This is a genomic window from Bacillus sp. N1(2025), assembly GCF_053470005.1.
In genome coordinates, this window is record NZ_JBLTJB010000003.1 from 285,218 (window position 1) to 479,328 (window position 194,111).

At 45.0% G+C, this 194,111-nt stretch carries 195 protein-coding genes, 1 tRNA gene and 1 riboswitch (1 of these 197 cut by a window edge); of the genes, 141 read left to right on the forward strand and 55 right to left on the reverse strand.

The genetic code is table 11. From position 1 onward, the window contains the following. A protein-coding gene (locus tag ACNFN4_RS09235; RefSeq protein WP_094296269.1) for an ABC transporter ATP-binding protein crosses the window boundary here: on the forward strand, positions 1 to 529 show its 3' end. It extends 578 nt beyond the left edge of the window; the window shows 529 of its 1,107 coding nt (coding positions 579–1,107); the start codon falls outside the window, past its left edge; its stop codon occupies positions 527 to 529. Between the two features lie 49 nt (positions 530 to 578). On the opposite strand, the gene ACNFN4_RS09240 is transcribed toward ACNFN4_RS09235, so the two are convergent. Further along, positions 579 to 1,448 (reverse strand): endonuclease I family protein, encoded by an 870-nt coding sequence (locus ACNFN4_RS09240; protein ID WP_015240523.1) that lies wholly within the window; start codon positions 1,446 to 1,448, stop codon positions 579 to 581. 199 nt (positions 1,449 to 1,647) lie between these two features. Between ACNFN4_RS09240 and allC the strand changes: the two genes are divergently transcribed. The 5 genes from allC (at position 1,648) to ACNFN4_RS09265 (ending at position 8,237) form a co-directional block, all read left to right on the forward strand. Continuing rightward, the gene (gene allC / locus ACNFN4_RS09245) at positions 1,648 to 2,889 is read left to right on the forward strand and encodes an allantoate deiminase (protein WP_202729285.1); all 1,242 of its coding nucleotides are present in this window, start codon (positions 1,648 to 1,650) and stop codon (positions 2,887 to 2,889) included. 60 nt (positions 2,890 to 2,949) lie between these two features. Then, complete coding sequence (locus tag ACNFN4_RS09250) at positions 2,950 to 4,161, forward strand: pyridoxal-phosphate-dependent aminotransferase family protein (RefSeq protein WP_237731248.1); 1,212 nt, start codon at positions 2,950 to 2,952, stop codon at positions 4,159 to 4,161. Between the two features lie 121 nt (positions 4,162 to 4,282). Further along, positions 4,283 to 5,479: an MFS transporter gene (locus ACNFN4_RS09255; RefSeq protein ID WP_072177417.1), complete on the forward strand. Its 1,197-nt coding sequence runs from the start codon at positions 4,283 to 4,285 to the stop codon at positions 5,477 to 5,479. 57 nt (positions 5,480 to 5,536) lie between these two features. Beyond that, positions 5,537 to 6,670 carry a hypothetical protein gene (locus ACNFN4_RS09260; RefSeq protein ID WP_265987980.1) on the forward strand — a complete coding sequence of 378 codons (1,134 nt, stop codon included), beginning with the start codon at positions 5,537 to 5,539 and terminating at the stop codon, positions 6,668 to 6,670. 439 nt (positions 6,671 to 7,109) lie between these two features. Next, entirely contained in the window at positions 7,110 to 8,237 is a 1,128-nt protein-coding gene (locus ACNFN4_RS09265) for a Rap family tetratricopeptide repeat protein (RefSeq protein ID WP_014418805.1), read from the forward strand. Positions 8,238 to 8,544: 307 nt separating this feature from the next. Here ACNFN4_RS09265 and ACNFN4_RS09270 read toward each other — a convergent pair whose 3' ends face one another. Then, a complete protein-coding gene (locus tag ACNFN4_RS09270) occupies positions 8,545 to 10,140 on the reverse strand; it encodes a PucR family transcriptional regulator (RefSeq protein ID WP_448200127.1) in 1,596 nt (531 codons plus the stop codon). Between the two features lie 179 nt (positions 10,141 to 10,319). On the opposite strand from ACNFN4_RS09270, the gene ACNFN4_RS09275 reads away from it, so the two are divergent. From ACNFN4_RS09275 to yunB, 6 genes are all read left to right on the forward strand, one after another. Then, positions 10,320 to 11,684 carry an allantoinase gene (locus ACNFN4_RS09275; protein WP_110124333.1) on the forward strand — a complete coding sequence of 455 codons (1,365 nt, stop codon included), beginning with the start codon at positions 10,320 to 10,322 and terminating at the stop codon, positions 11,682 to 11,684. Positions 11,685 to 11,756: 72 nt separating this feature from the next. Further along, a complete protein-coding gene (locus tag ACNFN4_RS09280; RefSeq protein ID WP_021493983.1) occupies positions 11,757 to 12,110 on the forward strand; it encodes a YunG family protein in 354 nt (117 codons plus the stop codon). Between the two features lie 26 nt (positions 12,111 to 12,136). Continuing rightward, positions 12,137 to 12,988 carry a DUF72 domain-containing protein gene (locus tag ACNFN4_RS09285; RefSeq protein WP_021493982.1) on the forward strand — a complete coding sequence of 284 codons (852 nt, stop codon included), beginning with the start codon at positions 12,137 to 12,139 and terminating at the stop codon, positions 12,986 to 12,988. A gap of 19 nt (positions 12,989 to 13,007) precedes the next feature. Continuing rightward, complete coding sequence (locus ACNFN4_RS09290) at positions 13,008 to 13,829, forward strand: sulfite exporter TauE/SafE family protein (RefSeq protein WP_007613562.1); 822 nt, start codon at positions 13,008 to 13,010, stop codon at positions 13,827 to 13,829. Between the two features lie 17 nt (positions 13,830 to 13,846). Next, positions 13,847 to 15,241 (forward strand): bifunctional metallophosphatase/5'-nucleotidase, encoded by a 1,395-nt coding sequence (locus ACNFN4_RS09295; RefSeq protein WP_029973620.1) that lies wholly within the window; start codon positions 13,847 to 13,849, stop codon positions 15,239 to 15,241. A 126-nt stretch (positions 15,242 to 15,367) separates the two neighbouring features. After that, complete coding sequence (gene yunB / locus ACNFN4_RS09300; protein WP_017419459.1) at positions 15,368 to 16,126, forward strand: sporulation protein YunB; 759 nt, start codon at positions 15,368 to 15,370, stop codon at positions 16,124 to 16,126. A 37-nt stretch (positions 16,127 to 16,163) separates the two neighbouring features. Here yunB and lytH read toward each other — a convergent pair whose 3' ends face one another. After that, positions 16,164 to 17,141, reverse strand: coding sequence for an L-Ala--D-Glu endopeptidase (gene lytH, locus ACNFN4_RS09305; RefSeq protein ID WP_022553729.1), 978 nt, complete (start codon positions 17,139 to 17,141; stop codon positions 16,164 to 16,166). Between the two features lie 202 nt (positions 17,142 to 17,343). Here lytH and lipA point away from each other — a divergent pair, with 202 nt between their 5' ends. The 4 genes from lipA to ACNFN4_RS09325 all read left to right on the forward strand — a co-directional run bounded on the left by lipA (position 17,344) and on the right by ACNFN4_RS09325 (position 19,997). Continuing rightward, complete coding sequence (gene lipA / locus ACNFN4_RS09310) at positions 17,344 to 18,240, forward strand: lipoyl synthase (RefSeq protein WP_003151923.1); 897 nt, start codon at positions 17,344 to 17,346, stop codon at positions 18,238 to 18,240. A 217-nt stretch (positions 18,241 to 18,457) separates the two neighbouring features. After that, the gene (locus ACNFN4_RS09315) at positions 18,458 to 18,733 is read left to right on the forward strand and encodes a YutD family protein (RefSeq protein ID WP_003151928.1); all 276 of its coding nucleotides are present in this window, start codon (positions 18,458 to 18,460) and stop codon (positions 18,731 to 18,733) included. Between the two features lie 25 nt (positions 18,734 to 18,758). Continuing rightward, on the forward strand, positions 18,759 to 19,193 hold the full coding sequence (locus ACNFN4_RS09320; RefSeq protein WP_017419457.1) for a DUF86 domain-containing protein: 435 nt from the start codon (positions 18,759 to 18,761) through the stop codon (positions 19,191 to 19,193). A gap of 33 nt (positions 19,194 to 19,226) precedes the next feature. Then, entirely contained in the window at positions 19,227 to 19,997 is a 771-nt protein-coding gene (locus tag ACNFN4_RS09325) for a TIGR01457 family HAD-type hydrolase (protein ID WP_007613557.1), read from the forward strand. Between the two features lie 27 nt (positions 19,998 to 20,024). On the opposite strand, the gene ACNFN4_RS09330 is transcribed toward ACNFN4_RS09325, so the two are convergent. Next, positions 20,025 to 20,525 (reverse strand): phosphatidylglycerophosphatase A family protein, encoded by a 501-nt coding sequence (locus ACNFN4_RS09330; protein WP_003151934.1) that lies wholly within the window; start codon positions 20,523 to 20,525, stop codon positions 20,025 to 20,027. Positions 20,526 to 20,678: 153 nt separating this feature from the next. Between ACNFN4_RS09330 and yutH the strand changes: the two genes are divergently transcribed. From yutH to ACNFN4_RS09355, 5 genes are all read left to right on the forward strand, one after another. Next, a complete protein-coding gene (gene yutH / locus ACNFN4_RS09335) occupies positions 20,679 to 21,695 on the forward strand; it encodes a spore coat putative kinase YutH (RefSeq protein ID WP_087634931.1) in 1,017 nt (338 codons plus the stop codon). A gap of 201 nt (positions 21,696 to 21,896) precedes the next feature. After that, positions 21,897 to 23,198 (forward strand): homoserine dehydrogenase, encoded by a 1,302-nt coding sequence (locus tag ACNFN4_RS09340; RefSeq protein ID WP_007613551.1) that lies wholly within the window; start codon positions 21,897 to 21,899, stop codon positions 23,196 to 23,198. Continuing rightward, positions 23,198 to 24,256 (forward strand): threonine synthase, encoded by a 1,059-nt coding sequence (gene thrC / locus ACNFN4_RS09345; protein WP_014721762.1) that lies wholly within the window; start codon positions 23,198 to 23,200, stop codon positions 24,254 to 24,256. Before ACNFN4_RS09340 ends, thrC begins: the two co-directional genes overlap by 1 nt. Then, entirely contained in the window at positions 24,253 to 25,182 is a 930-nt protein-coding gene (gene thrB, locus ACNFN4_RS09350; RefSeq protein ID WP_014418794.1) for a homoserine kinase, read from the forward strand. Before thrC ends, thrB begins: the two co-directional genes overlap by 4 nt. A gap of 103 nt (positions 25,183 to 25,285) precedes the next feature. Next, the gene (locus tag ACNFN4_RS09355) at positions 25,286 to 27,262 is read left to right on the forward strand and encodes a S9 family peptidase (protein ID WP_448200128.1); all 1,977 of its coding nucleotides are present in this window, start codon (positions 25,286 to 25,288) and stop codon (positions 27,260 to 27,262) included. 40 nt (positions 27,263 to 27,302) lie between these two features. Here the strand turns inward: ACNFN4_RS09355 and ACNFN4_RS09360 are convergent, their stop codons facing one another. Then, positions 27,303 to 27,638 (reverse strand): NifU family protein, encoded by a 336-nt coding sequence (locus ACNFN4_RS09360; RefSeq protein WP_169510385.1) that lies wholly within the window; start codon positions 27,636 to 27,638, stop codon positions 27,303 to 27,305. Positions 27,639 to 27,717: 79 nt separating this feature from the next. On the opposite strand from ACNFN4_RS09360, the gene ACNFN4_RS09365 reads away from it, so the two are divergent. Further along, entirely contained in the window at positions 27,718 to 28,044 is a 327-nt protein-coding gene (locus ACNFN4_RS09365; protein WP_017419453.1) for a YuzD family protein, read from the forward strand. Between the two features lie 37 nt (positions 28,045 to 28,081). Here ACNFN4_RS09365 and ACNFN4_RS09370 read toward each other — a convergent pair whose 3' ends face one another. Beyond that, a complete protein-coding gene (locus tag ACNFN4_RS09370; protein ID WP_101287756.1) occupies positions 28,082 to 29,149 on the reverse strand; it encodes an NAD(P)/FAD-dependent oxidoreductase in 1,068 nt (355 codons plus the stop codon). Between the two features lie 266 nt (positions 29,150 to 29,415). Between ACNFN4_RS09370 and ACNFN4_RS09375 the strand changes: the two genes are divergently transcribed. The 4 genes from ACNFN4_RS09375 (at position 29,416) to ACNFN4_RS09390 (ending at position 32,421) form a co-directional block, all read left to right on the forward strand. Beyond that, positions 29,416 to 29,652, forward strand: coding sequence for a YuzB family protein (locus ACNFN4_RS09375; protein WP_007408721.1), 237 nt, complete (start codon positions 29,416 to 29,418; stop codon positions 29,650 to 29,652). A gap of 134 nt (positions 29,653 to 29,786) precedes the next feature. Continuing rightward, entirely contained in the window at positions 29,787 to 31,004 is a 1,218-nt protein-coding gene (locus ACNFN4_RS09380) for a NupC/NupG family nucleoside CNT transporter (RefSeq protein ID WP_159354541.1), read from the forward strand. Between the two features lie 123 nt (positions 31,005 to 31,127). Then, entirely contained in the window at positions 31,128 to 31,982 is an 855-nt protein-coding gene (gene dapF, locus ACNFN4_RS09385; protein ID WP_014418790.1) for a diaminopimelate epimerase, read from the forward strand. Between the two features lie 76 nt (positions 31,983 to 32,058). Next, on the forward strand, positions 32,059 to 32,421 hold the full coding sequence (locus ACNFN4_RS09390) for a HesB/IscA family protein (RefSeq protein WP_003151967.1): 363 nt from the start codon (positions 32,059 to 32,061) through the stop codon (positions 32,419 to 32,421). A gap of 142 nt (positions 32,422 to 32,563) precedes the next feature. Here ACNFN4_RS09390 and ACNFN4_RS09395 read toward each other — a convergent pair whose 3' ends face one another. Then, entirely contained in the window at positions 32,564 to 33,325 is a 762-nt protein-coding gene (locus ACNFN4_RS09395; protein ID WP_017419451.1) for an SDR family oxidoreductase, read from the reverse strand. Positions 33,326 to 33,642: 317 nt separating this feature from the next. Between ACNFN4_RS09395 and ACNFN4_RS09400 the strand changes: the two genes are divergently transcribed. The 7 genes from ACNFN4_RS09400 (at position 33,643) to ACNFN4_RS09430 (ending at position 38,661) form a co-directional block, all read left to right on the forward strand. Continuing rightward, positions 33,643 to 34,230, forward strand: a complete 588-nt coding sequence (locus ACNFN4_RS09400; protein ID WP_052018772.1) for a GNAT family N-acetyltransferase — start codon at positions 33,643 to 33,645, stop codon at positions 34,228 to 34,230. 258 nt (positions 34,231 to 34,488) lie between these two features. Next, positions 34,489 to 35,061, forward strand: coding sequence for a hypothetical protein (locus ACNFN4_RS09405; RefSeq protein WP_021495383.1), 573 nt, complete (start codon positions 34,489 to 34,491; stop codon positions 35,059 to 35,061). A gap of 67 nt (positions 35,062 to 35,128) precedes the next feature. Continuing rightward, positions 35,129 to 35,464, forward strand: a complete 336-nt coding sequence (locus ACNFN4_RS09410; protein WP_003151973.1) for an uberolysin/carnocyclin family circular bacteriocin — start codon at positions 35,129 to 35,131, stop codon at positions 35,462 to 35,464. Positions 35,465 to 35,546: 82 nt separating this feature from the next. After that, on the forward strand, positions 35,547 to 37,202 hold the full coding sequence (locus ACNFN4_RS09415) for a hypothetical protein (RefSeq protein ID WP_014418787.1): 1,656 nt from the start codon (positions 35,547 to 35,549) through the stop codon (positions 37,200 to 37,202). Then, positions 37,195 to 37,899: an ABC transporter ATP-binding protein gene (locus ACNFN4_RS09420; RefSeq protein WP_017419446.1), complete on the forward strand. Its 705-nt coding sequence runs from the start codon at positions 37,195 to 37,197 to the stop codon at positions 37,897 to 37,899. Before ACNFN4_RS09415 ends, ACNFN4_RS09420 begins: the two co-directional genes overlap by 8 nt. After that, positions 37,896 to 38,423: a stage II sporulation protein M gene (locus tag ACNFN4_RS09425; RefSeq protein WP_072176766.1), complete on the forward strand. Its 528-nt coding sequence runs from the start codon at positions 37,896 to 37,898 to the stop codon at positions 38,421 to 38,423. Before ACNFN4_RS09420 ends, ACNFN4_RS09425 begins: the two co-directional genes overlap by 4 nt. Positions 38,424 to 38,439: 16 nt before the next feature. Continuing rightward, positions 38,440 to 38,661, forward strand: a complete 222-nt coding sequence (locus ACNFN4_RS09430) for a DUF5970 family protein (RefSeq protein WP_003151978.1) — start codon at positions 38,440 to 38,442, stop codon at positions 38,659 to 38,661. A 60-nt stretch (positions 38,662 to 38,721) separates the two neighbouring features. Here ACNFN4_RS09430 and guaC read toward each other — a convergent pair whose 3' ends face one another. Then, on the reverse strand, positions 38,722 to 39,702 hold the full coding sequence (guaC, locus tag ACNFN4_RS09435; RefSeq protein WP_448200129.1) for a GMP reductase: 981 nt from the start codon (positions 39,700 to 39,702) through the stop codon (positions 38,722 to 38,724). A gap of 217 nt (positions 39,703 to 39,919) precedes the next feature. Between guaC and ACNFN4_RS09440 the strand changes: the two genes are divergently transcribed. Next, entirely contained in the window at positions 39,920 to 40,063 is a 144-nt protein-coding gene (locus ACNFN4_RS09440; protein ID WP_003151982.1) for a hypothetical protein, read from the forward strand. A gap of 38 nt (positions 40,064 to 40,101) precedes the next feature. Here ACNFN4_RS09440 and yumC read toward each other — a convergent pair whose 3' ends face one another. Further along, complete coding sequence (gene yumC, locus ACNFN4_RS09445) at positions 40,102 to 41,097, reverse strand: ferredoxin--NADP reductase 2 (RefSeq protein ID WP_448200130.1); 996 nt, start codon at positions 41,095 to 41,097, stop codon at positions 40,102 to 40,104. A 311-nt stretch (positions 41,098 to 41,408) separates the two neighbouring features. Here yumC and ACNFN4_RS09450 point away from each other — a divergent pair, with 311 nt between their 5' ends. The 4 genes from ACNFN4_RS09450 to ACNFN4_RS09465 all read left to right on the forward strand — a co-directional run bounded on the left by ACNFN4_RS09450 (position 41,409) and on the right by ACNFN4_RS09465 (position 44,060). Beyond that, entirely contained in the window at positions 41,409 to 42,629 is a 1,221-nt protein-coding gene (locus ACNFN4_RS09450; RefSeq protein WP_007408709.1) for an NAD(P)/FAD-dependent oxidoreductase, read from the forward strand. Between the two features lie 174 nt (positions 42,630 to 42,803). Further along, positions 42,804 to 42,929, forward strand: a complete 126-nt coding sequence (locus tag ACNFN4_RS09455; protein ID WP_007408708.1) for a YuiA family protein — start codon at positions 42,804 to 42,806, stop codon at positions 42,927 to 42,929. A 68-nt stretch (positions 42,930 to 42,997) separates the two neighbouring features. After that, positions 42,998 to 43,318, forward strand: coding sequence for a YuiB family protein (locus tag ACNFN4_RS09460; RefSeq protein WP_280144592.1), 321 nt, complete (start codon positions 42,998 to 43,000; stop codon positions 43,316 to 43,318). Positions 43,319 to 43,418: 100 nt separating this feature from the next. Continuing rightward, the gene (locus ACNFN4_RS09465; RefSeq protein WP_280144591.1) at positions 43,419 to 44,060 is read left to right on the forward strand and encodes a 3D domain-containing protein; all 642 of its coding nucleotides are present in this window, start codon (positions 43,419 to 43,421) and stop codon (positions 44,058 to 44,060) included. 29 nt (positions 44,061 to 44,089) lie between these two features. On the opposite strand, the gene ACNFN4_RS09470 is transcribed toward ACNFN4_RS09465, so the two are convergent. Beyond that, complete coding sequence (locus ACNFN4_RS09470) at positions 44,090 to 44,566, reverse strand: divergent PAP2 family protein (RefSeq protein ID WP_021495380.1); 477 nt, start codon at positions 44,564 to 44,566, stop codon at positions 44,090 to 44,092. 147 nt (positions 44,567 to 44,713) lie between these two features. Between ACNFN4_RS09470 and ACNFN4_RS09475 the strand changes: the two genes are divergently transcribed. Both ACNFN4_RS09475 and ACNFN4_RS09480 read left to right on the forward strand, forming a co-directional pair. Further along, positions 44,714 to 46,204, forward strand: coding sequence for a leucyl aminopeptidase (locus ACNFN4_RS09475; RefSeq protein WP_448200131.1), 1,491 nt, complete (start codon positions 44,714 to 44,716; stop codon positions 46,202 to 46,204). 132 nt (positions 46,205 to 46,336) lie between these two features. Further along, entirely contained in the window at positions 46,337 to 47,665 is a 1,329-nt protein-coding gene (locus ACNFN4_RS09480) for a Na+/H+ antiporter NhaC family protein (RefSeq protein WP_022553722.1), read from the forward strand. 46 nt (positions 47,666 to 47,711) lie between these two features. On the opposite strand, the gene ACNFN4_RS09485 is transcribed toward ACNFN4_RS09480, so the two are convergent. After that, the gene (locus ACNFN4_RS09485) at positions 47,712 to 48,305 is read right to left on the reverse strand and encodes a biotin transporter BioY (protein ID WP_007408702.1); all 594 of its coding nucleotides are present in this window, start codon (positions 48,303 to 48,305) and stop codon (positions 47,712 to 47,714) included. Positions 48,306 to 48,404: 99 nt separating this feature from the next. Here ACNFN4_RS09485 and ACNFN4_RS09490 point away from each other — a divergent pair, with 99 nt between their 5' ends. The 8 genes from ACNFN4_RS09490 (at position 48,405) to ACNFN4_RS09525 (ending at position 62,153) form a co-directional block, all read left to right on the forward strand. Further along, positions 48,405 to 49,001 carry a sulfite oxidase-like oxidoreductase gene (locus ACNFN4_RS09490; RefSeq protein WP_029973805.1) on the forward strand — a complete coding sequence of 199 codons (597 nt, stop codon included), beginning with the start codon at positions 48,405 to 48,407 and terminating at the stop codon, positions 48,999 to 49,001. Positions 49,002 to 49,177: 176 nt separating this feature from the next. Further along, a complete protein-coding gene (locus ACNFN4_RS09495) occupies positions 49,178 to 50,047 on the forward strand; it encodes an alpha/beta hydrolase (RefSeq protein WP_014418781.1) in 870 nt (289 codons plus the stop codon). A gap of 135 nt (positions 50,048 to 50,182) precedes the next feature. After that, the gene (locus tag ACNFN4_RS09500) at positions 50,183 to 50,968 is read left to right on the forward strand and encodes a 2,3-dihydro-2,3-dihydroxybenzoate dehydrogenase (RefSeq protein ID WP_448200132.1); all 786 of its coding nucleotides are present in this window, start codon (positions 50,183 to 50,185) and stop codon (positions 50,966 to 50,968) included. 23 nt (positions 50,969 to 50,991) lie between these two features. Beyond that, positions 50,992 to 52,188 (forward strand): isochorismate synthase DhbC, encoded by a 1,197-nt coding sequence (gene dhbC / locus ACNFN4_RS09505; protein ID WP_095273340.1) that lies wholly within the window; start codon positions 50,992 to 50,994, stop codon positions 52,186 to 52,188. Between the two features lie 18 nt (positions 52,189 to 52,206). After that, positions 52,207 to 53,832, forward strand: coding sequence for a (2,3-dihydroxybenzoyl)adenylate synthase (locus ACNFN4_RS09510; protein WP_448200133.1), 1,626 nt, complete (start codon positions 52,207 to 52,209; stop codon positions 53,830 to 53,832). Positions 53,833 to 53,850: 18 nt separating this feature from the next. Then, complete coding sequence (locus ACNFN4_RS09515; protein WP_021495375.1) at positions 53,851 to 54,777, forward strand: isochorismatase; 927 nt, start codon at positions 53,851 to 53,853, stop codon at positions 54,775 to 54,777. Between the two features lie 14 nt (positions 54,778 to 54,791). Continuing rightward, positions 54,792 to 61,919 carry an amino acid adenylation domain-containing protein gene (locus tag ACNFN4_RS09520; RefSeq protein ID WP_448200134.1) on the forward strand — a complete coding sequence of 2,376 codons (7,128 nt, stop codon included), beginning with the start codon at positions 54,792 to 54,794 and terminating at the stop codon, positions 61,917 to 61,919. Between the two features lie 18 nt (positions 61,920 to 61,937). After that, the gene (locus tag ACNFN4_RS09525) at positions 61,938 to 62,153 is read left to right on the forward strand and encodes an MbtH family protein (protein ID WP_007408694.1); all 216 of its coding nucleotides are present in this window, start codon (positions 61,938 to 61,940) and stop codon (positions 62,151 to 62,153) included. Positions 62,154 to 62,197: 44 nt separating this feature from the next. On the opposite strand, the gene ACNFN4_RS09530 is transcribed toward ACNFN4_RS09525, so the two are convergent. The 3 genes from ACNFN4_RS09530 to ACNFN4_RS09540 all read right to left on the reverse strand — a co-directional run bounded on the left by ACNFN4_RS09530 (position 62,198) and on the right by ACNFN4_RS09540 (position 65,456). After that, the gene (locus ACNFN4_RS09530) at positions 62,198 to 62,875 is read right to left on the reverse strand and encodes a YukJ family protein (protein WP_007613467.1); all 678 of its coding nucleotides are present in this window, start codon (positions 62,873 to 62,875) and stop codon (positions 62,198 to 62,200) included. 117 nt (positions 62,876 to 62,992) lie between these two features. Further along, on the reverse strand, positions 62,993 to 64,123 hold the full coding sequence (gene ald, locus ACNFN4_RS09535) for an alanine dehydrogenase (RefSeq protein WP_003152011.1): 1,131 nt from the start codon (positions 64,121 to 64,123) through the stop codon (positions 62,993 to 62,995). 103 nt (positions 64,124 to 64,226) lie between these two features. Further along, positions 64,227 to 65,456 carry a PucR family transcriptional regulator gene (locus ACNFN4_RS09540; protein ID WP_014418775.1) on the reverse strand — a complete coding sequence of 410 codons (1,230 nt, stop codon included), beginning with the start codon at positions 65,454 to 65,456 and terminating at the stop codon, positions 64,227 to 64,229. A gap of 315 nt (positions 65,457 to 65,771) precedes the next feature. Here ACNFN4_RS09540 and ACNFN4_RS09545 point away from each other — a divergent pair, with 315 nt between their 5' ends. The 16 genes from ACNFN4_RS09545 (at position 65,772) to ACNFN4_RS09620 (ending at position 83,469) form a co-directional block, all read left to right on the forward strand. After that, positions 65,772 to 66,065 carry a WXG100 family type VII secretion target gene (locus ACNFN4_RS09545; RefSeq protein ID WP_015418116.1) on the forward strand — a complete coding sequence of 98 codons (294 nt, stop codon included), beginning with the start codon at positions 65,772 to 65,774 and terminating at the stop codon, positions 66,063 to 66,065. Positions 66,066 to 66,140: 75 nt separating this feature from the next. Continuing rightward, a complete protein-coding gene (locus ACNFN4_RS09550) occupies positions 66,141 to 66,380 on the forward strand; it encodes an EsaB/YukD family protein (protein WP_007408690.1) in 240 nt (79 codons plus the stop codon). 14 nt (positions 66,381 to 66,394) lie between these two features. Continuing rightward, on the forward strand, positions 66,395 to 67,681 hold the full coding sequence (gene essB / locus ACNFN4_RS09555) for a type VII secretion protein EssB (protein ID WP_448200135.1): 1,287 nt from the start codon (positions 66,395 to 66,397) through the stop codon (positions 67,679 to 67,681). A 54-nt stretch (positions 67,682 to 67,735) separates the two neighbouring features. After that, positions 67,736 to 72,211, forward strand: a complete 4,476-nt coding sequence (gene essC, locus ACNFN4_RS09560) for a type VII secretion protein EssC (RefSeq protein WP_448200136.1) — start codon at positions 67,736 to 67,738, stop codon at positions 72,209 to 72,211. Then, the gene (esaA, locus tag ACNFN4_RS09565; protein WP_448200137.1) at positions 72,208 to 75,333 is read left to right on the forward strand and encodes a type VII secretion protein EsaA; all 3,126 of its coding nucleotides are present in this window, start codon (positions 72,208 to 72,210) and stop codon (positions 75,331 to 75,333) included. Before essC ends, esaA begins: the two co-directional genes overlap by 4 nt. A gap of 7 nt (positions 75,334 to 75,340) precedes the next feature. After that, positions 75,341 to 75,814: a type VII secretion protein EssA gene (gene essA / locus ACNFN4_RS09570; protein ID WP_021495371.1), complete on the forward strand. Its 474-nt coding sequence runs from the start codon at positions 75,341 to 75,343 to the stop codon at positions 75,812 to 75,814. Positions 75,815 to 75,874: 60 nt separating this feature from the next. After that, positions 75,875 to 76,606 (forward strand): (S)-benzoin forming benzil reductase, encoded by a 732-nt coding sequence (locus ACNFN4_RS09575; protein WP_021495370.1) that lies wholly within the window; start codon positions 75,875 to 75,877, stop codon positions 76,604 to 76,606. 164 nt (positions 76,607 to 76,770) lie between these two features. After that, the gene (locus ACNFN4_RS09580) at positions 76,771 to 77,301 is read left to right on the forward strand and encodes an HD domain-containing protein (RefSeq protein WP_007613450.1); all 531 of its coding nucleotides are present in this window, start codon (positions 76,771 to 76,773) and stop codon (positions 77,299 to 77,301) included. Between the two features lie 137 nt (positions 77,302 to 77,438). Continuing rightward, a complete protein-coding gene (locus ACNFN4_RS09585) occupies positions 77,439 to 77,675 on the forward strand; it encodes a DUF2642 domain-containing protein (protein WP_179156118.1) in 237 nt (78 codons plus the stop codon). 135 nt (positions 77,676 to 77,810) lie between these two features. Beyond that, positions 77,811 to 78,917 carry an AI-2E family transporter gene (locus ACNFN4_RS09590; RefSeq protein WP_014418769.1) on the forward strand — a complete coding sequence of 369 codons (1,107 nt, stop codon included), beginning with the start codon at positions 77,811 to 77,813 and terminating at the stop codon, positions 78,915 to 78,917. A 61-nt stretch (positions 78,918 to 78,978) separates the two neighbouring features. Continuing rightward, positions 78,979 to 79,200 carry a spore germination protein gene (locus tag ACNFN4_RS09595; protein WP_007408682.1) on the forward strand — a complete coding sequence of 74 codons (222 nt, stop codon included), beginning with the start codon at positions 78,979 to 78,981 and terminating at the stop codon, positions 79,198 to 79,200. A 71-nt stretch (positions 79,201 to 79,271) separates the two neighbouring features. Then, positions 79,272 to 79,520 carry a YueH family protein gene (locus tag ACNFN4_RS09600; protein WP_003152028.1) on the forward strand — a complete coding sequence of 83 codons (249 nt, stop codon included), beginning with the start codon at positions 79,272 to 79,274 and terminating at the stop codon, positions 79,518 to 79,520. Positions 79,521 to 79,585: 65 nt separating this feature from the next. Then, positions 79,586 to 79,984, forward strand: coding sequence for a YueI family protein (locus tag ACNFN4_RS09605; protein WP_003152031.1), 399 nt, complete (start codon positions 79,586 to 79,588; stop codon positions 79,982 to 79,984). 96 nt (positions 79,985 to 80,080) lie between these two features. Further along, positions 80,081 to 80,632: a cysteine hydrolase family protein gene (locus tag ACNFN4_RS09610; protein ID WP_003152033.1), complete on the forward strand. Its 552-nt coding sequence runs from the start codon at positions 80,081 to 80,083 to the stop codon at positions 80,630 to 80,632. Between the two features lie 17 nt (positions 80,633 to 80,649). Continuing rightward, positions 80,650 to 82,116, forward strand: a complete 1,467-nt coding sequence (locus ACNFN4_RS09615) for a nicotinate phosphoribosyltransferase (RefSeq protein WP_014418767.1) — start codon at positions 80,650 to 80,652, stop codon at positions 82,114 to 82,116. Between the two features lie 129 nt (positions 82,117 to 82,245). Further along, complete coding sequence (locus tag ACNFN4_RS09620; RefSeq protein ID WP_014418766.1) at positions 82,246 to 83,469, forward strand: EAL and HDOD domain-containing protein; 1,224 nt, start codon at positions 82,246 to 82,248, stop codon at positions 83,467 to 83,469. A 6-nt stretch (positions 83,470 to 83,475) separates the two neighbouring features. Here the strand turns inward: ACNFN4_RS09620 and ACNFN4_RS09625 are convergent, their stop codons facing one another. After that, on the reverse strand, positions 83,476 to 83,817 hold the full coding sequence (locus ACNFN4_RS09625) for a hypothetical protein (protein WP_448200138.1): 342 nt from the start codon (positions 83,815 to 83,817) through the stop codon (positions 83,476 to 83,478). Positions 83,818 to 84,281: 464 nt separating this feature from the next. On the opposite strand from ACNFN4_RS09625, the gene degQ reads away from it, so the two are divergent. The 6 genes from degQ to ACNFN4_RS09655 all read left to right on the forward strand — a co-directional run bounded on the left by degQ (position 84,282) and on the right by ACNFN4_RS09655 (position 89,095). Continuing rightward, entirely contained in the window at positions 84,282 to 84,422 is a 141-nt protein-coding gene (degQ, locus tag ACNFN4_RS09630; protein WP_003152043.1) for a degradation enzyme regulation protein DegQ, read from the forward strand. A gap of 151 nt (positions 84,423 to 84,573) precedes the next feature. Next, entirely contained in the window at positions 84,574 to 85,449 is an 876-nt protein-coding gene (locus ACNFN4_RS09635; RefSeq protein WP_448200148.1) for a polyprenyl synthetase family protein, read from the forward strand. A 14-nt stretch (positions 85,450 to 85,463) separates the two neighbouring features. Continuing rightward, entirely contained in the window at positions 85,464 to 85,640 is a 177-nt protein-coding gene (comX, locus tag ACNFN4_RS09640) for a competence pheromone ComX (protein WP_017419424.1), read from the forward strand. 18 nt (positions 85,641 to 85,658) lie between these two features. Continuing rightward, entirely contained in the window at positions 85,659 to 87,965 is a 2,307-nt protein-coding gene (locus ACNFN4_RS09645; protein WP_448200139.1) for a sensor histidine kinase, read from the forward strand. An 80-nt stretch (positions 87,966 to 88,045) separates the two neighbouring features. Beyond that, complete coding sequence (locus ACNFN4_RS09650; RefSeq protein ID WP_014418762.1) at positions 88,046 to 88,690, forward strand: response regulator transcription factor; 645 nt, start codon at positions 88,046 to 88,048, stop codon at positions 88,688 to 88,690. A 21-nt stretch (positions 88,691 to 88,711) separates the two neighbouring features. Continuing rightward, entirely contained in the window at positions 88,712 to 89,095 is a 384-nt protein-coding gene (locus ACNFN4_RS09655; RefSeq protein WP_014418761.1) for a hotdog fold thioesterase, read from the forward strand. A 39-nt stretch (positions 89,096 to 89,134) separates the two neighbouring features. On the opposite strand, the gene mnhG is transcribed toward ACNFN4_RS09655, so the two are convergent. Genes mnhG through ACNFN4_RS09690 form a run of 7 tightly spaced genes read right to left on the reverse strand, consistent with a single transcriptional unit; the run spans position 89,135 to position 94,904 of the window. After that, positions 89,135 to 89,509, reverse strand: coding sequence for a monovalent cation/H(+) antiporter subunit G (gene mnhG / locus ACNFN4_RS09660; RefSeq protein WP_003152056.1), 375 nt, complete (start codon positions 89,507 to 89,509; stop codon positions 89,135 to 89,137). Next, positions 89,493 to 89,777: a Na(+)/H(+) antiporter subunit F1 gene (locus ACNFN4_RS09665; protein WP_012118311.1), complete on the reverse strand. Its 285-nt coding sequence runs from the start codon at positions 89,775 to 89,777 to the stop codon at positions 89,493 to 89,495. Before ACNFN4_RS09665 ends, mnhG begins: the two co-directional genes overlap by 17 nt. Further along, the gene (locus ACNFN4_RS09670; protein ID WP_007408672.1) at positions 89,777 to 90,253 is read right to left on the reverse strand and encodes a Na+/H+ antiporter subunit E; all 477 of its coding nucleotides are present in this window, start codon (positions 90,251 to 90,253) and stop codon (positions 89,777 to 89,779) included. Before ACNFN4_RS09670 ends, ACNFN4_RS09665 begins: the two co-directional genes overlap by 1 nt. Before the next feature lie 5 nt (positions 90,254 to 90,258). After that, complete coding sequence (locus tag ACNFN4_RS09675) at positions 90,259 to 91,740, reverse strand: Na+/H+ antiporter subunit D (protein ID WP_038459658.1); 1,482 nt, start codon at positions 91,738 to 91,740, stop codon at positions 90,259 to 90,261. Further along, the gene (locus ACNFN4_RS09680; RefSeq protein ID WP_032876807.1) at positions 91,733 to 92,074 is read right to left on the reverse strand and encodes a Na(+)/H(+) antiporter subunit C; all 342 of its coding nucleotides are present in this window, start codon (positions 92,072 to 92,074) and stop codon (positions 91,733 to 91,735) included. Before ACNFN4_RS09680 ends, ACNFN4_RS09675 begins: the two co-directional genes overlap by 8 nt. Next, positions 92,074 to 92,505, reverse strand: coding sequence for a Na(+)/H(+) antiporter subunit B (locus tag ACNFN4_RS09685; RefSeq protein ID WP_007613424.1), 432 nt, complete (start codon positions 92,503 to 92,505; stop codon positions 92,074 to 92,076). The genes ACNFN4_RS09680 and ACNFN4_RS09685 overlap by 1 nt, the downstream gene beginning before the upstream one ends. Next, on the reverse strand, positions 92,502 to 94,904 hold the full coding sequence (locus ACNFN4_RS09690; protein WP_265973157.1) for a Na+/H+ antiporter subunit A: 2,403 nt from the start codon (positions 94,902 to 94,904) through the stop codon (positions 92,502 to 92,504). Before ACNFN4_RS09690 ends, ACNFN4_RS09685 begins: the two co-directional genes overlap by 4 nt. 243 nt (positions 94,905 to 95,147) lie before the next feature. Between ACNFN4_RS09690 and ACNFN4_RS09695 the strand changes: the two genes are divergently transcribed. Beyond that, positions 95,148 to 95,366: a hypothetical protein gene (locus tag ACNFN4_RS09695; protein ID WP_072589515.1), complete on the forward strand. Its 219-nt coding sequence runs from the start codon at positions 95,148 to 95,150 to the stop codon at positions 95,364 to 95,366. Between the two features lie 46 nt (positions 95,367 to 95,412). Here ACNFN4_RS09695 and nupQ read toward each other — a convergent pair whose 3' ends face one another. The 6 genes from nupQ to malK all read right to left on the reverse strand — a co-directional run bounded on the left by nupQ (position 95,413) and on the right by malK (position 102,864). Next, positions 95,413 to 96,372 (reverse strand): guanosine ABC transporter permease NupQ, encoded by a 960-nt coding sequence (nupQ, locus tag ACNFN4_RS09700; protein ID WP_003152071.1) that lies wholly within the window; start codon positions 96,370 to 96,372, stop codon positions 95,413 to 95,415. Next, a complete protein-coding gene (locus tag ACNFN4_RS09705) occupies positions 96,373 to 97,419 on the reverse strand; it encodes an ABC transporter permease (protein ID WP_012118308.1) in 1,047 nt (348 codons plus the stop codon). It abuts the gene before it with no gap. After that, positions 97,412 to 98,944, reverse strand: coding sequence for an ABC transporter ATP-binding protein (locus ACNFN4_RS09710; RefSeq protein WP_065180458.1), 1,533 nt, complete (start codon positions 98,942 to 98,944; stop codon positions 97,412 to 97,414). The genes ACNFN4_RS09705 and ACNFN4_RS09710 overlap by 8 nt, the downstream gene beginning before the upstream one ends. Before the next feature lie 143 nt (positions 98,945 to 99,087). Next, positions 99,088 to 100,161 (reverse strand): BMP family lipoprotein, encoded by a 1,074-nt coding sequence (locus ACNFN4_RS09715; protein ID WP_448200140.1) that lies wholly within the window; start codon positions 100,159 to 100,161, stop codon positions 99,088 to 99,090. Positions 100,162 to 100,562: 401 nt separating this feature from the next. After that, on the reverse strand, positions 100,563 to 101,270 hold the full coding sequence (locus ACNFN4_RS09720; RefSeq protein WP_003152077.1) for a response regulator: 708 nt from the start codon (positions 101,268 to 101,270) through the stop codon (positions 100,563 to 100,565). Further along, complete coding sequence (gene malK / locus ACNFN4_RS09725; protein ID WP_014418754.1) at positions 101,263 to 102,864, reverse strand: malate sensor histidine kinase MalK; 1,602 nt, start codon at positions 102,862 to 102,864, stop codon at positions 101,263 to 101,265. The genes ACNFN4_RS09720 and malK overlap by 8 nt, the downstream gene beginning before the upstream one ends. A 174-nt stretch (positions 102,865 to 103,038) precedes the next feature. On the opposite strand from malK, the gene ACNFN4_RS09730 reads away from it, so the two are divergent. After that, positions 103,039 to 103,596 (forward strand): YufK family protein, encoded by a 558-nt coding sequence (locus ACNFN4_RS09730; RefSeq protein ID WP_007408662.1) that lies wholly within the window; start codon positions 103,039 to 103,041, stop codon positions 103,594 to 103,596. A gap of 14 nt (positions 103,597 to 103,610) precedes the next feature. Here ACNFN4_RS09730 and ACNFN4_RS09735 read toward each other — a convergent pair whose 3' ends face one another. The 3 genes from ACNFN4_RS09735 to ACNFN4_RS09745 form a co-directional block, all read right to left on the reverse strand. After that, positions 103,611 to 104,024 carry a thiol-disulfide oxidoreductase DCC family protein gene (locus tag ACNFN4_RS09735; RefSeq protein ID WP_014305710.1) on the reverse strand — a complete coding sequence of 138 codons (414 nt, stop codon included), beginning with the start codon at positions 104,022 to 104,024 and terminating at the stop codon, positions 103,611 to 103,613. 21 nt (positions 104,025 to 104,045) lie between these two features. Further along, positions 104,046 to 105,920, reverse strand: coding sequence for a transglycosylase domain-containing protein (locus tag ACNFN4_RS09740; protein ID WP_014418753.1), 1,875 nt, complete (start codon positions 105,918 to 105,920; stop codon positions 104,046 to 104,048). Positions 105,921 to 106,009: 89 nt separating this feature from the next. Further along, on the reverse strand, positions 106,010 to 107,254 hold the full coding sequence (locus ACNFN4_RS09745; RefSeq protein WP_014418752.1) for a multidrug efflux MFS transporter: 1,245 nt from the start codon (positions 107,252 to 107,254) through the stop codon (positions 106,010 to 106,012). Between the two features lie 151 nt (positions 107,255 to 107,405). Here ACNFN4_RS09745 and kapD point away from each other — a divergent pair, with 151 nt between their 5' ends. After that, positions 107,406 to 108,023, forward strand: coding sequence for a 3'-5' exonuclease KapD (kapD, locus tag ACNFN4_RS09750; RefSeq protein WP_003152084.1), 618 nt, complete (start codon positions 107,406 to 107,408; stop codon positions 108,021 to 108,023). Positions 108,024 to 108,047: 24 nt separating this feature from the next. Here the strand turns inward: kapD and ACNFN4_RS09755 are convergent, their stop codons facing one another. The 3 genes from ACNFN4_RS09755 to ACNFN4_RS09765 form a co-directional block, all read right to left on the reverse strand. Next, positions 108,048 to 108,434 (reverse strand): kinase-associated lipoprotein B, encoded by a 387-nt coding sequence (locus tag ACNFN4_RS09755; RefSeq protein WP_021495358.1) that lies wholly within the window; start codon positions 108,432 to 108,434, stop codon positions 108,048 to 108,050. Between the two features lie 47 nt (positions 108,435 to 108,481). Then, the gene (locus ACNFN4_RS09760; protein ID WP_205160867.1) at positions 108,482 to 109,765 is read right to left on the reverse strand and encodes a sensor histidine kinase; all 1,284 of its coding nucleotides are present in this window, start codon (positions 109,763 to 109,765) and stop codon (positions 108,482 to 108,484) included. Positions 109,766 to 109,887: 122 nt separating this feature from the next. Continuing rightward, positions 109,888 to 111,051: a MalY/PatB family protein gene (locus ACNFN4_RS09765; RefSeq protein ID WP_015240471.1), complete on the reverse strand. Its 1,164-nt coding sequence runs from the start codon at positions 111,049 to 111,051 to the stop codon at positions 109,888 to 109,890. Between the two features lie 86 nt (positions 111,052 to 111,137). Here ACNFN4_RS09765 and ACNFN4_RS09770 point away from each other — a divergent pair, with 86 nt between their 5' ends. Further along, a complete protein-coding gene (locus tag ACNFN4_RS09770) occupies positions 111,138 to 111,398 on the forward strand; it encodes a DUF1871 family protein (RefSeq protein WP_014418748.1) in 261 nt (86 codons plus the stop codon). Between the two features lie 24 nt (positions 111,399 to 111,422). Here the strand turns inward: ACNFN4_RS09770 and ACNFN4_RS09775 are convergent, their stop codons facing one another. Continuing rightward, positions 111,423 to 112,244: an alpha/beta fold hydrolase gene (locus ACNFN4_RS09775; RefSeq protein WP_007408654.1), complete on the reverse strand. Its 822-nt coding sequence runs from the start codon at positions 112,242 to 112,244 to the stop codon at positions 111,423 to 111,425. 152 nt (positions 112,245 to 112,396) lie between these two features. On the opposite strand from ACNFN4_RS09775, the gene ACNFN4_RS09780 reads away from it, so the two are divergent. The 3 genes from ACNFN4_RS09780 (at position 112,397) to yugI (ending at position 114,657) form a co-directional block, all read left to right on the forward strand. Then, the gene (locus ACNFN4_RS09780; RefSeq protein WP_003152098.1) at positions 112,397 to 112,897 is read left to right on the forward strand and encodes an Lrp/AsnC family transcriptional regulator; all 501 of its coding nucleotides are present in this window, start codon (positions 112,397 to 112,399) and stop codon (positions 112,895 to 112,897) included. Further along, positions 112,898 to 114,067, forward strand: coding sequence for an aminotransferase (locus tag ACNFN4_RS09785; RefSeq protein WP_021495355.1), 1,170 nt, complete (start codon positions 112,898 to 112,900; stop codon positions 114,065 to 114,067). Positions 114,068 to 114,264: 197 nt separating this feature from the next. Next, a complete protein-coding gene (yugI, locus tag ACNFN4_RS09790; RefSeq protein ID WP_007408653.1) occupies positions 114,265 to 114,657 on the forward strand; it encodes a S1 domain-containing post-transcriptional regulator GSP13 in 393 nt (130 codons plus the stop codon). Positions 114,658 to 114,704: 47 nt separating this feature from the next. On the opposite strand, the gene ACNFN4_RS09795 is transcribed toward yugI, so the two are convergent. Continuing rightward, positions 114,705 to 114,941, reverse strand: a complete 237-nt coding sequence (locus tag ACNFN4_RS09795) for a DUF378 domain-containing protein (RefSeq protein ID WP_003152104.1) — start codon at positions 114,939 to 114,941, stop codon at positions 114,705 to 114,707. Positions 114,942 to 115,171: 230 nt separating this feature from the next. On the opposite strand from ACNFN4_RS09795, the gene ACNFN4_RS09800 reads away from it, so the two are divergent. Both ACNFN4_RS09800 and ACNFN4_RS09805 read left to right on the forward strand, forming a co-directional pair. Then, a complete protein-coding gene (locus ACNFN4_RS09800) occupies positions 115,172 to 116,335 on the forward strand; it encodes an iron-containing alcohol dehydrogenase (protein WP_448200141.1) in 1,164 nt (387 codons plus the stop codon). An 86-nt stretch (positions 116,336 to 116,421) separates the two neighbouring features. Next, entirely contained in the window at positions 116,422 to 117,594 is a 1,173-nt protein-coding gene (locus ACNFN4_RS09805) for an iron-containing alcohol dehydrogenase (RefSeq protein WP_003152109.1), read from the forward strand. Between the two features lie 215 nt (positions 117,595 to 117,809). On the opposite strand, the gene ycaC is transcribed toward ACNFN4_RS09805, so the two are convergent. After that, a complete protein-coding gene (ycaC, locus tag ACNFN4_RS09810) occupies positions 117,810 to 118,454 on the reverse strand; it encodes an isochorismate family cysteine hydrolase YcaC (protein ID WP_014418745.1) in 645 nt (214 codons plus the stop codon). Positions 118,455 to 118,578: 124 nt separating this feature from the next. After that, positions 118,579 to 119,145 (reverse strand): NADPH-dependent FMN reductase, encoded by a 567-nt coding sequence (locus tag ACNFN4_RS09815; RefSeq protein ID WP_007613381.1) that lies wholly within the window; start codon positions 119,143 to 119,145, stop codon positions 118,579 to 118,581. A gap of 397 nt (positions 119,146 to 119,542) precedes the next feature. On the opposite strand from ACNFN4_RS09815, the gene ACNFN4_RS09820 reads away from it, so the two are divergent. The 3 genes from ACNFN4_RS09820 (at position 119,543) to ACNFN4_RS09830 (ending at position 121,741) form a co-directional block, all read left to right on the forward strand. Then, on the forward strand, positions 119,543 to 120,895 hold the full coding sequence (locus tag ACNFN4_RS09820) for a glucose-6-phosphate isomerase (protein ID WP_007408647.1): 1,353 nt from the start codon (positions 119,543 to 119,545) through the stop codon (positions 120,893 to 120,895). Positions 120,896 to 120,960: 65 nt separating this feature from the next. Then, complete coding sequence (locus tag ACNFN4_RS09825) at positions 120,961 to 121,314, forward strand: hypothetical protein (RefSeq protein WP_029973785.1); 354 nt, start codon at positions 120,961 to 120,963, stop codon at positions 121,312 to 121,314. Between the two features lie 22 nt (positions 121,315 to 121,336). Beyond that, complete coding sequence (locus tag ACNFN4_RS09830; RefSeq protein WP_029973784.1) at positions 121,337 to 121,741, forward strand: YugN-like family protein; 405 nt, start codon at positions 121,337 to 121,339, stop codon at positions 121,739 to 121,741. On the opposite strand, the gene ACNFN4_RS09835 is transcribed toward ACNFN4_RS09830, so the two are convergent. Together ACNFN4_RS09835 and ACNFN4_RS09840 are read right to left on the reverse strand one after the other, a co-directional pair. Beyond that, complete coding sequence (locus tag ACNFN4_RS09835; RefSeq protein ID WP_021495353.1) at positions 121,738 to 122,724, reverse strand: potassium channel family protein; 987 nt, start codon at positions 122,722 to 122,724, stop codon at positions 121,738 to 121,740. The genes ACNFN4_RS09830 and ACNFN4_RS09835 overlap by 4 nt on opposite strands. Next, positions 122,721 to 122,975, reverse strand: coding sequence for a protein mistic (locus ACNFN4_RS09840; RefSeq protein WP_448200142.1), 255 nt, complete (start codon positions 122,973 to 122,975; stop codon positions 122,721 to 122,723). The genes ACNFN4_RS09835 and ACNFN4_RS09840 overlap by 4 nt, the downstream gene beginning before the upstream one ends. A gap of 132 nt (positions 122,976 to 123,107) precedes the next feature. Here ACNFN4_RS09840 and ACNFN4_RS09845 point away from each other — a divergent pair, with 132 nt between their 5' ends. The 7 genes from ACNFN4_RS09845 to ACNFN4_RS09875 all read left to right on the forward strand — a co-directional run bounded on the left by ACNFN4_RS09845 (position 123,108) and on the right by ACNFN4_RS09875 (position 129,021). Then, positions 123,108 to 123,371, forward strand: coding sequence for a hypothetical protein (locus ACNFN4_RS09845; RefSeq protein WP_022553696.1), 264 nt, complete (start codon positions 123,108 to 123,110; stop codon positions 123,369 to 123,371). Between the two features lie 46 nt (positions 123,372 to 123,417). Continuing rightward, a complete protein-coding gene (locus tag ACNFN4_RS09850; protein ID WP_003152125.1) occupies positions 123,418 to 124,095 on the forward strand; it encodes a zinc metallopeptidase in 678 nt (225 codons plus the stop codon). A 42-nt stretch (positions 124,096 to 124,137) separates the two neighbouring features. Next, positions 124,138 to 125,427, forward strand: coding sequence for a hemolysin family protein (locus ACNFN4_RS09855; protein ID WP_064115936.1), 1,290 nt, complete (start codon positions 124,138 to 124,140; stop codon positions 125,425 to 125,427). Between the two features lie 90 nt (positions 125,428 to 125,517). Further along, a complete protein-coding gene (locus ACNFN4_RS09860; RefSeq protein ID WP_448200143.1) occupies positions 125,518 to 127,176 on the forward strand; it encodes a glycoside hydrolase family 13 protein in 1,659 nt (552 codons plus the stop codon). 121 nt (positions 127,177 to 127,297) lie between these two features. Then, positions 127,298 to 127,720: a secondary thiamine-phosphate synthase enzyme YjbQ gene (locus tag ACNFN4_RS09865; RefSeq protein ID WP_017419405.1), complete on the forward strand. Its 423-nt coding sequence runs from the start codon at positions 127,298 to 127,300 to the stop codon at positions 127,718 to 127,720. Further along, positions 127,713 to 128,744, forward strand: coding sequence for a nitronate monooxygenase (locus ACNFN4_RS09870; protein WP_129093763.1), 1,032 nt, complete (start codon positions 127,713 to 127,715; stop codon positions 128,742 to 128,744). Before ACNFN4_RS09865 ends, ACNFN4_RS09870 begins: the two co-directional genes overlap by 8 nt. 25 nt (positions 128,745 to 128,769) lie before the next feature. Continuing rightward, positions 128,770 to 129,021, forward strand: coding sequence for a hypothetical protein (locus ACNFN4_RS09875; protein WP_014418736.1), 252 nt, complete (start codon positions 128,770 to 128,772; stop codon positions 129,019 to 129,021). A 17-nt stretch (positions 129,022 to 129,038) separates the two neighbouring features. On the opposite strand, the gene ACNFN4_RS09880 is transcribed toward ACNFN4_RS09875, so the two are convergent. Next, positions 129,039 to 129,776 (reverse strand): protein-glutamine gamma-glutamyltransferase, encoded by a 738-nt coding sequence (locus ACNFN4_RS09880; protein WP_191389154.1) that lies wholly within the window; start codon positions 129,774 to 129,776, stop codon positions 129,039 to 129,041. A gap of 142 nt (positions 129,777 to 129,918) precedes the next feature. Between ACNFN4_RS09880 and tlpB (ACNFN4_RS09885) the strand changes: the two genes are divergently transcribed. The 5 genes from tlpB (ACNFN4_RS09885) (at position 129,919) to ACNFN4_RS09905 (ending at position 138,902) form a co-directional block, all read left to right on the forward strand. Continuing rightward, positions 129,919 to 131,904, forward strand: a complete 1,986-nt coding sequence (tlpB, locus tag ACNFN4_RS09885; protein WP_025650348.1) for a methyl-accepting chemotaxis protein TlpB — start codon at positions 129,919 to 129,921, stop codon at positions 131,902 to 131,904. Between the two features lie 184 nt (positions 131,905 to 132,088). After that, on the forward strand, positions 132,089 to 134,077 hold the full coding sequence (gene tlpB / locus ACNFN4_RS09890; RefSeq protein ID WP_014418733.1) for a methyl-accepting chemotaxis protein TlpB: 1,989 nt from the start codon (positions 132,089 to 132,091) through the stop codon (positions 134,075 to 134,077). 127 nt (positions 134,078 to 134,204) lie between these two features. Next, positions 134,205 to 136,190 (forward strand): methyl-accepting chemotaxis protein TlpB, encoded by a 1,986-nt coding sequence (gene tlpB, locus ACNFN4_RS09895; RefSeq protein WP_014418732.1) that lies wholly within the window; start codon positions 134,205 to 134,207, stop codon positions 136,188 to 136,190. A 115-nt stretch (positions 136,191 to 136,305) separates the two neighbouring features. Further along, positions 136,306 to 138,312 (forward strand): methyl-accepting chemotaxis protein TlpB, encoded by a 2,007-nt coding sequence (tlpB, locus tag ACNFN4_RS09900; protein ID WP_025650347.1) that lies wholly within the window; start codon positions 136,306 to 136,308, stop codon positions 138,310 to 138,312. A 65-nt stretch (positions 138,313 to 138,377) separates the two neighbouring features. Further along, on the forward strand, positions 138,378 to 138,902 hold the full coding sequence (locus tag ACNFN4_RS09905) for a type 1 glutamine amidotransferase domain-containing protein (protein WP_014418730.1): 525 nt from the start codon (positions 138,378 to 138,380) through the stop codon (positions 138,900 to 138,902). Between the two features lie 31 nt (positions 138,903 to 138,933). On the opposite strand, the gene ACNFN4_RS09910 is transcribed toward ACNFN4_RS09905, so the two are convergent. Next, positions 138,934 to 139,920: a Gfo/Idh/MocA family protein gene (locus tag ACNFN4_RS09910; RefSeq protein ID WP_015240454.1), complete on the reverse strand. Its 987-nt coding sequence runs from the start codon at positions 139,918 to 139,920 to the stop codon at positions 138,934 to 138,936. 179 nt (positions 139,921 to 140,099) lie between these two features. On the opposite strand from ACNFN4_RS09910, the gene ACNFN4_RS09915 reads away from it, so the two are divergent. The 3 genes from ACNFN4_RS09915 to ACNFN4_RS09925 all read left to right on the forward strand — a co-directional run bounded on the left by ACNFN4_RS09915 (position 140,100) and on the right by ACNFN4_RS09925 (position 142,382). Continuing rightward, on the forward strand, positions 140,100 to 141,260 hold the full coding sequence (locus tag ACNFN4_RS09915) for an AI-2E family transporter (RefSeq protein ID WP_014418728.1): 1,161 nt from the start codon (positions 140,100 to 140,102) through the stop codon (positions 141,258 to 141,260). Between the two features lie 91 nt (positions 141,261 to 141,351). Further along, positions 141,352 to 142,182, forward strand: coding sequence for an undecaprenyl-diphosphate phosphatase (locus ACNFN4_RS09920; RefSeq protein ID WP_007613337.1), 831 nt, complete (start codon positions 141,352 to 141,354; stop codon positions 142,180 to 142,182). A 127-nt stretch (positions 142,183 to 142,309) separates the two neighbouring features. Beyond that, positions 142,310 to 142,382 (forward strand) — tRNA-Ala (locus tag ACNFN4_RS09925). A gap of 173 nt (positions 142,383 to 142,555) precedes the next feature. Here ACNFN4_RS09925 and ACNFN4_RS09930 read toward each other — a convergent pair. After that, complete coding sequence (locus ACNFN4_RS09930; RefSeq protein WP_327997470.1) at positions 142,556 to 143,707, reverse strand: site-specific integrase; 1,152 nt, start codon at positions 143,705 to 143,707, stop codon at positions 142,556 to 142,558. Beyond that, positions 143,707 to 144,240, reverse strand: coding sequence for a helix-turn-helix transcriptional regulator (locus ACNFN4_RS09935; RefSeq protein WP_327997468.1), 534 nt, complete (start codon positions 144,238 to 144,240; stop codon positions 143,707 to 143,709). The genes ACNFN4_RS09930 and ACNFN4_RS09935 overlap by 1 nt, the downstream gene beginning before the upstream one ends. Positions 144,241 to 144,427: 187 nt before the next feature. On the opposite strand from ACNFN4_RS09935, the gene ACNFN4_RS09940 reads away from it, so the two are divergent. The 22 genes from ACNFN4_RS09940 (at position 144,428) to ACNFN4_RS10045 (ending at position 158,702) form a co-directional block, all read left to right on the forward strand. After that, positions 144,428 to 144,607: a helix-turn-helix domain-containing protein gene (locus tag ACNFN4_RS09940; RefSeq protein ID WP_014470886.1), complete on the forward strand. Its 180-nt coding sequence runs from the start codon at positions 144,428 to 144,430 to the stop codon at positions 144,605 to 144,607. A gap of 206 nt (positions 144,608 to 144,813) precedes the next feature. Further along, positions 144,814 to 145,776, forward strand: coding sequence for an AimR family lysis-lysogeny pheromone receptor (locus ACNFN4_RS09945; protein WP_327997466.1), 963 nt, complete (start codon positions 144,814 to 144,816; stop codon positions 145,774 to 145,776). A 44-nt stretch (positions 145,777 to 145,820) separates the two neighbouring features. Continuing rightward, the gene (locus ACNFN4_RS09950; RefSeq protein ID WP_021495004.1) at positions 145,821 to 145,955 is read left to right on the forward strand and encodes a lysogeny pheromone AimP family peptide; all 135 of its coding nucleotides are present in this window, start codon (positions 145,821 to 145,823) and stop codon (positions 145,953 to 145,955) included. 91 nt (positions 145,956 to 146,046) lie between these two features. Further along, a complete protein-coding gene (locus ACNFN4_RS09955) occupies positions 146,047 to 146,559 on the forward strand; it encodes a hypothetical protein (protein WP_266056020.1) in 513 nt (170 codons plus the stop codon). Between the two features lie 118 nt (positions 146,560 to 146,677). After that, on the forward strand, positions 146,678 to 147,676 hold the full coding sequence (locus ACNFN4_RS09960; RefSeq protein WP_327997463.1) for a hypothetical protein: 999 nt from the start codon (positions 146,678 to 146,680) through the stop codon (positions 147,674 to 147,676). A 315-nt stretch (positions 147,677 to 147,991) separates the two neighbouring features. Beyond that, entirely contained in the window at positions 147,992 to 150,898 is a 2,907-nt protein-coding gene (locus tag ACNFN4_RS09965; protein ID WP_448200144.1) for a hypothetical protein, read from the forward strand. Between the two features lie 327 nt (positions 150,899 to 151,225). Then, entirely contained in the window at positions 151,226 to 151,444 is a 219-nt protein-coding gene (locus ACNFN4_RS09970; RefSeq protein WP_014417453.1) for a helix-turn-helix transcriptional regulator, read from the forward strand. Between the two features lie 248 nt (positions 151,445 to 151,692). Beyond that, positions 151,693 to 151,869 carry a hypothetical protein gene (locus tag ACNFN4_RS09975; protein ID WP_017417538.1) on the forward strand — a complete coding sequence of 59 codons (177 nt, stop codon included), beginning with the start codon at positions 151,693 to 151,695 and terminating at the stop codon, positions 151,867 to 151,869. Then, positions 151,859 to 152,005, forward strand: coding sequence for a hypothetical protein (locus ACNFN4_RS09980; RefSeq protein WP_014417454.1), 147 nt, complete (start codon positions 151,859 to 151,861; stop codon positions 152,003 to 152,005). The genes ACNFN4_RS09975 and ACNFN4_RS09980 overlap by 11 nt, the downstream gene beginning before the upstream one ends. A 28-nt stretch (positions 152,006 to 152,033) precedes the next feature. Further along, a complete protein-coding gene (locus tag ACNFN4_RS09985; protein WP_017417539.1) occupies positions 152,034 to 152,510 on the forward strand; it encodes a hypothetical protein in 477 nt (158 codons plus the stop codon). Further along, positions 152,510 to 153,223: a hypothetical protein gene (locus ACNFN4_RS09990; protein ID WP_104679069.1), complete on the forward strand. Its 714-nt coding sequence runs from the start codon at positions 152,510 to 152,512 to the stop codon at positions 153,221 to 153,223. Before ACNFN4_RS09985 ends, ACNFN4_RS09990 begins: the two co-directional genes overlap by 1 nt. A gap of 23 nt (positions 153,224 to 153,246) precedes the next feature. Then, a complete protein-coding gene (locus tag ACNFN4_RS09995; protein ID WP_014417456.1) occupies positions 153,247 to 154,032 on the forward strand; it encodes a hypothetical protein in 786 nt (261 codons plus the stop codon). An 8-nt stretch (positions 154,033 to 154,040) separates the two neighbouring features. Further along, positions 154,041 to 154,628, forward strand: coding sequence for a hypothetical protein (locus ACNFN4_RS10000; protein WP_014417457.1), 588 nt, complete (start codon positions 154,041 to 154,043; stop codon positions 154,626 to 154,628). Then, complete coding sequence (locus ACNFN4_RS10005; protein ID WP_327997458.1) at positions 154,628 to 154,855, forward strand: hypothetical protein; 228 nt, start codon at positions 154,628 to 154,630, stop codon at positions 154,853 to 154,855. Before ACNFN4_RS10000 ends, ACNFN4_RS10005 begins: the two co-directional genes overlap by 1 nt. Before the next feature lie 31 nt (positions 154,856 to 154,886). Continuing rightward, entirely contained in the window at positions 154,887 to 155,924 is a 1,038-nt protein-coding gene (locus tag ACNFN4_RS10010) for a hypothetical protein (protein WP_327997457.1), read from the forward strand. Then, positions 155,921 to 156,304, forward strand: coding sequence for a hypothetical protein (locus ACNFN4_RS10015; RefSeq protein WP_327997455.1), 384 nt, complete (start codon positions 155,921 to 155,923; stop codon positions 156,302 to 156,304). The genes ACNFN4_RS10010 and ACNFN4_RS10015 overlap by 4 nt, the downstream gene beginning before the upstream one ends. After that, on the forward strand, positions 156,305 to 156,475 hold the full coding sequence (locus tag ACNFN4_RS10020) for an XkdX family protein (protein ID WP_053574406.1): 171 nt from the start codon (positions 156,305 to 156,307) through the stop codon (positions 156,473 to 156,475). It abuts the gene before it with no gap. Beyond that, positions 156,472 to 156,945 carry a hypothetical protein gene (locus ACNFN4_RS10025; protein WP_104679074.1) on the forward strand — a complete coding sequence of 158 codons (474 nt, stop codon included), beginning with the start codon at positions 156,472 to 156,474 and terminating at the stop codon, positions 156,943 to 156,945. Before ACNFN4_RS10020 ends, ACNFN4_RS10025 begins: the two co-directional genes overlap by 4 nt. Positions 156,946 to 157,148: 203 nt before the next feature. Then, on the forward strand, positions 157,149 to 157,298 hold the full coding sequence (locus ACNFN4_RS10030) for a hypothetical protein (protein WP_017417543.1): 150 nt from the start codon (positions 157,149 to 157,151) through the stop codon (positions 157,296 to 157,298). Between the two features lie 239 nt (positions 157,299 to 157,537). Then, positions 157,538 to 157,750, forward strand: a complete 213-nt coding sequence (locus ACNFN4_RS10035) for a helix-turn-helix transcriptional regulator (RefSeq protein ID WP_014721012.1) — start codon at positions 157,538 to 157,540, stop codon at positions 157,748 to 157,750. An 87-nt stretch (positions 157,751 to 157,837) separates the two neighbouring features. Further along, positions 157,838 to 158,269, forward strand: a complete 432-nt coding sequence (locus ACNFN4_RS10040) for a hypothetical protein (RefSeq protein ID WP_169061499.1) — start codon at positions 157,838 to 157,840, stop codon at positions 158,267 to 158,269. A 19-nt stretch (positions 158,270 to 158,288) separates the two neighbouring features. Next, complete coding sequence (locus ACNFN4_RS10045; protein WP_053574402.1) at positions 158,289 to 158,702, forward strand: phBC6A51 family helix-turn-helix protein; 414 nt, start codon at positions 158,289 to 158,291, stop codon at positions 158,700 to 158,702. Between the two features lie 18 nt (positions 158,703 to 158,720). On the opposite strand, the gene ACNFN4_RS10050 is transcribed toward ACNFN4_RS10045, so the two are convergent. Next, entirely contained in the window at positions 158,721 to 159,359 is a 639-nt protein-coding gene (locus tag ACNFN4_RS10050) for a recombinase family protein (RefSeq protein WP_104679076.1), read from the reverse strand. Between the two features lie 521 nt (positions 159,360 to 159,880). Between ACNFN4_RS10050 and ACNFN4_RS10055 the strand changes: the two genes are divergently transcribed. From ACNFN4_RS10055 to ACNFN4_RS10100, 10 genes are all read left to right on the forward strand, one after another. Then, positions 159,881 to 161,485 carry a hypothetical protein gene (locus ACNFN4_RS10055; RefSeq protein WP_266056002.1) on the forward strand — a complete coding sequence of 535 codons (1,605 nt, stop codon included), beginning with the start codon at positions 159,881 to 159,883 and terminating at the stop codon, positions 161,483 to 161,485. A gap of 13 nt (positions 161,486 to 161,498) precedes the next feature. Continuing rightward, the gene (locus ACNFN4_RS10060) at positions 161,499 to 162,869 is read left to right on the forward strand and encodes a phage portal protein (RefSeq protein WP_266056000.1); all 1,371 of its coding nucleotides are present in this window, start codon (positions 161,499 to 161,501) and stop codon (positions 162,867 to 162,869) included. Between the two features lie 78 nt (positions 162,870 to 162,947). Then, positions 162,948 to 163,532: a DUF4355 domain-containing protein gene (locus tag ACNFN4_RS10065; protein WP_053574398.1), complete on the forward strand. Its 585-nt coding sequence runs from the start codon at positions 162,948 to 162,950 to the stop codon at positions 163,530 to 163,532. A gap of 45 nt (positions 163,533 to 163,577) precedes the next feature. Then, positions 163,578 to 164,468: a phage major capsid protein gene (locus ACNFN4_RS10070; protein WP_104679078.1), complete on the forward strand. Its 891-nt coding sequence runs from the start codon at positions 163,578 to 163,580 to the stop codon at positions 164,466 to 164,468. A 67-nt stretch (positions 164,469 to 164,535) separates the two neighbouring features. Continuing rightward, positions 164,536 to 164,676, forward strand: a complete 141-nt coding sequence (locus ACNFN4_RS10075) for a hypothetical protein (protein WP_157110140.1) — start codon at positions 164,536 to 164,538, stop codon at positions 164,674 to 164,676. 1 nt (position 164,677) lies between these two features. Beyond that, the gene (locus tag ACNFN4_RS10080; protein WP_071347049.1) at positions 164,678 to 164,992 is read left to right on the forward strand and encodes a phage head-tail connector protein; all 315 of its coding nucleotides are present in this window, start codon (positions 164,678 to 164,680) and stop codon (positions 164,990 to 164,992) included. A gap of 6 nt (positions 164,993 to 164,998) precedes the next feature. Further along, positions 164,999 to 165,337 (forward strand): hypothetical protein, encoded by a 339-nt coding sequence (locus ACNFN4_RS10085; protein WP_104679079.1) that lies wholly within the window; start codon positions 164,999 to 165,001, stop codon positions 165,335 to 165,337. A gap of 77 nt (positions 165,338 to 165,414) precedes the next feature. Next, the gene (locus tag ACNFN4_RS10090) at positions 165,415 to 172,293 is read left to right on the forward strand and encodes a phage tail tape measure protein (protein WP_448200145.1); all 6,879 of its coding nucleotides are present in this window, start codon (positions 165,415 to 165,417) and stop codon (positions 172,291 to 172,293) included. 97 nt (positions 172,294 to 172,390) lie between these two features. Beyond that, positions 172,391 to 174,970, forward strand: a complete 2,580-nt coding sequence (locus ACNFN4_RS10095; RefSeq protein WP_448200149.1) for a phage tail spike protein — start codon at positions 172,391 to 172,393, stop codon at positions 174,968 to 174,970. Positions 174,971 to 175,061: 91 nt separating this feature from the next. Beyond that, the gene (locus ACNFN4_RS10100) at positions 175,062 to 175,793 is read left to right on the forward strand and encodes a hypothetical protein (protein WP_265973204.1); all 732 of its coding nucleotides are present in this window, start codon (positions 175,062 to 175,064) and stop codon (positions 175,791 to 175,793) included. Positions 175,794 to 175,930: 137 nt separating this feature from the next. Here ACNFN4_RS10100 and ACNFN4_RS10105 read toward each other — a convergent pair whose 3' ends face one another. From ACNFN4_RS10105 to ACNFN4_RS10115, 3 genes are read right to left on the reverse strand one after another with little or no spacing between them, the layout of a single operon-like run. Next, positions 175,931 to 176,266 carry a topoisomerase gene (locus tag ACNFN4_RS10105; protein WP_327997443.1) on the reverse strand — a complete coding sequence of 112 codons (336 nt, stop codon included), beginning with the start codon at positions 176,264 to 176,266 and terminating at the stop codon, positions 175,931 to 175,933. 50 nt (positions 176,267 to 176,316) lie between these two features. Next, positions 176,317 to 176,580, reverse strand: a complete 264-nt coding sequence (locus ACNFN4_RS10110; protein ID WP_266024514.1) for a hypothetical protein — start codon at positions 176,578 to 176,580, stop codon at positions 176,317 to 176,319. Between the two features lie 47 nt (positions 176,581 to 176,627). Continuing rightward, positions 176,628 to 176,852 (reverse strand): helix-turn-helix domain-containing protein, encoded by a 225-nt coding sequence (locus ACNFN4_RS10115; protein ID WP_327997439.1) that lies wholly within the window; start codon positions 176,850 to 176,852, stop codon positions 176,628 to 176,630. 185 nt (positions 176,853 to 177,037) lie between these two features. Between ACNFN4_RS10115 and ACNFN4_RS10120 the strand changes: the two genes are divergently transcribed. Further along, complete coding sequence (locus ACNFN4_RS10120) at positions 177,038 to 177,451, forward strand: hypothetical protein (RefSeq protein ID WP_327997437.1); 414 nt, start codon at positions 177,038 to 177,040, stop codon at positions 177,449 to 177,451. After that, positions 177,441 to 177,836: a hypothetical protein gene (locus tag ACNFN4_RS10125; RefSeq protein WP_327997435.1), complete on the forward strand. Its 396-nt coding sequence runs from the start codon at positions 177,441 to 177,443 to the stop codon at positions 177,834 to 177,836. The genes ACNFN4_RS10120 and ACNFN4_RS10125 overlap by 11 nt, the downstream gene beginning before the upstream one ends. A gap of 1,630 nt (positions 177,837 to 179,466) precedes the next feature. Here the strand turns inward: ACNFN4_RS10125 and ACNFN4_RS10130 are convergent. Beyond that, the gene (locus ACNFN4_RS10130; RefSeq protein ID WP_041481751.1) at positions 179,467 to 179,709 is read right to left on the reverse strand and encodes a hypothetical protein; all 243 of its coding nucleotides are present in this window, start codon (positions 179,707 to 179,709) and stop codon (positions 179,467 to 179,469) included. 109 nt (positions 179,710 to 179,818) lie between these two features. On the opposite strand from ACNFN4_RS10130, the gene ACNFN4_RS10135 reads away from it, so the two are divergent. The 3 genes from ACNFN4_RS10135 (at position 179,819) to ACNFN4_RS10145 (ending at position 181,589) form a co-directional block, all read left to right on the forward strand. Then, positions 179,819 to 180,481, forward strand: coding sequence for a hypothetical protein (locus ACNFN4_RS10135; protein WP_327997433.1), 663 nt, complete (start codon positions 179,819 to 179,821; stop codon positions 180,479 to 180,481). Between the two features lie 199 nt (positions 180,482 to 180,680). Next, positions 180,681 to 180,959, forward strand: a complete 279-nt coding sequence (locus ACNFN4_RS10140; RefSeq protein ID WP_327997431.1) for a hypothetical protein — start codon at positions 180,681 to 180,683, stop codon at positions 180,957 to 180,959. A gap of 309 nt (positions 180,960 to 181,268) precedes the next feature. Next, positions 181,269 to 181,589, forward strand: a complete 321-nt coding sequence (locus ACNFN4_RS10145) for a hypothetical protein (protein WP_014418727.1) — start codon at positions 181,269 to 181,271, stop codon at positions 181,587 to 181,589. A 66-nt stretch (positions 181,590 to 181,655) separates the two neighbouring features. Here ACNFN4_RS10145 and ACNFN4_RS10150 read toward each other — a convergent pair whose 3' ends face one another. Further along, on the reverse strand, positions 181,656 to 182,297 hold the full coding sequence (locus ACNFN4_RS10150) for a cupin domain-containing protein (protein WP_021495345.1): 642 nt from the start codon (positions 182,295 to 182,297) through the stop codon (positions 181,656 to 181,658). 218 nt (positions 182,298 to 182,515) lie between these two features. Here ACNFN4_RS10150 and hmpA point away from each other — a divergent pair, with 218 nt between their 5' ends. After that, positions 182,516 to 183,691 (forward strand): NO-inducible flavohemoprotein, encoded by a 1,176-nt coding sequence (hmpA, locus tag ACNFN4_RS10155; protein WP_014418725.1) that lies wholly within the window; start codon positions 182,516 to 182,518, stop codon positions 183,689 to 183,691. 141 nt (positions 183,692 to 183,832) lie between these two features. Next, positions 183,833 to 184,678 carry a glucosaminidase domain-containing protein gene (locus ACNFN4_RS10160; protein ID WP_014418724.1) on the forward strand — a complete coding sequence of 282 codons (846 nt, stop codon included), beginning with the start codon at positions 183,833 to 183,835 and terminating at the stop codon, positions 184,676 to 184,678. A gap of 34 nt (positions 184,679 to 184,712) precedes the next feature. On the opposite strand, the gene ACNFN4_RS10165 is transcribed toward ACNFN4_RS10160, so the two are convergent. From ACNFN4_RS10165 to cudC, 3 genes are all read right to left on the reverse strand, one after another. Beyond that, the gene (locus ACNFN4_RS10165; RefSeq protein ID WP_014418723.1) at positions 184,713 to 185,381 is read right to left on the reverse strand and encodes a potassium channel family protein; all 669 of its coding nucleotides are present in this window, start codon (positions 185,379 to 185,381) and stop codon (positions 184,713 to 184,715) included. 166 nt (positions 185,382 to 185,547) lie between these two features. Further along, positions 185,548 to 186,084 carry a biofilm surface layer hydrophobin BslA gene (bslA, locus tag ACNFN4_RS10170; RefSeq protein ID WP_025650408.1) on the reverse strand — a complete coding sequence of 179 codons (537 nt, stop codon included), beginning with the start codon at positions 186,082 to 186,084 and terminating at the stop codon, positions 185,548 to 185,550. A 160-nt stretch (positions 186,085 to 186,244) separates the two neighbouring features. Further along, on the reverse strand, positions 186,245 to 186,799 hold the full coding sequence (cudC, locus tag ACNFN4_RS10175; protein ID WP_014418721.1) for a choline uptake/conversion transcriptional regulator CudC: 555 nt from the start codon (positions 186,797 to 186,799) through the stop codon (positions 186,245 to 186,247). Positions 186,800 to 186,999: 200 nt separating this feature from the next. Here cudC and betB point away from each other — a divergent pair, with 200 nt between their 5' ends. The 3 genes from betB to ACNFN4_RS10190 all read left to right on the forward strand — a co-directional run bounded on the left by betB (position 187,000) and on the right by ACNFN4_RS10190 (position 190,351). Next, positions 187,000 to 188,472, forward strand: a complete 1,473-nt coding sequence (gene betB, locus ACNFN4_RS10180; RefSeq protein WP_448200146.1) for a betaine-aldehyde dehydrogenase — start codon at positions 187,000 to 187,002, stop codon at positions 188,470 to 188,472. A gap of 17 nt (positions 188,473 to 188,489) precedes the next feature. Further along, positions 188,490 to 189,698, forward strand: coding sequence for a choline dehydrogenase (gbsB, locus tag ACNFN4_RS10185; protein WP_014418719.1), 1,209 nt, complete (start codon positions 188,490 to 188,492; stop codon positions 189,696 to 189,698). 71 nt (positions 189,699 to 189,769) lie between these two features. Next, complete coding sequence (locus ACNFN4_RS10190; RefSeq protein WP_014721712.1) at positions 189,770 to 190,351, forward strand: MOSC domain-containing protein; 582 nt, start codon at positions 189,770 to 189,772, stop codon at positions 190,349 to 190,351. A gap of 1 nt (position 190,352) precedes the next feature. Here the strand turns inward: ACNFN4_RS10190 and ACNFN4_RS10195 are convergent, their stop codons facing one another. Further along, the gene (locus ACNFN4_RS10195) at positions 190,353 to 190,841 is read right to left on the reverse strand and encodes a DinB family protein (protein WP_017419515.1); all 489 of its coding nucleotides are present in this window, start codon (positions 190,839 to 190,841) and stop codon (positions 190,353 to 190,355) included. Positions 190,842 to 190,987: 146 nt separating this feature from the next. Here ACNFN4_RS10195 and ACNFN4_RS10200 point away from each other — a divergent pair, with 146 nt between their 5' ends. Together ACNFN4_RS10200 and ACNFN4_RS10205 are read left to right on the forward strand one after the other, a co-directional pair. Further along, the gene (locus ACNFN4_RS10200) at positions 190,988 to 191,518 is read left to right on the forward strand and encodes an NfeD family protein (protein ID WP_109567151.1); all 531 of its coding nucleotides are present in this window, start codon (positions 190,988 to 190,990) and stop codon (positions 191,516 to 191,518) included. Positions 191,519 to 191,537: 19 nt separating this feature from the next. Beyond that, the gene (locus ACNFN4_RS10205) at positions 191,538 to 193,067 is read left to right on the forward strand and encodes a flotillin family protein (protein WP_191389148.1); all 1,530 of its coding nucleotides are present in this window, start codon (positions 191,538 to 191,540) and stop codon (positions 193,065 to 193,067) included. A 29-nt stretch (positions 193,068 to 193,096) separates the two neighbouring features. Here the strand turns inward: ACNFN4_RS10205 and thiT are convergent, their stop codons facing one another. Further along, positions 193,097 to 193,678, reverse strand: coding sequence for an energy-coupled thiamine transporter ThiT (gene thiT / locus ACNFN4_RS10210; protein WP_007410163.1), 582 nt, complete (start codon positions 193,676 to 193,678; stop codon positions 193,097 to 193,099). Between the two features lie 100 nt (positions 193,679 to 193,778). Then, positions 193,779 to 193,879, reverse strand: a riboswitch (TPP riboswitch). Positions 193,880 to 194,111 lie beyond the last annotated feature (232 nt).

A 194,111-nucleotide genomic window follows, 5' to 3' on the forward strand; every position in this document is an offset into this window, starting at 1 on the left:
TGATCAGACGGAAGCGATGACAATGGGCGACCGGATTGTCGTGATGAATGAAGGAGATATTCAGCAGGCCGCAAGCCCCCATGAGATTTATCATTATCCGGCGAATATGTTTGTGGCGGGTTTTATCGGTTCTCCGAGTATGAATTTTATAAAAGGCCTCATTGAAGAAAGTCACGGGCAATGGTATTTTGCCGGTTCGTCCGTTCGTCTGCCCATTCCGAAAGAAAAAGCGGCCGTTCTTGTGCAGAAAGGATACAGCGGTAAGGAGATGATTGCGGGGCTGCGTCCGGAGCATTTGACGCTTGCCGGACAATCAGAGCACCCGCCTGAAGCGGTGTGCCGCGCTGTGGCGGAAGTATGTGAAAACTTAGGCGCGGAGATGTACGTTCATGCGGTGAGCGGAGGTGACCGCATGACGATCCGTCTTGACGGCGCTTCACAGGTGAAACCCGGCGATGCCATTCTGCTTGCGGTCAATATGAACCGGGCCGTCTTTTTTGATGCCGACACTAAAAACGCCGTATATTGAAAAAGGGAGCCTGATGATCGGGGCTCCCTTATCACTTCTTATGATACGATTACCAGATTTCGTCCGCCCATTCCGGATGGTCGATAAACGGATTGCGGTTATGCTGATAGTCTTCGTAAATGATTTCGTTCCGCCGTTTTTCCTTACTGTCGACGGGGTCTTGTTGATTCCATTTGAGCAAAACGGACAGTTTTCCCATGTAAGGAGCTGAGCCGTTTCCGGTTTTATCATTCAGCTCAAGGTCGGGATACCCGTCTTCTCCTTCATAACGCACCGCCATGTAAAACAGCATGCGGGCGACATCTCCTTTGACCTCATCGTGCGGCTCCCAGGAATCACCGTCGTAATAATTGCCCGGCGCTTTCGGGTATTCTGAGCCGCCGTTATCAAAATCCATGTTTCCTCTGGCACTGTTCACCTGGACGTCTGCAGGGCGCAGATGATGAATGTCCGTCCCGGGGCCGGCAGCTGTTCCGAAGTTTCCGTGTGACTTTGCCCACACGTGTTCGCGGTTCCAGTCCCCGACGCTGCCGCCGTTTTTACTTTTGGCCCGTGATTCCTGGGTGTAGAGCAAGATGACATTGTTCGGATTTGCCGGATCTTCGTCAGTTTCCTTCAATGCATTCCAGACTTGGCTGTAAGACAGCTTTGTATGTCCGCTGATGATGCGGTGCAGGGCGCTCTTTAAGGCCGTTCCGCTTTTTCCGGAAGCTTCTTTGTAATATGTGTCCGTATCCGCAGACGGAGTGATGACAGCTGAGGCAGTTTGCGGAAAAAGAGTTGTGCCGCCGGCAGTTGAAACCGCCATCCGGCTGTACAGATTCGTGTCAGCCGGCGCGCCTGCAGAGGCTGACGGCGCGGCCCATCCAAAAATGAAAAACAGGCAGACAATCGGCAGAAACCAAAGTTTTTTTGTCATGACTTGCCCTCCTTTACCTCTATTATCCAAAAAATAAATCCAATATTCTATCTTTTTTGAAAAATGGTTCCTTCGGCTTATTGGCCAAAGTATCCGGAAAATCATTGATTTTTTGGAAGATATGATAATGAACTCGTTATGCGCTCCTTCTATAATGAAGATCATCTTGTCAGTTTTTCAGTTTAAAAGGAGGGCGTGTATGGAACATCAGCAGCTTTCGGCGGCGAATATCGGGATTTCCGATGACATACAATGGCTGTCTCAATTCGGCGCTTCCGCTTCCGGCGGAGTGACGAGGCTTTTATATACGAAAGAATGGATGGACGCCCAGCTTGCCGTCAAAAAGAAAATGGAGGCGTTCGGGCTGGAAACGGCATTTGACGATGTCGGTAACGTGTTCGGCCGTCTGAGCGGCACAGAATCGCCTGATGAGGTGATTCTGACCGGGTCGCATATTGACACCGTTATTGACGGCGGCAAATATGACGGAGCGTTCGGCGTGCTGGCGGGCATGCTGGCGATCCGGCATTTGCATGAGACGTGCGGGCGTCCGAAAAAAACGCTGGAAGCTGTGTCGCTCTGTGAAGAGGAAGGGAGCCGTTTTCCCATCACCTATTGGGGCTCAGGCAATATCACCGGTGCTTTCTCACTTTCAGATGCGGAAACGCCGAAAGACGCGTCCGGCATTTCTCTGAAAGAAGCCATGCGGCATAACGGCTTCGGTGCAGGCCGTTATCCGGCGCCGCTGCGCACTGATATTAGTGCCTTTCTGGAAATTCATATAGAACAGGGGCAAACGCTTGAACGATCGGGAAAGGATATCGGGATTGTCACCGGGATTGCCGGACAGAGACGCTATACCGTTACGCTTGACGGTGAATGCAACCATGCGGGGACCACTTCAATGAAATGGCGGAAAGATCCGCTCGCGGCGGGAAGCAGCATCATCCATGAACTCATGCTCTCAGCGGAAAGACAGCCGGAAGAGCTCCGCCTGACGTGCGGGAAAATGACGGTTGAGCCGAATATGGCGAATGTCATTCCGGGCCGTATCCAGTTTTCCGTTGATATTCGCCACCGGCAGGAAGACGTGCTGGCAGCCTTCCATCAGAAACTGGTGTCGATTGTTGAAAACATCAGCCGCAGCAAAGGAGTCAGACCCTTTATTGATGAATATATGAGGATAGAGCCGGTTCAAATGGATCAGACCCTGACACGAACCGCAGCAGAGGCTGCAAAAGAGCAGGGGGCGGACCCGGAGAAGATCGTAAGCGGAGCGGGACATGACGCCCAGATGCTCGGCAGAACCTTTCCGGCCTGCATGCTGTTTGTGCCGAGCCGTGGCGGGATCAGCCACTCGCCGCTTGAATTCACACCCGCACATCAGCTTGAAACCGGCGTCCTTACGCTGGCGAATGTATTACATAAACTTGCCTATTAACGTAAAGGGGGAATCGGCGTGCCGACCAGAAAAGAATTGTGCATTCCGCAAAGAACCATTATGACACCGGGACCGACAGAAGCTGAACCGAGAGTGCTGAGGGCGATGGGCGCTCCGATCATCGGCCAGTTTGACCCGGCATTTACCGGCATCATGAACGAAACGATGCAAATGCTCCGTGAATTGTTTCAAACGGAAAACCGCTGGGCCTATCCGATTGACGGCACATCAAGAGCGGGGATTGAGGCTGTTCTCGCAAGTGTGATAGAACCGGGCGACAGCGTGCTCGTTCCGATATACGGACGCTTCGGATACCTGCTGACTGAAATCGCCGAGCGGTACGGAGCGGACGTTCATACGATCGAGCGTGAATGGGGAACGGTCTTCCGGCCTGACGAGATTATCAGCGAGATGAAAAAGATTTCCCCGAAAATCGTCGCTATGGTGCATGGAGAAACATCAACGGGGCGGATTCACCCGCTGAAAGAAATCGGGGAAGCGTGCCGCGCCCAAGACGCACTCTTTATCGTGGATGCCGTGGCCACGATCGGAGGCTGCGCCGTAAAAACGGATGAATGGAAGATTGACGCAGTCATCGGGGGAACGCAAAAATGCCTATCGGTCCCTTCCGGAATGGCGCCGATTACTTATAATGACCGGACGGCAGCTGTCATTGCCGCGCGTAAAAAAATAGAACGGGGCATTGCGACGGCGGCTGACGGCAACATGCTGTCCGGTCACCGTCCGATTACGAGCAACTATTTTGATCTGAGCCAGCTCGAAGATTATTGGAGTGAAAGAAGGCTGAATCACCATACAGAAGCGACAGCAATGCTTTATGCGCTGCGGGAGGGTGTGCGCCTTGTCTTGGAAGAAGGACTTGAAGAACGGTTCCGCAGGCATCGGCGTCATGAAAAAGCGCTTACGGCGGGACTTGCAGCGATGGGCCTTGATTTATTTGGCGATCCGGAGGCGAAGCTGCCTGTCGTCACATGTGTGAAGATTCCGCCGGAAGCAGACGGCGAATCGATCAGAAGGATGCTTTTGTCTCAATTCGGAATTGAAATCGCCAGCTCGTTCGGTCCGCTGCAGGGGAAAATTTGGAGAATCGGAACGATGGGCTACAGCTGCAGAAAGGAAAATGTACTGTTTGTGCTGGCCGGACTTGAAGCGATTCTGATCAGACACGGTGTTGCCGTTAAAGCCGGGGAAGCGCTGCAGGCGGCCCTTGACATATATGATCTGCCGGCTGAAACCGGTGTGCTGTCATGAAACATGAAAACGAGATTGAAATCATCTGGACTTTTTTCCCTTTTGCCCGTTATACTGAATGGTATAAAAAATGACAAATATGGAATGATCATCTGTTTGTCTGGGGAGAAGGTAAGAAATCATGGCGTACATAGGCCGATTGTCAATTTTAATGCTGAATATGTTTATTGCGATGCTTGGAATCGGATTGATTATTCCGATTATGCCCACCTATATTACCGAATTCGGTGCGACGGGGAGCACGATGGGTCTGCTTGTTGCGGCGGCGGGGCTTACACAGCTTTTATTTGCGCCTATTGCCGGGGAAATAACCGACAAATACGGACGGCGGAAACTGATTATTTTCGGCATCGCCGCCTTTGCCGTGTCACAACTGATCTTCGCCTTTGCCGGAAGCCTGTGGCAACTGTTCGCATCCCGGCTTTTAGGCGGAATGGGCGCGGCGTTTTTAATGCCGTCAATGTTCGCTTACATAGCGGATATTACGACCGAAGAAGAACGCGGGAAAGGAATGGGGCTGTTCAGCGCGGCGATGACGCTCGGTGTCGTCATCGGGCCCGGTGTCGGAGGCTATTTGGTTCATTACGGCATGTCTGTGCCGTTCATCGTGTCTGCAAGTCTCGCCTGCTTTTCAAGTGTGCTTTCATTTTTCTTTCTGCCCGAAACGCTGGGACGTGAAAAGCAGCTGGAAGCCCGGGCAAAAACGGAAAAACGTGAGCATCTGTTTAAGCAAATGTCACGCGCGCTCAAGTCGCCGTTCGCGTTTATGCTGATTCTGGTTTTTGTGCTGAACTTCGGAATTATGAACTTTGAATCTGTTTTCGGCCTTTACGTTGACCATAAACACGGATTTAAAGCCTCTGATATTGCCTTTATTATTACGGCTGCGGGTCTCATCGGCGTGTTTGTGCAGGCGGTCGGCGTCAGTTATCTCGTCCGCAAGTTCGGGGAAAAGCGCGTCATTAACGTGACGTTGATCGGGGCTGCTGCAGGACTTGTGTGGTGCCGGTTTGCGGGTTCCTATTGGACTGTTTTTGCTGCGGCAATCTTTTTTCTGACGCTGACATCGCTGCTCCGGCCGGCGGTTAATACGATGCTGTCGAAGCTCGCCGGTGACCAGCAGGGGTTTGCCGGAGGGATGAACACCTCATTCATCAGCTTAGCGAATATCGCCGGACCGTCAGCCGCCGGTTTTCTCTTTGATGTAAATATGGAATTTCCGTATATGCTGGGAGCGGCCATTCTCGCCATCAGTTTTCTGGCCGCGCTTGGCTGGGGCAAAAAGACACAGACCCGGCCGTTCACGCAGCAAGGATAAGAATCAAAAGCCTCCGGGTATCCGGAGGCTTTTTGCTATCTCATAGGGAGGAAAAAAATGAATAGACTTAAAACCCTGTTTATTTTCATTTGCATACTGATCGTCACAACCTCTTGCGGTCTCATCCCAACTGGGAATGAAAAAGAGGAAAAAAGCAGCAATCAAAAGACTGTATTAAAGGATATTGACAATGCGAGTTTTATTGTTGGTTTTTCCAACACTTTAGATAGGGGAAGTGAGATTGGGGTTTACAGTGAAGATGGTACTAAAATGGATAGCTTGGAATTGAAAGGTGGTATAAATTTTACGATGTCTTCACATAACAAAAACGATACGTACTTCTCATCAAATAGAAGCAATAATCACTTGATGATAGACAATAAAACCGGAACAATAAACAAAATAAATGAAAAGAGTTTGTCAAAAACAACTGAGGATGAAGGTGCTTTCTTTATAAGAAGTTCTGACGGTTATATCATCCATGACATTAACGTTGGATATACAGACAAAGGGCTGGAGAGTGAATTGGTATATTGGAAGGAAAACAGCCGAAAAAACAAGAAACAAATAAAGCTTGACGGAGAACTTGGATCAGCAATCGTCGCTAAAAATAAAATTTATGTCATTTCAAGTGATGAAGAAAGTATGTCCATCCTTTCAATTAACCCAGAGACAAATAAGCAAGAGAACAAGGCATCCATACCGAATAAAGGGATATACTTCATGGATGAAAAGGATGCATTCCAAGCTTTAGATGAAAATACATTTGTACTGGCAGTTAATGATAACGTGAATGAGAAAGAGATTTCTAAGCTCATATTAATAGACAAAGAGACGCTAAAGGTGAAAAAAGAAGTCGAGATGGAGAAAGGGTTTCATCCTGCAAAATTGAAAATAGTAAAAGATCAGGTTCTAGCCGTTTCTTTTGATGGGAAGCTGCAGATATTTGATAAAAAAATGGTTAAGAAAAACTCTTTTGATTTTTATGCTGGGGATGATAACAAATTAATGAATGATGTTCAATTCACTGACAGAGAGATGTATGTTTTACTCAAAAACTTTGATATCCAGCGCGATAAGAAGCTTGGAGACATCACGTCTTATGATTTGAAATCAGGCAAAAAGCTAAAAACAATCCCGCTAAAAGCAAAAAAAGAGTGGGAAATTGCACGTTTTGAAATTTTAAAATAAGTTTAGGTGATTAGATCAGCTCCAGTTCATTCTGCATATATTTACTCATCATTACCGGGAGATTCCAGCATGGTTCAGTGTACGCTGTATAGGACAATAAGGATCATTGAAGGGATGGATTGACATGAATAGTATTAGGTACATATTGTATTTTGTGATTTCTTTCGTTTTACAGCTTCTCTGGTTCTTCTTAGTAAAAGAAAATTCTAATGCAACTATACTGGACATGTTGATGATGTCTCTATTATTCACATTATTTATTTTCATCTTAGATAAATTTCTCAAAAAAAAGCAGGCTGCATAAGGCCTTCTTTTTTGTTGTAGACTTAAAACTCAAAACTAAGATTTATGATCAAGACAAATGAAATTTTGCGGTTTTATTGCGGACATACATAATTTTGGAAATGTTAGAATATGATATAAAAGGAGGAGTGGCCTTGTGAGTTCTGTTTTACCATCATCGGAGGTTGGCGTTAAGATTAATGAATGGTACAAAATGATACGTCAGTTCAGTGTTCCGGATGCGGAGATTTTGAAAGCGGAAGTGGAACAAGAAATAAATGAGATGGAAGAAGACGAGTATCTACTGATTTACTACACCCTCATGAAATTCCGCCATCAGCTTATGCTGGATTATTTAGAACCGGTGACTACCCGCGTGAGACCGACAATTGACGAGCTGCTGGAAAAAATTGAAGCATCAAATAAAGGAATTTCCGGCCTGCTGTGCTATTATTCTTTATTTTTCCGCGGCATGTATGAATTTGATCAAAAGCAGTATGTAAAGGCGATCGGCTTTTATAAAGAGGCTGAAAAACAACTCGTTCATGTGCATGATGAAATTGAGAGAGCGGAGTTTCATTTTAAACTGGCTGAAGCATATTACGGTATGAAACAAAGCCACGTCTCCATGCATCACGTAAAGCAAGCGCTCGATATTTACGATCAGTATGAGTTGTATAAGGTCCGGAAAATTCAATGTCTATTTGTCATATCAGGGAATTATTGTGATTTTAAACGTTATGAGAAGAGTCAGCCGCACCTTGAAAAGGCTCTTAAATTATCGAAAGAGTTAGATAATAGTAGGTTGATTAGTTCTGCTCTTTATAATTTGGGTGCAAATTACGCTGATAGGGGAGAACATTCACAGGCTGAAAACTTCTTGAAACAAGCTGTTGAAATTACAGAAAAAGCAAAGCTGAGTAACTTACCTCATTCCTTGTTTTCTTATGCGAAGGTTCTTTTTAAACAAGGGAAAATGGCTGAAGGAATGCAAGCGAGTAAGAAAGGATTATCGGCAGCAGTATCCCAAGGGGATAAGCTTTTTGAGTCACTACAAGGCTATCTCAAAGCTCTTTATGTAGACGCTGTGAATCAGCAAGGGATAAACGATACGATCGAATACCTGGAGAAAAATAAGAATTATTCATATGTTGAAGACATCGCCTGTGAAACTGCTTCGATTTATGCAGATTCAAAGGAATTTGAAACGTCTTATTTTTATCATAAAAAAATGGTAGATACGCAAACACAAATTCAAAGGGGAGAATGCCTGTATGAATTTTAAAAAAAGCATCTTCATTATTTTGGGTCTGTCGTTATCTTTAGTATGCGGATTGGGTGTGAACACAGTGGAAAAAACACATGATACCTTTCAAACTGCTTCGGATCGTTTTCAGACTTGAACAGCAAAAGCCTTTTCTTCGGGAAAGGCTTTTTTAGTTTAGATTAGAGTCTGCTGAAAATCATAACTAACGGCTGATGATGTCAATGGAAGCAGATTTTGACGGCAGCATTTTTTGAGAATTAAGCTGAATCAATCCCACTTAAATAGGATGCGGGAGAACACCCGCATCCCTGTCTCTAACGATTTCTTAACCGATCAGCCGCTGCATTCTCAGCGCGAGCCGCAGGCGCATCGTCGTTTCCGGATCTTTTAAGCTTTTGCCGAGCAGTTCCTCGCATTTTTCTAAACGATAGATCACCGTATTTCGATGGACGTACAGGCGCTTAGCCGTTTCTGAAATCTGGCAGTGGGTCTCCAGGTAAACAGACAGCGTATGAAGCAGGCTCTGGTCCTCCTTTTGCCGGTCGGCCAGGCTTTGGAGGGTGGCTTCGTAAAACTTTTTCACATCTTCCGCGGGAAGCAGGCGGAGCAGCTCCGGCACGTCTTTGGCATGATAGATTTGAATAAACTCCGCGCTTCTGGACAAATGCCCGGATGAAATGGCGTCTGAAGCTTCGGTAAAAGCGTCAGGGACGTCGATCAGCTTTTGGCATATGTTTGAGATGCCGAAGGAGACAGTCCGTTTAAACTGCGTCCGGACCTGCTTTTGAAACTGCTCCAAAAAGCTGATGACAGACGCGTGCATTTCATTCCAGCTGTCTGTCGCTTCAATTAAAAGAATACCGACATTTCCTTTAATAAAGAGATGAGGGGGAAACGGAAAGGATGACAGCTCTCCTTCAAGCAGATCAAATACATGATCGGAAACGAGCTGATTTTCGGTAAAGCTGATCGTTTTCTCATTTCGGTCAAGTTTTCCGCAAATGCACATGTATTTCTGATCCCAGCGGAGCCGGAATTCTTTGGCGCGGCTTTTGATTTCTTCATGGCCGGTAAACGAGCGGTCGATGAAATTGCTGAAAAATTCATTGCGCGCCCGTCTGCCGAATTGTTTGACGGCATTTTCTTTCAGCAGTTCAAAGGAAATGACGTTGGCCGCCTGTTCAATTGTCAAAATCATGCCTTTATCAGCGGTCTGCACCAGCTCCGGAATCACCAGATAACCGCAGTTTTTTTCAACATTCAGAATCGGAAGGACAGAATACGCCTTTCTGTCAGACAGCATGGAAAAGCAGGTGAAATAAGGCCCGGAAAGGGAATAACAGATGTTTTTCAATAAAGACGTGTCAATGGGTATGCGGTGGGACGATGATAAGAGTTTTGTATGCTGATCCAAAAGCAGCACGGGAAGCCGGAGAATGTCTGAGAGCTTCTTAAGCAGGGATTGCAGCCCTTTGCCGCTCATGATGTGGTTTGTGAATTTTTTATGGGCGTAAATGGCCTGCTGCAGCTCATTTGAACGCATATCAAGAATATGGCTCAGTGTGGCGTTGACGATATCTCCGAGCCTGATGTCTTCCGGCAGCTCAATAATCGGAAATTCATACCGGTCGGCAAGCTCCGCGGCATCTTTCGGAATGACATTAAGATAACGTTTCGTTTTGATCCCCAGTCCCGCGCAGCCCCGTTTTGCCATGAGGCGGATCAAATCTTTCAACAGCTGCGGGCGGTCCTTCAAGTGGTAAGCCGTCGTGACGAGCAATTCGTTTTTATGTAAAAAATCAGCGATGTCCGGCGCATCCATCATGTTGACGTGCTGCACCTCCCTCCAGCCGCCGGATTTGCCTGCGATTAATGCGGCCCGCTTATAAGCGGGAATCTTCATCACATCATAAATGTTCATCAGTCAATCTCCTTTCAGGTTCTAAAGACAACCATTGGTTAATATGAATAAAAATCATCAAAAATTATAGCGGTTTTGCTGATGTATTACGATCATAGTAGCAGTAAACTGGCAATCATAGACGCATGTTGTGATAAAAACTGACAGAAAATCGTCATCCTTACAGGGAGGAAGATAATATGGCCTATGACGTAATTGTAAAGGGTGCGAAAGCTGTGCGAAAAGGCGGAACAGAGCGGGCTGATATCGCCGTCAAGGACGGGAAAATTGCCTTGATCGGGCCCGGCATTGACGAAAACGCGGAACAAGTGGTGCAGGCGGACGGCATGTATGTGTTTCCGGGAGCGGTCGATTGTCACGTGCATTTCAATGAACCCGGCCGCGAAGAATGGGAAGGCATTGAAACCGGCTCAAACATGCTGGCTGCCGGCGGCTGTACGTCTTATTTTGATATGCCGCTTAACTGCATCCCTTCGACGGTAACTGCTGAAAACCTGCTGGCAAAGGCGGAAATCGCCGAACGGAAGTCAGCGGTTGATTTTGCGCTTTGGGGCGGTTTGATGCCCGGATATACCGAACATATCCGGCCGATGGCAGAAGCGGGGGCAATCGGGTTTAAAGCGTTTCTGTCTAAATCGGGAACGGATGAATTTCAATCAGCCGATGAACGGACTCTTTTAAAGGGAATGAAGGAAATCGCGGCGTGCGGCAAGGTTTTGGCTCTGCACGCAGAAAGCGACGCCCTCACCCGATTCCTTGAAGCCGAGTACGCGCTCCAAGGGAAAATTGATGCCCGCGCTTACGCTTCCTCACGTCCGGAAGAGGCCGAATGCGAGGCTGTGCAGCGGGCGATTGAGTATGCAAGAGCGACGGGATGCGCGCTTCATTTTGTACATATCAGCACGAAACGGGCCGTGCTCTCCATTCAGCAGGCGAAAAAAGACGGATTGGATGTCACCGTTGAAACGTGTCCGCACTACTTATTATTCAGCTTTGAAGACTTCTTCAAAAAAGGGGCGGCTGCCAAATGCGCTCCGCCGCTCCGCTCAGAGGCTGATAAAGAGGAATTGATCGGGGTTTTGGCTGAGGGCCTGATTGATATGGTGTCTTCGGATCATTCTCCCTGTCATCCGTCTTTGAAACGCGAGGATAATATGTTCCTGTCGTGGGGCGGGATCAGCGGAGGCCAATTTACGCTTCTCGGCATGATTCAATTAGCGATCGATCATGGGATTCCGTTTGAACATGTGGCCCGATGGACGGCCGAAGCACCGGCCAAGCGCTTCGGTTTAACGAATAAAGGCCGGCTTGAAGAAGGATTTGACGCTGATTTTGCCATTGTCCGGCCGGAACCTTTTACCGTCACAAAAGAAACGATGTATTCCAAACATAAGCAAAGCCTGTATGAAGGCCGCACTTTTCCATACCGAATTGCTGCGACCTACAGCAAGGGGCGCTGTGTGTACCAGGATGGCGTGGGTAAGCAGAGCGGGGCTTTCGGAACATTCCTGAAGCCTTCTCAAATAAAAGAGCCGATTCTCTGATGAGAATCGGCTTTTTTTGTCGTTTGGAAAGCGGGTCTCGTGGTATCTTTTTATAAAAAGGAGTAAAACACATTGTATGATCAAATCTTGAACATATTAACGGCATCCTGGTCGCGCAAGACCAGTACAAAATGGACGGAAGATTGCCCGGCCAAAGGCCAGTGCGGCGTGACGGCTTTAGTCATCCAAGATGTTTACGGCGGTGACATTCTCAAAACAAAAACCGGCACAAGCTGGCATTTTTATAACCGAATAGACGGGGAGATATATGATTTCACGAGCGGTCAGTTTTCAGAGCCGATCGTCTATCAGCACATATTTTCTTCCAGAGATGAGGCATTTTCGGACACCAATGAACATCAATACCGGTTCCTGAAAAGTGCATTCAGAAAAAACATGGAAACGGAAAGAGAAAAACACCTGTGATAAACTAGAGTGAGAGGTGAAGGATTGTGATTTATATCGGACTGACGGGGTGGGGGGATCATGACAGCATCTATCCGCCTAAAACGGCGGGCCCGCAAAAACTGCAGGCGTATTCCTCCCATTTTCCCATCGTTGAGCTGGACGCGAGCTTTTACGCGATACAGCCCGCCCGCAATAATGAAAGATGGGTCAAAGAGACGCCGGAATCTTTTCAATTTGTCATTAAGGCATATCAAGGAATGACGGGCCATCAGCGCGGCGATATTCCCTTTGAATCGAAGGAAGAAATGTTTGAGGCGTTTAAGCTGTCATTATCGCCGTATATAGAGCATAGAAAGCTTGCCATGGTGCTGTTCCAATTCCCGCCGTGGTTTGACTGCAAGAAAGAAAACGTCGCATATTTAAGATGGTGCAGGCAGCAGATGGGCGATATTCCGTGCGCGCTTGAATTCCGCAACCGGTCTTGGTTTTCCCCGCCATTTTACGAGCAGACGCTTTCCTTTATGAAGGAGGAAGGCTGGATTCACAGCATATGTGACGAGCCGCAAATCGGCGAGGGCAGCATTCCGACCGTCCTGAAAGCAACGGATGAAGAAAAAACGCTTGTCCGTTTTCACGGACGGAACAAGCAGGGCTGGATCAAACCAGACGGCGGACAAAACTGGCGTGAAGTCAGATATTTATACCGCTATAACAAACAGGAGCTCAAAGATTGGAAAAACAATCTTCAGGAGCTGAAAAAGCAGTCGCGCAATCTGTATGTGCTCTTCAACAATAACTCAGGCGGAGACGCCGCCGATAACGGGCTTGAGATGCTTGAAATGTTAGATATCTCATATACCGGGCTTGCTCCGAAGCAGCTCGACCTATTCAGCTAGAAAAGAGGTTTCAAGACACATGTCTTATCTTATTTTGATCATATTAGGATTTATCGCGGGAACGGTCGGCAGCCTGATCGGGCTTGGGGGAGGAATTATCATCGTGCCGGCGATGCTCTATTTAAGCACGATGACTCCGTTTTTTCATGACGTAACACCGCAGACTGCCATCGGCACGTCCCTTTTGGTGATTATTTTTACGGGCCTGTCATCAACTCTGGCCTATATGAAATATAAAACCGTTGACTACAAAAGCGGACTGATATTTTTTATCGGCTCCGGCCCGGGAAGCATCATCGGCGCGTATTTGTCTAAACTTTTTAATGCGCATACGTTTTCCGTCTGGTTCGGACTTTTTATGATTTTGATTTCCATTACATTAATGTTGAAGGCGAAAGCAAAACCGGTCAATAAAGCGCATAAAGGCATGATCCGGACATATGAGGATGAATCAGGTGAGCTTTATACATATTCGTACCGTATTTTCACCGGTATCGTGATTGCCTTTTTCGTCGGTTTATTGGGCGGTCTTTTCGGCATTGGCGGCGGCTCTCTTATGGTTCCGGCCATGATGCTGTTATTTTTGTTCCCGCCGAAAGTGGCTGTGGCGACGTCAATGCTCATTATTTTCTTATCCTCCGTGACGGGTTCCGTGTCACATATCGCAGAGGGCCATGTCAATTGGCTGTATGCGCTGTGCCTCGTTCCGGGCGCGTGGTTCGGCGGCAAAATGGGCGCGTGGGTCAATAAGCGGGTGCAGACGAAAACGATCGTGCTTTTCATGCGGGTCGTCTTGATTTTGATCGGCTGTGAATTGATTTATCAAGGGATATTCAGCTAAAAGGTAGGAGAGATGGTATGTTAGAGAAGCTCCGTTTATATCATACGAATGATTTGCACAGCCATTTCGAAAATTGGCCGAAAATCGTACATTATATTGAGCAGAAGAGAAGTGAGCATGAAAAAGACGGGGAGGAAACACTCGTATTCGACATCGGCGATCATATGGACCGATTCCAAATGATAACGGAAGCGACCTTCGGCAAAGCGAATGTCGACTTGTTAAATCGTCTTGAGATTGATGCGGCTGCCGTCGGGAATAATGAAGGAATTACGCTGCCTCACGATGAGCTGGCGGATTTATATACCCATGCCGCGTTTCCCGTCATTGTGTCCAACCTGTTTGACGCGGACGGACAGCGGCCGGAATGGGCCGAGCCCTACGTGATCAAAACGCTGAAAAACGGGATGACCGCCGGCATACTGGGCGTCACGGTGCCGTATTATCCCGTCTATCAAAAACTAGGCTGGACGGTGACGGATGCGGAAAAAAGCATTCAAGAATCACTTGACGATATCAAGGGCAAAGCGGATATCATCATTCTGCTTTCTCATTTAGGCCTGATCGATGACCGGGCCGCAGCGGAAAAATTTCCCGACATCGATGTCATTCTTGAATCACATACGCACCACCTTCTTGAGGACGGACAGGACATAAACGGCGTATTGCTTGCATGTGCGGAGAAATACGGGAACTATGTCGGCTGTGTCGAGCTGACGATAGAAAGTGAATCACGAACCATTGTCAGCAAACAGGCATCTGTACAGAAAATGGCTGATTGGCAAGGGGAATCTGAAGATACGGCGGCTTTTCTGAAAGAGAAAGAACGGGAAGCGGAAAACCTGCTCACCGAACAAGTCGCCAACCTGAATGAAGAAGCCGGCGTGAAGTGGTTTGAGGAATCGCCGCTCCCGCTTCTTTTAGCCGAAGCGCTGAAAAGCTGGTGCGGCTGTGAAGTCAGCATGGTGAATTCAGGCGTCATTTTGGGGCCTTTACAGAAGGGGCCTGTCACAAAGCTTGACCTGCACCGCATCTGCCCTCATCCGATCAATCCGGTCGCCGTGCGTCTTTCAGGCAGGGAACTCCAGGAAACAATCAGCCAGGCCGCCTCGGAACAAATGGAGCAGCTTCGGATTAAAGGCCTAGGCTTCCGCGGGGAAGTGATGGGCAGGATGGTATATGCCGGAGCGGAGGCAGAGGCCGGCATTCTTGAAGACGGTGTGACGCATCTCCTCAATGTGAAAGTGAACGGAGAAGAGATTGATCCGGAGCGGATATACTCGGTTGCCGTTCTCGATATGTTTACACTCGGAAAGCTGTTCCCTTACATCCGCGATTCAAAAGAAAAACAATACTTTATGCCTGAGTTTTTAAGGGATCTGCTCGCCTGGAAGCTCGCGCGGCAGCCGTAATGTCGTATAGCTGCCCGCCGTTCCATCTCATTCGAGTAAAGGTAAGCGGGACTTTTTAAGAGTAAAAATAAAATACTATGTCCCCTCTTACAAGCATACATTGTGATATGTAAGGGGGGATTTTTCTTGCCTAGATACCGGAGCGCTCTTCGCAAGAGAGGGCCTTTGCCTTTTCGATATGTGCTTCTTCTGTCGTTTGCTTTTTTTATCATATCGACGGTCATCAGCCTTTGGATGATCAACTCCTCAATCAAACCGGTGCTGATGAACATAGGAGAAATGGAAACCAAACGGGTGGCGACAGAGGTCATTACGGAATCCATTGAAGAATACATGTCTCACAGCGACAATGTGAAAGATATGGTCGATATGAAAACGGATGAAAACGGAAAAGTCACAACGATGGATTTTAATACACAAATGGTCAACAGTATGAAGGCGAAAGTGACAAAGCAGCTTCAGGCTCATCTGAAGGAAGCGGAGTCGAACAATAAGCAGCATGAAACGGAAAAAGACGCGAAAACGGCCGATGAAATTATGATTAACATCCCTTTAGGGCAGGTCACGGGAAACAGCATTCTCGGAAATCTGGGGCCGAAAATCCCCGTGCGCTTTAACCTGATCGGTGATGCGTTAACTGATGTGAAAACAAAAATAAAGCCGTACGGCATTAACAATGCCCTGATCGATATCAGCATCTTTGTGGAAATAAAAGTGAAGGTCATTATTCCGTTTGCCAGTAAGACATCAGTCGTGACAAATAATATTCCGGTCTCCATTAAAGCGATTCAAGGAGAGGTGCCGCAGTTTTATAACGGAAGCGGCGGGTCAGGTGTGACGCCTTCCGTCCAGCTGCCGAATGAAAAACAGAAGAAAGATAAATAAAAACACACAGCCGCAATCTTTCCTGGCGGCTGTGTGTTTACTTTTTCCTGCGGATTTCTTTACGTTCCCATGCCCTTAAATGAGGATACGGATCAAAAGACCATTCCGATCTGCCGTTATCTTTATACATCCCGTAGTGAAGATGCGGCGGAAATTTTCCCGCGGTGCCCGGCGGTCCGTATCCGGAACTGCCGACAGAGCCGATCACCTCTCCGGGTTTGACGATCTGGCCTTTATGCACACCTTTTGCAAAGCCGTTCAGGTGAGCGAAGTAGTGATACGTGTTATTGATATCCCTGATGCCGATTCTCCAGCCGCCGAAACGGTTCCAGCCCTTCATTTCAACAATACCGTAGCAGGTCGATCTGACGGGGAGCCCGTAATGAGCGAACAGATCCGTTCCTTCGTGAATCCGGCGCCCGCCGAAACCCCGTGCGGCGCCCCATGTGCTGCGGTAGCTGTAATCCGTCTTCACGGGAAGCGGAAAAGCGTGCTCTCCGAGATCAAGGCGGCCGAACGTTTTAAACAGTGTTATGAATTCGGTGATAATGCCGACCGTCTGATCGCGGCGGTAATAATTCCAGAGGCCGATGCGGATATGATCAAGATCCGTTCCGAATCCCGCTAAATACTGTGCAAATGTATAAAGAATGTCCTCATCATTGCTTACCTCGGCTTTTCCGTCGCCGTCGCCGTCCAAACCGATCCCGTCAAATACTTTAATGCTGAGAGGCGCATCGTCCTTAGGATTTGGATTTTCAGGGCCGCTCCACAAATGATCCGGAATATAAATGCTGATGATTCCCGCTTTTTCCGGCAGATCCTTTCGGTTCGAGCGGACATTTTCTTCATATTGATCAACCGCCGCAAGCACATACCAAGGAATCTGCGTGACTGCTTCGGCTTTGCGGTACAACTGCATCCGTTCGCCGTAAACAGGAGCCGATTGTTCTTTCCCGCTTGCAGCCGGACAGAAAACTGATAAAAGGAGAAGAGCAGATAACAGAACTTTCACAACATGATCTCCTTTCAGGATTGAATACAAATAGTTTGCGGCAACAATCCGAGAAAATGTAAGTAATTCTCTTCCCTTGTCGAGAAATTTTTCCTATGTTAAAGTGACTATTGAATAGAAATCCGCAAGTTTTATATCCATCGTGAAATAGAAATTTTTCGCACACAAACATGAATAAAGGGATAATGGAGATGATGGGGAAATGGCAAAGAAAGACGAGCATCTGAGAAAGCCGGAATGGCTCAAAATAAAGCTGAACACGAATGAAAACTATACGGGTCTGAAAAAATTAATGCGTGAAAATAATCTGCATACCGTATGTGAAGAAGCAAAATGCCCGAACATCCATGAATGCTGGGCTGTCAGACGTACGGCGACGTTCATGATTCTCGGTTCCGTCTGTACGAGAGCATGCCGCTTCTGCGCTGTAAAAACGGGTCTGCCGACTGAGCTGGATCTGCAGGAACCGGAACGCGTAGCTGATTCCGTCGCGCTGATGAATTTAAAACACGCCGTCATCACGGCCGTAGCGCGTGATGATCAGAAAGACGGCGGAGCAGGCGTCTTTGCGGAAACGGTCCGGGCGATCCGCAGAAAAAGCCCGTTCACGACAATTGAAGTGCTGCCATCCGATATGGGCGGAAATTACGACAACCTGAAAACATTAATGGATACCCGTCCTGATATTCTGAACCACAACATTGAAACCGTCCGCCGCCTGACACCGAGAGTCCGGGCCCGCGCAACATATGACCGTTCTTTGGAATTCTTGCGCCGTGCGAAAGAAATGCAGCCTGACATCCCGACGAAATCAAGCATTATGATCGGTCTCGGCGAAACGAAGGAAGAAATTATTGAAGTGATGGACGACCTGCTTGCGAACAATGTCGACATCATGGCGATCGGCCAATACCTGCAGCCGTCGAAAAAACATTTAAAAGTTCAAAAATATTATCATCCGGACGAATTTGCCGAACTGAAAGAAATCGCGATGCAAAAAGGCTTCAGCCACTGTGAAGCAGGCCCGCTTGTCCGTTCTTCCTACCATGCGGATGAACAAGTGAACGAAGCGTCTAAAAAACGCCAGGCCCAAGCATAAGATAAGCCGAAAAAACCCAAAACGCCGCAGGTTTTGGGTTTTTTGTGATGGAGCCGTTTTTGCAGGGAAAAAGTCATTCTTGAATAAGGATCGTCTGAACCGCTACACTGGATATAAAGAGGAAAAATTCTCCGTCCGTCCGAACCGTCTCATTTTGCAATTGATGGACAGAAGTCAATGAATTATGATAGTAAAGAGTGATAAAAGAGGTGAAGACATGATTCTTATTCAAAATGCCGAGTTTGAACTCGTACACGATTTTAAAAACGGCTTTAATGAAGAAGCGTTCAAAGCCCGCTATTCGGACATATTAAATAAATATGATTACATTGTGGGAGACTGGGGATACAGTCAGCTGCGGCTCAAAGGCTTCTTTGATGACCAGAATCAAAAAGCAACCTTTGAAACGAAAATCAGCACATTGGACGAATACATTTACGAATACTGCAATTTCGGCTGCGCGTATTTTGTTTTAAAACGAATCAGAAAATAATTGATGCAGAAGGGGATGCTGTCACGTGTATTTTGTTGACAGAAATAATATCGAACAAACACTCCGTTTTTTTGAGACCCAGCTGGCGCTGTTTGACAGCACGCCTGCATGGCAGAGCGAAATCGAAAAAAGGGCGCTTGAGCGGATCAGCCATCTTATGATCGAATGCATTCTCGATGTCGGAAATGATATGATTGACGGCTTTATCATGCGCGATCCGGGGAGTTATGACGACATCATGGATATTCTGACGGATGAAAAGGTGGTAGCTGAGGATGAAGGAAATAAGCTGAAGCAACTGATCTCTTCCAGAAAGCAGCTTGTCCAGGAATATCAGCATGCCGACCATCAGGAGCTGTTAACGCTGATCACGTCAAACAGGGACGTGCTGAAAGCCTTTCCGGCCCGTGTAAGAACCTACCTGGAAACAGAATTAGGGCCTGTTTCCGCATTTAAATAACAACGAGTGAGAAAATCCACAGGAGTGTTGAGTATGAAGGATTATAAAGGATATTTGATAGATTTGGACGGCACAATGTACAACGGGACGGAAAAAATCGAAGAAGCGTGTGAATTCGTGAGAACGCTTAAAGCGCGCGGCATTCCGTATTTATTCGTGACCAACAATTCTTCCCGGACGCCGAAGCAGGTGGCGGACAAGCTGATGAGCTTTGACATTCCGGCATCTGAAGAGCAGGTCTTCACGACGAGCATGGCGACTGCGCAGCATATCGCCCAGCAGAAAAAAGACGCGTCGGTATATGTGATCGGCGAAGAAGGCATCCGTCAGGCCATTGAAGAAAACGGGCTGAGCTTCGGAGAAGAAAACGCGGACTTTGTCGTTGTGGGAATCGACCGCGGCATTACATATGAAAAGTTGGCAACGGGATGCCTTGCGATCAGAAACGGCGCCCGGTTCATTTCAACAAACGGCGACGTCGCCATTCCGACTGAAAGAGGGCTTTTACCAGGGAACGGTTCGCTCACATCCGTTTTGACGGTGTCAACGGGCGTTGAGCCTGTCTTTATCGGCAAGCCTGAATCCATTATTATGGAACAGGCGATGCGTGTGCTCGGAACGGATATTTCCGAAACACTCATGGTCGGCGATAACTATGCCACGGATATTATGGCCGGCATCAATGCGGGCATGGATACGCTGCTGGTTCATACCGGAGTGACAAAGCGTGAGCATATGGCAGATTACGACCAGAAGCCGACATATGCGATTGACTCTTTAACCGAATGGATTGAACATCTATAAAAAAAGGGACGGCCATGACGGCCGTCCTTATTCTGTATTTCTGGCGCTGTGAGCAAGCCGGCTTGAAGCCGCTGCTGCGATTGCGCCGACGATATCATCAAGAAACGTATGGCATTCGCCCGTAGATTTATCATTTAACCGCCCGAGAATGCCGGGTTTTTCTTTGTCAATGTAGCCGTAATTCGTAAAGCCGATTGAGCCGTATATATTCACGATAGAGAAGGCGAGCACCTCGTCAACCCCATACAGGCTTTCATCAATCGCCAGAATAGTCTGAAGCGGTTCAGACAGCTTTTTTTGTTCGGCGAGCACATCTAATTCTATTCCCGTTAAAATGGCGTTTTGCACCTCGCGTTTTGCGATGACACGGTCCACATTGAGCCTGCATACCTCCATCGTCAAATCAGGATGATATTTTTTTTGAAGGAAATACACCAGCTCGGCAATATCGTCCGTCTCAACCCCCCGTTCTTTTAAACGCGCCCTGGCGACAGCTTCCACCTGATTCAGTTGTTCCTTTTCTGACATTTGCTTCACCCAATCTTTTTTTACTAGTTTATACAACATCCTTCCGATGTGTACGATGTTTCTCCACTTATTCAAAGGATTACAATATGTATTCATAATTCCGCCGGCGTATGACTACGATGTGAATAGCTCTAATTTTTCAGGCAGGTGATTATGATGAAAAGCATCATTAAAGAAAAGTACGGCATCCACGTCAGACAGCTCTCCGTTTATCAGAAATACCAATGCTTCCAGACGCCCAATTCCTTCTTTCTTATTATTCCCGTCTCCGGGTTTTCGCAATCAGAGCTGACGGAGCTTTACTACATGAGTCAGTATTTACAAGAACAAAGTGACCCATACGTTTCAGTGTTTATCTTTACGAAGGAAGGAGAACTGACCTTTGAGGACGAAGGCAAAACGTATGCGCTCTTAAAAGCGCCGATTCCCGTCTCAAACCGGTCGTTTTCTGTCGGAGGGGAGCTTGCCGAATTTCACAGAAAAGGGCGGGGTTTTCCGTACGAAGTGAAAGAAGCGGGCAGGATCGGCCAATGGAAGGACTTATGGGGAAAACGGGTGGATCAGCTGGAATCATTCTGGATGCAGAAAATTCATATGTCTCCGCTTGAACCGTTCGAAAAGAAAATGATCGAAGCATTTCCTTATTATTCAGGTTTAGCGGAAAACGCCATTCAATATTTAGTGGATACGGAGCTGGATGACAATCCCGGCGCAGAAGACTCGGGGACAATCTGCCATCAGCGGATGGAACGGGATACCTGGTCGGAGGAATCATTGATCCGCATTCCGGGCGATTGGGTATTCGACCATGCCGCCCGTGATATTGCGGAATATATGCGCAGCACATATTTGTATCATCGTGACGACCTGCTCAAAAATGGGTTTTTGTTTCTGCAGGAATATGAGCAAGTTACGCCGTTATCCTCCTTTTCCAAGCGCCTGTTTTACAGCCGCCTGCTGTTTCCGCTCCATTTCTTCGAGACGGTGGAGAGCTATTACATTTCTCATGATTCTGAAAAACAGTTTTACGAAGAGCAGCTTGACTACATTCTTGCCGACTGCACCCGCTATGAACAGTTTTTACAGACATGTCACGACATGATGAATGTCAGGTCGGCGCAGGTTTTTGTCCCGCCTGTGGCGTGGCTCGGAAAAGGAATCAGTTCGTAAGAAAATATGACGTAAAAATATTTAGAAAATAGGGAATCTTGTCATATCAGCGTGTTAAGCGTTTTCATAGCCGCAGAAACAATATTCAGCCGCTTGTCAAAACAAATGCGGGCTTATATAATATTTGTAACTTAAATGTCTGTGAAGGGTTAACAATTGTCCTTTTCTAGTGGACAAAAGGAAGAAAGGTGGAGTTTCTCTTTGGAAGCGATTCGTATTGGACTGTTAGGACTGGGAACCGTGGGAAGCGGTGTCGTCAAAATTATACAAGATCATCAGGATAAGCTTATGCACCAGGTCGGCTGTCCGGTGACGATCAAAAAAGTGCTAGTTAAAGATATTGATAAAAAACGAGACGCAGACCTGCCGAAAGAAGTGCTGACGACAGAAGTCTATGATGTAATCGATGACCCTGAGGTCGACGTGATTATTGAAGTCATCGGCGGTGTCGAACAGACGAAGCAATATCTTCTTGATGCCTTGAAAGCGAAAAAACATGTTGTGACCGCAAATAAAGATCTGATCGCCGTATATGGCTCAGAGCTTTTAGCCGCCGCAAAGGAAAATGGCTGTGACTTGTATTATGAAGCGAGTGTCGCCGGCGGAATCCCGATTTTACGCACGCTCGAAGAAGGCCTTTCCTCTGACCGGATCACAAAAATGATGGGAATCGTCAACGGAACGACGAACTTCATCTTAACGAAAATGATTAAAGAAAAAAGCCCGTATGAGGAAGTGCTGAAAGAAGCGCAGGATCTCGGATTCGCGGAAGCGGACCCGACCGCCGATGTAGAAGGGCTCGATGCCGCGCGCAAGATGGCGATTTTAGCCCGTCTCGGCTTCTCTATGGACGTTGATCTGGACGATGTCAAAGTAAAAGGAATTTCCCGGATCACGGATGAAGACATCAGCTTCAGCAAACGGCTCGGCTATACGATGAAGCTGATCGGCATCGCCCAGCGTGATGACAATAAAATCGAAGTCAGCGTTCAGCCGACACTGCTGCCGGATCATCATCCGCTCTCTGCGGTGCATAACGAGTTCAATGCCGTTTACGTGTACGGAGAAGCCGTCGGCGAAACGATGTTTTACGGCCCCGGAGCCGGAAGCATGCCGACTGCGACATCGGTCGTTTCCGATCTGGTCGCGGTCATGAAAAACATGCGTCTCGGCGTAAACGGAAACAGCTTTGTCGCCCCGCAGTTTGAAAGAAATCTGAAGCAGCCGTCTGATATCTATGCCCAGCAGTTTTTAAGAATTCACGTCAAAGACCAGGTCGGCTCTTTTTCAAAAATCACATCGGCCTTCTCAGAGCGCGGCGTAAGCTTTGAAAAAATTCTGCAGCTGCCGATCAAAGGCCACGACGACCTCGCGGAAATCGTCATCGTCACGCATCACACATCGGAAGAAGATTTCAGCGACATTCTGCAAAACTTAAATGACCTCGAAGTCGTACAAGAAGTAAAAAGCACATATCGCGTAGAAGGGAACGGTTGGAGCTAATGTGGAAAGGACTCATCCATCAATATAAAGAATTTCTGCCGGTGACGGATCGGACGCCGGCCCTGACATTGCATGAAGGCAACACGCCGCTGATTCACCTGCCGAAGCTTTCTGAAAAGCTCGGAATTGAACTGCATGTGAAAACAGAGGGCGTTAATCCGACGGGGTCCTTTAAAGACCGCGGCATGGTCATGGCGGTCGCCAAAGCGAAAGAAGAAGGCAATGATACCATCATGTGCGCCTCTACAGGCAACACATCCGCGGCGGCTGCGGCATACGCGGCGAGAGCCGGCATGAAATGCATCGTCATCATCCCGGACGGAAAAATCGCCTTCGGAAAACTTGCGCAGGCCGTCATGTACGGTGCGGAAATCATTGCGATTGACGGAAACTTTGACGACGCGCTGGCCATCGTCCGGTCAATTTGCGAAAAATCACCGATTGCATTAGTGAATTCAGTAAACCCTTACCGGATTGAAGGGCAAAAAACAGCGGCCTTTGAAGTATGCGAACAGCTTGGCGGAGCGCCGGACATTCTGGCGATCCCGGTAGGAAACGCCGGGAATATCACGGCCTACTGGAAAGGGTTCAAAGAATACCATGAGAAAAACGGCACCGGACTTCCGAAGATGCGCGGTTTTGAGGCGGAAGGCTCTGCGGCTATCGTCCGCGGCGAAGTCATTAAAAATCCAGAGACCGTTGCGACGGCAATCCGAATCGGGAATCCCGCCAGCTGGGACAAAGCGGTGCTCGCTGCGGAAGAATCAGCCGGAAAAATTGATGAAGTCACAGATGAAGAAATTCTTCACGCTTATCAGCTGATTGCCCGTGAAGAAGGCGTGTTTGCCGAACCGGGCTCCTGTGCATCCATCGCCGGCGTTTTGAAACAGGTAAAATCCGGTGAAATTCCAAAAGGCAGCAAGGTTGTCGCAGTTTTGACCGGAAACGGCCTGAAAGATCCGAACACGGCTGTGGACGTTTCTGACATAAAACCGATTACGCTGCCGACAGATGAGGACAGTATTCTGGAATACTTAAATGGAGCGGCGCGTGTATGAATGAGGCGGAGATGCTGTTTTCCATTACGGTTCCGGGAAGCACCGCCAACTTAGGGCCCGGGTTTGATTCCGTCGGGATGGCGCTCAGCAGATATTTGAAGCTTTCGGTTTTCCGAAACGATGAATGGCAGTTCTCGGCGGAAACTGAAACTGTCGCGGGCATCCCTCAAGGAACGGACAACCTCATCTACCAAGTCGCCAAACGGACGGCTGACCGCTATCAGAAAGAGCTGCCGCCCGCCCATGTCAAAGTATGGAGTGACATCCCCCTTGCGCGGGGTCTCGGAAGCAGCGCGGCCGCTATCGTCGCTGCCATTGAGCTTGCGGATGAGTTATGCGGCCTGCAGCTTTCGGAAAGCGACAAGCTGCACTTAGCCAGTCTTGAAGAGGGACACCCTGATAATGCCGCTGCTTCCCTTGCAGGAGGGCTTGTGATCGGCCTTCACGAAGAAGATGAAACACATATCGTGCGTGTTGCCGAAGCGGATATCGACGTTGTGGCAGTGATTCCGTTTTACGAAGTTCTGACCAGGGACGCAAGAGACGTGCTCCCGAAAGAGCTGCCGTACCGGCACGCCGTTAAAGCAAGCGCCGTCAGCAACCTTCTCGTTGCTGCGATCATGTCAAATGACTGGGCGCTCGCCGGGAAAATGATGAGAAAAGACATGCTCCATCAGCCGTACCGCGCCATGCTTGTTCCTGAGCTTTCAAAGGTGGAACATGCGGCCGAAATGAAAGGCGCTTACGGAACGGCGCTGAGCGGAGCGGGACCGACGATTCTTGTTCTGATTGAAAAAGGAAAGGGAGAAGAGCTGAGAAAACAGCTTTCTGAGCATTTCCCGCACTGTGAGATTGCGGCGCTTACCGTCCCGTCAGAAGGAAGCGTAATTGAACGGAATCCTTTAGAGCAGGTGAAAAGTGTATAATGATAAAAAAGCGTTCTTCCCATCAGAGAAGGACGCTTTCTTTTTCTGGAGAAGGATTTTTATTTAGGGAAGCGAAATAAAAAAGAAAAGGAGGAGAAACGATTTGAAAAAAATCATAACCGAGGAGGACATTGCGACTCTCGTATCCGTGACAGACCCGCAATATGCCCCTGACGGCAGAAGAGCCGCTTACGTCCGGACAACAGTCAATCATAAGCGTGATTCCTATTCCTCAGCCATTATGGTATATGACACAGAATCCGGCATCTCAAACCCGTGGACTTTCGGGGACAATAGAAATACAAGTCCGCGGTGGTCGCCTGACGGACGGCGCCTCGCCTTTGTTTCTGACAGGGAGAACGGCATCCCTCAGCTGTACATCATCGACGCTGCCGGCGGAGAGGCGGAACAGGCGGCCGATATTCCTTGGGGCGTATCAGATCCGATATGGGCGCCCGACGGCAGATCCGTGCTTGTGTCCGTCAGTCTGACATCAGCGGAGCGCGCCGATGAGAAAGAAAAAAAGAAGCATGACGAGTATGAGCCGGTTGACATTCAGTCATTAACATATAAACGTGACGGGAAAGGCCTGCTGAACGGAAGCTGGGCCCAGCTTGTGCTGATTCATCTTGAAACGGGGGAGATTCAGCAGCTGACGGATCATGAAGCGGATCATTATGGCGCGGCCTTTTCACCGGATGGCAGGCAGCTTGCGTTTACCGCCAATTTATGCGAGCCGGGTGACGCCGGAAAGCCAAGCGATGTCTATCTGATGAATCTGGCGGACGGAAGCCTGAAGCAGATTACGCCGCACCGCGGTTCTTTCGGTTCCTGCGTGTTTTCATCGGACGGTTCTTATATCGCGATGCTGGGCCATGAAAATGAATTTCGCAATGCGACTTTAGAAAAAGCGTGGCTGTACGACGTGAAAACTGAGCGGCTCACCTGCCTGACCGACATGCTGGATGTTCATTTGAGCGATGCGCTGATTGCGGATTCAATCATAGGGGGAGTGACGCCCCGGCCGGTATGGACAAACGACGGGCAGGGATTTTACGTTCTCGGGAGCGAGCAGGGAAGCACCGGTATTTATTATATCTCGATTGACGGCCTCGTATATCCGATCCGATTAGAAGAAGAGTATGTGAACGGTTTTGCTTTTCATCCTGATCAGAAAAGCTGTATCGCTGTCATTGCCAAACCCGCACAGCCTTCCGAGCTTTACAGCATTTCGCTCGAAGATGGGGAAGAGAAGCAATTGACATCCGACAATGATCGGTTTATTGAGGAGCGCATCATATCCGTGCCGGAAAAGCTGCAATATGAAACAAAGGACGGGCTGACGGTAAACGGCTGGTTTTTAAAGCCCGCCGTTTTTGAAGAGGATCAAACTTATCCCCTCATTCTATACATACACGGCGGGCCTCACATGATGTACGGCCATACGTATTTTCACGAATTCCAAGTGCTGGCCGCACAAGGATATGCTGTCGTGTATGTCAACCCGAGAGGAAGCCACGGCTACGGGCAGGATTTTGTCAATCGTGTCAGGGGTGATTACGGAGGCGGAGATTACCGTGATGTCATGCAGGCGGTGGATGAAGCCGTTCAGGCGTATCCGTTTATTGACAGCGGCCGTCTCGGTGTGACGGGCGGAAGCTACGGAGGGTTTATGACGAATTGGATTGTCGGGCAGACAGGCCGTTTTAAAGCAGCCGTCACGCAGCGCTCCATTTCAAATTGGTTCAGCTTCCACGGTGTCAGCGATATCGGTTTCTTTTTTACCGACTGGCAGCTCGGACATGATTTGTTTGAGGAAGCGGATAAGCTTTGGGATCGTTCTCCTGTAAAATATGCGTCCCGCGTTTCGACGCCGCTTTTGATTCTGCACGGTGAGCGAGATGACCGCTGTCCGATAGAGCAGGCCGAGCAGCTCTTTACCGCGTTGAAGAAACTGAACAAAACGACGTCGTTCATCCGATTTCCGAAAGCCACGCATGAGCTGTCGAGAAGCGGCCATCCGGAACAGCGGATGAAACGCATCCGTTATATTTGTTCATGGTTTGATGACTATTTGTAAAAAATAAAAAACCAGGCTGTCATGCAGCCTGGTTTTATGATTAAAATACTTGTTCTACTTCAACGACACCCGGTACTTCTTCAAGAAGGGCGCGTTCGATTCCGGCTTTCAGCGTAATCGTTGAACTTGGGCAGCTGCCGCATGCGCCAAGGAGGCGAAGCTTTACAATGCCTTCGTCTACATCAACAAGCTCACAGTCACCGCCGTCACGAAGCAGAAACGGACGTAATTTATCCAATACTTCCTGTACTTGCTCTTTCATTTCAACCTCAGTCATGAGATTCGCTCCTTTCATATACATAAAACCATTATATTCACAGTAACGGTAAAAATCTAATGTTTGGTTTGCAAAGCTGCTTTCTCCATTATAGCATATTTAAACTTGAACATAAAAACCGTTTTTTATACAAAAGCTGCCCCGTCCTTTGTATACTGGTGTAAAGGGGATGATATACATGACAAAGCCGGTTACGCTCAGTGTTTACGGCGCTGAAACGCTTTGCGCAAGCTGCGTGAATATGCCGAGCGCCAAAGATACGTTTGAGTGGCTGGAGGCGGCGCTGAAACGGAAATACCCGGAGCAGCCTTTTAACATGCGGTATATTGATATTGACGCACCGCCTCAGCAAAAGGAGACAGAAGAGCTTGCGGAGCGCATCAGAAACGATGAATTTTTCTATCCGCTCGTGCTGGTGGAGGATGTCATTGTGGGGGAAGGGAATCCGCATTTAAAAGATATATATGAAGAAATGGAAAAGCGCGGCTATGTGGCGGGCTCTTAAAAATGGCCGCTGATCGCAATCAGCGGCTTTTTTCTTATCAGCCGTTATGATGCTTGTACATCCATAAAAGGCCTGATTTTAATAAACGGGGCACACGCCCAATGAGCGGACGGTCGTTGACAAGACCGAAGCCCGCTTTTTTTCCGAGTGAACCGAGAACGCCTTTCAGCTTAAATTGCGGCATTGTTTCCGGCAGCTCTTCATTGTTCCAGCGTTTCAGGAGGATCTGCACAATTTGTTCCGCTTGTGCTTCAGCCAGCTGGGCGCTCGGCGCATGCGGCAGGCTCGCGCAATCACCCACGACGTAAACATGCTCATCGCCCGGAAGATTGTGGTGCGGTGTTAAAACGATGCGGCCCTGCGGATCTTTTTCAGCGTCCATTTCTCTGACGGCTTTATTCGGCTGAATTCCCGCCGTCCACACGATGGCATCGGCCGGTATTCCTTCATCATGATTATAAACGATCCCGTCTTCCACTTTTGTAATATTCGCATTATTGATAATGGCGACGCCGTGTTCTTCAAACCATTTCTGAACGTACTTGCTGAGTCTTTTCGGAAAGCTTGATAAAATCAAGTCGCCCCGGTCAAATAACATAATCTTCAGATCGTCACGGCTCTCTCTTAATTCACTGGCAAGCTCCACGCCGCTTAATCCCGCTCCGACGATAGCGACAGATGCATTGGCGCCGAGGTTGTTCAGCTTTTGATAGGCTTCGCGTGACTGATCAATGGTCTGAATGCTGTAAGTATGTTCCGGCGCGCCGGGCACGTTATGATACTTATCCTCGCAGCCCAGTCCGATCACCGCGTCATCGTAAGAAATCGGTTCGCGGTCATGAAACAGAACCTGTTTGTTTTTCGTGTCGACGGAAGCCACCTCACCGTATTGAACATCCAGATTCGGATGCTCAGGAAAAGACACCCTGATATGATGATCAGAAATCGTGCCGGCGGCGAGCGCATAATATTCTGTTTTTAAGCAGTGATACGGGTTTCTGTCAATCAGCGTGATGGATATATCTGACGGAAGCTGGTTCGGCAGTAAGCGGTGCAGCACCCGCATGTTTCCGTAACCCCCGCCGATCAAGACCAATTTTTTCATAATGATTCCCCTTTTGCCCGAAAAATATGGTAGTCAATGTTGTTACAAAATAACGAACTATGTAAAATAACATCTAGAATTATATCGAATTTGACCTAAAACCACAATAATAGTTTTAAAATAACCTACAAATCGACCACAAAACACGTAATAGTAAAACCTTTAACCTGAATTGATATGTTACGATAACATTGAGTGTGAAACCGGATCTTTGACGAATAGAGGAAATTCCGTTAGGATAAGGTACATATGTGAGGTGAAACCGCATGAATCCGATGATTGAATTCTGTGTCAGCAATTTAGCGCGCGGTTCCCAGGAAGCACTTGAGATCTTAGAGAAGGATCCGAACTTGGACGTGCTTGAATACGGCTGTTTAAGCTATTGCGGAAAATGCATGGAGTCCCTGTTTGCCCTGGTTAACGGCGAAGTGGTCACGGGAGGCACGCCTGCTGAACTGGTTGACAACATATATACATTCATAGAAGAAAATCCGATGTTTTAATCAGAGGCTCCGAACGGGGTCTCTTTTTTATTGCGCCCCGGGTTTTGGCAAAATAAAAAATTTGTAGACAGCAAAAATAAATATTGTTATCTTAATAAAGACTTTTTTTAAATAAAATTTTAGAGGTGGATTCATTGAATATCGTTTGGGGGCTGCTCGGGGCAGTTGCTATATTAGCCATTGCTTTTTTGTTATCAGAGAAGAAAAGCAAAATTAACCTGCGAACCGTTATTGTCGGTTTATGTTTACAAATGGCCTTCGGATTCATCGTATTAAAGTGGGACGCCGGCCGGGCCGTATTTTTATGGTTCTCAAGCCGTGTGCAGCTTCTCATTGATTATGCGAACGAAGGCATCAGCTTTATTTTTGGCCCGCTGTTAAAAGTGGGCAGCAGCCCGGCTTTTGCGCTGAGCGTTCTGCCGGTCATTATCTTTTTCTCAGCGCTGATTGCCGTTTTGTATCACTTGAAAATCATGCAGCTCATCTTTCGCGTCATCGGAGGCGGACTGTCAAAACTTCTTGGGACAAGCAGAACGGAATCGCTTGCGGCGGCTGCGAATATTTTTGTCGGACAGTCTGAATCACCGCTTGCCATTAAACCGCTGATTGCGGGATTGACCCGTTCCGAGCTGTTTACGATTATGACGAGCGGCCTTTCGGCTGTAGCGGGTTCGACGCTTTTCGGTTACGCCCTGTTAGGCATTCCGATCGAATACCTGCTGGCGGCCAGCTTTATGGCGGCTCCCGCCGGTCTCGTGTTCGGAAAAATGTTAATACCTGAAACGGAAAAAACGCAGACGATAAAAGGCGATTTTAATATGGACGAAGAAGGCGAAGGCGCCGCTAATGTGATTGATGCAGCGGCAAAAGGCGCGTCAACGGGCCTTCAGATTGCTCTAAATGTCGGCGCCATGCTGCTTGCGTTTGTCGCGCTCATCGCCGTAGTGAACGGAATTCTCGGCGGAATCGGCGGCTGGTTCGGTTTCAAACATATTACATTAGAATCCATTCTCGGTTACGTGTTTTCACCGATCGCATTTGTAATCGGCGTTCCTTGGCATGAAGCGCTCGGAGCGGGAAGCTATATCGGGCAGAAACTTGTGCTGAATGAGTTTGTCGCTTATTCAAACTTCGGTCCGCATATTGCGGACTTTTCTAAAAAAACGTCTACGATTATCAGCTTTGCGCTGTGCGGATTTGCCAATTTCTCTTCGATTGCGATTATGCTCGGCACACTGGGCGGTTTGGCCCCAAGCCGCCGTTCGGACATTGCGCGCCTCGGATTAAGAGCGGTTATTGCGGGAACACTCGCAAACCTTCTCAGCGCGGCGATTGCCGGCATGTTTATGTAGTAAACGATAAAAGCTCCCTGCATATGCAGGGAGCTTTTATGTATGAAAAACGGGGGATATTTGTATTGTGTCCGAGCAGAAGAGCTTTTATACTAAGTAAAAGAAAAAAAGTTGGAGGCCGATATGAATTCATTCCGTTTTACCAAGATGCACGGTCTTGGAAACAGTTATATATATGTAAATCAATTTGAAGAACAGCTGCCGGAAGAACGGCTGGCTGAGATTGCCGTTAAAGTGTCCAGCATTCACACGGGCATCGGCTCTGACGGAATGATCCTCATCTGTCCGTCTGAAAAAGCGCCCGTCAAAATGCGGATTTTTAATAATGACGGCTCAGAAGGGAAAAATTGCGGCAACGGCCTTCGCTGTGTGGCAAAGTACGCATACGAACATAAGCTGACAGAAGAAACGTCCTTTTTCATTGAGACGCTTTCAGGTCTTGTGAAAGCAGACATTACGGAAGACAACGGGATTGTGCGTGAAGTCGCCGTCGATATGGGCGAACCGCGCCTCACCAAAAAAGAGCTGCCGATGCTCGGCAATGAAGATGAGCGGACGATCGATGAAACCTTTGTTTTTGGAGAAACGGAGCTTTCCGGAACAGCCGTATCAATGGGAAACCCCCATATTGTTTTTCCGGTTGCGGATATCAATCAAGCGCCTCTTACAACGCTCGGCCCCGTCATTGAAAAAGACCCGAGATTTCCGGAAGGCGTCAATGTCGAATTTGTGGAAACCGTCAGCGCCGATGAACTTCATTTCCGCGTATGGGAACGCGGCTCCGGCATTACGCAGGCTTGCGGAACAGGCGCCTGTGCGGCGGCTGTCGCATCCGTATTGAACGGTGTTTCCGAACGAAACCGGGATATCACCGTTCATTTAGCGGGAGGCGACCTTGTGATTAATTGGCAGGACAATGGGCACGTGCTGATGACGGGACCCGCCGAAACCGTATGCAGCGGCGTCTTTTATTTGTAAACAGCTCGTTTGAGAAATACTCTCCTCAAGGTTTATAATAGATATCAGCATTGTTTTTAAAAAAGGAGGTCTATCTATGAGTGTTCCAGTAACCATCACTGAAGCAGCGGCTTTGCATATAAAAGATATGATGAAAGAGCATGAAGAAGAAAACGCGTTCCTTCGTGTGGGCGTAAAAGGCGGCGGCTGCAGCGGCCTGTCTTACGGAATGGGATTTGAGCATGAAAAAGGCGAAAAAGACAGCATGTTTGAACAGCACGGAATCACCGTCTTGGTCGACAGCGAAAGCCTCGATATTATGACCGGCACGATCATTGACTTCAAACAGTCCATGATGGGCGGCGGTTTCACCATTGACAACCCGAACGCCATCGCTTCCTGCGGCTGCGGTTCATCTTTCCGCACGGCCAAAAACGCCGGTACGCCGGAAGAGTGCTAAGGGTCAACCCGCCATTCTTAGGATGAAAAAATAAGACGTCTTTCTTTTCGATGGCGCTTGCACCATTGTTAAGAAAGGCGTTTATCTGTTTAATAAAAATAAAACCCGCTCAACAGAAGCGGGTTTTGCTTTTTTAAAGATGTTATTCAATTGTATGTTTCATTGCATTGTACATATTTGCCGTATGTTCATCGGCTTTATCCCGTGACATGCGCAGCCGTTCCGCTGAAGAACCATATCCGATCTCTAGTTTGCCCTCTTTCAGTCCTTTAAAAATCCCATCAGCGAATTCATCCAGCGGTTCTCCTTGAGTATGCAGCCCTGCTCCGCCTAAATCTGTATTCACCGCCGGAGGCGCAACTTCAATCACTTCTACAGATGAATCAGAAAGCTGATGTCTCAGACTCATTGTAAATGAATGAAGCGCTGCTTTCGTTGCTGAATAGATCGGTGCAATAGCAAGCGGTGTAAAAGCCAATCCCGAAGAGACGTTAATGACAGCCGCATCTTTTTTTTCGGCAAAAAACGGAGCGAACAGCATAGACAGGTGGAAGGGAGCTTCAATGTTCGTAGTGATTTCTTTATTGAAATAGTCCCAATTGTCCTTCGCATCCGCTTTCAGCACATGAAAACGTTGTTGAATCCCCGCGTTGTTTACTAACACATTCACTTCCGGATAATTTTCTTTCACCCAATCAAACAGTGATATACGTTCAGATGGAATGCTCAAATCACTGACATATGTAATAAGATCCGGGAATGTTTCCTTTGCTTTTTGAAGAGCGTGCTCACGCCGTCCGGTCACGATGACTTTATTTCCCGCTTTTAAAAACCGTTCTGCGAAAGCCAATCCTATTCCGGCATTTCCGCCTGTAATCAGTATTGTATTTCCCGTCAGTTTCATATTAACTCCTCTTTTCCGATTGTTTCATACTTCTTAGATAACATTTCAGCTTTGATCCAATCAATATATTCATCCCGCAAATAGGCATGAAATAAGACAGCAGTGATTCTGTAAAATTGATTTTTAGATCATCGGGAAACCCGCCAAAACTATTCTTTCCTCGTCACAATATGATGATACGGCTTAAAGCACGGTTTAAGTCAACAAAAGAACCTTGTGATTCCGTTTCGGTTACTCACATCAGACATAGGTCACGAAAGGAAAGGTGAATGTAAAGTCTTGGAATTTTATTGATGCAATAAAGCGTACCGTATCACATGGGTGAGAGGCAATTAAAAAACCAAAACAAAAGGACGGCGATACATGTGCAGGAAGGAAACAGCGTTGATATCAGGCCGCTCAGCCTGAATGATGCAGAGCAGGAACTGGTTTTGCAGACGGAAAACCGCATGTTTTTTGAACGGTTTGCCATGTCGAGACAAGAGGATTTTTATACGCTGGAAGGCCGGAAAAAACGAATTGAACAATCACTGAAGAATGCGGAAAATGACACAGAATACAGCTTCGGCATTTTTCTTCAGGATCAGACCCTGATTGGCACGATCAGCCTTTTTCAGGTGGTTCGGGGTTCCCTCCAAAGCGCTTTTATCGGTTATTTTTTAGATGGCAAACATAACGGGAAAGGCTATGCGACGAAGGCTGTCAAGCTGGCAGTCGATTATGCATTCAATGAGCTGAAACTGCATCGGATAGAAGCCGGAGTCATGCCGCACAATAAGGCGTCAATCCGGGTGCTCGAAAAAGCTGGCTTTCATAAAGAAGGCATTGCGAGAAAAAATGTAAAAATAAATGGAAAATGGGAAGATCATCAGGTGCTGGCGATCATACATCCGGAGGATACATGACGATATCCTCCTTTTTTATATCCTTCGTCTCTTTCGACAGGTTCTTCCTAAAACTTCAAATCAATTGTTTGAATCATACTATTTGCAAATTCAAAAAAAAATAAAGGGTATATAGAACTGAAAACTCTGAAAGATGTGCTCATTGTCAACACGTTCTAAAGTCATATTTTTCGAAAGGATATTGATTTTTTGATAGGATTAAACTAAATTGTAAAAGTATAGAATAGTTAATTTATTTTGTAAGAAAAGGATGATAATATGATAGGTCAATTGAGCAATAAAAAAATATTTTTAAGTTCTTTTTTCATCATTTTGATCTGTTCATTACTCTTCCAATTCAGTATTTCAGATAAAGTTCTGCAGTCGTATTATTCTTCCGTCGGAGAAAGTACCTACGATATCGGGGAGAAAAGTGTTCGTACGATTGTCATGTTTCTGCAAGGATTTATGATCTTCACAACTTTTGTGGAAATTCTGATAGGCGGATTTCTGTTATTCGTTGCCGCTTTTATTCTCGGCACAAAGAAACCGAAAAAAAATTATTTGCTTCTATATACGCTGACTTCTTTAATCTCGGCATTTAAAATGTTGATTCTTTCAGTTGTTAACTACTTAACGGCTGATTCCTCGCTTATATATTCTGCCGGCGGCACCAGCTTGAGTCTGCAGCTGCTGGACCCATTTCTGCTCATATCAATCGCGGCTCTTTATGCTGCCGCAGGAAAACTGACCGATCTCAGTAAAGGCAAGAGAATCATTTTGACTGGATGTTTTGTTTTACTAAAACTCTTTACTATTTTTTTAAACTATTTTATGGCGGATAAAATTTAGCTCGGGAGAGAGTCAATTAAGCTGAATTTTATTATAAATTAAAAAAACAGAGTAGGGAGATGTTATGATGAACTTAGTAAAATCTAATAAAAAGTCTTTCATTTTGTTTGGCGCGGCTCTTGCTGCAGCAACATTGGTTTATGCACTATTATTAACGGGAACTGAATTAAACGTGGCGGCGGCTCATGCATTCTCAGCCAATGCTGAATTAGCTTCTACTCTCGGCATCTCTACAGCAGCAGCTAAAAAAGCAATTGATATTATTGATGCGGCATCAACAATTGCTTCTATCATTTCTCTTATCGGTATCGTTACAGGCGCAGGCGCGATTTCTTATGCAATCGTTGCAACAGCAAAAACAATGATTAAGAAATACGGCAAAAAATACGCAGCTGCTTGGTAAAATCGATCAATAAATAATTGCTCTTTTTGTACAAGCTGCAAAAAGAGCCTCTCTCCCAAATACATATGTAAGGATTGAAAGTATGATAGTCAAACAAATTGCGGCTCTTATCAAATATAATACCCTGTCATCGTTTCGAAAAAGAAAGGAAGATTGGGGCATTCCTCAACTCAACAGCAAACTGCTGTCTGCCATTATTATTTCTCTGTTATGTTTATATCTCGTTTTCCTGGGATGCGGTGTTGTATTCGGGACAAAACTGATTCAGCTGCCCCTCAGCGCATGGGGGCAATTTGTTTTAATCGCCGTTTCACTTGAGCAGCTTTTTTGGGCTGCCGGCTTCTTTAAAGAACATCACAATGCCTTTCTGCTGGATACGCGCAAGGTTATTCATCAATTAAAAAAGGTTCGTTTTTTACAGCTGTTTTCTGTTTTTGCCGGCCAGGCGATCAAAAAAACCATTTTCGTATGGTATCTTTTTGTTTTTCCGGTCTTTTTGTTTTTATCAAGCGCAGGCATGACCGGGTCTGCGGCGATCATCGTATTTTTCTTGGGCTTCGTTTATTTTCTTCTCAATTTATTTTTATCTATGCTGTTTTCTTATGTTGTTTATCTTCTTACAAATATGTGGAGCAAATTGTTTTACTTGAAAATCATGAAAGGCATTTTATTCAGCGTCAGCCTGCTGGTTCCGCTTGCAGTCGGGTATGCCGTTTATCTTCTCGTGTTTGGGGAGTATACCGCAAAGGATATTTCTAGCTTTACGGAGTCACCGGCTTTCCGGAACATCCTCATGAATACGCCGTATGTATGGTTAGCATTCCGCTCACATTCCGTGCTCGTTTTCGCTGCGGTGTTTGCGGCCGGCGTCCTTTTAACGGCGGGAATGTTTAAACTGTGGTCGGCCACCCTGAAGAAAATGGACCTTATTCCTTATATGTTTTTGACAAACGCAGATTTTGCGCCAAAGCTGAAATTATATAGAAATAACAAAATATTTCATGCCGTTTTTCAAAAGGACCTCCTGTTCTTATCGAGAATTGACGGGTTTTTTATCAGGAATTTCGGCAGTATGCTGTATTTGTTCATGCTGTTTTTAGGTTTTTGTATTCCGCTTTTATCGCATCACTTTATCGGGTATTCGGCAGCCGCCATCGTGTCTGCGGCGGTTATCATTGCGAACTTTTCGTATCAGCTCGTCGGAGATGCGCTCAAAACAGTATTATCAGTGGACGGGGAAATAAAAAATCAGCATTTGTTTCACCGGAATATCAAACATGCGTGGCAGCTGGTGTTTCCGAAAGTATGTATTTATAATCTCGCCGCTCTTATCTATTCGTTCATCATCACCATTTTGATTACGGTGTTTTTTCCGTCTTCTGCGGCGCTGACGATCTACTTGTTTATTGTGTTTTTATGTTCGGGTTTTTTATACAGTCTTGTCCAGATTTCAAGCACCGCCCTGTATCCTAAGAAAAACTGGGAGCATCTGTACGAAATTGGAGAAGCGGGGAAAGCAAAGACGTATAACAACTTATACAGTTCTTTCATTTTCATTGTGTCGCTTCAAATCGCTGCGATCACATCGTATTTTATCTATAAAAAGCCGGAACTTGAAACGATGCTTATTCATTCTGCATCAGGTATTTTTGTCCTGTTCACACTATTAAACTATGGAGTCATGTTTCTGTTTCTTCGCAGAATCAATATGGCGGAAAGGTTTGCGAACAATGATTAAATTAGTGAATATACAAAAAAACTATAGTGAAAAACAGGTGTTGAAAGATATTTCGTTTGAGGTGAAAAAAGGCTCAATTTATGCTTTGCTGGGGACTAATGGAGTCGGGAAAACAACGACTTTGAAAATCATTTCGGGCCTGCTTAAACCGACTTCAGGCCGCGTCATGATTGACGGCAAGGAACTGGATTCAGAAGAGGGGGGGCAACTATCGGCTGATATCGGTTTTGTGCCCGACCATGCTTTTTTATATGATTACTTAACGGGAGTCGAATACTTGCGTTTTACAGCGGAGATGTTTCAAGTGCCGTCTCAGCGGACAAATGATTATATAAAGAATATGTTAGAGACGCTGAAGCTTGCTCAAGACGGAAATCAGCTGATTAAAACATATTCACACGGAATGAAACAAAAATTATCAATTGCGGCCGCGCTCATTCATCAGCCAAAGATATTAATTCTTGACGAGCCGCTGACGGGCATTGATTTAATCAGCGGTAAAACGATACGGACGTTATTAAAGGAGTACGTCAAGCAGGGAAATACGGTCCTGTTATCGACTCACCTGCTGGAGCTGGCACATTCGCTGTGCGATACGATCGGTATTATACATGAGGGCGTTTTTGCGGCGGAGTATCAGTCATCCGAGCATTCATTAGAAGAGATTGAAGAATTGGCTGAGAGTATCTATACATGATGAACCGCATGTTGCCGGCAATCAGGACGTCTGTCATTCCGTTAACCGCGTCATTGCTGTTTTTTTCAGGCGGTGTGATCGCTGCGTTTTTTTCCGATCACTTTGTTTCATCAGCGTCTTACAACGGCTCGTCAGGCGCGGTTGAACTGCTGAAAAACAATGCAATCGCTTGTCTGTTTTTAGCCGCGGGTTTTTTTACCTTTGGATTGACCTCAATCTTTTATTTATTCACCAACGGGTTTATTTTAAGCGGCTCTATTATAGAAAATGTGCATAGCGGGGTTCCTTTTTATCAGATTTTTTTACTGCTAATTCCTCATGGTATATTTGAAGTTCCCGCGTTATTATTAAGTGGCGCCATTGGTTTTAAGGGCGTTGAATTGGTCATCAGGCTGTGTTTTTCTAAGGAAAAAAAGATAATGGCTTCAATGTTCAGGCATATTGGAATATTGGTGCTCATAATTATTTGTCTGCTGATCGCCGCTGCCATTATTGAAGCTTACATCACACCAATTTTTAAGTAAAAGGGGCAGAAATCATATGAGAAGTAAATTATCATTAATCGGTGTGCCGATTGTTATGATTATCGGTTATATCATTTCTTTATCCTTTGAGTGGCTGTTTCCTGTTCTTACTTTTGGGGTGGCAGGACTATATCTCTTTATATTTGCTCCGGTGCAAAATAAATTCATTCGTTACATCTTTTTGTTTATTTTTGTGATTAATCTGTTAGCCAGTGCGGCTCTTTATTTCGGTATTTAATAAAAAAATGACATTCATATTGAATGTCATTTTTTTATCTTCGAGCGGCTCTGCTGCGTGTTAAAATCTGTCGCCGTTGAAAATAGAGTTTTTTACGACCACGTAGTCGACATTGCGGATGGCTTCGAGTGTATTGCCGCCGGCGTAAGAGATGGAAGATTGCAGATCCTGCTCCATTTCAACCAGCGTGTCCTGTAAAGACCCTTTATGTTCGACATGCATTTTTTTGCCTTCGACGTTTTTCTTTTCGCCTTTTTGAAATTCGGAAGCGGAGCCGAAATATTCTTTGTACAGCTTTCCATCGATTTCGATCGTTTGTCCCGGTGATTCTTCGTGGCCGGCGAATAATGATCCGATCATGACCATGGATGCGCCGAATCGGATGGATTTCGCGATATCGCCGTGCGTGCGGATGCCGCCGTCAGCAATGATCGGTTTGCTCGCCGCTTTTGCGCACCAGCGAAGCGCGGCTAATTGCCACCCGCCGGTTCCGAAGCCGGTTTTAATTTTGGTGATGCAGACTTTCCCGGGGCCGATTCCCACTTTTGTCGCGTCAGCGCCCGCGCGTTCCAGCTCCCTTACAGCTTCAGGCGTCCCGACATTCCCTGCGATGACAAAGCTTTCCGGGACATGTTCTTTAATAAATTGAATCATGCTGATCACGGCATTGGAATGGCCGTGCGCGATATCAATGGTAATATAATCCGGCACCAGCTCCTGTTCTTTCAGCTCCCGGATGAATTCATAGTCATTTTCCTTCACGCCGACACTGATGGAAGAAATCAGTCCGCGCGCTTTCATATCCCGGACAAAAGTCAGGCGTTTTTCCGGCTCGAAGCGGTGCATGATATAAAAATACCCGTTTTCCGCGAGCCAGGCCGCGATGTTTTCATCTATAATCGTCTGCATGTTGGCCGGTACGACCGGAAGTTTAAACGTGTGTCCGCCCAACGTAACTGATGTATCACATTCAGATCGGCTTTCAACAATGCATTTTGCAGGAATCAGCTGAATATCTTCGTAATCAAATACATTTTCCATATATAACACCCCTAAAAGCGAATAATAGAATTAAATAAAATTAAAATGTTCGTCTTTTTATAATGTACTTTGTTTTGTCAGGAATGTCAAATGATTTCATGCCGCCTCATCTGCGGTCAGCTTGTCATCCATTTGCAGTTTGGTTATCATAGTAGTATTGGGTGTTGTAAGACATTTGTTACGATAGATAGATTTGCAGAAGAAGGGAGGGGCCGGTGTGGAACAAAAACAGCCCGGGCACAGCCCGAAAGCCCAGAAAATTCAGGACCGGATTATTTTAGGCACGATTTGGGTCGTGTCGGCGCTTGTCATTGCGCTTGTTGTCGGAACCGTCATGAATTATATTTGGATGTTTAAATAAAAAAGAGTCTGTGCCGGTATGACACAGACTCTTTTTTATTATTTTTCAAACATGCTTGTAGAATGCAGAGGCTGGACGCGCGCTTTCGGGTCCATGTAAGCCTTCGCGTTGTTCACGGCTGTCGGAGCTTCGCCGAAACCGCTGGCGATCAGCTTGACCTTGCCTTCATATGTGCAGATATCTCCGGCGGCAAAGAAGCCTTCGATATTCGTTTCCATTGTGCTTTTGATGACGATGGAATTTTTCTCGATTTCAAGGCCCCAGTTTTTAATCGGGCCGAGAGAAGAAACAAAGCCGTAGTTTACGATCAGGTCATCAATTTCAATGATTTCTTTACGGTCGCCTTTCACTTCTTCGAGAACGAGCTGTTCGATCCGGTCTTCACCGACAAGTTCAGCGGGAACAAACGGTGTCAGCACGTTGACTTTAGAATTATGCAGGTTTTCGACACTGTGCTCATGCGCGCGGAATTTATCACGGCGGTGGATGATGCTGACTTCTTTCGCGATCGGCTCAAGCATGAGCGCCCAGTCCACCGCGGAATCGCCGCCGCCCAGAACGGCAACGCGTCTGCCTGCGAATTGATTGAGGTCGTCAATGAAGTAATGCAGGTTTTTGCCCTCATATTGTTCCGCTGATTCCAGCTCAAGCTTTCTCGGCTTAAATGCGCCGTTTCCCGCGGTGATAATAACCGTTTTTGAATAATGCGTTTCTGAATTCGTGACAAGCTTAAACACACCGTCCGCCTGTTTTTCAACAGATTCAACGGCCTGCTCTAAGCAGATGGTCTGATCGAACTTTGCCATTTGCTCTTTTAAGTTGTTCACAAGTTCTTGGGCGCGGATTTTCGGGAATCCGGCTACATCATAAATATATTTTTCAGGGTACAGCGCGCTGAGCTGGCCGCCAAGCTGAGGCAGGCTCTCGATGATTTTGACGCTCGCCTGTCTCATTCCCCCGTAAAAAGCGGTAAACAGGCCGACCGGGCCGCCGCCGATGACCGTAATATCATAAACCTTTGAATCCTCTTGCATACCAAATTGCCTCCTAATTGAAAATTGTTATTAATTATAACATACAATTTAAAAGGATGACGAGTGCCGAAAACCGCTCGGCCGCTTCATTCTTGAAAAAAATTGCGGCCGCCGCTAATATGGGGACAAATTCCAATCTGTTTTTTCCTGAATGTTTTCTGATTCTTCCGGATAGTATGGTGATATGCAGACATGTGCGGTTTTCTAAAAAATTTTATATTTCATTTCATAAAATCCCGCCAATAAGCTGAAGCTAATACAAATGTTGATTTGATTATGCGTCTAACAGCAAAAAAAAGAAGGTGGATGTGATGGCATTGAATAAACCCAAAATCGTGGTTTTAGGTGCAGGTTATGGTGGATTAATGACAGTAACAAGGCTTCCGAAGCATATCGGGGCAAATGACGCTGACATTACTTTGGTCAATAAACACAATTATCATTATGAAACGACATGGATGCATGAAGCGAGCGCAGGAACGCTGCATCATGACCGCTGCAGATATCAAATAAAAGATGTAATCAATGAATCACGGGTCAAATTTGTGCAGGATACCGTAAAAGCGATAGATGTGCAAAATAAAAAGGTGACGCTTTCACAAGGGGACATCCCTTATGATTATCTTGTCATCGGGCTTGGCGCCGTCCCTGAAACATTCGGGATTAAAGGCTTAAAAGAATTCGCTTTTCCGATCGCGAATATTAATACGTCGCGCCAGCTGAAAGACCATATTGAGCTCCAATTTGCGACATACAATACGGAGGCTGAAAAACGCCCTGACCGCTTAACCATCGTTGTCGGCGGAGCGGGCTTTACGGGAATTGAATTTCTCGGTGAACTTGCGAACCGCAAGCCGGAGTTATGCAGATATTATGATATAGATGAAAGTCTCGTCCGGATCGTCTGTGTCGAGGCCGCCCCGACGGTTTTGCCGGGATTTGATCCGGAGCTTGTCGATTACGCCGTTCAATACCTTGAGAGCAAAGGCGTTGAATTTAAAATCGGCACCGCGGTTCAAGAATGCCGCGCAGACGGTGTCACAGTCGGCAAGAAAGATGAAGAGCCGGAAGAAATCAAATCGCAGACTGTTGTCTGGGCCGCGGGCGTGCGCGGACATCCGATCGTGGAGGAAGCGGGTTTTGAAAATATGCGCGGCCGTGTCAAGGTCAACCCTGATCTTCGGGCGCCGGGACATGATGACGTTTTTATTCTCGGCGACAGCTCGCTCTTTATCAATGAAGAGACGGAACGGCCGTACCCGCCGACTGCTCAGATCGCGATGCAGCAAGGAGAAACGGTCGCCAAAAATCTGGGCGGTTTGATTAAAGGAGGCCAGCTTGAAGAGTTCAAGCCTGACATTAAAGGAACCGTCGCCTCCCTCGGTGAGCATAACGCTGTCGGAGTCGTATACGGCAGGAAGCTCAAAGGCATGCCGGCGTCCTTTATGAAAAAGGTCATTGACAACCGCTCGCTCTTTATGATCGGCGGTCTGGGCCTGACGCTGAAAAAAGGGAAGTTTAAATTCTTCTGAAAACCCGCGCCCGCGGGTTTTCTCTTTTTTTTAGAAAAGAGCGCTATAAAAAGCATGTAAGAGAAAAAAATGAATGTTTCCGCTTACATGAGTTGATTTGTTACATATTCTGACTTGGTGCTTGACAAGTAAATATGGTATATTATCAGAAAATTAGGAAAAAGGGTGATCCGCATGAAAACGACAGCAAAAAGCACGGCGGCGTGTCCGTTCTGCTCAGGTAAAGGGTATTTTCAATTGCTTCTTGGCGGCTCCGAAACATGTCCCTCCTGCCAGGGAAGCGGCAAAGAGAGACGCTGATTTTTCCAGACGTTGACTTTTTTACCGCCCCCGAGGTACACTGAAAGTGCTGTAGGGGGTGGATGTTTGTGATTAGTTTGCCGGTTGTCCTGATCTCAATCGTACTATTTTTTATACTGTTTTTCGGCATAGGCTTTCTGTTGAACATGCTGCTTAGAATGTCGTGGATTATGGCTGTTGTCTATCCGATTGTATGCCTTTTCATTATCAGCAATAAAAAGATGATCAGTTACGTGCAGGCGCCGGGGGAATCCTTTCAAAGCCTGTTTCAGCGCATCATGTCATTAGCGGTTGCGGATGTCGTGATTTTGGCGGGCGGACTGGCGGGAGCCATCATGTCAGGCATTGCCATAAAGGCGCTCAGAAAAAGAGGATATCAAATGTTTTAAGACGCTTTCTTATTCGAGAAAGCTTTTTTTGTGTCGCGGCGCTTTTTGTATAGCACCTCACCGAGTTGGGAACAATGACTCGGAGGAGAGTGATTTCAGATTGACGATAATCAGACGCGTATTCATGATCGTGCTCTTTTTGGGCGCATGCCATGCGACATACTTTTCCATAACCGGTGTTGAAGCAAAGGATCTGACTAATTGGATGACAGAACATCGCGGCGCCGTTTTGAAAAACATCGGCACTCCGTTTCAATCCTTACAGAATCAGCCGGATCAGAAGGCATCAGGCAGGGTAAAACCGCTGGAAGAAGCTTTTGACTGGGAACGCTATCCGTCACAAAAGGTGACGGCCACCGGTTATACCGCCGGAGCGGAATCTACCGGAAAATCTCCCGGGCATCCGCAGTACGGAATTACATATTCAGGCGTGAAGGTCAAACGAGATTTATATTCAACTGTTGCGGCCGATCCGTCTGTTTTCCCGATCGGGACGATTCTGTTTATACCGAATTACGGTTACGGGGTTGTCGCCGATACCGGCTCAAAAATTAAAGGCAGCCGCCTTGACCTCTACTTTGACACCGTCAAGGACGTCTATAACAATTGGGGCAAAAAAACACTTGAGGTCTACATTATTAAAAAAGGGAACGGCACAGTGACCGAGGACGAACTTGTAAAGCTGAACGAAACCAAGTCGCTGCAAGTGTTCAGAAATCAATACAAAACGGTAAAAGAATAAAAACGCTTCAGCGTCCGCTGAAGCGTTTTTTACATAAAGAAATAATCTAAAATCAATGTCAGCACAATACCGGTGACGCCGCCGAAGAACACTTCAATCGGCTGATGGCCGAGCAGTTCTTTCAGTTTCTTCTGTTTTTCCTTCTCTTCCGCTTTCTGAAAGTCCTTCGCTTCGCTGACAAACCGATTAAAGTCGATGACCAGTTTATTAATGACCGTCGCCTGTTCACCCGCATGCCGCCTGACACCTGTAGCGTCGAACATCGTAATGACGGCGAAAATCGCGGCGACTGCAAACAGGGGCGAGTCCAGTCCCTGTTCCAAAGCGACTCCGGTTGACAGCGCGGTGACGGCGGCGGAATGGGAGCTCGGCATGCCACCTGTGCTCGTCACAAGAGACCAGTCAAGTTTTTTGGATACGATAAATTGAATAGGCACTTTTACAACTTGGGCAAAAATAATGGCGGCAAAACTCGCCAGTAAAGGAAAATTCATAAGTACATCCATATGCGACATCCTTTCTGTATCTGCTGATTCCGATCGCATCGAAAAACTGCAGAAAACGCCCTTAGTTTGGTAAAATAAAATCAATGAAAAATGTTTTTTCATTATACCACTTTACATAACAAATACCCACATAAGGAGTGTGTACTCATGTTTTATGCATCTGATCAACTGCGGCATCCCGAAACACTGGTCATCGGTCTTTTTCAAAAAAGCACGCTGAACAGATTTACGAAGGAATTGGATGATAAATTGGACGGTCATCTGACCCAGCTGTTAAAGGATGGTGATGTGTCCGCCAAACGCAATCGTGTATCAAAAGTATACCCTCCGGCTGCGACCGGTATGAAACGTATTTATTTTATCGGCCTGGGAAGAGAAGCGGATTATTCGTTTGAAGATACGAAAGAATGCTTTGCACGAGTATTTCAGCAGGTTCATCAAGATAAAAAACAGGAAGTATCCGTGTTGCTCGATACATTCGTCTCCGGTGAAGTGCCTGCCGCCGATGCCGCTCATGCGCTTTCAGAAAGCTGTCTGCTTGCGGTTTACGAAGTGCAGGATTATAAACATAAATCGAATGAGCCGGATCAGGAACTGAAATCAGTCTGCGCCGTGACCGAAGAAGACCTGAGGGAAGTGCAGGCCGGCCTGAACGTCGGCGCGGCATACGGCCAAGGGACGAATTCAGCCCGCACGCTTGTGAATATGCCGGGTAATATGCTGACGGCCACTGATTTGGCGTCATATGCCGCCGAGCTTGCGGCGAAATACGATTTCGAGTGTGAAATTTTAGAAAAAGATGAAATGGAAGAGCTCGGCATGGGCGGGCTGCTTGCCGTTAACAAGGGCTCATCCGAACCGCCGAAAATGATCGTTCTGAAGTATCAGGGCAAAGATCAGTGGGAAGACGTCATCGGCCTGGTCGGTAAAGGAATTACCTTTGATACGGGCGGATATTCAATTAAGCCGAAAACCGGCATCGTCGGCATGAAAAGCGATATGGGAGGAGCCGCTTCGGTATTGGGCGCGATGGAGATTATCGGCGAACTGCGGCCTGAACAAAACGTGCTCGCCGTCATACCGTCTACGGACAACATGATTTCGTCCGATGCGATGAAGCCGGATGATGTCATCGTTTCGCTCAGCGGAAAAACCATTGAGATCCTGAACACCGATGCGGAAGGGCGTCTCGTGCTTGCCGACGGCATCACATACGCCAAGCAGCACGGAGCCTCTGTACTCGTAGACGTCGCAACGTTAACGGGCGGTGTCATTGTCGCCTTAGGGAACGAAATGACGGGCGCTATGACTAATCACGCCGCGTTTTATGAACAGGTGGCGGAATCGGCGAAAGAATCCGGCGAGCCGATCTGGCAGCTTCCGATTACAGAAAAGGATAAAAAACGGGTGAGAAACAGTCAGATGGCTGATTTGAACAATTCTCCGGGAAGAGAAGGCCACGCGATTATGGCGGGGGCATTCATTGGTGAATTCGCGGAAAACACGCCGTGGGTTCATCTCGATATTGCGGGAACCGCAACGGCGAATAAAGCGACATGCTTCGGCCCTGCCGGCGCAACAGGCGTCATGGCAAGGACGTTGGCTGTTTTGACTGAGCGCTTTACGCCCGAAAGATAACAGCAGCCCGCTGCCTTGATGCAGCGGGTTTTTTGATTTCCAAAATCTTTAGTTGACTAAAGCGCAGAATATATGGTAACTTTAATTATCTACTACATTAGCAAACTAAAGGATTTTTGGAGGGACTCATCAATGAATGCTGTTGTTGTCGCAGTATTGCTCATGCTCGTCTTAAGCCTGCTGCGTGTCAATATTATTATAGCTTTAATGATCGGCGCGCTTGCCGGCGGGCTGACCGGCGGCTTAGGCCTCGGAGAGACGGTGAAGGCTTTTACGGACGGTCTCGGCGGAAATGCCACCGTCGCGGTCAGCTACGCGCTGCTCGGAGCATTTGCCGCGGCGCTGACAAAGACGGGGCTTCCCGATGCAATGGTGGAAGCGTCTGTCAAACTAATCGGAAAAAAGGAAGATTCGCGGAAAAAAGCACTGTCAAAAGTGTTAATCGTACTGATTATTTTAATCATATCCTGTTTCTCGCAAAACGTGGTGCCCGTTCACATTGCGTTTATTCCTGTATTGATTCCGCCGCTTTTAAAAATATTTAATGAACTTGAAATAGACCGCAGGCTGATCGCGTGTGTGATGACATTCGGACTGACTGCGCCGTATATCGTTCTGCCTGTCGGATTCGGACAGATTTTCCAGGGGATGCTAAGAGATAATATGGCGTCAGCCGGTTTAAAGGTGCCGCTCAGTGATATCCCGTATGCTTTAATCATCCCGACGGCCGGGATGGCGGTCGGTTTAATTTTAGCCGTCATCGTCTTCCGGAAACCGAAGAAATATGAGACGAAGGAGATTGCCGGACTATCGTCTTCTCCTTATACGAAAAAAAGCATTGCCATCGCCTTGATCTCCATTGCCGTGTCGCTTGCCGTTCAGCTCTATCTGTCACAAGTGCTCGGAGTGGAAGGTATGATCATGGGCGCGCTTGCCGGCTTGTTTACGCTGTTTATCAGCGGAGTCATGAAGCGCAATGAAGCGGATAAGCTGATCACGGACGGCATGATTCTGATGGCTTTTATCGGGTTTGTCATGCTTGTTGCGGCCGGTTTTTCAAATGTATTGAATAAAACGGGCGATGTGGCTTCCTTGGTCAAAGCATCAACAGGCTTTATCGGCCACAGCCAATCAGTAGGCGCGCTCCTGATGCTGGTGGTCGGTTTGTTAATCACGATGGGAATCGGATCATCATTTGCAACCGTACCCGTCATTACGACCATATTCGTTCCGCTGTGCGCTCAGCTCGGATTCAGCCCGATGGCGACGATCGCCGTAATCGGAGCGGCCGCCGCGGTCGGCGATGCGGGTTCTCCTGCAAGTGACAGTACGCTCGGCCCGACGTCAGGCCTAAGCGCCGACGGACAGCACCACCACATTTGGGATACGTGCGTACCGACATTTATTTTCTATAACATTCCGCTTGTGATATTCGGCTGGATTGCCGCGCTTGTCCTGTAAAAAAAGGCTCCCGGAAAGGGGAGCCTTTTTGTATGCTGAGAACATCTTACGCCGGATTTCTGCTGAACCCCGTCGCTTTATGAATAGACCTGTAAACGGCAGGCGCGATTGATGCCAGTAACAGTGCTAAAACGATATCTTTTATGAAAAACCATATCATGTAAAACCAGGCCATTCCGTAGCTGATCGGAGCATGAAGCCATAATTTCAGCGCAATATACGTATAGGTCGTGCCAATGATATAAATGACGGCGGTACCGATCAAAGAGGCCCATGCATAATGCAGGCGGCCGGGTTTTTTTGTTTTTTCCAGCAGCCATCCGGCTGCAAATGCCGCCGGGATGTAAGCGAGAATAAATCCGCCGCTCTTTCCGATAAACGGCGCAAAGCCTGCTGAGAATTGAGCGAAAACAGGCGCACCCGCGAGTCCGGCCAATGCGTATACCGTCATTGCAATGGCTGCCCGTCTGGCGCCGAGAAGCATCGCGGCTAACAGACAAAAGAAAGGCTGCAGCGATAACGGAATTCCCGCAACTTGCAAAAAAGGAGCCATTGATGTAATGTTGGCGCCGACGGCCATCAGTGCGGCAAACATGCCGATAAGCGCCATATCGCCCGCGCGAAGGTTGCGTTGTTTCATTTGTTTTTCCCCCTTACACTTGTACCAGATTAGCGTAATCGAAGGGTGATTGATTGTCAACAAAGATTTAATGCAGGTTTACTAAATGGAGGGAGCCATATGTTTTTTGGGAAAACGAAACAAACAAAACAGTCGGAACGGATTCCGCCAAACCAAAATGTCACAACGAAGTTTCCCGTGCTTCACGCCGGAAATGTTCCTTATTATGAAGATATGTCAAAATGGAATCTGCAAGTGTACGGACTTGTTGACCGTCCTATGCTGTTAAGCTTTGAAGATATCAAAGCCTTTCCGGAAGCCGAAGTGAAAAATGATATTCATTGCGTCACGGGCTGGTCCCGTCTTGATAATATCTGGAAGGGAATACGCGCCAAAGACATCGCTGAGAAAGCGGGCGTGCACAAAGAAGCGGGATTCGTCATTCTGCACGCTGAAGAGGGCTGGACGGCCAACCTGCCGCTTTCTGATTTTACGCGGGAAACATCCCTGCTGGCATATGCGCATAACGGCGAGCCGTTAACGCCAGAGCACGGCTATCCGCTCAGAGGCGTTTTCCCCCATCTTTATTTTTGGAAAAGCGCCAAATGGCTGCGCGGCATTCAGTTCACAAAGGAAAACCACCCCGGCTTCTGGGAGAAAAACGGCTACCATATGAGGGGAGATCCATGGAAGAATGAGCGCTTTACATGGGATTAAGCCTCCTATCACGATATAGTTCTTAGGTACCTTATTGAAATAAGGTGCTTTTTTTATATCAAAAATCCATTGACTTTGTTTGGCAAAAAACCTATTATTTGAGGTGTCTTTTGATATTGAAAATCATTATCAATAAGCATAGATAAAGCAATTGCCGCAAAGGGGATGAACACATAATGGACGGAAAACAAATAAAGCGGGGTTTCGCGCCGGCCGGCCGATACGCGGTTCCGGGCACAGAAGTAAGAGAAATGCGCTCAAAAGGAGGCCGTACGTATCGTATCTTTGCCTCTTTTCCTCAGGAAGAACCGCCTGCATCCGGCTTCCCCGTCATATACCTGCTCGATGCGAATTCCGTGTTCGGCACAATGGCCGAAGCTTTGCGGGTGCAAAGCCGACGGCCTGAAAAAACAGGCGTTGTTCCGGCGGTGATTGTCGGAATCGGCTACCCGACAGATCAGCCGTTTTCCGCCGAACGTCACAGTGATTTTACGATGCCGCTTTCTGAATCAGAACTGCCGGTGCATCCGCGCGGCGCGGCATGGCCCGAACAGGGAGGGGCGGAAGCATTTCTGGAGTTTATAGAAGAAGAAGTAAAGCCCGCGATGGAGCGGGATTATCCGATCGACAGAGGCAGGCAGACGATTTTCGGCCATTCGCTGGGCGGTCTTTTTGTGCTGCAAGTGCTTTTGACGAGGCCGGACATGTTTCAGACCTATGTTGCCGGGAGTCCGTCAATTCACTGGAACAAGCGTTTTATTCAGGAAAAAGCGGAACGTTTGTCAGACCGGCTCTCTGCGGAAAATCTTCAAGTCAGCGTATTGCTGGCTGCGGGAGAAATTGAAAAAACACATAAAAGCAGAATCCCGCAGCACGCAGAGGCGCTGTACTCTTTATTATGCGGGTTTGAAGATGATGGAGTCCGTGCTGAATACAGCGAGTTTGAAGGAGAGGGCCATATTTCTGTCCTGCCCGTTTTAATCAGCAGGGCACTGCGTTTCTGCCTGAATCCGGGAGGGCCGCATACCCCGTATTCTCCCGCATGAGAAAAAACAGGCCCTTCGAACTAAATGCGGCTGATTCTAATTTTCTAATTGACTGCGTGTTTTGATTTGGATATGATTGTCTTGAATCATAATTGATAATGATAATCATTATCAATATAGAAAGGGAATGATAATATGGACGCATTGGGAATGAAAGGGAAAACGGCCGTTGTCACCGGCGCCGCTCAAGGCATCGGAGAAGCAACAGCGCTTGCCCTTGCTGAACAAGGCGTAAATGTGGCAGCTATAGATACAAATGAAGACCTGCTTCTCGGGCTTACTGACAGACTTCGGAAAAAAGGCGTGCAGGCGCAGGGGTTTGCCGCAGATGTATCTGACAGTGCGGCTGTCAATGATATCATCGCCGCCGTTGAACGCGACATGGGGCCTATTGAAATATTGGCGAACGTTGCGGGCGTGCTGCGGCCGGGTCCGGTGCAATCCCTCAGTGATGAAGATTGGGATCAAACATTTTCTGTTAATACGACCGGCGTATTTCATGTATCGCGGGCTGTAAGCCGGTACATGATTGAGCGTCAAAAAGGCGCCATCGTTACGGTCGGTTCGAATGCAGCCGGCGTTCCGCGTGCTTCCATGGCGGCTTATGCGGCGTCAAAAGCGGCTGCCGCCATGTTTACGAAATGCCTCGGACTGGAGCTTGCTGCCCATCATATCCGCTGCAACATCGTATCTCCGGGTTCAACGGAAACCGACATGCAGCGGGCGCTGTGGCAGGACGAGAACGGAGCCCGGGACGTCATCAGAGGTTCGCTTGATACATATAAAACGGGAATTCCGCTTCAAAAGCTTGCGAAGCCTTCTGATATTGCAAATGCCATTTTGTTTCTGGCTTCTGAACAGGCAAACCATATTACGATGCATGATTTATGCGTTGATGGCGGCGCTACTTTAGGCGTTTGATTTAACGAGAAGGAGGGACAAACATGACAAATCAACATTTATTGGCGGAAGTGTCAGCAAAAGAGGTGCTGGACGCTTACAAGCCCGGGGCGTTCTTTTTAGCTTCCCCGAAAAGTACGATGCTTGCGGAAGGAATGTGTGCGGAAGTGCCTGATACAGACGCGGAAAATCAGCTGGATTCACTGCCTGAACGCGTGAGACAGACGCTTCTTGAGGCAAAGCAAGCCGGCATCAAACATCCGATTGCGGCCGGCGCCATTCCTTTTGACGGCAGAAAAGCTTCCCGGCTTTTTGTACCGAAGAATGTCCATACGGCAGGCCCGCTTTCGTTTGCGGAATCTTCCGCAGAAAAGCCGCAATCCAATACATATGACATCCGTCCCGTTCCGGAGCCTGAGGGCTTTATGAGCGGTGTGGAACAAGGCGTATTCAACATTACGGACGGTCCGCTCAGCAAAATCGTGCTGTCAAGGACGCTTCATCTGACCGCTGAAAAGGATATCGACATTCCTCAGGCCGTCAAGCATTTGGCGCAGCACAACCCGCGCGGCTATACATTCGCTGCGGATGTGACGGGAACGTCAGAAACAAGAAAAACGCTTTTCGGCGCAAGTCCTGAACTGCTGCTGTCCAAAAACGGAACATCGATTCTGTCCAATCCGCTGGCAGGTTCCAGACCTCGCAGCACAGATCCCGCCGAGGATCAGAGAAGAGCGGAAGAACTGCTGCAATCAGCAAAAGATCTGCATGAACATGCCGTAGTCGTGGCCGCCGTGGCCGCCGCCCTTAAACCGTTCTGCCGTGTGCTTGATGTGCCGGAAAAACCGTCACTCATTAAAACTGAGGCGATGTGGCACCTGTCCACCGAGGTAAAGGGAGAGCTGCGTGATCCGTCAACGACATCACTTGAGCTGGCCATCGCCCTGCATCCGACACCCGCGGTATGCGGAACGCCGACGGATGCGGCGAGAGAAGCAATTCAGGATATTGAGCCGTTTGACCGCAATTTCTACACGGGAATGGCGGGCTGGTGTGATGCTGAGGGTGACGGAGAATGGATTATCGCACTCCGCTGCGCCGAAGCGGAAACAAGGTCTCTCCGGCTCTTTGCGGGTGCCGGGATTGTCGCCGGATCAAAGCCGCAGGATGAACTGGACGAGACCTCGGCCAAATTCCGCACCATGCTCCGGGCGATGGGGCTTTACCAAGATGAGTTGTAAAAAAGGAGGGAACGGATCGTGCTGACTGGATTTACGCCATGGCCGGAAGAATGGGCTGACAAATACCGAAAAGACGGCTGCTGGAAGGGTGAGACGTTCGGAGGAATGCTGAAAGAGCGCGCGGCTTTATACGGAAATCAAACTGCCGTGACGTGTAAAGATGTACATTGGACTTACAAAGAATTAGATGAAAGGGCCGATCGTTTAGCGGCGGGACTGCATAAGCTTGGAATTCAAAAGGAAGACCGCGTTGTCGTTCAGCTGCCGAATATCGCTGAGTTTTTTGAAGTGATTTTCGCGTTGTTCCGGCTCGGAGCACTGCCCGTTTTCGCGCTGCCTTCTCATAGAAGCAGTGAGATTACGTATTTCTGCGAGTTTGCAGAGGCGAAAGCATACATCATTCCTGATATGCATTCAGGGTTTGATTACAGAGCGCTTGCCAGACAGGTGAAAGACAAACTTCCGGATTTGGCGCATGTCATTGTGGCCGGCGAAGCTGAAGAGTTTCAAGAACTGAGCAGCCTGCATAGAGGGCCGGTTCAGCTGGAAGATATAAGCCCGGCGGAAGTCGCCTTTTTACAGCTTTCAGGAGGCAGTACGGGGCTGTCCAAGCTGATTCCGCGAACACACGACGATTACATATACAGTTTGCGCATCAGCGCGGAAATATGCGGCTTGGATCATCACAGCGTTTATTTGGCCGCTCTGCCGACAGCGCATAATTATCCGCTCAGCTCGCCAGGTGTGCTGGGAACTTTATATGCCGGAGGCCGGGTTGTTCTGTCACCGACGCCGAGTCCGGATGACTGCTTCCCGTTAATTGAAAAAGAACGTGTCACAATTACAGCGCTCGTCCCGCCGCTTGCGATGGTGTGGATGGACGCATCCGGTTCGCGAAGTGATGATTTATCAAGCCTTCAAGTGCTGCAGGTGGGAGGCGCCAAATTCAGCGCTGAGGCGGCCCGCCGCGTGAAGAGCGCTTTCGGATGCACCCTTCAGCAGGTTTTCGGAATGGCGGAAGGATTGGTGAATTATACGAGACTGGATGATCCTGAAGAGATCATTGTCAATACGCAAGGCAGACCGATGTCACCTTTTGATGAGGTCAGGGTTTTAGACGATGACGGGCGGGATGTCGCCCCCGGTGAAGCGGGACATTTGTTTACACGCGGCCCTTACACGATTCGCGGATATTATAAAGCGCCTGAACATAATGAAAGATCATTCACAGCCGATGGATTTTATCAGACCGGCGATATCGTCAAACTGACGGCGGACGGCTATATCATCGTCGAAGGACGTGCGAAAGATCAAATCAATCGGGGCGGTGAAAAAATAGCCGCTGAGGAGGTGGAAAATCACCTTCTTGCGCATCCTGCCGTTCATGATGCGGCCATGGTTTCAATGCCGGATGATTTTCTCGGGGAGAGATCCTGTGTGTTCGTCATCCCGAAAGGAGAAGCGCCGAAACCGGGAGAGCTGAAAGCATTTTTACGTGAGCGCGGATTGGCGGCATATAAAATCCCCGACCGGATTGAATTTATCGCTTCTTTCCCGAAAACCGGCGTCGGCAAGGTCAGTAAAAAGGATCTTCGCGAAACGATCGCCCAAAAAGTAAAGCCGGCTGAAATCAAACAATCTTAAAAAAAGGAAGTGTTTACATTGGCTATACCGTCTATTCCCGCATATGCGCTGCCGACAGCGTCAGATATGCCTGAAAATAAAGTATCGTGGACGCTGAATCCGAAACGCGCGGTGCTTCTGATCCATGACATGCAGAATTATTTCGTCGATGCTTTTGCGAAAGGTGAGGCTCCGATCACGGAGGCGGCTCAGAATATCAAAAAAATAAAAGAGCAATGCAAAGCACTCGGCATTCCGGTGGTGTATACCGCGCAGCCGGGCAGCCAAGACCCGGCGGACCGCGCGCTGCTGACGGATTTTTGGGGGCCGGGGCTAAAAAGCGGGCCTTATGAAGAAAAGGTCATTCCGGAGCTTGCCCCGGATGATCAGGACATTGTCCTCACAAAGTGGAGATACAGCGCGTTTAAACGGACGAATCTCCTTGACATCATGCGTGAAAGCGGCAGAGACCAGCTCATGATTACGGGAATTTATGCACACATCGGCTGTCTCGTCACAGCCTGTGAAGCATTTATGGATGATATCCAAAGCTTCTTTATCGGAGACGCCGTGGCTGATTTTTCTTCGGAAAAACATAAGATGGCCATCGAATATGCGTCTCAGCGCTGCGCTTACACGGCTTTGACAAACGAAGTACTGGAGCTGCTGGGCGGCGCGCCGGTTTCTGAAGGAGAAGAGAAGGCTTCCGCCGTATTGACAAAAGACCGGGTGCGGGAACAAATTGCGGCGATTCTTCAAGAATCACCGTCTGATATTCCGGATCATGAAGACCTGCTGGATAGAGGTCTTGACTCCGTCAGAATCATGAGCCTTGTCGAACAATGGCGCCGTGACGGAGCTGAAGTGACGTTTGTGGAACTGGCGGAGAACCCGACGCTGGAAGAGTGGTGGAGACTTCTTTCTTCCCGATCTCAAAAAGTCTTGCCGAACGCAGATTATTTATAAAGGGAGAGAATAGAATGCATGATACACAACAGCTGCCTCTGACAGGCGCACAGGCCGGTATCTGGTTTGCGCAGCAGCTTGATCCTGATAATCCGATTTACAATACAGGCGAGTACGTTGAGATAGACGGCGCGATCGATGTGAACATATTTAAAACCGCTCTCGAACGCGTGCTGACAGAAGCCGCGTCATTACACGCCCGCTTCGAGGAGGGGGCAGACGGGCCGAAGCAGATCATCAATCCTCCATTTGAGGCTGCGATCGATGTCATAGATGTGAGTTCAGAAGCTGATCCGAAGCAGGCCGCACTCAGACTCATGCAGACAGATTTGGATGAGCCTGTCGATATGGCGGCCGGGCCTTTGTTCCGCGACATTTTATTTCAGGCGGGACCGGAACGCTTTTTCTGGTATCAGCGCATTCACCACATTGCGATAGACGGCTACGGTTTTTCACTGCTGGCACGGCGTACGGCGCAAGTGTACACCGCAATACGGGAGGGACGTCCGGATAACGGGCGCTCCTTCGGTTCTTTGGAGGATCTGGTAAAAGAAGATCAAGAGTACCGCGCGTCTGATCAATTCCTGAAAGATCGGGAATTTTGGATGGAGAAATTTGCGGATGAACCTGATGTCGTCAGTTTGGCGGAAAGAGCGCCGAGAACGTCAACACGTTTTCGGAGAAGCACGGCTTATCTTTCTGAAACGGCTTTACAGCATGTAAAAGCGATTCCGAACTGGCATGAAGCCGTCACGGCCGCAGCGGCGGTATATGTCCATCGGATGACAAACGCGGGGGATATCGTACTCGGCTTACCGATGATGGGGCGGATCGGCTCGATTTCACTGAATATTCCGAGTATGGTCATGAATCTTATGCCTTTACGGCTTTCTCTTCGCCCGGATATGAATTTTCATGAGGCCGTCAGCCAAGTGGCAAAAGAAATCCGAAACATCCGGCGCCATCAGAAATACCGCCATGAAGATATGCGCCGCGACCTTAAATTGCTCGGAGAAAATCGCAGGCTGTTCGGCCCGCAAGTCAATGTGATGCCGTTTGACTACGCGCTTGATTTCGCCGGAGCGCCGGGCACCGTTCATAATTTATCAGCAGGGCCCGTTGATGATTTGTCAATTAACGTTTACGACAGAGCGGACGGAAGCGGAATGCGTGTGGACTTTGATGCGAATCCGGAAGTGTACAGCGCCGAAGATATTGAAAACCATCAAAAACGATTCCTGCTTCTGTTGGAATCCGCTGTGAAAGACCAGACACAAAAAATCGGCACACTCAACCTTCTGCTTGAAAGTGAACGTCTCCGCGTACTGGAAAGCTGGAATGACACGCGCAAGGCCGAGAAGCAGAAAAGTCTGCCGGAGCTGTTTTACGAACAGGCCGTAAAAACACCGGACCGGCCGGCAATCATCACCGAAAACGAAGAGCTCAGCTATGCCGAATTGAACAAGCGCGCGAACCAGCTTGCCGGCATGCTAAAGGAAAAGGGGCTCGGACCGGAACAATTTGCCGCTTTGCTGCTTCCGCGGTCACAGGAGTTGGCCGTGAGCATGCTGGCCGTTTTGAAAACGGGAGCCGCATACCTGCCGCTTGATCCTGATTTTCCTTCTGAGCGGATCACATACATGCTCAAAGATGCACAGCCTGCATGCCTGATTACAACGATGGAATTATCCGGCCGCATGCCGGAAGACAGTGATGCAAAAAGGATCATTCTCGATGACCCGGATACGGTAAAAACCGTTGCCGCTCAAAATGCTGACTGTCCCGCTCAGGCGGAATGTTCGCCTTTGCACCCCGCTTATATCATTTATACATCGGGCTCAACGGGCAAACCGAAAGGCGTAGTCGTCACATTAAAAAGCGTAAGCAATTTCCTCTTATCCATGCGGGAAATGTTCCCGCTCGGCGAACAAGACCGCCTGCTTGCCGTTACGACTGCGGCGTTTGATATTTCCGGACTTGAGCTCTTCCTTCCGCTCATCAGCGGGGCGGGGTGCGTCATCGCACGTAAAGAGACGATTCAGGAACCGCGGGCGCTTGCGCACATGATTCACTCATACGGTATTTCAATCATGCAGGCAACGCCGACATTGTGGCATTCATTAGTCACCAATGAACCGGATTCTCTCCGGGCGCTGCGGGTGCTTGTCGGAGGTGAGGCGCTTCCGAACGCGCTTATGCATGCTCTGCTTGAATCAGGCTGTACGGTGACGAATCTGTACGGGCCGACTGAAACAACAATCTGGTCGGCCGCACAGCCGCTTGCAAAAGACCATACGGGGGCGCCTCCGATCGGAACGCCGATTTGGAACACGCGGGTATATGTGCTGGACGCCGCATTGCAGCCCGTCCCGCCGGGAATCGCGGGCGAGCTTTATATCGCGGGCGAGGGGCTTGCCAGAGGTTATTATAACCGTCCTGATTTAACAGCTGAAAGATTCATTGCCGATCCGTACGGGCCCGCGGGCGCGAGGATGTACCGGACGGGAGATCTCGTGCGCTGGCGTGAGGACGGCTCGCTTGATTATATCAGCAGAGCCGATCACCAAATTAAAATCCGCGGGTTCCGGATAGAATTAGGAGAAATTGAGTCAGTGCTGTCGAAATACCCGGGTATTTCGCAGGCCGCCGTCATTGTCCGTGAAGACCAGCCGGGAGATAAGCGGCTGGCGGCTTACGCTGTCGCGGATCAGCCCCTTGATATCGGCGGACTTCGTGCATATATGGCCGAAAGCCTGCCGGATTATATGGTGCCGGGCGCGTTTGTACAGCTGAAAGAATTGCCGCTGACGCCGAATAAGAAGCTCGATCGCAGCGCTCTGCCTGCACCTGATTTTTCCGCTGTCCTGTCTGACAGAGGGCCGCGGACGCCGCAGGAGGAAATATTATGCGATCTGTTTGCCGAGGTTCTCGGTCTCGCGCGGGTCGGAATTGATGACGGGTTCTTTGAATTGGGCGGACATTCGCTCTTAGCCGGACGCCTGATGAGCCGGGTCCGGGAGACGATGGGCGCAGAGCTTGGCATCGGCCGTCTGTTTGATACGCCGACCGTTGCCGGGCTCGCCGCACAGCTTGACACCGCAAAGAGTGCGCGGCCTAAGCTCAAGCCGTTTGACCGGCCGGAGCACATCCCGCTGTCATTTGCGCAGCTGCGTCTTTGGTTTCTCTACTGTCTTGAAGGGCCAAGCCCGACTTACAACATTCCGGTGATTGTCCGCATGTCAGGCAAGCTTGACCAATCAGCGCTGAAACACGCCTTTTACGATGTTGTCAGCCGTCATGAAAGCCTGCGCACTGTTTTTCCGGAAAATAAGGGATCATCTCATCAGCTCATTTTATCTGCTGAAGATGCCCGCCCTGTGTTTACAGTGACACGTGCAGACAAAAACGAGCTCCAAGACATGCTTGCCGCTGCGGCACGATATCGGTTTGATCTCGCTAAAGAGCCGGCCGTCCGGGCTGAGCTGTTTGATCTTGGTGACGGCGAGTATACGCTGATGATTCTCCTGCATCACATCGCAGGTGACGGCTGGTCCTTGAATCCGCTCATGCGTGACTTATCCATAGCCTATATCGCCCGGCAAACAGGTGAAAAAGCAGAATGGGCGCCGCTGGCGGTTCAATATGCGGATTATGCGCTTTGGCAGCAGCAGCTTTTAGGCAGCGCGTCTGATTCTGAGAGCTTAATCGCGCGCCAGCTGGATTTCTGGAAGAAAACGCTTGAAAATGTACCGGATCAGCTGGAGCTGCCGTCTGATTTTCCGCGTCCTGCTGAATCAAGCTACAGGGGCGGCGTCATTCCGGTCAACATTGGCCAAGAGCTTCATGCCCGTCTTCTCTCACTTGCCAGAAATCAGCGCGTAAGCCTGTTTATGGTGCTTCAATCAGGGCTTTCCGCGTTACTGACCCGGCTCGGTGCAGGGACCGATATTCCGATCGGCAGTCCGATAGCCGGCCGCAGTGATGACGCATTGGGAGACCTTGTGGGTATGTTCATTAATACACTCGTACTGAGAACCGATACCTCTGGCGATCCGAGCTTTTGTGAGCTCCTTGAAAGGGTCAGGGAAATGAATCTCGCAGCATATGAACATCAGGACGTGCCGTTTGAACGTCTCGTGGAAGAATTGAATCCGGTTCGTTCCCGGTCAAGACATCCGCTGTTCCAAGTGATGCTCGCATTCCAAAATACGCCTGATCCTGTACTCAGTCTTCCTGATATGGAAACAAGTCTGCAAATCAGCAGTGTCGGATCGTCCAAATTTGATTTGACGCTGGAATTGGCTGAACAGCGCCATGACGACGGCACGCCTGCCGGTATTGAAGGCCTGCTGGAGTTCAGTACGGACTTATTCAGAAAAGAAACGGCTGAAGCACTTGCCGGACGCCTGCTTCTTCTGCTCGAAGATGCCGTATCACATCCGGATAAATCAATCGGAAGCTTAACCATTCTTTCTGATGAAGAGCGCCGGAAGCTTTTGCCGGTTAAACGGGCAAAACAGCATATTCAGCCTCGGCAGACACTGCCTGAATTGTTTGAAATACAGGCCGCCGCAAAATCGGATGAAACGGCGGCAGTATGTGAAGAGAGCGGACTCACTTATAAAGAGCTGAATGAAAGAGCCAATCAGCTCGCGCACATGATGATTGCCCGCGGCGTCGGCCCGGAGCAGTTTGTCGCACTGGCGCTGCCGCGTTCTTTAGATATGATTGTCGGGCTGTTAGCCGTCCTGAAGACGGGGGCAGCGTATCTGCCGCTTGATCCTGATTATCCCGCGGACCGCATCGCTTTTATGTTACATGATGCCAAGCCTGTATTTATGCTCACCAATCGTGAAGGCGCAAGTAAGCTCTCTATCGAAAGCGGCATGCCGGCCTTCATCTTGGATGATCCGCAGAACAAGGAAACACTTCGGCAATATGCCGTCACGAACCCTGAGAATGCCGACCGTATTCGTCCGCTGTCACCGCTTCACCCGGCCTATGTCATTTACACGTCGGGATCAACAGGTGTGCCGAAAGGTGTCATCATTCCGCACAGCAATGTTATCAGGCTGTTTGAGTCGACGCGGCATTGGTATCACTTTCATTCTGATGATGTATGGACGATGTTTCACTCCTACGCTTTCGATTTCTCTGTCTGGGAAATGTGGGGGCCGTTGCTTCACGGCGGACGTCTCGTCATCGTGCCGCATGACATCAGCAGATCGCCGGAAGCGTTTTTACATCTCCTCGTGAAAGAGCGGGTGACTGTACTTAACCAAACGCCGTCAGCGTTTTACCAGCTGATGCATGCGGAAAAAGAACACAAAGAGCTGGGGCGTCAGCTCGCACTCAGATATATCATCTTCGGCGGCGAGGCGCTTGAGCTGAGCCGGCTTGAGGATTGGTACAGCCGCCACGCGGACAATCAGCCGGTGCTCGTGAATATGTACGGCATTACGGAAACGACGGTGCACGTCAGTTACCTTGAATTAGACAAAAACATTGCCGAACTGAAGGCAAACAGCCTCATCGGCTGCGGCATTCCTGATCTGAACGTATATGTGCTTGATGACCGGCTGGAGCCTGTGCCTCCGGGCATCACGGGCGAAATGTATGTGGCCGGAGGAGGCGTGGCACGCGGTTACTTAGGGCGGCAAAGCCTGACCGCCGAACGCTTTGTAGCTGATCCGTACGGCCCGCCGGGAACGAGAATGTACCGGACAGGGGATTTAGCCCGCCTGCGGAAGGACGGTTCTCTTGATTATATGGGCAGAGCGGACCACCAGATTAAAATCCGCGGCTTCCGGATTGAATTGGGAGAAATCGAAGCGGTTCTCGTCAAACATCCGGATGTCGAGGATGCTGCCGTAGTTGTCCGTGAAGACCGGCCGGGAGATAAACGGCTGGCCGCCTACCTTGTCCGATCTGCCGGCAGCACCTTGGACACGGGGGACATGCGCCGGTTTACCGAAGAAAGCCTGCCGGATTACATGGTTCCGTCAGCTTTTGTCAAAATGAATGAACTGCCGCTGACACCGAATGGAAAGCTTGACCGAAAAGCGCTCCCTGCGCCTGACTTCCAAACGGAGGTCACCGGCCGGGGACCGAGAACGCCGCAGGAAGAAATGCTGTGTGAGCTGTTCGCAGAGGTGCTTCACCTGCCGCGTGTCGGTATTGATGACAGATTCTTTGATTTAGGCGGCCATTCTTTGCTTGCGGTTCATTTAATGAGCCGTATTCGGGAAGCGATGGGAGCCGAGCTGAGTATCGGAACATTATTTGAAGCTCCTACGGTGGCAAGCCTTGCTGAAAGACTTGAGTCAGGAACGGGTGCAAGCGCGCTTGATGTTCTTCTTCCGCTCAGAACGGCAGGAGAAGAAACACCGTTGTTCTGTGTCCATCCGGCCGGCGGTCTCAGCTGGTGTTATGCCGGGCTGATGTCTTCTTTAGAGGCTGATTATCCGATATACGGCTTACAGGCGAGAGGCATCGGAAAAAAAGAACCGCTTCCGCAAAGCTTAGATGACATGGCGGCGGATTATATTGAAAAAATCCGCACCGTGCAGCCGAAAGGGCCGTACCGTCTGCTCGGCTGGTCTCTCGGAGGGAATGTCATTCAGGCCATGGCGACACAATTACAGAGCCGGGGTGAAGAGGTTTCGCTTTTGGTGATGCTTGACGCGTATCCGAATCATTTTCTGCCGATAAAAAATGCGCCTGATGACGAGGAAGCCGTTATTGCGCTGCTTGCCCTGGGAGGGTACGACCCGGACAGCCTGGGGGATCAGCCGCTTGATTTTGACACCGCGCTGACCATTCTCCGCCGTGAGGGAAGCGCATTAGCCAGCCTGGACGAGTCAGTGATGATGAATCTGAAAGACACGTACATTAATTCTGTCGGGCTGTTAGGAACATACAAGCCGAAGCCGTTCCACGGAGATGTGCTGTTCTTCAGATCCACGATTATTCCGGAGTGGTTTGACCCGATTGAGCCGGATACTTGGAAACCGTATATTACGGGGAAAATTGAGCGGTATGACTTAGACTGCCGCCATAAAGATATGTGCCAGCCGGGCCCGCTTGCCGACATCGGCGCGATTCTGGCAGAGAAATTAAACGGACGGCGTACAGTCCGGTAAAGAAAGGAAAGAGATGATATGACAAATCCATTTGAACGGGAAGACGGCTCATACCATGTGCTCGTCAATGCTGAAGGCCAGTACTCACTGTGGCCGGCCTATCTGGATGTGCCGGACGGCTGGGAAACCCGCCTCACGAATGAAACCCGCCCCGTTTGTCTCGAATATATTGAAACAAACTGGCGTGATATGAGGCCGGAAAGCCTGAAACAGGCCGAAGCCGCTAAAATGTAATAAGAAAAGCCTGCCGTTATTTCGGCAGGCTTTTTATGCGGACATCAGCCGTTAAGCTGTGTATGATCACAAAATGTATAAGGGTGGCCTTCTTCATTCGTGCACCATGACTGAGACAGAAAAGCCAAAAAGACCGCGGCCCACTGGTCTGCAAACTGGATTAAAATACCGCCGTCGTGCCACGTTCCGTTATCCTTCTTCCAGCGTGTATCAATTGGGTTTCCCTGATTCATATGAATATTATGCATGCCGTTTGTCGGTTTGAACCCGAAAATCTTATCAGCGCCCGGCTCCGGCCCGAATTTAGAGCCGTAAATATAGACGGTGGCTTTTTCTGATTTGGCTTTTTGCATGTACGTCTCAATAAAGTCATTTAAGTCATTATCCGGACCGGTGACTTCATGCGGGAGGGGCACCATGTTCCGGGGATCAAACAATCCGCCGCGGACATAATCCAGCGCCAGCTCACGGCTGGTTTCATCAATTGGGGTATATCCATACGGAATGTTGGGCAGCAGGGTGATCGCGCTTGCGTCAAAATGATCGCGTGCCGCATACAGAACCTCTGATTCTTTTGAACTTGACATGACATTGATCGCACAGCGATAGCGCGTATCAGGCTCGCCTAGCACCTCGACTTGAAAATGCGGAGAATCATCATCTGTTTCCCTTTTCATATCTGACACAGTGCCTTTTAATACACCATAGTGCTGAACAGCCATATGAATCCTCCTTTTTCTTCCGGGATATGAATTGATATTCGAGACAGGGGGCCGTTTTTCCTTTTATGAGAAAGAAAAAAGGACAGCCCGCTGATCAGGCTGTCCTCTTCATATCTATTAAGCTTTTGCAGCCGAACCTTGCATTGCTTTTTCAGCAGGCACGTAGTCATAGCCTAAGTCTTTGGCTACCGCTTCATACGTGACATGTCCGTTAGCCGTATTTAAGCCCGCTTTAAGCGCAGGGCTGTCTGCAATGGCTTGTGCCGCGCCTTTATTGGCGATTTGAAGCGCGTAAGGAACGGTTACATTCGTTAATGCGAGCGTAGACGTACGCGGTACGGCGCCCGGCATATTGGCGACAGCGTAGTGAACGACGCCGTGTTTTTCGTAAGTTGGATTATCGTGGGTTGTAATATGATCAACGGTTTCCACAATGCCGCCCTGATCGATGGCAACATCAACAATGACGGAACCCGGTTTCATTTGTTTAACCATTTCTTCCGTAACGAGAGTCGGCGCTTTGGCTCCCGGGATGAGCACGGCGCAGATCAGAAGATCCGCTTCCGCGACGGAATCTGCAATATTTACAGGGTTTGACATCAATGTTTTAATCTGATGCCCGAAAATATCATCAAGCTGACGCAGTCGGTCTGCGTTCAAATCGATCATTGTCACATCGGCACCGAGTCCGACAGCCATTTTCGCGGCATTTGTTCCGACGCCGCCTCCTCCGATGATTGTGACTTTTCCGCGGGATACACCCGGTACGCCGGCTAATAAAATTCCTTTTCCGCCCTTTGGTTTTTCAAGAAACTGAGCCCCGATTTGAGCGGCCATTCTGCCGGCCACTTCGGACATCGGCGTAAGCAGCGGAAGGGAACGTCCGTCCGTTACCGTTTCGTACGCGATAGCTGTCACGCCTTTTTCTGTAAGCGCTTTAGCTAATTCCGGCTCTGCAGCTAAATGAAGGTAAGTGAATAAGACCAGACCTTGACGGAAATACGCATATTCTTCAGCCAGCGGTTCTTTTACCTTCATGACCATTTCCGCATCCCATACTTGCTTTCTGTCCTCCAGAATTTCCGCTCCTGCTGATACGTAATCTTCATTTGTAAAGCCGCTTCCGAGTCCCGCTCCGGATTCCACAAGAACCCGATGGCCGTTTCCGATAAGCTGTGAAACGCCTCCAGGTGTTAATGCCACTCGATTTTCATTGTTTTTGATTTCCTTTGGAACCCCGATAATCATGTCTGTTTCCCCCAATGTTTGTGTGATGCTTCAAGTGTAGCGCGATTTTTGCGAAAATTCTTTGTTTGAAACAGAAAATAAAAAAACACGGATTTGTGAAATTTCACGAACCCATGCTGCGAAGTTTGATATCAAGGTAAATCGTAAACTTTTCATTCACATTTTTTAAGTCGATTTCTGCGATCTGGCTGATTCTTTTCAGCCTGTAATTCAATGTATTGACATGGATGTTAAGCGCTTTAGCGGCGGTGTTGACGTTGCTGTCGGCATCAATAAAATGTTCGAGCGTTTTTACCATATCGGCTTGGTGCTCCCTGTCATACTGCTCAAGCTTTGAGAGGGAATAGTTCATATAGCCGCTGTGCTTGCGTTTTTCATCCAACACATCCAGGTACTGATAAATGCCGAGTTCTGAGAAGCTGAAAAGGTGTTTGGTTTCTCTCACAAACCGCTCTTTCGCTTTTAATACGGAAAGCGCTTCCTGATAGGAGCGGTAAACGTAAGAAATCGATTCGTAAATACCGCCGACCGCAATCGACGCATCCTCAATTTTATATCGTTCCTTCAGCTGTTTTTGAATATGAAGGGCGAAGTGCTTTAAATCTTTAAAAGGCTGATCGGTTTTCGGCGCGGCTAATAAGATTAATTCATTTGAATCGACAGTCGCCAGCATGACATGAATCTGCTGTGTCGTTTCCTGCAAATATTGCAGCTGCTGTTCCGTCTTTTCAGTCAGCTCATCATGTAAACGGATGATCATGACGCTGAACACGGACGGCAGCGCCATTCCGAGCTTATGAAACCCTTCGGCCATCTCGGCTTCCTGATAAATATGGCCGGTCAGCATTTTCCAAAAAAACTCCTGGCCCCGCTCTTCGATTTTCGTTTTGCGGATCTGCAGGTGCAAAAGTTTGTTCCGCACCGCTTTGGCTGCCAGCTGAAGTGTCTTCAGGTCCTCGTCATTGAGCTTTTTTTTGATCTCAAGCGCCCAAATAAATCCGAGAACCTGACTGTTTTTCCAGATGGAAATCGCTACGCGGTTGCTTAGCCCCACCTCGTCAATTTCTTTCACTTTGATCGGCTGGTCTGTTTTTAAAAGAGCCGGAATGGTTCCGTCTTTCCACAGTTTGTTGATGACTTTTTCCGGCACCCTCCGCCCGATAATCGTCGACGTCCGGGCCGGATCTGTACAATCGCTGTGCGTGCTGTATGCAAGCAGTTTATGATTAACGTCTTCTATTGTAATGGGGCATTGAAGAACTTCACTGATATGGTCGGCAACATCTTCAAGCCTGTCGAAACTGTACTTAAATGGATCCTTTGGATTGGTCATCTGTATCCCTACTTTTTCATAGCTTCATATCTTGATCTTACCATCTTGCTTTTCAGACTGAAAGGCATCTTTGCAGGGAAATAGACTAGGACAATAAGATCATTCGATGAAAACGAAAATAATAAGAAAATCATACTACTACATTTACAAAATGTGTAAATATACCGAAAAATCCAATATATCATAAGACTCATTTTGTAAAATTAAAACAGATTTGTTTGACTGTGCCGAATGGTTGTTTTTATAATAATGACGTTCAAAAAATAAGTGAATTAGCCCATATTTAGGCTGATGACACAGGAGGGTATAAGGAATATGTCTGGATTAATTCGTGTCACACCCGAAGAGCTAAGAGCGATGGCTAAGCAATATGGCGTTGAAAGTCAGGAAGTCATGAATCAGGTTGACCGCCTGAACCGCATGATTTCTGATTTGAAAAGCATGTGGGAAGGTGCTTCAAGTGAAGCATTTGCAGATCAATATGAGCAGCTGAAACCTTCATTTATTAAAATGTCTGAATTGCTTCAAGATGTGAATCATCAGCTCGATCAAACGGCAAATACGCTTGAGTCTACTGACCAAGATATCGCTAACCAAATTCGCGGATAATAAGATGAATGAAGAAACGGAGCGCCTGATTCAATCAAGAAGACGGCGCTCTTTCTATGTAAGGGTGATATGAATATGTATATCGATATTACAATAGATTTAACACATTATAATGGCAGCGTCTTCGATCTCAGATTGTCAGATTACCATTCTGTGAAAAAAGTCATTGATATTGCCCGGCAGGCTCAGCATGTATCCGTTCCGCCGCGTGAAGGCTATTGGATCAGAGTGGTCAATAAAGAAGCGGTTTTTTCCGGAGAACAAAAGCTATCTGACTGCGGCATTACGAACGGAGACCGCCTTGAAATTTTATGAAAGGACATGGTGGAATGACAGGTCATAACCGATCTTATTTAGAAACAGAATTAGACGCCGTCCGGGAAGAAACCGAATCAGGCTTCACGTTCACCTTCCAGCGGGAAAAAATCAAGCTTCTTGACGGGCTGGAAGCAAACGTGATTAAAGATGCTGATCCTTTTTTTCAAAAAGAGGTCTCAGTTTCAGAAGACGAAGTAACCATCACAATCAAACCTCCTTCTTCTTATCAGGCTTTCCGCTATATAAAAGGAAAAGATAAAAAAAGCAGGTGGCAATTTGCCTACCGTCTCGTCCAAACCGTGAAACAGCATAAGCTGAAACGTCTCAATCTGATTGCCGCCCCTGAAAATATCGTGTTTGATAAAGCGCTGACGCCTTACTTTCTTCATTACGGCGTAAAGGAGAGCCTTCCGCCTTATGAGGAAGATAGAGAAAGGGTGTTAAAAGAGCTTAAAGCCTGTGCGGCGCTTGCAGCTGACGGGGCGTACACCTTCGATGAATATTTGAAGTACAAGGAGACGCTTCACTTCTCTCCTGAGGTGAAAAGCGTGCTAGAGGCGGAGACGATTGAAGAACTGGAAGAAACCATTCAAACCGCAATTGATTCCCTCGAAGAAAGGGACAAGACATACATAAAACTGCCGAAAAAGAAATGGAAAATCCAAAGATACGCCGGTCTGGCGCTTGCCGTCCTCCTTGTGCCGGCACTTCTTTACTCCTTATACGTTCTGTTTTTCGCCCAGCCAAAGCAAGAGGCAATTACGGAAAGCAACCGCTATTTTTTAAATCAGCAGTACAGCAAAGTCATTGACACACTCGCTAAATACGATGCGGAAAGCCTCCCGGAATCTGTCCAGTACGAGCTTGCTTCCTCTTATGTGGCAGTTGAAAATCTGAGGGAAGAACAGCGGAAAAACATCGGGAATCTGGTCACGCTGCAATCAGACCCGAAGCACTTCCTTTATTGGATTGATATCGGCAGAGGGGAAAATGAAGAAGCCATCAAAATCGGCCGCAATCTTGAGTACAACCCGTACATCTGGCTCGGACTTACAAAATATAAACAGCAATTATTAGCGGATGACAGTATGAAAGACGACGAAAAGCAGAAAGAACTGGACGCCGTGGAAAGCGAGCTTGCGAAGGCGAAAAAAGAGGCGGAGGAGCAGCATAAAGATGCGGAGGAAAACGGTGACACCGCCGAAGCTTCCGCCGGACAGGATGAGAGCAAACAAGACAAAGCGAAAGATAACAAAGAGAACGACAAGAAAGATGAGAAAAAAGATGAAAAAAAATAACAGCACACATCAAATGGCCGCAGGTAACGATCAGGCTGTCAGGAGGTTCGCCATATGAGTCTGTTATGGGTTTTTTACCGAGAGCACGTACAAAAGGTTCAACTGTCTGAACTCCCGCCGTCTCAGCCGATTACGATCGGTCCGGATATGAAAGATACTATCACGGTCGGCACACTTCCGTTACGGCAAAACGCCGCAACCCTTTATCGAAAAGAAACAGATCGTTATGATGTTTTCCTGGGAAATAACTGTGCCGGCGAATTGACAATAGGAAATGAAATGCCCTGCCGGATTGAAGAAGAGACGATGCGGCTTCTGCTCACCCCTGACAAAGAAGAATCCTCCGTCTATTTTATCGGCGGGAAGGATGAGATCGTTTTCTCATCAGAAACAGAGGAAGCGGATATATACAAAGAGCCGTCCTCCGCTCAAACAGGGGCTTTTTATCTGCGAAAGTCGGCAGGATGCTGGTCTGTCGTCCCTGATGGCCAGGACGTTTATGTGAACGGAAAGCTTGCAGAAGCTCCCGAAAGGCTCCGGACGGGAGATGAGCTGCTGTGGAATTTTCTGCGTGTGAGGCTGACGGAGGACGACCTTTTAGAAGTCGTTCATCACGAAAAGCTTCAAACCGGTTTAACCAAAACGGTAAAACCAAGCACCGAAATGAAAAAGAAATACCCGCAATATCGAAGAACGCCGCGCATGGTCTACGATCTTCCAGAAGACCGCGTTTCATTCAGCTTTCCCTCGCAGGAAAGCGAACAGAATAACCGGGGGCTGTGGCTCGTCATTCTGCCTCCTTTGGTCATGCTGATTGTAATGGGGGTTGTCGCCATTATACAGCCGAGGGGCATATTCATCCTTGTCTCTTTGGCGATGTTTATGATGACTCTCATTACGTCAACCGTGCAGTATTTCCGTGAAAAAAACCAGCGGAAAAAACGGGAGGAAAAACGGGAGCGTGTGTACAAGCAGTATTTGGAAAGCAAACGGAAAGAGCTTCAGACGCTGTCGGAAAAACAGCTGCAAGTGCTGACGCATCATTTTCCCCCGTTTGAAAAAATGAAATATTTAACTTCTGAAATCAGCGGCCGCATTTGGGAGAAATCGCTGGAAAGCAGGGATTTTCTGATGCTTCGGCTCGGAACGGGAACGGTCCCGGCAAGCTACGAGATTTCAATGAGCGGCGGAGACCTGGCGAACCGTGATGTGGATGATTTGATGGAGCAGTCGCAGCACATGCAGCGTGTGTATAAAGATATCCGCCATGCGCCCGTGACCGTTGATTTACAAGAAGGGCCGATGGGGCTTGTCGGGAAACCCCAGATCGTCAAAAATGAAATTCACCAGCTGATCGGCCAGCTCGCGTTCTTCAACAGCTACCATGACCTGCGGTTTGTCTTTATCTTTCATGAGGACGAATATAAGGAATGGGAATGGATGAAGTGGCTGCCGCAATTTCAGCTGCCTCATATGTATGCGAAAGGATTTATTTACAATGAACAGACCCGCGATCAATTGTTATCGTCCATTTATGAGCTGCTGCGGGAGCGGGATTTGGAAGAAGATAAAGAAAAGAAGATCTTCCAGCCGCATTTTGTCTTTGTCATCACAAATCAGCAGCTGATCGCAGAGCACGTCATTTTAGAATACATCGAAGGCCGGCATGAGCATCTCGGCATCTCGGCAATCATCGCCGCGGAAACGAAGGAAAGTCTGGCAGAAAACATTCACACCCTCGTCCGCTACATTAATGAAGATGAGGGAGACATTCTCATTCAGCAGAAAAAAGCGGTGCAGATCCCGTTTAAGCTGGACAGGCACGAACGGACAAACAACGAGCGGTTTTCCCGGACGCTTCGGACATTGCACCATCAGGTCGGAATGACGAATTCCATTCCTGAAACGGTCTCATTTCTGGAGCTGTTTCATGCGAAGGAAGTAAAAGAAATCGGCATCAGGCAGAAGTGGGAGACAAGTGAGTCTGCAAAATCGCTGGCTGTTCCGATCGGCTATAAAGGAAAAGACGACATCGTCTATTTAAACCTGCATGAAAAAGCGCACGGGCCGCACGGATTGCTGGCGGGAACGACCGGCTCCGGGAAAAGTGAATTTCTGCAAACGTACATCCTGTCATTGGCCGTTCATTTCCACCCGCATGAAGCGGCGTTTTTGCTGATTGACTATAAGGGCGGAGGAATGGCCCAGCCGTTCCGCAAGATGCCGCACCTTCTCGGGACCATCACGAATATTGAAGGAAGCAGAAACTTCAGTATCAGGGCGCTTGCATCCATTAAAAGCGAGCTGAAAAAACGGCAGCGTCTGTTTGATCAATATCGCGTCAATCACATCAATGACTATACAAAGCTGTATAAACAGGGAGAAACGGATATTCCGATGCCGCACCTGTTTTTGATTTCAGATGAATTCGCCGAGCTGAAAAGCGAAGAGCCTGACTTTATCAGGGAGCTTGTCAGCGCGGCCCGCATCGGACGGAGCCTTGGTGTGCATTTAATTCTCGCCACGCAAAAGCCGGGCGGCATCATTGACGACCAAATATGGAGCAACTCACGCTTTAAGGTCGCGCTGAAAGTGCAGGATGCAAGTGACAGTAAAGAAATCCTGAAAAACAGTGATGCGGCGAATATTACGGTCACCGGACGCGGCTACTTGCAAGTCGGAAATAACGAAGTGTATGAGCAGTTCCAGTCTGCCTGGAGCGGCGCCCCTTACATGGAAGATGTATACGGCACCGAGGATGACATTGCCATCGTTACCGACACCGGCTTAATTCCGCTGTCTGAGGTGGACGCGGATGATGCGGCGAAAAAAGACGCCCCGGCAGAAATAGAAGCCGTAGTCGAAGAAATCGAGCGGATTCAAAATGAAATGGGCATTGAAAAGCTGCCGAGCCCGTGGCTTCCGCCGCTTGCCGAACGTATCCCGCGCACGATTTACCCCGCGCAGGAAAAAGACCGCTTCTTTATCGCCTGCGTTGATGAGCCTGATCAGCAAAGACAGGCGCCTCTCGCTTATACGATGATGGATGACGGCAACATCGGCATTTTCGGCTCATCCGGCTACGGCAAGTCAGTGGCTGCCATCACCTTCCTGATGAACTTCGCGGAAGGATACACGCCGGAAGAGCTTCATATGTACATCTTTGATTTCGGAAACGGCACGCTTCTGCCATTGGCAAAGCTTCCGCACACCGCAGACTATTTCTTAATGGATCAAATGAGAAAGATCGAAAAATTCATGATCCGCATCAAGGAAGAAATCGAGCGGCGGAAACGGCTGTTCAGAGAAAAAGAAGTCAGCCATATCAAAATGTACAATTCGCTCAGTGAAGAAGAGCTGCCGTTTATATTTATCACAATTGACAATTTCGACATTGTAAAAGATGAAATGCATGAATTAGAAACGGAATTTATCCAGATTTCACGCGACGGGCAAAGCTTAGGCATTTACTTCCTGCTGACCGCAACGAGGGTAAACGCTGTCCGCCAGTCGCTGTTAAACAACATAAAAACGAAAGTCGTCCATTATTTAATGGATCAGTCAGAAGGATACTCCATTTACGGGCGTCCGCCGTTCAGTCTCGAACCGATCCCGGGCCGCGTCATGATCCAAAAAGAAGAACTGTATTTCGCGCAAATGTTTCTTCCGGCTGAAGCGGAAAATGACCTCGAGATGTTCCAGTCGCTGAAAGATGATGTCAAAGCTTTAGCTGAGCGCCACGCCGGAACAGCCGGCCCAGACCCGATTCCGATGCTTCCGGATAGGCTGACGGCCGGCGAATTTTCACTCCGTCTCGGCCCGGATCAAGAACCGTTCCGCATTCCTGTCGGGCTTCATGAGGAAAAGGTCAGCCCTGTGTACTTTGATCTGGGCAAAAATAAGCATTGTCTTATTTTGGGCCAGACACAGCGTGGAAAAACAAACATTCTGAAAGTGATGCTGAATCACCTGCTGCGTGAAGGTACGGAACGGGTCGGGCTGTTTGACTCGATTGACCGCGGACTGTCGCAGTATGCGCAGGAAACAAAGATCAGCTATCTGGATACAAAAGAAGACGTCCGGCAGTGGATCGAAACGGCAGAAGCCATTTTCACGGAGCGCGAAGCTCAGTATGCGCAGGCCGTCAAAAATGGCGATGTGCACAAACTCAGTTTCTCTCCGGTCGTGTTAATGGCCGACGGCATTACAAGATTCCAGCAGACGATCGACACCGCCATTCAGGACAAGCTGGCGATGTTTATGAAATCGTACGCGCATGTGGGCTTCAGTTTTATCCCGGCGGGCAATCACAGCGAATTCTCAAAAGGCTATGATTCCTTAACGACGGAAATGAAACAGATCCGCCACGCAATGCTGCTTGTGAAAAAATCCGAACAAAATGTCATTCCGCTGCCTTACCAAAGGCAGGAACCGGACATTCAGCCGGGCTTCGGCTATTTGGTTGAAAACGGGAAGGAGCAAAAAATCCAAATACCTTTATGTTCAGCGGAAAGGGAGGCCGTCAGATGACTGAACAACGAAAAAGCCTGATCAAATTAATAGCCGCGGTCGTCATCATTCTGCTGCTGCCGGTGCTGTTTTTCCGGTTTATCGGCGATGACCCGGGAAAACAAAAAATCAACGCCACCCGCCAAATCGCAGTCGTGAATGAAGACATGGGCTTACAAACAGATGAAAATGAGGAAGAGGAATCCGTCCATTTCGGCAAAGAAGTAGCGGCCGCTCTCGGCGGCCGTCCGGATTATTCATGGACGGTTGTCAACAGGAGCGCGGCTGAAAACGGCCTGGCGGCTAAGAAGTATGACGCCGTCGTTTACATTCCATCCGATTTTTCAAAAGATATCTTAAGCTATGACAAGGAGCGTCCGCAAAAAGCCACGCTGACATTCAATATTCAAAGCAACCTGAACGCCGTCAACAAAGAAAAGGTGCAGCGTGAGCTAGAAGACGCCCAAAAATCAATGAACAAAAAAATGTCGGCATTATATTGGAATTTCGTCTCACAAAAAGTGAACAATGTCCGAGGCGATTTTGACAAGATCGTCAATAAAGAATCAGAGTTTCAAAACGTCATGTACAACTTTTACAAGCCGAGCTCCAATGACTTGGCAGGTGAAATCAAGCGGCAAAAAGACCTGATTGACGAACTGAAAAAATCAATGAATGAAGCGCAAGGCGCGGCAAAAGAAAAATTGACTTCGGCAGATGAAGCCAAAACCACGCTCAAAGACTTTGCCGATACGGTCGAGCGCTATAAACAATATCAAGAAAATCAGAAAAAACTGCTGATGGCCGCGCAGGAACAAAATCAAAAGCAAATCACAACCGGACTGAATGCCATTAAAGCACAGCAGGCCGCCAACCAGTTCAGCACGATGATGAGCGGGCTGTCTTCAGGCATAAACCAGGCGCAGACACAGCTTGACCAGACAGGATCGGCTCTTCTTGCCGCCAAACAGGTGAGAGAAGCGCAGGTTCCTGAGCAGGAACACGGGATGGCAGATATTCAATCCAATTTACTGAACAATTTTTTGACTCAATATAAAGCCCAAGCAAGATTTGAAACACTGAACAGCATCCAAACCCTTATGAAAAGGGATCGGCCAGCATTAACCGTTCCGGAAAAGGACCCGGGGGATGACGGCTCGGATGAACCGAAAGAAGAAGAAAAACCGGAAGAAGAAAAACCCGGCGATCTGAAAATTGACCTAGACGATCAGCGTGACGAATTAAAGCGCATCTCCGCTGAAATCAATCACATTTCTGACGGATTAAAAGAACCGGAAAAAGAAAATCCGGCCCCTGAAAAACCGGGCCAAGGTGATGACGGTGAAAACTCCGGCGATACCGATCCGAATAACGGAACGAATCCCGGAGAAGGCGGAAAAACGGAAGACGGCACAAAAGATCAGCAGCCTGCTTCCGATAACACAGGTGATCAGGAGCCAAAAACCGTCCAGACCGCCACTGCCGCTAAAAACGTCACTCCGCCTGCTGATGAGCCGGCGGACGATCCAAACGATTCTGAAGGGGACGGCGGCACGGACATATCTGAGGCGAAAGAAAGGCTGAACCAAGCCGCAGAGCGCATTCAGCAAATTGAAAAAGAGCTGGAAGAGAAACAGCAGACTCATAATGAAGAACTGAAAAAACGTCTTGATGCTCTTGATGAAGAAATCCAAGGCCTTAAAGACCAGATTGCCGAAGTTGAAAAACGGGCAGACAAATTAAAGGAAAATCTGGAAGAATTAGAAGAAACGAGAAAACAAGACTTCAATACCGTTTACAGATTGATTGTAAGAACAGAACAGAACATTTTGAACTACCCGTCATTGGATAGCGGCCGCAAATCTGCTCTTGAACAGATATTTGCCGCTGACATTAATACAAAAAAGATATCAGATTTAATGAGTTACTATAATGATTTATCTCTGTATGAGGCGACACTCTATCACTCTCTTGACGCGGGCTCGCTGCCTGATGTGAAAAACAGGGTGCTGAAAGCCCAGCAAGGCGAAGTTCAAACCGTTCTCGCCATCAAACCGGTGGAAACGGCAAGCTGGGAAAACCTGAAAAATAACAAGATGCAGACAGATGAAGACATCAGCAATTTCATTAAAGGCATGACCGAATTCTCGGATAACTACAGTACCTATATCAGAGATGAACAAGCCGGGGTGCTCGATGAGCTCGCCAGCATTTCAGACAGCGCGGCGAAAGCATCCGATCAGCTGGCTGAAGGTGCCGTGCAGGAAGCGGCCGCGTTCAGCGGAGACGGATTAACCGGAACGATGGCGCTCGGCGCTCAGGATACCGTCGGCCGCGAAGTCCTGCAAATGTCTGACACGATGGGCCATCTGTCAGAACGCCAGTCCGGCATCATCAGCTATACCGACAATATGCAGCAAAGCGTAAATGACGTCCAGCAAAAAGCGGACACCCTGAACAGCAACTGGGGCAAAAACGTCGATTCCACGAAATTGATCAGAAATGACGTGTACGGCATTTTAGGGAACGCGCTCGTTGACGGACAGGAAAACGGCTACGTTTATGATTATCTCGCCAACCCGCTTAAAATCAGCGGAGAGGTGCCGGAAGACCGGGTTCAGAATGTTCCGCCGGTCGTCATTTTGGTGATCGTCCTGATCAGCAGTCTTCTGATCGGCTATTTCAGCTCGTATTATCAGCAGGCGCCGCTTCTTGTCAAAGGCGCGCTCTTTGGGATTTTAAACATTATGGTCGGATTGATGATCAGTCTGTTCGGTCTGAATATCTACTCGCTTCCGGACGATCAGACGATTAAATGGTCAGTCTTTACGATTCTCTTGCTTGCGGCGAGTTCAGCTTTTATCCGGGCAGCCTTTGTCTTCAGCTCGATTACCGGATGGATCGCATCATCAGCGCTCATTCTCTTTTATGTGGCGCCTTTGATCGACCTGATTATGCCGAACTTCACCTTTGACAGTCCGGTTTCGAAAGTCTATATCGATATTCAATACGGAACGGGCCATCTGTTTGCGATGGGGGTAACGGTTCTTGCGATCATTACGCTGATTGCGGCGGCGCTTCCGCTCGTCATTCGGCTGTTTGCGGAAAAAACGGAGGAAAGTGATCAGTCTTATGAGGCGTAACACGTTCATGGAAAAAGGATTGCTGCTGTTTGCTCTCTCCTTTTTCCTTTTCCTTCCCCAAGCCGCAGCCGCGAATGAGGAAAATACTGATGTCAAGCCGAATGAATATGAAAAGAAAGACATTGAAATTCGTACGGATTACCTGCACGACGATGCCTACTCTGAGGAAAAAACGGCGCTTCCGAAAGAACAGAAGGATATCACCTTTGATCAGCCGGCCGAAAACCCGGATGACAAACTGATATCAAATTTGTTTACATCGTCAGACACGGAGCCGAATACGATCAAAGCGCAATCGAAAAAACTGGGTATCACATTTGCCGAGCCGGCGGTGAGGCGTACCTCGGCAGATATGGAAACGGAAGAGAAAAAGACTTCTTTTCTGCTGCCTGTCATTTATGCCGTCTTGATACTCCTCGGGATTGCGGCCATGATCTATCTGATCCCGAAAGTCACGGCGCAGGAAAAGGCAAAGCGGTAAACGGATCGCTTGTGTTTGCGGGAAGACAGCCCGTAAAATAAGAAAAAAAGGAGGAGTTTCATGCAGTTTTTTCTTATAACAGGCGCGTCAAAAGGCTTGGGCCGGGCGCTTACGGAACAGGCGCTTCAAGAAGGAGCCGAAGTCGCCGCGCTTTCAAGAACGATAAGCGGGGAAAAGCGCGAGGGACTGACAGAATACAGTGTTGATCTAACCGACCTGGCAGATACCGGGCGGCAGATGAAGGCGATTCTTGATCAAGCAGAGGAGAAGGGGTACTCCGCCGTCACACTGATCAACAATGCCGGAATGGTGGAACCGATCAAGCGGGCGAAAGAGGCTTCCGCCGAAGAATTGAACCGCCATTACACCCTTAATCTGACGGCGCCCGTTTTGCTCAGCCAAATGTTCACAAAGCGTTTCGAAGCGTTCAGCGGCAGCAAAACAATTGTCAACATCACATCGGGCGCGGCGAAAAATCCTTATAAAGGCTGGAGCGCGTATTGCAGCTCAAAAGCGGGGCTTGAGATGTTTACGAGAACATTCGGGTTTGAACAGGAAGATGAAGAGCTGCCGGTCCGCATGATATCATTCTCGCCGGGAGTGATGGATACAGACATGCAGGCTGTCATCCGTTCTTCGTCAAAAGAAGATTTCCATGACATCGAACGGTTCCGCAATCTGAAAGAAACGAAAAACCTCAGAAGTCCTGAATACATCGCCGGCGTCATTCACTCACTGATCGCGGGCGAGCCGGAAAACGGACGGATATACGATATCAAAGAATTTTTGTAGAGCAGCGTTCACGCTGCTCTTTTTTGTTTGTACAATCACTTCGGAGTCCGGCGGCATATGATGAATGAAACAACGTATAAGGGGTATAAGAAATGTATCAGATGAATTGAGTTTCTTCTCGATTTATGTTAGGATTCTAAAAATATAAATAAGGAGGGGTTTCCATGAGAAATGTAACGTTAATGGATGTCTTCACCCATCCAATCGCACAAAAGTATTTACAGCGTTCCGGTGTCGCCCATGCGATCGCCTGCGCGTTTCATGCATACCGTCTTGCCGTAAAAGCAGGTGTCAGCCCGGATCTTGCGGCGAAAGCGGCTTTACTGCATGACGTCGGCCATTATGAATGGTACACAGACGGCAAATGGGATTATGAAAAGTACAGAAGAAACGATATCCATGCCATTAAAGGCGCGGAACGGGCGCATAAGCTGCTCATCCGGCTCGGTGAAGAACCGAAAGCGGCGAAGGACATTGCGCTGGCGATTCTGCTTCACACCGATTCCTATCTGCCTGAAGGCGAACTGGACAAGAATACGCTCCAGCAAATCGTGAAACAAGCGGATGAACTCGATGAAGAACCCGGCGGACATCACCATTACCGCCAAATGGATCACACGGCCGCGCTCAAACAAATCCAAAAGCTTGATCAGTTAATTGACCAAGCCCAATATCCCATAAGAAGCTCAGTCTAGGCCACTCATGCGGCCTTTTCCGCTTACATAACTCCGCATGCTCACTAACACCTTTTCCGCTCCGATAGACGTACTGTGTCAAAGCCTTTGTCCGCTGCATATGCTGAAGGAAAACATAGTAAAGGGGATCAGCGAAAATGGCCCATCAAGGAAGCCCGCAAATCGTCTCGTTAGTGGACCCTTACGTTTATCAGACCATCCATAAGCTTATCGGCTCAAGGTTTATTATTCAAACCGTCAGACGCATTATCAGAGGACGGCTGATTGATGCCACTCCGGATCACATCGCCATTGAAGAAACGCATGACCGTATATTTTATATCAGAAACCGCCATGTGGTTTCCGTCATGCCTGATTATACCGAACGCGTGTAACAGCCCGAATAAGGCGCAAACCGGAGGCGGCCCTATAGAACCCCGGTGCGTCTTCTTTTTGAGATACATAGATGCACGGCGGCTTTTTTTGGTACAATCACAGTACAAGTTCACATGACAATAGGAGGAAACCGCTTGTTGAAATCAAAGGTCCATTTTTGGACGCTGCAAATTTTGCTCGTTTTGCTCATTATTTACGTATCAACGAAAGTCTCGTTTATTTTTCAGCCGTTTTTCGGTTTTATCACCACTCTGTTTTTTCCGATTTTGATCTCGGGCATTTTGTTTTTTATTTTTAATCCGATCGTGCGCCTGCTTGAGAAAAAAATCCCCCGGACATTGGCGATCCTGCTCATTTATCTCGTTTTCATCGGCCTGATTGCCTTTATGTTCACCGCCATCGGACCGATTGTGGCTTCCCAGGTCACGGGGCTGATTAACAATTTCCCTGATTACATTCATCAGATTCAAGTCTTGACGGCGCAATTATCCCATTCCAAATGGTTTACGTGGATGATGACGCAGGATTATGTGTCGATAGAAAAAATCCAGCAGTCTCTGACGGGATTTTTACAAAGCCTTCCGCAAAATATTACGGCAAGCCTGTCGGCCGTGTTCGGCGTCGTTACGAATATCACGCTTGTCGTGATCACCGTTCCGTTCATTTTGTTTTATATGCTGAAGGACGGCCGGCGGTTTCCGCTCTTGGCGGTCAAAATCCTGCCTTCTTCCTACCGGGCGGAAGGCAGGAAAATATTTAACGACTTATATGTCACATTGGCCGCCTATTTCCAAGGCCAGCTGCTGATTTGTCTCTTTGTCGGAACGGCATGCTTTATCGGATATTGGATCATCGGCCTGCAGTATGCGTTAATTCTCGGGATGGTGATCGCCGTCACCAATATCATTCCGTACCTGGGGCCGTTTCTCGGGGCGGCGCCCGCGGTGATTATCGCGTTTATGGATTCGCCGGCTAAGGCGCTGTTTGCCGTTATTGTTGTCGTTGTCGTCCAGCAGCTTGACGGGAACCTGCTTTCTCCGCTTGTCATCGGGAAACGGCTCAATACCCACCCGCTCACCATTATTCTTCTGCTTATCGGAGCGGGCAGTTTCGGCGGCATTCTCGCAATGATTCTGGCCGTGCCGGTTTACGCGGTTTTAAAAGCTTTCGTCTTAAATATCGTCCGGCTTATCAAACTTCGTCAGCGGTCAAAGCTCGAAGACAGCCGCAAGCCGAAATAAAAACGGGCACAACTCCCGATGCAGCGCATAAAATGCTGTAAAGAAAAGCGGAGGTGTGGGTATGCCTGCAATTGTGGGACCGATTTATATTATGAGTTTAGCCGGAGACGCTGCGGCGAGCTTCGGTGACGTGTTTGCCATTTCTCCCAAAGCCGTTGACCACTCAGGCGCGGGGGCAGGGGCGTTTCATTCCGGAGATTTTGTCAAAGTCACTAATAAATTCAGCAAAACGCGCTTTGAAGACATCGATGTGTTTGACGAACCTGATTGGTTCAACGCGTGACAGCCTCCTTTTAGGAGGCTGTCGCTTTTTTGTAGTATAATAGAATCAGTCTTTATAAAAGGGGAATTTTTATGAAAATCAGAAAAGCGAATATTACCGTGCAGTCCGGAATGATCGGTGATGTATATCTGCATGAAAATAAAAAAGAACAGCATACCCTTGTAGCCGTTCCGGAACTTGAGTGGAGCACGATCATTTCCTATGAGGAAGAGAAAAAGGCGCTGGCGCAGCGGCTTTTACAATCATTCAGCAAGCTGATTGAAGAAGAGCCCGCGGGAGAGCTCGCCGGCAAGATCTCCCATTGGGTGGCTGAAATGTAACGAAGCGGTTTACCGCGTCCCGTCCGGGGAGATAATTGTAAAACAAGCTGAGGAGGGACAGGCCGATGAGCGACAAAACGGTTGACCTTTATTTACAGCAGGGGATGTACGGCCCTCTGCAGACGAAACCGGATGAACGCCATTTATTTTTAGGCTCGCTCCGTGAAAGAGTCATCATTGCCCTGACGAAGGGGCAGGTGCTGCAAAAGCAGCCGTATGAAGAAGTGAAACAGGCGCTGAAAAGCCGAAAAGACGCGGTGCTCTATATAAACGGAAGGCTCCCGTATCATGCTTATTCACCATATATGAAGCTTGCCGCACTTGCCGGTGTCCGAAGCTCCGTCATATCGGACCTTCAATTCGAAACGCCGCTCGGCCTGGTTTTTGCCGCCGATTATGCCGTGAACCTTGACGGCATTTACGTACAGGATGACATTTTTCAGCGCTCACTCCTGAAATCTTAAAAGGGCAAAACACCGTTTGTCATTTTACAATGCCAATTCACTTACAAGTGGAGATAGGATATAATGGTTTTCATATGAATGGCGGGGAGGCCGGCTATGAAAAAAGCATTTATATGCATTGATTATACGAATGATTTTGCAGCAGAGAACGGGGCATTAACCTGCGGAGAACCCGCGAGACAGATTGAAGATACGATTGTCAGTTTGACGCAAGCATTTATAGAAAACGGTGATTACGTTGTCTTTGCGGTAGATTCGCATGATGCAGACGATGATTTTCATCCCGAGACACGCCTGTTTCCTCCGCATAATATTAACGGCACGGAGGGCAAAGAGCTGTACGGAAGGCTATCGCCTCTTTATGAGAAACATAAACACGCAAAAAACGTAAATTATATGGAAAAAACGAGATATTCTGCTTTTGCGGGAACGGATTTAGAGCTGAAACTGCGGGAACGGCAGATCACTGAGCTGCATCTTGCGGGCCTGTGCACGGACATCTGCGTTCTTCACACGGCGGTTGACGCCTACAACAAGGGCTTTCAGATCGTCATTCATCAAAACGCTGTGGCCAGCTTTAATCCGGAAGGGCATGAATGGGCCCTGTCCCATTTTAAGAACAGCATCGGAGCGCAAGTGGCAGAGTAAGGAAGGGGAAAATAATTTTGGTGGAGCATGGTTTTAAAGACGACAGTTTGTCTTTACATACAGATCTTTATCAAATTAATATGGCCGAAACGTACTGGAGAGACGGCATTCATGAGAAAAAAGCGATTTTTGAGCTTTTTTTCAGAAAGCTTCCCTTTGAAAACGGCTATGCGGTATTTGCGGGCTTAGAAAAAGCAATCGAATACTTGGAGAACTTCAAATTTACCGACAGCGATCTGAATTATTTAAAAACGGAATTGCACTATGCTGATGATTTCATTGATTATTTACGGGATCTTTCTTTTACCGGATCTCTTTACAGCATGAAAGAAGGCGAGCTCGTTTTTAACAACGAACCGATTATGCGGGTCGAAGCGCCCCTGATCGAAGCCCAGCTGATTGAGACGGCTCTGCTTAACATTGTGAATTACCAAACATTAATCGCCACGAAAGCGGCCCGCATTAAAGGCGTTGTCGGTGACGAAGACGCCCTCGAATTCGGAACGCGGCGCGCCCATGAAATGGATGCGGCTATGTGGGGAGCGAGAGCGGCTCTGATCGGCGGCTTCAGCGCAACGAGTAATGTAAGAGCCGGAAAGCGTTTTAATATACCGGTATCCGGCACGCACGCTCATGCGCTCGTACAAGCGTACCGCGATGAATATACGGCATTTAAGAAATATGCGGAGACCCACAAAGACTGCGTATTTCTCGTAGATACGTACGATACGATCCGTTCGGGCATGCCGAATGCGATTAAAGTCGCAAAGGAATTCGGCGACCGGATCAACTTCATCGGCATCCGCTTGGACAGCGGGGACTTGGCGTACCTGTCAAAAAAAGCGCGTGAAATGCTTGATGAAGCGGGTTTTACAGACGCAAAGGTCATTGCTTCAAGCGATCTTGACGAGCACACGATATTAAATCTGAAATCCCAAGGAGCGAAAATCGATACGTGGGGCATCGGCACGAAGCTGATTACCGCATACGATCAGCCGGCCCTCGGCGCGGTTTACAAGCTTGTCGCCATTGAAGAGGACGGCAAACTGACTGACACCATTAAAATTTCGTCAAACCCTGAAAAAGTGACAACGCCGGGAAGAAAGAGAGTATACCGGATTATCAACAAGCTGAATCACCACTCGGAAGGTGATTATATCGCGCTTTATGACGAGCGGGTAAATGATCAGAAACGCTTAAAAATGTTCCATCCCGTCCACACGTTCGTCAGCAAATTCGTCACTGACTTCTATGCGAAAGACTTGCATGAGCCGATCTTTGAAAACGGCGTTTTATGCTATGATAATCCCGAAATTACCGACATCCAGCAATACGTGCAGGATAACCTCAAACTTCTGTGGGAGGAATACAAACGGATCAGCAAGCCGGAAGAATATCCGGTCGATTTAAGCGAAGACTGCTGGAGCAACAAGATGCAGCGGATTCATGAAATCAAAAGCGAGCTGAAACGGGAACTTGAATAGAAGACAAAGCGGCCTTTCCTTTCTCTGGAAAGGCCTTTTTGTTGTGATAATATTTTTCACATTTAGACAAATTTCGTCAAATTATTTGATATACTTATGTTCGAAGGCCGTATCTAAGGGGGTAAATGAATGAAGGTGTTTGTTGCGAGACAGCCTATCTTCAACAGAAACGAACAGGTTGTTGCTTATGAACTTCTTTACCGGGAGAGCGAAGAGAACCGTTATTCGGCCGCTGACGGAGATAAAGCTACGACGGATCTCATTATTAACAGCTTTATCAACATCGGAATCGAAAAGCTGACTGAGGGGAAACGCTGCTTTGTGAATTTTACAGAAAGCCTGATGTTTTCAGATCTCCCTACCTCCTTTGATCCTGACCAGCTTATTATCGAAATTCTTGAGGACATACCGATCACTCCGGCACTCATCTCAAGATGCAGACAGCTGAAGAAATTAGGATATACATTAGCACTTGATGATTTTTACGCCATCAATCCGGAAAATGAAGAGTTAGTGGAACAGCTGATGAAATATATTGATATTTTAAAAATCGACTTTTTGCAATCCTCGCGTCTGGAGCGCAAAAAAATCATTCAGACGTACAGCTGTAAAAGTCTGATTTATTTAGCGGAGAAAGTGGAGACGAGAAAAGATTATAAACAGGCGGCCATAGACGGCTTTCACCTGTTTCAAGGATATTTTTTCAGTGAACCGCGTGTCATCAGCGGAAATGATCTGACGTTTCATTTTCATTCTTACTACCAGCTTTTAAGCGAATTAAACAATGACCAGCCCAATATAAAGCGCGTGACGGAATACATAGAGCGGGACGTCAGCTTATCGTATCAGATTCTGCGTTTTTTAAACGGATCGCAAACAAGGCTGAAAAAAAAGATAGACAGCATCCAGCAGGCCATCATGATGCTCGGGCTGAATGAGATTAAGCGCTTGATTTACATTCTTTCATTCAGAGATTTAACGGCGAAAAGCCACTCAAGCCAAAAAGAAATCATTAAGATTTCCTTAATCAGGGCCAAACTGTGCGAACTGCTGGCGAAAAGAACCGGAAGGCCCCAGCCCTCTTCTTACATGCTGATCGGCATGTTTTCGCTCATCGATACGCTTCTCCACAGGGAGCTGGAGGATATCATCAAAGAACTGCCTTTAATCGATGAAGTCGGACAGGCGCTGCTCGGTTATGAAAACGATTATTATAAGATGCTCGCGCTCGTCAAAGCCATTGAATGCAACAACTGGGACTGTGACGAGTGGGGAAAAGAACTGAACAAAGAAGAAGCGTATGAATGTTACTTACAGGCGATCGAATGGTGCCGGCAGCTGATCGTGGATTGAGCCGCTTTAAGCCGACCACCTGAGGGCGATGATAAACCGGCTTTGCTCTCTGATCAGACTGACACGGATGCCGTCGGGATTATACGTCACGTCAAAATCATTTTTGATGCCGATCTGCTTAATGAGCCGCTTGACCGCTGCGGTGTCAGATGATTGCGCTGCGGTGAGGATGCGGCGCGCAAGCTCTTTTGACGCCGACAAACGCGCAAGGAGCAGGCGCGCATCCTCCAGCATGCCCGCAGCTTCTTTTGCGGACGCTGTCAAAATATCTGCGTGAACCGGGGGACTGGGCGCAGGATTCCGGTATGGCGCGGCGAAAACAGGGAAGCATGGATAGACATAATGCATACGGCGGCCTCCTTCCTGAGAAAACATTCGTTATACATGAGTATAGGCGGCGTGATAACGAGTTATGACATGCAAAAGACCACAATGCGGGGGTTGCGGTCTTTTCGGTGTTTGTCGGTGGTTATGCGACGTTGTTCGCCCATTCTGTTTTGAAATTGCGGCGGCAGGGACTATAGTCCTTGCCGGTTTGTCGGAAAACCGTTAAAAAAACAGCAGAACCGCCAGATTGGTCTGCTTCATCCTAAACGTCTGCCTTTCTGGTAGTTATATAGTCCTGTTCGCTAAATGCTCCGTTCGGGACTATGGGATTATCTCGGTTTGCGGTGTCACGCAGATACTTTTACACATACTTTTCGGTGAAAAATCCCGCAAAAACGTTTACACTATTAGTAACAGATCAAATACCTAGGACTCGTTCACCATACACAATTCATTGATCTTTCAAAAAAAGGAGTGTGGAAACGGTGGAAAACAAATTAGAAGAAGTAAAGCAATTATTATTCCGACTTGAAAATGATATCAGAGAAACAACCGACTCATTACGAAACATTAACAAAAGCATTGATCAGCTCGATAAATTCTCATATGCAATGAAAATTTCTTAAAAAGACTTGGAAACAAGTCTTTTTTTTGTGCATTTTTTATCCATTTCGTGGATAAAGTATTATACGATTGTTAAAAAACGAAAAACCTGCTGTCTTTCATCACCTGCATTTAGTAAAATAGAATGGGAGGGTGAAGACAATTATTGAGCAAATGTGTTTAGATGCCGAAACGATTAAAGAGAAGATGAAGGAAATTGTGGAGGAGAAAATAAATAATCCACATTTAAAAGACACCCTTCAGACTTTTATAAATGAAAAAAATCATTTTGCTTTTGGTGTTCTTGCATTTAAGCATTATGTGGCTTTCGATGGTGAGCATTATTCGGATATTACGTTATTAGCTTCAGGAATTGAATTGTTAATTTTAGCTTTTGATATTTTTGACGATATAGAGGATGAAGATAACTTGGATAAGGAATGGATGAAGATAGATCAATCTATCTCTTTAAATGCAGCCACTTCTCTTTATTCAATAAGTCTTCAAGTTATTTGTGAGCTTAAAACGAACTCCGATTTTCCCCGGCTCGCTATGAAATATGCTTTAAATGCAATGCAAGGTCAGCATAATGACCTCGAAAATTTCCCCGAAACTGAAGACGAATGTCTTCAAATGATTAAACAAAAATCAGGCTCGCTTACTGCAATGTCAGCTGTATTAGGAACAATGCTTGCAAATGGGGAGTTTAACGAAGAAATTGAGAATTATTCCTATAAAATTGGAATTGTTAAACAGGTTGAAAATGATTATTATGGTCTTTTTAATAAAAATCGTAGTGATATCAGAAAGGGAAGAAAAACATTAATTCTGTTGTATCTAAAGCGAAGATTTAATGCTGCTTCAGAAAAAATCTTGGATTTAATGAATGCAGAAGCAAGTTACCATTCATTCCTCATTGATAATAAAAAAAGCCTTGAAGACCTGCTATTTGATGCAGGAGTTAGCCAGTATGTTTCAATGTTAATTAAAATGTACGAGGAAGAAATTACGACAAGTATAAAAGATTTAAATATAATGTTAGAACTTTAATGGAGGAAATTACAGTGAAGCAAGATATCGTACATTATCTTATGGAAAATCCACTTGTACTTACAAAGTTAGCGTGTGGGGAAGCTAGTTTAATAGGAGTTCCGGATAAACTGTTACCTGCCATTGTTGAGATTTTTGAAAGAGACTTTAGTCAATCAAAAAAATGCAGGGGGATTTTTTGGGAACAATGATTGAGAGAGTGAGATCTATTGAAAAAATTCATTAGAAATTTTTCGATTGTATTGTTATTCGTCAGTCTCTTTTACGTCGTTCATATTATATATTTTACTCAAAACGGAGTTTTGGTAGGAACCTATGTGGTTGAAAACAATAACCATGAATTGCAGGTTGTAAAACTCTCCAAGTCTACGTATGGTAAATATATGGGCTTAAAAGAGGGAGACAGGATAATTGAAATAAGCGGAAAAACACCGACAGAAGAGAATATAAGAGGTCAATATCTAGCGAAAGCTGAACATATGAAAATTATAAGGGATAACCATAAAATAGACCTACATAATACGGAATTTATTTCCTTGAACAGCTCTTATAGCTTTTTTATTTATATTATCCCGTGCATATTGTTTGCTTTAAGTTTGTTGTGTATTTTTTACATTTATAAAGTTAATAGAGTAAAAGATACTTATTCAGCCTATATTTTAATTATCTTTTTATTATTTACATCTATTGCTTATTTAAGCGCAGGTGGAGTAACTAGAGGGTATGAAATAAACAGATATATTAACCTTTTTACGTTTTTGAATGTACCTGTACTATACTATCATTTTCTTTATCAATATTTTAAAGAATTAAAAATAAAGTTTTCATCTGGTTATGTTGTGTCTGCTTTATATATTTTGCCGGTTATTAATATAATAATTGAGGTATTTCAAAACCATTTTGCTTTTCAACTTGTTACGAATATTAATTTAGGAACATTTTTTTTGGAAATGATGGTTGTTTACACGGTTATTATTTTTTATGGACTAGTCTATAGAAAAAAGGATCACTTTTATTTGTTGAAAGTGTTACTTATATCTAACACCATAGCTTTTTTCCCTTTTACAGTTTTTTATATTATACCTGAGGTGTTGTTCGGACGGTATATTTATTCTGCTATAGTGACGTCACCATTTATAATTATTATTCCGTTAGCGTTAGTCTACCAATTCGTGGTCAATAAAATCTATGATATAGATTTTTTGTTAGGCAGAATCAGGTACTATGGTTTCCTTTCCATTGTTCCGACTATTGGAGTTGTTTGGCTGAATATATTATTCGACAGCAAGGGGAATAACTTTAACATTATTCAAATCACTGTATATGTATTTTTGATTTTTTTAGCGGTATTTTATATTAAGGAGTTATTAGACTACAAATTCCGCCTGAAACGTTTTTCAGAAAAATATAATTATCAAGACAGCATTTATAAATATACACAGCTTCTTAAAAGCGTATCAGCTTTAAATCAAGTGTTTATGAATTTGAAAAAGACTATTTTGGACGTCTTGCCTGTTAGTAAAGCTTATATATTTGAAATCAATTCTGACGGAGACATTCTGTATTTTGATAAACAGAACAGTGAACCGAACTGGCAGCGGTATAAAAAAGAATTTGATAAAGTCACATCAGAGATTGGCAAGATTATTGAAGTAAATCAAGGTTTTCTGATGAAGATTGGAGAAAGAGGGGCAAACTCATACGTTCTGCTTTGTTTGTCGAGCATTAATACTCCGAGACTGACAAGAGATGAGATATCTTGGTTAAAGACATTGTCTTTTTATACAAGTGTTTCGATGGAAAACATATTGCAGATCGAAGAACTCATGAACCATTTACAAGATCTAAAACAACAAGGCTCAAACCCGGTCTGGCTCAAAAAGCTGATGTTTACGATCGAGGAAAAGCAGCGTTCGGATTTGGCCCGTGATCTGCATGATTCAGTGCTGCAGGACTTGATTTCTTTGAAGCGCCAGTGTGAGCTGTTTCTGGCCGATTTTAAGAAAGAGGAGCCTTGCCAGTTAGAGGTGCAGGACAAGCTTCATCAGATGAATGAGCAGATGTCGGATGTCATTTTGATGACCCGGGAGACGTGCCATGAGCTGCGTCCTCAGCTGCTGTATGATTTGGGTCTGGTCAAGGCGGTATCCAAGCTTGCCGCGCAGCAGCAGGAGCGTGCGCCGTTTCATATCCGTCTGAATACGGGCCGGTTTACGGCGGCGCTGGATTTGGATACACAGCTGAATTTGTACCGCATCATTCAGGAATTTCTTTCGAACGCCATGAAGCATTCACAGGCGAATGAGGTGCTGATTATGCTGATCAGCATTCAAAATAAAGTGATTCTGCATTATGAAGACGACGGTGTCGGATGCAATCAGGAAGAAGGCGGCGGGCAGTCGATGAGCATGGGTCTTTCGGGTATTAAGGAGCGTGTCCGGGCGCTTGACGGACGGATGAAAATCGACACAAGTGAAGGAAACGGTTTTAAAGCGGATATTGAAATGGAATTGTAACCAATTTATCACCAAATCGACTTGGCAGAAGCCAAGTCTTTTTAATAAAATGGAAATGAGTGAGTAAAAGGGAGGAAACCATGAAAAAGATACTAGTGATTGATGATCATCCGGCTGTCATGGAGGGCACCAAGACGATTCTGGAAACGGACACGAATCTTTCTGTCGATTGCCTCAGTCCTGATGCCAGTGAACAATTCGTTCTCCGGCATGATTTTTCAGCTTACGATCTCATATTAATGGATTTAAATCTGGGTGATGACATCAGCGGCATAGAGCTTTCCAAGAAAATCTTAAAAGAGAATCCTCTCTGTAAAATCATTGTCTACACAGGCTATGAGGTTGAAGATTATTTTGAAGAATCCATCCGCGCGGGCCTGCATGGCGCCATCAGCAAAACCGAATCTAAAGAGAAAATCATGCAATACATATATCACGTGCTCAACGGACAGATTTTAGTTGATTTCTCCTATTTCAAACAGCTGATGACCCAGCAAAAAACAAAAACGTCTTCTTCCCCTCAAAGTGAGCAGGATCGGTTAACACAGAGAGAGCGCCATATTCTCCAAGAGGTCGAAAAAGGTTTGACCAATCAGGAAATCGCAGATGCGCTTCACTTAAGCAAGCGGTCGATTGAATACAGCCTGACATCCATTTTTAACAAGCTGAATGTCGGCTCCCGAACTGAAGCGGTGCTGATCGCCAAGTCAGATAACGTACTATAAATCTTGAAGGGAGAATGACCTATGAATCTGAACAATACATTGCTCGGTGCACTCGGTATTGAAATCACTGAAAACACGCCGGAGAGATGCGTAGCGGTGATGCCGGTGGATAAGAGGACGGTGCAGCCTTTCGGATATCTGCATGGTGGCGCGTCAGCAGCGCTGGCGGAGACTGTTGCAAGTGTCGGGGCCCAGCATTTTATCGACAGGTCGAAACAGGCGTGTGTCGGGCTTGAGATTAATGCCAATCATTTGAAATCCGTGAAAGAGGGCGGGACGGTCACAGCGATTGCGAAACCCGTTCACACAGGCAGGGCAACCATTGTGTACGAGATTAACATTTTCGATGAACGGGAAAGGCTGATCTGTGTTTCCCGCTGCACGCTGGCTGTTATAACAAAATAAACAAACAGCCGGAACCCTGAATCGTCCGGCTGTTTGTTTTTACAAATATGAATCTTCTTTTCGTTTGATCACAAAGTTTCTGATCCCTTTGTAATCATCCTGAACGCTTCTTTTATCAAGCGCCGCTCCCGAATTGTACGCGGCCCTGCATATGAGGTGCGCTCCGACCGGCGCCGTCAGCAGGATAAAAATGATGCCGAGCAGTATTTTTACAGAAATTTCTCCGGTCAGCATCCACAAGTAGCCTAACACCCCGAGCAATACCAAATTAACGCCGAGTGTCGAGCCTTTTGAAGAGGCGTGGGCGCGCGTATACACATCAGGAAGCCTGAGTGTGCCGAAAGACGCGACCAGGCAGATCAGCGATCCCATCAGAATACAAACGGCGACGGCCCATTTAACGATTTCGATCATTTTCGATAATCTCTCCTTTCTCTAAAAACTTAGCGAAGGCAATCGTGCCGATAAACGATAAAATGCCGAGCAGCAGTATGATGTCCAAAAAGGCCGATGTGTTTAAGAGAATGGATACAAGCGCGGTCATGGCAATCAGATTAATGCCGATCCCATCAAGCGCGACGACCCGGTCCGGTATCGTAGGCCCTTTTATGACGCGAATGACGTACAGAAGAGTCGAAACCGCCATAATGCCGAGTGATAATTGCAGAATAAACGTAAACATCAGCGGCTCACCTCCTGAATGGCTTTCTCAAAAGAGACGCGGATGTCATGGATCGCTTTCTCCGCATCTTCAATGTCCATGGCGTGTATATAGAGAATCGACCGGTCATCGGAGATATCCATCACGAGCGTACCCGGTGTTAAAGTGATTAACAGCGAGAGCAGCGTGATCTCCCAATCCTCCGTCAATTCCGTCTTAAATGCGAAAATGCCCGGGCGGATGTTCAGTTTCGGCGATATAACGGTTTTCAGCACGCTGACATTGGCCAAATATAATTCTTTTATAAAGATCAGCGCCAGTTTGATGACTGACCATATTTTCCAAATGTAAAACGGCCGCGAGAAGAAGCGCCGGAAAAAAAACAGCGCCGCCAAGCCCGCGATAAATCCGGTCATAAAACCCGCCGCGCTGAGGCTGTTTGTGAGAAACATCCAGCAAACAGCGAGAAGAACATTTAATAATAGTTGAAAAGCCATGCCATCTACTCCTTCAAAACAGCTTCAATGTATTTTTCCGGATTCAGCAGATTCTCAGCCGTCTGATTGACATACGGTGAAACCCATTCGGTTCCGAGCCCGAACAGAAGCGACAAAAGGAGAAAAGCGGCTGCCGGATAAAGAAGTCCTTTTGCGGACCGACCGCCTGCGCCGGGGATTTCTTTTTCTTCCCCCCAAAAAGCCGTCGTAAAAACCTTCAGCACGGAATAGAGCACAAGCAGGCTTGATAAGAGAATCAATACGGAAAACAATGTTTCCCCCTTATCGAACCCGCCTTCCGCGATCTTCAGCTTGCCCACAAATCCGCTGAACGGCGGGATGCCGGCCAAAGATATGGCTGAGATAAAGAACATCCATCCCAAAACGGGATAACGGGTGATCAGTCCGCCCATTTTATGCAGGCTGGCAGTGCCTGTCAATGCGATAAGCGTGCCGGCGAGCATAAACAGCGCTCCTTTAATCAGCATATCGTGAATCAAGTAATAAACCGCTCCTTGAATGGAGGCCGGCGTGTTCATGGCAATGCCGAACAAAATCACGCCGACGGCTGTAATAATATTGTAGATGACGATTTTCATGACATCCGAAAAGGCGATAGATCCGATTACGCCGAATAGCACCGTCAGCATCGCAAGCCACATCATCAATTGGTGGGTAAAGCCCGTATCGTGAATAAAGATCAGGGTGAATACTCTTAAAATGGCATACAGGCCGACTTTCGTCAAAAGAGACCCGAATAAAGCCGAAATCGCAGCCGGCGGGGCGTAATAAGAGCCCGGCATCCAGAAATACAGCGGGAATATCCCGCCCTTTAAACCGAATACGACGAGAAACAGGACGCCGATGACGGTGATCAGCCCGGTCTGGCCCGATTCGCTTATTTTTACGCTTAGATCAGCCATATTCAGCGTGCCCGTCACCGCGTATAAGTAACCGACACCGATGACAAAAAACGCGGATGACACAATGTTAAACACGATATACTTCAATGATTCTCTTAATTGAATTTTCGTTCCGCCAAGCACGATCAGCATGTAGGACGCGATAAGCAGAAGCTCAAAAAAGACGTACATGTTGAACAGGTCACCCGTCAAAAACGCTCCGCTTACGCCGGCCAGAAGAAACTGCACTCCTGAATAATAGAAAGCGCGCTCCCTTTTTTCTCCGATGGAGCGGAAGGAGTACAGGGTGACGAGCAGCCCGATTATGGCGGTTGTCAAAACAAGCAGTGCGGCAAGCTGATCCGCGGCGAGCACAATGCCGTACGGCGCTTTCCATCCGCCGAGTGTCAGCGTCTGAATCCCGTGTGTGAAAACCGTCTGAACGAGAGCGGCGCTGATGACGATGGAGACACAGGAAGCGGCAGTGCTGAATATCCGCATCAGCATCACGCGCCTGTTCATAAAAATCAGCAGCACTGCGGCAAGCAGCGGCACCAGGATAGGCAATATCACAAAGTTATTCATGTTGATCATTTCCCCTCATTCGATCCATTTCGTCCGTTTTCAGTTCCTGATAGGCGCGAAACGCCATCACAAGCAGGAAGGACGTGACGCCGAACGAAATAACAATCGCCGTCAGTATGAGTGCCTGCGGCAGCGGATCGACAAACGACGTGCTTTTTCCGCCCAGTATGGGAGGAGCGCCTTTTTTCAGTCCGCCCATGGTCAGAAGCAGCAAATGGACGCCGTGGCTTAAAAGCGCGGTGCCGATAATCACGCGCAGCAGACTTTTAGAAAGCAGCAGGTAGGTTGCCGCCATAAACAAAATACCGGCAATGACAGACATTAAGATTTCCATTATTCTTCCTCTCCAATCGTTTGAATAATGGTCATCGTCACGCCGACAACAACGAGATATACACCCAAATCAAACAAAGTGGCCGTCGCAAGCTCCGTATTCCCAAGCACAGGGAGATGAAAATGGCCGAATGTATGGGTGAGAAAGGGTGCTCCGAATAAGAACGAACCTGCACCCGTTGCAATCGCGATAAGCAGACCCGCGCCCGCCACATAAATAAAATTGACGGGCAAAATCGATTTGACGGTTTTTAAATCAAAGGCCAAAAGCAACAGCACGATGGCCGAAGACGTAATCAGCCCGCCGACAAATCCTCCGCCGGGAGCGTTATGCCCCGATAAAAATAAATAGAAAGAGAAAAGCAGAATGATAAAAGATACAAGCTTCGTTGCCGTCTGAAGGATGATGTCGTTTGTTTTTTGCTGTCTCAACGCTCTTCTCCCTCCTCTTTTACTTTCGTTCTGATCATGCCGTAAATCCCGAGTGCGGCAATCGACAGCACCGTGATTTCAAACATCGTATCAAATCCCCTGAAATCAACGAGGATGACGTTGACGATATTGTTTCCTCCCCCGAGCTTATGGCTGTAAGCGGTGAAAAAGGAGGAGATGCTGTCTTTTGTTTTTTCGCTGGAAGACGCGATTCCGAGCATTGTCACGATGACGCCGACACCGAGAGAAATGATAAAATTCGTCATCCGGAATGTTCTTGTCTTCTTTTTCCGCCGCATTTTCGGCAGATGGTAAAAACAAAGAAGAAACAAGGCGACGGATATCGTCTCAATGACGAGCTGCGTGAGCGCCAGATCGGGCGCTCTGAAAATCACGAAAAACAGCGCGAGTGTGTACCCGACAACACCGAGTGAGATAATGGCCGTCAGCCGCGATTTGGCGAACACAGTCGCAATCGTTGCGCTCACCATAACGAGGGACAGCACGATTTCATACAGGCCGATTTCAGCCATTCCTTTCGATGTCATGGAAAAGCCGCCTTTCATGACGAACGCCGTTCCGATAAGAATGATAAACGCCGCAAAAATATACAGCAGATAATCCCGCAAAAATCCGGTCATGTAAGATGACGTCAGCTGGTAAGACCTTTTTTCCATACTGCCCCTCACCGCATCGTAGAGCCGGTTCAGCGTCAGTTTTTTCGGAAACAGACCGTACAGCCGCTCCCATTTAGACAGCGTTACGTAACCGATCGTGCCGACAATGATGATGCCGAGGGTCATCATTAGCTCAGCCGTCACCCCGTGCCACTGGGAAATATGAACATGAAATGTATCTCCGCCGGTTAACAGAGCCGGATAAATGGAGTTCATCGCCGGTTCAATCAGGCTGTAAGACAAAACGTTCGGTGCAAAAAACAGACTGACGGCGCAAGCGGCAAGAATGACCGGCGAAATCAGCATGCCGAGCGGTGCTTCATGCGGCGTCTTTTCAAGCTGATCAGGTTTGCGCGCGCCGCTGAACGTTCTGAAAAACAGCTTCATGCTGTAGATGAAAGTGAAGACGCTCCCGATCCATGCGAGAACGGGGAACAGCACGCCCCACGTATCAAGGCTGAAAATATCTGCATGAGCAATCCGCAGCATACTTGTAAAGAACATTTCTTTACTTAAAAAGCCGTTAAACGGAGGGAGGCCCGCCATGGAAAACGTTCCGATCAGTGAAACGGTGAACGTTACCGGCATAAGCGCCATCAGGCCGCCGAGCCTGCGGATGTCCCGTGTTCCCGTTTCATGGTCGATAATGCCGACCGCCATAAATAAACTTCCTTTAAAAGTAGCATGGTTAATTAAGTGAAACACAGCCGCGGTGACAGCCGCCGTAAAATACTCTGAATGCTGGTAATGAAGCGCGGCAGCTCCTGCGCCGAGCATCGATACAATCATACCGAGCTGACTGACTGTGGAAAATGCCAGAATCGCTTTTAAATCGGTTTGTTTAATCGCATTGAAGGAAGCCCATACCATCGTGATCAGACCGACTGAGGCAACCGTCCAAAACCAGACGGGTGAAAATGCAAAAACCGGACTGAATCTGGCAATCACATAAATGCCCGCTTTCACCATTGTAGCCGAGTGCAGATAGGCGCTGACAGGAGTCGGCGCCTCCATGGCATCAGGCAGCCAGATATAAAACGGAAACTGCGCTGATTTCGTAAAGGCTCCCAATAACAGGAGAACCATCGCCGGAATAAAGAACGGATGGCCTGCGATAATATGCACCTGGTTGACCATTTCCCTGATACTGAAAGAATCCGTCATCAGATACAGCAGGATAAAGCCGCCGAGCATGCACAGCCCGCCGCCGACGGTAATCAGCAGTGACTTTTCCGCACCGTAGCGTGATTTCTTCCGCTTATGCCAATACCCGATTAATAAGAAGGATGACAGGCTTGTCAGCTCCCAGAACATATAAAGCACGATGACGTTATCGACGAGCACAACGCCGAGCATCGCGCCCATAAACATCAGCAGGTACACATAAAAGGGGCCGAGCTTTTCTTTGTCCTTCGATAAGTAAAAAATACTGTAAAGCGTCACCAAAGAGCCGATGCCCGTAATCAATAAAGCGAATAACAGCCCGAGTCCGTCAATATAAACGGTATAGTTAATACCGAGGGACGGAATCCATTCGGCCGCATACCGGACGGTTTCCCCAGCCATTGTGACAGGGAGCTTGCTGATAAAGTAAACAAACAGCACAACGGGCACTATCAGCACAAACCAGCCTGTATGGACTTGTTTTACCCGTTTATAAAGAAAGGGAACGATAAATGCAAATAAAAAAGGCGCCAAAATCGCGAAATGTAACAGCTGCAACAGAAGACCTCCTTTGCTTGTTTTTTCATCAAGCAACTGCTTTATGTAAGAGTGAATCAATCAATTCACGGTCATAGGACCCAGTACAAATTATATCGCACTTTTTTTTACCCTGCTACGGCATAATGTATTCCTCTCTGTGTTTTTGTGGTCTTTTGAACCCAAAATAAATTTATCAAATATCCTGATCTTTGTATATACATTTATCTTTCAGATCAAGCTTTTAAAAAAGGAGCTGGTCAGATGAAGAGAAAGGCGGCGGCCTGTATTGGAATATTTTGTTCTATTATTGCAGGAACATTCATAGCGGACGATTACTGCAAAACGCGGCAGCAGACGGAGGCAGATAATTGGGAGCGTTTTTTTCTCGGTGCGGAATACGCGGAAGACAAGCTGAGTGCGGCTGAATCAATGCAAACGCCGTTTCAGCCGCGTGAGTATATCAGAATCGTATATAGATGAAAAGAGTTCCGGCACCAGGGTGCGGAACTCTTTTTTTTTGTGGCAATCAGCGTTTTCCTTTAATGTAAGGGATGCCGTTGGCTTTAGGCGCATCCGCGCGGCCGATGAAGCCGGCAAGCGCGAGAATGGTCAGAATGTAAGGAGCCATCAGCATGTATACATTCGGAATGTCTTTGAACAGGGGCAAAAGCGAGCCGATAATGCTCAAACTCTGTGCAAACCCGAAGAACAGCGCAGCCCCGAGCGCGCCGATCGGATGCCATTTGCCGAAAACCAGCGCGGCGAGAGCGATAAAGCCTTGTCCGGAAATGGTGGAGTGCGTGAAATCAAGCGCGATCGTGGAAGCATATACACCGCCGCCGAGCCCGCCGAACAGCCCGCTGATCATGACGCCGATATAGCGCATGCCGAACACGTTGATTCCCATCGTATCGGCCGCCATCGGATGTTCCCCGACAGAACGGATGCGGAGGCCGAACGGCGTTTTGAATAAAATAAACCAGGAAACAAAGGCCAGTACGATGGCTAAAATCGACGTATAATATACGTCAGAAAAGAAAATCTTTCCTAAAACCGGAATATCGCTTAACCCGGGAATGTTCGTTTTGTAAAAGGGCTCCGGGATTTTATCAGTCTGGGCCTTTCCGTAGATCAGCTTGACGATAAACAGTGTCGCTCCTAATGCGAGCATATTGATCGCCACACCGGTTACCGTCTGATCGGCGCGGAAAGAAACCGCGGCGGCCGCGTGGATCAGTGAGAACAGTCCGCCGGCAATCATAGCCGCAGCCAAGGCGAGCCACGGAGCGGCGGCGCCAAGCTCGCGTCCGAAAAATAAGTTGAACATGACGCTTGTAAAGGCGCCGATAATCATCAGTCCTTCAAGACCGATGTTGACAACTCCCGATCTTTCAGAAAACACGCCGCCGAGAGCGGTTAAAATAAGCGGAGCCGCATATACGAGTGTTGCCGGGACAATAATGGATAAAATCTGCAGGAAGTCCACTTACTTCGCCCCCTTTTTCTTCAATTTATCAAGGATGAGACGGATGGCGTAGCTTGATGCCACAAACAAAATAATAATGGCGATGACGATGTCAACGACTTCAGAAGGCACCCCGGATTCAATCGGCATATTTAATGCCCCGACTTTAAGGCCGCCGAGAAGACATGCCGCCAGAACAACGCCGATTGCCGTGCTGCCGCCGAGAAGCGCAACCGCAATGCCGTCGAAGCCGACGCCGGTAAAGGCGCCCTTAACCGCCGCGTATTGAAAGGTTCCGAGTCCTTCCATCGCGCCGGCAAGCCCTGCGAAGGCGCCGGAAATCATCATGGCGTACATCATATTTTTTCTGACGCTCATTCCGGCGTATTGTGCGGCGTGCTGGTTAAAGCCGACAGCCCGGAATTCAAATCCGCTTTTTGTTTTATGAATGATAAACCACATGAGAACTGCCGCAAACAAAGCGATCAGAATGCCCCAGTGAAGGCGGGAGTAATCTGTCAGCTGCTCTAAAAACGGCGAGCGGAGCGACGCGCTTTCATGAATTTTGTCTGTTTTGTCCCGGTGGTCCGTCATGACATCGGAAATGAGATAATTGGTTAAATGAAGAGCGATATAATTCATCATGATCGTGACAATCACTTCGTGGACAAAAAAACGGGCTTTTAAAAATCCGGGAATCAGGCCCCAAATGCCGCCTGCAGCCGCAGCCGCCAATAACGAAAGCGGAAGGTGGATGTAAGCGGGGGCGTCAAAGGAAGCGCCGACCCACACCGCGGCGGTCCAGCCGACAAGGAGCTGTCCTTCAACCCCGATATTAAACAGGCCGGTCCGAAATGCGAATGCCACGGCCAATCCGGACAAAATATATGGCGTAATCTGCCGGATCGATTCCCCGATGTAATACACTTCACCGAAAATGCCGCTCCAAAGAGCCGAATACCCGCTTACGACATTGTAGCCGCTGGCGAGCATGATGACCGCACCCGCAGCTAACCCAAGGATGATCGCAATCAGCGGCACAGCCAGATGAGAAAGTCGATTAATCATGTGTTTTCCCCGCCTCCATTTGCTTACTTCCCGCCATTAAAAGTCCGAGCTCCTGCTCGTTTGTTTCAAGCGGATTGACGTTTGCGATGATGCTGCCTTCAAAGATGACGGCGATGCGATCGCTGAGATTCATTATTTCATCAAGTTCAAAAGATAACAGAAGCACCGCTTTACCGGCATCACGCTGCTCAATGAGCTTTTTATGGACGAATTCAATCGCGCCGACATCGAGTCCCCGCGTCGGCTGGGCCGCAATTAAAAGATCCGGATTTCTGTCCACTTCCCGGCCGATAATGGCCTTTTGCTGATTCCCCCCGGAGAGAGCGCGCGCAGGCGTATATTCATCCGGTGTTCTGACATCGTATTCTTCAATCAGGCTTCGCGCTTTGTCATAAATCGTGTGTTTATTTAATATGCCGAAAGAAGAGTAGGGCTTTTGGTAATAACTTTGCAGCACGATATTTTCTCCGATCGGAAAATCAAGGACGAGCCCGTGTTTATGCCTGTCCTGCGGTATATGCCCGATTCCGGCTTCAGTGACTTTCCTGGGCGGCATGTTTTGCAGCTGTTTGCCGTTTAACGTGATCGTGCCGGCATTCGTTTTTCTGAGACCTGTAATGGCTTCAATTAATTCAGACTGGCCGTTTCCGTCAACGCCCGCAATGCCGACGATTTCACCGGCTCTGACTGAGAGGGAGAGCTGTTTGACCGCCTCAACGCCGCGCGCGTCTTTAACCGTTACATCAGAAAGTGAAAGCACTTCTTGTTTCGGATCGGCCGCTTGTTTATCCGTCTTGAATGACACTTCGCGTCCGACCATAAGGCTTGCCAGTTCATCTTGATCCGTATGTGCGACATCGAGTGTTGTAATGCCTTTTCCTTTCCGGATGATGGTGACACGGTCGCAGACTTCCATAATCTCTTTTAATTTGTGGGTGATGAGGATGATTGATTTTCCTTCATTGACAAGATTTTTCATAATCTGAATCAGTTCTTGAATTTCGTGCGGGGTCAGCACCGCGGTCGGCTCGTCAAAAATGAGAATGTCGGCGCCCCGGTAGAGGGTCTTTAATATTTCCGCCCGCTGCTGCATACCGACGGAAATATCGGCAACTTTGGCTTCAGGATCAATGTGCAGGCCGTAACGGTCGGAAATATCGCGCACGTCCCGGTCGGCGCGCTGTCTGTCAATTCGGCCGAATGTTTTCGGCTCTTTTCCGAGAATGATATTTTCTGAGACGGTAAAGGTGTCCACAAGCATAAAATGCTGGTGCACCATCCCGATGCCGAGATCGTTGGCTTTGTTCGGGCTGTTGATGTGAACGCGTTCGCCCCGCACCCGGATCTCGCCTTTTTCCGGCTGATACAGACCGAATAAAACGTTCATGAGTGTCGATTTTCCGGCGCCGTTTTCACCGAGAAGGGCGTGTATTTCGCCTTTTTTCACTTGAAGCGTGACGTCATCATTGGCGACGATTCCGGGAAATTCCTTGCGTATATTCAGCATTTCAATGATATAATCCACCGATTTTTGTCGCTCCTTTTCAGAGATACTTTGATGAGAAAGAGCTTGGCAAAAGAAAAGCTGCAAGAGATGCAGCTTTTCCTTCACCGCTCTTTTCAAAAAAGAGAGGGGATAAGCACGGAAGTCTCCTTATCCCCTGGTTCTTACTCAGCCTTGAAGGATTTCAATTCTTTTTCAGTTGAAGGGATCTCGAGTCTGTCCGCGATTTTCTTCTTCCAATCGTCTGTTGCTTTGATGACATCGTCAGAAAGGTTCTCCTTGTGATCCGAGATGCCGACTGCATCTTGCGCCAAACCGTATGTTAATGTTTTGCCGCCCGGGAATTTCCCGTCACTTGCTTTTTTCGTTAAGTCCTCTACGGCTGTATCCACTTTTTTGACCATTGATGTGAGAGTGACATTGTCTTTTGTGCCTTTGACTTGACCTTCCGCGTACTGGTCTTTATCAACACCGATAACCCATACGTTCCGCTTCGGATCTTCTTTTTTCAGATTTTTCGCTTCTGTGAAGACGCCCGTTCCCGTTGCGCCGGCCGCGTGATAAATGACGTCAACGCCTGATTTGTACATACTTTCAGCCGTCGCCTTGCCGACATCGGCTTTGTCAAATCCGCCCGCATATTTCACTTCGACGGTCGCTTTCGGATTTGCGGCTTGTACACCCGCGCGGAAGCCGATTTCGAATTTTTTGATCAATTCAGACTCCATTCCGCCCACGAATCCGACTTTTCCCGTTTTGCTCGATAGCGCAGCGGCCGCTCCCACGAGGAATGAACCTTCCTGTTCCTTAAATGTAAGGCTCGCCACGTTGTCTTTTTTGACAACGGCGTCAATGATCGCAAAATTTGTGTCTTTGCGCTGATCGGCGATTTCGCTGATGGAATCCTGCATCAGATACCCGACGCCGTAAATCAGGTCAAAGTGTTCCCGCGCTAATTTATTTAAGTTCGTTGTATAATCCGCATCTGATTTTGATTGAAGATAGTCAAAACCGCTTTTGCCTTTTGTAAGCCCGTTGTCTTTTCCGAATGCCTGAATACCTTCCCAGGCGGACTGGTTAAATGATTTGTCATCGACACCGCCGATATCCGTTACCATGCCGACGGTAAAGTTTTTGCTGCCGGAGCCGTTTGCTTTGTCACTTGAACCGCATGCGCTTAATATGGTTCCGGCCGCCGCGATGAGCGCCATCGCCATTCCGATTTTGCGTTTTTTCAAAGATATAACCCCCCTGTAAAATATGGCTGTGCCGTTCAATTCAGACTTGAGTCCCCGTACCGGATGCAGAATCGAAAAAACTTTCTGATAATAATGATGAGACGTCTCTCTTTTTCCCGCCTTGAGCGGCTGTCTCTTCCGGGTTTGGGACTTATGACTTATCTGAAAAGATCTGCTAACCAATCATAATTTATCATTTTACCCGCCATAAATAAATAGAAATTTGCTTATTTTTTAAAAAATATCAATTTTATGAATCGGCTTCCTCATCTGGATAAAACAGAGGAGGATCAGCCGGGTCATTATCCTTATATAGCATACAAAAAAGGAATCTCAATCCTTTTGTCACGGGATATGACAGTAAAAAAGCACCGTTCACAGCGGAACGGCGCTTTTTGACATTATAAATATTGTTTGATGCTGCTGACATTGCCGGTGTTGATATGATATTGAAAGACGGGTCTGCCGATCGTGCCGTACGCCATCTCTACATTCAGCACTTGTATGTCTTCCAGAAATTTAAGGTATTTCCGGATGGAGACTTGCGAGATTTCAGTATGCTTGGCGAGATCTTCCGTGGTAAAAGAGCCGTCACCGAAAGACTCAATGCTCGCCCAGATGAGTTTAAGCGTGCTCTTTGTCAATCCCTTCGGAAGGTGAACCTTTTCCGCCGCTTCTTTCTTTTGAAAAAGCTCGGCATCCAATTCTTTCTGTGTCATGCTTCTGTGTGATTGATAAACTTTCTGCTTGCGTCTGTAGTCGGAAAGAGCGGTTTGAAAGCGGTCAAATTCAAATGGTTTGATTAAATAATCGACGGCGCCGTACCGAAGCGTTTTTTTGATGACGTCCAGCTCGCTTGCGGCCGAAATGACGATGACATCAACCGATTCATTTTGCTTGCGGATTTCCGTTAAAAGCTCAAGCCCGTTTTTTCCCGGCATGTAAATGTCAAGAAGGATGAGATCGATATGATGCTCGCTCAGCACGTGCAGCGCACTTTGAAAGGATGATGCGATCCCTTTCAGCTGAAATCCTTCAATCTGGCTGAGATAGCGTTTATTTAATTCACCCACCATGGGGTCGTCTTCAACTATGAGTACATTAATCATCATTTTCCTCCTTCGGTTCATACGGAATGCGAAGACTGAAAGTCGTTCCTTCATTCTTTTCACTTGTCACAATCATATGGCCTTTTAAATTTTCTGTTGCCTGCTGGGTGAAATAGAGGCCGAACCCCCGGTTTGTCCCTTTCGTGGAATAACCTTGTTCAAAAATACGGGCTTGGTCTGCCGCAGACATTCCGGCTCCCGTGTCCGTAATCTCTATATCAAGCTGGCGATCCTGAAACCGCATTGAGCACGTAATGTTTTTTTTCGGCATCTGCGCCACCGCGTCGAGCGCGTTGTTTAACAGGTTTCCGATAATCGTAATGAGCTCATGGATGACGGCCGGATCCGCCGCATTCGGGATCAGGCTGCCGAGCTGAATGTCCAGATCAGCACCCTGTTCGCGTATGTAGCTTTGTTTTCCTAGAAGAAACCCTGCGAGAACCGGACTTTTGACATCACTTATAATCTCGCTTGTTTCCGTCTTCTGCTGAATGGCAATGTCTTTAATGTAAGTGCCGAGATCATCGTATTCTTTTAACTGGACAAGCCCTAAAATGACATGAAGCTTATTCATGAATTCATGAGACTGGGCTCTTAATGCGTTTGCATACATTTTAACACCGGACAGCTGTTCTGCTAAATGTTTGACCTCCGTTTTGTCCCTGAACGTGGCGATCGCTCCGACGGTTTGTCCTTTCAGATGAATCGGAACCTCATTAAAGACCAGCTCAAGCCCGTTAATGCGGATATCCCTGTCCTGAAGCGGTTTTTTCGTTTCAATCACCTGTTTCAGCCGGCTTTTCGGGAGAATATCGTTCACATCTTGATCGACCGGGTTAGTCGGAATACCCATTTTAATAAAAAGCCGTTTCGCTTCCGCATTGGCAAGCTTAATTTTTCCCCGAGCGTCAACCGCCAGGATGCCTTCCTTCGTTGATTCGAGCATGGCGCTCCGCTCTTCCAGCAGGGTGGCGATTTCATAAGGCTCAAGACCGTACATAATGTTTTTGACGGTGCGGGCGACAATGACGGCTCCGATGACGCCGACAAAAATACTTACGCAGATAATGAAATAAAGCGGTCTCAAACTGTGGCTGACGACATCCTGTATTTTGTTAAGCGAAATTCCGACCGAAACGACGCCCACTTGTTTTTTATCTTTTCCATAGATCGGTACGAAGGCTCTCATGGATTTCCCGAGGGTTCCCGCTGATGTGCTCGTTTTGATATGGCCGTGCATCGCCGGCTGTTCGTCTCCGCCGGTGAATTTCTTCCCGATTTTATTTGCGTCGGGGTGGGTGAGGCGGATGCTGTTCATATCCATCACCACGACAAATTCGGTTCCTGTCGTATGCTGGACGTCTAATGTATAATCCCGGAGCTCTTTCAGCCCTTTTCTTGTTTGCAATGCCTGCGTGACACTCGGTGTTTCCGCGACCAGCTTTGCGGTGCGCAGCGCGGTTGTCCGTTCTTCTTCTTTCACGCGGTCTGCTGTTTGGACGCTGATCGTGAAAAAGGTGATACAAAGTGCGATAAGGACGACAATACAGACGAATATCGTTAATCGGGTTTGCAATTTTAATGTTTTTTTCATAACAGCCATCCTTACGTTTATCATTCCCGCGTTCTACTTTACTCCGAAAAAGCCGGTTTGTGAAGATCAGGCCCTTATTTCGTAAAAGTGAGGAAAAATGGTATTTTTTATCTTGTCAATGTGTTTTAAGTCCTCCATAATAAGTGAGGTAGATTACAGAAAGGGACTTTTTATATGAAAAATACTTATTGGACGGGTTATTTTCCGCTCGTTGCGATTCTGCTTTTTAGTTCGTCATTATCCATTTCTACCTCGCTTTATGTCATGAAGATACTTCAGACGCTCGGCATGTATCAGGGGATGCTGGATTATTTCTCTGAGAAAGGGATCAGACTGGCGCTTTTTGCAGCGTTCGCCCTTGTGTATTTTATGCTTTTTTCGGCTTTGAAGCTGATTGCAAACACAGTGACAGAGCTGTCTCTTTTGTTTTTCACAAATGACCCTGAGGGGGACAATCTGAAAAAAATCAGATTAGGCTCTTTAATTTATGTAGGCGGAGGAATTCTTTCCTTTGCGCTTGTGCAGAATGGTTTTTGGATTGCGGCGTTATTTGCCGTTGTTACGCTCGTTTATTTGATTTTCATGGTGTACAGAATCTATTCGACACTCTCTATCGTTTCGCTGATCGGTTTTATATTGCTTGAGATTCTGTTTTGGTTTACTTTTGTTATCGGTATTTTGTACATCTTTATCAAGCTTTATAATAGCATAATGGCTAGCTTACCTGTGTAAGCTAGCCATTTTTGTTAAGACAGAAATCTGTTTTTGATCTCAGGGGAGGGGAGCATGCATGCTTCCCTTTTTCCGAACCATTTGTAACGGCGCCGGGCGATGAAAGAATAGGCTCTGTCCCTGAGGGGGCGGGGCACTGCGAAAAAAACCGCTGACAGCCGCCAGGCTCCGCGGAGATGACGTGAAACCTTTAACACGGCTGCGGATTTTTTGTATATCCGCCCGTTTTCGATAAAAATCATGCTGTCAAATTGTTCTGTCGGAAGTCCTTCTGATGCCAAAAGCTCCCGGGCGGTATCTGATTGCAATGAAGCAAATGAGATTTTGCCGGCCGGATCGCGTTTAATGATGAATTGAACGGCGCCGCTGCATAAGTTGCAGACGCCGTCAAACAAAAGCACGCGGTCCGGAAGCTGAGCTGGTTTCAAAGCGGATCCCCTCCGTTATCTTTAGTAAGCTGCCTGCAGCGTGTTTTTCCAGATCGAAAGCTGAGGGCTTGCGTCATGAAGGTATTCGACGCTTGACGGTGTATCCTTGCCGACCCATACCCCCATCGTATAAGCGTCCGTCAGGCCGACAAACCACATATCGTGATAGTCATTTGACGTTCCTGATTTTCCGCCGACGTACGGAGCTTTAAAGTTCGCTTTCTTTCCTGTACCGCTTTTGACGACGGCTTTCATCATTTCTTTGATCTGCATGTTGGTCCGCACGCTGAATACCTGCGTCGGCTCATCTTTCCATTTTAATATCGTTTTTCCTTTTAAATCAGTCACTTTTGTAATCGCGTGACTCGGCGTATAAACGCCGTTGTTGCCGAACGTGGTGTACGCATTGGTCATTTCAAGCGGCGTCATGCCGTTTGTAAAACCGCCCAGCGCCGCAGGCAGACGGTAATCCGCGCTGACCAGCTTCGCGAAATGAAACGGTTCAAGGTAGCTGAACGCCTTATTGACGCCGACGCGGTCCATGATTCTGATGGCCGGTGTGTTGTACGAGTATTTAAACGCCGTTTCCAGCGTGACCGTGCCGTACGTGCGGTTATTATAGTTCTGCGGGCAGTAATCCGCACTGCAGAATTTGCTTGCGTCAATCTTGCTGTGTGGCGTTGCGCCGGTCTTTTCAATGTAAGGTCCGTAATCAAGCAGCGGCTTAATGGATGAACCGGGCTGTCTGTAAGCTTGATAGGCGCGGTTGAAATCATATTTATGATAATCTTTCCCGCCTGAAAGCGCGATAATCTGATGTGTCTGATGATTAATCACGGCCGCTCCGCCCTGAACGCCTGCATACGGCAGATTTTGATTCACTTGGGCGACGACCTGGTTTTGCATATACGGATTCAGCGCCGTATAAATCTTCACGCCGTCTTTTAACAATGTGCTGACTCTGTCGGAAAGCTCACTCTGTATTTTTTGTTTCGCCTTTCCGGAAGCTTTTTCAAGACGTTTGTCATAGCCTTCGGATGATGAAACAAGCTGTGTGAATTCATCATTTACATAGGAAACATAGTCAGGATATTTATTTGTTTTTTCGTTTATATCAAGCTTGATCTTTTCCTTTTCGGCTTTTTTCAGCTGTTTCCCGGATATAACGCCTGCTTTTTTCAATCCGTTAAGCAATCTGACTTGTCGTTTTTTCGTATAATCAAAATGCTTGAGAGGATCATATAATGTAGGGTTATTAGGGATAGCGCAGATAAAGGCCATCTCTCCCAAAGTGAGAGATTTCAGCGGCTTGCTGAAATAAAATTGCGCCGCCGAACCGACACCGTATACGCCGTTATTAAAATAAATCGTATTTAAGTAGCCTTCTAAAATCTCATCTTTGCTGTATTTTTTCTCAAGCTGATAGGAATAGGCCAGCTCCGTCAGTTTTCGGCTGAAGGTGCGTTCATGGCTTAAATACACATTCCTTGCCAGCTGCTGGGTGATGGTGCTGGCGCCCTGATCAATTTTATGATCTTTGAAATTGGAGGCGGCCGCCCTGACCATCCCCATAAAGTCAAACCCTTTATGCTCATAAAAATGACGGTCTTCAGAGGTTAAAAACAGCTGTTTTACCTCATTCGGTATTTTATTAAAGGGCACGATCACGCGGTTCTCATGATCGCTGACAATCTCAGAAACAAGGCTTCCGTCCCTGTCATACATGTAACTGTTTTGAACCAGGTTGATCGCTTTTAAATCAATATGTTTATCGAGCACCTGATCAAAAGGCTTGATTTGTTTTACCTCTTTGCCGGAAGCAATAACTGTAAATGCAAACAACGGGATAATGCCGAGCAGCAAAATCCATCCGATTATTTTACGTACCATGGTCACTCTCTTTTCTCCTGATTTCTAGCCATATCGTATCATTCTTTTAAGAATACGAGAAGGTTAAATTTAGAAGAAATCGTGATCGCTGCCGGTCAGCCCGCATTTGACGCTGTATCCTTTTGCAAATGTCCCGCCATCCATAAAAGCCCCGCGCCTATTAAAAAGAGAAAGGCGGTGACGTAGAAAGCAGCCGAAATGGAAAAACCGCTCGAGACCGCACCTCCGAGCAGAGGGCCGAGCACATTTCCGAGAAAACGAAAGCTGACGTTATAGCCGAGCACCTCTCCCTGGATGCTGCCCGGCGCCCTGACGCGGATCGCGGCCGTAATGCAGGGGAGCGTGCCGCCCATGACCATGCCGAACAGAAATCTGAAGACTAACAGAATGGAGAGGGAGGAGGCGAGCGCCTGCGGAATGAAAAACACCGCTGAGGCAATCAAAAGCACGATTAAGATCCGGCTGTGGCCGAAGCGGTCGCCGAAGTCCCCCCATTTCCGGGCAAGCAATAAGCTTCCGAGTCCGGTCGCTGAAAACGCCATTCCGGAGAAAAAAGCTAAATTAACAGGTCCGTGCAGCTCATTGACATATAAAGCGAGCAGCGGCTGGATGCTGAAATTGCCGGTCTGCACGATCATAGTAAGCACCATCATCGCCCAAAGCGCGGGCTGGTGAAAAATATAAGAGAGCACCTGTTTTCTGGAGTAGGTTTTCCGCTTGTTTTGTTTCTCGCCGAGCGGCTGCTCATTCACCTGAAATAAAACGAGAAGCACAGATGCGAAAATGACAAAAGACGTAATAAAAAATGTGTACGTAAACCCGAAGCTGTCAGCGAGCAGCCCGCCCAGCATCGGTCCGAATAAAGTGCCTGACACCTGACCCATCTGCAGCGTGCCGAGCGTCTTCCCGGCAGTCTCTTTCGGCGTCTGCGCCGAAATCATGGCAAGCGATGTCGGAACAAAGCCTGTTACTAGACCCATAAGCAGCCGCAGGACAAACAGCTGATAAACGGATGTCACAAACCCCATCAATAAAATGCTGATGGCAATGCCGGTTCCTGTAATCAAGAGAATTTTTTTGTAGCCGCGCTTATCGCCGAATCTTCCCCAAAACGGGGAAATCACAAATGCCATTAAAAACGTGACGCCGAACACATACCCGCTCCATCTCTGCACATACCCGCCCGAATGGGGGCTGATCGTTTCGATATATAACGAAAGAAACGGAACAATCATGGTCATGCTGGCGGAAATAAAGAAATTTGTAATCCAAATGACGACGAAGTTCTTCTTACGGACAGAAATAACATCACCTTCTTTACTTTTCGTGTATCTAATCATTAGTATATAGGAATGAATCCGGTATTTGTATTTTCGATGCGGATATAGGAAAATTCATTATTTTTGGAAAATGAAGAAAGTTTCAGAGGGGAAACTGATATACTATCATAAAATATCATTTTTGATCGGAGGAAAGGCAGGTGTAAAAAAAGTGGATCAGCGCAGTCTGCTCATTATTGATTTTGAATTTACAATGCCTGACGGAAAATACAGCCCGCAAAATTTCTTTCCCGAGATTATTGAAGCGGGGATTGTCAAGACGGTGAATGATGAAGTGACTGAAACGTTTTCGAGTTATATCAAACCGAAAAAATTTCCGAAGCTGACGAAACGATGCAAAACCTTTCTGAACATCACCCAAAAAGACGTGGACGGCGGAATCACGTTTAATGAATTCATCCGCAAATTAAATGAGCTTGATCCTGATAAAAACTGCACGATCGTCACCTGGGGCAATATGGATATGAAAGTGTTAAAGCAAAATTGCATGTTTAACCATATCCCTTTTCCGTTCAAAGGAGAACTTCGGGATCTGTCCCTTGAATACAAAAACTTCTTCGGCGACAGAACATTGACCGGCCTTTGGAAAGCGGCAGAAGAGTATGGCGATAAAGGGACGGGCACGCATCATAAAGCGCTGGATGATGCGAGGACGACATACAAATTATTCAAGCTTGTCGAGCGGGATAAACAATATCTTGAAAAACCGAAACCTCCGACGATCGGTGATCGCGTCGATCTGACTGAACTGTTTCGCCGGGCCACATAAAAAAACCCAATCATGCCGACTGGGTCAAGTTCTTTTAAAATAGTCACGCTCTAACGCGGCCAAGTTGGCGAGCGAACGTTCCGCCCATTCTGAGCCGTCCGCTGTAAGCTGATCTTTCAGCCGGGCAGACGCCGCTTGTAAGGAAGCCGTATAATCAGGCACCTCGCCATCAAACGGTTTGACCATCTGATGCGGTATGTTTGTCTGTTCCCCGAATGCAAGCGCTCTTCTTTCATGAAAAAACGGAACATCCGCCTGCTTCGGATGATGAAGATCTCCTTGAGCGGGATGCGTCAGAACGGCTTTAATTTTCACTAAATAGTGATTGGGCCTGACGTCTGTCACTTCCCCTATGTATGCTCCTGTTTTATAAAACCCTTTTACGATTGTGCCGATTTCAAACGTATTCATAGCGTTCACCTCTCTCTAGTTATTCTATAAAAGATCAACGCGGTTGGCTAGTGAACAGCTGCCGGAAGCCTGACTGAGGCCGTTGTGCCCGAGTGCTCGCCGCTGGTGAAACAGACGGAGCCTTCATGATGCTGAATAATCGAGAATGTCACGGTAAGCCCGAGCCCGGTGCCGTTCGTTTTCAGCGTATAATACGGCTTGCCGAGTTTCTGCAGTTCTTCATCGGACATGCCGATTCCGTTATCCGTAATCTGAATGAGAATCATCTCTTCCTGTTTTTGGACGGAGACCTCGATTCGGCCGTTTTCAGAGGGCACGGCTTCAATACTGTTTTTAATCAGATTAATGAAGGCCTGTTTCAGTTTTTTTACATCGCCGAACACATATAAATCAGGCTCGCTTCGAACCGTAACGGTCACCGATTTAAAATGGGCATAAGACTCCATTAAGGAACCTGTTTCCTTTACGAGCAGAGAAATATCAAACTTTTCTTTTTCATAGTCATCCTGCTTCGCCATATCGAGATAATTCGTAATGATCGTCTGAGCCCGGTCGAGTTCGGACAGCACAAGTTTCTGATATCCGGAGTGGGATTTGTCCTGAAGCTGCTCGCCGCTGAACAGCAGCTGCACAAAACCTCTGACGACCGTAAGCGGATTGCGGACTTCATGGGCGACGCTTGCCGCAAGCTCGCTGACGACGGCCATTTTTTCTGAGTGAATCAGCCTTGCCCGCATGGACGCATTCTCATCAATGATCTCAATCAAATAAATGCACAGCAAAAGGGCGCTGACTTGAAAAAAAACAGATACTGCCGCCTCATAATAAACGGAAGATGGATTTTGAAAATTGAAAATATTGGTCGCGGAATAGATGAAGACAGATGCGGTTAATAAGGCGGTTTCAGTGCAGCCGATGAGAAGAGCGAAAAGCAGTTTCTTCCGCTTTGAAAAAAAAGGCCATTTCGTTTGGAGTTGGATAGGGATGATGATTAAAAAAGGAATTAAGGATAAGAAAAAAAGAGCGGAAGGTTCAAACCATATGAGCTGAAAAAAAACGGATGCCGCCCCTGCGGCAAGTCCTGCGCCGGTACCGGAATAAAGCAGGCAGACGATAATGGGAATCAGCTGCAAACCGTAACGGACGGAATGAAGCTCCTGGATGGGAAAAGCCGTACATAATAAGGAAGATGACGCTGCAAATACGGCGACCAGCAGGCGGTTCGCTCTCGGCACAAGCAAATCGGGCTTGCTGAGCCAGAAGACTTGATAAAGAAAAATAGGGAATAAAATAAAAGAGAAGTGAAGCAGGTAATCCTTTACAATCTCCATTTATGCGAAATCCTTTCCTATGTAAATATGAATCTATTATAACATCTTTACCGGAAAAAAAAGTATATATTTCTCTAAAGCGAACGCCCTTATCTCATCTGATAAAGGCGTTCTTTCCGCTGCTAAGCGAGCGCTGCTTTCATTCTCTCAAGCCCTTCTTTTACGGCGGCGGCTGAACAGCCGACATTAAGTCTCATAAATCCTTCGCCGCCCGGTCCGTATTTTGTTCCCGGCTCTAATATGATTTTCCCTTTTTTGAGCATTCTTTCTTTGAGCTCGGCATCCGAAAATCCGTACTCGCTGAAATCCATCCAGATCAAATAGGAAGCGTCGGGCTTCATCATACGGACTTTCGGCAATTCTTTTCTTAAAAAGTCCTCAGCCAATTTCATATTCCCTTCAATGTAAGGAATCAGCGCGTCAAGCCAAGGGCCTCCCTTTGTATAAGCCGCTTCGATTGCTGCAACCGCAAATGTGTTGAGGCTGGAAATCCCGTTCTGATGCAATGCGGCGGAGAATTTCGCCCGCTTATACCGATCGGGAATGATAATGGCGGATGCCTGAATGCCGGCAATATTAAACGTCTTGCTCGGCGCGACACAAGTAACGGAAATCCGCGCAAACTCCTCAGACAGAGAAGCGAAAGGCGTATGCGGCTTTCCGTACAGCATCAAGTCGGAATGTATCTCGTCAGAAACGACGGTGACGTTATGGGCGGCGCACAGCGATCCGAGCTTCATAAGCTCATCCCGGCTCCACGCTCTGCCGGACGGATTGTGGGGGTTACAAAGAATCATCAGCTTGACCTCAGAATCGTTCAGCTTTTTCTCAAGATCCTCAAAATCCATACAGTAGACGCCATTTTCTTCCCGTAATGGGTTATGTAAAACCTGCCGTTTGTTTTCCTTGATCATCTGATAAAAAGGCGTATACACCGGTGATTGAATCAACACCGGATCGCCCGGTTCGGTAAAGGCTTGTACGGCCATGCTGATTGCCGTGACAACACCGGGACTGAACGCGATGCTTGCGGGATCGGGCCGGTAGCCGTGCCGCGTCTCAAGCCATGAAGCGACGGCTTCTCTTGTGTTTTCGTCAGGAGACGTATAACCGAATATGCCGTGGTCAAGGCGGGCTTTTAAGGCGTCAGTGACCGCTTCGGGAGCGCGGAAATCCATATCGGCAACCCACATCGGAAGCGCATCCGATACGCCGAATAACGCTTCCGCCTTGTCCCATTTCACCGATTGTGTGCCAAGACGGTTTTCTCGAAGATCAAAGTTCATGTATGTCACTCCTGTAGTATCATTATTTTGCACAGCGTATCTATGATAAAATAGAATTGCAAACTTTATTATAAGCGGTGATGAAAATGGAAGAAAGCCAAGCGGTCATGGAAATGATGAAAATCATTGCCAAGTGGGACCCGTTTAAATATGGAGAAGATTTTTATGAGACAGAAGCCGTCGACATCGTTCAGGCCGTCTATAGTGAAGACCGTGCCGACAAGCTGGCAGCAGCCATTCAGGATATCTTTGAAGCTTCATTTGAGCAAAAGCTTCCGATCGAAGGCTGCCAAAAGGCCGCCGAGCAGCTTCTGTCCATAAAAGAAAGCAGCTCCTGCACCCCTTAAAAACCGGCGGTTCCGCCGGTTTTTTTATTGAATAAATTCAAAAATCCGCTCCGAAACAAACTCCGGGCGCTCTTCGGGTACGAGGTGCCCCGTATCCTTCAGTGAATACAGAATGGAATCCGGCAGGTCGTCATGAAGCCGTTTTCCGACTGAGACCGGAACGACCCGGTCTTCTTCTCCCCAGATTAAAAGAGCGGGGTTTTGCACTTTCTTCAAATCCTCGGGCTCTAAATCGCCCTCCCTGTGTCTGATAAACCTTGTCATCGCTTTGAAAATCTGGCGGTCTGTAAATGGTTTTTCGTAACCGTCAATCATTTCCTGATCGATAAGCGTCCGGTCGTGAACGACATTTAACAGGTTGTTCAGCACGCCGTCTTTTGAAAGCCAATACTTAAGATACAGGTCAAAACAAGGGAGATGCGTCCCGAATATAATCGACGGGTGCGAGCGCTTTAAATACCCCGAGCTGCACAGCAGGACGATTTTAGAAAAAAGCTCGGGTCTGAGAAGAGACGCGGATAAGGAAATCTGGCCGCCCATTGAATGGCCGATGAGTGCGGCCCGGCTGATACCGAGCTTTTCCAGAAGTCCGATCAGAAGCTTGGCGAGGTTTGCGTAAGTATATACGAAAGTCCGTGACTTTTCCGATTGCCCGAAAGGAGGCAGGTCAACGGCGATAATATCATAATGGTTTCTGAGCAGCGGGATCAGTTTTCTGAAGCTGAATGCCGAAGATAAAAAACCGTGTACGCAGACGAGTGTCTGTCTGCCGGGATTTTCATAATGCTCGTAATATAGCTCAACTCCGTCTATCGCGGCCCGTTTAATCGGTGAAACAGCTTCCATGAGAGCCTTCGCCGTCCTTTCTTTGTTGTAATGTAAAGTCTTTTTTGATTGTCAGATTTTAGCTCTGGTTTCTTTCGGGTTTTTCTTAGCATTTGTCGAAAATCGTGATATAATGTCATGAAGATTTTTGATAATGCAAAGGTGTGAAACGTATGAAGCTGACCGAAAAAGAAACAGAAATATTAGAAATTTTAGACGAAAACAGCCGCGTTGATGCGGAAACGATTGCGAAAATGGCAAACATTCCCGCTGAAGAAGTCAAAAGCATCATTGAAAAGCTTGAAAAGGAAAAAGTCATCATTGATTATGCGGCGATGATCGACTGGCGCAAAGTCGACGGTTTGGAAGGCGTCACGGCGATGATTGACGTAAAAGTCACTCCGAAACGAAATGTCGGCTTTGATGAAGTCGCTGAGCGGATATACAGATTCCAGGAAGTTGAATCAGTGTACCTGATGTCAGGGGTGTATGACTTATCTGTCGTTATTCGCGGCAACACGATGTCAGATGTGGCAAGCTTCGTGTCTGAAAAATTGTCCACCCTTGAGTCTGTCGTTTCCACGACAACGCACTTCATCCTGAAAAAATATAAGCATGACGGCAAAGTCTTTGAAAGCGGAGACGATGACAAAAGAATCGTGGTGTCTCCGTAAATGGAAACGAAGACTTCTTATTTATCTGACTACGTGCAGCAGATTAAACCGTCAGGCATCCGCAAATTCTTTGATCTGGCCGCTACGATGGAAGGCGTCATTTCACTGGGAGTGGGAGAGCCTGACTTTGTGACGGCCTGGAACGTGAGGGAAGCGAGTATTCTTTCTTTAGAACAGGGTTATACGGCTTATACGGCAAATGCGGGTCTTTATGAACTGAGAGAAGAAATCAGCCGCTATTTAGATCAGCGGTTCGGCCTGAGTTATTCGCCTGACAGTGAACTGATCGTTACTGTAGGGGCAAGCCAGGCGCTTGATCTCGCTGTCCGCGCCATTATGAATCCTGGAGAAGAAATGTTAATTCCCGAACCGTGTTTTGTCGCATATGAATCACTCGTGACCCTGACGGGGGCGAAGCCGGTGCCGATTCAGACTGTCGCTGCAAAAGGTTTCAAAGCATCAGCAGCCGATTTTGAAGCAGCCCTGACGGACAAAACAAAAGCGCTGCTTCTATGTTCGCCGTCAAATCCGACAGGTTCTGTCTATTCGAAAGAAGAGCTTGAATCCATCGCTGCTTTCGCTGAAAAACACGACTTGATCGTGCTTGCCGATGAAATTTATGCCGAGCTGACGTATGATGAGCCATTCACGAGCATGGGGGCCATCCGCGGCATGAAGGAACGCACGGTTCTCATTTCCGGCTTCTCCAAAGCATTTGCCATGACGGGATGGAGACTCGGGTTTACGGCGGCGCCTCCAGTGATCAGGGATGCGATGCTCAAAATTCATCAGCACGCGATGATGTGCGCGCCTTCCATGGCTCAGTACGCGGCACTTGAAGGGCTGAAAAACGGCCAGGAAGACGTCGAAAGAATGAAGAAAAGCTATCGGAGACGCCGAAACCTGATTGTGGAGACATTGAACGAAATCGGACTCGGCTGCCACCACCCCGGCGGAGCATTTTACGCCTTTCCTTCCATTCAGTCGACTGGCATGAGTTCAGAAGAATTCGCGGAACAGCTGCTCATTGAGGAAAAAGTAGCCGTCGTTCCGGGGAATGTGTTCGGCCCGAGCGGCGAAGGCTACATCAGATGTTCCTATGCGACATCCATTGAGCAGATTCAGGAAGCGCTCGTCAGAATCAAACGGTTTGTTGAAAAAAAGGCATAAAAAAAGATACGAACCCGGTTCGCATCCAAATAAAAGGGGGGGAATACTAGAAAGCCTTCGTAATCATAGTATACCCCCATTTTTCTGTGCTTAAACATGATCATGTAAAAAAGTTCTCTTTGCGAAAAACAAACTTGTATGATATAATTTTAAATTGCGTATAATCTGTATTTAATTTAACTTAGGAGTTGTTATGAATGGCAGCAAAATTTGAAGTGGGCAGTGTTTACACTGGTAAAGTAACAGGATTACAAGCGTATGGTGCGTTTGTTGCATTAGATGAAGAAACTCAAGGACTTGTTCACATTTCTGAAGTCACTCACGGTTTCGTAAAAGACATTAACGAGCACCTTTCTATCGGTGACGAAGTACAAGTAAAAGTACTTGCGGTTGACGAAGAAAAAGGCAAAATCAGCCTTTCTATCCGTGCGACTCAAGCGGCGCCTGAAAGAAAAGAAAGCAAACCAAGAAAACCGAAAGCGGCTCAAGCTTCTGAAGAAACATCTGCTCCGCAAGGTTTCAACACATTGAAAGATAAGCTTGAAGAGTGGATTGAACAGTCCAACCGCAAAGACCTTATCAAAAAATAATCATCAAAAAAAGCACCGGATATGTATGTTCGGTGCTTTTTTTATGTTTATCTGACTTCCGGATTTGCCGCTTCCTCGCGGGATGTTTCTTCGTTCGGCTTAAACAGCAGGCCGAGATTGATCAGACCGGCGATGCCGACAAGACCGTAAATAATCCGCGACAGAGCTGATCCTTGGCCGCCGAAGATGGCTGCTACTAAATCAAATTGGAAAAATCCGATCAGTCCCCAGTTAATAGCGCCGATAATCGTTAATACGAGACAGATACGCTGAATAACACTCATGTAAACAACCTCCTCTATGAATTCGTGAAACAGTTATAGATTGTGACAAAGCAAAGAATCTATGCATACTACATTCTCCGCCGTGTAAATCACACACTGTCTCAAGCTGTACAAGTGCCTTTCCCGGGAAGCCGCTGTCTGTAAACCGTGTGATGTGCCGTCAAAAAAGCGGATTGCTTTACATTGAATGTCATCTTTCTGCATAATATAAATCCAAAGGAGGAGATGTCATGCAAAACTTTACATATTGGAATCCGACCAAATTGATTTTCGGAAAGGGAGAGGTCGAAAAACTTCCTGAAGAAATCAAGCCGTACGGAAAGAACGTACTGCTCGTATACGGGGGCGGCAGCATTAAGCGCAGCGGTCTTTATGATCAAGTAACCGAACTGCTGAAAAAAGCAGGAGTTACCGTACATGAATTGGCAGGCGTAGAGCCGAATCCGCGTGTCTCAACGGTGAACAAAGGTGTTGCGCTCTGTAAAAAAAACAGCATCGATTTCTTATTGGCCGTCGGCGGCGGAAGTGTCATTGACTGCACGAAAGCCATCGCGGCGGGCGCTAAATATGACGGCGACGCGTGGGATATCGTCACGAAAAAACACCAGCCGAAAGAAGCGCTGCCGTTCGGAACAGTGCTGACACTTGCGGCAACCGGTTCAGAGATGAACTCCGGATCAGTCATCACAAACTGGGAGACACAAGAGAAATACGGATGGGGGAGCCCGCTCGTTTACCCTAAATTCTCTATTCTCGATCCGGTAAACACATTTACCGTTCCGAAAGACCACACCATTTACGGCATGGTCGATATGATGAGCCATGTGTTTGAACAATATTTCCACCACACGTCAAACACGCCGTATCAGGACCGGATGTGTGAATCGCTTCTGCGCACGGTGATTGAAACAGCGCCGAAGCTGATCAATGATCTGGAGAACTACGAGCTTCGTGAGACGATTTTATATACAGGCACGATCGCATTAAACGGAATGCTGTCAATGGGCGCAAGAGGGGATTGGGCCACACACAACATCGAGCATGCGGTATCAGCGGTTTATGATATACCGCACGCCGGAGGTTTAGCGATTCTGTTCCCGAACTGGATGAGACATGTGCTCAAAGAAAATCCGGTCCGCTTTAAACAGCTTGCCGTCCGTGTCTTCGATATTGACGAGACAGGCAAATCAGATGAAGAGATCGCACTTGAAGGAATCAGCAAGCTGTCTGATTTCTGGACGAGCCTCGGCGCTCCGAACAGACTCGCTGATTATGATATTTCTGATGAGAAGCTGGATACGATTGCAGATAAAGCGATGGCAAACGGAGCATTCGGACAGTTCAAGTCACTGCAGAAAGAAGACGTGCTTGCGATACTGAAAGCATCATTGTAATAACATAAAGGGGGCGGCCGGATTGGCAGCTCCTTTTTTTCTGTGTTATAGTAATTCCCTTACGATTTTTTTGGAGGTCATGATAAATGGAGAACTTTACTTACTACAATCCGACGAAACTGATTTTCGGAAAAGGTCAAATCGACCAATTGAAAAAAGAGCTGAAGCAATACGGGAAAAACGTGCTGCTTGTTTACGGAGGCGGCAGCATTAAGCGAAACGGCCTGTATGACCAAGTAACAGGCATCTTAAAAGAAGAAGGCGCAACCGTTCATGAGCTTGCGGGCGTTGAACCGAACCCGCGTCTGGAAACGGTAAATAAAGGAATTGAGCTGTGCAGACAGCATGAGATTGATTTCCTTCTCGCAGTCGGCGGCGGAAGTGTCATCGACTGTACAAAAGCGATTGCGGCCGGTGCGAAATATGACGGCGACGCATGGGACATTTACAGCAAAAAAGTAACGGCGCAGGACGCACTCCCGTTCGGCACGGTGCTGACGCTTGCGGCGACAGGCTCTGAAATGAACCCCGATTCCGTTATCACAAATTGGGAAACAAACGAAAAATTCGTATGGGGCAGCAATGTCACTCATCCGCGTTTCTCCATTTTAGATCCTGAGAATACTTTCAGCGTTCCGGAAAACCAAACCGTATACGGCATGGTGGATATGATGAGCCACGTATTTGAACAATACTTCCACAATGTTGAAAACACGCCGCTTCAGGACAGAATGTGTTTTGCGGTCCTTCAGACGGTAATTGAAACAGCGCCGAAACTTTTGGAAGACCTTGAGAACTATAAGCACCGTGAAACGATTTTATACGCGGGTACGATCGCATTAAACGGCACGCTGCAAATGGGCTATTTCGGCGATTGGGCTTCCCATACGATGGAGCACGCCGTCTCAGCGGTGTATGACATCCCTCACGCGGGAGGACTTGCGATTCTGTTCCCGAACTGGATGAGATACACGCTGGATACAAATGTAGACCGTTTTAAAAACCTGATGCTCAACATGTTTGACATTGATACTGAAGGCAAAACGGATAAAGAAATTGCGCTTGAAGGGATCGATAAATTGTCCGCGTTCTGGACAAGCCTCGGTGCACCGTCCCGCCTTGCGGATTATGACATCGGTGAAGACAAGCTTGAGCTGATCGCAGACATCGCCGCAAAAGAAATGGAATACGGCGGATTCGGCAATTTCCAAAAACTGAACAAAGATGACGTACTTGCCATCTTAAAGGCGTCTCTGTAAGATACATTCCCCGCTGGAGTGAAGATGAAATAGATTTTCAAGCTGCAGATGCAATCACATGCTGCGGATTTGACTCCCTGTTTCTGTACATTTAGCAGAAAAGGATTAATTAACTTTGCGATTGCCGATCATCTATTTACACAAAATCTAAATCATGAAGAGCCTTGCTATACTTCGAATTTAAAAAAGGGGCGCTGATTCAATCAGCGCTCCTTTTATGCATTTTGTGTACTAAGGTCCCGCTGAGCCCCCATATAGCTTCCCATTAAGTTTTGATAACCGGGAAGATGACTGGAGATTAATGCGCCAAAACCTTCAACATCGTTGCGCCAATCACGCTGAAGCTCGCATGCTACGCTGAACCAGTTCATCAGCTGTGCGCCGCCATGAGCCATACGGGTTAATGATGCATCTGCTACTTGCTTATTAAACGTCCCCGAAGCATCTGTCACAACAAACACTTCGTAGCCTGCTTTAATGGCAGAAAGCGCAGGAAAAGCAACGCAGACGTCTGTTACCACCCCCGCGATAATCAGCTGTTTTTTGCCAGTCGCTTCAATGGCTTTAACAAAGTCTTCATTGTCCCATGCATTAATTTGTCCGGGACGGGCTATTTTTGGCGCATCAGGAAAGAGATCAACGAGTTCTTGCATGAGCGGTCCGTTGGGTCCGTTTTCAAAGCTGGTTGTTAAAATAACCGGTAAATCAAAGAATTTAGCCGTATCACCGAGAGCCAATACATTGTTTTTAAATTCATCAACGCCATAGTCACGCACGAGACCGGAAATAAGGCCGGTTTGATGGTCAACTAAAAGCACGGCAGCATCATCTTTTGAAAGACGGGAATAAAGATCAGACATTTTATAATCCTCCTTGAATTAAGGCAAGTAAGTTTGTGAATTGAAAACGGTAAATCTATTCATATGCTGTATAGATAGAAAGTTATTTCTGAGGTGACTTTTCGTGAGGGTGATGATCCTTCAATTAATCTGGAACGGGAACCGGAGCATGATCAATCCAATGGATGAACTGTTGTAAATAGCGTTGAAGATAACGTTTTGTTTGTTCATCCGTAAGTATGTTTTGAGCGGAATCAATTTTCTCATGGACTTGCGAAATCAGCATTTTTTGAAATGGCAAAACATTGACTTGCATAGCTTCGAGTACTTCTCTCAATTGCGTTTGACCAAAGGCAGTGCCGAACCCTCCGGGGGTTGCGCCGATTAAGCCAACCGGTTTTCTGTTTAAAACAGAAGAGGTCCGCGGTCTCGATGCCCAGTCCAATGCATTTTTTAATACCCCCGGAATTCCGGAATTGTACTCTGGACTTACAATGATGACGCCGTCAACGTCTTGTATATCAGCTCTAAAGGATGTTACGGAGTCTGGTGCTCCGGCAATTTCTAAATCTTCGTTAAAAAAAGGAAGACTGTCTATTTCAACCCAGCGAAATTGAGCCGCATTATCGAAGTCAATCAATGATTGAGCAATTGCTCGATTATACGAGTTTTTTCGTAAACTTCCGCAAATAAGACCAATGGTTTTAGTCATAAAATCACCTCCCGGTTTAAAATCACTTTCATCTTAACACGATACCCCAAATATAGACACTATTTTTACAAATGGACATTTATTCCTTAATATGACTGCGCGGCAGTCTCTCAAAAGGAGTACTATATAAAAAGAACCGTCCCATCGGGATTGGCGATGGATGTCATCCTGCTCCAAAGTAAAGGTGATACGTTCCTGGATCATCAACATTCGATTCGTTACCCCTCTCACGATTATTACAAATATAACCATATTGAATCCGGAATATTTTATAAAAAATGAACGCATCTTTAGCGCAAATCCCGTATTCATCCGGCCTTCTTCATGACTTGATTTAGCGGGTGAGTTCATATAAAGTGAAAGAGAAAACAATTCACCGTGATGGAGGGACAAGCAAATGACGCATGTACGCTTTGATTACTCAAGAGCGTTACCTTTTTTCAATGAACATGAACTTACATACGCACGTGATTTCGTAAAAACGGCACACCATAATATCCATGAAAAAACAGGCGCCGGAAGCGACTTTTTAGGATGGGTGGACCTCCCTGAAAACTACGATAAAGAAGAATTCGCGCGCATTAAAAAAAGCGCTGAAAAAATCAAATCAGATTCAGACGTGCTTCTCGTCGTGGGTATCGGCGGTTCATACTTAGGCGCCCGCGCGGCGATTGAAGCGCTCAATCATTCTTTCTATAATGTTCTGCCGAAAGACAAGCGCAAAAACCCTCAAGTTATCTTTATCGGCAACAATATCAGCTCAACTTATATGAAAGATGTTATGGATCTTTTGGAAGACGCTGATTTCTCTATCAATGTCATTTCTAAATCAGGCACGACGACGGAACCTGCAATCGCTTTCCGGATTTTCCGCAAACTTCTTGAAGAAAAATACGGAAAAGAAGAAGCGAAAGCGCGGATTTACGCGACGACAGATAAAGAGCGCGGCGCTTTAAAAACGCTTTCTAATGAAGAAGGCTTCGAATCATTCGTTATTCCTGATGATGTCGGCGGACGTTTCTCCGTTCTGACTGCGGTAGGCCTTCTGCCGATTGCGGTAAGCGGGGCTGATATCGATGAAATGATGAAAGGCGCTCTTGATGCAAGCAAAGACTTTTCCAGCTCGGAATTAGAAGAGAACGCGGCTTACCAATACGCCGTCGTCCGCAACGTTCTGTATAATAAAGGAAGAACCATTGAAATGCTCATCAACTATGAGCCTGCGCTGCAATACTTTGCGGAATGGTGGAAGCAGCTCTTCGGCGAAAGTGAAGGAAAAGATGAAAAAGGCATCTATCCTTCTTCCGCTAACTTCTCAACAGACCTTCACTCTCTCGGTCAATACGTGCAGGAAGGCAGACGCGATCTGTTTGAAACTGTATTAAACGTTGAAAAACCGAAGCATGAGCTGACAATTGAAGAAGCGGAAAATGATCTCGACGGCTTAAATTACTTAGCCGGAAAAACGGTCGATTTCGTCAACAAAAAAGCGTTCGAAGGCACGATGCTTGCCCATACAGACGGAAAAGTGCCGAACTTAATTGTCAACATTCCGGAGCTTAATGCATATACATTTGGATATCTCGTCTATTTCTTTGAAAAAGCGGTGGCGATGAGCGGTTATCTGCTCGGAGTCAACCCGTTTGATCAGCCGGGTGTTGAAGCCTATAAGGTGAATATGTTCGCGCTTCTCGGCAAACCGGGCTTTGAAGAGAAAAAAGCAGAGCTTGAAAAACGCCTTGAAAAATAAAAAGAAGGGCTGGCCCTCAGCATGACGGGTCAGCCTTTTTTAAACCGTGAAAGGTGTGTTGATGAATGATACGACTCTTATGTAAGCATGCCGTCATTTCCGTCTGTTCCGCCGCTATTGTCTATTCGGCACTAAAACTGTCTCCTGAATCCCTCTTACAAACCATCCTGTTTTTCGCTTTCCCTCTCGGCTTGTTTACGGACATGGTCCGGCTGAAACTGAAGATTGGCCGGATGCATACGCTGATCACGAAGTGCTGTCTCTATGCCGCCGTTTTCTATATTTCAACGGAAGCCGTTCTCTCCGCAATTGTGACGTATGTTCTGATTGAATGCGCTGTTATCTCTATTCGGCGTCTGTCTGCCGCTCCCGATTCTTCCCGGGCGCCGTATGAAGATGCCGCAGAGCGGGGACGCTAAAGACAAAAAGGAGCATATGCACATGATCAGCATACCATCTTCACTTGAAGGGCAATCGTTTTTACTCCGCGAATTGGAACAGGTGATGAAACCGATCGGTTATACCATCGGAGGCGGCTGGGAGTATGACCGCGGTTTCTTTGATTACAAAATTTCCGATCAGGACGGCTATTTATTTCTCCGTATCCCTGTTGAAGCAAATAAGGGACACCTGGATGAACGGGGGGCCGCCGTTACAATCGGCACACCCTTTTTGCTGAGGCACGTCTATCAGCAGGAAACGGATGATCACGCAGGCGGCGGTGTTTTTGAGTCATTATTCAACCAATTCTCCGAGCCGAAACGGCGGGATGCGGCAATTGACCGCTCATATACAGATATCGGCATCTCGCTTGTGAAAGAGCTGGAAGACGTCCTGCTGCATTAAAGAGCCAAAAACAGATCAGTATCGAGCACCTTGTATGACAGGGGAGGGGTCAGCATCGGCCCCTCTTCTTTTTGTATGCCGATGATCGTGGTATTCCGTTTGAGATAATAGAGCGCACAGTCATGATAGGATGAGCCCTTTAATTCCCCGGGAACGGGAATGATGCGAACCTTTTTCTCCAGCGTCAGATCTGACAGCGTTTGCGGTTTGGCAAGCTGCAGCTTGACCCGGTAATGCTCAAACATCACCCGGCTCGACAGCCGTGATGTGCACAGAATCTTATTAGCTCCTGCACGCTCGGCGTTTTTGACATACCGTTCCGTTAAAATTTCCACGATACAATAAACGGACGGATGCAGCCCTTTGATGGCGAGAAGCGTTAATACCGACAACATATCAGCTTCGGATTCATTTTTCTGCTGATCCGCTGTCAGAATGACGGTATCGGCTTCCGTAATATTCGCCTTATTGAGCGTGCTGTCATCAGCGGCATGTCCGCGGATGAAATGGACGTTTTCAATAAGCGGCCCTTCCCTTAATGAATCATCAATCAGGACGACAGTTTTTGACGGTGCGATGTGCTGCAGTTCTTTCAGCAGCATATGTGATTTCTCATTCCATCCGATAAGAATGACGTGCCCTTTGCCTTTAAAGGCGACCTTCCCTTCGACATAGCGGTGCTGTTTGCTGAATACGGCTGAAGAAAGCGTGGCGAAATAGGCGGTCACAAAACTCGCTCCGCTTAATACGAGCACCATGCCGGCAATCTGCCCGAGCGGCGTCTGGGGAACGTAATCGCCGTAGCCGACCGTGGCCACCGTAATAACCGCCCACCAAACCCCTTCAAACACAGACGTGAATTGCTTCGGTTCAAGCATGTAAATGAGTTGGCCGAACAATAAGATCAAGGCGATAATGATCAGTCCGATCCGAACATATAACGGCCATCTCAGCCAGGAAATAAATAAACGGTTTGATTTCATTCGTCCGGCTCTTCTTTCGACAGAAAGATGGATAAAATCTGCTTAATAACGGTGTTTAGTTTTTCGTCCAGCTGTTCCTGGCCGTATGAGTCACGCGCATGTCTGATTAAATCGGCCGTCTCATCTTCAAACTGAATGAGAGGCTCGTCGTTTTCCGATTCATTATAGAGCTGGATAAAGGCGTCAAGCCCCTCGTTCATTCTGTCTATCGCATTGCTCAGCTGTTCTTTCTCGCCATTTGTCACTTTCATGTCGATCACACCTGTATCTTTTTTTATACAGTATGTCCCAGTTCGTTTGATGTCTTTCAAAAATCGCCGAAAACATATTCACCCTTATTTTTTCATATGATAAAGAAAGCGGACCGAAAAAGGGTGAGTCAAATGACAGTCATTCAAAAACTGCTGGCGGCGCTGGCCGGAGCGCAGCTGCTCGCTTCGGCCGCCGTATTGCTTATTTTCGATTTGAATGGACACAATCATATGTCCGGCGGATTTTCATGGCTTGTTTTTGCAAAAGAGACCGCAGGCACGTTTCCGTTTTACATCGGATTGGCCGGGTGTATCCTCATCATGCTCGGAGGATTGATTCCTGTCAGAAAAAAGAAGCGGATTTCTGTACAGGAAAGCGGACAATCATTAAAATAATATATAAGCAGATCGTACGATATAAGAGAAAAAGGAAGAGGATAATATGCTGTTTATCTTTTTAACAATTGCTGCATTGGGATTGTCGTTTTGGGCACAATTTAAAGTGAAAAGCAATTTTCAGAAATACTCAGACGTAGAAGCTTCCAGTCAGCGGACGGGGGCGGAAACGGCAAGACGGATTCTTGATATTAACGGTTTATATGATGTGCCGGTAGAACCGGTAAGAGGCACTTTAACAGACCATTACGACCCGACGGAGCGGGTGGTGCGTTTATCTGAGCCGGTATATTACGGCCGCTCCATTTCCGCCATTTCCGTCGCTTCCCATGAAGTCGGACATGCTTTGCAGCATCAGGAATCATACGGCGCGCTTGTGCTGAGGCACAAAATTTTTCCGGTCGTCAATTTTGCCTCCGGGGTTGCCCCTCTGCTTTTCTTGGGCGGGATGCTCCTGGGCAGCTTGAACTTAATCGGACTCGGCATTATTTTGTTTTCGGCCGCTGTTTTTTTCCAGCTTGTCACACTGCCTGTAGAGTTTAATGCCAGCGCGAGGGCGAAGCGGATTATCGTGTCGGAAGGATTCATTCGCAACAGTGAAGAACACGGCGTGAATAAAGTGCTGAACGCCGCCGCGCTGACGTATGTGGCTGCGGCGCTCGTTTCATTATTCGAGCTGCTTCGTTTTGTGATGATTTTCTTAAATGGTCGTGATGAGAATTAACACGAAGGAGGTGGCCCCTTACCGTTTGCGGTAGGGGTTTTTTTGCTTATATTAAAACTGATTCTCATTATGCTGTTAATCGGATTAACGGCCATCTTTGTCGCTGCGGAATTTGCGATTGTCAAAATCCGCGGTTCAAAAATTGCGGAGCTGGTTGAAACCGGAGACAGCCGGGCGCTCGCGGCGCACAGGGTGATTTCAAATCTCGATGAATATTTATCAGCGTGCCAGCTCGGCATTACGATTACGGCGCTCGGACTCGGCTGGCTCGGTGAACCGACGATTCAGCGGCTTCTTCATCCTGTTTTCAGCCTGATCGGAATGCCGTCATCTATTACGCACGTCGTCACGTTTATTGCGGCGTTTATCGCCGTCACGTATCTGCACGTCGTCATCGGAGAGCTTGCGCCGAAAACGATATCCATTCAAAAAGCCGAAGCCGTCAGTCTGTGGACGGCGAAACCGCTCATTCTGTTTTATAAAGTGATGTATCCGTTTATTAAGCTGTTAAACGGCTCAGCCGGATTTTTGGTCAAGCTGTTCGGTTTTCATTCGGTGAAAGAACATGAGGTCGTGGTCAGTGAAGAAGAATTGCGGCTGATTTTGTCCGAAAGCTATAAAAAAGGTCAAATCAATCAATCTGAATTCCGTTACGTCAATAAGATATTTGAATTCGATAACCGGGTCGCCAGAGAAATCATGGTGCCGCGCACCGAAATCGCCGCCATCTCGCTTGAACAGTCAGTTGACGAAGCCATACATTTGATCATCAACGAACGGTATACGCGATATCCGGTTATTAAGGAAGATAAAGATCACATTCTCGGCATTATTAACAATAAGGATTTATTTAAAGCGTATTTTCTCGGCCGCTCCATTGAATTAAAAGAAATTATGCGTCCGGTCATCAGAGTCATTGAAAGCATCCCCGTTCAGGAGCTTTTGATCCGCATGCAGAAGGAGCGGATTCATATGGCGATTCTCGTTGACGAATACGGCGGCACGGCGGGACTCGTGACCGTCGAAGACATATTGGAGGAAATCGTCGGGGAAATCCGTGATGAATATGACCAGGATGAAATGCCCCACATCGTCAAAAAAGACGAACACCATTATGTGATGGACGGCAAGGCGCTCATAGAAGAGGTGAATGATCTTCTTGATATCGCCATCGAAAATGAAGACATTGACACGATTGCCGGCTGGCTCTTAACACAAAAAATGGAGCTGAAAAATGGTGATGTGTTTCATGCCGAAGGGTGTGAATTTAAGGTGCTGGAAGCGGAAGACCATCATATCCGCTTCGTTGAAATTAAAAAAACTGATTTCTGAGCCTCCTGCTTTTGCAATGAGGCTTTTTTTTATGGGAAAAATGCTTCTTCGTCCCGCTCCTTCATATGATGTAAAGAAAGGAGTGTCGGTATGAAAACGGATTGGTGGAAAACGGCGGCCGTCTATCAAATTTATCCCCGAAGTTTTATGGATTCGAACGGGGACGGAATCGGCGACATTAACGGCATCAGAGCAAAGCTTCATTACATAAAAGAGTTGGGGGCGGATGTGATCTGGCTTTGTCCCGTTTTTGACTCGCCGGGCGCGGACAACGGCTACGATATTCGGAATTATAAACAAATTGCCGGCGAATTCGGGACGATGGAGGATTTTGACCGGCTCCTTGCGGATGTCCATGCGCTCGGCATGAAGCTGATTATAGACCTCGTCATCAACCATACAAGCGATGAGCACCCTTGGTTTATCGAATCACGCTCAGCGAAAGATTCCGAAAAACGGGACTGGTACATCTGGAGAGACGGAAAAAACGGCAAAGAGCCGAACAATTGGGAAAGCATTTTCGGCGGATCGGCGTGGGAATATGATCAAGAGACGGGCCAGTATTACCTGCACCTGTTTGACAAAAAACAGCCTGATTTAAATTGGGAAAACGAAGCGATGAGGCAGTCCGTTTATGAGATGGTCCGCTGGTGGCTTGATAAAGGCATAGACGGCTTCCGGGTGGATGCCATTTCTCACATTAAGAAAAAAGAAGGGCTCCCTGACATGCCGAATCCGGACGGTCTCCCATACGTCCCGTCTTTCCCGTATCATATGAATGGGGAAGGCATAATGGATCTCTTGAAAGAGCTGAAACGGGAAACATTTTCGCGCTATCCGATCATGACGGTCGGCGAGGCGAACGGAGTGGCGGCTTGGGAGGCGGCTGATTGGGCCGGTGAAGAAAACGGCATCTTCCAAATGATTTTTCAATTTGAACATCTCGGCCTCTGGGATACGGAAGGTGATCAAAGCATCTCCATTCCTGCGCTTAAGCGCGTCTTGTCCGGCTGGCAGAACAGTCTTGAAGGAAAGGGCTGGAACGCGTTGTTTATGGAGAACCACGATCAGCCCCGTTCCGTCTCGGTATGGGGTGACGAACGGTTTTTGACAGAAAGCGCCAAGGCACTCGCCGCGATGTATATGCTGATGAAAGGCACGCCGTTTATTTACCAGGGACAGGAGCTCGGAATGACCAATGTTTCGTTCCCATCCATTGAAGATTATGATGACGCCGCAATGAAATATCTGTATGAAAAAGAGACGTCCCGCGGCGTTCCGCATGAAAAAGTGATGAAGATCATCTGGAAGAAGGGCCGGGATAATTCACGGACACCGATGCAATGGAGCGGTGAGGCGAACGGCGGGTTTTCTGATGCTTCTCCGTGGCTCGGAGTGAATCCGAACCACACATGGCTGAACGCTGCATCACAAATGCAGGATGAAACATCCGTATACCATTTCTACAAACGGCTGCTCGCCCTCAGAAAAGAAAACGGCGTATTGATCAGCGGCACATATGAATTGCTGCTTCCGAATGACCGGCAGATTTATGCCTATCTAAGAAAAAACGGAACAAAAACCGCCCTGATCATCACAAATCTGACCCGAACCCCCGCTTTATACAGACATCCCGGTTATCCGCTTGACTCCGATTCTCTCGTGCTTGCAAACGCGGAGACAGAAGCGCACCGCCATGTGACATCCTTTCTTTTAAAGCCTTATGAGGCCCGCGTATATATATGGTGAAAAACTTCAGTCCCGAGGCTGAAGTTTTTTGTGATCTGCGTTTATCATCGCGATCCGACAGGAAAAGACAAATACAGAAACGAATATGGGAAAGGAAGAGAAAAAGAAAGGAGGCATTCATATGCTGAAAAAATTGCAGATTCAAACAAACAGACGGGATGAAATGATCGACATCACACATGAAGCTGAAGCGTTTCTCCGCAAAACAGGCGTGAAAAACGGTTTGGCGCTCATATACTGTCCCCATACAACCGCCGGCATTACCATAAATGAAAATGCCGATCCGGATGTGAAGAGGGATATGCTCAGAAGGTTTGATGAAATGTATCCGTGGGAGCACGAACTGGACCGGCATATGGAGGGAAATACGGCGGCACATATGAAAGCGAGTACAACCGGCGCCTCCCAGCATGTCATCATAGAAGACGGGCGCCTGATACTCGGAACATGGCAGGGCGTTTATTTTTGCGAATTTGACGGTCCGCGAAACAGAACCTGTTATATCAAAATACAGGCTGAAACGGAGGAAAACACAAATGAGTGAGTGGATGAGTGCATTATCATTAACAAAGCCCGTCATTCAGGCGCCGATGGCCGGCGGGCTGGTCACGCCGCGTCTGGCTTCGGCGGTATCAAATGAAGGGGCGCTCGGAAGCCTCGCTTCAGGATACGTCAGCCCGCAAGCGCTTGAAAAACAGCTTATCGAGATGAAAGAGCTGACGGACCGCCCCTTTCAAGTAAATCTTTTCGTCCCGGAAGAAAGGCAGATGCCTGAGGCGGAACTGGTTGAAAAATGGAAAGCCCGCATCCCGAGGGCAAAAGACGCCAAGCCGTTCTCTGATCTGAAAGAAGAATGGAATGATTTCGAGGAAAAAGCGGAGCTTCTGATCCGTTGCGGAGTCAAAGCGTGTTCATTCACCTTCGGCTTGCCGCCGGAAGAAACGGCGGAAAAGCTGAAGAAAAGCGGATGTTTCCTTTTCGGCACGGCGACAACGCCGGAGGAAGCGAAGGTTTTTGAAGAACGGGGGATGGACGCCGTTATCCTTCAGGGAATAGAAGCCGGCGGGCATCGCGGGTCGTTTCTGCCGGTTAAAGGAGAACCGGCTCTCGGCCTTATGGCGCTGATTCCGCAGGCTAAAGACGCGCTGAATATCCCGGTCATTGCGGCAGGCGGCATTTTTGACCGCCGCGGCGTGCAGGCGGCCCGATGTTTGGGTGCGGACGGCGTTCAAGTAGGAACACCGTTTCTTCTTTGTGAAGAAAGCAGCGCCTCACCGGTATATCAAAAAGCCATTGCCGAATCAAAAGGAGCCGACACGCGGCTGACCACCCTGTTTTCGGGAAAACAGGCGCGGGGAATCGTGAATCAGTTCATGAAAACATATGAGGCTGACGAGGGAAATACGCTGCCTTATCCGCTGCATAATACGCTGACAAAGCCGATGCGCGGGCACGCGGCTCAATCAGGAGACGCGGAGTATATGTCTTTATGGGCCGGCCAGTCCGCCGCGAAACTTGAAGGGCCGACAGACGTGAAAACCGTTTTGGACGGATTGTGCGAATCATAATCCATAAATCGTGAGGTGATGGATGATGAAGATTCTTCAAATGTCCTACAAAAAAAGAGGGACTATTGAGTTTGTCTTTGAAGATTTTCCGCATTCCAAAGTCACCATGGCGCCGATTAAAGGGTATTACTTTGTCCGCGCCATTAAATGGAGCCGACGGGACAGAGCCGTCACCCGTCATGATTTAGAGAAGTTTGAATGGGCTGCAAACCAAGCGCTCGGCACGACGGCTTTTTACCGGAAAAGAAAAGCATTCCGCATCCCATCGTCAAAATGACAGACGATGGGATTGTTTTAATGCATGATCTGATAAAGCGCGGGTGCATCAAGCCTTGTTGCCTGGTTAAGCAGATAAGCCGGCTGCACGGCATTTTTTTTTCTTAAAGAATTCAATCTCTGGATGATTTGTTCAGCCGTCAGAATCCCGAGACCGTGGGCGAAATATTGATCATTCCCCATCACAATGACATTCTCTCCCCGCCACTGAGCCTTTGCAGGATTAAAATCAGGATTTTTAAAATATAAACAATCTCCCCGTAAAAAGTGGCTGCCGGTTTCCGTGTAGATCGGCAGATGCTCATAGTGCCAGTCATACAAAGTGATATCCCGGAAACGCCGGTTAAACCGTTCTTCACCCATTGTCTTTAAGACGGCCAGATAATAAATTACAACAATGGCGGTAGCGCATTCAAATGCGTAAAACGCCCCATTTTCAATAATGTCCCGAATCGCTTTTGAAGCGGGGATTCTGTACTTCAGCTCCAAGGCTCCTTCCGGCGTCACTCTCCAATAAGCCGTATTTCCGTATGTTTTGGTGAAAGTTGCAAATTTCACACCTGATCCGTGCAGTTCTCTTGCGGCTTCCACAATATGGCGGCGCAGCCGCACCTCGAACATCAGTTCAGCAATCGACCCGTAATCGAATTGTACGGGAGAATTGAGCAGTTCATTTATATACGGAACAAGGCTTTCTTCCGTCTGCCAGTTCGCGATGTCCTGAGGCCGAAGCACTTGGCCGGATATGATAATCATCTGCGCGCCCCTTTCTCTTTTTTTATAAGATATGCAGGAAGCTTGGGCAATGAAAATCAAGTCATAAAAAAGGAGGAAATGTTAACAAAATGTGAAGACTGAGCCGATATATAAGGTATCACACTTGAGGGAGCAGCTTAATATGAAAAAATTCATTAATTGGTGCACAAAGGCATCGATTTCACGTAAATTAATCATTTCATTTATCGTGATTTTAATCATACCGATTCTCGTGTTAGAATTCAGTTCATACCATACGGCGAGCAATTCGCTGGATGATCAGATTTCAGGCAACGCGAAAAATAACATCGAATCTTTTAACACAACGATTACAAATGATATCGGCGCAAAAGCAAAGGCGATTGAATTTTTCAGTGAAACGTTAAAAGGATCATCCTTCTCAAAGAAAAACATGTCTGCTCTTGAAGAAAAGTTCGGGCAATACACGTCTATTCATAAAGACGTAGCCCGTATTTACGGAGGAACGGAAGACGGCAGCTACGCACAGGCGCCGAAGGAGAATACTCCGGCCGATTACGATCCGAGAACACGCACTTGGTATAAAGACGCTGTGAAGGCCGGCGGCACGCTCGTTGTCACCGACCCTTACACTGCGGCAAGCGACGGCAGCATGGTCGTCACCGTGGCAAAGCAGATGCAGGACGGAACAGGTGTAGTGGCCATGGATATTACGATTGACCAGCTGCTGAAGCAGATGCAGGGAATCAAAATCGGGCAAAAAGGCTTCGTGTTTATCACGTCCAAAAATAAAACCTATGTCGCGCATAAAGACCACAAACCGGGCGATAAAGTTTCAACCCCGTGGCTGAATGAGGTATACAGCAAAGACAGCGGCATTATTTCATACAAGCTCGATGATCAAAATAAAAAAATGGCGTTTACGACAAATAAACTGACCGGATGGAAAATAGAGGGGAGCATGGAGCTCAACGAAATTAAAGACGCCTCACAACCGGTGCTGACGATGGGGATGATCGTCCTTGCAGCATCCATTATCATCGGGGGAATTTTAATTCTGTTGATTGTCAGATCCATTACGTCACCGCTGAAACGGCTTGTCCGCTCTTCTAAACAAATCAGCGGCGGAGACTTGACCGAAACCATTGATATCCGCTCGAAAGATGAATTGGGCGAACTCGGCGCGAGCTTTAATGAAATGGGAGAATCTCTGCGCGGACTGATCAGCGCGATCCAAAACTCTGTCGACAACGTGGCCGCGTCATCGGAAGAGCTGACCGCTTCAGCTTCGCAGACAAGCAAAGCGACGGAACATATTACAATGGCGATTGAGCAGTTTTCAAATGGAAACGAAGAGCAAAGCGAAAAAGTCGATTCAAGCTCAGCCAAGCTGAATCATATAAATGACGGACTCGCCGCCGTTTCCCGCACATCATCATCCATTACGGAAGCATCTAAACAATCGAAGGAAGCTGCCGGCACCGGGGAAGAATATGTGCAGCAAACAGTCGGGCAGATGAATCTCATCAATCAATCGGTCCAGCAGGCGGAAGCGGTTGTAAAAGGCCTTGAGGCCAAATCAAAAGACATCACTCATATTTTAAGAGTCATCAACGGTATTGCCGATCAGACAAACCTGCTTGCGTTAAATGCAGCCATTGAAGCGGCAAGAGCCGGTGAATACGGGCGGGGCTTCTCAGTGGTAGCCGAAGAAGTGCGCAAGCTGGCCGTCCAATCCGCCGGTTCTGCCAAAGAGATTGAAAAACTCATTCAGGAAATCACGGCTGAGATTAATACATCGCTTCACATGTTCACATCGGTTAATGAAGAAGTTCAATCAGGACTTGCCGTAACGGACCGTACGAAAGAAAGCTTCCAGAATATCTTCGGCATGACAAACGATATCGCCGAGAAGCTTCAATCGATGAACGGCACGGTTGAACAGCTGTCGGACAGCTCCCAGCACGTTTCAGCCGCGGTGACGGATATTGCGGACGTATCTAGGGAAAGCGCAGCAAGCATTCAGGATATTGCCGCATCCGCAGAAGAACAGCTTGCATCAATGGAAGAAATCAGCACATCAGCCGATACTTTGGCGCAAATGGCCGAAGAACTGCGGGAATTAACGAAACAATTTAAAATCAACTAGTAAAAAAGGACGCTTTCCGGATGGAAGGCGTCCTTTTTTATAGTGACAGCCGGATAATTAAATAAAAAGTCTTGCATACAAAGGGAGTACATAGAACTATTTTTCATTTATGACTTCATTTTCAATGTAATAAAAAGGGAGTCGGCCGATATAAACAGTAAATGATTGAAAGAGGTTTACAAAATTGAAAAAAACAGCAAAAAAAATCGCCAGAAAATCAATAGCCAAAAAACTTATCATTTCATTTTTACTGATCTTAATTATTCCGGTAGCAGTATTGGCTGCCGGCGCCTACCGTTCGGCGGCTTCATCCGTTGAAAAGCAAATGATGGAAAGCGCCGAAGGAAATGTGCAAATCTTAAACAATATGATTGATGACCGGATCGGAATGTTTACAAAAAGCTCAGCATATTTCAGCGAATGGGCGACAAGCGCTAAATTTAAAGAAAAAAACCAAACGGAAATGCAAGAAAGGTTCAAACAGTTTATTGAAAGCAATGATAAAGCGTCCGCCGTATTTTCAAGCAGCAAGGAAGGAACGTTTACCCGTTATCCGCATGCCGATATGCCGGCCGATTTCAATCCGCTTGAAAGAAGCTGGTATCAGGAAGCCATGGAGAATAAAGGCCAAACCATCATCACGGACCCTTATGAGTCCATCTCAAACAAAAAGATGGTCGTCACCATGGCCCGCGCGGCGAAAGACGGATCAGGCGTCGTCGCCATTGATATAAAAATCGACGATCTCATCACGATGACAAAAGAAGTGAACATCGGAAAAGAAGGATACGCCTTTATCCTCAGCAAAAATAAAAAAGCCGTTGCCTACAGTGATGAAAAAGCCGGCTCGGCGGTATCGGGAAAATGGGTTGATACATTATACAGCGGGCAAAAAGGCGTCTATGAATATACGCTGAACGGGAAAGCGAAAAAAATGGCGTACGTGACCAATGAAGCGACGGGCTGGAAGATCAGCGGAACCATGTCTGTGGATGAAATCAAAGATGCGGCAAGACCGGTTCTGACTCTGGCCGTTATCATATTGGCGATAGCCATTGCCGCAGGGATGATTTTCATTTATTTTGTCATCCGCTCAATTACCAAACCGTTAAAACATCTCGTAGCTTCAGCAGAAAAAATCAGCAGCGGAGATCTGACGGAAACCATTGATGTCAGCTCTCAAGATGAGCTCGGCGTGCTCGGGAAAAGTTTTAATCATATGACAGATTCACTCCGTTCGCTTATTCAAGGAATTCAGGACTCTGTTGAACATGTCGCTTCTTCCTCAGAGGAGCTGACGGCTTCGGCTGAGCAGACGAGCAAAGCAACGGAACATATCACCCTTGCGATTGAACAGTTTTCTAATGGAACGGAAGACCAAAGTGAGAGTATTGATAAAGCGACCGCCCAAGTGAATGAGATGAAAGACGGGCTCAGCGATCTGGCGGAAGCGGCAGCCGTGGTGACGGAAACTTCAATTGAATCGGCGGAGATATCCGGCGCCGGTGAGCGGCTTGTCAAGAAAACAGCCGGCCAGATGGGCGCCATTGACCAATCCGTAAGCAAAGCGGAGCAAGTCGTACAAGGGCTTGAACTCAAATCGCAGGACATCAACAGCATTTTGCGCGTCATTAACGGCATTGCCGATCAAACGAATCTCCTTGCTTTAAATGCAGCCATTGAAGCGGCAAGAGCGGGAGAATACGGACGCGGTTTTTCAGTCGTTGCCGAAGAAGTGAGAAAGCTTGCCGTCCAATCCGCCGATTCAGCGAAAGAAATCGAATCCTTAATTCATGAAATCGTCAAAGAAATTCATACTTCGCTCGGAATGCTGGAATCCGTCAATCACGAGGTGAAAAGCGGACTTCAGTTAACGGACGAAACGGAAAAAAGCTTCCGGGACATTTCCGTTAAAACAAATCAGATTGCCGGTGAACTGCAAAATATGAATGCAACCGTGGAACAGCTTTCTGCCGGGTCTCAGGAAGTATCAAACGCTTCAGAGGATATCGCGGCCGTCTCCAGACAAAGCGCGGCCGGCATTCAGGACATCGCGGCTTCAGCTGAAGAGCAGCTTGCGTCCATGGAGGAGATCAGTTCCTCCGCCGTCACGCTGGAAAAAATGGCGGAAGAATTACGCGAACTGACAAAGCGTTTTAAGATAAACTCTTAATTGAGTCTAAAAGACTAATTTAACAATAGGTAAAAAGTATGTTTCGTTATATTTCTTCTTTTTGGATGTGTATAATTACCCATAATTGCCGATATGAAGGGTAAACACGCAAGAGGAGATATAGCAGATGAAAAAAATTGTGCAAATCATCAAGCAGAGATCGCTTACAAGAAAACTGCTCATTTCTTTTTTGGCCATTCTCATTCTTCCTATTTCAACGCTGGCTTTTATCGCCTATCAATCGGCGGTAAGCACGCTTGACAGGCAGATGATGGGAAGCGCATTAGATAATGTGCAGCAGATTAACGATATGATCAACACAAGCATCAGCCAAAAGGAAGACGGAACGGCATATTTCAGCGATTGGCTCACAAAGGATCGGTACAAGCCGAAAAACCAATCGCAAATTACCGATAAATTCACAGAGTACATGAAGATCAATAAAGACGTGGAATCCATTTTTACGAGTGACACGGAAGGACATTTCACACGGTATCCGGATCTGCAGATGCCTAAAGGATATAATCCGATTGAAAGAGACTGGTATAAAAAGGCCGTGGAAAATAAGGGGAAAGTTGTTGTAACAGATCCTTACCGCACGGCTTCCACCAATACGATGGTCGTGACGGTCGTTCAGCAGACGAAAGACGGCTCAGGAGTCGTCGCCATCAATATGAAAATCGATGAGCTTCTGAAAACGACAAAGAAAGTGAACATCGGAAAATCCGGCTACGCTTTTATCCTGACGAAAGACAAAAAAGTGGTCGCCCACCCGAACCGCACATCAGGCACAGTATTAAACGGGGAGTGGGCCGAACGGCTGTTCACCAGCAAAAAAGGTGATTTTCAATACAAATACGACGGCCAGGAAAAGAAAATGGTTTATGATACGAACAAGCTGACAGGCTGGAAGATTACCGGAACGATGTATCTGGACGAAATTCATGAAGCGGCCCTGCCGATCCTTCATCTGTCCCTGCTCGTTCTCGTATTAGCGATTGTGATCGGAACCATTGTCATGGTGCTGATTATCCGTTCAATCACAAAACCGCTCAAGCAGCTTGTGACATCATCGAAACAGATCAGTGAAGGCGATTTAACAGAAACGATCGAGATCCAGTCAAAAGATGAATTAGGCGAGCTTGGCAAAAGCTTTAACAATATGGCCGCTTCGCTCAGGTCTCTCATCCATGCCATCCAGGATTCCGTGAATAACGTCGCATCTTCCTCAGAGGAGCTGACGGCTTCAGCGGAGCAGACAAGCAAGGCAACCGAACATATCACACTGGCGATCGAACAATTTTCTAACGGAAATGAAAGCCAAAGTGAAAATATTGAAAGCGCGGCGGAACATATTTACCAAATGAACAGCGGGCTTAAAGATATGGCGAAAGCATCTGCCGTCATTACCGAATCCTCCGCCACATCAGCGGAAGTCGCCAATTCAGGCGGAAAGCTCGTCCACCAGACGGTCGGCCAAATGAACGTCATTGACCGGTCAGTGAAAGAAGCTGAACAAGTGGTGCGCGGACTTGAAACAAAATCAAAAGACATTACAAACATTCTCCGTGTCATTAACGGAATCGCTGATCAGACAAACCTTCTTGCGCTGAACGCGGCAATTGAAGCCGCGCGTGCGGGTGAATACGGCCGGGGCTTCTCAGTCGTCGCCGAAGAGGTCAGAAAACTTGCGGTCCAGTCTGCCGATTCAGCGAAAGAAATCGAAAGCTTAATTATAGAAATCGTCAACGAAATCAATACATCTCTCGGCATGTTCCAATCCGTCAACAAAGAGGTGGAGAGCGGACTGGATATTACGAATCAGACCGAAACGAGCTTCAAACGGATTTCTGAAATGACGAACCAGATCGCCGGAGAAATTCAAAATATGAATGCGACGGTAGAACAGCTGACAGCAGGATCTCAGCAGATTTCAGGAGCTTCTGAGCAAATCGCGTCCATCGCAAAAGAAAGCTCCGCCAGCATTCAGGATATTGCGGCCTCCGCCGAAGAACAGCTGGCTTCAATGGAAGAAATCAGTTCGTCTTCGGAAACGTTATCCCAAATGGCGGAAGAATTACGTGATATGACGAAACGATTTAAAATAGATTAATAGGTCATAGAACACCCAAATGTGCTGTTTGGGTGTTTTTTTTAGTTTTTTTAATAAATCTTTTGTCCTATCTGACGATATTAGATTTAGCTTTTCAAAGAAGGAGACTGAAAAAATGAAACAACTGATACATTGGATCAAACAGCCATCCATCAGCAAACCGCTGATCGCGGCATTTTTAGCCGTATTGGTGCTTCCGGTCGGCATACTCGCCTACTTCAGCTACCAAACGGCGGGGAGTACATTAGAAAGCGAACTGACCCACAGCGCCCAGGGAAATGTCAGCGAACTGAACAGCGTGCTGGAAAACATGCTCGAAGGCAAGCTCAAAGCGATTGACTACTACAGCGAATCAATCACTAAGGAAAAACTGAACACAAAAAATAAATCGATACTGCTCGACAATATGAAGCAGTATGTCACCGTAAATGACGATGTCGCGTCAATTTACGCCGCGTCTCGCGACAAAGCGTTCGTGAAATATCCGTCCGCTGATATGCCGTCCGATTATAATCCGCTCACGCGCGAGTGGTATACAAAAGCGGTTGAAAAAAGCGGACAGCCGGTGTTTACCGAGCCTTATAAAGACGCTGCAACCGGACAGACGGTCGTTACGATTGCCCAGCAGACAAAAGACGGATCAGGCGTTGTGGCGCTTGATATTAATCTGGGCGACCTGCTGAACGCTTCCGAACGCGTCCAGATCGGTCATAAAGGATTTGCCTTCATTACAACGGGAGATAAAAAATACATCGCCCATCCGACTATAAAAGCGGGAACGGAAGGCTCCGGAGAGTGGACGAAAGAAGTGTTTTCCAAATCAAGCGGATCGTTTGAATACATGTTTGAAGGACAGCAGAAGAAAATGGCCTTCACGACAAACAAACTGACGGGCTGGAAAATCGCCGGCACATTTTTTGTCAGTGAGATCCATGACGCAGCCTCGCCTGTCATGAAAATGGCGCTGATCATCCTGGCGGTTTCTCTTATCGTCGGCGGGGTTTTAATCTTTTTTATCATTCGCTCGATTGCAAAACCGCTCAAAAAACTTGTTTCGACATCAGCTAAAATCAGTGACGGCGATTTAACGGAAGTCATTGACATCAAGTCAAAAAATGAATTCGGGCAGCTCAGCCAAAGCTTCAATGAGATGTCGGCATCACTCCGGTCTGTCATCGGCGTCATTCAATCATCCGTCGAACATGTCGCTTCTTCATCCGAAGAGCTGACGGCATCCGCCGGACAGACAAGCAAGGCGACAGAGCATATTACACTGGCGATTGAACAATTCTCAAACGGAAACGAATCACAAAGCGAGAAATTGGAAGAAAGTGCTGATCACCTTTCCCAAATGAATGCGGGCATTGCCGAGACGGCGAATGTATCGGCGGAAATCACTGAATCCGCCATCCAAACCTCTGAAACGGCCGGAAGCGGAGAAGAATTAGTGGCGAAAACGGTAGGCCAGATGAAAACAATTGATCGTTCCGTACAGCAGGCAGAAGCGGTCGTAAAAGGGCTGGAAACGAAGTCGCACGACATTAAGAGCATTCTCAACGTCATTAACGGCATTGCCGATCAAACAAATCTGCTTGCCTTAAACGCTGCCATTGAAGCGGCCAGAGCAGGCGAATACGGGCGGGGCTTCTCCGTCGTTGCGGAAGAAGTGAGAAAGCTTGCCGTACAATCAGCCGGCTCCGCGAAGGAAATCGAAACGCTGATTCAGGAAATCGTCAAAGAAATCGCCACATCGCTTTCCGTATTCCAAGCGGTGAATCAAGATGTGAAGGAAGGCCTCGATATTACGGATCAAACGGCCGAAAGCTTCAAAAAAATCTCAGAAATGACGACTCAGATTTCAGGCGCCTTGCAGCATATGAACGGAACGCTTGAGAAGCTTGCAGCCGGGTCGCAAAATGTGACAAACGCGGTGGAGGACATTACCTCAGTCGCCAAAGAAGGGTCCGCCGGCATTCAAGACATCGCCGCCTCAGCTGAAGAGCAGCTGGCCTCCATGGAAGAAATCAGTTCATCCGCCGAAACGCTTGCGCATATGGCTGAAGAACTGCAGCAGGTCACACGGAAATTTACGATTCAGTCTGAAGACGAAGAACAGCTGTAGCGAGCTGTTTCTTTTCCTCATCTGAAAAAAGCGATACACTAATATAAAAGAAGGGAGTGGCAGTGATGAGATTAGAAGGCAAAAAAGTCATAGCGCTTGTCAGTGACGATTTTGAAGACCTAGAGCTTTGGTATCCCGTCTACCGGCTGAGAGAGGAAGGCGCGATCGTTCATTTAATAGGAGAAGAAGCGGGCCGTTCATACAAAGGAAAATACGGCGTGCCCGCGACGGCGGATTACGATTTTAAGAGCCTGATTATTCAGGAGTATGATGCCGTGCTCGTGCCTGGCGGCTGGGCTCCTGACAAACTGCGAAGATATCCCGAAGTTTTGGAGATCATCCGTACGATGAACGAGCAGAAAAAGCCGATCGGCCAGATCTGCCATGCGGGCTGGGTGCTCATATCTGCCGGAATTCTCGCAGGAAAAAAAGTAACGAGCACGCCCGGCATCAAAGACGACATGACAAATGCAGGGGCACAGTGGCTGGATGAAGCTGTCGTAACTGACGGCCACATTGTATCAAGCCGCCGCCCGCCCGACCTTCCGCAGTATGCAAAAGCGTTTGCTGATCTGTTAGCGTCCAAATAAAAAACATCCGCCCGAATCCGGGCGGATGTTTTTAGTTTTGATCGGCGGGAAAGACAATTCCGATTTGTTTTCTCGCTTCTTCCATAATGCTCGCCGTAATGAAAGAACGTTCAAATGTATTTTCGGAAGACTCCCGCTGTCCGTTTCGAAGAAGATTGATGAATTCAGCCGTTTCGTAGTACATCGACGGTTTCAGATCAGGGACTGAAATGTCTTCCGTCCGTCCGTCACGATAACGGATTTCCGCCCGTTCCGGCCCGTGAATGCTGTCCAGCACGATCGTGCCGTCCTCACCCTGAATTTCCGCCGGGGCAAACGAATTTGAGATTTTCGAATGCATCAGCACCGCTTCAAATCCGTCGTATGACAGAATGACCGTGCCTTCGCCGTCAACGCCGGATGCTAGTTTATGACCGGTCGCAATGACGTTTTTCGGTTTGCCGAACAGGACGACGGCCGGATAAATGCAGTACACGCCGATGTCCATTAACGAACCGTTCGATAATTCAGGCTTAAACGCGTTTAGCACCGTACCGTTTTTATATGCATCATATCGTGATGAATATTGGCAGTAGCTTGCCGTGAATCTCCTGACGGGTCCGATTTTATGTAAGTGGTTTTGAAGCATGCTGAAGTTCGGCAGGAACGTTGTTTTCATGGCTTCCATCAAGAGAACGCCGTTCGTTTTGGCTGCGTGAATCATTTCATCCGTTTCCCTTGCGTTAGACGCAAACGGTTTTTCGCACAGTACGTGCTTGCCGTGTTCCATAAAAAGGACCGCCTGCTCTTTGTGAAATGCATTCGGGCTGGCGAGATACACCGCGTCATAGGCTTTGCTTTCCGCCATTTCTTTCAGGCTGGTGAAATAATGAGCAGCGCCGTGTTTGCCGGCGAATTCCGCCGCACGTTCCTCAGTTCTGGAATAAACCGCCGTTAATTGAAAATCATCAATAGCAGAAGCCGCCTCCAGAAATCGTTCTGTAATCCAATTCGTTCCGACTGTTGCAAATCGAATCATTGCTATCGCTCCTTCTATGTATTGGCTTACATTATAGCTTTTTTTCTAAGAAACATAAATGGGAAAAAGGCTGGCAGCTAAAGGGATAGGAAAAATTCCCATAGAGACCGGTTATTATTTTTCATTACAGGAACGATAGTGTACAATTTAAGTAAAATACATATGATGGAGGAACAATAGTGGAAACATTGCAAACATGGGGCGGCAGATTTAAACAGTTTTTCTTAGACAATAAATTTGTCTTGTTTTTGCTTGTATTGCTGCTCATCGGTCTCAATATCCTTGTCTTTATGAAGACATCATTTATTTTCACACCTATTATCGTCCTGCTCAAAACGATTGCGCTCCCCGTCATTTTGACAGGAATTGTTTATTATCTGCTTAATCCGATCGTAGATATATTGGAAAAAATAAGAGTGAAAAGAGTCTATTCCATCCTGCTCCTTTACCTCATTATTATAGGGCTGATTTCGATTACGATCGTTTCGATTATTCCGTTTTTAAAGGAACAGATCATGAGTCTGATCGACAATCTGCCGAAATATGTGGATATTGTTGAAGATCAGACGAAAAGCATGATCGGAAGCGATTTTGTAAATCAGGCGCAAAAGACGATGAATATCAACATTTCCGATCTTGCTAATAAAGTATCGGCGCAGGCTGCAACAATTGCAAACAGCACATTTACCGGAGTCGGGAATTTTATCGGCGCGCTGACGGAAGTGATTATTTCAATTGTGACCGTGCCGTTTATTCTGTTCTATTTGCTGAAAGACGGCAAAAAACTGCCAATCTATATCTTAAAGTTTGTGCCCACCCGTCTGAAAGAACAAACGTATACGATGCTTAGTGAAATGAACCACAGATTAAGCTCCTATATCAGAGGACAGGTCATCGTCAGCTTCTGCATCGGATTTTTATTATTTATCGGCTATCTGATTATCGGACTTGATTATGCGTCACTGCTTGCGGTCATTGCCGCTTGTACGAGCGTTGTTCCGTATTTAGGGCCGACCATTGCCATCACGCCGGCGATTATTATCGCGTTGGTCACTTCGCCTCTGATGTTGCTGAAGCTTGCGATTGTATGGACCGTTGTCCAGCTCGTGGAAGGAAAATTAATTTCGCCGCAGATCATGGGGAAAAATCTTCACATTCACCCGATTACCATCATCTTTGTTCTTTTAACCGCCGGAAAGCTGTTCGGGGTTGTCGGCATTATTTTAGCCATCCCGGGGTATGCGGTCATCAAAGTGGTCACGACCCATCTGTTTGATTGGTTCAAAATGCGTTCGCATTTATATGAAGAAGAAAAAAATGATGCTGTATCGAAGTCATAAAATCGGAACGGACATGATATTTATTATAAGACAGGCTTTCCTTCAGAGGAGAGCTTCTCTTTTGTAAATGATGAATGAAGGGAAGAATGGGATGACACTATGGGAGATGTTCACAGCAGCCGTTTTGGGAATCGTGGAAGGGCTGACGGAGTACGCGCCGGTTTCTTCCACGGGACATATGATCATAGCGGATGACATCTGGCTGAAATCCGGAAGCCTGATGAATCCGGAAGCCGCCAATTCCTTCAAAGTGGTGATTCAGCTCGGTTCGATTCTGGCGGTGGCCATTGTGTTTAAGGATCGGATATTACATTTACTCGGCCTCAAAAAAAACGTCACGCGCGATCAGCAGAAGGGATACAGGCTGACCATCGCGCAAATCGCCGTCGGTCTTGTTCCGGCGGCGGTGCTCGGCTTTTTATTTGAGGATTTCATTGACCGCTATTTATTCTCTGTCAGAACGGTCGCTTACGGATTAATTGCCGGAGCCGTGCTTATGCTTATAGCGGACTGGATCAATAAAAGGAAAGAAACGATCGATACGGTGGACAGAATCACCTACAAACAGGCTTTCTGTGTCGGATTATTCCAGTGTCTCGCCTTATGGCCCGGATTTTCCCGCTCAGGCTCAACGATTGCCGGAGGTGTCATTGTCGGCTTGAATCACCGGGCAGCCGCAGACTTCACATTTATTATGGCTATTCCGATTATGGCGGGCGCAAGCCTTCTGAAGCTGGTGAAATACTGGAGCAGTCTTTCTTATGACATGATTCCGTTTTTTCTTGTCGGCTTTATCTGCGCCTTTGTCGTCGCCCTCTTAGTCGTCAAGTTTTTTCTTCGGCTCATCAATCGGATTAAGCTTGTCCCGTTCGCCATTTACCGTGTCATCCTCGGCATCATTTTAATCATGCTCGTGCGATAAACGAAGAGGCCCCCGGAGGGTCTTCTTTTTATGTTCGAAAAACGTCTCAGGAAAATATGAGCAAACTGAATTTTCTGCTTGAAATTCAAAGAAGACTCGTCTATAATAAAACATGACGTTACAGCACGGGGCCATAGCTCAGCTGGGAGAGCGCTACGCTGGCAGCGTAGAGGTCAGGGGTTCGAGCCCCCTTGGCTCCATACTAATAAAGCTTGATCTAAAGCCATTCTTGATACTTTCAAGAGTGGTTTTTTATTTGCTCTAATCTCTATTGGCAACAAAACGGCAACATTTGTATCTGAGTTTTAAAGTGGCAACACGGTATCTTATTTTAAGAAAAGAAAACAAAAAAAATAACCCCCGTCATAGGAGGTCACAGTTTTATTGAACGCTGCAGGTTATCAATAAGCTTCTTCTTAGTTTTAGACATAATGTGTACATAGGTGTCATAAGTAAAGCTCGATTTTGAATGTCCAAGTCTTTCAGATATCTCTTTAATATCATGTCCGAAATAAAGCATTAGGGAGGCGTGTACATGTCTTAAATCATGGAAGGTTATCTTGGGAACCCCAGCCTTCTTCATTAGCTTAGCTTGCTTTCTAAGAACGTTTCTTGCGTTGATTGGATTACCAAGCTCTGTGCATATTACTAAGTCTTGATCTTGGTAATCGTCCCCGAACTTTTCTTTTTCGCTCTCAATGATCTTTTTTTGTTGTCTAAATTGATCTGCCAATGATTCACTGAATTCAATTGTCCGCCTACTTTTCTTAGTCTTAGTATCATCGAGAATTTCTTTACCATCATGGGACAATGTTTGTTCAACATAAAGAAGATTGTCTTCTAGGTCGACATCTTTCCAGGTAAGCCCCAGTATTTCACCCTGGCGCATTCCACAGATAATAGCAATAGCATAAGCCAAGTGATATCTGTTATGTTCATCCTCTTTAGATGTTTCTAGGAATTGATTAGCTTGTTCTAAGTCCCAAACATCAATTCTCTTTCGTTTGGGTTCTTTAGGGAGTATTGCTTTTTTGGCTACATTGGTTTTGATCAGCTTATTATCTACTCCATAATCAAGTGCTGCACTAACAATTTCATGACTTCTTTTTATGGTTTTGTAGGCATAGCCAATTTTCCCTTTACCTCTATCTTTTGTATAGAGAGCATGAATAAAATTATTGATGTGTTCTGTTTTAAGATTGGCCAGTAAAATGTCTCCTATATAGGGATAAATGTAATTCTTTAAGCTGTTTTTATAAAGTGTTACAGTCTGAGATCCAATATTGATTGATTTAACTTCTAACCATCTCTCTAAATAGTCCTTAACAGTTATTTTAGGGGTTTGAATATACATCCCTTTGTTAATAGCAGATTCGACTTCGGCAATGAATTCTTTAGCATCTTTCTTCTTATCGAATCCTCTTTTCTTTTTTTGATGACGTTCACCGTTCTCATCATATACATCGTAAGCCACAAAATATTTTTGTTTCCCTTTACTTGTTTTGTAAGGGTGTATTGATGCCATTAATCGTCCTCCTTAATATCTTTGTATTGCTCAAGAAATTTTAAGCTTTTTTCTCTCAAGTTTTCCAAAATCTTTTTTCTGATTTCTTTTTTATTGTCGTCTATGAACTCCATTAAAGTGTTAACGACGACGTCGGTTTCATAGAGATAAGATCTTTCAAGAGAATCCAATTCCTCATCTGAACGAGATCCAGCATTAACAAAAGTTCTGAGTTGAATGGCAACTGAAGTAGATTTAGTTACATCCCACATATCTCTGCTCGCAACTAAGATTCTCTCATTTTCTTCGTCATCTACATTCGACGGCTCAATATTTAAAAATTCAGCGATGTCGGGAGGCAAATCAATACCGCACATCTCAATTATTGATTTCACTGTTTGTAAACTGTTTTTTCTTTGTCCAAACTTTCCGTTTTCAATGTTGGATACAGTCCCTTGACTAACTCCTACAAATAGAGCAAAGTCTGCTGAGGACATTTTCTCTTTTAATCTGTAGTTTCTAATTAATTTTCCAATCCGTTCATTCTCGGTCATTTTTTATACCCTCCAAGATCATTAACAATACAATTAATAATAGCATAATTAGATAAGATTAAAAACAAATACAAATGCGATTAAATAATTAATAATTTATTATTGACTAATTAAATGAATGCAAGTATACTTTAATTAATCCCGAACGACTGGGGAGGATAAATAAGTAACAGAAAGGGGGAACCAGATGTACGAGGACATCATGAATAAACCGGCACTTGACGTTGAAGACGTGCAGAACTGGCTGGGTATTGGACGTGACCAGGCATACGCACTTTGTAAAAGCGGAAAGTTCCACACAGTAAAGATCGGTCGACGTATTAAAATTCCAACGAACGGATTTATGCGTTGGTTCAACGGTCAGTAAGTCTAATAGATTCATATTACATAACAGCAACACCGCAATACATAATCGCAATACATAACTTGTTCCATAAAACTGGAGGATGAATTATAATGAGATCATATGTTCTGTGTGAACTAAAAGAGATCCTATATTCAGATTCGGGTTAGTGGTGACATCGCCACTGTCTGTTGCTCTGAATTAGTGACACACCACAGGGGGTTATTCGGATGATAGCAAAAGAGAGAGAAGCTAAGAAACCAGAAGTAGATGCAAAGGTACGTCTTGAAATGTCAGATATTAATGAACAGTATGAACAAACTGACGCATTAATTGATCAATTAATCAACAGTAGCTGTTCGGTTGAACGTGAATGGGCAGCAATGTATCACATCAAACGTAAGCAAGACAGAGGCGAAATAAACGCACATCAGGCGCTTAAAGCAATTGGGAAGCTTGATCCCAAGTCTCAAGAAATGCGTGTATTCACTTACATAATCCCGTTGTATTACTACCTTAGAATGGCTGAATACTCAAATCTTGCAGAAATGTCGACAGTTGTTGATCTTGATTTTATTGAAAACAATGAACAGATTAAAAGCTCCTTTTATAACCGTCTGATGGCTTTGTTGGGCGCTTCGGCATTCAGTCAGAATAATATGACTCAAGCCCGTTTTTATTGCTCATATGGCATTAATGTGACGAATATTGATAGGCTTGTCGCTTATAGCTATCTAACTTTGGGGAATACTTATTTGCTTGATGATTATGAAAAAGCAAAGGAATATTACCTGGCCGGTTTAAAACATACTGAGAATAACCCCTTGGCGAAATTACAGCTAACTAGAAGCCTTTGTTTCTTGGAAAACCATTGGAATCAAGAGAACTTTTGGTTAAACCCTGATTCAAATGAAGTTACAGATATCCAAGAAATTGCACACTATCACATCAAGAAAAACAACTTGCAACAGGCTAAAGAAATATTGGAGAACTTAGAGCAGCAACCGAATATTCATAATGACTTTGGTATTCATTTTTATCTAAAAGGACTAGTTTATGAAGATAAGAGATTCTTTTATGAGTCTATAAAACACTTTAAGCTGTCCGGCGATCTATACAGCGTACGCTTACCTTTGGATAAATTAAGGGAAATGGGTGAGGACGAGCAGATTTTGGATTTACTTGCCCTTTAAATGCAAAATCAATTTCGCATCACTTGAAAGGAGGTGAACATAATATGAAAAAAGTATTTATCGGTCTTACAATCGTAGCTTCATTGGCTGTTGGTTTCGTTGCAGGTCAACAAACTACAATTCACAGCGCATCAGGGGAAGAAACATTCCATGTAGCAGGTTTTGGACGTGGTGCGTAAGCATTACATATCCATTTGAAGGGGTGAGCGATTCGTTCACTCCTTCTCATTACATATTTTTAGGATAAAAATAAAATAAGTGGAGGATTAAATGTCGGCTAGAAGAAGCGTAAGAATTGATTTAGCAGCATTAGCTAATGGCTTTAAGCGGATCAATGAAGACAAGCCGGTTTATTACAGCCTAAAACATAATGCAATACTTAGCACAAATGGTTATACAGCAGAAATTATTAGCCCGCAGCCATATGATTCAGTGGTTATTGGGTTGCCTTACATAATGCGTGATGGGGTTTGCAAGAAAGTTACATACAGAAAATCATCGGAAAATTTAAAAAATGACATAAGGATTATGCTTGAGAACCTGGAAAAATTCTCATCTAACGGTTTTCATCAAATGATGGTTACAGAGTGTTTTGACACCGGTTTAATTAAGCTATCTTCTTCATATTGTCCGGAAGCTTACGCTGATATATCGAGATTTAACGGTAGGTATGTGGAGAATGGGGAGCAACTGTGGTGCAAACTTGAAACAAATGAAAACAGAGCGCCGATTGTTACAGCTATAGAGAACAGTAAGCCATCAGAATACCTAGACTTAATTTAAAAGGAGAGACTTTACAAAGTGGAAGAAAAGTTATTGATATTGGAGTCGATTGCTTATAAAAACTGAATTATTGAAGCAAGGTAAAAGTTTTAAAAATCACAGGAGTTTTTGTGAGGAAATGGGGTTGCAATTCAAAAACTCAACCAATAGCAAAAAAGCACAATTAAAAGAATTAGAACGGTACTGTACATATAGTAAGAGTGGGCATTCTATTGTAATCGGTCAAGTGTTTGATAAACCATTACCGAAAGAGGGGAATGCGAAAAATACAGTATATAACGAAATTATTCAATGGTTAGTATTGGATATACTTGCTCAAGAACATAATGATGGAAATGTAACTATTACGAAGAGTAAGTTGATTAGTTCGTTTGGACTGGTGAATAGAAATTACTTTAAGCATATGAGAGATAAACAAGGGATATCACTTCTTGCTGAGACTGGTATTGAGACAGTAAATGATTTTTATAAAACGAGCCAGAGTAACTTTAAAAAAGCAATTGAAACGGCCTTAAAAGGCCTTGTAGATCGAAGCATGATTATGTACGAAACAGTTTTTAAAGTAAAGGAAAATGGAGAATCAGTGTCACGAAAAGCTACATTAGAGGAAAAAGAATTAATCTTGTATTGGCAAAAACAAGTGATGACTGAAATGGGCTATAACAGTTTATCTCAGCTCAGAGGTAGTGGTGCAAAGTCATGGAATACCTTCGAAAATCGAGTCAAAAAAGAAGTGTATAAACGAAGTCGGGTTAATGACTACTTTCAAGCCTATAACATCACAGTCAATAGAAGACACCTAGAAAGAGAATGCATCAGTATGCTGGATTTTCTTTTGAAAAAAGCAAAAAGAGAAGATTTTATTTCTCAAATTAATAATAAGGTATGCATTAAATTACTAACCAACGCTAAGAAAAGACACATGAAATCCTCTGTTGAAAGAGTCAGCAAGCCTCACAGATCTCAAAAGAATTACATAGACGATATTAATAGCTTAATAGATATATTGATCAAGAAAGACGCTCCAACCATTGATATGGAACTTCAGAAAGTTGAGAGAACCACATTACATAAAGACACGATTGATCAAATTGAATTATTGAACTTCGGAATGTGAAAAATCGACCAGTAAACTTCCTAAACCTAAATACTTAATACAACCTTTATTGGTCGATTTTTAATTGTCCAATTATAACACGAAAAACTTAAAAGAGTGTGAAACACCAGTCTGAAGGGGGTTTGGGGGATGGTTGGCTGTAAGGTTAATAATTTGGAGCGTAGCGAGGGATTATTAACCTAAAGCATCCCCCAAGTACTATTTGATCATTTGAAATTAAGAAGAGCCTAGATGTACAAAGTAAACTTTGTCCATCTTCTCATCATGATTAACAAGTTAATCATTCTTCGGAATAAACAATTGGAGGATTACTTATTGAAAAATGAAAATTTAACTAAATCAGTGTTCGTTTACTCTTTAGATTCATCTGCTTTTTATAATGATAAAGAAGAAAAATTAAATCAGGATTTGCTTCAACTTCGCCTTTATAAAAAGTTTTTGCAGAAGTTGGCTAAAAAAGTGGCAAAAATGAATGATTCAAATGTATCCGATATTCATTTAGATCTAACTGGTAAGCTCTTTGAGGAAGAAAGAAGCTTTAAGGAATTGGAACAATCGCTAATTACATACATCAAGAAAAAAGGTGAAAGTGAATCCAGGCTTTCAAATGATATTGATGAGCTAATGGCCTGCAAATACAACAAAGCGAAAATCAATCGTCTTAAAAAAATTACTAACTGTTGGATTAATGAAAAGAAAGATGAATTGATTGAAGAGCAGCAAAGTTTTAAAGGGACGAGAACCCTTAGAGGTGATTCGCTTAAAACAAAAGATGGAGAGGTTAGATCGCAAAGGGTTATCTCTTTATTTGATTCAGTGCTAATTAGAACACTTGGATTGGACTACGATCAGATCACTGAAGAGATTATGATAGTTGAATCCTTTTACCATAACGTTTTTAGAAGCTTGGTTCAGAATGGTTATTATTTTAATAATGAAAAATACGTTTACTATGCTTCATCAGCAGGACAAATTAGACAAAAGAAGGGTGTATTCATCAAAGAAAAGACGTATCTGAAGAAGAAAAACACTCTGATGTGTGGGCTTAGTGAAGAGGTAATTAATTCTAAGGGCGGCATGAGCATTAACAAATGGATCGCTTACCTTGCCTTATCAAATAGCGCCAGTACATTATGGGAAGGGTTTAATATTGATGGGTGTATAGTTGTAAATGATTTTGAGACGGATGTGTTCACTGAGGTTGATTACATAAACGATGAAACATACGAAATTAAAAGAGAGTACAAGTCTATTCCAATAAATCATACGGATGGCTGTGGAATGATTCTCCCTGAGCTTTCAGAGAGTGCATTCATGTTTAGAGCCCCTTTTATGAAAGGAATGTTAGTCCCATTTCCATTTGATGAGTATTCTAAATTATGCCGGAAGACCAAAATTAAAGATATATACGGCAAGGAATGGGATATTGTTAAAGACGGTATTAAAATTATCCTAACGAAGAGTCAGTTTAAGCTCTGGAAACATTATGATTCATGGGATGATTACAAATCCAAATTTAAGAAGTATGAGTGTCAGGCAGCCAAGTTGAATGAAGAAGAGGATGAATTTAAAAACAGTGAACTTAATTATCAAATGATCCAGACACTAACCGACACGACAGATGAAGAGTTAGATAAGCTTTCAGAAAACACAGTGAAGAGGATCCAAACTCTTTACAAAGATAAAGAATCAATGCTTGAGGTTATAGGAGCCGTTGAAAGCAATGCCCATAAAAATAACTTTCAGAAAGCTCATTTGATTTATCCTGAGTTGCTTAATGATAACCATTCAAAGGAGATTATTAAGAAGAATAAAAAGCGTTTGGTGAAGGAAGCAAAAGCAGGAAAAATCCTGCTGGAAGGCTCTCATTATACTTTTATTATTCCAGATTTGTATGCTGCTTGCGGTTATTGGTTTTGCGGTGATTCTGATCCGAAGGTTTTACTAAATGACGGAGAGGTTAGCTGTAAGCTTTTTAATAATCAGCAAAAATTAGATGTGTTAAGGCCTCCTCATCTATCTAGGGAGCATGGCATTAGGATCAACAAGTTAAATGATGATCTTAAAGACTGGTTCATTACGAAAGGCGTGTATACGTCCACTAAAGATGCCTTGTCAAGACTTCTGCAGTTTGATGTGGACGGAGATAAAGCACTTTTAGTTAGCGACAGCACTTTTGTTGAGATAGCAGAAAGAAATATGAAAAATGATGATATTGTTCCTCTTTATTATGAAATGAAGACAGCAGAAAACCAAGAAATCAATAATGAGAGCATCTATAAAAGCTTGGAATTGGCGTTTGAGGTAAACATTGGTGAGTATAGTAATAACATAACCAAGGTGTGGAATAGTGATAAGGTTGATTTAGACGTGATCAAATGGCTTACCATGGAAAATAACTTTGAGATTGATTATGCCAAGACCTTGTACAAACCAACCCGTCCTGAACATGTTAGTCAAAGAATTAATGGTTTTCTGAAAGGGACTTATAACAGGAAAGTTCCTCACTTCTTTATTTACGCAAAAGACAAGAAAAGAAAGAACGTCAGATCAAGAAATGATTCTGTAGTTAATCGGTTGGGTGAAAAAATACCGAATAACAGGGTGAATTTTAAGAGGTTGGCGGGTGAATTTGATTACACAAAACTTAAGAATAAGAATGCCACTCTTGGTCTTAATGAAGAGGTATCGGCACGATTTAATGAACTCTACAAGTTGTATTCAAAAAAGCAAGAGGTATTAGACACGAAGGAAGTTATCTTGAAAATAAAAGATGAATTACTTAAAGATTTTAGCAGGAAACAAGTTGAAGACACAATGATCGTGAGAACTTACACACTGCTTGATAGGGGTAAGCATTGGAAAGCTAAACAGCAGAAAAAGCAAGACGTATCCCGACAAGATGCAGAATGGCATGTCACAAAAGAGATCAGAGAAACCTTGCTGAGTATTAAGAGAGACAGCAGTTACATAACAGATATATTGGTTGAATATCTATTCAATACTAAATGCTCTAAGCATAAGGATACTCTCTACAATTGTTTTGGGTATAACATTGTAAGGAATTTAAAAAAGAACATTCGCAGAGTTTTTAAATGTGTTGATTGTGAGCGGGAAATCGAAAAGGGAACAAGGTGCAAAGAGTGTGCAGAAGAGAGGAGGAGGGAACTAGGAAGACTGAGAACACGAAAATCACGTAAAAATAAAAAATGTAACGCTTAAATTATAAGGAAAAAAATGAAGATGGATAAGCCCTTGATATACAAGGGTTTTTCCAGTTGTATAGTGATATCTATAATCTTCTTCTAGGGAAGAAAAAAGAAGTATTGATTTATAGATAATTATTTATACGATTCCGTAATTATAATTTATCACAAAAATCCATACTATGCAATTTCGACCCAAACATTGTTTAATTCAACTTTGGACATCTATAGTCTTTTGGTTATTCCTCCTAAATAATCAAAGAATGCTGATCACTATGATCAGCCCCCCTTATTTTAGATAATTATTTCAAATAAAAATTTATTGATGGAAGGAGGACTATAAGTGGAAATTGATAGACATAAGCTATGGCTAGATATTCGTAAAAGAAGGTTAACTCAAACGGAAATTGCGAAAGAATGCGGTTGTGCTCAGTCAAAAATCAGCTCCTTTTTGAATTATGATTCAGATATGTCACCTGAGCTTATTCAAAGAATGAAAGACTTTGTCTACTCTAAGCCTGAGTATGAAAACGGAAAGCGCAGAGTAATCAAAGTGATCTAATTCTTTGTCGTTACTACATTAAACAGCATTGCGGAAACAGTGCTGAAGAGATGTACAGGCCGACTCCAGCGACGTTAAATAAATGGTTTCGGGGTTTCATTAGTTTTACTCCTTTGATTTTATTTTTGTTCTTATTCCGAGCCATTTTTGGTTCGGGGTTTCTCCTTTTAACATGACTATGTGCGGGGCATCCTCAGTGCCCCCGTAATCGTGTTTAAATGAGAAAAAACAATTGGAGGAATAATAAAATGAAAGAAAATAAGGTTACTGATACGAAAATCCTCAAGTCAGGATATTACTGTAAGAAATGTGATTTGTTTTTTGAGAATACATGGGATATGGAATGCTACTGTCAAGGCGAAGGATGGTATAGAGCTAGTAAAGCGATTTTGATGTTAGAGAAGGTGCTCGGTAATGGAAAATAAAAAAGAACAACCAAGATGGGGCGAGCCAAATGAGAAGTTTCAAGAATTGGTTAAAAATATTGATCCAGAAGTATTAAGAAAAGCAAATGAAAAAATAAAAGAGATGGCCAATGGTAAGCCTCTTTATAGATTTTAATTAAACAATTTAGGAAGGAGGTGATGATATGAGCAAATTAGCAAATGACTTAATAGGCATTTTCAAGCTCGTTTCAAGAGACAGTGAGTTAATGAATCTTGCTTATTATAAAGAGTTGAGTAATCCCGCTAATATAGACGTGCAGCAAAGAGATGATTTTGATGACATCCTCAAAGGAATTATTGTTAGAGCTCCTAAATCAAACGATTTAAAAGAAGATGATCCTCAATGTCGGATATGCATGTACTTTGGTAACGGCTATACTACACACAATAAGCGTATTACATCCCAGGATGTAATGATTGACGTATACACCCATATTGATCATTTTGAAGACAATGATCCTAGAAGTCTCAAGATCATAGACCGGCTAATTGATATTGTTTACGATAAAAATGTTGCTGGTGTGGGTAAGGTTGCTAATATCAATAGAATGTTGATAGCTAATCCCCCTGATGGATACCTCGGCTATAAACTCATCTTTTCCTTTGGAGCTCCACAATAATGGAATATTCAAAGGACTTCTTTATTTTAGGTACTCCTATTTCAACAGATATAGGAGAGTGCCACTTCATTAGACTTAAAGATTATCCTCAGTTCGTAAATGATCTCTCTCAAATGGTTAAATCAAAATCTGAAATAATAGCTGAATTTCAAGAAAACAATAAATTTGGTCAATTGGATAGCTTGATCAATGATTTTAACGCTTCAACTTTGTTGGACATAGTTAATGTGATGGATCAGTTAAGAGCCTCTTACCAAAGAGTGTTTGCGAAGGTGTTTAATAACCCTGATGCGTTCCAATCTGTAGACGAGAAGAACTTTCACGATATCCGTAAGTTAATTCTTGATATGCATTGCTTAAAAGAAAAAAAGGTTAGCAAAAACTCTGAACTTGAAAAATTCAACAAGAAAAGTAGAGCGTTGAAACAGTCTGAGAACAATTATGATTTCTCCGATATTGTTAGTTGTGTTGTTCAATTTACTGGGTATTCATCCGCTGAAGTTCTTGAATTAACGCTTCCCCAACTTCACTCTCATTTTTTCAGAGGCGCTGCTTTTTTAAATAGCTCTGCTGCGATTGTACTCTCTACTGTAAGTCCGGAAGCTGCCAAAAACATTGGTTCTTGGAGTCAACATATAGATTTATTTGAAGAAGAGAAAAATTACATAACTAAGAAAGAAGCAAGAAACTTAGAGAAATTATTCTCAAATTAAAAAACAAGGTGGAATTTTAATAAATGAGTAAAAAGACAGTAATTCATGATGTATGTAACGTTGTTATGAAAAGAAAATCTGACGGGAAAGTTATTGCAACTGCTGAAGCACAAACAACTAGCCTGTCTCAAAGTATCCAGGAAGACTATTTAAAAGGCGGATGGGGAAACCAAAACCTTTATCAAATTAAGTCCGACAAGAATATTACAGGAACAATCAAAAATGCTTTCTTCAGCTTGGATTGGTTGGCCATGCAGCAAGGAGTCAAGGTTGAAAATGGAACGGTGCAAGTATGGGAGGATGAGACGCTTACTGTTGAGTCGGATGGAAAAGTAACTCTTAGCAAGACTCCAGTTGATACAGTTTCTTTCGAGAATAGCGAAGGAGAGTCTTATCTTATGGAAACTGAAACCACAGAAGGTCAACTCCCTACAACTTTTGCAAAAGAGGGTGCGAAAGTTAAAGCACGATATAAAATTGATGCTGAAGGCGAAATTGTTGAAATTAAGGCTGATACATTCTCTGAAGCTTATGAGATGGAATATCACACTTTAGAGTACGATCCAGAAACTGAAACAATCCATAGTGATCTTTATATTCAGTTCGATAAAATCTCTCCTTCTGGTGAAGCAGAGCTAAACTTTGAAGCCGGCAACGCAATTACACCTGAAATCAAATTCACAGCGCTTGCAGTTGATAATTCTCTTGGGCGTTTCATTCGGGTTAAACGTAAAGCAGACGGATCAAAAGGTGAGAAACCTACTGAGTCTCCAAAGCAAAGCGTTGATCTTGGCGGCGCAAGTGCATAAGGGAGGCGTTGAAGATTCCTTTCTTAAATAAAGATGGAACTACGCTTACCTCTGCAAAAGATGATGGTACTGGCAACCCTATAACGCCTGTATCAATTGAAAATTCAACTATTCCATTAGAGGTTGATCTTAAAACTGATCAGCCTCTTGATGTTAATGTTGCAAACAAATCATCTATTCCAGTTCTTGTGAGAAACACAGTTCCTATTAAAACTCAGATCCAAAAGTCATACGAGGAATCTGTGTTAACAGATAATGATACTGTGGCAGTTGGTGCAACAAAGTCGTACACATTAGATCTTGTTGAGAATTTAGGAGTGTTTAGAGCTTATGGCGTTGCTCTGTATACAACACAGACTGACAGCGCAAATAGCAAAGTTACAGTCAGTGCTTATTCTGTGCCGAAGAGTATTCCTTTTTATTCATCAACATCCGCAAGTGACAGCACAACTTTAATCAGTAATGCTGCATTTGTTTCAAACTATCCAATTCAAAAACAGTTGCCCTTCGTTTGTCCAAAAGTGCTATTGACAGTTAAGGCATCTGGAACTGTTGATATTACTGGTTTTAAAATGATTGTTTGGGGGATGGAATAATGACTTTTCATGATGTATGCGGAAAGTTTAAAAATGTTGATGGTATTGAAGATGCATATTTACTGCTTTCAGAGGAGGACAATTATTACATAAGCCTGAGTGATTTTGAAAAGCTCTTTGAAGAGGATTTTGACGAAGAGCATCCATATGAATCACTTTCAGCAGCTTCTGATAATTCTCCAGCCTGGAAAGACATTTGGGACGATATTTGGACGGAAGACCTTTAATAAGGTCTTCTTTATTTAGGAGAAATAATCAATGTCTAATTCACAATTTATAGGTCAGCTTAAACAAAACAATATACAAATCAATAATCTTAAAGATCAATTTTACAGAACTGAAGCTCATATGTCTGCTCATGAAAAGCGTTTATCTGAAAAAGTTGATGATTTCATGGAGAAGCAGAATTTCGATTTAAAAATGCATATTCAAAACAGTGAGAATCCACATCATGTGACTAAAGAACAAGTCGGATTATCAAACCTAATCAATGAAGAACAGGCCACCAAAGAGGATTTTAACATTCATCTGAATGATAAGGAAAATCCCCATTCAGTTACTAAAAGCCAAGTTGGCTTGTCTAAGGTTGATAATGTACAGCAAGCAGCAAAAACTGATTTTGATGCCCATTTAGAAGATAAAGACAACCCACATGGTGTAACAAAAGCACAAATTGGGTTATCGGCCGTCACTAACGACGTGCAAGCAAAGAAAGCGGATTTTGACAAACACACCTCAGATACCTCAAATCCTCACAAGGTAACTGCTGCACAGCTGGGACTTGATAAAGTTGATAACGTTCAGCAAGCCGCTAAAAGTGATTTTGATAATCACCTGAATGACACTAATGTTCATGTTACGGCTGAAGACCAAGCTTATTGGAATGATATGACCCAGCAGTTCAAAGATCATAACGAAAACCCAGAGCGGCACATCTCGGTAGATGAACGGAAGACGTGGAACGGTGCTATTACATATGCCAACATCATGCTAAAGAATGGAGCTACAGTAGGCACACGAACGCCCATTTACGCAAAATGGGGAGCGCTGTTAGTTTTAAGAGGTCATGTTAGAACTGATCCAGAGATCATATTTGGTTCAATTCCATCTTCAATGGTTCCAGCAGGCGGTACTGTAGCAACAGTATCATTGAGTGGTACGGGTGGAACAGCCAATCTGATAATTTACGATAATGGTGATTTGAAAATAAAATACCCAGACCCCGCTGATTCAAGTAAATTGGGCGGTTACTATATTGATGTAGTCGTGGGTTTTCAAAAAGGAGACACAGCGTGATTCAGGTTTATGAGTATGATGAAAATTTCATTCTAACCAAACCCGTTATTATTGAACCGGATGAAGAAGGAGACTATACAATCCCTAAGAATTGTACAACCGTCCAGCCTCCGTCTTTCATAAAGGCGATGTATCATCCCTCAGATAAGTCATGGACAGAGGCCGCAACGCAAGAAGAAAAAGAGGAACTAGAAAAACAAATTGAAAATGGGCGGGTATCTTCACCGGTTGATCTTTTGAAAATGCAGAATGCTAAATTATCGTTACAAGTGGCGGCTACTGAAAAGGAAAATGCTCAACGAAGACAACGAGAAGCTGATACAGCTCTATTAATCGCACAACTACAAAAAGATATTACTGACTTGAAGGAAGGTAAGTAAATGGCTTCATATCCCGAATTTGCAGATATTAAGCAGTTCTATGACTGGAAGTGTTATACGGACGCCGATATAAGGACGTATGTTGAAATAGACTGGATTACACCCGAACAGTATGAAGAAATTGTAGGCAAGCCTTACGAAAATAATGAAAGCAAAGGAGAAATTAAATGACATCAAAAAAATTAAGTGTATCAGGTGTAAAGACACTATCAAAAAGTGTTGATAAGAAACAAAAGGTTCAGATAAATGATGAGTATCATGTATACATCTATCCTCAGTTCGGTATGTTCAAGTTGCAAAAGATGTTTGAGAATTTTGTGAAAGCTCTATTAGAAGCTGAAGAGCAAGGTATTGATTTGAGTAAGATCAGCATGAATGATTGGTTAAGTTTTAATGTCGTGAAGGAATTCAGTGACTTGGATATTCCTGATGATACTAAGAAGCAGTTTGAGTTTTATTACGAGTTAATGAACACTGATCTCCTTTATCCAATCTTTAATAAGTTTCCTATAGAATCACTTGAAAAAATAAACATCATAGCTAATAGACTTCGATCCAATTTTGAAAAATTAGGATCTGCTAAGTCTGAAGAGTTTGAACAGATGATTATTAATACAGTAGCTGAACTAGAAGAAAAATAAAAAATAACCATTCAATTTAAACAAAGTCGATTCGCGAACGACTATAAATGTCTAAACAAGAACAGAAAACAACATGCAGGATATATTAGCACCCTCCTTTCATGCTAGAAAAAAGTGAAAAATAAGGATAAAAATAAAATAAATAGATTGACGATAGTAAATGTAAGTGTTATAATTAAGTTAAGAAAGGAGGGGAAATGAGTATGGAAAAGTTAGAGCTTATCCTTCGGGACTTGGCTTGGGTGGTTGCAATCCTAGCAGGAATAACAACCATGATCAAGAACATCAAGGACTTGAAGGCAAGCAAAAACAAAAAACGACGTTCTCCCGCCAAGAAGAAACGTCGCTCATAAGCTAGAGGGGATTTATTCCCCTTCTCTTATTATTATAACACTTTTCATTCCATACTCAAAACACATGAAAAAATTGAATGACGGTTTAACGGTAGTCTTTTTCATTCTGTTCATTATGCTGTTTTCGAATTTTGATTATGCTCATCTCAGCACCTTAGATATACTAACAATGGTATTAGCGTTAATCTGGTTGATACTCACAATAATAAACATTATTCTTAGGTGGAGGAATCATCGAAATGACTAAGATTGTTTTTGACAGCATTGATGACTTGAAGGATTTTATAGCAAAAGAAATTTTAACAACGTCTGAAGCGATTGAGATAATCGGCTGTAGTCGTCAAAACTTAAAACAGTTGGTCGATCGTGAAACATTAGTACCCATTAAAACAACAAGCCGTGATCGTTTATTTTTAAGAGAAGATATTGAAAGTTATAAAAGGAAAAGGTAAAGGCATCCGCAGCAACGGGTGCTTTTTTATTTGTGTTATGAAGCGGGACAAGTAAATAAAACAACATACTAACGGAGGAATTTAAAAATGAGTACAGCTAAAAAAATAGGTCGAATTAAAACAACTTTAGATGTGGATTTGTATCTTGAGGTTTGTGGTTACAATGTGTATTTGGGGAATTCAGATGAAGGTGAAAAAGTGTATTATGGCGTTAAAATTGCACTTCACTTGCTTCATCCAGAATCCAGAGAAACTGTCGATATCATTAGGCAAAATAAGCTGATTGATTCAGAAAAGATCAGTTTTAAGGATGATGAGACTAAGCTGGCTACATTTGAAAGATATTTTAAAGATAAAGCGTTAGAAGTGTATAAGAACGATTTTGTGGAAGATGAACTGGCTTGCTGTAAAAGGTGTGAAGAACCTGAAGGATTACACCAAATTGAATCTAGTGTTGTATATGCTAAATGTAAGTGCGATCTTAAAGCGTTCTTATCACAAGAAAAATGTAAAAAATAAAGTAGGTGTAAAATATATTATGCTTGATGAAAGAAAGTTAAAAGCAATTGAATTATTAGTGGAAGGAAAGCTGAATAGGACTGAGATTGCTAAGGAAGTAGGAGTGACAAGACCGACTCTGTACAACTGGGAAAAGGAAGAAGAATACTCGCAGGAGTACGACAGACTTTTACATTACAAAAAACTTTCAGTTAGACGTGAAGTAAGTCGAGATACAAAAGCCTTCTTTGAAAATTTAAAAAAGATCAGCGAATCATCCACAAACGATAATGCAAGGGTGAAGGCTACACAGTTATTACTTGCATACACTGAGGGCAATCCAGAGAATATTTTAAATATCAAAGATGATCGAAGCAATGACAATGTATCAAAAGATGTATTGGCTAAGGAAGAAGAAGAGTGGACGGCTTCAAAGCTATCTGAAGACGAATAAAAAGACCCTTAGCTTTTATTAATTGGCTAGGGTCAGCTGTGCTTCATATTCTTTTATCACTTTATAGAAAGTATTCTTAGTAAGCTGTAAGTCTTTAGCGAATTGAACACCTGTAATCTCTTTGCTTTTCCATTTAGAGTAGCCTGATTCAAGGGTGGATCGTTGCTCTTTTGTTAATGTGTCAAACCCCTTTTTAGGTCGTCCTAAGTGCTTTCCTTTTTCTTTGGCATCTTTGATCCCTTCTGCTTGTCTCTCTCTTATGTCCTCCCTTTCCTTCTCTGCAAAGGCTGTAAGGATAGTCAATACAATCTTCTGTATAGCTTCTTTAAGAATATCGTCTTGATCTTCAGTAGAGTTGATCATTGGTTCTTTAATGAATTTAAGCTTAATGCCATTATCAATGAACCAATCGTATTCTTTTTGAGTCTCTTTCATGTTACGACCCATACGAGTGATTGAATCAAACACAACAGTATCACCTGTTCTTACAACTTGCTTGAGTGTTTTATATGCAGGTCTTTCGAAGTCTTTACCACTTTGCTTGTCAATGAATAGATCACGTTCAGCAATGCCTTCTTTAAGCATATTGGTGATCTGCCTGTTTTCGTTTTGATCCTTTGAACTTACTCTTATGTAACCAAACATTTTAGAAATCATCGCTTGTCATCCTCTCATTTATTGTACCTTTATTATACCATTTTTGTTTGTAAAGGTCTATTATATTTTATAAACGTTTATAAAAATAAAATAACACCTTTTTAAACGTGATGTTGCTGAGATAGACAGCGTTTATAAACGTATGCCTTTACAAACTATGGTTATGGTATAAGTAAGTCATTTTGTGAGTATAAAACCACCCGATAGAATCCTCTCTAAAAGGCATTTACAGGCTAAATAAGCATTGATGCGTAATCTGATACCTATAGGGCTAAATGTGTTTGAAACGCACCAGAAAGGACGCTAGTTATCAATAATAGGGGGCATTCTAAATGATTGAACATCCTCTCATCCGATAGCAACCCACACAATTTTTATTATAATTTTAAAACTCGGAGGTGATTCGGATATCCGATTTAATCAACACAAGAGAAAACAGGAATTTGCTTAGAGAGTATCTTTATAGAGATTACTTGAAAAATGGTTCAACTCATGATGAAGCAGTAATGAGGACAAACAGAATGATGAAGGGGAAGAATCTCTTCGGTAAAAATGGAGTAGCTCATTCACTTGGGGCTCGTAGTTTTGAATTCTTTTGTCTATATTACCTCCAGGATACTTTCCAAGCAAAGCCCACTAACACAGCTCGTAAACTTGGTGATTTCCATTTTGAAATATGGAATACGCTTGATGATATGTTCATTAAAGATGAGTTCGATAAGCTTGTCCTTTGTATGCCTCGTGGAAGCTCTAAGACAACAACTGTTAACTTTGCATTATCAACCTATTTAGCAGCATACGGAATATCCTACTTTACGCTTGTGGCGGGGAAAAAAGAAGATGATGCAGTTGAATTCATAAATGATACCAGACGAGCATTTGACGAGAACCCTTATATCATCAATACCTTTGGACATATGCTCACACGTTCAATTAAGTTGAAAATGTATTTCTCAAACGGTTGCAAAATCCAAGCTATAAGTTCTGGGACATCTATTCGTGGATTAAAACACAATGGAGAACGTCCTACATGCATTATTGGTGATGATTATCAATCAGCAGCTGATGTTATTACTCAAGAAGCAAGAGATAAGAAATACAATACGTGGACACAAGATGCTGATTATGCAGGTGATGATCCTGTAATAAGGGATGGCAAAAAGGTTAAGATGGGAACAAAGTTTATTATGCTCGGTACAATTCTTCATAGGGATTGCCTTATTTCAAGGATACTAAAGGATGTTCAGTATAAACGAATCGTGAAGAAAGCGGTTATTGTTGACGATATTGATGAATTATTCAATAGTGGTAAATGGGCTGAATTAAAGAAAATTCGATATGACGCAACTAATCCTAATGCAGAAGAGGATGCTAAAAAGTTCTACCTAGAGCATGAAGAAGAAATGAAGTTTCCAGTTCTTTGGGAAGACAAGTATAATTGCTATGATCTTGCTGTTGGGAAGTATTATCCTAATCCTTCTGCATTCAAACAAGAAATGATGAATGATGCGTCTAAGCTAGGGCAGAAAGCTTTCCATGATATCAAGACATTACCTAGAAAAGAAATTGAAAAGGAAAAAGACAATTTCATAAAAACAATACTTTGTTGTGATCCAGCCGTTGAGGTACAGGATAGTCACGATTATTCTGCTTTTATTGTCGGTTCTAAGACTCCTAATAACTTTAGATGGGTTAGGAAAGCGTGTATTGAGAGGCTTGAATACGATGACTATATTGCAAAGGTGATATCCTTATTGAAAGAATACCCAGATATCACACATTTATGGATTGAGAAGAACGTGTTTAGCGGTGCAGATGTACGTGATATTCAAAGAGAAATTAATAAAGATCGTACACTAACAGCAAGAGACATTCAAATCATTAATGAACATCAAACGAAAAACAAAGAAGCTAAGATTAGAGCCATTGGTGGAAAGGTAGACAGTGGTTTTATTGTATTTCCTCAAGAAGATAAAGAGTTTACTGATCAAATAATGGCCTATGAAGGTGAAAAGTTTACACGTTTTGATGATGCTCCTGATATTACAGCTGAGTTTGACAGGCTTATTGATGAGCTACAAGAAGTGCAATACATTAACTTTTTAGATAGGTCAGCATTATTTTAAAGGAGGTGAGTAATTGAGAAACATCGTTGATACAGTTTTAAAGCGAAAAAGAAATGGACAAATTCAAATAACTCCTGAATTAGAAACTTTGTTAATGAAGTGTCTTAGAAAGCTTAGAGAAAACCAGGAGACTTATAAAACATACGAAGAATACTACAATGGACATCATAGCATAATGAGGAACTACGCTATGAATGAGAGTAGAAGTAATATGAAAGTAGTCGTGAATTTCTTTAAAAAATTTATTCATGACGAAATTGCGTATGCTTTAGGGAATCCAGTGACCTATATTAGTTTAGATGGAAATAATCAATTGATTGATGTGATTGATTATAACTTCTCTCATTGGTCTAAAATTCACGATCAAAAACTTATGCTAGAAGCAACTAAGTTTGGAGAAGCATATGAAATCCAATACACAACCAGAGACAATGAATTTAAGTGTGCTGTATTAACGCCAATGAACTGCTTTGTAATCGAAGAAGGCGATGTTGAGAAAGACGTTATTTTGGCGTTGCATATATACAAAAACGATTTGTTTTCTGATAACGAAAAAGTAGATGTTTACATAAGTAATTCAATCTTACACTTTGATGTTGATGGAAGCGATAATCTAATTTATGTGGGGCAGCGTACACATATCTTCGATACACCTCCAATTGAAGTGACCTCCGCAAATCACGAAAGAACAAGTATGTTAGATGATATCAAATCAGAAAATGATGCCTATAATAACACTTTATCTGATTTGGTGAATGAGGTATCTGATTTCAGACAGGCTTTCTTGAAAATAACCGGAGCAAAAATCACTGATGAAGACGCAGCGAAGTTTAAGAAAACGGGTATTCTTCAAGTGCCTACACAAGCAAGTGTTGATTATCTTATTAAGAAGATTGATGATAAATTTGTACAAAATTTGCTGAAAGAGCTTGAAGAGAAAATGTACAAGCTGGCCAGTCATGTAGACACAAATGAAAAGCTTCAATCTAATTTATCTTCTGCAGCCCTCAGATCAAGATTAATCTCCTTGGAAAATAAATGTTCCCTTAAACAAGCGATGCTGGAAACAGCAATTAAGAAGAGGTTAAAGAACTTCTTTAAGTTTATCAAGATCCAAAAAGGCGAGGAATACGATCATCGCAAGGTTAAGCTTAAATTAACAATGAACATCCCTTCTGATATTACTGCTTTAGCTGATTCATTAAGCAAATTATCTGAAGTATGTTCATGGGAAACGATACTAGCCCAAATACCATATGTTGAAAATCCTGCTGTAGAGATGCAGAAGAGAAGACAGGAACAAGAATATGCAAGAGAACAAGAGATTGAGCACCAAAGAAAACTTAAATCATTAGAGGTAAGCAATACTACAGGCTCTCTATAAATAGAGCCTTTTTCTTATGTAAAAATATGCACTTTTTAGGGTCACTGACACTAGAAAGGGCGAATGGAGTGATTTGAAATGAATTTAGAAGATGTTAAAAAGTTTTTTGAAGAACAACAAGATAATGACGAGGTAAAACAATATCTTCAAGGGTTGCAGCCTGTAACACTTGATGGTGTTAAACAGTTCGTTGAAACAGATGAAGATGCTAAAAAGTGGATGCAGTCGCAAAAAGATAGATTCTTCTCCACAAGTTTAAACTCATGGATGGAAAGCACATTTCCTCAGAAGCTTGAAGAGGAAATTAAGAAGCGGTATCCAGATGAAACTCCTGAACAAAAAAGAATTCGGGAACTTGAACTCAAAAATGAAGAATTTGAACGCAATGCAAGAATTGAGAAAATGAAATCCATTGCACTAAAAACAGCATCAGATAAAAAGATTCCTGCAGACTTAATTGATTTGCTTGTTTCTGATAATGAAGAGGTAACTCTAGGAAACTTAACAAAATTTGAAGAGTCTATGAAGCCGTATATTCAAGAACAGGTTGAAGACCGATTGAAGAATAGCAGCTATACTCCTCCTGCTTCTGTAAATAACAACAAAGCTGGATCCTCTTCAGACTTTATGGCAGCTATTTATGAGAATCAATCAAGACTATAAAACTATTAGAAATAATAAAATAAAGAATAAAGGTGGAAATTATAAATGGCATTTTTAAAAGATCAATTAGAAGGTTTTGTACCTACACAAATTCAAAAAGAAATCATCAAAGGCATTACCAAGGGTTCAACATTACTCAAATTATCTAAGGTTCAGCCTATGGAATCAGATAAAAAGAAAATTCCTGTTTTGGTTGATGGGCCTGGAGCATACTGGGTAGGAGAATCTGAACGGATTAATACATCCGAAGTGAGATATATCCATCCTGAACTTGAAGCTAAAAAGATTGCTGTAATCATTCCAGTAACTAAAGAGAAATTAAATGACACCACTATCAACGTTTTCTCAGAACTGCGAACAGAAATTGAAAAAGCATTTTACACTACTATTGATGGAGCGGGTCTTTTTGGTATCAACTCTCCGTTCAAGAAAAGCTTGTTTGGCTCTGCTGAGGCTTCTGGAAATCTTATTGCAAACGGCACCGGCGGCACATTTGATATTGACGTTTCAAATGCTATGGCTCTTGTTGAAGATACAGGATTAGATGTAACTGGATTTGCAGGGCATCGAGGTATTAAAAATACTCTACGTACTCTAAGAGACACAAACGGAAATCAAATTTATGTTTCTGGTGTATCACAAAATGAATTGTACGGATTCCCTGTTGAATTTTCTTCAAATGGTGGATTTGACAAAACAAAGGCTGATCTAATCTTAGGTAACTTTGATTACTCATTGGTTGGTATTCGAGAAGGATTGAAATATGAAATCCTGAAGGAAGCTACACTACAAGGTCATGTAATGGGCGATGGTAAACCTCTTTCACTTGCAGAAAACGATATGATTGCAATTAAGGCAACTATGAGACTTGGTTTCTTACCTATTAAGGAAGATGCTTTTGCAGCAATCACTCCTAAGGTTGATAAACAAGATTAATCGGAGAGAGGTTATCCTCTCTCTTTTTTTATCATAAAAAATCTAAATAAAATATGAGGTGCTTAATATGAAGGATTACATTGATCCAAATGGTAATGAAGTGAAATTGACAGAAAAGGCCTTTAAATTAATTTATAAGGAACAAGGCTATAAGGAAAAGAAAAAAACAGTAAAGAAGCAGAAGAAAACTGAGAAATCAGGTGAATAGAATGGATCAATTGGCTAATTTGAAGTTGTTTTTAGATATTGCTGATGACTCTGAAGATGCTCTTTTGGAACTTTATTTAAAGAAAGCTCGGCGTTTTGTAATTAATTACTGTGAGATTAATGAGAATGAAATTCCAGATAATTTGCTAGGTGTCATTGAGGATATAGCTGTATTTAAGTATAGGTTAAAGGGTGTTGAGGCTACAAAAGCGGAAACAAGAGGGGGTATTTCAGAAAGCTATTACGACAAACTCCCTGATGATATTAAGCTTGAATTGGATAGCTTTAAAACCCCTTACATCACTGCTGGAGGGTGACTCACATTGAAGTTCAATGATCTATATTATTTAATTCAGGTTAAAAGGGTGAAGACAGGTAAAAAGACTGATTGGGGAACAGATATATATGAGGATCAAGAAACTCTAGTTCCATACAAATGTTCTTTTCAGCCTTATGTTGAATCAATTAGTTCCCCAACTGCGGTAGGAAGAATAACTGACATAACCAATATGATCTTCTGCCCGCCTAATGAAAAGCTAGAGAAAGGCGTTAAAGTCGTTCATAAAGGAAAAGAATACGAGGTTCTTTACCCACCCAGAGACTGGGGAAGACATTATGAGGTGTTCGTTAACTATATAGGCGCACACAAGCCCACTAAGTAAACAAACGAAGTGCTTTAAATTTTGAGGCACTTCTTTTTTTTATTTGTAGAAAAATTGCTAAGGAAGTGAAAGAACAAGTGTCTCAAAATTTAAAAATTGTATTAACTCCTGTGGCTGACACATCAACTAAGACTGTTCAGCAATTAAATAAAGAAATATCCACACTTCAAAATAAAATCAATCCATTGAATCTCAAAGTAAGCTTTGACGACAAAGTTCTTAGAACTCTTGAAAGGTTTTCAAGTGCTTTTAAGCAAAGTGAAGAGGCATTAAAACACCTTAATCAGACAGTCAAAGAAAATATTACTGAGACTAAAAATGCAGATGGTTCTATCACAAGGCTTACACAGCAGTATAAGCGGAGTGGTGAAATCCATGAGAAAACACGGACAATCATAGACAACTCAACAAAGAGTTTGGAACGGGAATCAAAAGCAGCAAGTAAGCTCGTGCAACAAATGGAGCGTCTTGGCCAAGCTCAAAAGAAAGTAACGAAACAAGATGCAACTGGTCGTGTCACCGGAACAGTGACTAAGTATAGGGATGAGTTTAAAGATGTCGCCCATAGCACAGATAGGCACGGGGCAACTTTAGCTGTTAAAACCACAGAAAACTTTGACCAGCAACAAAAGGCAATAGATAAACTAAACCAAAAATTAGAGCAGCTTAGACAAAAAGGCCAACTATCCTCAACAGTCCTCAATAGACTATCCAATTCAATTAACGCCGCAAGAACAACCTCTCAAATAGATCAGATAGCTAACAGAATGAAACGCTTGGATGACTCTGCAGCATTAAAAGCTAGAACTAAAGAGTTAGAACATCAATTAAGCCTGTATCAGAGACAAGCTAAATTAAATGTTAAATCTCTGACGGATAGGTATGGAACATCTATTAGTCCTGAGAACTCCAGAGCTTTGCAAAACTATATTAATTCTGTGAATCAGCTCAATGTAAAGACACCAAATATTACTAGACAGATGCAAAGTCTTAGTATGCAGTTTAGAGAGATTCAATCTAATGCAAGCTCATCTTCAAGACAAGTATCTAGTTTTGGTGAGAAATTAAAGCAAGCTTTTACTGGAATGCCTGCTTACATGCTAGCCGGTTCTGCTTTATTTGGTGGGGTTACTGCTCTTAAATCAATAGTTTCTCAGGTTGTTGAAATTGATACGCTCATGACAAACATTCGTCGTGTAATGGATGCACCAGACTACAAATTTAATGAGCTTCTTCAAACGTCCATTGAATTAGGGGATTCCCTATCAAATAAAATCTCAGATATTCTTCAAATGACTGGCGATTTTGGACGTATGGGTTTTGATGAAAGTGAACTCTCCACTCTAACAAAAACTGCACAAGTCCTTCAGAACGTCTCTGACTTGACTCCTGACGACACAGTTAACACTTTGACTGCCGCAATGTTAAATTTCAATATTGCCGCCAACGATTCTATCTCAATCGCAGATAAGCTTAATGAAGTTGATAACAATTATGCTGTGACTACAATGGATCTAGCTAACAGTATTAGAAAAGCTGGTTCAACAGCTTCAACATTTGGTGTTGAATTAAATGATTTAATTGGATACACCACGGCCATCGCAAGTACCACTCGTGAATCTGGGAATGTGGTTGGTAACTCACTTAAAACTATTTTTGCCCGGATAGGAAACAACCGAAGCGCAATCAAAGCGTTGGATGAAATCGGAATTTCTGTAAAGACTGCAGGTGGAGAAGCAAAATCTGCGAGTGAGTTGATTAATGAGGTAGCAGCCAAATGGGATACGTTAACTGATGCCCAAAAACAAAACACCTCTATTGGCGTTGCAAACATCCATCAATTATCTCGATTTAATGCAATGATGAACAACTTCTCCATTGCTCAGAATGCAGCCACCACTGCGGCTAATTCCACAGGTAGCGCTTGGAGTGAACAACAGAAATATGCAGACAGCTTACAGGCAAGATTAAATAAACTTCAGAATAAGTTCACTGAATTAGCTGTAGCATCAGGAGATGCATTTATTAGTGATGGTTTAATTAATGCTGTATCTGTAGTTGGGGATCTTCTGAAAGCTGTCACTTCAGCTGTAAAGGGTATTGGATTCCTTCCAATTGCTTTTATGACAGCAAACTTTGCTGTAGTTGGCTTTAATAAGAATATGCGTTTGCTTCAAACAGCAATGATTTTTGGGGCGAATTCTTTAACTGAAGCCCAAAGAGCAGCAATTGGTATAGAAGCGGGAATGACAAGAGCTACAATTGCTACAAGGTCATTTACTGTTGCCTGGAGAGGTATGTTGGCATCTACAGTAGTAGGCGTTGCTTTTGCTGGTATTGGTTTTGCTTTAGAAAAAATAATTACAGCATTCGCTGATGCAAAGAAAGCAAAAGAAGACTTTGAACAAAATCAGCAAACCAACATTGAAGCTATTACAACCAACAAAGACTCCACAGATAAACTGATCAAACAGTATAAGGAGCTTCAAAAAGCTAAAGATTCCAGAACCCTTACTTCTGATGAAGAACAGGAATACCTTCAGGTTACACAACAATTAGCACAATCGTTTCCGGCTTTAATTAAAGGCTATGATTCTCAAGGTAATGCAATTTTAAAGAGTAATAAGGCTTTAGAAGAGGCTATTAAGAATACCAAAGAATATCTTGAGCTCAAAAAGACAGAGACAAAAGACGGTGCTAAAAAGACGTTCGAAGACGCTTCAAAAGGAATCGAAAAGTCTAAGGAAGAACTGAAGCAGTATGAGAAGATGGCTAAGGAATATTCAAAAGGCAAGAATTTCTGGTCTTTCTTTGAAAGTCCTTTTTCAGATGAAAATGATTATAAGCTGGAAGCTGATAAAGCACAGCAGAATATAAATAGGGTTCAAAATGATATCTCTAGCGGTAATGCAAAAGTTAGGGACAGCGTACTATCCATTGCCGAAGCTTACAGTAAAATTGATATCAGTAATACGTTAAAGGCAAGTCTCGCTGATATTGTTGATAAACTTACTCTAAAAGATGACTTGAATCCTGATGATCTTGAAAAATTCTCTTCTGCACTGGGTAAACTCCAAGAGAAAATGCAATCAGCGTTGAATTCAAATGATGAAAAAGAATTTGATAGCGCAAAAAAAGATCTTCAAACCCTTTTAGAGACCTATGCTGACTCTGGTTCATCAATTGATGTCTTTAAGTTGAGCTTTGATAAGGCACAAAAGAACATTAAAGATGGAGATAAGGCCGTTTCTTCTGTTAAATCAGAAGTTGGTGATTTAGGTGAAACACTTGCTGAGGCAGGTAATGAAGCTGAAGATTTTAGTCAAAAGCTAAAAAAAGCGCTTGATGCAAATGATGTCAGTCAGATTAAGGATCTTATTAAAGAACTCTCAGAAGGAATAAAATTTGGCTCTGTTCAAGATATTCTTAATGGAGATGTTTTTAATAATACCAAAGAACAAGTTGCCCCTTTAAATGAACTTTTAGAAAAGATGGCTGAAGGAAAGAGCATTTCTGCCAATGAAGCTAATGCTCTAATCCAAAAAGATAAAGAATTAGCCAAGGCAATTAGTTATGAAAATGGTGTTATAAAGGTTAACCGAGATGAGGTAATTCGTCAGAGAAAAGTTAAACTTGATGCGTATGATGACATGGTTCGGTATAGCAATCACCTAATGAAAACCGAGGTTAACAACGCTATTAAGACCTTAAACGCTGATACGTTAAGGATTGACAGCCTTAGAAAGCTTCGCAGAGAGCGTAAGCTCGATATATCTGAAGCTGAATTGTCTCAGCTTGAAGTTAAATCAATTAATAATGTAGCTGATGCGAAGAAAGAATTACATAAGATCGAAAAACAAATGTTACAACCTGGTGGGTACTCGGATAGTGAAAGATCCCAGATGGATAGTGTAAGATCAGCTATCCAGGCTTATATCTCAGCATCAGAAGAAGCTGCATCTACCCAGGAAACAAATAAACAAGCGTTAATCGAATCTGGAACTTCCCTTGAAAAATGGACAGACGAGCAAGAGAAAGCTAATGAAGAAACTAAAACATCTACTTATGTAACTGATAAGTATAAAGAGGCTTTAGAAAAGGTATCATCTGTAATTGACGAACAAAACAAGAAGTTAAACGACTATGCAAAATGGTCTCAAAATTACAGAAATAACCTAAAGAAAGAAATCAAAGAGCTCCAGCAAAAGAAAAAGCTTATGCAGGAACAAGCCAAACTTCTCAAGGATCAAATTAAGTCAGGGAACATTGCACAATACGGTATAGTTACCTCTTCCCTTTCCTCTGGTTCATCTTCTGGTGGTTCTTATTCTTCCGGTGGCGGGTCTTACTCCGGTAAATACTCCAGCTACATTAATTCTGCCGCAAGCAAATACGGTGTTGATCCAGCTCTAATTGCAGCTGTAATCCAACAAGAATCAGGATTCAATGCAAGGGCTCGTTCTGGAGCCGGGGCTGCTGGTTTGATGCAGTTGATGCCTTCCACTGCTAAAAGCTTAGGTGTAAACAATGTTTATGATCCTTATCAGAGCATTATGGGTGGCACGAAATATTTAGCCCAACAACTAAGCAAATTTGGTGGCAATGTTGAGAAAGCACTTGCTGCTTATAACGCAGGCCCTGGTAATGTAATTAAATACGGTGGAGTCCCTCCTTTCAAAGAAACGCAGAATTATGTTCAGAAGATCATGTCTAATTACACTAAGTCAATGACTTCTGCTAATTCTTCTATTGCAAGCTACTATACGAAGAACAGTGCGTTTAGAGTTAGCTCTGAATATAAAGCACAAGACGGTGCGTACCGATCAACTCCACATAAAGGTATCGACTTCGCAGCAAAAGCTGGAACCGCAATTAAATCGGTTCAGAGTGGAAAAGTTCAAATTGCTGGTTATAGTAAAACTGCCGGTAACTGGGTCGTCATTCAACAGGATGATGGAAAAGTTGCTAAGTATATGCATATGCTTGATACCCCTTCTGTTAAAGCCGGTCAAACTGTTAAAGCTGGCCAGACCATCGGTAAAGTTGGCAGTACGGGTAATTCAACAGGAAATCACCTTCATCTTCAAATTGAGGAAAACGGAAAGACGATTGACCCTGAGAAATATTTAAAAGGTGTCGGTACATCTATTTCGGATGCATCTCAAGCTGAAGCAGAACGACAGCAAGCAATCGCACAAGCTAAATCAGACCTCCTCTCCCTCCAAGGTGATATCAGTTCTGTTGGAGAACAAATAGAAGAGCTTCAATACGAAATTGTACAGTCAAAGCTTGATGAGTTTGATAAGCGTATTGGTGACTATGATTTGGCAATTGCCAAGAACCAAGCCTTAGCAAGTCATTATCTGTCAGACAGTAAACAGTTTAGAAAGTATACTGCAGAACAGAAAAAAGCAATGGCTGAACAGCAAAAGATTCAGAGTCAAAAGGTTTCATGGATACAAAAAGAAATTTCAGCTAATAAGAATTTGAATTCTGCCCAAAAAGCTCAACTTAAAGAAGAGCTGAAGCAAGCTAAAATAGACCTTATCAACTTTCAAGAGCAAGTAAGGGAATTGCAAGGGCAAATAGTTCAATCTAAAGTAGATGAAACTTTAAAGTCAATTCAAAAATCATCAAACAAGACTGAATCCAAGATCAAAGACGTTGACAATAAAATATCAATGACTGAAAAAGACAAGGATAAGGTCAAATATTATAGTCAGCAAGTCAAATTAGTACAGCAACAACAGGCTGAGGCCAAAAAATACATCAAGCAATTAGAGGAACAAAAAAAGGCAGCTAAAGGATTTCCAGAAATACAAGAGCAAATTACAACTGAGATCGAAAACTGGAAGGATAAACAGAAAGATTTTAATCTGGAGCTTTATAACACCAAAAAGTCGATCAAGGACATCTATAAATCCCTTGCTGATGAAGTTGTCTCCATCTACAAAGAGATGTACGAAAAGATGCGTGATATTGAATTAAAAGCGCATCAAAAAGCTACGCAAGACTTGATTGATGAGATTGATAAAACTGATGATGAAGCTAAATACCAAAAAGAGCTCAAAGAAAAGAATCAGGCTATTCAGGAAACCAAAGAAAAGATCAGTAAATTATCACTTGATGACTCAGATGAAGCTAAATCACAGGTTAAAGACTTAGAAAAGCAGCTTCAAGAACAGCAAGAAGCATTAGATGAGTTTCTTAAAGATCGTAGCAATACGAAACGTAAGGAAGCACTTCAAGACCAACTTGAAAAAGATCAGGATGCCATAAATGACAAATATGATAACCTGACAAATGATGAGAGAGAATTCAAGAAAATTGAAGACAAACTCATGAACGGGAAAATCACTGACATCTCTAAGCAGCTTAATGAATTCTCTAAGTTCATTAACAGCAATATGGAGTCCATCGGTAAGAGTATTTCTAATAACCTCATTGATAAGCTTAAAGAAGCTTCTAATGCCTTAAATACCGTTGTCAAAGGCAATACCACTGGTCAAAAGGTTGCCAGGTTTAAAACTGGAGGGCATGTAGGTAAGCTACCAGCGGCGGGTGCTCTCGCAGTAGTGGATAGTGGAGAACTCATCTTAAATGAGTCAGACACCAAAAACATGCTTAAAGCAGTAGACACTGTACGTGAATTGTCGGAAAAAGATTTAAATGGTGCCCCTTCTGCAAAGCCCGATTTAAGTAAGTATAAAGATTTCCTTAGTGATGTTTCGTTTGTTGGTGGTAAGTTTGGAATACCAAGTTTAAGTGCAAACGTTAAAACTAATGTTCCAGATTCTCTTGTTAGCAACAAAACAGAGACTTCTACAGTAAACAACGACTTTAACTTTACAGTAACCATTAAAGAAACTGGGAATCCTCAGAAGGCTGTTGATTTAATGTACAAACAATTTACAAATGGCCTCAAAAACAAGGGGTTAAATTTCAATAACTCGTGAGTCGGCTAAAACGCCGGCTCTTTTTTTAATTTGAATGGAGGTTTTTTAATTGAGAATAAGCAAACACACTGAAGTGAAAGATCTTCGATTAGCATTAATGAAACCCAATAGGAAGAAGATAGGGAACATAGTCGATAAATTCAATGAGACAATCACAATGAACTATGGGAAAACCCATGAGTTGTCTTTCTCTGTTCCTTTGAAGTGGGGATATTTCCACAGATACAAAGATAATCCTTTATTAGAATTATTGAAACCATGGTATCTTATTAAAGCTGAATTTTATGGGATGACAGAGTGGTTTGTGATAACAAAACGAACAAAATCAATGAACGAGGATGGAGCTTCTTACATATACGAATGCAAGTCTTTGCCTTTTTTGCTTACCAAATACAAAGTGCGGAGATTTGAAGAAACGTCGATTAATTTAAAAGAAGCAGCTAATTCTTGCCTTAAAAACACTGGATGGAAAGTAGATCATATTGATTCAGAATTGAATACTAAGTATAGACAATTTGATGTTACATCTTCGACTAAATTAGATTTATTGTATACCATATGTGAAAAGTTTGGTGCAACACCTCTTTTTAATACAGAAAATATGACAGTGAGTTTTTATAAAGATACTGATAAGGGTACGTACAAAGGATTATGGTTTAAAACAGGCCAGTATATAGTTGACATAAATGATATAGAAGACACAGAGGAAGTTACCACAAGACTATATCCAACAGGGAAAGACGGAATAGGCATTAACTCGGTAAATCCGACTGGGCAAGCATATATAGATGATTTCTCATACTTCCTTTACCCATTTAATCGTGATGAAAACAGAAACGTAATCCAAAAAAGTAATTACATGTCGAATGAGCTTTGTCATGCTATCCTGGATTACAATTTGATTGTGAATGAACAAGGGAATAAATTTCACCTGTTACTTGAACAACAAAAACAAGTCGAAGAAAAGAAAACAGTGCTCAAAAATGAACAGTACACCCTAGAACTAGAAAAACAAAAGATATTAGACCATATTGAAGTAGCTAAAAAAGCAGGGGATGACACTAAAGAATTAAAAGCCCAATTACAAATGAAAATTCAGGAACTTGATGCCAAGATTAATCAGATTGCTATCTTAGATAAAGATAAGGAAACAATCCAAAATTCTATTTCTGAGCTTAAAGAAACACTTAAATTTGAAAAATATCTTACAGACGATCTTAAAGAAGAACTTTCAGTTTTTATTCTGGAAGGAGAATGGTCGAATGATAGCCTATTTGATGAAACTGAACTTTATGAAAAGAGCATAGAGGAGATGGAAAAGAGAAATGCGCCACCAATTAACATTACCTTAGATGTAGTTAACTTTTTCAGTTGTATTTCTGAATCTCATAACTGGGATAGGTGTTCACTTGGCGATACTGTCAGAATCAGGTCAGAAGAACTGAAGACTGATGTGAAAGCTCGACTTGTTACATTTAATTTTGATTTTGCTCAAAAGACAATGGATGTAACAATATCAAATGGAAAGAAGATTAAAAGCGATTTTGAAACCATCAGTAATATGATGTATACATCTATAAAAACAAACACGGATTATAACAAAAGAAAAATTGACTGGGAGAATGCAACTGAAAATTTCAACATTAGAAATGACAGAATAGCTGTAAAACCTGACCCTCCAATTATTAAAGGTGACGGCACGGCTATATCCCATACAAACAATGATGACGGATCAGTAGATATCACAATAGAATGGGATTATCCAACTTCTGATGAAGACAAGTATAATATTGATGGATTTGAATTGTATCTATATTCTAGCAACGATAAGGATGAATATGTTTTCGGCTCAAAAATGGCAAGTGAAGACCTGAAGAATGTAAAGTATGACAAACGAGCTGCAGCGTTCACAGGGTTGCCCTCCAATAAATACTACACCATTGGTATTCAAGCCTATCGAAGAGTTGATGCAGATATAGAGATAACTCAATTCATTGGATCTGACATCGTAAAATCCCTTCATCCAAACGAAAACCCTTACCTCCCTTCTTCTACTGTAGAGGTGAGTGGAAACCTTAATGGAAAAGTAAACAATTTGTATACTATATCATCAGTAGCGAAGCCTGAAACTCCAGAAGCGGGAACGATTTGGATCGATCCAAAGACTAATAAACAAGAGCTTTTTAATGGCGAAGAGTGGATTGTGTCTTCTGCGGGATCGGCTGATTCATTAAATGGTTACACGACTTCAACGCTATCCACGCCCAATACAATACCTGTACGTAATGACCAAGGAATCATTATAGGTTCCATAGATGGCAACGCTGAGTTTCTTGGGGGTAAACTACACTCAGAATATGCGCTATCCTCTGATGTTCCTCAGATGGCTAAAGGAACGTATGTGGGTGATGGAACAATTAGTAAACAGATATTGCTGCCTTTCACTCCAACACATGTGAAAGTGTGGTCAGTGTCTCCTAATGATTCTATGCTATTAATTGATGAGACAGGGGGTTATACGTATCAGGTAAATGAAATGGGAATATACCTGGTTGGAGGAAACTCTACATACGGAAGTATAAACGAGCTTGGATTTATAACAGGCTCAGACAGCAATCAAAGAGGGAATAAATTAAATACAAAGTACATCTGGGAAGCATATAGGCATATACAATAAACAGGCGTATCCTTATTGGATACGTCTTTTTTTTGTTGGAATAGTGAGTGAAATAACCGATAATAAGTAAAGATGGGAAGGAGAGGTTAATTTGTCAAAAAAGAAAATCATACTTCTAATATCAACACTTAGTGTTGTGGTAGTTGGTATTATTCTAGCTATAACAATTCCGATGTACATAAACAGGTTGGATACCAGTAATTTAGACGCAATTGCCGAGAAAGTGGGAAATGATAAGGGAGTAAAGAAAAACTTTAATCAAGTGTGGATGTCTAAAACCGATAAATCCAATGATAAAGTATACGACTTATCTTTAGCAGCTAAACCATCTTTCACATCGCTATCAGATAAAGAAAAGTTGCTTAAAGTGGGTGAAGCAATGGAAGTAGCTCAAAAAAACTCTAATTTTAATAAAATAAACTGTGGAAAAGATAAGGTTTGCTCGATCAGTCGTATCTATATTTTGCCGGCTAAAAATGATAAAGCGGTCAGTTATGAAGTTGCTTATGATCTACTAAACAACCCTGAAGAAAACACTTTACTAATAAAAGATCGTGTAGACGATAATCCTGAATCAACTGGTTTCCAAAGAAGAGAAGTTACATACAGCGAAAATGATGATGAACAGTCTGAAGATGAAGAATATCAGGAAAAGAAAATTGCTATTGGCATGACCAAGCAGGAAGTTATCCAACTTAAAGATTGGGGCAGGCCTATGTCTATTAATAAGACAACGACAGCCTCAGGAATAAACGAACAATGGGTTTACGGCAGCAGATATCTATATTTCGATAATGGAGTATTAACAACAATACAAGAATAAAACAGCTCTATCCTTAACCGGATAGGGCTTTTTCTTTCGGACATTTGAGCCTAATCTAAACATAGACCACACAATAAATAAACCCCTCACAAATAACTGTGAAGGGGTCTTTTTTCATTGCCACAAATGGCAATCGGTTATTTTTTATTCTTAAAGTATGATCTCGCTAAGAACCTAGTAATATACTCTTTCAAGAAATCATCTTGTAACATATCATGAATTTTGTGAGATGACTTCCTGTATGATGCATTTATCTCTTTTTTGTATATCTTTTGGTGGCTGGAAAACCAAGCATTTACATAGCTCTCTGCTGTTTCGTGGTCACCTATATTTACACTGTATGCATCATTTTTTCCGCCTATAATTCCATTAAAGCTTTCCCAATTGGTTTCTTTACCAAGAATGTAGCTTGCTTTCTTTAGTGCCAAAGTCTTGTTTTCTTCAACATATCGCAATACTTCATCTTTTTCCATTAATCCCATCCCCTTATGTTGTCGCAAATCGGTATACGTATACCGTTTACTCAGTTATTCAATCTCTCTTCTATTTCATGGATACGTCTTTCTAGGCCAGAAAACTTCTTGTCATTATAGCTATGATCATGCTCAATATTTTTGTTAATCAATTTAAGCATAGATATGACTTCTTTTGGTTCATTTTGTTCAATGCGATCTAATTTCTTATCAATTTCATTCAAACGCTTATCTACTGCATTAAAGCGTTCATCCATCTTTTTATTAACGTTCTTAATCTCATCTAATATCGCTTGAAGCATGTTGTTTTCCATCCCGTTCACCTCTCCGTACAGTATAACAGCAATTGCAATACTTTTGTTTAAGACTCTTTAGAGTCATCCTCTATAAACTCTACAACTTCCTGGATTGTACACTCAAGGTACTCGCATATCTGCGCAATAACTGATAGTGCAACAAATTCCCCTTTTGACATTTTGGCAAGCGTAGAAGAAGAAATGCCTAAATCCTTTTTTAGATCAGCCTTTATTTTATCTCTTTTGATCAGCGTAATTTCCATGGGTTTATAACTAGGTCTTAACTTCAAAATTGTTCACTCCAATATGCATTCAGTATGCATTGTTCATATACAAATAATATCATATTCAAATGAAAAGTTCGAGAAATAAAATTATTTATTTGAAAAATGCTTGACTCGCTTCGATTGTTAAATTATACTTAATTTAACAAGTCGAACCTTTGGTTTGGATAATTGGATTGGAGGGTTGCGAAGTGAAACGAGTGATGATTTACAGTATTGAAACCATACATGACCAATTGGAAGTTTTCAAAGGCTACTTAGTCAATGAAAAGCAAGTTGTATTCGTAAATCAAAACACTTTGAACCTAACGGGCGCTTTAAAGTATGGTTCACCTTACGAAGACACATACATCATTGATGGTGTCAGCTACATTCTTGATGAAGGTAAGCACGTTGAAGATGAATACACCTGTATTCAGAAAACGTTAGACGCTTTTAAGGAAGTTGATGCATTCACCTACATCACACAAATATTCAACAGTGATGATTACGGGACAATCATTCATAACGGTAAAGGGATAATAAATTACCTCAAAATGAATCAGAGCAAAGAAGGCAAAGGAATAATACTCAAAAGAAAAGGGGAAATAACCGATGCAAATTAACCGTCACACTGTAGGAACTAACGTAGCAAGCTTAGGAGCAATCACAAACGAAGAGCGTATCGAGGAAATGACGAAGCATTTTAATTACTTCAGAGGGAAAATGTTTGAAGAAGAAAACAACTTCATTGAAACATACGACGATGGAAAGCCTAAAAAGCGTTTCAAAATCTTCACAACTATGACAATACCGGTTTGTGTTGAACTTGATGCGAAGGATGAACAAGATGCAATTGAAGCGTTAGAACAGACAGGAGAAATGGGCGTTGATTTCCCTCATATCATGTTGGATATGGGGGGAGGTAAAACAGTTATTCCAACTGTAACAAACAATGTGTTTTACATAGATGAAGATTCATACGCAGAAGAAGTGGAAGACCATGAATAAAACAGAATTACATAACGAGCGGTTCTGTCAGATTGTATTTGGAGGATTGATCGTAGTTATACCAGCTTTGAGCATATTGTGCATAGCGTGGTTTGGGTGATTAGGAAGAGTGTCACCAGCACTCTCCTAATCTGATGGGTTAGTACACTCCCATTGTATTTAAACATAACAATTTAATCAAGGGGATAACTGAAATGAAAAACACATATACCACTTATGAATTTAAAGCATATGATAGACGAAATAATTTGTTGAAAGAAAGGTTTACATGCAATTACAAAGATCATCTTTATTCAATCATAGAATGGATTATCAAGAAATGTCCTACCGTTGATGTGATTGAATGTATGGTATCTGAAGTCAGTGAGCTTGCTTTCTGTAAGAGTGAGTATGTCGATATCTTCACGGTGTGGAAAGCAGACGATTGACTACAAACGGACTATTATCAAAGGGGGTAGCGTTTTGCGAGCCCCTTAAAACTGAATACAGTCAGTCTATACTCCTGAATTAAGGTGTTGTCTTTAGTGATGCCTTTTTTCGAAGGCTCCAATATGGCGCCATCGCCACAAGTGGCGAAAGAGACTGCCGTGGAATGCGCTAACACACGTAAAACTTGACAGGGTAGTGACTCAGCCGATGCAATAAATGAGGATAGGATGCCTTCTGTGTTTCCCTATTTACACATGCATCTGAAAGGCGAAAGCTGCCATTAAGTGCTGACGAAGGAAGGGTGTATCGTTTCTGACGATGCAGGACAAGCCATAAGTATCAGGGCTCAAATTTGAGCTTTGAGAACCTGTTAGGGACACTTGACACAGTAGGCTTGTTTGGGGAATAACCAACGGCAAATAGGGTGAACACACGGATACCACAAGTTGATATACAATCAAGTTTCAGCCGCCTGCCTGAGTTTGTTTATTTTTTACAAGCAAATTCAGGCAGACAACTTGCCCAGCCGTTGTCCACAGTCTCAACCAATCAAGCCAAAAATCAAAAGAAAAGTCAAGACAAACAACAAAGAAATTTGTGAGGTTCAGCCGAGACCCAACAAATGAACCTGGCAAACCCTTTGGTTAAGTATATATGGTTATTATCTATATACTTAAATGCCCATTGGCTCCCCAGAATTGGGGAACGAAACAGAGCTTCATCATCTATATCTGTCACTCCTCAAAATTGAGGAGTCCCCAACTTTGGGGGCTAAGGCTATTACCAATTGTAATATTTGAGAGGTCGTCACTAAAATAGTTACGACTTAATGAGGTCGTCACATTTTGCTCAATTCACATCATAAGGGAGGTCGTACCCAATACGTATACGACCTTATATCACTCGTTACCAAAAGTGGCAACGACTCACCTTCACACGTGGACAAATTAGCAACGACTTAAACCACGACCACAATAAAGGTCGTAGACAAAACAACCACGACCTCTGTATGTCGTTGGTAAAATAACAACGACCTAGTGGCAACAATTTTGCCATCAGCTGAACGAACTAATAGTTAGTGCAGGTCAAAGCTAATCGGAACATTATTCATATTAGGTCAAAGCGGAAAGCTGTTTCAACATAAAAATAAAAAAGCCGGATGTTTATAACCCCGACTTTTTGAGAAGAATCAAACACTTTTCTAACGCACAATCAATGTAAATAAACCGGCAAGTATTATAATTACTCCACAAACTGTAATAAATGTGCCATTTTTTCGTTGTTCTGATTTAGCTGTTATTATCCCTCTGATTAGATAATAAAGGCCGACTAAAATTAGAGTCCAATAAAAGAAAGCGCCATTTAAGGTAAACCCTAATATGAGAAATAAAAGAACCAATGCTAACGATGCGTAATGGAAAAGCCTGAATGTAAGATTAGTCATTATAGACCTCCTAGTTTAAATTATCCTTAAAATACAAATAATGGGTTGAATTAAACTGAACAAACCTCCAGAATTGTAAATGAATAACAAAAGGAGGTATTAATTTACCATGAAAAAGATTGTCCTTTCAAGTGTTGCTGTTTTGACTGCTGTTACAATTTTTAGTCCTGTTTCAGATGCAAAAGAACGTCAAGCCCCAAGTGCAGTTGTCCAGAATGTTGAACCGACTTATGAAACTGAATCTGTAGATTACAACGGAACTACGTATACTTTTTCAGAAAGAACTGTTAATGATGTAGTTGAGGTTATTGTAAATGATGGGGAAAAAACAGACAAGATTCAATATGACCAAAATAACGGTAAACTTGAAGTTAATGGCGAAGTGGTGAATTATGAAGAGACTTCATCACCTATTGAACAATTGGCAAATAAAAATGATACATCGGCTGGGATCTTGAGAGATCAATGGTCAGGCTATAATAATAGTAAAGGTACTTATAGTACGATTAGTGCCAGTGTTGCTGTTTTTGCCGGAGTCCTTATGGCTACTAGCATGAAAACAGCTAAAAAGGCGGCGGCCGTCACAGCAGCAGCTGGTGTCATTGCTGCTATAAGTAGTGTAAAGACTACAGTTCATTGGAGTAGATTAGATTATAAGTTGATGAATGCCAAGAAGGGGCAATATGAGCGTAGATCAGATACATTTTTTACAAATTATAAACATAATCATCTTTTCAAGACTTCTTGGCTCTGGAAAAGAAAATTAAAATAACCTTTTTTACGCATGAATTTGTGAAATCAATTTAAGCTATCGAAAGTCCACTTTCAGAAACTTGGAGAGTGGACTTTTCCTGCTATCGAAATCAACCAATCCATTTTTGGAGGCGTCAAAGGATCGGAACATTATTCCGAACCTAGTGTGCTACTGTCCACTCTATATATTGTATATAATGCCATTGGGGGTGATCGGATTGAAGAGAATACTAATTGTGGGACTTTTATCTATCGGTTTATTATCTGCTTGTGGAGAACCATCCTTAGTGAAAAAAAGTGATAAAGACTCTAATGAAAAAGAGCAAGGACTTGTACAAGTGGTTGCTGATGTTGAGAAAGACAAGTTGAATGGCACGCTTGAGGACTTACATAAACGAAACATGAAAATCATTGATATTAAATTATCTGATTCAAAAGATGTGACAGGTTATGTTCAAACAGTCTATACAGTCATTTATGAAGAGCCGGCTAAATAAAAAAAATGGCAACAAAAATGGCAACAAAATTTTAAAAAAATCCTGATTATAACGGATTACACCAAAGAACTAAAAAGGATTAAAAAGACTATAAAGCCTGTTAAATCAACGTTTGTAGGGTACGTCAGAATATCAGAAAGTATGCAGGGATAACGCTGGCAGCGTAGAGGTCAGGGGTTCGAGCCCCCTTGGCTCCATACCTTTAAACCCTTATTCTATAAATAAGGGTTTTTTTGTTTTTTCATCTTCTGCGGCAGCCTCTGTGTTCTGCTTCATTTCTAACAACTCAAAATAAAGGAAAGAGAGAAAATGAAAAAGAAAATCTATCTTATATTATCTCTGTCAGCGGCACTGGCGCTTTTTTTGACAGCGCTTCCGGCTCTTTCTCCCGTCATCTTCACGTCTGCTTCAGAAAAAGGAGCCATCAGGCATGACATTTATAAAAAAGGATATCCGTATCAAAGCTACTTTGCGATTCTTCAAAAAGAAGAAGACGGCGGAGAGGCCGGGAACCTTTATTATGTAAATTGGTTCAATTGGAAAGATGAAACCGGACAGACGCCGCACGTATGTTATTCAAAAAAATCGTCCGAAGGCGAGTACAAAGTAAGCTGCGGAACCGGACCGTAATGATCAAGAGCCCCTCTCCAATGAGGGGCTCTTTCTGTCGAGCTGAATGCCGCTCCGGCTCTCCGTTTAATATCCCCAATATAACGGCGTATCATAATGCCGATACGGATCATTCGGATAATGCGTATTTGGCTGATAAGGCTTATTCATATCAAGAATACCCGTGTTTTCAGTCTGTCCGCAGTATTTATCGGGACCTATCACAGTTGATTGCCGGATCGGTGAAACGGCTTTTTCCCACTCATGCTCATTCAGACAGTACGTATGCGCCATGATCTCAGGCGGCGTCAGACGGAGAATATCCGAGCCGTATATCACTTCAGGCGAAGGGGCGTCAAATATGGCCAAAAGGTGGGTTTTGTCTGAAGTGGCGACTTCATAATGCCACCACCCCTGCGGAACATTCGCCACTTGTCCTGGAGAGATCGGATAATTCCGTATTTTCTGGGTGAACGGATTCAGCATCGACACCACCGCGGAACCCGAAATACAGTACACCAATTCAGCGGCGTTTTGATGGGTATGCGGTTCAATCACATTTGTTTTGCTCAGAAAGATATCTAATAATGAAATATTTTCAAGCGTGTTTAACTGTTTAATCCCCAATACATTGATAAAGTTCCGAGCATCTTTCGTAAAAAAACGGCTCTCATTCACATCATAAGTGAATTGTGTATTCGGAGACGTGTAATCGATATCGGAAACCATGCACTCCCCCGCTTTCATCTTTAAACGTATATTCCCAAATATATGTGTCCCTGTTTCACCGGGTGATAAAAAAAGGAGGTGAAATCCATAAATTCCAAATCCAACACAATATTGTGACGACTTTTTTAAAGATTCATTTTCAATATATCTTTTATTCGAAATATCTCTTACTATAAAGATATATTGAAAATACATCTTTAGAAGGGTTGAGGATTAACATGCTGGATGAGAGAACAATAGACATCATCAAAAGCACAGTACCCGTATTGAAAACACATGGAGAAAACATCACCGGACGCTTTTATAACCTGATGTTTCAAGATCATCCCGAACTGTTAAATATGTTTAACCAAACGAACCAAAAGAAACAGACTCAGCGCGCAGCATTGGCAAATGCAGTCATTGCGGCTGCGGCGAATATTGATCAATTAGAACAAATCATTCCGGCGGTCAGACAGATCGGCCATAAACACACAAGCATCGGTGTAAAACCGGAACATTATCCGATTGTCGGAAAGTATCTGCTTCTGGCAATTAAGGATGTGCTGCAGGATGCCGCAACTCCTGAGATTATGCAGGCATGGGAAAAAGCTTACGGTGTTATTGCGGAGGCTTTCATCGGCATTGAACAAGACATGTACAATGAAGCCGGATGGCAGGGGTATAAAGAATTTACGGTTATACAGAAAACGAAAGAAAGCAAAGATATTACATCATTTTATATCAAACCGAGTGACGGCTCTTCGCTTCCTGGATTTGAAGCGGGACAATATATCAGCATTAAAGTGCGGATTGCGGATTCTCCTTATACGCACATTCGCCAGTACAGCCTGTCTGATGCTTCTCAAAAAGGGGCATATCGGATTTCTGTGAAAAAGGACGGAGCGGTTTCTTCTCATCTCCACAATGAAGTTCAAGAGGGAGATAAACTTGAAGTCAGCGCACCCGCCGGGGATTTCAAGCTGTCTTCTTCCGAAAAACCGGTTGTTCTTATCAGTGCCGGCTCCGGAATCACGCCGATGATGAGCATGCTGAAAACAGCCGCCGAAAAACAGCCGGAGCGTTCCGTTACTTTTATTCATGCCGCGAAAAACGGAGAGTACGCCGCGTTCCGCAAAGAGGCTGAACAAGCTGCGGAGAATCATCCGAATATTAACGTCATTTATGTATACAGTGAACCGGCAGAACAAGACCGCTCAGGAGACAAGCCTTTTTACAGCGGCAGGATTGATCAAACCTTCCTGGAGCAGCTTCATCTGAATCAAGATGCTGCATTTTACTTGTGCGGATCAGCGCAGTTTATGACACAAATGAAAGACATGGTTCTTGCCCTCGGGTTTGACTCTGATTCCGTTCAATATGAATTGTTCGGCCCTCAGCTGAGCATGGCATAACAAAAAAGACTCCTCAAAAAGGAGTCTTTTTTATTTGCACAATGTGTTCTTTCTCCGTCTTTTTCCCTATTTTATTGAAATTTTCATCAATGACCAGTAAAATTATAAATCTAGTGATTCCGGAATTAAAGGAAGGTTGATATGAAAAAGAAAGCAAAGACCAAAAGGGTGCTTGGGTGCCTTTTTGCTGTATCTCTTATATTCGGATTATTTCTGGTATCAATGGTGTTTTCGAAATTCATAGTGACGGAAGAAAAACCGCCTGAAGAGGTGGACGAGCAGCAGGTCTTTATTGACAGCCTTTCCGGGCATGCTCAAATTTTATATGAGAAATATCATGTCCTTCCGAGCATCACCCTCGCACAGGCCATTCTCGAATCGGACTGGGGGAACAGTGAGCTTGCGGGGAAAGCGCGCAACCTGTTCGGTGTAAAAGGTGATTATAAAGGAAAACACGTCACGATGAAAACGGATGAATTTGAAAAAGGAAAACGAAAAACGATTCGGGCAAAATTCCGTAAATACAGCACGTTTTTTGAATCAATGGATGACCATGCAAAATTATTTGTCAACGGAACGTCTTGGAATAAAAAGAAGTACAAGCCCGTCATTGAAGCGGACAATTATAAAACAGCGGCGGCTGCCCTTCAAAAATCCGGCTACGCCACAGACCCCGGCTATGCTGAAAAAATTAAAGATGTCATAGAAACCTATAACCTGAATGAATATGACAAAATCAATGCCTCTCTTAAAGCAGTTGATATGAAAGGCGCCATCAAAGACCACGCCATTGAAGACGTGTGGTCGAAGCCGTCAAAAGAGCGGCATTCTATAAAACTGGCATCGGCGCAAAAGTTTACCGGCCAGCATATTAAAGTCGTATCTGAAAAACAAAACGGAGAATCCGTCTGGTACCAAATTCAAGTGAAAGATGAGCTGATCGGCTGGGTTGACCAAACCGCCGTCCAGTTAAGTGAAGAAACATAAGCATCAAAAAAAGCCGGCAGCCCGCCGGCTTTTTTTACATCCCTTCAGTTTCAAACCTTTTAATATCACGTTTATGCCCCATCAGCACAAGGCAGTCACATTCATGAATGACAGTCTCCGGAGAAGGGGACAGCTGAATGTCTCCGTTATGTTTCACGGCAAGAATGGTACAGCCGAATCTGGCCCGGACGCCGAGATCAAGAATGGATTTTAAATGCAGCTTTTTCGTGGCTGAAAGCTCCACGATGCTGTATTCATCTGACAAATCAATATAATTTAAGACGTTTTCATCCGAAAGGCTTTGCGCAATCCGCACGCCCATATCCTTTTCGGGATGGATAATACGATCAGCACCGATCTTTTCAAGCACTTTGTGATGATAATAGTTTTGCGCTTTCACCCAAATATTAGGGATGTTCAGCTCCTTCAATAACAGCGTCGTCAGCGTGCTTGCCTGAATGTTGGCGCCGATTGCTACGATGACATATTCAAAATTTCTGATGCCGAGCGACTGAAGCTCGCTTTCTTCCGTTGAATTTGCCCGCACAGCATGCGTGGCATAAGAGGAGTATGCGTTGACCCGCTCTTCGCTGATATCGACCGCAAGCACCTCATGCCCCATTTTAAAAAGCTCTTTACAGATGCTTCCGCCGAAACGGCCGAGTCCGATGACGGCAAATTGTTTATTTTTGATTTTTCCCAATCCTCATAACTCCTTAAGAAACTGTTTTCGTCACTCCAAATACAACAAACAAGAATGTACTCCTGTTTCAAGGGTTTGTCAATGCGAGGGCCGGAAGAAAGAAAACAGCACAAAAAAAAGACCGGATGACAAGCGAGGGGCTTGTGCCGGTCTTTTTTCGCAATTATTAGCAGTCGCAAGGCTGTGTCGGCGGTGTGCTGCGTTTTTGAACAACAATTGTGTCCTCAGCATAGAATTTAGAGCCGATGCTTAATGATTTATTTTCTGCACGGAACTTATATGTACCTGCAGCAGGCAATGTTTTATTATTAAGAGAAAGCTTAAATTCCGCTGCGCCGAGCAAATCAATGTTTAACGGAAGTCTGACTGTTTTGCCGTTATTCAGAATTTGTCTTTCACGCAAAGCGTGTCCGTTGACTGTATCTTTTGTTGTAGCCGCAAATCCGCTAGGAAGGGTAAATTCCATAACGCCTAAGCTCAGGATCGTGTTCGGACGGTACGTCAATTCGATATCAGAAAATGACCATTCCTGCTGGCTGGCACCTGTATATTTTGCAAATAAGGTAGCAGTCGCTTTCGTGGACATTTCCGGCTCGTGAACGGTTGAGCCTGACTCAGCGGCGAATGACGCTGTCGGCAGAGAAAGAAGCAAAACCAGGCCGAATAAACTTGCCATGACAGTTGAGAAAAACTTGTGTTTCATTTTCATAAATCCCCCTAAAAAAAATTTGCTGATTGTTCTTAAAAAAGAACGACCATACCTATAAAAATTTACCATCAATTTTAATGGAAGTAAATGGGGTTATATTCCTATATTTTCTCAAAAATAATCAAATCACGACAAAAAAACGCCTGATTTTGATTCAGGCGTTTTTTTCGTCCGTTTCTATCGGAATAAATTTAAAAATCTCCCCGCTCTGAACCGAGTCGGCGAGCCGCTTCAGCCAATCATAATAAGCTTTCGAACTTTCAAGCTGATCATATAACTGCCGCGCTTCTTCCTGTAATTCCGCGTTGCCTTCCTCCGCCAGCAAAACGGACTGCAAATCCGCCTGGGCCTGTACGATGGCGGACAAATTCACCTGAACTTCACGGTCCCATTTCGGCGGAAAGAAATTCGTGAAAAACGTAAAGAAATCTTTTTCCGCTACAAACGTATGCTTCCGTGTGCCGCGGTGAAAGGTTTTTTTGACCACATTTAAATCCTGCAGCTTTTTGACGCCTGTGCTCATACTCGGTTTGCTCATCTGCAGTTCCTCACGCATTTCGTCAAGCGTCATTTCATCCCTCATATACATTGTTCCGTATAAAATCCCGACACTTCGGGTGATTCCGTAAAGATCCATCGTCTCTGCAATGGAATCAATGACAAGATCCCTGGCTTGTTCTATCGCTGCGAATTCTGGATTCTCATCCATACTGTCCCTCTTTTCCTCTTGAAGTTTAAATTTGTTAAGTCATTTCTTTATGTTCTTAATCTTAACGAATCATGACAAAATGTCAAAATCTAAACGGACTGACCGGGTTTTGACAGGAAAAAAAACATGTGTTAAATTAATATTGTTAAAAACATTAAATTTTTATTTAACAAACTTACTTTTCGGTAAGGAGGACTCTTATGAGCAAAACGCTTTATATCGGCGGCGAATGGGTCAGTGCAGAAAAAAAACAGACCCGCCGTATCATTAATCCATTTAATCAAGAAGAAATTGCAACGGTATGCGAAGGAGACCGGGACGATGCGGTGAAAGCCATCGCCGCAGCCAGAAAAGCATTTGATGAAGGGGAGTGGCCGGTGCTTTCCGGGCTCGAGCGCGGCCAATTTGTTCTGAAAATTGCGGAATTAATCAGACGCGATCTGAACGAATTAGCTGAGCTGGAATCGCTCGATACAGGAAAAACGATTGAAGAAAGTAAAGCCGATATGGATGATATCGCAAATGTATTTCAATATTATGCCGGTTTGGCGGATAAAGACGGAGGCGAGGTCATTTCATCTCCGATTCCTGATTCCGTAAGTAAAATCGTCAGAGAGCCAATTGGCGTATGCGGACAAATTACGCCGTGGAACTATCCGCTTCTTCAGGCGAGCTGGAAAATCGCTCCCGCTCTTGCGGCCGGAAACACGATCGTTTTAAAGCCGAGCGAGATTACTCCGCTGACAACCATTAAAGTCTTTCAATTAATAGAAGAAGCCGGTATTCCGAAAGGGGTCGCCAATCTCGTGCTGGGGCCGGGCGCTTCTGTCGGCGATGAGCTGGCGAGAAACCTCGACGTCGATTTGGTCTCTTTTACGGGCGGAATTGAAACAGGCAAAAAAATCATGCAGGCGGCAAGCGGCAACGTGAAAAAGATTGCCCTGGAGCTTGGCGGCAAAAATCCGAATATCGTATTTCAAGATGCAGATCTCGAAACAGCTGCAGATCAAGCGCTGAACGCCGTGTTTTTCCATGCCGGCCAAGTTTGTTCGGCAGGGTCACGTCTTTTGGTGGACGAAGCCATTCATGATGAATTTTTAGCCGAGCTGATCAAGCGTACGAAACGCATCAAATTAGGAAACGGTTTTCATGAAGATACGGAAAGCGGTCCGCTGATTTCCGCCGAGCATCGGGCTAAAGTCGAAAAATACATAGAAATCGGCATCGAAGAAGGGGCAAAACTGGAAACAGGCGGCAAACGTCCTGATGATCCCGCCCTTCAAAACGGTTTCTTCTATGAACCTACTATTTTCTCAAACTGCAAGTCTGATATGCGGATAGTCCAAGAGGAGATCTTCGGCCCCGTTTTAACAGTTGAGTCATTTTCTTCTGAAGAAGAAGTGATCAGACTTGCCAACGATACCATTTACGGGCTGGCCGGAGCGGTATGGTCAAAGGATATTGAAAAATGCGAACGCGTAGCCGCCAAACTGCGGATGGGAACGGTATGGATCAATGATTTCCACCCATATTTCGCGCAAGCGCCATGGGGCGGGTACAAACAATCGGGCTTCGGCCGCGAACTCGGCAAAATCGGCCTGGAAGAATACACGGAAATCAAACATATTTACCGCAACACGAAACCTGCGGCTGTGAACTGGTTTCAAGCATAACGAGGAGGAGATACAATATGACATTAAATATGAAAGTAGAAAGCATGCATAAATTCCATACATTCGAAATCCCGACAGTCATTAAACACGGAATCGGTGCGATTCAGCACGCGGGAAGTGAAGTCAGAGCGCTTGGCGTCACAAAAGCGCTGCTCGTAACAGACCCGGGAATTTATAACGCGGGAGTGGCAAACCCGGTCATTGAATCTTTGCAGGAAGCGGGCATCGAAGTCGTCCTGTTTAACAAAGTGGAGCCGAACCCGCCTGTACGTCTTGTAAACGAAGGATCAGAACTGTATAAAAAAGAAAACTGCAACGGCCTTGTGGCTGTCGGCGGCGGAAGCTCCATGGATACAGCGAAAGCGATCGGGGTAGAAGCGACACACGAAGGAAGCGTGCTTGATTATGAAGCCGCGGAAGGCAAAAAGCCGCTGGAAAACCGTATTCCTCCGCTGACAACGATCCCGACGACTGCGGGAACAGGTTCAGAGGTTACACAATGGGCGGTCATTACAGATGAAGAAAGAGAATTTAAATTCAATACGGGCGGACCGCTTATCGCCGCGCATTTAACGGTCATTGACCCTGAGCTGCACACGTCCATGCCTCCGCATGTAACGGCCATGACAGGTATTGACGCACTTGCGCACGCCATCGAGTGCTATACGATGAAATTCGCGCAGCCGATCACTGATGCCGTCGCTTTAATGGCCATTGAATATGCGGCGCATTATATTAAGCGCGCGTTTGCGGACGGAGAGGATTTGGAAGCAAGATACGGCATGGCGCAGGCGGCGATGCTTGCCGGCCTTTCATACGGCAGTGAATCAGCAGGCGCGGCGCATGCAATGAGCCAGACGCTCGGCGGCATCATCCCTGTCGCTCACGGACAATGCGTCGCAGCTATGATGGGGCCGGTAATGGAATACAACTGGAAAGGCTATCCGGAAAAATTCGCCCGCATCGCCAAAGCATTCGGAATCGATACAAGCAACATGACAACCGATGAAGCGGCAAAAGCGTCCGTCAACTGGATGTATGATCTTGTAAAAGATTTAGAGGTGCCGAGTTTAGAAGAACAAGGTGTGTCTCCGGACATGATTGAACGTTTATCAAAAGAAGCCATGAAAGATCCGCAAACATTCGGAAATCCAAGAGATTTGAATGAGAAAGCATACAACTGGATTTACAAACGCTGCTTTGACTTAACACCGAAAACGGTATAATAAATGAACCCCGCTCCTTTACAGAGCGGGGTTTTTTAAGGATAATGTCAAGAAAAAGGCGGTGGTGGCTGATGTGGAAACGCATAACAGCAAAGACGGAAGGCGTATATATAGCGGATACCGAACAATTTGTTACCAAAAAGATGGACAAGCTTCGTGCGGAATACGGCGGGTTTCCCGGTGACCTGCATTTCGGACTGACAAAAAAGGCCGGCGCGCGTGAGCCGATGTATGAAAGAGGAACAGAAATTTTTAACCGGAGACAAATTTCAATCGTGTCCATGGAGGAATGTGATGACATTGCGGAGAAGATGGGGATTTCTCATATCTTTCCCGAATGGCTCGGCGCTAACATCGCAATCAGCGGTTTTTCTGCACTGACGCCGCTTAAAGAAGGAAGCAGAATAATATTTCCAAGCGGTGCGTCTCTGTTGTGCGAGGGAGAAAATGATCCGTGCATTCAGCCGGGAGAAGTCATTCAATCCTTTTATCCGGATCAGTCAAAACTCGCCGCGGCGTTTGTGAGGCACGCGATGGGCAGAAGAGGAATTGTCTGTATTGTTGAACGCCCGGGTGATATATGCACGGGCGATGCGGTCACCATCCATTCTTATGAACCGAAACGCGCCAAGAAAAAAATCGAGAAGGTCTGACTCAGACCTTCTCGATTTTTTGTTTGATTTCTTCTATTTGATTGATGTGACGCTTTTCATGATGGCCGATAAAATCAATCCACTGGCGGATCGTCAGTTCTTGAAAAACAGGATGGGGAAGCACACGTTCTAAGTCTTCCTCGTTTAATGATGAAATAACTGCGGTCAGCTGCTGTCTTGCCGTATCTAATTCTTGTTTTGCTTCAATGACTGATATTCGGTTTTGCTCAGGTTCGAGGTGTGACGGCGCCGGCCGTTTATTTGTTCTGTCCTCTATAAACTCCATCGGTTTTTCTTCGATTTTTTTAAACGGTGCGTCTTTTGCCTGCTTTGATAAAAGGGTCTGCGCTGTTTCGTCAATTTTCTTTAAATGGTCAAGGACTTCCCGCACGCTCCACTCATCAGCCGCGGGCTTTCGGTTGAATTCCTCATCAGAGAGTCCTTTCAGTTCTTCCCAGGTCTGCTGTCTGGCTTCATTAAAAATGCTCATCCTATCTCCTCCTTTAGAGTAAACATATCATATCCGGATTGGATAATCATGTAATCAGCCTTCCTTATCAGAAAATTGAAACCATTTACCTTTACATCCGTATATAAAGTAACACTCCGACACCTCGGCCGAAAGGAGGATAGAAGATGAACATATTTTATCTGCCGCTTGAAACGGTCTATCTTTACACATTGATTATTTCGGGAAGTCTCACGCTTTTGATTCTGTTTTTTCAAGATGTGTTTCACGGCCTATCGGAAGCCATTCCTGTTTCATTTTTAAACCCTGCATTGATTCTGTCTTTTTTAACAATCTTTTCAGCCTCAGGTTATATCGGCGAAATCGCCGCTCCGCTATCAAGTCCTGTCATTGCGTTGCTTTCATTTGTTCTTTCGGTTCTTTTGGTCAGCCTGCTTCACTTCTTTGTCCTTGTCCCGCTTTCATCAGCGGAAGAATCGCTCGCATATCGGGAGACGGATTTAAAGGGCAGAGTCGGCAGGGTCATTACTTCCGTCCCGAAAGACGGCTATGGAGAAGTAATCATAGAGGGAATAGGGGGCGCCATTTCTAAATCAGCCGTCAGCTTTGATCAAGAACAGATCAAGTACGGAACGGCCGTATTAGTGATTGACGTGAAAGACGGAGTGCTTTTTGTGACGCCGCATGAACCAATCTGATATCTAAGGGGGAACTGTTATGACTATGCCGATTATCATCGTTATCGGAATCGTATTCTTTTTACTCATCGCACTTATTGCTGTATTTATTACGAAGTACCGGACGGCGGGGCCGGACGAAGCCCTTATCGTGACCGGAAGTTATTTGGGAAATAAGAACGTCCACATTGATGAAGGCGGAAATCGTCTGAAAATCGTCCGGGGCGGGGGAACTTTTGTGCTCCCGGTATTCCAGCAGGCAGAACCTCTCAGTTTACTGTCAAGCAAACTTGATGTCTCTACACCTGAAGTCTATACAGAACAAGGCGTGCCGGTAATGGCCGACGGAACCGCCATTATTAAAATCGGAGGCTCCATCGGTGAAATCGCAACAGCAGCTGAACAATTTTTGGGGAAATCTAAGGAAGACCGTGAGCAGGAGGCGCGGGAGGTGCTGGAGGGCCATCTGCGCTCCATCCTCGGCTCCATGACCGTTGAAGAGATTTATAAAAACAGGGAAAAGTTTTCTCAGGAAGTCCAGCGGGTCGCGTCTCAGGATCTTGCTAAAATGGGGCTGATGATCGTTTCTTTTACGATTAAAGACGTCCGCGATAAAAACGGCTATCTTGAATCATTAGGTAAGCCGAGAATCGCCCAAGTCAAGCGGGATGCGGACATTGCCACGGCAGAAGCGGATAAAGAGACGAGGATTAAACGCGCGGCCGCTGATAAAGACGCAAAAAAATCAGAGCTGGAGCGGGCGACGGAAATAGCTGAAGCGGAAAAAATCAATCAGCTGAAAATGGCGGAATACAGAAGAGAGCAGGATACAGCAAAAGCCAATGCCGACCAGGCATATGATCTTGAAACAGCAAAAGCCCGCCAGCAGGTGACAGAGCAGGAAATGCAAATTAAAATTATTGAGCGGCAAAAGCAGATTGAATTGGAAGAAAAAGAAATCCTGCGCCGTGAGCGCCAATATGACTCTGAAGTGAAGAAAAAAGCCGATGCTGACCGTTACTCGGTGGAACAAGCGGCCGCGGCCGCAAAAGCGAAGCAGCTCGCCGAAGCGGATGCCGAGCAGTACAGTATCGAAGCGATGGCCAAGGCGGAAGCGGAACGCGTGAGAATTGACGGTCTTGCTAAAGCGGAGGCTGAAAAGGCGAGAGGAGAAACCGAAGCGGAAGTCATCCGCCTGAAAGGTCTCGCAGAAGCGGAAGCTAAAGAAAAAATCGCCGAAGCATTCGAAAAATACGGGCAGGCTGCAATCCTTGATATGATTGTGAAAATGCTGCCTGAATATGCGAAGCAAGTCTCAGCGCCTCTTTCCAACATTGATAAAATAACCGTCGTTGATACGGGAGGAAGCGGTGAAAACGGCGGGGCCAATAAAGTCACAGGCTACGCAACCAATTTAATGGCCGGTCTTCAGGAAAGCTTAAAAGCATCTTCCGGAATCAATGTAAAAGAGCTTATTGAGAATTTTTCAGGCAAAGGAAACATAAAACAAAGTATAAATGAACTTACAAAAGAACTGAGTGATTCAAACAAACGGCACAGCCCGGAATAAAAAAACAGCAGGCGTAACCGCCTGCTGTTTCAGTTCGTCCGCTTAGCTTCAAGAAGCCGCGGCGCAGTCATGAATAATAAGATAAGGACAATGGCCGAAAGGATAAAAGAAGGAATCATATAAGTCGCGTTATAGACGGACGAATAAATCCATACCGGCGTGCCTTTCGGAGCATAGCTTCCGAAAAAGACAGCTCCGGAGACCACATGTGCCGCATAACGCAGCACACTGCCGATGAAAACACCGCCTATAACATACATCGTTAAAGCGCCTCTTTTTTTATTCAATGCCGATTCCCGTACACCGGAAGCAAACAAGCCGCTGAAACCGAGGACTGCAAATGCCGCGATGTAATCAAGAAATAGCTGCACCGGGTGCTGCAAAAACAAATTGCCGATGGCGATCTGGACAATCCCTGTTAAAAAGCCTGTCGTAAGCCCGGCCTTCACTCCCCAACGGAATGAAATCAAAAAAATCGGAATCATCATAATAGAGACCGAACCGCCTTGGGGCATCCGGAGAAACATACCTGAGACAATGTCCAGAATGACAGCCGCCCCGGTCATAATCGCTATTTCAATTAAGCGCACAAGCTGTGTTGAATGATTCATAGTTTTCCCCCTGGTCAGACAACCGTATCAAGGATAAACAAAAAAGCAGCGCGGGGAAGGATGGGAAAAGGTCCGCGCGCTGCTTACATAAACTGCAAAACATTTGGCTTTGCCACATCCCTACGCCAGCGTTAACTAACAGGTTCAAAGGGTCAGAACAAAACGTTCACTCTCAGCTTTAATGCTCCCCTTGTGGTCATCAAGTATTTAGTTCAATCTTACTATACAAGAAAATATGCCAAACCACAAGACAGCTTATCTTTCTATAGAAGAGAAACTGAAATAAGTATGAAAGAAAATAATTAATGATTTTTTTAAAAAAACTATTGTCATATTTTCAAAAGGGTGTTATATTATTAAACGTCGCTGATGAACAGCAGACAACAACGAAAAGCTTCGGAAACAACTTAAAAAAAGTTGTTGACATAAAAGG

What these genes read in the sequence shown, in the direction of transcription:
- essC (WP_448200136.1), top strand. Translation starts at nt 67,736, where the DNA reads ATGAGTCTGTTATGGGTTTTTTACCGAGAGCACGTACAAAAGGTTCAA.
- ACNFN4_RS09290 (WP_007613562.1), top strand. Translation starts at nt 13,008, where the DNA reads ATGTCTTATCTTATTTTGATCATATTAGGATTTATCGCGGGAACGGTC.
- ACNFN4_RS09930 (WP_327997470.1), bottom strand. Translation starts at nt 143,707, where the DNA reads ATGGCATCAATACACCCTTACAAAACAAGTAAAGGGAAACAAAAATAT.
- ACNFN4_RS09785 (WP_021495355.1), top strand. Translation starts at nt 112,898, where the DNA reads ATGGAAACGAAGACTTCTTATTTATCTGACTACGTGCAGCAGATTAAA.
- allC (WP_202729285.1), top strand. Translation starts at nt 1,648, where the DNA reads ATGGAACATCAGCAGCTTTCGGCGGCGAATATCGGGATTTCCGATGAC.
- gbsB (WP_014418719.1), top strand. Translation starts at nt 188,490, where the DNA reads ATGACATTAAATATGAAAGTAGAAAGCATGCATAAATTCCATACATTC.
- ACNFN4_RS09475 (WP_448200131.1), top strand. Translation starts at nt 44,714, where the DNA reads ATGTTTTATGCATCTGATCAACTGCGGCATCCCGAAACACTGGTCATC.
- ACNFN4_RS10145 (WP_014418727.1), top strand. Translation starts at nt 181,269, where the DNA reads ATGAAAAAGAAAATCTATCTTATATTATCTCTGTCAGCGGCACTGGCG.
- ACNFN4_RS09375 (WP_007408721.1), top strand. Translation starts at nt 29,416, where the DNA reads ATGAATCCGATGATTGAATTCTGTGTCAGCAATTTAGCGCGCGGTTCC.
- ACNFN4_RS09540 (WP_014418775.1), bottom strand. Translation starts at nt 65,456, where the DNA reads ATGACCAATCCAAAGGATCCATTTAAGTACAGTTTCGACAGGCTTGAA.
- ACNFN4_RS09950 (WP_021495004.1), top strand. Translation starts at nt 145,821, where the DNA reads ATGAAAAAAGTATTTATCGGTCTTACAATCGTAGCTTCATTGGCTGTT.
- ACNFN4_RS10150 (WP_021495345.1), bottom strand. Translation starts at nt 182,297, where the DNA reads ATGGTTTCCGATATCGATTACACGTCTCCGAATACACAATTCACTTAT.
- ACNFN4_RS09625 (WP_448200138.1), bottom strand. Translation starts at nt 83,817, where the DNA reads ATGCATTATGTCTATCCATGCTTCCCTGTTTTCGCCGCGCCATACCGG.
- ACNFN4_RS09370 (WP_101287756.1), bottom strand. Translation starts at nt 29,149, where the DNA reads ATGAAAAAATTGGTCTTGATCGGCGGGGGTTACGGAAACATGCGGGTG.
- ACNFN4_RS09240 (WP_015240523.1), bottom strand. Translation starts at nt 1,448, where the DNA reads ATGACAAAAAAACTTTGGTTTCTGCCGATTGTCTGCCTGTTTTTCATT.
- ACNFN4_RS09470 (WP_021495380.1), bottom strand. Translation starts at nt 44,566, where the DNA reads ATGGATGTACTTATGAATTTTCCTTTACTGGCGAGTTTTGCCGCCATT.
- ACNFN4_RS10190 (WP_014721712.1), top strand. Translation starts at nt 189,770, where the DNA reads ATGTGGAAACGCATAACAGCAAAGACGGAAGGCGTATATATAGCGGAT.
- dhbC (WP_095273340.1), top strand. Translation starts at nt 50,992, where the DNA reads ATGACAAATCAACATTTATTGGCGGAAGTGTCAGCAAAAGAGGTGCTG.
- ACNFN4_RS10035 (WP_014721012.1), top strand. Translation starts at nt 157,538, where the DNA reads ATGACTAAGATTGTTTTTGACAGCATTGATGACTTGAAGGATTTTATA.
- tlpB (WP_025650347.1), top strand. Translation starts at nt 136,306, where the DNA reads ATGAAACAACTGATACATTGGATCAAACAGCCATCCATCAGCAAACCG.
- ACNFN4_RS09695 (WP_072589515.1), top strand. Translation starts at nt 95,148, where the DNA reads ATGAAGAGAAAGGCGGCGGCCTGTATTGGAATATTTTGTTCTATTATT.
- ACNFN4_RS09490 (WP_029973805.1), top strand. Translation starts at nt 48,405, where the DNA reads ATGTTTTTTGGGAAAACGAAACAAACAAAACAGTCGGAACGGATTCCG.
- ACNFN4_RS09500 (WP_448200132.1), top strand. Translation starts at nt 50,183, where the DNA reads ATGGACGCATTGGGAATGAAAGGGAAAACGGCCGTTGTCACCGGCGCC.
- ACNFN4_RS09680 (WP_032876807.1), bottom strand. Translation starts at nt 92,074, where the DNA reads ATGGAAATCTTAATGTCTGTCATTGCCGGTATTTTGTTTATGGCGGCA.
- ACNFN4_RS10020 (WP_053574406.1), top strand. Translation starts at nt 156,305, where the DNA reads ATGGCTTCATATCCCGAATTTGCAGATATTAAGCAGTTCTATGACTGG.
- thrB (WP_014418794.1), top strand. Translation starts at nt 24,253, where the DNA reads ATGAATGAGGCGGAGATGCTGTTTTCCATTACGGTTCCGGGAAGCACC.
- ACNFN4_RS09755 (WP_021495358.1), bottom strand. Translation starts at nt 108,434, where the DNA reads ATGAATACGTTTGAAATCGGCACAATCGTAAAAGGGTTTTATAAAACA.
- ACNFN4_RS10030 (WP_017417543.1), top strand. Translation starts at nt 157,149, where the DNA reads ATGGAAAAGTTAGAGCTTATCCTTCGGGACTTGGCTTGGGTGGTTGCA.
- ACNFN4_RS09575 (WP_021495370.1), top strand. Translation starts at nt 75,875, where the DNA reads ATGCAGTTTTTTCTTATAACAGGCGCGTCAAAAGGCTTGGGCCGGGCG.
- ACNFN4_RS09415 (WP_014418787.1), top strand. Translation starts at nt 35,547, where the DNA reads ATGATAGTCAAACAAATTGCGGCTCTTATCAAATATAATACCCTGTCA.
- ACNFN4_RS09525 (WP_007408694.1), top strand. Translation starts at nt 61,938, where the DNA reads ATGACAAATCCATTTGAACGGGAAGACGGCTCATACCATGTGCTCGTC.
- ACNFN4_RS09670 (WP_007408672.1), bottom strand. Translation starts at nt 90,253, where the DNA reads ATGGCTTTTCAACTATTATTAAATGTTCTTCTCGCTGTTTGCTGGATG.
- ACNFN4_RS09315 (WP_003151928.1), top strand. Translation starts at nt 18,458, where the DNA reads ATGATTCTTATTCAAAATGCCGAGTTTGAACTCGTACACGATTTTAAA.
- essB (WP_448200135.1), top strand. Translation starts at nt 66,395, where the DNA reads ATGACAGGTCATAACCGATCTTATTTAGAAACAGAATTAGACGCCGTC.
- ACNFN4_RS09365 (WP_017419453.1), top strand. Translation starts at nt 27,718, where the DNA reads ATGACAAAGCCGGTTACGCTCAGTGTTTACGGCGCTGAAACGCTTTGC.
- ACNFN4_RS09600 (WP_003152028.1), top strand. Translation starts at nt 79,272, where the DNA reads ATGAAAATCAGAAAAGCGAATATTACCGTGCAGTCCGGAATGATCGGT.
- ACNFN4_RS09775 (WP_007408654.1), bottom strand. Translation starts at nt 112,244, where the DNA reads ATGGAAGCTGTTTCACCGATTAAACGGGCCGCGATAGACGGAGTTGAG.
- ACNFN4_RS09395 (WP_017419451.1), bottom strand. Translation starts at nt 33,325, where the DNA reads ATGAAACTGACGGGAAATACAATACTGATTACAGGCGGAAATGCCGGA.
- ACNFN4_RS09325 (WP_007613557.1), top strand. Translation starts at nt 19,227, where the DNA reads ATGAAGGATTATAAAGGATATTTGATAGATTTGGACGGCACAATGTAC.
- ACNFN4_RS09400 (WP_052018772.1), top strand. Translation starts at nt 33,643, where the DNA reads ATGGGTGAGAGGCAATTAAAAAACCAAAACAAAAGGACGGCGATACAT.
- ACNFN4_RS09960 (WP_327997463.1), top strand. Translation starts at nt 146,678, where the DNA reads ATGGGGTTGCAATTCAAAAACTCAACCAATAGCAAAAAAGCACAATTA.
- ACNFN4_RS10055 (WP_266056002.1), top strand. Translation starts at nt 159,881, where the DNA reads ATGATGAAGGGGAAGAATCTCTTCGGTAAAAATGGAGTAGCTCATTCA.
- ACNFN4_RS09295 (WP_029973620.1), top strand. Translation starts at nt 13,847, where the DNA reads ATGTTAGAGAAGCTCCGTTTATATCATACGAATGATTTGCACAGCCAT.
- ACNFN4_RS10095 (WP_448200149.1), top strand. Translation starts at nt 172,391, where the DNA reads ATGAAACCCAATAGGAAGAAGATAGGGAACATAGTCGATAAATTCAAT.
- tlpB (WP_014418732.1), top strand. Translation starts at nt 134,205, where the DNA reads ATGAAAAAAATTGTGCAAATCATCAAGCAGAGATCGCTTACAAGAAAA.
- ACNFN4_RS09520 (WP_448200134.1), top strand. Translation starts at nt 54,792, where the DNA reads ATGCATGATACACAACAGCTGCCTCTGACAGGCGCACAGGCCGGTATC.
- ACNFN4_RS10040 (WP_169061499.1), top strand. Translation starts at nt 157,838, where the DNA reads ATGAGTACAGCTAAAAAAATAGGTCGAATTAAAACAACTTTAGATGTG.
- ACNFN4_RS09975 (WP_017417538.1), top strand. Translation starts at nt 151,693, where the DNA reads ATGAAAGAAAATAAGGTTACTGATACGAAAATCCTCAAGTCAGGATAT.
- ACNFN4_RS10125 (WP_327997435.1), top strand. Translation starts at nt 177,441, where the DNA reads ATGCAAATTAACCGTCACACTGTAGGAACTAACGTAGCAAGCTTAGGA.
- ACNFN4_RS09995 (WP_014417456.1), top strand. Translation starts at nt 153,247, where the DNA reads ATGAGTAAAAAGACAGTAATTCATGATGTATGTAACGTTGTTATGAAA.
- ACNFN4_RS10195 (WP_017419515.1), bottom strand. Translation starts at nt 190,841, where the DNA reads ATGAGCATTTTTAATGAAGCCAGACAGCAGACCTGGGAAGAACTGAAA.
- ACNFN4_RS09550 (WP_007408690.1), top strand. Translation starts at nt 66,141, where the DNA reads ATGTATATCGATATTACAATAGATTTAACACATTATAATGGCAGCGTC.
- ACNFN4_RS09990 (WP_104679069.1), top strand. Translation starts at nt 152,510, where the DNA reads ATGGAATATTCAAAGGACTTCTTTATTTTAGGTACTCCTATTTCAACA.
- ACNFN4_RS09410 (WP_003151973.1), top strand. Translation starts at nt 35,129, where the DNA reads ATGAACTTAGTAAAATCTAATAAAAAGTCTTTCATTTTGTTTGGCGCG.
- bslA (WP_025650408.1), bottom strand. Translation starts at nt 186,084, where the DNA reads ATGAAACACAAGTTTTTCTCAACTGTCATGGCAAGTTTATTCGGCCTG.
- ACNFN4_RS09455 (WP_007408708.1), top strand. Translation starts at nt 42,804, where the DNA reads ATGAAAACGACAGCAAAAAGCACGGCGGCGTGTCCGTTCTGCTCAGGT.
- esaA (WP_448200137.1), top strand. Translation starts at nt 72,208, where the DNA reads ATGACTGAACAACGAAAAAGCCTGATCAAATTAATAGCCGCGGTCGTC.
- yumC (WP_448200130.1), bottom strand. Translation starts at nt 41,097, where the DNA reads ATGCAAGAGGATTCAAAGGTTTATGATATTACGGTCATCGGCGGCGGC.
- cudC (WP_014418721.1), bottom strand. Translation starts at nt 186,799, where the DNA reads ATGGATGAGAATCCAGAATTCGCAGCGATAGAACAAGCCAGGGATCTT.
- ACNFN4_RS09830 (WP_029973784.1), top strand. Translation starts at nt 121,337, where the DNA reads ATGATCAGCATACCATCTTCACTTGAAGGGCAATCGTTTTTACTCCGC.
- ACNFN4_RS09815 (WP_007613381.1), bottom strand. Translation starts at nt 119,145, where the DNA reads ATGACTAAAACCATTGGTCTTATTTGCGGAAGTTTACGAAAAAACTCG.
- ACNFN4_RS09760 (WP_205160867.1), bottom strand. Translation starts at nt 109,765, where the DNA reads ATGGAGATTGTAAAGGATTACCTGCTTCACTTCTCTTTTATTTTATTC.
- ACNFN4_RS09655 (WP_014418761.1), top strand. Translation starts at nt 88,712, where the DNA reads ATGAATCTGAACAATACATTGCTCGGTGCACTCGGTATTGAAATCACT.
- ACNFN4_RS09720 (WP_003152077.1), bottom strand. Translation starts at nt 101,270, where the DNA reads ATGATTAATGTACTCATAGTTGAAGACGACCCCATGGTGGGTGAATTA.
- ACNFN4_RS09450 (WP_007408709.1), top strand. Translation starts at nt 41,409, where the DNA reads ATGGCATTGAATAAACCCAAAATCGTGGTTTTAGGTGCAGGTTATGGT.
- ACNFN4_RS09595 (WP_007408682.1), top strand. Translation starts at nt 78,979, where the DNA reads ATGCCTGCAATTGTGGGACCGATTTATATTATGAGTTTAGCCGGAGAC.
- ACNFN4_RS09745 (WP_014418752.1), bottom strand. Translation starts at nt 107,254, where the DNA reads ATGATTAGATACACGAAAAGTAAAGAAGGTGATGTTATTTCTGTCCGT.
- ACNFN4_RS09480 (WP_022553722.1), top strand. Translation starts at nt 46,337, where the DNA reads ATGAATGCTGTTGTTGTCGCAGTATTGCTCATGCTCGTCTTAAGCCTG.
- ACNFN4_RS10075 (WP_157110140.1), top strand. Translation starts at nt 164,536, where the DNA reads ATGAAGGATTACATTGATCCAAATGGTAATGAAGTGAAATTGACAGAA.
- ACNFN4_RS10080 (WP_071347049.1), top strand. Translation starts at nt 164,678, where the DNA reads ATGGATCAATTGGCTAATTTGAAGTTGTTTTTAGATATTGCTGATGAC.
- malK (WP_014418754.1), bottom strand. Translation starts at nt 102,864, where the DNA reads ATGAAAAAAACATTAAAATTGCAAACCCGATTAACGATATTCGTCTGT.
- ACNFN4_RS09805 (WP_003152109.1), top strand. Translation starts at nt 116,422, where the DNA reads ATGGAGAACTTTACTTACTACAATCCGACGAAACTGATTTTCGGAAAA.
- ACNFN4_RS09945 (WP_327997466.1), top strand. Translation starts at nt 144,814, where the DNA reads ATGATAGCAAAAGAGAGAGAAGCTAAGAAACCAGAAGTAGATGCAAAG.
- ACNFN4_RS09255 (WP_072177417.1), top strand. Translation starts at nt 4,283, where the DNA reads ATGGCGTACATAGGCCGATTGTCAATTTTAATGCTGAATATGTTTATT.
- ACNFN4_RS09940 (WP_014470886.1), top strand. Translation starts at nt 144,428, where the DNA reads ATGTACGAGGACATCATGAATAAACCGGCACTTGACGTTGAAGACGTG.
- ACNFN4_RS09405 (WP_021495383.1), top strand. Translation starts at nt 34,489, where the DNA reads ATGATAGGTCAATTGAGCAATAAAAAAATATTTTTAAGTTCTTTTTTC.
- mnhG (WP_003152056.1), bottom strand. Translation starts at nt 89,509, where the DNA reads ATGATCGAAATCGTTAAATGGGCCGTCGCCGTTTGTATTCTGATGGGA.
- ACNFN4_RS09705 (WP_012118308.1), bottom strand. Translation starts at nt 97,419, where the DNA reads ATGATTAATCGACTTTCTCATCTGGCTGTGCCGCTGATTGCGATCATC.
- ACNFN4_RS10065 (WP_053574398.1), top strand. Translation starts at nt 162,948, where the DNA reads ATGAATTTAGAAGATGTTAAAAAGTTTTTTGAAGAACAACAAGATAAT.
- ACNFN4_RS09650 (WP_014418762.1), top strand. Translation starts at nt 88,046, where the DNA reads ATGAAAAAGATACTAGTGATTGATGATCATCCGGCTGTCATGGAGGGC.
- ACNFN4_RS09610 (WP_003152033.1), top strand. Translation starts at nt 80,081, where the DNA reads ATGAAAAAAGCATTTATATGCATTGATTATACGAATGATTTTGCAGCA.
- ACNFN4_RS09795 (WP_003152104.1), bottom strand. Translation starts at nt 114,941, where the DNA reads ATGAGTGTTATTCAGCGTATCTGTCTCGTATTAACGATTATCGGCGCT.
- ACNFN4_RS09875 (WP_014418736.1), top strand. Translation starts at nt 128,770, where the DNA reads ATGAAGATTCTTCAAATGTCCTACAAAAAAAGAGGGACTATTGAGTTT.
- ACNFN4_RS10045 (WP_053574402.1), top strand. Translation starts at nt 158,289, where the DNA reads ATGCTTGATGAAAGAAAGTTAAAAGCAATTGAATTATTAGTGGAAGGA.
- ACNFN4_RS09665 (WP_012118311.1), bottom strand. Translation starts at nt 89,777, where the DNA reads ATGTTTACGTTTATTCTGCAATTATCACTCGGCATTATGGCGGTTTCG.
- ACNFN4_RS09935 (WP_327997468.1), bottom strand. Translation starts at nt 144,240, where the DNA reads ATGACCGAGAATGAACGGATTGGAAAATTAATTAGAAACTACAGATTA.
- ACNFN4_RS10135 (WP_327997433.1), top strand. Translation starts at nt 179,819, where the DNA reads ATGAAAAAGATTGTCCTTTCAAGTGTTGCTGTTTTGACTGCTGTTACA.
- ACNFN4_RS10070 (WP_104679078.1), top strand. Translation starts at nt 163,578, where the DNA reads ATGGCATTTTTAAAAGATCAATTAGAAGGTTTTGTACCTACACAAATT.
- ACNFN4_RS09845 (WP_022553696.1), top strand. Translation starts at nt 123,108, where the DNA reads ATGACAGTCATTCAAAAACTGCTGGCGGCGCTGGCCGGAGCGCAGCTG.
- ACNFN4_RS09765 (WP_015240471.1), bottom strand. Translation starts at nt 111,051, where the DNA reads ATGAACTTTGATCTTCGAGAAAACCGTCTTGGCACACAATCGGTGAAA.
- ACNFN4_RS09430 (WP_003151978.1), top strand. Translation starts at nt 38,440, where the DNA reads ATGAGAAGTAAATTATCATTAATCGGTGTGCCGATTGTTATGATTATC.
- dapF (WP_014418790.1), top strand. Translation starts at nt 31,128, where the DNA reads ATGAATTCATTCCGTTTTACCAAGATGCACGGTCTTGGAAACAGTTAT.
- yugI (WP_007408653.1), top strand. Translation starts at nt 114,265, where the DNA reads ATGGCAGCAAAATTTGAAGTGGGCAGTGTTTACACTGGTAAAGTAACA.
- ACNFN4_RS10200 (WP_109567151.1), top strand. Translation starts at nt 190,988, where the DNA reads ATGAACATATTTTATCTGCCGCTTGAAACGGTCTATCTTTACACATTG.
- ACNFN4_RS09865 (WP_017419405.1), top strand. Translation starts at nt 127,298, where the DNA reads ATGCTGAAAAAATTGCAGATTCAAACAAACAGACGGGATGAAATGATC.
- lipA (WP_003151923.1), top strand. Translation starts at nt 17,344, where the DNA reads ATGGCAAAGAAAGACGAGCATCTGAGAAAGCCGGAATGGCTCAAAATA.
- ACNFN4_RS10050 (WP_104679076.1), bottom strand. Translation starts at nt 159,359, where the DNA reads ATGATTTCTAAAATGTTTGGTTACATAAGAGTAAGTTCAAAGGATCAA.
- ACNFN4_RS09955 (WP_266056020.1), top strand. Translation starts at nt 146,047, where the DNA reads ATGTCGGCTAGAAGAAGCGTAAGAATTGATTTAGCAGCATTAGCTAAT.
- ACNFN4_RS09620 (WP_014418766.1), top strand. Translation starts at nt 82,246, where the DNA reads ATGAAGGTGTTTGTTGCGAGACAGCCTATCTTCAACAGAAACGAACAG.
- ACNFN4_RS09495 (WP_014418781.1), top strand. Translation starts at nt 49,178, where the DNA reads ATGGACGGAAAACAAATAAAGCGGGGTTTCGCGCCGGCCGGCCGATAC.
- ACNFN4_RS09800 (WP_448200141.1), top strand. Translation starts at nt 115,172, where the DNA reads ATGCAAAACTTTACATATTGGAATCCGACCAAATTGATTTTCGGAAAG.
- ACNFN4_RS09820 (WP_007408647.1), top strand. Translation starts at nt 119,543, where the DNA reads ATGACGCATGTACGCTTTGATTACTCAAGAGCGTTACCTTTTTTCAAT.
- tlpB (WP_025650348.1), top strand. Translation starts at nt 129,919, where the DNA reads ATGAAAAAATTCATTAATTGGTGCACAAAGGCATCGATTTCACGTAAA.
- ACNFN4_RS09835 (WP_021495353.1), bottom strand. Translation starts at nt 122,724, where the DNA reads ATGAAATCAAACCGTTTATTTATTTCCTGGCTGAGATGGCCGTTATAT.
- essA (WP_021495371.1), top strand. Translation starts at nt 75,341, where the DNA reads ATGGAAAAAGGATTGCTGCTGTTTGCTCTCTCCTTTTTCCTTTTCCTT.
- ACNFN4_RS10010 (WP_327997457.1), top strand. Translation starts at nt 154,887, where the DNA reads ATGTCTAATTCACAATTTATAGGTCAGCTTAAACAAAACAATATACAA.
- ACNFN4_RS09780 (WP_003152098.1), top strand. Translation starts at nt 112,397, where the DNA reads ATGAAGCTGACCGAAAAAGAAACAGAAATATTAGAAATTTTAGACGAA.
- ACNFN4_RS09840 (WP_448200142.1), bottom strand. Translation starts at nt 122,975, where the DNA reads ATGAAAGTGACAAATGGCGAGAAAGAACAGCTGAGCAATGCGATAGAC.
- ACNFN4_RS10025 (WP_104679074.1), top strand. Translation starts at nt 156,472, where the DNA reads ATGACATCAAAAAAATTAAGTGTATCAGGTGTAAAGACACTATCAAAA.
- ACNFN4_RS09920 (WP_007613337.1), top strand. Translation starts at nt 141,352, where the DNA reads ATGACACTATGGGAGATGTTCACAGCAGCCGTTTTGGGAATCGTGGAA.
- ACNFN4_RS09390 (WP_003151967.1), top strand. Translation starts at nt 32,059, where the DNA reads ATGAGTGTTCCAGTAACCATCACTGAAGCAGCGGCTTTGCATATAAAA.
- guaC (WP_448200129.1), bottom strand. Translation starts at nt 39,702, where the DNA reads ATGGAAAATGTATTTGATTACGAAGATATTCAGCTGATTCCTGCAAAA.
- ACNFN4_RS09905 (WP_014418730.1), top strand. Translation starts at nt 138,378, where the DNA reads ATGAGATTAGAAGGCAAAAAAGTCATAGCGCTTGTCAGTGACGATTTT.
- ACNFN4_RS10160 (WP_014418724.1), top strand. Translation starts at nt 183,833, where the DNA reads ATGAAAAAGAAAGCAAAGACCAAAAGGGTGCTTGGGTGCCTTTTTGCT.
- hmpA (WP_014418725.1), top strand. Translation starts at nt 182,516, where the DNA reads ATGCTGGATGAGAGAACAATAGACATCATCAAAAGCACAGTACCCGTA.
- ACNFN4_RS09425 (WP_072176766.1), top strand. Translation starts at nt 37,896, where the DNA reads ATGATGAACCGCATGTTGCCGGCAATCAGGACGTCTGTCATTCCGTTA.
- ACNFN4_RS09270 (WP_448200127.1), bottom strand. Translation starts at nt 10,140, where the DNA reads ATGAACATTTATGATGTGATGAAGATTCCCGCTTATAAGCGGGCCGCA.
- ACNFN4_RS09870 (WP_129093763.1), top strand. Translation starts at nt 127,713, where the DNA reads ATGAGTGAGTGGATGAGTGCATTATCATTAACAAAGCCCGTCATTCAG.
- ACNFN4_RS09675 (WP_038459658.1), bottom strand. Translation starts at nt 91,740, where the DNA reads ATGAATAACTTTGTGATATTGCCTATCCTGGTGCCGCTGCTTGCCGCA.
- ACNFN4_RS10205 (WP_191389148.1), top strand. Translation starts at nt 191,538, where the DNA reads ATGACTATGCCGATTATCATCGTTATCGGAATCGTATTCTTTTTACTC.
- ACNFN4_RS09985 (WP_017417539.1), top strand. Translation starts at nt 152,034, where the DNA reads ATGAGCAAATTAGCAAATGACTTAATAGGCATTTTCAAGCTCGTTTCA.
- betB (WP_448200146.1), top strand. Translation starts at nt 187,000, where the DNA reads ATGAGCAAAACGCTTTATATCGGCGGCGAATGGGTCAGTGCAGAAAAA.
- ACNFN4_RS09635 (WP_448200148.1), top strand. Translation starts at nt 84,574, where the DNA reads ATGTGTTTAGATGCCGAAACGATTAAAGAGAAGATGAAGGAAATTGTG.
- ACNFN4_RS09980 (WP_014417454.1), top strand. Translation starts at nt 151,859, where the DNA reads ATGGAAAATAAAAAAGAACAACCAAGATGGGGCGAGCCAAATGAGAAG.
- ACNFN4_RS09580 (WP_007613450.1), top strand. Translation starts at nt 76,771, where the DNA reads ATGAGAAATGTAACGTTAATGGATGTCTTCACCCATCCAATCGCACAA.
- ACNFN4_RS09860 (WP_448200143.1), top strand. Translation starts at nt 125,518, where the DNA reads ATGAAAACGGATTGGTGGAAAACGGCGGCCGTCTATCAAATTTATCCC.
- ACNFN4_RS10130 (WP_041481751.1), bottom strand. Translation starts at nt 179,709, where the DNA reads ATGACTAATCTTACATTCAGGCTTTTCCATTACGCATCGTTAGCATTG.
- ACNFN4_RS10110 (WP_266024514.1), bottom strand. Translation starts at nt 176,580, where the DNA reads ATGGAAAACAACATGCTTCAAGCGATATTAGATGAGATTAAGAACGTT.
- ACNFN4_RS09275 (WP_110124333.1), top strand. Translation starts at nt 10,320, where the DNA reads ATGGCCTATGACGTAATTGTAAAGGGTGCGAAAGCTGTGCGAAAAGGC.
- ACNFN4_RS09880 (WP_191389154.1), bottom strand. Translation starts at nt 129,776, where the DNA reads ATGATTATCATATCCGGCCAAGTGCTTCGGCCTCAGGACATCGCGAAC.
- thrC (WP_014721762.1), top strand. Translation starts at nt 23,198, where the DNA reads ATGTGGAAAGGACTCATCCATCAATATAAAGAATTTCTGCCGGTGACG.
- ACNFN4_RS09420 (WP_017419446.1), top strand. Translation starts at nt 37,195, where the DNA reads ATGATTAAATTAGTGAATATACAAAAAAACTATAGTGAAAAACAGGTG.
- ACNFN4_RS09605 (WP_003152031.1), top strand. Translation starts at nt 79,586, where the DNA reads ATGAGCGACAAAACGGTTGACCTTTATTTACAGCAGGGGATGTACGGC.
- ACNFN4_RS10105 (WP_327997443.1), bottom strand. Translation starts at nt 176,266, where the DNA reads ATGGAAAAAGATGAAGTATTGCGATATGTTGAAGAAAACAAGACTTTG.
- ACNFN4_RS09730 (WP_007408662.1), top strand. Translation starts at nt 103,039, where the DNA reads ATGAAAAATACTTATTGGACGGGTTATTTTCCGCTCGTTGCGATTCTG.
- ACNFN4_RS09250 (WP_237731248.1), top strand. Translation starts at nt 2,950, where the DNA reads ATGACACCGGGACCGACAGAAGCTGAACCGAGAGTGCTGAGGGCGATG.
- ACNFN4_RS09585 (WP_179156118.1), top strand. Translation starts at nt 77,439, where the DNA reads ATGGCCCATCAAGGAAGCCCGCAAATCGTCTCGTTAGTGGACCCTTAC.
- ACNFN4_RS09850 (WP_003152125.1), top strand. Translation starts at nt 123,418, where the DNA reads ATGCTGTTTATCTTTTTAACAATTGCTGCATTGGGATTGTCGTTTTGG.
- ACNFN4_RS09910 (WP_015240454.1), bottom strand. Translation starts at nt 139,920, where the DNA reads ATGATTCGATTTGCAACAGTCGGAACGAATTGGATTACAGAACGATTT.
- ACNFN4_RS09260 (WP_265987980.1), top strand. Translation starts at nt 5,537, where the DNA reads ATGAATAGACTTAAAACCCTGTTTATTTTCATTTGCATACTGATCGTC.
- ACNFN4_RS09770 (WP_014418748.1), top strand. Translation starts at nt 111,138, where the DNA reads ATGGAAGAAAGCCAAGCGGTCATGGAAATGATGAAAATCATTGCCAAG.
- ald (WP_003152011.1), bottom strand. Translation starts at nt 64,123, where the DNA reads ATGATTATCGGGGTTCCAAAGGAAATCAAAAACAATGAAAATCGAGTG.
- ACNFN4_RS09530 (WP_007613467.1), bottom strand. Translation starts at nt 62,875, where the DNA reads ATGGCTGTTCAGCACTATGGTGTATTAAAAGGCACTGTGTCAGATATG.
- ACNFN4_RS09545 (WP_015418116.1), top strand. Translation starts at nt 65,772, where the DNA reads ATGTCTGGATTAATTCGTGTCACACCCGAAGAGCTAAGAGCGATGGCT.
- thiT (WP_007410163.1), bottom strand. Translation starts at nt 193,678, where the DNA reads ATGAATCATTCAACACAGCTTGTGCGCTTAATTGAAATAGCGATTATG.
- yutH (WP_087634931.1), top strand. Translation starts at nt 20,679, where the DNA reads ATGATGAAAAGCATCATTAAAGAAAAGTACGGCATCCACGTCAGACAG.
- ACNFN4_RS09485 (WP_007408702.1), bottom strand. Translation starts at nt 48,305, where the DNA reads ATGAAACAACGCAACCTTCGCGCGGGCGATATGGCGCTTATCGGCATG.
- ACNFN4_RS09825 (WP_029973785.1), top strand. Translation starts at nt 120,961, where the DNA reads ATGATACGACTCTTATGTAAGCATGCCGTCATTTCCGTCTGTTCCGCC.
- ACNFN4_RS09330 (WP_003151934.1), bottom strand. Translation starts at nt 20,525, where the DNA reads ATGTCAGAAAAGGAACAACTGAATCAGGTGGAAGCTGTCGCCAGGGCG.
- ACNFN4_RS10005 (WP_327997458.1), top strand. Translation starts at nt 154,628, where the DNA reads ATGACTTTTCATGATGTATGCGGAAAGTTTAAAAATGTTGATGGTATT.
- ycaC (WP_014418745.1), bottom strand. Translation starts at nt 118,454, where the DNA reads ATGTCTGATCTTTATTCCCGTCTTTCAAAAGATGATGCTGCCGTGCTT.